Genomic DNA, 230,686 nt, shown 5'->3' on the forward strand with positions numbered 1-230,686 from the left:
ATGCTGGGCCTGCTCGTTTTCGGAGGCCGCACGCTGATGGCGCCGCTGAGAGCAAGATCGGCGCTGATGGAAAAAATACGTCAGGGGGCAGGCGTGGTGATGTTAGCGGCCGTTGTCTTTAACGCAACGGGGATGACGTCTTTTCTGCAAGGCGCAAACGGCGTCGCGGATCGTCTTGAAACCGCGCTGCTGAATCTGGCAAAGCCCGCCGCGCAACCAGCGAAGCTTCAACCGGTCGTCATGACCGAGCCCAGCAGCCAGCTGCCTTCATTAAGCGGTGGAACAGGGTGGGTAAATGGTGACCCTGTCACGTCTGAATCACTGCGCGGGAAGGTGGTTCTGATCGATTTCTGGACCTGGGACTGCATTAACTGCCAGCATACGCTTCCGTACGTGCGCGACTGGGCAACAAAATACCAGTCTCAGGGCCTGGTCGTCATAGGGGTACACACGCCTGAATACCCATGGGAGAAACCGATCGCCTCGGTGAAAAACGCGGTAAATAAATGGCAGCTGCCGTACCGGGTTGTGACGGACAACAACTATCAGATCTGGAACGCTTTCGGCAACCAGTACTGGCCCGCGCACTACTATTTCGATGCTAAAGGTCAGCTACGCTATACCTCGTTTGGCGAAGGGAATTATGAGCAGCAGGAAAAGGTTATCCAGCAGCTGCTCAAAGAGGCCCGTTCATAGCGCCGTTCAGGGCTGACGCTGGGCAACCATAAACAGTCGAGGAAAAGCCAGCAGTATCTGCCCGTTTTCCTGGAGCGGATACTGCTCTTCCAGCAGTTCATGGTAGCGTTTCAGGAAACGTTGCTGCTCGCTCTCGTTCAGTTCCTGGAGCCACGGGCGCAAACCGGTCGCGCTGACCCAGTCAATAATGGCCTGGTGCGAACTCATTTTATGGAAATAGGTTGTCCGCCAGATATCCACATCGCAGCCGGCCTCCGATAAAATATCGTAATAGGCATGCACGCCAGGCAGCGGCTCGCGGCCACGGTCCGGGTAGCCTTGCTCCAGCGCCACTTCACGCATCGCCACATGCGTGGGTTCAAGCCAGTTGTCCGGCATCTGGATCGCCAGCACGCCATTGAGCGTGAGCAGTGACGCCAGATGCGGCAGGAGATCGTAATGGTCAGGTATCCACTGTAGGGATGCGTTCGCATAGATGAGGTTCAACGGCTGGCCTGGCCTGAACTGGCGGATATCGGCCTCAACGAACTGACAGTCGGGCAGTGCGCTGCGCGCCTCTTCCAGCATAGCCGGTGAGTTATCGACGCCGACAATCTGCGCTTTTGGCCAGCGATGCTGCAACAGCGCGGTGCTGTTTCCCGGCCCGCAGCCCAAATCGGCGATGGTGGCAACGTCACTCAGGGGAATTCTGGCAAGCAGCTCGGCGGCAGGGCGCGTTCGTTCAGCGCCGTATTGCAGATAAAGCGAAGGGTTCCAGTCGGCCATCTTTAGATCTCCGTTTTGCGTGTTTCAGCAAGGATAGCACAGGCCGACACCTGCACCGGGACAGGCGTCGGGCGAGCGGCAGGTTACAGAATGCCTTTCAGTGCAATATGGTAGAGCAGCATGATGGTTTTTCCGTCGACGATTTTGCCCGTATCAATTCCCCGCAAGGCCTCTTCAAAGGGCATTTCCAGCACGTCGATATCTTCTCCCTCCGCTTTGATACCGCCGCCTGCGCTGGTTTTGTCCTTCGGCTGATACTCGGCAAGATAGAAATAGAGTTTCTCCGTGACGGAGCCTGGGCTCATGTAGGCTTCAAAGATTTTCTGCACGCTCGACACGTTAAACCCGGTCTCTTCTTCCGCCTCTGCTTTAATGCGGCTTTCCGGATCCATGTTATCAAGCAGGCCGGCCGCCGCCTCAATCAGATTGTCCTCATGGCCATTAATAAAGACCGGGAAGCGGAACTGGCGGGTCAGAATCACCGTTTTTTGGTCACGGTTGTAGAGCAGGATCGTGGCGCCGTTCCCCCGGTCATAAACTTCACGCGTTTGCCGCTGCCATTCGCCATCGCGTCTTTGCAGGTCAAAGGTATATTTTTTAAGTAAGTACCAGTTATCGGACAGGGTTTCACTGTCAATGATGCGCACATCTGCACGTTTTGATTGCACGTTTCGTCCTCCTTACGTAGAGTAACTATCAATATCAGCATTATCGTGCATTTTCAAGATTAAACATGCAACATCAGGAATACATCATGCTCACCAGTCAGCGAAAACAGTTGATCCTTGAAAAACTCGGCGCCGAAGGACAGGTCCAGTCAAAAGCACTTAGCGTTCTCTTCGACGTCTCTGAAGACACCATCCGACGCGATTTGCGCGAGCTGGCGGCAGAAGGGCGTTTACAGCGGGTTCACGGCGGCGCGCTGCCGTCGTCTTCCGCTACTGTGCCTTTCGCGGAACGACAGTCCGTTAAAATGGATGCCAAAAGAAAGGTGGCGCAGAAGGGGGCGCAGCTGATTTCTTCGGGCCAGGTGGTGATCGTTGACGGTGGAACGACCACTTCAGAATTGATCGCTTTTTTACCGCGTGACCTGCGTATTACCGTGGTGACGCACAGTCCGAGCATTGCCCTGGGGCTTGTTAATCATCCTTCCATCGAGGTGATTCTGATCGGCGGCCGTTTGTATAAACACTCGATTGTCGCCGTCGGCGCGGCGGCCATCGAAGGTATCGAAAACATTCATGCGGATCTATTCTTTATGGGCGTGACCGGTATCCATCCGGAAGCAGGGCTGACGACCGGAGATTTCGAAGAGGCGTGCATCAAACGTGCATTTTCCGGCAGAGCCGCCGAGACGGTTGTCCTGGCGTCGCCGGAAAAAATAAATACGGCGTCATCATTTGTTATTGGCGATGTGGCGCTGGCGAATACGATTGTCGTCGAAGGCGATACCGACCGCGGCTGGGTCAATGCGGTATCGGAAAAAGGGGTATCGGTCGTGTTGGCCTGAGCGTGAGCCAGCCAGAAAACTGGCTGGCGCGGGTACTCGCAAGCGAGTGAAATTAAGTTATCTTTCTTCGGGGGCATGGCATACCGCTTCGATATTATGACCATCAGGCGCAATGACAAATGCGGCATAGTAATTTTTACCGTAGGAGCGCAATCCCGGTGCGCCATTGTCGCGTCCGCCTGCGCGCAGCGCTGCATGGTAAAAGTCATCAACCTGCTGGCGTGTCGTGGCCACAAAGGCCAGATGAAGCGGAGCGGGTTTATCATTCGACTGAAAAAGGCAAAGAGAAACATCGCCGGAACTCATTTCGACGCCATAGTCAGGAGAACCTTCATCAACGAGTTCGACACCGAGCGGTTGAAGCGACATGAGGAAGAAGGTTTTACTTTTCTCATAATCGCTGACGCCGAATTTTACATGATCAAACATTATGGACTCCTCAAAAGTGATGGTGAAATGAGAAGTATAGAAAGAGAGTGGAGTCCAATACGATCAAGGGGTTGTGAATGTGACCGATATCAATACTCGCTACAAAGCAGACCGTTTACTCCCTACGAATGTCCAACGCAGATAATCATAGAGCCAGTTAAAAAGCATCGTGTATGGCAGGAAAAACAGTACAAGGCCAATCTCAACAAAAAATGCCTCCGCGATCGTCAAATTCAGCATGAACATGGCCACAGGGATTAAGGAGATGATAAGGCCCGTTTCAAACCCAACTGCATGGATGGCGCGAACGAGAAACGTTCGTTGGAACTGATGTTTTTTCTGCAGGGCGTCAAAGAGCTTATTGAAGACAAAATTCCAGACCGTTGCGGTAAGTGCAGATATCACCGACAACGAACCCGACTGGAGTACCGAAACGTTCATCAGCCACGCAAGAGACAGCGCGATGATAACGTTGGCCGTCACTTCAAAAATGACAGCGTGGAAAATCCTTTCTTTGAAGCTTTTATTGAGTTCGATTTCCATAAGTCTACAGCAGCGGTGGTCAAAGCCAGGAGTATATCAAACGTCTTTTAACATTGGATAAACGTAGAAGTTGGGATTTCACAAACTATCAATGCCCAGGGAATCACGACCGTAGGAAGGCAGATTTTGACTGGCATTACGTTGGTGCGCATAATGTATATTATGTTAAATAAGAATGTTGCCGTGTCTCAGGAGGTATCCCTCCTCAGTCTTGAGGATTCACCGTTGGCCACGCAGTTTGTATGTAAAACCCACTGACGATTACGCCCATCTGTGAAAAAAACTCATAACACCATTAAGAGATCACTGGAAAAGCACTGGAAGGTTTTTATATCTATTATTCAAGCCGCCGGCAACTGCCGACCGGGCTTCGCCTTCTGATTGAGTTCATACAGGAGGCCAGGCCGCTGGGGTTGTGAAATAGCGCTTCCATACGGGACAATAGGATGCGGTATCGACGCGCTTCATTCTCCCCTTGCCGAAAAAAGTGGCCTGAGCCTTCAGCGTACAGCGCGGCACACCTCCAACACCTTTTCTCTGAGCCAGCGATGCGCCGGGTCCTTTTCCATGCGCGGATGCCACATCTGTGACACCGTAATGCTCCGGGTTTTAAACGGCAGTTCAAAGACGTGCACGCGCTCGGTCATCGGCTGATTGAGCAGATAGAGCGCCGGCACCATGGCAACGAGATCGGAGACCAGCGCCACCGATAACGCCGTCGGAAACCCTGGCACCACGCTGGCAATTTTGCGCTTCATCCCGCGTTCCGCCAGCGCCTCATCGACAAATCCGTGCAGGGAGCCTTCGGGCGAGGCCACCACGTGCCCCCAGGCGACATAATCCTCCAGGCTGACTGACGACAGCGAGGCCAGCGGATGCCCCTGGCGCACCGCGCCAACAAACCGGTCCTGAAAGAGCCGTTGCAGACGAATTTCAGGCCCCATATTGCTCTGCACGCCGATCTCCAGGTCAACCAGCCCCTCTCGCAGATAGCGCGACGTTTTCTCAGGTTTCGGCGAAAAGCGAATGCAGACGTCGGGCGCCACCGCCGCCACTGCGGCAATGAGCAGTGGCCCAAACGCCACCACAAAGCCGTCGTTGGCACGTATGGTGAACAGGCGCTCCATACGCTCAACATTCAGCGTTTCCGTGGAGGGTTGCAGTACCGCCCTTGCCTCATGCACGGCGCTTCTGGCCCGGTCCCGGGTGGCTTCGGCCCAGGGCGTCAGCACCATCTGCCGACCGGCCCGCACCAGGATAGGATCGCCTGTCACCTCCCGCAGCCTGCTCAGGGTGCGGCTCATGGCGGAGGTGCTCAGGTTTAAGCGCCGCGCCGCGCCAGCCACGCTGGCTTCGGCCAGCAGAACGTCGAGCGCAACCAGAAGGTTAAAGTCAGGATCGGACACGATGGCTCCTCAGATAAGGCGTCTTATGCAACGATAAAGTGCAAGTACTGCGTCTTCCGCCCTGTATACCTCATGATTATAGTTTCGTCATCACTATTCTTATGCGGAGTAACGACGATGACGCTCTTTTCAAACCAGCCCGGCGATGAAGGCTTACCCGGTCATGAACGCGCCCGGGTGATGGCCGCCGTCATGACCACCACGCTGATGGGCGTCTTTGACGGCACCATGATCAACATCGCGCTGCCCTCCATGGCAAGGGCGATGCAGGTCCCCGCGAACGTTGCGGTGTGGTTTGCCAACGGTTATCTCCTATCGGCGGCAATGACGCTGGCCATCTTCGCGGCGCTGGCGGCGCGCGTGGGCTTTCGACCGGTTTTTCTTTCCGGGCTTGCCACCTTTACGCTCACCTCACTCGGCTGCGCGCTGGCGAAAACGCCCGACATGCTGATCGGGATGCGTATTCTGCAGGGCATCGGCGGCGCGGCTACCCTGAGTATCGCCCCGGCGATCCTGCGTTCCGTTTTTCCGGGTCGACTGCTTGGCCGCATTCTGGGGCTGCACGCCCTGCTTATCGCCGCCAGCACGGCAATTGCCCCTGTGCTGGGCGGGACGATACTGGACGCGCTGAGCTGGCAGTGGCTGTTCGCCATTAACCTTGTTCCGGGCAGTATTGCCCTGTTGCTGGCATGGCGGGCGTTGCCGCGCCAGTCGGACGTTGACCGCTCCCCCTTTGATGCGCCGGGCGCCGCGCTCTCCGCCGTGCTGTTAGGTTCTGCAATCATGCTGGCCGACAGCCTTCAGCACATAACGCCAGGCATTAACCCGGCAGCCGCTGGCTGGGGGCTTCTCACGCTGGTCAGCGCTATCGCCTTCGTCTGGCGTATTCGGCGCGCGCGCAGTCCCATACTGCCGCCCGTTATGTTCAGAAACGGACGCTTCACCTTCGCCGCCCTGACCTCGCTGGCCTCGTTTGTCAGCCAGGGCATCACCTTTGTCGCGCTGCCGTTCCTCTTTCAGAGCGTGTATGGCTTCAGCCCGGTGGTTTCGGCGCTGCTGTTCACCCCGTGGCCAATGGGCATCGTGCTGATCGCACCGCACGCGGGGCGCTGGGCAGATACCCTTTCCGCGCCGCTGATCTCGACTATCGGCCTGATGATTTTTGTCGGTGGGCTGGTCCTGCTGGCGACGTTGCCGGAAAATCCGTCCGTATGGAATATCTGCCTGCGCAGTCTGGTTTGCGGGATTGGGTTTGGCTGCTTCCAGAGCCCCAATAACCGGGAGATGCTCGCTAACGTGGCGCGGGAATATGCCAGCTATGCCTCAGGGGTGTTGTCTATCGTCAGGACGTTCGGACAATGTCTGGGGGCCGCCGCGGTGGGGGTGCTGCTTGCGACGACGGGATCAGACCACGATCGGGCCGTGCATCTGGCACTGTGGATCGCCGTCATCGCCTCGACGGGATCGGTTTTGTTTAGCCTGAGCAGGCTGCGCCCTGCGGTTCGGGCATCAGCCTGAATCGCCCGGCGGCGCTACGTTTGTACGGGACAACGGCCGGGTAAGGCAAAGCTGCCACCCGGCAAAAAAGACGACTCGTTCGTTTATTCAAGCGCCAGCAACGCAAAGCTCGCCAGCCAGTGCCCGCCGCTGTAGTGGCTGCCCACCACGTGCCCGACGCTTGCCGCCAGGTGTTTTGCCACGGCATCACGCAAGGCCTGCTGGGCCGGGTGGTTTACCGGAAGCGCCCTGGCAATATGCTTCATACACCAGGCGCGGCTGAGGTTTAACCCATCCAGATGGGCAATTTTCGGGTCGGTACGGTCGCTCACTTCCGCCGGCTTCATCAGCGCCGCAATGGAGCCGATATCCGGCAGAAACGCGTCAAACCAGGCCGGGAAATTCTCTGCGACCTTGCTCATCAGCAGCGCTTCCGTCAGCGCACCAGAGATGTACTCATCACCACCCGGCTCGTAGTGAGCCGGGTAGCGCGTGTCGGCGAAATAAAACCGCTCCGCCGCCGTCACAATCGCCTGCTCAAGCGCGGTATCTTCCACGGCTCGGGCGTAGTCCAGCCCCAGCGCGAGGGCAAACGCCGTGTTGTAGTGCGTTCCGACGCGGATCGGATAGGTTAGCTTGCTGAGGTAATCCACCAGCCGGTTGCGAATATCCTGGGTGAGCGGCTCCAGCGTCTGGTACCAGCCTGTGGCCTGCGGCAGCGACGATTGTTTCAGCTCCTGGGCCAACGCCAGCAGCCATCCGTAGCCATACGGCCGCTCAAACGAGGCGCGGAACGGCGCGGTGAAATAGGCCAGCTCCTTCGCCACGTTCTCGTCGGTCAGATGCTCGTCGAAAAGCGCGACGATGTCATTCCGACACGGTAGATCAGGATAGAGGCGCACGCAGCGCAGCAGCAGCCAGTAGCCGTGCACCGCCGAGTGCCAGTCGAAACAGCCGTAGAAAATCGGGTGCAGCTCGCGAGGCGGCAGAACGTCACCGTCATCATTCAGCAGATGCATGATGTGGTTCGGGTATTCCTGGCGCAAATAGGTTAAAGGCATGCGGGCAAACGCGTCAGCCTGATGTTGCGTCAATTCCATAACAGCTCCTTAGCGAAACACGAGGAAATACATGAGGAACACGTTCACCACCAGCAGGGTTAACGCGGTCGGGATCTGGATCTTGATCACCTGATATTTGTCTTTCAGCTCCAGCAGCGCGGCGGGAACGATATTGAAGTTCGCGGCCATCGGCGTCATCAGCGTGCCGCAGTAGCCCGCGTACATGCCGATCGCCAGCAGCGGCGCCGGGTTGCCGTGATGCACGTTGATCAGGAACGGCAAGGCGATCCCCGCGCTCAGCACCGGGAAGGCCGCAAAGGCGTTACCCATGATCATGGTAAACAGCGCCATCCCCACGCAGTAAATGACCACCAGCATGAAGCGGCTGTCCGGGTTCACGAACAGGCTCACCACCTTCTGTACCGAATCACCGGTATTGGCCGCCACGAACACGCCGCCGAGCATGGCCAGCATCTGCGGCAGGATCACCGCCCAGCCGATGGTATCGACAAGACGACGGGACTGACGAATGGCGTGCAGCGGCGTGCCTTTGGTCAGCCACCAGCCGGTGAGGATCGCCGCGACGCAGGCCACGCACAGCGCCGCCAGAGTGAGCTGTTTCTGGTCGAGAAGGTAAACACCGCCAATCGACACCCCCTTCAGGAACAGCGTCCCGATTACCGTCACCACCGGGATCATCAACGCGGGCAGGAACAGCCAGTTTTTAAGGCGGTTTGACGAGGCAATGCGCTCCTCGTCGGAGGCCATTTTATAGTGGCCTTTCCCGACCAGGCCAAAACCCGCCAACAGCGCGATAGCGATAACGCAACCGCCAACGATCCGGTACGCCAGCGATTTGCCCAACTCCTGAACCATCAGGTCACCGAACAGGAAGATCCCGCCGAATAAAAACCAGAACAGCGCGGTGGTAAAACGCTTCGGATTAGCGCGGTCGCGCAGGGTCATGACAACCAGCAGCATCACAACAAAGCCGATCAGGTAATACACGCGGTTAATGGTGATAAGCGTCATCATTGCGCGGCCCCCTGCGTACCCTGCTCTGCACGCCAGGCCATGACGTCGCGGCGGATGCTGGCATCCAGGCGCAGCAGGCGCGTCATATGAATAATCAATGCCGCAATGGCGGTGGGAATGGCCCACAGGCCGATGTGCAGCGGCTCGATCCCTTCGATCCCGTTTTCCTTCAGAAACGCGTCAATCAGCAGCACCGCACCGAAGGCGATAAAGATATCTTCCCCAAAGAAGACCGCGATGTTGTCGCACGCCGCGGCATGGGCCTTGATTTTGTCGCGAATGTGCTGCGGCAGTTCGCCGTATTCGTTCAGCGCTGCCCCTTCGGCCATCGGGGCCAGCAGCGGGCGTACCGTCTGGGCATGGCCGCCCAGCGACATCAGCCCCAGCGCGGCGGTGCCTTCACGCGCCACGAAGTAGAGCATCAGAATACGCGCCGAGGTGGCGCTGGCGATCTTCGCCACCCAGGCCTGGGCGCGCTCTTTAAGCCCGTAATATTCCAGCAGACCAATTACCGGCAGGATCAGGATGAAGGTCGCCAGCGATCGGCTATTGACGAACTTCTCGCCAAAGGTCTCCAGCAGCATCCCGAAATCCATCCCGACCAGCAGGCCCGTTGCCAGCCCCGCTACCACAACGACCAGCAGCGGGTTGAAGCGCAGTGCAAAACCAATGACCACGATCGGTATCCCGATCAGCGGCAACAGCGTAGTACCGTCCATAACGTTTACCCTATCGAAAGTGAGCGTTGCGCGCCGACGGCTATTTTTTTAATTTGCGGCGAGCGATGTTGTGTTTTTCGTCAGGCTTCACAAAACCTGCGCTAAAAAGCTATATCTGAACCTCAAAAACATGTAAACAAATTATCAATAAAATGTTCTTATTTTATCGACGAGTTTACATTTCTGGCTAAGGAACGTTATGACCTCGAAAAAGAGTGCTTCACCAGATTGCAACGATATCAACGATGGCCGGATCGTCTCCTCCCGCCATCTGGTGTCGGAGCGCTGCGCGGAACTGTCAGAGCTGGAGTACGCGCTGATCATGACCGGCAACGCGTTTAACAAGTGGATGGTGCGCTGCATGGCCGCAGCCGGAGAGCCGGATATGGGCGCTTTTGACGTCTCGCTGCTGCATCACGTGAACCACCGCGACCGCAAGAAAAAGCTGGCCGATATCTGCTTTGTTCTCAACGTGGAAGATACGCATGTAGTGACCTATGCCCTGAAAAAGCTGGTTAAAGCGGGCTACGTGACGAGCGAGAAAGCGGGTAAAGAGCTCTTTTTCTCCACCACGGAGGAAGGGAAAGCGTTGTGCATGAAGTACCGGGACGTGCGCGAAGCGTGTCTGATCGCCATTCATGCGGAGAGCGGCATTTCCGGGAAATCCATCGGCGAAACCGCGCAGCTGCTACGCGCGATCTCCTCCCTGTATGACACCGCCGCCCGCGCGGCGGCATCACTCTGAATTACGGACGTCTGAACAGGGTAATGCTGCGTCCGGCCAGTTCGTACTCTACGGTTTCGGTGAACGCTGTCCCGGCGGCAGCGTCATCCGCCGTAGACAGCTCCAGCACCCATCCCCCTTCGCCAAACTGCGGGATCTGGAACGGCACGGTGCCTTCAAACGGATTGAATAGCATCAGCACGTCGTGCCAGATGCCGTCCTCCTGCTGAAGATCCGGCCTGCTGATTGAGACCCCGAGCGTTGAGCCTTCATCCCACTGCTCGGCCTGCTGCGGACCGCCTCCGGCATTGAACCAGCGGATCTCCAGCCCGTCGCGCCAGCTCTCACGACGCAGCAACGGCTGCTGCGCGCGCAGGGCAATGAGCCGGCGGGTGAACTCGCGCAGCGCCGTGTCGTTTTCGGACAGCCCCTTCCAGTCGATCCATGAGATCTCGCTGTCCTGGCAGTAGCCGTTGTTGTTGCCCTTCTGCGTACGGCCAAACTCGTCCCCCGCCAGCAGCATCGGTGTGCCGTGGGAGAAAAGCAGCGTGGTCAGGAAATTACGCTTCTGCCGTTCGCGGGTGGCGATAATGTCCGGGTTCTCCGTCGGCCCTTCTTCGCCATAGTTGTACGACCGGTTATCGTTATGCCCGTCGTTATTGTCCTCGCCGTTGTCGGCATTGTGCTTCTCGTTGTACGACACCAGGTCATTCAGCGTAAAGCCGTCGTGGGCGGTGATAAAGTTGACGCTGGCCCACGGGCGACGCCCGCGCAGGTCGTACAGATCCCCGGAGCCCAGCAGACGCGCGGCAAAGTCCGTCGAGACGTTGTCCCCCTTCCAGTACTCGCGCACGGTATCGCGGTATTTGTCGTTCCACTCTCCCCAGCCTGGCGGGAATCCACCGACCTGATAGCCGCCGGGGCCAATATCCCAGGGCTCGCCAATCAGCTTGAGCTTAGAGAGCACCGGATCCTGGGTAACGGCGTCGAAAAAGCCCCCGCGCGGATCGAACCCCTCAGGTTCGCGGCCCAGAATCGTCCCCAGGTCGAAACGAAAACCGTCAATGTGCATGGATTCGGCCCAGTAGCGCAAGGAATCCATCACCATCTGCAGCACGCGCGGGTGCGAGGTATTCACCGTGTTCCCCGTCCCGGTATCGTTAATGTAATACCGGTGCTGGTCCGGCAGCGTGCGGTAGTAGCTGTAGTTATCAATGCCCTTGAATGAAAGCGTTGGCCCCAGCTCGTTACCTTCCGCCGTGTGGTTGTAGACCACGTCCAGAATCACCTCGATGCCCGCGTCATGATAGGCGCGCACCATGTCGCGAAAGCCCTGGATCCCCGCCGGGCCGTAGTAGCGCGACGCCGGAGCAAAAAAGCCGAGCGTGTTATAGCCCCAGAAGTTCTTCAGGCCACGGTCGAGCAGATGCTGGTCGTCCGGGAACCAGTGAACGGGCAGCAGCTCCACCGAGGTAATGCCGAGGCTTTTGATGTAGTCGACCGAGGCTTTGTGTCCCATCCCCTCGAACGTCCCGCGCAGCTCGGGCGGGATGGCCGGGTTCATCTGGGTAAAGCCCTTCACGTGGCTCTCATAGACGACGGTATGTGGCCAGGGCACGTTTGGCCGGTTGTTGTCCTGCCAGTCGAAAGCGTTCGGGTCGATAACCTTGCATTTCGGCGTGAACGGCGCGCTGTCCCGCGTATCGAAGCTAAGATCCAGTTCGTCATGCCCCAACTCATAGCCGAAATGGGCATCGTTCCAGTCGATATCGCCCACCAGTTCACGGGCATACGGGTCAATAAGCAGCTTATGCGGGTTAAAGCGGTGACCGTTTTCCGGATCGTAGGGGCCGTAGACGCGATAGCCGTACAGCGCACCGGGTTTCAGGTCAGGCACATAGCCGTGCCAGACCTCATGGGTATACTCCGGCAGCTCCAGCCGGGCGATTTCTGTTTTCCCGGACGGGTCAAACAGACAGAGCTCCACCCGCTCCGCGTGCGCGGAGAACAGCGCGAAGTTAACGCCCTTCCCGTCATAATTCGCACCCAACTGCTGGCCATGACCGGCCCGAATTTCAAACGTAGTTTCCTTTGCCATTTTCGTTCTCCACGATTATTCGCAGGTAAGCAGAACCAGTACACATCCCTTTTCTGACGTTAAATCCAGCGTCTCTTGCAGAATGCGGCTTTCACCGCTGAACAGATCCCGATAGCGCTTCCCGGCCAGTTCGTCGGGTATCGCTACCGTGGTATTGATCCACAGCTGATGATTATCGGTGATGCCAAAAACCAGACGCGGCACGGCAACGATCAGCGCCTCCTCGTCTTTAACGCGCGCATAGACAATCAGGTTCTCCTCGCGCTCGCCGGAAACCTTGAGCGGCAGCCAGTCGCCGTAGCGGAAAAGCGCGTCGTAATGCGGTCGAAGCCGCAGCAGCGTGGCGGTGACAAACTGCTTTACCCTGCCGTCCCGCCAGCACGCCGGGTGTTCAAACACTGAAGCATCCGCCGCACTGAGGTTTTGCACCAGCGCGTTGAAGTCCGGCTCCCGCCGGTTATCCGGGTCGACGAGGCTAAAGTTGAGCGCCTCGCTGCCCTGATAGATATCCGGCACGCCGGGCGCCGTCAGCTTGATGACCGTCTGGCTGAGGCTGTTCATCAGCCCGGCGCGGATAAAAGGCTGCATCGCCTCGCTGAAATCGTGCAGGAACGGGGCGTTATCCGGGGAAAGCAGATGTCGCGCATAGCTCAGCACTACGCTCTCATAGCTCTCGTTGCTGTCGATCCAGTCGGTGCGCTGCTTCGCCTCACGAAGCGCTTTCTCAAGGAAGCCGAGGAAACGCGTCTCCAGCGATGCAAGCCCTTCGGCATCGTCAGGCGACAGCGTGGCGGGCCAGACGCCCGCCAGCGCCTGATAGATCATCCAGGTATCGGCGGCGTTCGGCGCGGTGCCGTCGTTGAGAAAACGCACCTGGGTCTGGTTCATCTGCCGCCAGCGGGCGAGATTTTCTCCCCAGCGTTCCGGCGCCTCCGTCAGGGTGTAGAGCCGCGCCCGGGCGTCTTCTCCGCGCTTGGTATCGTGCGTGGAGGTGCCCAGCAGCGCGTCGGGCTGACGGGCGAGACGAATGCGCATCTCCTGGTGAAAGCGGGATAACGAGAACGCGCGCGGCGTCGGGTCAGCGCCCACTTCATTGAGCGCAAGCTCAAGGTTCAGACGGAAAAACAGCGTATCTTCCACCGACTTCGCCATCAGCGGCCCGGTCAGCTGCTGGAAGCGGGTTCTGAAAAGCGCGGCGCAGTCGCGGCAATCTTCCGGTAGATCGCCGGTAAGAATGCGGACAATCAGGCTCAGGGCCGCTTCGGAGGTATTTACGCCGGCGACCACGCGGCTAAGCAGCACCACATCAGGCGGGGTTAATCCCTCGCGAGTGCCGTAGGTACGGTACACCGGAAAGGCGATAAGCAACTCGCGCAGCGCGTGGCGGATCTCCTCGCGCGGCAGCGCAACGTCATTGCGGCGGGCCAGATCGTCCGCAAGGTTTAGCAGCGTGGTGAACTCGCCCTCAAAATTACGATCGGTCATCAGACCCTTGGCATCGCGCAGTTCGGCGTGGCGATCGACCGTGACGCCCAGCGTCTCGTCGTGGATTGTCTCCAGGCGCGAGAGGTTATCGTCGTCGACCAGCACCTCCGCCAGCGAGGCGATAAACTCGTAGCCGGTGGTGCCGGAAACCGGCCAGTCGGTGGGGAGCTGCTCTCCCTTCGCGAGAATTTTTTCGACCGTGATGTAACAGTCAGGTCCAGCTGCCTGCCGCAGCTTCTGCAAATAACCCAGCGGATCGGCCAGGCCGTCAATATGGTCAATGCGCAGGCCGTCAACCACGCCCGCGTGAACCAGCTCAAGAATAAGACGGTGCGTATCGTCGAAGACCATCTCGTCTTCAACCCGTACGCCCACCAGACCGGTGATCTCGAAGAAGCGCCGCCACGAGAGCTGCTTCGGCGCTTCCCGCCAGGACATCAGCCGCCAGCTCTGCGCCTCATGCAGTTCGGCGATACTTTTATCCTCGGTGTACGTGCCCGGATTAAGCGGGTACGCCGTGTCGTAATAGACCAGAGAGGCTTTATTCGTGACAGTGTCACGTTTTAACGTAATGGCACCCTTCTCCAGCTCCGCCTCAAAGGTGTCGCCGAGAAACGGCAGCGTAAGCGGGCGCGACGCGTCGATATCGAAATAGCGGAAATAGCGGCTCTGCTGGCCATATTCAATCACGTCCCGCCACCAGGCGTTTTCCAGCGAGGTGGACATATGGTTCGGGACAATATCCAGAATCAGCCCCATGCCGGCCTGCCTGAGCGCCGCGGCCATGCGGTCAAACCCTTCCCGACCGCCAATCGCGGGGTCAATTTCATTCGGGTTGGTCACGTCATAGCCGTGGGTGGAACCCGTTGTGGCGGTAAACACGGGCGAGGCGTAGAGGTGGCTGATGCCGAGGTCTTTCAGATACGGCACCAGCTCGACAGCGCGGTCAAACGTCATGCCGTTGCGGAACTGAATACGGTACGTGGCGGAAGGGATCATAACGATGCGTCTCCATCAGCAAAGCGAACGACAATACTGTTCGGCGGCAAAACGTCGTTTACCTCCGGCCAGGCGAAGCGCGTCTCCCCTGCGAGCGCGGGCACATCGACAGGCTTAGGGCCGATATTGAGCGCCAGAGAGAGCGTCCCGGACGGGAAGCGCCAGCTCACCGCCACCATGCCGGGCGCGGTCTCGATCGCCTTGCCTTCAACGATGCCGCCCTGATGCAGAAGCGGAACAATATAGCGATGGCGCAACGTCAGCAGGTGGCGGGTGAAGCGCAGCCACGTTTTCCCTTCGTCGGTAGCAATCTTATGCCAGTCGAGCTTTGAGCGAACGAAGGTGTTAACGTCGTTCGGGTCCGGGACGGCTTCATCGTGCCCGGCGTGGCCGGTAAACTCTTTCGCGCGCCCTTCCCGCACCGCTTTTGCCAGGTCGCCGTGAAAATCGGTGAAGAACAGGAACGGATGCGTTTCACCGAACTCCTCGCCCATAAACAGCAGCGGGATATGGGGAGAAAGCAGCAGCGCGGCAAGCAGCACCCGCGTCCTGTCGGCCCCCGCGAGGGTGATGAGCCGCTCCCCCTGGGCGCGATTGCCGGTCTGATCGTGGTTTTGAATGAAATCGACGAAGAACTGCGGCGGCTGGGTGCGGCACTCCACCCCGCGAGATTCCCCGGTTTGCAGCGAAATCTCGCCCTGGTAGACAAACCCTTCCGCCAGCGCACGGGCGAACTTTTTCTCCGGCTCACACGCAAAATCCTGGTAGTAGGCGTGCGTTTCGCCGGTGGCAAACACGTGGGCAGCATTGTGGAAGTCATCATTCCACTCGGCGGTGAACAGCGGCGTGTTGCCCTGTTCATCGCGCGGATGCAGGAAAATCACGTTGCGGCTGTCTTCCGTGGTCAGGTGAACGTGACGGTGCGGGATCGCCTCGCGGATCTTCGCGGCAATCTCCTCCAGAATGTGCGTCCCGGTGCTGTCTTTAATCTGGTCGATGGCATCAAAGCGCAGGCCGTCCAGACGGTACTCCGTCAGCCAGTAGAGCGGTGCGTCGGTGATGTACTGCCTCACCGGCTCGCGCTCGTAAGCGATGCCGTTGCCCCACGGCGTCATCCGCTCCGCATCAAAAAACGCGGGCGACAGCAGAGGGAGATAGTTCCCCTCCGGGCCGAAGTGGTTGAGCACGATATCCAGCACCACGGAAAGCCCCAGCCCGTGCGCGGCGTCGATAAACGCGTGAAAATCCTCCGGCGTGCCGTAGGCAACGTGCGGGGCATACAGCAGCACGCCGTCGTAGCCCCAGCCGCGGGTTCCGCCAAACTGGGAAACGGGCATCACTTCAAGCTGGGTGATACCGAGCTCCGCCAGATAGGGCAGCTTGTCGATGGCCGCCCGGAAGGTGCCCTCCGGGGTAAAGGTGCCGACGTGCAGCTCGTAAATGACCGTCTCTTCCCACGGCCGCCCTGCCCAGTCCCGGTTAACCGGCTGATAGCGTCGGGGATTGATAACAACCGATGGCCCGTTAACGTCGCCCTTTTGCGCGCGCGATGCCGGGTCGGGTACCGTCATGCCGTCCTGCAGGACAAACTGATACTCTGCACCGTGCGTGACGCCCGAAACTTCTGCCTGGAACCAGCCGTTGCCGGTTGGCGTCATCGGCACGTCGGTGGCGGCCAGACGTAGCGTAAGTTCTTTCTGTCCTTCTGCCCAGACGCGAAAACGTACCACGTCATCGGAAATAAACTCAGCACCCCACTGCTTTTGAAATGTCCTGAATTCCATTCATTGTCCTCGAATGACCCACATTTTACGCGGAACGAAGTACAAGCTTAGTCCAGGATCACAAGTGCGTGAGCTCAGCGGATTTAACCGCGTCGTCTATTCTTTATGAAATAACTCACTATCGGGAATACTATGCAGATTCGAAAAGGATTAAATACGGACCTCGTCCGTCTTGAATGTTGTGACTTTTCTTTCACCATTAGCCACATTGCGCGAGAGCCGTTTATCCATTGTGATTTGCATATTGAAGCCGTCGCCGAGCCCTGGATAAAAACCTACGAACTCGACATCCAAACGCTTGAAAACCATTGCGTTAATCCGGACGCCATATTTCTTGTTGCGGAAACCGATGACGGTGAATTAGCCGGATTTATTACCGCGTCAATCGGCTGGAATAAATTTATTTCAGTGGATTATATTGCCGTTGATCGCACCAGACGCCGAACCGGCGCCGCGCAAAAATTAATGGCTGCCGCGCACGTGTGGGCCCGCAGCGTAAACGCGCCGGGATTACGGCTTGAAACACAAAATGTGAACGTCTCCGCCTGTCTGTTTTACCGTAACTACGGGTTCACCCTGGGCGGGTACGATCGGTATCTCTACAACGCCTTACCGGAAAAAGACGAGGTCGCCCTGTTCTGGTATTACATGCTGGTGTAGCGACGCTGCCTTCATATTTCTGTCATTGAACTTCATTACGCTTTCGGGATTTTAACCACGGTGTTGAGGAAAGAAGTGTGAATTCAATGGCTAAGGCATTACTGCTGGCATTACCCGTTTTGAGTGCAGCGGCGACGGCCGCTGAGCGCGAGCTGTGTGAACCCAAAGCGTACGAAATGGCGCTGCGCTATCAGCAGAAATCGGCAGAGATTCTGGCCCTTCAGCTGCAGACGTATCGGTTTGCCACCGAGCGTTTCAACGAAAAATTAAAAGATCTGAAAACACCTGAAAATTACGCCGTGGTGATGGACCTGGATGAAACGGTGCTGGATAACACCCCTCTGCTGGTGCGCGACATGGCGCAGTGTCACGACTATACGAAATGGGATACCTGGAGCGACTGGGAAAAACAGGGAAAACCCGGCTTAATTCCGGGAGCAAAGGCCTTTCTTGACCATGTGAATCAAAGCAAGGTCCGCATCTATTATGTTTCGGACCGTATGCAGGAAAACAAAGCCGACACGCTGAAGACTTTAAACGCTCTCGGCCTGCCGCAGGTATCTGACGAGAGCGTGCTGCTGGATACGGTCAGCAAGGAAGAGCGCCGTCAGAGCATCCTCAAAAAGCAGCAGATCGTGATGCTGTTCGGCGACAGCCTGCCGGACTTCGCCGTACAGTTCAAAAACAAAAAACCGAGCGAGCAGCAGCGTGAGCTGGTTGAAGCCAGCGCCGAACACTTCGGCAACGACTGGATTGTGCTGCCTAATGCCGCTTATGGTTCCTGGTCCAGGGCCACACTGGATAGCTGGAACGCACCGCTGAAAAAATAACGCTTTACGGGCCGGGAAAGGCTTCACCACCACCCGGCTGTTGCGCTGTGCTATTTATCTCGTTTATAGGTCCTATCATTTCTGAGCAGGTTCTTATAATTTTACGGAGCAGTAAGATGAGCACTTTCAAAGGAGACTCGTATGCTTACCGTGAAAAAACTTGCTCTTTCCACGCTGATTTCCAGTTCATTGCTGTTCTACCCTGCGCTGCAGGCCTCGGCAGAAACGCCGCAGCACGTCGTTAAACAACCGGCGGGCGGTTACAGCGTGCAGGTCGGTGACGTTCTGGTAACGTCGTTTACGAACGGGACCGTTGCGCAGGATCTGCACAAGCTGCTGCGCCGGACAACGCCGCAAAACATTGATGCACTGCTCGCGAAAAACTTTCAGACCAACCCGGCGGAAGTGTCCATCAACGCGTTCCTGATTGCGATGCCCGGACACAAAATCCTGGTGGATACCGGTTCCGGCCAGCTCTTTGGCCCCGGCAACGGCGGACGTCTGATTGAGAGCCTCGCCACCCAGGGGATCAAACCCGAGGACATTACTGAGGTCTTGCTGACCCACGCCCATTCCGACCACGCGGGTGGCCTGGTGAAAGACGGCAAGCTGGTGTTCAGCAACGCGCGCGTTTTCGTTGGCAAACCGGACATCGACTTTTTCCTTAACGACGACAATCAGAAGAAAACCGGCTACGGCAAGAACTACTTCGATGTCGCACAGAAGACCTTAAAACCCTATCTTGACGCGGGTAAAGTGGTGCCGTTTAGCGGCACATCGGAGATTCTTCCGGGGCTGACCGGCACGGTTCATCCCGGACACACGCCGGGTTCAGCCTTCTACACGCTGACAAGTAAAGGCGAGAAAATCACCTTTGTCGGCGACATCATTCACGCAGCGGCGGTCCAGTTCCCGCAGCCTGCGGTGACCATCACCTACGATGAAGATGAGAACAAAGCGGCAAGCGTACGCGAGCATGCGTTCGCTGACTTTGTGAAAAATAAAGACCTTATTGCCGCGCCCCATCTGCCTTTTCCGGGCATCGGCTATGTGACGAAAGGTGAGAAAGGCGGCTATGCCTGGGTCCCTGTCACCTATACCAACCGGGACGCCAGCGGCGCGAAGTAGAGTGATGTCGCGTATATCTGACATGGACATCGACCTGCTCCTGGCGCTGGACGCCCTGCTTCAGGACAGGAACATCACTCATGCGGCCGCGCGGCTGGACATCAGCCAGCCCGCGCTGTCCGCCCGTCTCGCGCGTCTGCGCACGCTCTTTGGCGAGCCGCTGTTTATTCCCTCCCCACATGGACGTGGGGTATTACCCACACCGAGAGCGGAGGCGTTGAAGCCACAGGTTGAAAGCGTGCTACGCGGCATCCGCGCGCTGTTCGCTCCCACCACGTTTGAGGCGCACACCAGCAGCCGGACCTTTGTTATCGCGCTGCATGAAAACCCAGCGCTGATGCTCGGCACCGCGCTGCTTAACCAGGTGAGTACCGATGCCCCCGGCATCCGCCTGCGCTTCGCCCTGCCGGAGATGGTAGACCTGCCGCAGCAGCTGGAAAACGGTGATGTGGATATCTACATCGGCGTGAGCGCGGGCGCCCATGACGGATGGGTGAGGCGCAAACTTCTCGACGACGCGTTTGCCACCGCCCAGCGCAAAGCTCATCCGCGTGGAACAGGTTCGTTAGATTTGGAAAGCTACTGCGCGCTTTCCCATCTGGTGGTGTCGTCGGCGGGAGATCCCTTTACCGGATTTGTCGACCAAACCCTCGCCGGGCTGGGCTATCAGCGACACGTTGCCATGTCCACCCAGAGCTACGCTATGGCGCCTGCGCTGGTTGCCGGTACCGACCTGGTATGTACCCTGCCGGAACGGATGCTGAAGCAGTTTGCCAGCACGCTGGATATTTTCCCACCTCCGCTGCCGCTCCAGCCCATTACCATCAACATGTACTGGCACCCGAAAAACAGCCAGGATCCGGCGAACGCCTGGCTGCGCGGGCAGCTGCTGCGGGCCGCCGGACGTCAGGTGTGATCGAGCGTGACCAGAAACTTTTTAAGCACTTCTGAACGAATAATCCGGTGGCAAACCAGGGTGAGTTCGCTCTCCCGCAGCCGGTCGAGGATGTCCACGTAGACGACATTCTCAACGCTCACTGCCTTTGCCGACGCGGGCAGCAACGCCAGCCCAAATCCGGCCGCAACAAGGCTTATCACCGTGGGCACGTCGGTCGCATTTTGCACTACGTCCGGCTGAAAGCCCGCCCCGCTGCAGGCGTCATAGAAGTACTGCTCCAGCCCCATTCCCTCCGGATCGCGCAGCGAGATCCATTTTTCGTCTTTCACCGACGAAAGCGTCAGCGCGGACGATCCGGCGAGCGGATGCTGACGAGAGAGTGCCAGCACCGTTTTCTCCGACGTGAACGGCCGGCTTTGCAGATCGTCAGGCAGCGACGGCAGCGGCGCGCGGATGATGGCCACGTCCAGCTGGTTGCTCTGCACGGCGGCGTAGAGCGTCTGCACATTTCCCGTCATCAGGGACATGGTAATGGCCGGCCAGCGGCTGTGCATCTGGCGCAGCGCGGCGGGTAGCCTGCCGTCAAACATCGCACTCGACACGCACCCCAGGTTTAACTCCCCCTGCTCGCCCCGTGCCGTTTGTCTGGCATCCAGCACCGCCTGCTCGGTCAACGAGATGGCAAGCCGGGCTTTGACCAGAAACGCTTCGCCCGCGGGCGTCAGGGTTAAGCGGCGGTTCGCCCGGCTGAAAAGCGTGACGCCTAAACGTTCTTCCAGCGCCTTTATCTGCTGGCTCAGCGCCGGTTGGGCGATGTTCAGACGCTCGGCGGCCCGGTGCATGTGGAGCTCTTCGGCAACGACAATGAAGTGGCGCATCTGACGAAACTGCACGAGACGTCTCCCTGTATTGATATAAATTTACTTATCAATTTAACAGAAATGATGAAATTGATGCTATTGGTCTTTGCCATAAAAATGGAGGTATTCAACCGAGGGAGGAAAATATGGAAAACCAAGTCAACGATCTCCGCAGCGCCATCGCCTTACTGCAGCGCCACGAAGGGCAGTATATTGAAACCGATCATCCGGTCGATCCCAACGCGGAACTGGCGGGTGTCTATCGCCATGTCGGCGCAGGCGGCACGGTCAAACGTCCGACCCGCACGGGTCCGGCCATGATGTTCAACAGCGTTAAGGGCTATCCGGGCTCCCGCATTCTGGTGGGCATGCACGCCAGCCGCGAGCGCGCGGCGCTGCTGTTAGGTTGCGAACCGTCTGAACTGGCAAAACACGTTGGCCATGCGGTGAAAAAGCCGGTCGCACCGGTTGTCGTTCCGGCCTCGCAGGCCCCCTGCCAGGAACAGGTCTTCTACGCTGACGATCCTGACTTCGATCTTCGCAAATTGCTTCCGGCACCGACCAATACGCCAATTGATGCCGGTCCGTTTTTCTGCCTGGGGCTGGTGCTGGCAAGCGATCCGGAAGACAGCTCGCTGACGGATGTCACCATTCACCGCCTCTGCGTGCAGGAGCGCGACGAGCTTTCCATGTTCCTTGCCGCCGGGCGACATATCGAAGTCTTCCGTAAAAAAGCGGAGGATGCCGGAAAACCGCTGCCGGTGACGATCAACATGGGTCTCGACCCCGCCATCTATATCGGCGCATGCTTTGAGGCCCCTACCACGCCGTTTGGCTACAACGAGCTGGGCGTCGCCGGGGCGCTGCGCCAGCAGCCGGTCGAGCTGGTACAGGGCGTGGCGGTAAAAGAGAAAGCCATCGCACGGGCGGAGATTATCATCGAGGGTGAACTGCTCCCGGGCGTGCGCGTTAGAGAAGATCAGCACACCAACACCGGCCACGCGATGCCGGAGTTCCCGGGCTACTGCGGTGAGGCGAATCCCTCCCTGCCGGTGATCAAAGTGAAAGCCGTGACCATGCGCAACCACGCGATCCTGCAGACGCTGGTGGGACCGGGGGAAGAACATACCACGCTGGCCGGACTGCCGACCGAGGCCAGCATCCGTAATGCCGTTGAAGAGGCAATTCCGGGCTTCCTGCAAAACGTCTATGCCCATACCGCGGGCGGCGGTAAGTTCCTCGGCATATTGCAGGTGAAAAAACGCCAGCCGTCAGACGAAGGACGCCAGGGCCAGGCGGCGCTCATCGCCTTAGCCACCTACTCGGAGCTGAAAAACATTATTCTTGTCGACGAAGATGTGGATATTTTCGACAGCGACGACATCCTGTGGGCGATGACGACGCGCATGCAGGGCGATGTGAGCATCACTAATATTCCGGGGATCCGCGGCCACCAGCTGGATCCGTCCCAGTCGCCGGATTACAGCACCTCGATTCGCGGCAACGGCATTTCCTGCAAGACGATCTTTGACTGCACGGTGCCGTGGGCGCTTAAGGACCGCTTCGAGCGCGCGCCGTTTATGGAGGTGGATCCGCGTCCGTGGGCGCCGGAGCTGTTTGCCGATAAGAAATAAAATCACGTGCGTATGGCCCGCAAGTCATACGCGTATTTTCTTTTCAAGCGTGGCGATATTTTCACCCGCCACGCGTTCAACAGTGAAACGATCGACGCTCAGCAATATAAGCATCAGCCCCCTGCCGCTCTCCAGCAGCGGCGACATTTCGCAGAAACGGTCTCGCCGGGCGATCTCAAGACGCTCCTGCGGGAACGCGTCACCCGCGTCAGTAAAAACAAGGCAGACGTCATTGCCGCGGATGGCGAACTGTACGCTAAAGACGCACGAATTATCCTCATGAAGCGCGTAGCGGATGATATTCGTTGCCACTTCACAAACGGCGAGATCGAAGGCGAAACGCCACTCGTCATCGACGGGAAGCGCGCTCAGCCTGTCTCTCAGCCAGTCGGACAGCGGCGTCAGGGACGCGATCGCCGCCGGAAATTCAGCATGCTCTGGCCTCTGCATCTACTGCCCCAGCTGTGCAAGCGCGCTATGTTTATCCGGATAGATACGGAAGATGCGATCCATTCTGGTCAGGGTGAACATGTTCATGATCCCGGGGTTCAGAGAGCACAGCGCCATGTCGCCTTTCCCGTTCATCAGCTTAAACAACGACACCAGCATACCCAGCCCGCTGCTGTCGATGAAATCCACTTTGCTAAAGTCGACGATTAAGGCTTTACGATCGCTGCCGATTTCCTCCGTCACGGACGCTTTAAACGTCGCAGCAACGGAGGCGTCCAGCCGTCGGACCGCGGGCGTGAGAATGTTGGCATGCGGTAATCGTTCAGTGTTAATTATCATTCTGTTCTCCCTGACGCTCAATCACGAGCAGTGACACGTCATCAGTTAAGGCGATCGGTTCATCACGATTTGCATTGCGCCAGCCGGTCAGGTGGTCACCGAACCGCGGCAGGAGCTGGTCAACGGGGAGCCGGGCATGCTCATGAAGCCAGCGTTCGAGACGTTGCGTGCCAAACTGCTCGCCGCTGACGTTCTCACACTCGGTAATACCGTCACTGAATAAGCATAAGCGATCCCCCGGATGGAGGGTAAACGCGACGTCTTCCCAGCTCAGATCCGGGATTAGCCCGACCGGCGGTCCGCCATCGCCCACGGACGTGACGGCGCTGTCCGCGTTCACAATGACGGGAGTAGGATGCCCGGCCTGGCACAGCCACCCTTCACCAGTCTCTGGATCGATCACGCCGTAAATGAGCGTGAAATAACTGGTGATGTCGCTCTCTTCACTGCAAAAGCGGCTGTTCAACATCCTGACAACCTCCGCAGGTGACTGAATCCCCCCCTCTTCGGTAAACAGAAAGCGATCCACCACCCGGCCATGTAAAAACTGGCGAGCCACCGCGAGGGACATCATCGCGGCCCCCACGCCGTGACCCGAGACATCAACGCAATAGAATCCCAGATGTGAATCCAGAGGGAAAATATTGAACACATCGCCCGAAACCCAGGCTGACGGCAGGAAAAGCCAGTCGGAGAAGTAGTCATCATAGCGTAAGCGGCGTGAAGGCAGCACCGAGTGCTGAACGCGCGCAGCCAGTTCCAGATCTTTTTCAATCTGATGCAACGCTTCACTCAGGCGCTTGTTGTGCGCCGCGAGGGTCGCCTCCAGCGTCAGAATACGGACCCCGGCATGAAGCCGCGCCCGCAGTTCAGCCTGCTCAACGGGCTTACTCAAAAAATCATCCGCTCCGGCATCAAACCCCTGCGTCACGTCCCCGGCATTCTCGCGGGCCGTCAACAGGATGATATACACGTAGCGGCCAAACTGACGGTTGCGGATGGTCTGACACAGCGTCAGTCCGTCCATTTCCGGCATTTCCCAGTCGCTTATCACCATGCTGACCGGCTGGCTGGACAAGATTTCCAGCGCGTCGACACCATTTTCCGCCTCGCTCACGATATATCCCCACTGGGTGAGCATTCGGGAGAGTAACCGACGATAAATCAGCGAATCTTCAACGATTAACACGTGCAGCGCCGACATACATCCCTCCTAAAGCGGTAAGAACCAGATGAGGCTCACGGTCCCTTCCCTGAATTTTGCATTCCCGTTGCCGTGCCCCGGATAGCGCGTTCCCGCATAGTTCGCGTACTGGATGGAGAACGAACCCGGCGTATAGCCGGCATAACCGAAGCTGTAGCTGTAATCGCCGTTCCAGGGCTGCTGCTGGCTGCTGTCCGGGAACCAGAATGCCGTCGCGCGAACGAAGAAATGTTGTTTGAAGGTGTAGCCGCAGCCGCCGAGCATGACGTTTTTATTTTTGCGGATGTCATCGCTGCTGAGGTCGTAGTAGCGCGGTACCCAGCTGTACCCGACCTGGCAAATGATGGAATCCCCTTTATTAATCAGGAGCGTGTTTTCAACCGGTTTCGGTAACGAAAACTTATAGGCCAGCGTGAAGGCGCCCTGTTCGAAATAGGTGTGTCGTCGGCTGCCCGATGTCCAGAAATGGTTATCGCCGTAGTTGCTGTAAACCAGACTCACGGTGTTGGCGTGCCAGTCATCGTAGCCGAAGCTGTAGCGAAAATCGGCGGTGTAGCGGCTGGTGTCTCTGACCGGCAGTCGGGACGTAATGTTGGCAAACCAGAAGCTGTAGGGGGAATACTGTAGGCTGAGATTCAGCGTCTGGTTAATCTTTTTCTTTTCCGTGGCGGTGTCTGAACTGTTAGGAATGCTCATCCACTGCTCTTTCAGTCCCGAGCTAAAGCTCAGCGCACCTGAGAATTTCTTGTCGTTACCCGAGAACAGGCGCCCCCAACGGCTGGTAAAAACGCCTGCCTGAACGGGTTCACCGTTCTTATCGCGCAGGGTTTCTTTATCACTGCTTTGCGCCGCCTCCGCGGCGGGTATCGCGGCGAGCAGCACGCCCGCCAGAAGCCATTTTTCGCGCATAACCGCCATCCTTAGTTAGGTATCCAGCCTGCGCCGACGTCGTATTTTGCCATCAGCCACAAAATACCCAGTGCCGCCGCATGCACTAACGTGTTCTCTATCCAGGCGTGACGCCATAAATCGAAGGTGATGAACTGACTCACCAGCAGCACCACGTACACATGCAAAATAAAGGTATAGAGCGAGTGCTGCCCTAGCGGGATGAGGAACCATCCCAGCAGGCGGTTGAGCGGCGTCCAGCAATACGTCAGCACCAGGTAGACGGTGACCATCAGGGCGATATCGTTCAATACCCGCACCGGGCCCAGCCCATTCTTCGCCGCCCAGGTGTGATAAAACGAATTGAAGCTGTCAGGCGGGATGACGTGCATCAGCAGCGCGGGCGGCATAAACGGGTTGGTATGGTTCTGGGCAACAAATCCCAGCACCAGTGACACCATGACCAGCGCCACCACCACCCCTTTGCCCGGGGGCGTCCGGGCGAACGAGAGCAGTTCGGCTTTATACCAGCCGCTGGCCATGCCCAGCACAAAGATGAACTGCCAGGCGAGCAGCGGGAAGGCAAATTCGAATTCCGACGGCGTCAGCCGAAGCGGCCACCGCTGCCACAGGCTGTACACCAGCAGCGACAGCCCTAACAGCCACCAGACTTTTCCTTTCTGCAGCATCCCTAAAAATAGCGGGCTGAGTAGCAGCAAAAAGATATACAGTCCGAGAATTTGCGTCTGGTGGGGGCCGATCTGCAAATAGAGAATAATGTTGAACCAGGTCTCTTTAATTTGCGGCGTCACAGGATAAAGCGACCAGCTTTGACCTGAAAATCGGTCGGTAAAATGGGTGACCTCGAAAACGTTAATATATGGGATATAGGCCAGCAGAATAAACGACACTATGATAATGATATTTACGCGATATATTTTCCATGCCCTGAGATAAAGCCCCCAGGAAACCGTAAGCAAAACCACTTTTTGCAGACGCGCGCGATTCAGCATTCCCAGCATAAACCCGGAGAGAATGACAAAGCCTTCTGCACCTGTTGTTAACCCAAAACGCTCCCAGGAGAATATATTAAATATCGACATCACCTCCGTATGCGCCACGACCATCATGACGAGGGCAATGCCGCGCATAAAGTCAATTCTCAGGTCACGGGCACCTGCAACGAAATACCTCCATGTTATTGATTTAGCGTCATCTTCTTGCGCAATCGACGGCGCAACGTGGCTCATAGGGTGTCCTTTGCCTGAAAACGAAAATTAAGGTCTAAATAAAGTAGATAGTCTAAAGGAATAGTAACTGCAATTTATCACCGGCAGATGAAACATATTAAGCAGAATTAAATCCAAATTAACCACCACTTCATATTAATAAAAACGACGCTGGACACTTTTATTCGGCGTTCTACACTTATCTTAAATCTTGTTTACTCGCTATTTTCTTTCGCTTTTGGGCAACTGTCTGCGCAGCAGAATGGGTCTGCATTTTCACGGAATCAGGAACGCCGGAACTATGGATTTTTATTTTTCCCGTTTTGAACATCGTCGTCCTCCGGAACCGTTAACAACACCGCGTTGGGTCATGATGACCTGGCAGGTATTAGCGGTCGCGGCACTTATTCTTGGTGCAAATTATATTTACTGGCGCTGGACCGCCTCCCTGAATACTGACGCACTATGGTATGCCATACCCCTGGTCCTCGCCGAAACGCTGGCGTGGATAGGGACCGTGCTGTTTACCATCAACTTATGGAAAGAACAGGATCCCCCCCAGTGTCCGCCCCCCGGCGAAATCAACGAATGCCTGTTTCCGGAAGAGGCCGTAGAACCTCGTCCTGTTAAAGTGGATTTGTTCATTGCCACCTACTCGGAAGATACCGAGCTGGTCAGGCTGTCCATTCGCGACGCCCTGAAGATGGCCTACCCGTATCCGATTGACTACCGGATCCACGTGCTTGATGACGGTCGCCGCCCGGAGATGAAAGCCGTCTGCGATGAGGAAGGCGTTAACTATATCAGCCGCCAGACCAACATCGGCTTTAAGGCCGGCAACCTGCGCAACGGTCTTGAGCAAACCGACGGTGATTTCATTGTTATCTGCGACGCCGATACCCGCGTATTTCCCACCCTGCTCAGCCATACGCTGGGCTATTTTCGCGATCCGGACGTAGCCTGGGTGCAGACGCCGCAGTGGTTCTTCGATCTTCCGGAAGGAGAAAATCTTTCACGCTGGGGCCAGCGAAAAGCCGGAAAAGTGGGCTACGGTCTGGGCTGGCTGATTCAAAAGTGTGTTGGCCCGGTCACCGTAGGCCGCGACCCGTTTTTTAACGATCCGCGCATGTTCTATGACGTGATCCTGCGGCGGCGCAACTGGGCGAACGCGGCTTTCTGCTGCGGCGCGGCCTCCATCCACCGGCGCGAGGCGGTCATGCAGGCCGCGCTGAGGAGCTACGTCTGGTCCGTCGAAGAGGAGATCCATCGCCACACCCGTGACATCCGCGATGAAGAAACCCGCGAAGCGCTGCAGGAGGCGATGCGCCCGCACGTGGCGTTTGACACCGAGCTCACCCCCTACAAATTTCACGTCTCGGAAGATATTTACACCTCGGTGCTGCTGCACGGTGACGCCGCGCGACGCTGGCGCTCGGTCATGCATCCGCGGGTGGAGTCGAAGATGCTCTCTCCGCAGGATATGCTGACCTGGATGATCCAGCGCTTTAAATACGCCGCCGGCTCGCTGGATATTTTGTTCCATGACAATATCTTCAGCCGTCGCCGCTTCCGGCTTTCCCTCCCCCAGACGCTAATGTATGCCACCACCTTCTGGTCTTACATGGCCTGCGTGTGGAACACGGTATTTTTGATTTCGCCCATTATCTATCTGTTCACCGGTATTCCGCCGGTATCCGCATGGTCGACGCCGTTCTATCTCCACTTTCTCCCCTTTTTTATCTTTTCTGAACTGGCGTTTATGTTCGGGACATGGGGGATCTCGGCCTGGGACGGCAGGGCCTCTTACCTCTCCTTCTTTTCCATGAACCTGCGCGCGCTCAATACCGTGCTGCGGGGCGAGCAGATCAAATTTCACGTCACGCCAAAAGAGCGGCAGACGGGACGTTTTCTCTACCTGGTGAAGCCGCAGATTGCCATTGTGGTGCTGACCCTCGCAGGGCTTATCTGGGGCGGTATTCAGGTGGCGCGTGGACAGGTGGACGACCCCTCCGGCTACGTCATCAATATTTTCTGGGGAGGGGTGAACATCGCCGCCATGCTGCCGCTGATTTTCGCGGCCATGTGGACGCCCGCCGAAGAGGATGAGGTCACCCAATGAGGATACGTGATGCCCTGCTGCCCGCGCGCAGCTACCTCACCATTTTGCTCGGCTTCCTGATCGGCTTTGCCATTGTGGTCTGGGTGGAGAAACAGATGCCCACGCGCGTGGAAAGCAGCGGCGGCATCGCGCTCAGCAAAGACTTCCCGCCGCTGCCTGCGAAACGCGCCCTGACCTATGACGAAGCCATCTGGGCGCGAGTCGCCTGGCAATACTACGTGAATAATACCCAGCCAAACGGCCTGCCGAATGCCAGCGACGGAGAACCCTGGCTGAGCCTCTGGAGCGTGGGAAGCTACCTGTTGGCGACCGCTGCCGCAGAGCAGCTCAACATTATTTCCGCCGATGAGTTCGACGAGAGGATCGGTACGGCCCTGTTCGCGCTGGGGCAGCTGCCGCTCAACGAGCGAGGCCTGCCAGCCGCGTATTACCATGCGGATACCCTGAAAATCCTCGGCAAATCCGACGCCTCGGCAATTGGGCTGAGCCGCCTGCTGACGGCGCTTCAGACCCTCCTGTGGCGCTATCCTCAGCATGCGGCGGCTATCCACGATCTCTTCAGCCTCTGGAACACCGGCGCTCTGATTGAACATAACGTCCAAAGCCAGGCGGCCGTGCCGCTCCATCACTGGACGCTGACCGATGACGAACAGCGGGACAGCTTTGGCTACCGTCTCTATGCCAGCCATACGCTGCGCCTGATTGACAGCGCGGCAGGCCTCGCGGTAACCAACCCGCCTGAAGGGCAAAAGATGATCGATCTGGACGGCGTGATGGTGCCGGATGAAGGGCTACGCACGCCCTGGGGCAAGCAAACCTCCCTGATCAGTCTCCCCTACCTGTTAACCGGCCTTGAACTGGGCTTTGACGCGCAGAGCGCTGAGATTGCGTGGCGGATTATGCAGATCCAGCAGCGGCGCCATAGCCTGCGCAGCCCAAAACCCCCTGTCAGCACGGATTACGCCGAACCGGCGCCGGATTACGTCAACGATCTGCCGAACAGGCAGCCGGTACAGGCGCGCAACCTGCGCGACGAGGTGCCGGAGAAAGTGGCAATTACCTCCACCCGCACCGCGTTTGCCTGGTATGCCCTGTTCCGCAACAGCTGGAGCGAAGCGCTGCGCCAGCAGGTTCTGCCGCTTCAGGTACCGGGTAAAGGCTGGCAGCGCGGATTAAATCTCAACAACAGCGTTAATGCCGTCGTGGACGCCGATACCAATGCCATTGTGCTGGAAAGTCTGTCTTACATCGCGCATGGTCAGATGCTCTGTCTGGCCTGCCTCTACACTTCCCCCTCAGCAGGAGCAACGCCATGAAGCCACGATCCCCGATCCTTTTCCACCTGCTCACGGGAATAACGATCTGCTGGCTGGCGTTATCGACCGTGCGTGCGGACACCGAGCTTCCTGCATCAGGTTACTCCCCGCGCAGCGGCGAGCTGACGGCCCGAGAGATGACCATCGCGAAAAACGCCTGGCAGTATTTCGTCACCAACTATCAGCCCACGACGGGCCTGGTGAATGCGGTCAACAAATTTCCCTCCACCACCATGTGGGACAGCGCCTCCTATCTGGCCGCCCTGACGGCGGCGCGCGAGCTCGGGATCATTGATAAAGCGGAATTTGACCACCGGATGCTGAAATTTCTCGCCACGTTAAACACCCTGGTACTGTTCCGCAACGAGCTGCCCAACAAGGCCTATAACACCATCAGCGCCCAGAAGGTGGACTACACCAACAAGCCCGGCGAAATTGGCTTCTCGGCGCTGGATATCGGGCGAATGCTGGTCTGGCTGAAAATCGTCAAAGAGCGCTATCCGGAATACGGCAACAGCATTGATAACGTGGTGCTCGGCTGGGATTTCAGCCACGCGATCGACCCCTGCGGCACGCTGTACGGGGCCTATCTCGAGAACGGCCAGCCGAAGTACGTTCAGGAAGGTCGGCTGGGCTATGAAGAGTACGGCGCGGCCGGGTTCCAGCTTTGGGGGTTTAATACCTGTAAAGCCAGCCGTCCTCAGCCTTACGAGCTGGCCGAAATCTACTGCGTGCTGGTCCCGTACGATACGCGCGACCCGCGCAACACGTCGCAGCATAACTACGTGGTGACGGAATCCTACCTGCTCTACGGGCTGGAGTTCGGCTTTGATAAACCGACCGACCGGGATAACGCTCCGCGCGACTACTCCCTGACGTGGATGAAAAACTTTGCTGACCGCGTTTATCAGGCTCAGGAGAATCGCTATACCATTACCGGCGTCCTCACCGCGCGCTCCGAGCACCAGCTCGATAAGGCCCCTTATTTCGTCTATGACACCGTCTTCAGCGACGGATACAACTGGAACACCATTACCGATAAAGGCCAGTTCGTCCCCAACGCTGCCGCGATATCGCTGAAGGCGGCGCTGGGCATGTGGGTGTTGTGGAACTCCCCCTATACCGACCGCCTGCTGAATACGATTGAGAATGCCAACGAAGAGGGAAAAGGATACTACGAAGGGCTGTATGAAAACGGTGACGGCCCGATCAAAGAGTTCACCGCGAACAATAACGGCATCATGCTGGAAGCCCTGCTGTTCAAGAAAGAGGGAAAACTGCTGGCCTTCAACACCGACAACCCAAAGAGCAAGGATTTTGCCCCGTCGCTGTGGGATCGCAAGCTGCTCGATCAGTTTGAAGAGAACAACGCTCTGCGCAGCCGTCCGTTCCTTAGCAGCACACCGGCCATAAAAAGCTGGTGCGACCGGACCGGCGTCACGCAGCGTACCAAACCCGCCTGTCAGGCCTGTCAGTGCGCGTCATGCAGCGTGGACGAGCCCGTTAAACTGCCTCCGGTGACTGCGCAATGCTTAAAACCTTAGCCAGAGGGCTCGCGGGATTACTCCTTGCAGGCGGGGTCATTTTTGCCCTGTTTGGTCATCAGGGCGCAGGCTGGCGCTGGCTAATCCACGGCGGCTGGCACTCCAGCGCGCGTATCGCCGCCCTGACGCCGGAAGAGCAGACGTGGGCGACGATCGCCTGGCGCTATTTCGTCAATAATACCCAGCCGCAAACGGGACTGGTCAACGGGAGCGACAAACAGCCCCGCGTCACGCTCTGGCAAATGGGCGATACGCTTATCGCCCTGCTGGCGGCAAAAGAGCTGGGACTGATTGAGGACGCCGAGTATGACGCTCGCTTAACCCGTCTCATGGGCACCCTTAACCGCCTGATGCTGACCGATGCCCGAACGCCGGGTCGACTCTATTCCAGCCAGACGGCGACGCCAGTCGACTTTAGCGGCAAGCCCAGCAAAAACGGCTGGTCCGCGCGCGACATGTCGCGTCTGATGCTCGCCCTGCGCCTTACCGCAGAGCGGGAGCCGCAGTACAGCGAATACCTGGATAAAATTATCCTGCGCTGGAATTTCTGCCCGGTCATCGACAGCGAAGGCGAACTGTGGTCCTCTTCCCTGCAAAACGGTCAGCCGGTCGTGCGGGAGGAACTGCGGCTAGGCGAAAGTGAATATGCCGCGACGGCGTTTCAGCTGTGGGGATTTTCCCCGGATAAAGCATTTACGCCCCCGGCGCACCACGTCATCATCGCCCAGCGGCGTCTGGCCGTCGATGCCCGCGATCCGCGCACCACGTGGCAGCCCTCTCTGATTACCACCCTTCCCTATATGCTGCCGGGCCTGGAGTTTGGCTGGGAGCCAGAAGGCGTTGCGGCCGATCTGCAACAGCGTCTGCGCAAGCAGGCCGAAAACGTCTGGCTGAGCCAGAAGACCCGCTGGGAGACCGATAAAATCCTGACGGCCAGGGCAGATTTCACGCTCTCTCAGGCGCCCTGGCATATCCAGGATACCGTCTGGGGAAATGGCTATGCCTGGAACTCTGTCGGAGACGATGGCCGGGACTACACCCGTTTCGCACAGGTATCGACTAAAGCGGTTTTTGCCCTGTGGGCGCTGTGGGACACCCCGTACACCGACGTGCTGATGACGGTCACCAAACACCTTAACGATCCGCAGAAAGGCTGGTATGAAGGCCGTCAGGAAGCCACGGGCGATACCAACGCAGCCTTAACCCTCTCGACCAACGCCACGGTGCTGGAAGCCCTCTTCTTTAAACACAACGCCGGGCCGCTTTTTGACGTGCGTCGGTCGAAGAAAGAGAGCTACTTCTCACGCCGCCTGGCGGAGCAATACACGCCCATCGGACACTGTCTGCCGGGCGAAAGCACCCTAAGGAGGACGCCGTGAAGTTCTATCGCGATCTGTTTGAATCCAGCCTGAACCGCGTCTTTCCGAATAATGAAAAAACCGCGTTTTTTCAGACGTTCTATGACGCCTTCGTCCATATGTCACCCGAAACCGAGGCGCATTTTTCTCGTCTGCCGGATCGGGAGGGCCAGCAGACCCTGTTTAAAAGCTTCTTCGCCATGCTCGCGGTCGACGGCGCCCTGATCGTCCCTGATTTTCTCGAGCGCCTGGCGCGGGAGCAAAGCGACGACGGCCTCCACCTTCCCCCGCGGTTTTTTGCCCTGTGGCGCGAAGCGATGTTGAACGCGGTGAGCCTGCGCGATCCGCAGTGCGACGATGAGATCCTCACCGCCTGGGCCATGGCGATCGCGCCCGGGCTGGAATACCTTCGCCGACAGGCAGAACTGCACTACCGCGCGTAGGGGGAATCACGATGAGTTCATTCACGTACGATCTTAACGCGCTGCCGGCCGCCGTCATGATTTATGACCGTAATGAATGCCTGCAGGCCTGGAATCACAACGTGGCCCTGTTTTATCCGGTCATTACCCCGTGGCTGAAGGTGGGAACGACACTTGAGGCGCTGGCGGAACGCTTTATCGATGCCGTTTACAACGTCGACCCCGGCCTGCGTCAGACGCTGCGCGAGTCGATCGTGCGCAACTGTCGGCAGGATAAACACTGCGAGGTGCGCCAGGCGGGCCAGCGGCGGATCTTCGTCCAGCATCAGCGGCTTGCGGACGGCGGTATTGTCAGCCTGCACAGTGATGTTACGGAGCTGGATGAAGCGCAGCGCGCGCGCCACCAGCTGCATGACGACTTTCTGCTGACGGCGGAATCCATTCATATCGGGATCTGGGACTGGCAGGTTTCCGGCGACACGCTCCAGGTCAACGATACCCTGCTTGCCATGCTGGGCCAGTCGCGCACACAGTGGCGATATCCGGTGCGTTTTCTCCTCAATCAGGTCCACGAGGACGATCGCGCAGCGCTACGCAAGGCGCTGCACGCTTCGAAGCAGGATCATCGTCCGGTCTTTGAATGTGAAATTCGCGTGCATCACCCTACCGAAGGACTGCGCTGGATGCTGCTGTCCGGCCAGGTGGTTACGCTCTCCATTGAGGGAAACGCAGAGCGCGTGATTGGCACGCTGCAGGATATTACGCGCCGTAAGGAGGCTGAAATTCAGGCGTTCGCCTCGGCCATTGAGGCACAAAAAGCCAATGAGGCAAAAAGCGCGTTCCTGGCGAATATGAGCCATGAAATTCGTACCCCGATGAACGGCATTATCGGCATGACCCAGCTGTGCCTGGATACGTCTCTGAGTGCCGATCAGCGTGACTATCTGACCCTGGTGATGAGCTCTGCCCAGTCGCTTCTGCATATCATCAACGATATTCTCGACTTTTCCCGAATTGAAGCCGGCAAAGTGGAGTTGGAGACGGAACCCGTACCTGTCCGCCCCTTTATTCAGTCGCTCATTCGCCCGCACATGCCGGGTGCGAGCGAAAAAGGCATCGAGCTGCTGGTTGATATTGCGCCCGACGTTCCCGACGTGCTGCTGGTTGACGGCGCGCGGCTGCGGCAAATCCTGACCAATCTGCTGGGCAACGCGCTGAAATTTACCCATCAGGGAGAAGTTATCCTGGTTGTTGAGCCCGGCGATAGCGCGAATCGATGGCGTTTTCGCGTGCGCGACAGCGGCATTGGCATACCGGCAGATAAGCAGAAGGCTATTTTTGAAGCCTTCAGCCAGGCGGATAACTCAACCACCCGCCGCTATGGCGGTACGGGGCTCGGGCTAACCATCTCGGCAAGACTGGTTGCGGCCATGGGGGGCGAATTAACGGTCTCCAGCGAGCCGGGAAAAGGCAGCGAATTTTCGTTCTCGCTGCCCCTGGCGGCGCAGACCCTTGCGCCCGGAGAGCGCCCACATAGCCAGCGCTTTAACGGTGAACCCGTACTGGTGGTTGATGATAACGCGACCAACCTGCGGCTGCTGGCCGCGATGCTCAGCCAGATGGGACTGAAACCCACCTGCGTTAACAACGCCAGCGAGGCCATTGACCGGGTTAGAACGGGAACAGCGTGGCCCCTGATCCTGCTGGACGCGCAGATGCCGGATATGGACGGCGTGTCTCTGGCCCTTGAGCTTTCGGTTCTGCCGCAGGTTGCTGAAAGCCATATCATCATGCTGAGCTCCATGAGCCGACATTTTGATATCAATATGCTGAAGCGGATCGGAATCAAGAGCTATCTGCATAAGCCTATCGCCCAGGATGAATTACATCAGGCGATTGCCGCCGCGTTTGAACGTTCGCCAGCACCCGTGGGTGAAAGCACGCCCACGCCTGTCGCCTCGCCTGCAGCCACGGGCCTGCGGATCCTGCTGGCTGAAGATAATCTGGTCAACCAGAAGGTCGCCGCGCGCCTGCTCGAGCGGCTCGGCCATAGCTGTCAGATCGTCGACAATGGCGTCGCGCTGCTGGAACGCTGGCGCGCGGATACGTGGGACGTTTTACTGATCGACCTTCAGATGCCAGAGATGGACGGTGAGACCGCCATTCGCCTGCTTCGTGAAGAAGAGCAGTCCCGGCCCGGACCGCCTCAACCCACCGTCGCCATGACCGCACACGCCATGCAGGGGGATAAAGAGCGCTGCCTGAATATGGGGTTCGACGGCTACATTGCCAAACCCATCAGCCAGGAGCGTCTCGCTGAAGAGATTGCCCGCGTGCTCCAGCACCACGAAGACGCCTCCGGTTTTCCGGATGAAGCACGCCTGCTGAAGCAGTGCGCTGACGATCCCACCCTGGTACAGGAGCTGCTGGCCCTGTTTGGCGAAGGGCTAAATGAAGCAATCAAAACCATTATCCAGGCGATCGACAGCAACGACCGCGAGGCGCTGCGACGCGCGGCCCACAAGCTGCGCGGAGAAGCCGTCACCCTGGACTTCAGCACGCTCGCACAGCAGCTGCAGGTGCTGGAAAGCGACGTGCATACGCTGGATGGGCGCCAGCTTGCGGCCCTGAAAGAAAATCTTCGCCAGGAATCGCTGCGCCTGATGGCGTGGCTCAACGCGCGCGGGGTAAACAAATGAACGCTCGCAACTGCACGCTGCTCGTTGCCCTGTTGACCACCCACGCGGTGGCGAATTCTGCGCCGGTCAGTTGGTCTCTGGCCGGAGAATGGCAGGTTCAGGATGCCAATGACAGCGCTCATCCTGCCGCATCAGGCTGGCATCCGCTTCAGGTTCCTGCCAACTGGTACAGCGCCGGGTACGATCATCAGGGTGCGCTGTGGTACAAGCACGCGTTTACCCTGCCCGTGCAGCCCCCCGACGTGATGAGTACCCTGGTGTTTGACGGCGTCGATTACCTGGCAGAGGTGACCCTGAACGGCCAGCCGCTGGGCAAGCATGAGGGCTACTTTCAGCGCTTTTCGCTGGACGCCAGCCCGGCGTTACAACGTCACAACCGGCTCATCGTCAGGGTAGACAGCCCCTACGAAGATCCGCACAAGATCTGGCCTTTGCATAAAACGGTCATGAAGGGGGTTCTGAATCAGCATGACACGCGTCCCGGTGGCGCCTGGTCGCCGGAAGGACAGGACGCTAACTCGGGCGGCATTTGGGCACCGGTCCGGCTGCACCTTAGCCGGGGCGCCACTCTTGATGAGACCATCCTGCGGCCCGACTGGTCGCAGGGGCTGACTCTCCCGACGCTAAAAGCGGAGATTCGCTACCGCGCGCTCGTTCAGGGCCCGGCGACCGTGCGGCTCACCGCCACGCCCGCCAACTTCAGCGGCAGGCCCTATCAGGCTGACTTTCCGGTTACCCTCGAAAGCGGTGCCCATTCCGTGCAGGTGACGCTGCCCATGCCGAAGGCAAAGCTGTGGTGGCCGATCGGCACGGGGAAACCCCACCTGTATAACGTTCGCGTGGCGTTGCGGGATGCAAACGGCTTAATGGACACGGCGGTAACCCGCACCGGGCTGCGCAAAATCGTCGAGCAGTCCGACAATAAGGGCTGGCTCATAAACGACAGGCGCCTTTTTATTAAGGGCAGCAATTACATCGGTTCCCCCTGGCTCGGTACCATGACGCGGAAAAAATACCGACGCGACCTTCGTCTGGTGGAAGCCATGAACGCCAACGCCATACGCGTGCACGGACACGTTGCCGGGCGCGCGCTGTATGACGTGGCTGATGAGATGGGCATGATGATCTGGCAGGATGTTCCGCTGCAGTGGGGCTACAACAACAGTGCGGCTTTCACGGAAAATGCGGTTCGACAGACGCGGGAGATGATCGAACAGTTTGGCAATTCCCCCGCCATCATCGTCTGGGGCGGGCATAACGAACCGCCGTGGAACTCGCCGTGGATGGAAAAACGCTTCCCGGACTGGAATAAAGATCTGAATCGCGAGCTCACGCAAAAGGTGGCGGATACGCTTGCCGAAGATACCTCCCGCATCGTGCACCGCTTCTCCGCCGTTGAGGAGCATTACTGGGCGGGCTGGTACTTCGGCACCGTGCGCGACCTGCTTGCCCCAGCCAAAACGGGGATCATTACCGAGTTCGGCGCGCAGGCGCTTCCCCGCCTGTCAACGCTAAAAACCATCATTCCGGCGGCGTCGCTCTGGCCAAAAACGACTGCCGCCGACGATCCCGGCTGGACCGTCTGGAAATACCATAATTTTCAGCCCTTCCAGACCTTTAAGTTCGCCGGTATTTCGCGCGGGAAGAATATTCAGGCGATGATTCGCAATACCCAGGCGTACCAGTCTCAGCTGGTGGCCACGGCGGCCGAAAGCTATCGCCGACAGCGATACCAGCCGGTGACGGCCCTGTTCCACTTTATGTTTGTGGAAACCTGGCCCTCCATCAACTGGGGCGTAGTGGACTACCTTCGTAAACCTAAAGCCGGGTTTTACGCGCTCCAGCGCGCGTACCAGCCTGTTTTGCCTTCCATCGAACCGGTCACCGCGCAGTGGCAATCCGGCGCGGCGGCGACCGTGCGCCTCTGGGCCATCAACGACACCTGGAAACCGTGCAGCGAATGCCGCCTGACCTGGCGTATCACGCAGCGCGACAAGGTGCTGGCTAAAGGCACGACGACGATGACGATCGCAGCAGACTCGGGAACGATGGTCAAAACGCTGACGGCTACGCCCGTGGGCCAGGACGACGTGTCGATTCGGTTTACGATTGAAAACAGCGCGGGAAAAATTGTCGGTGAAAATCAGCGCACGGAGTCCGTCATAAAGTGAGCGAGGGGAAAAGGAAAATTGCCGCTTCCCCTGCTTTCTTGTACCCTTTCAGCGTTTACCCCAATCCCCTAAAAATCGAGACATCCGGACGCCTATGACTGCACACATTTCCAAAGATCCTTTACATGGCGTAACGCTGGAGATGATGGTCAACGCCCTGGTGGCGAAGTATGGCTGGAGCGAATTGGGCGACCGCATCAAAATTAACTGTTTCAGAAAAGATCCCAGCGTTAAATCGAGCCTGAAATTCCTGCGCCGCACCCCGTGGGCGCGCGCGGAAGTTGAAGCCCTGTATCTGGACTCGCTCAACGATGAGGAAAGCGCAGAACAGGCGGCGCCCGCCTTTAATCCCTGGGCTAACAGTCGGATTATCAAGAGCTAATACGCAAATGACGCGACACGTAAAACGGATCGGTGCGCTGGCTGCCTGCGCGCTTTTACTTGTAAGCTGCTCCTCAAAACCACCTAAATCACTGGTTACCCCTCTTCCCACCGCCAGCAAACCAACGCAGCAGGCAAACGAGCCGATGCGCGGGGTCTGGCTGGCGACCGTCTCTCGTCTCGACTGGCCGCCGGTGGCCTCGGTGAATGGCCGCAGCGCCGACCAGCGCATCACCATGCAAAAGCAGGCGCTGATCGGCAAGCTCGACAACCTTAAGCGCCTCGGGATTAACACCGTATTTTTCCAGGTGAAGCCGGACAGCACCGCGCTCTGGTCATCAAAAATTCTGCCGTGGTCAGATATGCTGACGGGCAACATCGGCGAATATCCGGGTTACGACCCGCTGCAGTTTATGCTGGATGAAGCGCACAAGCGCGGCATGAAGGTTCATGCCTGGTTCAACCCTTACCGCGTGTCGACCAATACTAAGCCGTCAACCATCGCCGCCCTGAACCGGACTTCATATCTGACCCCGTCCAGCGTCTATGTTCAGCACCCGGAATGGGTACGCGTCTCCGGCGATCGTTTTGTTCTCGATCCGGGCATTCCCGAAGTACGCGACTGGATAACCAAAGTGGTGACCGAAGTGGTGGCGAACTACCCGGTAGACGGCGTGCAGTTTGATGATTACTTTTACGCCGAATCGCCGGGATCCGCGCTCAACGACGCGCAAACCTGGCGGCAGTACGGCCAGGGGTTTGCCTCAAAAGCCGACTGGCGCAGACACAATACGCAGCAGTTGATCGTGCAGGTGTCACGCGCGATCAAGCAGACAAAGCCCAACGTGGAGTTTGGCGTCAGCCCGGCGGGCGTGTGGCGAAACCGCTCCTTTGACCCGGCGGGTTCGGACACGCGCGGCGCCGCGGCCTACGATGAATCCTACGCCGATACGCGTCAGTGGGTGCAGCAGGGCCTGCTGGACTACATTGCCCCGCAGATATACTGGCCCTTCGCCCGTGATGCGGCGCGCTATGACGTGCTGACCAAGTGGTGGGCCGACGTCGTCAAGCCGACCCACACCCGTCTGTATATCGGTATCGCGTTTTACAAGGTGGGCGAGCCGTCGAAAAATGAGCCGGACTGGACGGTACAGGGCGGCGTGCCGGAGCTAAAAAAACAGCTCGACCTTAACGATTCGCTACCCAACGTGAACGGCACCATCCTGTTCCGGGAAGATTACCTGAACCAGCCGCAGACCCAGCAGGCGGTGAACTACCTCAAAGGACGCTGGGGTAGCTAAGTGACTATCAGGCAGAAACACCCCGTTTCTGCCTGATTTTTTACGGCTTCGACCCGAACATTGCCTCAAGCTGCTGCGCGTCCGGCATACCGACCACCTGCTGCAGTTCGTTTTCCGCATTCAGATAGTAAATGGCCGGCGTGGCGTTTGCGCCCAGGCTGTCCATCAGCGCCTGGTGTTTCTGCAGGATCGCTACCGTTTCGCGGGAAGCCTCGCCTTCAGGCTTGGGTAATTTTTTACCGCCGGAGAGCTCATACTCGCGCCAGGCCGAAACCGGATCTTTCGCATTCAGGATCGCAGAGGCGTTGCGCCCGCTGTTGGGGTTAAGAAACGCCACCAGCAGCGTGTTGAGCTGAACCTTGCCCGCCTTCACCCACGGCTGCGCTTCAGCCCAGAACTGCTTGCAATACGGGCAGAACGGATCGGCGAAGACGAAGACCTTACGCGGGGCGTTATCCGCCCCTTCCTTCAGGGGATGCGCCGCGTTGAGGTTCTTCCACATCTCGCGCCCCATCGGAGCGTAGATCTCTTTCTGGAAATAGCCTTCACTGAGGTTTTTTCCTTTGTCATCGTACAGATAGCCCGAAATAACGTGCTTGCCGTCCGGCGTTAAAAACAGCGTCACGCCCATGTCCTGATATTGCCCCAGCCAGGCCGGTGCGCCGCCGGGGGCATCCAGTTTCTTAATGATTTTGATCTGCTGCTGCTCGCTGAACTGCTTCACCACATCCGGTATGGCATCAGCGGCCTGGGCCAGCCCTGAGGTCGCCAGCGCCGAAAGTAACAGTAATTTTTTCATTTCCCTCTCCGGTTTGTCGGGGGCATTCCGCCCCCTTCAGGTTAGCGGTTTTTCAGTGCGTCACTGACCATTTCGTCGAACTGTTCAAAAGGAACCCAGCCGGGCAGCAGCCCTTCGCCGATAAGCGTGGCGGGCGTGCCCTGAATTCCCATTTTTTCCGCGACGATCAGGCTGCGTTTGATCGACACCATGCTCTCGTCATCCGGCGCGCTGACGCTCACCCCCGCGCGCTTTTGCGCCTCCTGAATGCTGGCGTCATCGTGGTATCCCTTTTTGGCCATCAGGGTATGGTTAAATTTCATAAACTGCTCGGGATGCGCGCGCCAGACGGTTAACGCGTCGCGCGCGGCGGTCAGCGAACTTTCCGAGCGGAAAGGTAAAAACTTAAAGACCACCGCCACATCAGGGTGTTTTTCGACGATCTTCTCCAGGTAAGGATCGAATTTCTTACAGTACGGGCAGTTATAGTCGGTAAACACCACCAGGGTAAGCTTTGGATTTTTCGCGCCAATACGCGGCGAATCCGGATCGTTAAACAGGAAATCAGCGATCATCTTCTGCGCACGCTGTTCCTGGTCCGGCGTCAGCGGCTGGGCTGCCATCACCTGAGTCGAGGCCAGCAGGAGCATAAGCGTAATAAAGAATTTTTTCATAATGCATTAGCCTTTTGCGTTGTTCAGGGTGGTGACCAGGGTGCGCTTGTCCAGCAGCGGCGAGAGGATGTCCCCCTGAGGCGTGCCGGGGCCATAGACCTCATTAAACGGAATGGCGTAGCGGTTTCGCTTCGCGAGAAACTCCGCGATAAGCGCGGAGGGCTGGCTCCAGTCTCCGCGCAGGGCCACCACGTCCGGCTGGCTCAGCGCGGCAATAACGTCCGGCTGACGCAGTACCCGGTGCTCGTTAACTTTGCAGGTCACGCACCAGTCCGCCGAGATATCCACAAACACCCGTTTCCCCTGCGCCAGCGCCTGCTCAATGGCCTCCTCGCTGAGCGGCTGCCACGGGATGGTCTGCGCAACGCTTTGCGTGGTGGCGTCAGACGGAGAGTTGAGCAACCCGCGCAGCTGATACCCGCCGAACACCGACAGCGCGATGACCACGACCCAGAATAACGGCGAGGAGGTTTGCCCCTTCTTCGCGAACAGCGCCAGCGCGATAACGATCAGCACCAGCATCACGATCTGGCTGACCGCCTCGCCCAGATGCAGGCTCAGCAGCGTGACCAGCCAGAGGCTGGAGGCCAGCATCATCAGGCCCAGGATCGTTTTGAGCGTGTTCATCCAGCGGCCGGGTTTTGGCAGCAGCATGGCCGTTTTCGGCACAAGGGCCACAAACAGCCACGGCAGGCTCATGCCCACGCCCAGCATCAGGAAGATAAGCCACAGGGCGTGCAGCGGCGCGCCAAGGGCAAAGGCAACCGCCGTGCCGAGGAACGGCGCGGAGCACGGCGTGGCAAGCAGCGTGGCGAACATCCCTTCGCAGAAACTGCCGCCAAGTCCTGTGCCCCCTGCCGTTGCCAGCCGCCCGGCGGCGGCAGAAGGGAGCAGCATCTCAAACGCCCCAAACAGGTTCAGCGCAAACAGGAAGGTGACGGCGACCATCAGGCCGATAAACCACGGGTTCTGGAACTGAATGCCCCACCCCAGCGACGCTCCGGTCAGCTTAAGCGCAGTCACCATCGCGGCGAGCAGCCCAAAGGAGGTGAGGATCCCGGCGCTGGTGGCCAGGAAGCGCAGCCGGATGGCGCGCCTGTCCGATCCCGCCTGCAGGATGCTGTTAAGCTTCATGCCCATTACCGGCAGCACGCAGGGCATCAGGTTCAGGATCAATCCGCCCAGCAGGGCAAAAAGCACCATTTTACCCGTTCCTTCAGGCGCGGAAGGCTCTGCGGGCGTTGCCTCAACGGTCATGGTGGTTTGCTGCGCGTTACCGCCATTGGTCAGCACAAACGACAGCCTCTTGCCTTCCAGCGAGGCGGGTTTATCGCCCCATACATCAGTCACGGGTACCGTCACCCGAAGCGTGTTGCCGTCGTGCTTAATGGCCGGCTCGCCGGGGAGAATTTCACCCTCCAGCGGGTCAAAGTAGATCCCCGGATTGTCCCACTTCCCGTCCGTCGTACCGGTAATCACCAGCTTGTCGCCGGATAGCCATGCGGAAAGATCTGCGGATACGCCTGACGTACCGGGCACGGCGCGCATCGCTTGCTCGAACTCGCTACGGAAGCCCTCATCCACCGGCTGGGTAAAATCGAGATGCAGCGGGTAGTCCGTCAGCAGGCAGACGTTGCTGCAGGTGGAGAGCGTGAGCGTTCCATTGAGCGCGTCGTTCTTCACCCCGTCGAGAACGATCGGAATCGTGACCTTATCGTGATACCCCTGCGTCGTCATGCCGGAGATATCGAAGCGCGACGGAACCGGCCAGGACCAGCTGTCCGTTACGCCGTCCGGCCAGCTGATTTTTGGCGCGACGCCGCCCTCGCCCGGCGATCGCCAGTAGGTTTTCCAGCCGGGCTTTAGCTCAACGGTGAGCAGGCCTTTAACGTGCGTTTGTTCCCTCTCCGCCTGAAAGCGGATGCGGGCGTGATCGTTTTGTGGGGAGACCAGCCAGCCGGTGTCTGCCGCATGGGCAACGCCGATGCAGGACAGCCACAGGAGGACGAATCCCCTGAAGAGGTTAACCATGTATTACTCCGTGAACAGTGAAAAATTATCGTGTGGTGACGATGATTTTCATTCACGGAAAACGCAGTTTTTAAGGTGTATTCGGGGAGGCGGTGCCTGAACGGGCTGTTCCGCGGGAGCATAGGCCCGCCCTTGCGTCAGCAGCTGTAACAGCGCGAAGAAAATAATGATAGCCGGCAGCGCGCCGTCGAAGAACAGCGGCTGGGCACAAAGAAGCGACTGGGCGCCCAGCTGGCAGGGCGATGGCCCGGACTGCTCGGTGCTGCTTTGGGTTGGGGCATCTGCACTCAGTGAAATCTGCGGATCCAGTCCCTGTAAAAAATGGTTGAGCATCACCGCACGCTGCACGAGGCAAATCGCCATCGCGAGACAGGTGATGATCAGAAGCCATTTTCCGAGGAGCTGACGGTTGCGCATAATATTCCAGAGTAGCAAGACGCCCCGATCATAAACGATAGTGATGAATCTACAAGTGCCGGAAGTGTAAGGTTTTGTCTGTCGCCGCTATTCCCCCGTCAGCGCGTCGTAGATATCCCGCAGCCGCGTGCGCAGAAACAGCACCGCCTTGTGCTTGCGGGATAACAGCGCCTGCTCGCTGGCCCCCGTCTCCTCTGCCAGCATTTTAATGCTGTAGCCGTGCAGCTCGGTCTTTTCAAACACTTCGCGCTGCGGTGGCGGGAGTTCTGACAGCGCCTGCCCCAGCTCTTCCCACAGCAGCGTTTTGAGATACTCCTCCTCCGGCGTTTGCGGTACGCCGAACAGGGTTTCGGCCAGCTCGTCCTCAGGAAAACCCTCTTCGTCTTCGCCCGTAAAATAGCCGGAGAGCGGCACCTCGCGCTTTTTACGCGCCCGGTCTGTCATCTCGTTACGCGCCGCGCGGAACAGCCAGGCCGCGACGTTTTCGACCGGCTGCTCCACTTTCATCAGCTGATACGTGACTTCCTGCAAAATGTCGTCGGCATCATCGCGAACGGACGTCCGTCCGCGAATGAAGGCTTTCAGCCGGGCGCGGCAGGCGTTGAGCGCCGACATCAGCATGGATCCGCCCGCCTCCCCGGCTTTCATTTCGCTCACTCTGCTTCCGGGGTTTTGGGCGCGGCGTCATCGCGCTTATCGTCACGATGGCCGTGCCAGCCGCAGTGACCGCGACCGTGACGACCAAAGCCTTCGCGACGCTGCTGAATAAACGCCTCGCGCTGCTCGGGCGTCATGTTCATCCAGCGCTCGTGCATCCGCCGGTGCGCGCCAAACATCCCCGGGCGGAAACCTAATCCGCCAAACAGAATGCGGCTCAGCACCAGAATCCCCAGCGCCTGCCAGAAACCAATGGCCTTCACGCCGAGGATCGCCGGAAGCAAGGCGTTCCACAGGGACATCACCAGCAGGCCGAGCACGATCAAAATCACCGCGCCGATGACTAATCCCTTGCCCATACGGTGGCGACCAAATCCGCGCCCGTGACTTCTGCCGTGCAGTTCAAAATCTCTCATGGTGTTTACCTCGTTTGCAGTAACTGATTATGGCTTGTGATGAGGTAGACGGATGAGGGAGGGAAATATTGCTGTGTTTTTTTAATACAATACTACTATTTATATAGTGTATTTAATTAAAAATTCGCTCACTTAGAAGATTTTGTTACTTACATAACAAAAGTCGTTGAATTACAAGGTGAAATCTGATTTTATGGAAAATCATTTCATGAGTAACATATTATATTGCGTAATGATGCATAATTATTTTTCGCGAAGGAGAGAATCTTGCTTAGCAGTATCAAAATCGAACGATTTAAGAATATCGTTGACATTGAGATCCCTCTTGAGGGGATAAACCTTTTAATAGGTTCTAATAATGCAGGGAAAAGTAGTATTCAACAAGCGATACAGTTTTCAGTTTCAATTGCTCAATCAACAAATCAGCAAGGTGCTAGATGGTCTCAAAATCGATGCCCTTCATCACTTTCTAGTGATACCTTAATTTATTCTCCATTAAAAGATATTGGGGCGTTAGCTCCAAATGGTAAATTACAGACATCAAAAGATCAAGCTATTAAGGTTACATTTAATGGCGAAACAAGCACAACAGTAACAATAAGTAAGGGAAAGAATAGAAATATAGCAACTTCTTTAGAAGGGAAAGAATTAGGGGAGTTACTTCAAGATATCGAGAATCCATTTTCAATGATTGTGCCGGGGTTAGCTGGAATACCTTCTTTTGAAGAATACAAACCACCATCCGTTGTAAGAAAAGCTGCAGCAAAAGGTGATTCCAACAGTGTATTCAGGAATATTTTATTGCTTCTTGCAAAGGATTCACATTCATGGATTGCCTTTAAGAAAAAATTCAATGCTGTATTCCCTGATTACGAAATAAAGGTATCATTTGATCCTAATGTTGATGAACACATCAATGCAGAAGTTATTAGCAACTCAGTTTCATTGCCTATAGATTCATGCGGCACTGGAATTTTGCAAGCCATTCAAATATTGGCCTATTACTATTTATATAAGCCTCAGCTTTTAATATTAGATGAGCCAGACTCTCATCTACACCCAAACAACCAAAGAATACTTGCGCTTTTGTTAAAAGAACTGCACCAAGAAACAGAGTGCCAAATAATTATATCGACCCATTCCAGACATTTTTTTGAAGCTCTTAAGGACGATTCAGCAGTGTTATGGATAAACAATTGTGCATTAGTTCAAGGAACTGATGATGTCGAGCGAAATATATTGATGGAAATCGGCGCTCTTGATAAAGGGGATCAGCTAAGAAATGGAGAAATTTCAGCAATTCTATTAACAGAAGATACAGACAAAGGATATATAAAAGCTATTGCGGAATCTTCAGGTTTTTTGCCTGACCAATATGAAATATGGTCCTACAACGGATGTTCAAACATAAATATAGCACTGGCTTTAAATTCATTCATAGCACAACATGCACCTGGAACTGCAGTGGTTGTTCATAGAGATAGAGATTATATGAATGATAACGAAATACTTAGCTACAAACAAAATCTGGAAGCTGTAGGCCTAAAAGTTTTTATAACTAAAGGGAATGATGCTGAAAGTCATTTTATAAATGAAGGGCACATACATTTTCTTTATGAGAATATTTCAGAAGCTGAAGCCTCTGAAATCATCAACACATGCCTTGAAGAAAGATCAGATGCAGTCATTGAAAAATACATTAATACTATACATGCTAGGAAATTGCAAGAATCCTATAAGACTGGAGTAAAACCTAATACAGGAGCAATCGCACTAGATTGCAACCAAAAGTATCATAATAATATGCGCGAATTTATGCATGGAAAAACAATTGAAAGCACATTGCGTGGCAAGATTCAGGCAATCATTGGTCGAAATGTAGATCTATGCAAAACTTCACCGGCGATTCGTGACGATGTACTAGCATCTTTTGCTGATGCGATTTGGAATAATGCATAAATGGATACAAAGGCTCCATAAGGAGCCTCCTCTCACTAAATCAAGCCTGCACCGGCAACCTAAAACTCGAAATACTCCGCGAAAGCTGCTGCGCCTGCTCTTCCAGCGAGGCCGCTGCCGCCGCGGACTGCTGCACCAGCGCGGCGTTCTGCTGGGTCACGCCATCCATCTCGGTTACCGCCTGCCCGACCTGGCCGATCCCGCGGCTCTGCTCTTCGGAGGCGACGGAGATCTGCTCCATTAGCGTATTCACTTTATTCACCGACGAAATGATCGAATCAATCACCTCGCCCGAGCGGCTCACCAGCTCCGCACCGTTTTTGACGCTGGAGACCGACTGCGCAATCAGGCTCTCGATGTCTTTAGCCGCCACCGCGCTTTTCTGCGCCAGAGTGCGCACTTCGCTGGCCACCACTGCAAAACCGCGGCCCTGCGTTCCGGCGCGCGCCGCTTCAACCGCCGCGTTAAGTGCCAGAATGTTGGTCTGGAAGGCGATGCTGTTGATCACGCTGGTAATGTCTTCGATGCGCTTCGAGTTCGCCGCGATGGTGTTCATCGTGTCGATGACTTCACGGGTCACCGCTTCCCCGGTGTGGGCATTATTCACCGCGTCCTGCACCAGTTTTCCGGCCTGATAGACATTATCGGTATTGTTCGCCACCGTCGCGCTCAGCTCCTCCATGCTCGCCGCCGTCTGGGTCAACGCGGAAGCCTGCTGCTCGGTACGAGAAGCCAGATCGATATTTCCGGCGGCAATCTCCTGCGCCGCGTGCGTCACGGTATGGCTCGCATCGCGCACCTGGGCGATGGTCGCCAGCAGTGCCTGACGCATCTGCTCCATCGAACCCATCAGGTGGTCGATTTCGTTGCTTGAACTCCCCTTCACCGGCACCGGAACATCAAGCTTGCCCGCTGCAATCTGGCTGCAGTGCTCGCGCGCCAGGTTGACCGGGGCAAAGACAAAGCGCTTCATGAAGAAGCTGACTGCAACGATCACCACCACAAACAGGCTGGCAATAACGGCAATCATCACCAGGCCGGAGACGAAATTGCTGCTCGCATCCTCGTTCAGGCTTTTAGCGTATTTCTGGTGGACCGAAAGCACCTGGTCGAGAATGATTTCGTACTGGCGGTCGAGACGGGAAACTTCCGGGATCAGCGCGTCAAATTTGGCGACATCGTGCGCCGCAGCGGCATCGATCAGCGGCGCCAGCCCCTGGTTGCGGTAGTTTTGCCAGGCGTCCTGATAGGCACTCACCATCGGTGCTTCATCCGTCAGACGCGGCGAAGCCATAAACGCCGCAAAGGCATTGTCCGCTTTGGTCAGCGCCTCTTTCACTGCGGCAAGCTTTGCAGACTCGTCCGCCGCGTTGCCCGCTTCCACCATCTTCACGTACTCCATCACCCGCACGCGCAGCGTACGGCTGTGGTTGATGGGGTCAATAATGGACAGCACCACCTGGATCTCTTTGTTGACGTTATCCAGCGAGTTATTACTTTTAATGATGAGGCCAACGCTCGTCACGGTGCTGACGATAAAGAACAAAAGCAGCGAGAACAGGACAATCAGGGACGACTTTTTCAACGACATAAACCAATACCTCAAGGAGAATTATTCCTTATGGTTATCGGCGCTTCCAAAACTTAAATTAATTAAAGTTATTGATGTATCGCCTGGGGCTATACCGCTGACTTATAGCGCCGCTGCAGGGTGGCATCCAGCTTGCGCTGCAATGGCTGCGGCGTCTCCCCTTCGATCAATTTGCCAATCAGATCAAAGCAGTGCCACGCCAGCTGGCGGTTGTCCTGACGAATGGTATCGACCGGGATCGTCAGTGAATCGTAGAGATAGTGATCGTCAAAGCTGGCTAATCTGATATCGCTTTGCAACAGGTTATGCTGGCCCATATAGCGCAGCACCCCTTCCAGCAGCCCGCAGGCGGCGGTGAAAAGCGCTTTTGGCGGACGCCCCAGGCGGGCGCAGAGTTCAGCAAACATCTCGTACCCGGAGCTCGGGTGATAGTTACCGTGAATGATCCACTCGGGGCGCAGCTCCACGCCGGCCTCTCGCAGACCTTGCTTAAAACCGTCCAGACGGTCGCGCGTCGGAGACAGGCGCGGCTGGCCGCCGATGAAGTAGAATTCATTTGGATGCTGGCGCGCAATGTCCGCTACCAGCGCCGCTGTCGGGGAAATGGAGTCGGTGATCACCAGCGGCAGTGCGCTGTCGTTCATGTGCCGGTCAAAAAGCACCACGGGCAGCTGCTCGCTGAGCTTCAGGTAGTCCGCATCGTTCAGCATGCTGGAAGCCACAATCAGCCCGTCCACCTGACGCGCCACCATATTGTTCACCACCACCGTCTCCTGCCCTGGGTTTTCATCGCTGCAGGAGATAAGCAGCTGAACGCCGGCCTCGCGGCACAGCGTCTCCAGCTCGTGAGAAAAGACGGCGAAACCGTAGTTGGTAATCTCGGGAACGACAAGACCAATGGTGTGGCTGCGGTTATCGCGCAGCGAGCGAGCGTGAATGCTGGGCTGATAGTGGTGCTCTTTTGCAATCGCCAGCACGCGCTCGCGCGTCTCTTCCGCCACGCGAAGCTCTTTGCTGCGCCCGTTCAGGACCAGGCTGGCGGTGGCTTTTGACACACCCGCCAGCTCCGCGATGTCTTTTATGGTGACGCGTTTTGTTTTTCTCACAACGACTTAGATCCGGCTGCCAAAACCCTCATTCTATCATGCAGGCGCGCAGCGACCAGTAGCGTAATGTGATGTCGGACGCACCTTCGAATCGCACCCGGGCTGGATGGTCAGGAAAATAGCGGCTGCTCATCACCCCTTCGCCGTGATTGATGAAAATTTCAACGCTGGAGCAGTCGCACAGAACGCGTAAATGACGAACCTCACCCTGCCAGTAGCGGGTCAATGTTTCACCGGTTTTCAGGCTCGCGCGTTCAAGGCGTAAACCCTGCTCATCGGCCGTGAGGCGCAGCGCGCCTGCGAAATCGACATTCACCTGCGATGCACCCAGCTCAAACTCCAGGCGCGTCGCGTCCAGTTCCGGCGCCTCGCTGGCGCGCCCCTGCCAGCGCTGCTCATCTTCACGCAGCGCCGCCAGCTCGCGCGCCGGGGTCTGCCAGAGCCTGCCGTCGCGATAGCTGAGTTCGCGCGGGCAGGTCATCTGGTGCATCCAGCCGTGCGCCCGCGTCGGCTGAAGCATCTCTTCCCCGTCCGGTACGCCCATCCAGCCGATCAGAATGCGGCGTCCATCCTCCGCCAGCGTGGTTTGCGGCGCGTAAAACTCAAAGCCCGCGTCCAGCTCGTGAAGCTCGCCGTGATCGAATGCGGCGCTGGCATAGTCAAATGCCCCGCTCATCCAGGTGGCCGGATAGGTATTGAGGTAGCGATGCGGCTCGCGCGCCAGCCCCTGCGGGCAGCAGATCAGGACGTGCGTTCCGTCGAGGGCGAACAGGTCCGGGCACTCCCACATATACCCCGCTTCCGTCAGGCCGTTTACGCCGTGGCCAGCGATCACCCCGCAGGACGTCCAGGCATGCAAATCGGCTGATTTAAACAGCAGCACCTTGCCGCGCTTTTGCAGATCCTGCGCGCCCAGCACCATGTACCACTCCCCGTCGTGCTGCCATACCTTCGGGTCACGCACGTGGCCGGTGTAGCCTTCCGGCAGCGCCAGCACCGGCCCCAGTTTCGTAAAGGTTCCGTCCGGCTGCTCCACGGCGAGGCACTGCCAGGCGGTGCGGCTGCCGTCATCAAACTTAACGTTGCCGGTGTAGCACAGTGTGAGGACACCGTGGTTGTCCACGGCGCTACCGGAGTAGCAGCCGTTGCGGTCATACTCTTCGTCGGGCATAAGCGCCAGCGGCTCATGCTGCCAGTGCACCAGGTCTGCAGAGCTCCAGTGCCCCCAGCATTTAAAGCGATGCTCGCAGGCCAGCGGGTTCCACTGATAAAACAGGTGGTAGCGTCCGGCAAACCAGATAAACCCGTTCGGGTCGTTCATCAGCCCCGTCACCGGCGCGGGGTGCCACTGCGGGTAATGGCTATCCGCCAGCGCCCGCGGCTGCCCTTTCATAACGGCCTGCAGGATCGCAGGCCAGCGGGAAAGTTGCGTCATTATTCAGAGTCCGTTTTATATTTCAGCAGCAGCGAGACGGTAAACGCCACGCCGAAGGCAATCACCATGCCGATAATATAGTTAAGGAGCGAGCTGGCCTGAACGATAGCCATGCCCGGAATAGCGGTCAGCCCGACGGCGGTCATGTAGACATGCACTGACACCACCCAGGCTCCGCCCGCTGCGCCGCCGATCAGCGCCGCGATAAACGGCTTCACGAAGCGCAGGTTGATACCAAAAATGGCCGCTTCGGTAATGCCCAGCATCGCAGAAAACGCCGACGGTAAGGTAATGGCTTTGATTTTGGCGTCTTTGGTTTTAAACCACACCGCCAGACAAGCGCCGCCCTGCGCCACGTTCGCCATGGCCCAGATCGGCAGCAGGAAGTTTACGCCAATCGACGGGTTACCCAGCAGCCCGGCTTCAATCGCGTGGAAGCTGTGGTGAATACCGGTGATCACAATCACCGAGTACAGCCCACCGAACAGCAGCCCGGCCAGCCAGCCCGCGTGTTCAATCAGCGTGCTCAGAATAAAGGAGATGCCGTCGCCCAGCGCGCGCCCTGCCGGGCCGATAATCAGCAAGGCGATGAAGCCAGAGATAACGACGGTGAGGAACGGCGTCAAAATCAGATCCAGCGCGTCCGGGATCGCGCGGCGCAGGTTTTTCTCGACGATGCTCATAAACCAGACGGCCAGCAGCACCGGGAATACCGTGCCCTGGTAGCCAATCATCGCGATCTCAAGGCCGAAGAAGTTCATGGTGTGGAAGCCGGAGGCCACGCCCCAGGCGTTGGTCAGCGCCGGGTGGGTCAGAATGCCGCCCAGCGTCGCGCCCAGATACGGGTTCCCGCCAAATTCCCGCGCCGCGGTAAAGCCGATCAGGATTGGCAGAATGATAAACGCCGCCGAGCTGCACATGTCCAGCATGATGTAGAGGGCGTTATCCGCATTGACCCAGCCGTAGGTTTTCACCATGCCGAGCAGGCCCATCAGCAGGCCGGACGCCACAATGGCGGGAATGATCGGGACAAAGATATTGGAAAGCAAACGCGCAATGCGCTGGAACGGGTTCAGCTTGCGCGCCGCGATATCCGCCGCTTCAGACTTGCTGGACTCGCTAATCCCCGCCGCCTGAATAAACGCGGCGTAGACCTTATTCACCACGCCCGTGCCGAAAATGACCTGCATCTGCCCGGCGTTATGAAAACAGCCCTTCACGCCCTCAACCTTGCCAATCGCTTGCCGATCGGCAAGCGCGTCGTCGACCAGCACCAGACGAAGACGCGTAGCGCAGTGCGCGGCGCTGGCGATATTTTCCTTGCCGCCCAGCAGCGGAATAAGCTCGCGGGCGATTTGATTAACATCCATAGATACCTCTGCCTGACTTCTTTTTATGATGTGCGAAACGCCCCCGCCGGGCGGGAGCGTGATGGGTTAAAACCAGGTTTCCATCTGGACCCCAAAGTTCCATTCCCCGCCGGCGTTGAAGCCGCTGCTGCCAAAGGCATCATCGCTGGCGTAATTATCCAGTTTGCTGCTCCAGTCCATCCAGGTGGCAAACAGGCGCAGCTCCGGGCGGCTGAAGAAATCGCCGATTTTGCTCGCTTTTAACGTTGGCGCAAAGGTCAGCTTGTAGAAACTGCCGTTAACGGCGTTCCGGTCCTTATAGCCTTCCGGATGTAAATCCATGTACTGATAGCTTCCCTCAAACGCCAGCGCGAAGTTCTGGGTCACCTCTTTAATCAGGCGGGTGTTGAGCGTCACCCACTCATAGCTGTCACCCTTGACGTAGCGATCTTTGCTGCTCTGCGCCAGCACGGCAGGCGCGATACTCCAGCCACCGCCAACAGGCGTGACACCGTAACTTGCGAAGCGCCAGGTATCGGCATCAGACAGCAGCGCCCCGTCGGAACCGATGCTCTTAACTTCTGCGCCCAGGCCGTGACCGTACAGCAGCGCCGTTTTGGCACTCCCTTCCCGCAGGCCGTAGAAACTCTCGTTGTGCAGTCCCACCAGGGCATGAACGCCGTTATTGGCCGCGTCGGTTTTGATGAGATCGCCGTTAGCGTCTTTACGGTCGTCGTTATCCTTCGCCCGCAGGCCGCTCACCATCACCTGCAGCGGCCCGGCGAAATGGTTCATGCTGAGGATGTAGTTCTGAACGTTATTGTCGGTCTGCTCCACGCTGCCAAAGTTGCGGCCGTAGATCGAGAAGTTGCTGCGCAGCGAGTCGTTCCACTTCACGTCGTAGACGCCGCCGCCGGTACCGGCCAGGAATACCACGTCGGAATCCAGCCAGTGAATATCAAAGTTGTCGCGGTCGAAGCGTTTACCCGCCCAGAATGTGCTGCCCTTGAGCGCGCCGGTAAAATCAGGCAGGTTACCCAACTCCGCAAAGGCCTGGCGAATATTGAGATCGCTGGTATCGGCTGACCAGTCGTTATAGGTTCGCTGACCGTCGGCCAGCATCGCCTTGAAGCGCGTGGTCGCCCCGTTATCCAGGGTTTGCTTGTGCTCCAGGTTCAACTCGACGTAGGTGTCGGCTTCGTTACCCAGACGCCCTACCGCACCGCCGGTTTCCCCGGCTGGCGTCAGGTACGGGCCGCTTTTGCTGCTTGAGGCCGCGTCGTTCATCAGCAGGCCAGAGCGGGCATAGCCGTGGAACTCAAACCCGCCGGTCTGATCCGCCTTCTTCTCCAGCGCGGTGGTGCGCTGCGCCACCGCCTGGGTTGTGGTTTGCGTCTGCTGCTGGGCGGCAACCAGCTGCTGCGTTTTTTGTTCGGCTTCGGTGGCGCGTTTTTCGGCGACCTGCGCACGCGCTTCAGCAGCCTGAAGGCGCTGCTCCATCGCGGCAAGGCGCGCTTCGATACTTGTCATATCCGTCTGGGCAAAAACAGAGGTACTGCCGGCCAGCATGCCTATCATCACGGCAAGTCTGCGTTTTTTATACATTTTGTCGCATCCCTAAAAGTATTAATCGAACGTGCTAAATTGCTAAACCGGTTTAGGCTGCTGATACTAAACCCGGGAATTTTGGATCGGCAATCTTTTTTGCTAAACCGATTTAGTAAGTGTGATCGAGGCGACAATTCAGGCCGCCGGACGGCGGCCAGTGAAGGAAGGATTACAGGTCGTGCTGCCAGGGCAACGCGGTCATCGCCCCCTTTGCCGTGGTGGCTAACGCGCCACAGCGCTGGGCTAAGGCGATTGCCGGGACCAGCTCCTGACCGGCGGCCAGCCCGTAGAGCAGCCCGGCTACGAAGGCATCGCCCGCGCCAGTGGTATCGACACATTGCACAGGGGTAGCCGGATAGTGTTTCACCGCGCCCTGATGCCAGGCGATAACGCCCTCTTTTCCCTGGGTGACCAGCACCAGGCGCGCCGGGCAGCGCTGCATCAGCGTGTTCAGACCTTCTTGTGCATCCGTATCGCCGGTTAAAAATGCCAGTTCCTCAACGGAGAGCTTGACCACGTCGGCGCTCTGCAGGGCCTGTTGCAGGCAGCGACGCAGCGCGTTCTCATCCGGCCAGAGATCCGGGCGAATATTGGGGTCGAAGCTCACGTAGCCGCCCGCCTTCCGGATGGCGTCCATCGCCTGAAAAGTCGCCGAGCGGCTCGGCTCTGCGCTTAGCGCGATGGAACAGACGTGCAGCCACTCGCCCGCGCTGAAGGTCGGCAGGTCAGCGGGTTCCAGAAACAGATCGGCGCTCGGGCGCACCATGAAGGTAAACGAGCGTTCGCCGTGGTCGTCCAGATCCACCACCACCGTAGAGGTGCGGTGCGCCGGGTCAAGGCGCATATGCTTCACGTCGACCCGCTCGTCAGCGAGCGTTTTCGCCATAAAGCGCCCGAAAGGATCGTCGCCAACCCTGCCGATAAACGCGCTTTTGCCCCCCAGCCGGGCAATGCCCACCGCGACGTTTGCCGGTGCGCCACCGGGGCACTGCAGTAATTTCCCTTCGCCATCGGGCAATAAATCCACCACCGCATCGCCAAGTACCCAGATTTTTTCCATGTGATCCTCTTAGCTAAACTATGTTAAACCGTTTTAGCTATTTAAGCACAGGCAGGGGAAAGGGGAAATAACGCGGGAGGAAAATTGCCTAACGCTTCAGATGCGGCCAGCGAATATCGCCAACGCCGTTAAGCTGCGGACGGGCAAACAGGAAGCCCTGGAAGCGGCGGATCCCGGCAGATTCTAACCAGCACCACTCCTCTATTTTCTCGATCCCTTCGGCCACCAGGGTAATTTCAAGATCGGAGCAGCAGCTGATGATGGAGCGCACAATCGCCTGCTTCGGGCCGCTGAGATGGATATCGCTGATGATTTCGCGATCGATTTTGATTTTATCCGGCTGGAAGCGGGTCAACAGCGAAAGCCCGGCATAGCCGGAACCGAAATCATCAATCGCCAGGCCAACCCCCTCACCGCGAAGCCGTTTTATGGCGCTGTTAAACTGGTTAAACCCGGAGATCATCTCGTTTTCAGTGACTTCAATGACCACCTGCTCCGGCTGAAGGCCATGTTTTTTAATCTCATCGACCAGAAATTCCACCGCGCCAGGGACATTCACCAGCGACATGGGCAGCAGGTTTACCGCGATTTTATGGCTACCAATGCCCAGCTTTTCCGCCAGCGCGAAGGCATACGCTTTCGTCTGGAGATCGACTTCATAGATTTTCGCCGGGTCCAGGGAGCTGAAGAAATGTTCCGGGCTGCCGCCGTCATTGCTACGGATAAGCGCCTCAAGGGAGCTTATTTTCCCTTCCGAGGGCTCGACAATTGGCTGCAGCGCAAACTGGCAGGTTTGCCCGGCAATCAGGCCAAGATGTTCGCCAAAGGGTAGCGCTTCGGTCGAGAGCGTCCATTTGTCCGAGGTGTAACGCGTCCCCGACGGGGCCGGACGTTTACCGGTTATAAAGGTCTGAATAAATTTGAACACCCGATCGTCGGAGGTCAGATAGCTGTCCAGCTTGCTGTAGCGCAGCACCGACTGCAGCACCTCTTTCGGCGACTGCGTTTGCAGGTCGAACAGCAGCATCCCGACGTTTTCGAAGCGTCTGCGCGGACCATAGTCCCGCAGCAGTTCTACCACCCCGCTGTGCCGCTTGTCCTCACGGATGGTATGGAACAGTTTGACCACACTCTCTTCCGACCCTTCGAGGATCTGCAGAACCTCATTCCCATTAGCCAGGAGGACGCCGGTAATATCCAGTTTTGTGTTGCGGCCCCTGGCGCGCTCCACCAGCTCCCGCAGCTCGGTGGACGGGCGGGATAAATTCAACTGGCTTCGGTAGATCAGTGTCGTCAGCACAAAAAGGGGTTCCAATGAGAAAGAGAGGTGCCTTGAAGCTACTATGTAACATACTTAATCAATGCGACCTAACATATTCACGCAACAAGGGAACGTTACTTTTCCGCGTCCCCGATCCGGCTGTTAATTTTCTCCTGCATATAGTCGTAAAACGGGTTCGAGGTGACCCGCATAAGCGCCTCTTTACCAACGCTCAACACGGACGTTTCTCCCCACAGCGCAATTGTCCCCAGGCTTATCCCGTAGCGGTTTTTCACCCCAGGCTCACGGCCATAGAGATCGTCATCCGGCGGTAACGGCACGGCAACGTGCGACAGCGAATAGACATCCTGCGGCCAGGTCTGCACAAGCGGCACAACCGTCTCCCGCGTGCTGCCTGCTGGCGTTGTTTTCGCCACCGTCGAGAAACTGTGTGCGTCCGCATTGGTAATAATCGTGACACCGTAACGCCTCTGCGAAACCGGCAGCAGCGCCGAGGTTGCCGTCCACGACGACGGTTTGAACAGCGGACGGAAGCTCGCCGCCTGGTTGATGTCAAACATCACCAGCTCGCTACCGTTTGCCGGAAGCTGGTCAAACAGGCCGGTCACCACCGCGCGGGTGCTGACCGTAGAATCCATGACCGACTGGAACGCCAGCACAGGCGGCAAATTCACCAGCCTGTTCTCCCGCGCCTTGCGGCCAATCTGCTCCTGCAGGGCCTTCGTCAGCAGCCACGACTGGCGGGCGGCGTTCACCGGGAAGGAGTTGTATTTATACGGGTTATATTCCGGAGAGATATTCAGCCACGCCGCTTTGGCAAACGGCGGCAGCAGCGCCGGTAGCCCCGCAAAACCGGCAAAGCGCGCAAAGGCCGTCACGCCGATCATTGGTGAGAGCAGGATTACCTGCTGCGGTCGACGAAGCGCAGAGGAATCCAGCGCATCGAGAGCATATTTCATCGCCAGCGCCCCGCCGTTGGAGTACCCCACCAGATGCAGCGGCACGTTATCCCCCGTCAGGCGCGTGGCTTCCCGCACGGCAAGACGCGTCGCCGCGAGCCACATCTCCCAGTCAACGTCGGTCAGCGCGCCGGGCGCGGTGCCGTGTCCGGGCAGGCGCGGAACCACGGCCACGAAGCCGTGCTGCTGATAATTTTCGGCAAGGTGCCTGACGCTATAAGGCGAGTCCGTCAGTCCGTGCAGCAATACCACCGCGCCACGGGGTTTTCCTGCTGGCATCAGCACAAACGAACGGTTGGCATCGGGCGTGAACTGTCCCGGCCAAACCAGGCTCTGGCGATAATAGCGGTTTAGCGGCGTTTGTTCCTCGCCCGCTGTTTTCGCCGTCACCGCCCTATCAAGCTCGGCGAAAATGGCGTTTTCCCGGGCAACATACCCGGCAAAGTTGGTGTTATCGAGTTCACGCACGGACATCTCGTCCGCCCGCCAGGTGTGCCAGAGGTGCAGGTCCGGCCCCTGCTGCGAGAGATAGACCCGCACCGCCAACAGGACGACCAGGACGATCCCCACGACCATCCCTGTTTTCTTTGCAAGCGCCGCCAGGCGCACGCTGATTCGCCAGGGCAAATTCGCCATGCCGGGATCCCTTTTGTGTTCACTGTCCTTTTATCTTATCAAAAATGTGAACGGACTGACGTATTCACCAAATTCATACCTGCCCGATCTGCCGGTGCACCAAAAGTGAACTACGCTGCACAAATGTTGATCTTTGGTTAACTAAATATTGCGTGAAATTAACAGCACGGCGGGTTTTTTACCTCACCGTGAACATGGCACGCGTCGTGCATTGTTAACCCGGTAACACAAATCCAGCTTTTGACAGCCAGTTAACAGCGAGGCGGTATGACGACGAAACCCGAGATGTTGAGCCGTATCGAAGCGACGTTCAGCCAGCTCACTCCCAGCGAAAAGCGGGTCGGGAGCTGGCTGCTGGCGCACGCCGCGCAAATCCCGTTTGAAACCGCGGAAAGCGTCGGTCTGGCGAGCGGGACCAGCGGGATCACCGTCGGACGCTTCCTACGCAAGCTGGGGTATCGCAACCTGGAAGATGTCAAAAAGAGCCTGCGCGATCCGTATCAGCCCTGGGGCATGAACGAGCGGCTGGACTCCTGGCAGCAGCAGCGTCCCCTGCCCAACCGCCTTCAGCATGCCCTCTCGCTGGAGGTGGACGCCATTACGCAGGTGTATCAGCTGGCGCAAACGGACGCCTTCCGTCAGGTGGTGCACAACCTGGCCCACGCCGACGCGGTGTTTGTGCTGGGGATCCAATCCACGCGCGGGATCGCCAACGCCTTCTTCAGCCATCTCGAGTACCTTCGCCCGCGCGTGAGCTATTCCGAAGGCGCGTCCGGCAGCTGGGTGGAATCCCTCAACTCCGGGTTTTCGCACCCTTACGTTGTGCTGACCGATACGCGAACCTACTCCGCGATGGCCCGCCAGTACTGCCGCGTGGCGAGCGAAAAAGGGATCCCGCTGGCCTTAATCACCGACATCTGGTGCCCGTGGGCGCGGGATTACCCGATGGATTTACTGCAGGTGAAAACCGATACCGGTCATTTCTGGGATTCGCTTGCCCCCGTGAGCTGTCTGTTCAACCTGCTGCTGTCGGGCGTGGTGGAAGCGCTGGGTGATGCGCTCCCGGCGCGTCTGGCGGTAAACCGACAATTACAACAAGAGTTTGGTCAATTCGAACGCTAAAGGAGCGGAGCTATGCCCGATGAGAATGAACTGATTGACGTGGCGAAGACGTTTCCCACGCTGCATATCGATCTGAAGTACGCCACCGCCGACAACATCACCGGCAGGCCGATCTATCAGGAGGCGCTGTGCCTGCTGCATACCGACGCCGCCACCGCGCTGGCAAAAGCCATCAGCATTGCCGCCCTGGCCGGGCTGAAGCTGGTGGTGTACGACGCCTACCGGCCGCAGCAGGCGCAGGCCCAGCTGTGGGACGCCTGCCCGAACCCGGAGTATGTGGTCGACGTGGCAATTGGCTCCAATCACAGCCGCGGTACGGCCATCGACGTCACGCTGATGGACGAGCATAACAGCGTGCTGGATATGGGCGCCGGTTTTGACGAAATGCATGACCGTTCGCATCCCTATCACCCTTCCGTACCCCCGCACGCCCAGCGCAACCGTCTGCTGCTGAACGCCATCATGTTCGGCGGCGGTTTTGTGGGGATTAGCAGCGAATGGTGGCACTTCGAACTGCCGAACGCCGCCAGCTACCCGCTGCTTGATGACCGTTTTGCCTGTTTTCCCCTGACACACACCTCTCTTTAACCTGGAGCACTGCCATGAAAACATCGCTTCTCACGACTCTGATTGCCGCCACGCTGGCGTTGAGCGCCCCGCTGGCGCTGGCCGCCGTCCCGAAAGACATGCTGGCGATCGGTAAAGCCGCCGACCCGCAAACGCTCGACCCTGCCATCACCATCGATAACAACGACTGGACCGTCACCTATCCGTCCTACCAGCGTCTGGTCAAGTACAAGCCCGGCTCAACCGAGGTGGAGGGCGATCTGTCGACGGGCTGGAAGGCGTCCGACGACCAGAAAGAGTGGACCTTTACCCTGGCGGATAACGCCAAATTCTCCGACGGCACGCCGGTCACCGCCGAAGCGGTCAAGCTCTCCTTTGAGCGCCTGCTGAAGCTCGGCCAGGGGCCGTCTGAAGCCTTCCCGAAAGATCTGAAAATTGATGCCGTCGATGACCACACGGTGAAATTCACCCTCAGCCAGCCGTTCGCGCCGTTCCTCTACACGCTGGCAAACGACGGGGCGTCCATCATTAACCCGGCGGTGCTGAAGGCCAATGCCGCGGACGACGCGCGCGGTTTTCTGGCGCAAAACACCGCCGGTTCCGGGCCGTTTATGCTGAAGAGCTGGCAGAAAGGCCAGCAGCTGATCCTGGTGCCGAACCCTCACTGGCCGGGCGACAAGCCGCACTTTAAGCGCGTTTCGGTGAAAATTATCGGCGAGAGCGCTTCGCGCCGACTGCAGCTTTCCCGCGGCGATCTGGACATTGCCGACTCTCTGCCGGTCGATCAGCTGGCGGCCCTGAAGCAGGAAGGCAAAGTCGCCGTCGCGGAATACCCCTCCCTGCGCGTGACCTATCTCTATCTCAACAACAGCAAAGCGCCGCTCAATCAGGTGGATTTACGCCGGGCCATCTCCTGGGCGACGGACTATCAGGGAATGGTAAAAGGCATTCTGAGCGGCAACGGCAAGCAGATGCGCGGCCCGATCCCGGAAGGCATGTGGGGCTTTGACGCCGCGGCAATGCAGTACAGCTTCGACGAGGCCAAAGCCAAAGCGGCGCTGGAGAAGGTCAAAGACAAACCCGCCAGCCTGACCTTCCTTTACTCGGACAACGATCCGAACTGGGAGCCTATCGCCCTCTCCACTCAGGCGAGCCTCGGCAAGATCGGCATTAACGTCAAGCTGGAAAAACTGGCCAATGCCACCATGCGCGACCGCGTCGGCAAAGGCGATTACGACATTGCCATCGGCAACTGGAGCCCGGACTTTGCCGACCCGTACATGTTCATGAACTACTGGTTCGAATCGGACAAAAAAGGGCTGCCGGGCAACCGCTCGTTCTATGAGAACAAAGAGGTGGATTCGCTGCTGCAGGCCGCGCTGAAAACCACTGACCAGGCGGAACGCACCAAAGATTACCAGCAGGCGCAAAAGGTGGTGATTGACGAAGCGGCCTACGTCTATCTGTTCCAGAAGAACTACCAGCTGGCGATGAACAAAGAGGTCAAAGGCTTCACCTTTAATCCGATGCTCGAGCAGGTGTTCAACATCGCCACCATGAGTAAATAACGGTTCTCGTCGGGGGAAAGCGTATGACGTTCTGGAGCATCGTGCGCCAGCGCTGCTGGGGGTTACTCCTGGTGGTGGCCGGTGTCTGTATTATTACCTTTATTATTTCACACATGATCCCCGGCGACCCGGCGCGTTTGCTGGCGGGCGATCGCGCCAGCGACGAAATCGTGCAGAACATTCGCCAGCAGCTGGGGCTGGATCGGCCGCTGTATGTGCAGTTTGGCCGCTACGTGGACGCCCTGGCCCACGGTGATTTAGGCACCTCCATCCGTACCGGACGCCCGGTTGCGGAAGACCTGAAGGCCTTTTTCCCCGCCACGCTGGAGCTGGCCTTTTGTTCTTTGCTGCTGGCGCTGGTTATCGGCGTGCCGCTGGGGATCTTGTCGGCGGTGTACCGCAACCGCTGGCTGGATCACCTGGTGCGTTTAATGGCGATGACCGGGATTTCCACGCCTGCATTCTGGCTTGGGCTGGGCGTGATTGTCCTGTTCTACGGGCATCTGCAGATTCTGCCGGGCGGCGGCAGGCTGGACGACTGGCTCGATCCGCCGACGCACGTCACCGGGTTTTATCTGCTGGACGCCCTGCTGGAAGGCAACGGTGAAGTCTTTTTCAACGCGCTGCAGCACCTGATTTTACCCTCGCTGACGCTGGCGTTTGTTCACCTGGGCATCGTGGCGCGCCAGGTGCGCTCGGCGATGCTGGAGCAGCTTAGCGAGGACTACATCCGCACCGCACGCGCCAGCGGGCTGCCCGGCTGGTACATCGTCCTGCGCTACGCCCTGCCGAATGCGATGATCCCGTCCATTACCGTGCTCGGGCTGGCGCTGGGCGACCTGCTTTACGGCGCCGTCCTGACCGAAACCGTCTTTGCCTGGCCGGGTATGGGCGCCTGGGTGGTGACGTCCATTCAGGCGCTGGACTTCCCGGCGGTGATGGGCTTTGCCGTCGTCGTTTCGCTGGCCTACGTGCTGGTTAATCTGGTGGTCGATCTGCTTTACCTGTGGATTGACCCGCGAATCGGGCGCGGAGGTGCCGAATGATGTTAACGCAGGAAACACCCGTCCCGGTGAAAACCGCCAGACAACGCATCAACTGGGCAAAGCTGTTCTGGATGCTGCGCCAAAGCCCGCTCACGATTGTCGGCGGCGTCATTATGATCGCGATGCTTTTGCTGATGGTGACCTCGCCGTGGATAGTGCCGCATGACCCGAACGCGCTGGATCTCACCGCCCGCCTGCAGGCACCTTCTGCGCAACACTGGTTTGGCACCGATGAGGTGGGACGCGACCTGTTCAGCCGCGTGCTGACGGGCAGCCAGCAGTCGATTACCGCCGGGCTGGCGGTGGTGGTGATTGCGGGCGGCATTGGCTCGCTCCTGGGCTGTTTGTCCGGCGTACTGGGCGGGCGCGGCGACGCCGTCATCATGCGGGTGATGGACATTATGCTCTCGATACCTTCCCTGGTACTGACCATGGCGCTGGCCGCCGCACTCGGGCCGAGCCTGTTTAACGCCATGCTGGCGATTGCGATTGTCCGCATTCCGTTTTACGTCCGCCTGGCACGCGGGCAAACCCTGGTGGTGCGTCAGTTTACCTACGTGCAGGCCGCCCGCACCTTTGGCGCCTCCCGCTGGCATTTGATCCGCTGGCACATCCTGCGCAACGCCCTGCCGCCGCTGATTGTGCAGGCGTCGCTGGACATCGGCAGCGCCATACTGATGGCCGCGACGCTGGGGTTTATTGGCCTGGGGGCGCAGCAGCCGACCGCCGAATGGGGCGCGATGGTGGCCGTCGGCCGTAACTACGTTCTGGACCAGTGGTGGTACTGCGCGTTTCCCGGAGCGGCGATTTTGATTACCGCCGTGGGCTTTAACCTGTTTGGGGATGGCATCCGCGATCTGCTGGATCCGAAGTCAGGAGGTAAACAGTGATGACCGAACCGGTACTCAATATTGAAGACCTGCATCTGAGCTTCCCGGTTTTTCGCGGGGAGGTTCATGCGCTGAACCACGTTTCGCTTGAGATCGGCAGGGGCGAAATTGTCGGCGTGGTGGGCGAATCAGGTTCGGGCAAATCCGTTACCGCCATGCTCGCCATGCGGCTGCTGCCGGAAGGCAGCTACCGTATTCATCACGGTCAGGTGAGATTACTCGGTGAAAACGTCCTGACGGCGTCCGAGAAACAGCTTCGCCAGTGGCGCGGCGCTAAAGTGGCGATGATTTTTCAGGAGCCCATGACCGCCCTAAACCCGACACGGCGGATTGGCAAACAGATGGTGGAGGTGATTCGCCAGCATCAGCCGCTTTCCCGGCGCGAGGCGCAGCAGAAGGCGATCGCCCTGCTGGAAGAGATGCAAATTCCGGACGCGAAGGAGGTCATGGCACGTTATCCGTTTGAACTCTCCGGCGGCATGCGCCAGCGGGTGATGATCGCCCTTGCCTTCTCCTGCGAGCCGGAGCTGATCATCGCCGACGAGCCGACCACCGCGCTGGACGTGACCGTCCAGCTCCAGGTGCTGCGTCTACTGAAGCATAAGGCGAAGGCCAGCGGCACCTCGGTGCTGTTTATCAGCCATGATATGGCCGTAGTGTCCCAGCTCTGCGACAGAATGTACGTAATGTATGCGGGGAGCGTGATAGAGAGCGGTGCCACGCAAACGCTGATCCACCGCCCTGTGCATCCCTATTCTATCGGCCTGCTGCGGTGCGCGCCGGAAAACGGCCAGCCGCGCGATCTGCTGCCCGCCATTCCCGGAACGGTGCCCAACCTCAGCCAGCTTCCGCAGGGGTGCGCTTTCCGCGAGCGCTGCTTTGCCGCGGGGGCAAAATGCAGCGAAACGCCGCGCCTGCAGCCGCATGGCGCAGAGGGCCAACTGGCTGCCTGCTGGTATCCACAACGGGAGAAACACCATGTCTGATGTACTGCTGGAACTGGATAGCGTGCACGTGAACTTTGCGGCGCGCAAAAACTGGCTGGGCCGCGTGACGGAACGGGTCCATGCGCTCAACGGGCTGGATCTCCAGATCCGTCGGGGCGAAACGCTGGGCGTTGTCGGGGAATCCGGCTGTGGGAAAAGCACGCTGGCGCAGCTGCTGATGGGGATGCTTAAACCCAGCGCCGGCGCATGCCAGCGTGCCCACCATGCCGGTGGCATGCAGATGGTGTTTCAGGATCCGCTCTCCTCGCTCGACCCTCGATTGCCGGTCTGGCGCATCATTACCGAGCCGGTGTGGGTGCAAAAACGCAGCAGCGAGCGCGAGCGCCGTCAGCTGGCGGCGGATCTGGCGCTGCAGGTGGGCATTCGCCCGGAATATCTCGACCGCCTTCCACACGCCTTCTCCGGCGGGCAGCGCCAGCGCATTGCCATCGCCCGGGCGCTTTCGTCCGACCCGGATATCATCGTGCTCGATGAACCCACCAGCGCGCTGGATATCTCCGTGCAGGCGCAAATCCTCAACCTGCTGGTGACGCTACAGCAGCAGCGTAATCTGACCTACGTACTGATCTCGCATAACGTCTCGGTGGTCAGACACATGAGCGACCGCGTGGCGGTGATGTATCTCGGACAGATTGTGGAGCTGGGCAGCGCCGCGCAGGTACTTGGCGAGCCGCGCCACCCCTATACCCGCCTGCTGCTCGATTCGGTTCCCCGCACCGGAGAGCCGTTGGATGAAACGCTGGCGTTACGCAAAACGGAGCTTCCCGGCAACCGTCACCTGCCCGAAGGCTGTTTTTTCCGCGACCGCTGCCCGATGGCCGCGCAGGGGTGCGAACGTCCTCAGCCGCTACAGCCCTCTCGCGAGGGCCGTCACGTTCGCTGCTGGCGCAGCCTGGGTTAAATTTGCGCCATCCCGCCGTCCACAAACAGCTCGGTGGCGTTGATAAAGCTGGCCGCGTCGGAGGCCAGAAACGCCACCGCTTTACCCACCTCGCCCGGCGCACCTAAACGTCCGAGCGGCACCTGCGCGGCCAGCGCGTCGTACAGCCCCTGGCGGTGTTCTTGCGGCACCAGATCCCCTAAACCAGGCGTTTTGATCGGGCCCGGGCTTACGACATTGACGCGGATCCCACGGCCCTGCAAATCCAGCGCCCAGGAGCGGGCAAAGTTACGCACCGCGGCCTTACTGGCGCTGTAGACGCTGAAGTTAGCCGTCCCCTTAACCGACACCGTCGAGCCGGTCAGAATGATCGATGAGCCTGTTGATAACAGCGGCAGCGCCTTCTGCACCGTGAACAGCACCCCGCGAACGTTGGTGCCAAAAATCCGGTCAAACTGTTCTTCGGTGATCGCGCCCAGCGGCAGCATATCGCCGCCACCCGCATTGGCGAACAGAATATCGAGACGGCCTTCTTCTTTGGCTATCCGGGCATAGACCTCGTCCAGGTCCGCCAGTTTTGACACGTCAGCGCGAATGCCCACTGCCGTTGAAGCGATTTCAGCCACCGCCGCGTCCAGCTCGGCCTGACGTCGTCCGGTGATGTACACCTTCGCGCCCTGTGCCGCCAGCTCCTGCGCCGTGGCAAGACCGATGCCGGTGCTGCCGCCGGTGACCAGTGCGATTTTGCCTGAGAGAGTCGTGTTCATCTCATTTACCTTTTGTTGGGTTTGCGTTGGACAAACTTTAGCCCTTGCGGGATTAGTGAAAAACCGGCAAAAATGAAAATGACTATTCACACACAGAAATAATCAGGGGGTCCTAATGGACCAGCTCATGGCGATGCGCGCTTTTACCCGGGTGGTGGAAACCGGCAGCTTTACCCGCGCGGCGGACTCGCTGAATATGCCGATCGCCACCCTGAGCAAACTGGTTAAATCCCTTGAGGCGCACCTGGCGATACGTCTCCTTCACCGGACGACTCGTCGGGTGGTCACAACGCCTGAAGGGCTGGAATACTATGAAAAAGCGCGCCGGGTGCTGATTGATATCGAAGATATCGACACCTCGTTTCGCGTTTCCCGCGCGACGCCCAAGGGACATTTGCGGGTTGACGTGGGCGGTTCCACCGCACGGGACGTGCTCATCCCCCTGCTGCCGGATTTTATGCAGCGCTACCCGGATATCCGTATCGATCTTGGCGTGGCCGATCGTCCGGTCGATCTTATCAGCGGTAACGTAGACTGCGTGATCCGGGGCGGCCCGCTGAACGATTCAACGCTTATCGCACGTCATCTCGGTGACGCTCAGATGGTCACCTGCGCGACGCCGGGTTACCTTAAAAACCACGGCGTTCCGGCCTATCCGCAGGAGCTGCGCAACGGCCACAAGCTTGTTAGTTATCTCTCACCCGTCACCGGGCGGCCGTTTCCGTTTCGCTTCCGGCAAAACGGCGAGGCGCTGGAAATCACTCTTCCGCACTATCTCGGCGTCAATGAAAGTAACGCTCATCTGGCGGCTGCCGCGGCGGGTCTGGGGATCGTTCAAACCTTTGAGTATTCAGCAAAGACCTATTTGCAGGCGGGAGCGCTGGTGGCGATTCTGGGTGACTGGCAGCCTGCCGCGTACCCGTTTCACGTGGTCTACCCGCAGAACCGGCATTTGACGCACAGACTGAAGGTGTTTATCGCCTGGCTGGCGGAGGTGTTCCCCGCCGCGCTGAAGGGATAGCCGGGCACAAACCCGGCTGTGATTTAGTTAAGCTTATAGTCCAGGGTAATTTCGGCCTTGAGCAACTGCGACACCGGACAGCCCGCTTTGGCTTTCTGAATAATGCCGTCAAACTGCTGTGGCGCAATGCCCGGTACGGTGACCTTACTTTGCAGCGCAACCTTAGTGATGGCAAATCCGCCATCGGTTTTATCCAGAGAGACATCCGCGGTCGTATCAATCGAATCAGCGGTATAGCCCGCTTCACCCAGCATCAGCGACAGCGCCATGGAAAAACAAGCCGCATGTGCCGCGCCGATCAGCTCTTCCGGGTTGGTCCCCTTTTCACCCTCAAAGCGGGTGTTAAAGCCGTAAGGCTGTTGGTTGAGAACGCCGCTCTCGGTGGAAACCGTTCCTTTCCCGCGCTTAATGTCGCCAGACCAGTGTGCCGAACCGTGCTTATGAATCGTCATTCTTGCTCTCCTTTTGGCTTACAAAGGGTTAAGTATAGACTACACATCTGACACGCCCTGGAACACAGACGATTCCGTGTCTTTCACCTGCTGTACCGACAACAAGGATAATGATATGACGCTAAAAATCAGGATGGCCGTCGCGGTAGCCACGCTGGCTCTCTCTCTTTCTTCACTGGCCAAAACGCCGGAAAACTTTATCTATACCAGCTCAGGCGACCTCGACGCGGCGCTCCCGCTGGTTGCGCGTGGCGACATCGGCGGCGTGCAGATCGTGTACAACTGGCGCCAGCTTGAACCCGAGAAGGACAGCTATGACTTCTCGCGGATTGAGCAGGATCTGGCGCGTCTTAAGGCCGCCCGGAAAAAACTCTTTATTCAGATCCAGGATCGTTTCTTTGAGCCGGACGCCCGCTACGTCCCGGACTATCTGATGCACGATAAGCAATACAGCGGCGGGATTGCGCCGCAGTTTGATAACCCCGGCGAGGGCAAGCCTGTCGGCGCGGGATGGGTAGCGCGTCAGTGGGACCCCACGGTGCGCCAGCGCTACCAGGCACTGCTGGCAGCGCTCGCAAAACGCTTTGATGGCGAGGTGTATGGCGTAAACCTGCCTGAAACCGCGATTGATATTGACGAGAAAAATCCGCCAGCGGGCTTCACCTGCGATAGCTATTTCGCGGGTGAGATGGAAAATTTGGCCTTTGCGCGCAAGGTTTTTCAGAAATCACATGTGGTGCAGTACGTGAACTTCTGGCCGTGCGAGTGGGATAACGACCACAACTATATGGGACGTCTTTTTGCGTATGCCATCGCCAACAATATCGGCCTGGGCGGGCCGGACATTGTGCCCAACCGCAAGGCGCACATGAAGAATGCCTATCCCTTCTTCCATAAAAATAAACAGGCGCTGCCGCTCATCGCCATGGCGGTTCAGGAGCCGACTCTGACCTATAAGGATCCTCAGACCGGAAAACCGTTCACCAAAGCCGAGTTTGTCCGCTTCGGCGAAAATTATCTCGGGGCCAATATTATTTTCTGGAGCACGGCCTCTCCCTGGCTAAAGGCAAAATAATCGCCCCTCAGGCAAGGTGGCGGGACAGTTCGTCAAGAAACACGCGCAGCGCGGCAGGCTGGTATTCCCGTGACTGATAAATGCCGTGGATGGCAAGCGGTTTCGGCTCCAGCGACGCCAGTACCGGCACCAGTAATCCCTGCTCAAGCGCGGCGCGCGCTTCGCGCTCCGGCAGCATGGCGATGCCGCAGTGCTCGATCGCCGCGTTCATGAGCAGTGAAGAAATACTGGCGCTCAGGTTGCCGCTGACGGCCACGCTCAGGCTTTCGCCTTCCGGCGTCAGGAAGTGCCAGGACTGCCCGGCGAAAAAGCTGTAGTGCAGGCAGTTATGCTGCGCCAGTTCTTCGGGGCTGACGGGCGTGCCGTGCTGTGCCAGATACGCCGGCGAGGCGCAGAGCACCGATCGACACTCCCCCAGCCGGCGGGCGATCATGCCGGGCTCCGGGTTGTCGGTAATGCGCACCGCGATATCAATGCGCTCTCCCACCAGGCTGACCGGATGGTTGTTCACGTCCAGCTCGATGCGCAGCTGCGGATAGCGCGAGAGCAGGCCGGGCAGGACCGGCGCAATCAGGTGCATGGCGGTAAAGTGCGCGCAGGCTACCCGCAGCGTGCCGGACGGCAGATCTTTTTCCGACTGACCTTCGATTTCCTGCGAGATCTGCGAGAGCGTCCGCGTTTTTTGCAGCACCTTTTCCCCTGCCGCCGTCAGCGTCAGCTTGCGCGTGGAGCGGTTTACCAGCCGCGTCCCCGCCCACTTCTCCATTTGTTCAAGGTAACGGCTCACCATCGGCCGGGAAATGCCCAGCGCGCGGGCGGCCGCGCTCAGGCTTCCCAGCTCGCATATCCGGTTATAGACCTGAGCGGCAATAACGCGATCCATATAAGCTCCATCTGCTCGATTTATGAAACTAAGCATGTCTTGTTTCAGGAATTCTGGCAAATGAGAATATCCGTACAATAGAAACATTCCTGAACAACAGAGACAACAGCATGAAACTCACTCATATTGCCCTGCTTTCCACCCTTTTCGCTCCGGCCGTTTTTGCCGCGCCGTTGACGATTGATACCTATAACCCGCAGGAAAAAGGCATTTTCGCGGTCTCCTCCACGCTCGTTTCCGGCCCGAAAGAGGCGGTGCTGTTTGACGCGCAGTTCAGCGTGAAGGATGGCGAAGCGCTGGTAGAGAAAATTCGCCGCAGCGGTAAAACGCTGAATAAGATTGTGATCACCTCCGGCGATCCGGATTTCTATTTTGGCCTGCAGCCGCTGGTGAAAGCCTTCCCGAATGCCAAAGTGGTGGCCACGCAGCAGGTGGTTGACCATATTAAGGCCACCAAAGACGCCAAGCTCGCCTTCTGGGGCCCGCAGATGAAAGACGGCGCGCCAACGGAACTGGTGGTGCCGCAGGTGCTCGCCTCCACCACCTTTATGATTGACGGGGAAAAGGTCGATATCGAGCAGCCGGACAGCTATGCGGCCTACGTGTGGATCCCGTCCGTGAAAACCATCCTCGGCGGCACCGGGGTCTCCTGGGGGATTCACGTCTGGACGGCTGATACCCAGACGCCGGCTCGCCGTCAGCAGTGGCAGCAGACCCTGGACAACATGGCCGCGCACAGGCCGGAACGCGTGATACCGGGCCACTACCTGGGCACGCCACCGTCCGGAACCGGGGCTATTGATTTTACCCGTGGCTATCTGCAGCATTTTGAACAGGCGTTGTCGGCACATAAAAACTCTGCGGGCGTCATCGGTGCACTGAAAAAACAGTATCCGGATCTGGCAGAAGAGAGTTCTCTTGAATTAAGCGCCAAAGTGAATACCGGCGAAATGAAGTGGTAATTTAAAAACGGCTCCTGCTATATTCCCGCGATAGCAGGAGCACCTGCCATAATATCCGCACTGCCTCACGCCAATATATCCCTCCGTTTTAAAAGCACATAAAAGCATGCACTTATGTCATTTTTATTTCTAAGATGAATCTGAGACACAACCGGGGAAATATTTGCCATTCTGTTTATGAATTAAATTTTTTGCGAGCCGTACCATTAAACAGACAACGACACGGAGGCAGCATGTTTACTTATTACCCGGCTAATACCACAGCAGCACAACCTGAGCTCGTTAACGCGATTGCGCAGGGTCTTCACGCCGAGCACGGTGCTGTGACTGAAGATGACATTTTAATGGAACTGACCAAGTGGGTGGAATCCACGGATAATGACATCCTCAGTGACATCTACCAGCAGACCATTAACTACGTCGTCAGCGGGCAAAGCGCACCTTTGTAAAAACCTGCTAAGCTGGATCTGCAACCTAAGGGGTTACATTTCGTTTGCGAAAGCAAACTGGTCCTTAAAACTATCAACAGGATTGAGGAGTTAACATGAAATCGAACCGTCAGGCACGCCACATTCTGGGACTGAACTACAAGCTTTCAAATCAGCGCAAAGTGGTGATTGAAGGTGACCACGAAACGCAAGTCACTCACGCCACCGGCAGAAAACGCCACGCGGGCAAGTAAGTTCCAGACTGAGATCCAGAACACCATCGGCAAAACCGATGGTGTTTTTGTTTATGTGTTGCGGTAATTAATATTTAGCTCCTTTATAATACCGCCTGACCGCACCCCGTAGCACAGGCCAGAAAGATGACAAACAGCAGTGTCAGGGACGGATCTTCAAAAAAAGAGTGAGTGACATGGACAACAAACTGAAAAAACATCGTTCCTTATATATCCCTTATGCCGGCCCGGTTTTACTCGAATTCCCCCTGCTCAACAAAGGCAGCGCCTTCAGCATGGAAGAGCGCAGCAGCTTTAACCTGCTTGGCCTGCTGCCGGAAGTGGTTGAAACCATTGAAGAGCAGGCAGAGCGCGCGTGGATCCAGTATCAGGGCTTCAAAACCGAGATCGACAAACACATCTACCTGCGCAACATCCAGGACACCAACGAAACCCTCTTCTATCGCCTGGTGCAAAACCATCTCGAAGAGATGATGCCGGTGATCTACACCCCAACGGTGGGTGCGGCGTGCGAACGCTTCTCTGAGATCTACCGTCGCTCACGCGGCGTCTTTATCTCTTATCAGAACCGTCACAACATGGACGACATTCTGCAGAACGTGCCGAACCACAATATTAAAGTGATTGTGGTGACGGACGGGGAACGTATTCTCGGCCTCGGCGACCAGGGCATTGGCGGGATGGGGATCCCAATCGGTAAACTCTCTCTCTACACCGCCTGCGGCGGCATCAGCCCGGCGTACACCCTGCCGGTGGTGCTGGATGTCGGCACCAACAACCAGCAACTGTTGAACGATCCGCTGTACATGGGCTGGCGTCATCCGCGTATTACCGACGACGAGTACTATCAGTTTGTCGACGATTTCATTCAGGCCGTGAAGCACCGCTGGCCGGACGTTCTGCTGCAGTTTGAAGACTTTGCGCAGAAAAACGCGATGCCGCTGCTGAACCGCTATCGCGATGAGATCTGCTCCTTTAACGACGACATCCAGGGCACCGCAGCGGTGACCGTGGGCACGCTTATCGCCGCCAGCCGCGCAGCCGGCAGCCAGCTGAGCTACCAGAAAATCGTCTTCCTGGGCGCAGGCTCTGCGGGCTGCGGCATCGCCGAGCAGATTATCGCCCAGACGCAGCGCGAAGGCTTAAGCGAAGAGCTGGCCCGCTCCCGCGTCTTTATGGTGGACCGTTTCGGCCTGCTGACCGACGGCATGCCGAACCTGCTGCCGTTCCAGACCAAGCTGGTGCAGAAGCGCGAGAACCTGAAGAACTGGGACACCGACAACGAAGTGCTCTCCCTGCTGGACGTGGTGCGCAACGTGAAGCCGGATATTCTGATCGGCGTTTCCGGGCAAACCGGTCTCTTCACCGAAGAGATTATTCGCGAGATGCACAAGCACTGCGAGCGCCCTATCGTGATGCCGCTTTCTAACCCGACCTCCCGCGTGGAAGCGACGCCGCAGGACATCATCGCCTGGACCGAAGGTAACGCGCTGGTTGCCACCGGCAGCCCGTTCGATCCGGTGGTATGGAAGGATAAAACCTATCCGATCGCCCAGTGCAACAACTCCTATATCTTCCCGGGCATTGGTCTGGGCGTGATCGCCTCCGGCGCGTCCCGCATTACCGATGAGATGCTGATGTCAGCGAGCGAAACCCTTGCGGGCTATTCGCCGCTGGTCAACAACGGCGAAGGGCTGGTGCTGCCGGAACTGAAGGACATTCACAAGGTGTCGCGCGCTATCGCGTTTGCGGTGGGTAAAATGGCGCAGCAGCAGGGCGTGGCGGTGAAAACCTCTGCCGACGCGCTGCAGCAGGCTATTGATGATAACTTCTGGATGCCTGAATACCGCAGCTATCGCCGTACCTCGATTTAATTGGCTCCGACCCTTCCCTCTCCTCAAAAGGGAGAGGGAACGTGAACACCCTCCTCCCTTTATTTTCTTTGCCGCTTCTACAGTATTCCCCTGACCATTATTTAAAAAATCAATATTTCGACAACAATTCATATCTCATTGAAATATAAATATTTTGCATAACATTTTTTGCCTATTAAACAGTTTCTTTTAAAGGTTTAGTAACGTTCCGTATCACTAAATTCATTAATTGAAAAAGGAGTTTTGAAATGGCAATTCCGGCTTACCTTTGGCTTAAAGATGACGGCGGCGCAGATATCAAAGGCGCTGTTGATGTACAAGATCGCGAGGGAAGTATCGAGATATTAGGGTTCGGTCATGGACTGTATCTGCCAACAGATAACATGACAGGAAAAATAACGGGTACGCGCGTTCATAGTGCGCTGGTATTTGAAAAGGAGTTTGACAGTTCTAGCCCTTACTTATACAAGGCCGTGGCAAAAGGCCAAACGCTGAAAAGTGCCGAGTTTAAGTGGTACAAGATCGACGACGCGGGTCAGGAAGTCGAATACTTCAACATGTACCTGGAGAACGTAAAAGTTGTCTCAATATGCCCCTTGATGCATGACGTAAAAAACTCGGCAATGGAAAAACATAATCATCTAGAAAATGTTTCCCTGCGTTATGAGAAAATCACGTGGCAACATTGCGACGGTAATATCATCTTTGCAGACTCATGGAATGACCGTTCATGAATCTCCTGCAATGCTATTTCCACCTCAACGGCGGTAAGTACGCAACACTGTCTGTGCCCGGAGTGGGCTTTTTCCCAGCATTTTCGGGGAATGGCAATGCAACAAATCGTCCCGAAAGCGCGTCTCTACCCGACATAGGCCCTCTCCCTCCGGGCCGATATTACATACTATTACGTGGATTAGGTGGTTGGTATACTCAAACAAAGGACAGTGTAAATGCATTTTTCACGGGTTCCAATCGGAGCGAGTGGTTTGCTTTATATCGCGATGACGGATTGATAAATGATGAGACTTTTGTGAACGGTATAAGGCGAGGAGAATTCAGATTGCACCCTATCGGACCATCTGGATTAAGTAAGGGATGTATCACGCTTTACAGTCAGAGCGATTTTAAGGTTCTGGCATCAGCCTTGCTACGAACGGGAGGGCTGCAACTGGGAAACTATATGATTGCTCATGGCGTTGTGCAGGTTTATTAATGAAGGTGATACTACTGGCACTGCTATGGTGTACGGCAGTGTTTCTTTCGTTACTCACACTATATAAAGTTATTCCACCGGAAGCGCAGTACTCTATTGCGGAGCATTTTAAAATATATGGCGACGAATTGATCATGGATTTCGTTCTGTACCTTTTTTTAGGTGTTTCCGCATTCAGTGCGTCAGTTCTCACACTAGCCCTGTATGTTCTTATACGGAAAAAATAATTCTGGGCAGCACTGCTGCCCCTCTGTTTGGTATATGCAGGAAAACGTTGTATAGTGATAGTCACCTACAAACTCATAACATATAAGGAGGCCAATTATGCTGTATCGTGAAATTTTCAATGTTTCACATACATTTGGTGATCGCACCAGCTCAAGCGTTATCGGTATCGTGCTGCGATAACTTCTGCTTGAGCGAAGACACCAACCCCTGAAATCCCTTCTCTCGGGCTTACTGAGTTATCGTCAGCGATGTTTGACGAGGCATAAACATGCCTGTAACTCTTGGGTAAGCAACAATGAGCACTTTACTCACTGCACAATCTTTACGCGTTGATACGGCGTTTGGCACGCTCTTCGACTCACTCTCCTTTACGCTGAAAAAAGGCGACCGCATCGGCCTGCTGGGCGACAACGGCTGCGGCAAAAGTACGCTTTTAAAGGTGCTGGACGGAACAGATATCCCAGCCGCCGGAGCGGTAGCGCTGGCCGGGCACTGCCTGATGGCGCGCGTGGAGCAACATCTCCCGGACGCCATTTTCCCGCTGACCATGCTGGATGCCGTACTCGCGCAACTGCCTTTAGCTGAGCACGACAGCCTGCGCTGGAAAGCTGAAACGCTGCTGGCGAGCATGGGCTTCACGCCGCAGGATATGACGCTGCAATCCGCCACCCTGAGCGGCGGACAGCACACCCGCCTGCTGCTGGCGCGGGCGTTGATTCACGAGCCGGATCTGCTCCTGCTGGATGAACCCAGCAACCACCTGGATCTGCCGACCATGCTCTGGCTGGAACACTTTTTACAGAACTGGTCAGGCAGCTTCGTGCTGGTTTCGCACGACAGACAGCTGCTGGATGCCGTCACAAACGGCAGCTGGATCCTGCGTGATAAGACGCTGCACTACTTTGCCCTTCCCTGTACGGCCGCCCGTAAAGCGCTTGCAGCAAAAGACGAAAGCGATGCGCAGCGCCACAAGGCGGAGCAAAAGGAGATCGACCGCGTGACCGCCAGCGCCAAACGTCTGGCGACATGGGGTAAGGTTTATGACAACGAAGACCTGGCCCGCAAAGCCAAGCAGATGGAAAAACAGGTCGAACGACTCAAAGAAAGCCAGACCGCGCTCACGGCGGGCAGTCCATGGACGCTAACCCTGCGCGGCGACGCGCTGCGGGCGGACCGTCTGCTGGAGATGGAAAACCTCAGCGTCCCGCCTGCGCCCGGGCTACCGCCGCTGTTTAACATCGAAACGGCGCGGCTGAAAAGCGGCGATCGCGTGGCAATTGTCGGTCGTAACGGCTGCGGTAAATCGTCGCTGATGAAGCTTATCTGGCGACATTTTGTGGATGAACCGACGGACAGCGGGCTGAAAATCCATCCGCGCGTCTCGCCGGGCTACTACGACCAGACGCTGCATCAGCTGCCTGATGACGCCACGCTGATCGACGCGCTGGAACCTTTCGCTCCCGACCCGCAAAACAGGAAGATGGCGCTCATCAGCGCCGGGTTCCCGTGGGCGAGACACGGGCAAAAAGTCAGCACGCTCAGCGGCGGCGAGCGCTCTCGCCTGCTGTTCGTCGGGCTGACGCTTGCCCGATATAGCCTGCTGATGCTGGATGAGCCCACCAACCATCTCGACATGGAAGGCAAAGAGGCACTGGCGGAAACGCTGCAACAGTTCGAAGGCGGCGTGCTGCTGGTCAGCCACGATCGCCAGTTAATTAGCCAAAGCTGTAACCGTTTCTGGCTGATTGAGGACGGCTGGCTGAGCGAGTGGCACGATGCTGAAGCAGTGTTTGACCGGCTGCGTGAAAGCGCGGGGCTGGGGACATCAGCCGCGCCCGTCGTCACCGCTGGGGAGGTTCAACCCTCGCCGTACGACGATCTGCTGGAGCGGCTGATCGCGCTGGAAACGCTGCTGGAAGACGATCTGGCGCGTAAGCCGAAACATCAGAAGCCGCAGCTGCAGGCGCAATGGCGTAGAGAAATTGAGGAGATTGAAGCCCAGCTGTAAATCTGCGCCCGGCGAGCGCCTCGCCGGGCCAGCATTTTCCCCCTAAATTATTAGAGGATCGCCGTATTCTTAATCTGAAATCGAATCAAATGATGACATTATGTTGCCGCAGCCTTGCATTACCAGGCTAATGTATTAATCCTTAAGGGGTACTACACCTGCTATGCAGATTCTTATCATGAACAAGGAGATACACATGAAGGCTGCTGTTGTTACTCAGGATCATCAGGTCAATGTCACTGAAAAAACCTTACGCCCGCTTAAGCACGGAGAAGCCCTGCTGAAAATGGAGTGCTGTGGTGTATGCCATACCGACCTCCACGTGAAAAACGGTGATTTTGGCGATAAAACCGGGGTAATCCTGGGCCATGAAGGTATTGGTATCGTGAAAGAAGTCGGCCCTGGCGTGACGTCGCTGAAAGTCGGCGACCGTGCAAGCGTGGCCTGGTTCTTTGAAGGATGCGGTCACTGCGAATACTGTAATACCGGTAACGAAACCCTGTGCCGTGACGTGAAAAACGCCGGTTACTCCGTTGACGGCGGCATGGCGGAAGAGTGCATCGTCACCGCGGATTACGCGGTAAAAGTGCCGGATGGTCTGGATTCGGCGGCGGCCAGCAGCATCACCTGCGCCGGTGTCACCACCTACAAAGCGGTGAAAATCTCCGGTATAAAACCGGGCCAGTGGATCGCGATTTACGGTCTGGGCGGGCTGGGCAACCTCGCGCTGCAGTACGCCAAAAACGTGTTTAATGCCAAAGTCATTGCTCTGGACGTTAACGATGAACAGCTGAAGCTGGCCGCGAGCATGGGTGCGGATTTAACCATCAACTCACGCAGCGAAGATGCCGCTAAGATTGTGCAGGAAAAAACCGGCGGCGCGCATGCCGCAGTCGTCACCGCCGTCGCAAAAGCGGCCTTCAACTCGGCGGTGGATGCCGTGCGTGCCGGTGGCCGCGTGGTCGCCGTTGGCTTGCCGCCTGAAGCGATGAGCCTGGACATTCCGCGCCTGGTGCTGGACGGTATTCAGGTGGTAGGTTCGCTGGTTGGCACCCGTCAGGATCTGCAGGAGGCCTTCCAGTTTGCGGCCGAGGGCAAAGTAGTGCCGAAAGTGACGATGCGTCCTATCGAGGACATCAACGCCATCTTTAAAGAGATGGAACAGGGCCAGATCCGTGGCCGTATGGTGATCGACTTACGCTCGTAAACACCTTTTGCCGGGTAGTGGCTACGCCTTACCCGGCTCATTGCTACGACGAACGACGAACTGAAATCCACTCCTGAACCTCAATCTGGAAGGTGTCCGGCGCTTTTCGGTACATTTTACGCGCCAGGTCGAGAATAGTATGACGCGCGAGCTCCTCTTCCATCCGCTGCTGCGCGCTATCCATGACTGAACGTACTCCGCACGGGCCGTCGCAGGCCCAGGCAGGCGGTGCTTCATCAAACACGGCCAGCCGCTGGCGCACTTCACGACATTCGAACATGTTTTTCTCGCCGTCAATGGCATGCGCCACATCCAGCACGCTGATCAGCTCCGCCGGACGCGCCAGCTTAAAGCCCCCGCCCTTGCCTTCCGTACTGATGACCAGCCCGGCACGTGACAGGCGTGTGAAGATTTTGCCGAGGTAGTCATACGGCACGCCCTGCAAGGCAGCCATCTCCCGGACGCTCATCTCACGCTCGTTGCCCTTCGCATCCACCATACACATCAGGCTGTGAATGCCGTATTCCACACCGGAACTGTAAAACGCCATGGTTAACTCCGAATTAGTGTTCGGAGCATTATAACGATTTTTAACTCAGAAAGAAGTTGTCGGAGTTAACTCCGACAAGTATAGTGGCAGTTATGTCAGGCATGAAGCCTGGCGGGAGAAAGGATCGAATATGAAAAAGCAGATTTTAATCGTAGGCAGTGGTTTTGCGGGTATGTGGGCAGCCGTGAGCGCGGCACGCCTCTCTGAGCAGCAGGGTAATAACAGTCTGGAAATTGCGGTTCTGGCCCCCTTACCCGAACTCCGCGTTCGGCCACGCTTCTATGAGGAGAAGGTGTCAACGCTGGTCGCCCCGTTGACTGACCTGTTTGCCGAGCTTGATATCACATTCATTGCCGGATACGCGGAACAAATTGATACCACGGCAAAAACCGTTTTATACCGGATGTCCAATGGCGCGCATGCTACGGCTTCCTACGATAGGCTGATCCTCGCTACGGGCAGCCAGACCAAACGCCCACCGATTGCCGGCCTGGCTGACTATGCCTTTGACATCGACCAGCTGGAATCCGCACAGGTATTTGAGCGCCACCTTGATTCACTGGCGTTACGTCCCTCCACGCCCGAGCGCAACACCGTGGTAGTCTGCGGAGGCGGCTTTACCGGCATCGAGCTGGCAACGGAGCTACCTGCCCGACTGCGTGCCCGTTTTGGCGACAATACAGAGATTAAAATAGTCGTAGTTGAGAGAGGGCCAGTCATTGGCGGCCGTTATAGCGACGCATTGCGTAAAACAATTGCAGAGGCGAGTGAGGCGCTCGGCGTCGAATGGCGGCTGAAGAGTGAAGTTGAAGCCATTGATGCTCACGGCGTAACGCTGAAAAATGGTGAACGTATTGCTGCTGCGACCGTCGTCTGGACCGCAGGCGTCGAGGCAAATCCTCTCAGCCTGCAGATAGACGGTGAACGCGATAGCCAGGGCCGCCTGGTTGTGACAGAGACGTTGCATGTCCCCGCACTTCCTGACGTCTATGCCACCGGCGATATGGCTCACGCCAAAACAGACGATGCGGGCAACACGGCGCTGATGACCTGCCAGCACGCGATCCAGCTAGGGAAATTTGCCGGTCATAACGCTGCCGCCAGCCTGCTGAACGTTACTCCTTACCCTTATCGTCAGGTGAACTATGTTACCTGCCTGGATTTAGGCGCGTGGGGTGCGGTTTATACCGAGGGCTGGGATCAGGCCGTCAAATCCGTCCGCGACGAGGCGAAGAAGATCAAAATCGCCATCACTAATGAGCTGATCTATCCGCCATTAGCAGACAAAACGGTCGCGTTTGCCGCCGCGGACCCGCTGGCGAAATTCGTTTAGGCCCCCGCCATCGCCCCGCTGACGGGGCGTTTTTATTTTCAGTTTCCGGCAATCCTTATCTTAATTCCTTTGTTCCCTTGTTTTCCCCCGCGCCCGATGATGAATCCGACGCTAACAAGAAGATAACAAAGGAATTCACCATGCAAACCCCATTTCGTCTGCCTCTGCTGACGGCGCTGATTCTGACGACCACCGCCGCCTGGTCCGCCGATGCGCCGGTCAAAGGCGGCACGCTGATTTATCTGGAACAACAGGCGCACACCAACCTCTATCCGCCTGCCGGCGGCTTCTACCCGAACGGCGGCATTCTGAACCAGATCACCGACAAGCTGACGTGGCAAAACCCAAAGACGCTGCAGGTCGAACCGTGGGTGGCCGAAAGCTGGACCACCAACGCTGATAAAACCGAATACACCTTCAAAATTCGCCCGGGGATCACTTTCTCCGACGGCACGCCGCTGGATGCCAACGCCGTAGCAAAAAACTTTGACACCTACGGTTTGGGCAACAAGGCGCAGCGCCTGCCGGTGTCAGAAGTGATCAATAACTACGATCGCAGCGAAGTGGTCGACCCGCTGACCGTGAAGTTTTACTTCAAAAAACCGTCGCCGGGGTTCCTGCAGGGCACCGCCACGATTGGGTCGGGTCTGGTCTCGCTCAGCACGCTGAAGCGCAACTTTGAAGAGCTGGGGGATGCCCGGCATATCATTGGCTCCGGCCCGTTTGTGGTGAAGGACGAGAAGCTCGGCCGCGAAGTGACGCTCGAAGCCCGCAAAGATTACCAGTGGGGACCCAAAAATCTGGCGCAACAGGGTCCAGCCAATCTGGACGGCATCAAGTTTATCGTCACCCAGGAGGACAGCGTGCGCGTCGGTGCCCTGCTGGCAGGCCAGGCCGACTTTATTCGCCAGGTGCAGGCGTATGACGAAAAGCAGGCGACAGACCAGGGCTATAAAATCTACGCTGCCCCAACGCGCGGGGTGAACGACAGTATCAGCTTCCGCCCGGATAACCCGCTGGTCTCCGATATTCGCGTGCGCCAGGCGCTGCTGCATGCCACGAATGCAAAGCAGGTGGTCGAGACCCTCTTCTCGGCCAACTATCCGCAGGCGAAGTCGGTGATTGCCGATTCCGCCGCAGGCTTTGTCGATCTCAGCGACAAATTGACCTTTGACCCGGCAAAAGCCAACCAGCTGCTGGACGAGGCGGGCTGGAAAGCGGGCAGCGACGGGATCCGCGCCAAAGACGGCCAGCGGCTGGCGCTGACGGTATATGAATCTCTGCCGCAGCCGCAAAACAAAGAGGTGCTGCAGCTGGTTGCTCAGCAGTGGCGTCAGGTGGGCGTAGTGCTGAACGTAAAAGCCGGTGACGCAGGCAGCCGCACGCTGGATAACCTTGATCCACAGAAAACCCCGTTAACCGTCTCCGAAGTGGGCCGCGCCGATCCGGACGTAGTGAAAAGCATGTTCTACCCCGCTAACCGCGACGCGCTGCTGCAAAAAGGCGGCTCCAGCGACAAGGTCAAAAACTTCCGTGACGACAAGCTGAATGCGCTGCTGGTAAATATCTCCTCAGAAGTCGATCCGCAAAAACGCCTGCAGCTGACCGGCGATGCCCAGCGCTACCTGCTGGATAACGCCTATGTCATTCCGATTTTCGAGGAGCCACAGGTCTTTGCCGGTGCGCCGTGGCTAAAAGGCGTCAATTTTGAAGCGGTCGGCCGCCCGTCGTTCTACGGCGCTTGGATTGAGAAACACTGAGGAGCTGACGATGCGCCACGCACTTCTTCAACGTCTTGGGCACGGGCTGCTGGTGCTGTGGGCCGCCTTTACCCTCTCGTTCGTGTTGCTCCAGGTACTGCCTGGCGACGCGGTGCTGATTAAATTTCAGAACCCGGACCTGGGCCTAAGCCCGGCGCAAATTGAGGAGATGCGCGTGGCCTACGGCGCGGACAGCCCGCTGTGGCAGCAATACGGCCACACGCTGCTGGCGATGCTGCGCGGAGATTTCGGCTATTCATTACAGGCAGGGGTGCCGGTCAGCGAGCTGATTGCCAGCAATCTGCCGGATACCCTGAGCCTCGCCCTGCCCGCCTTTTTACTCGCGGTCCTGTTGGCGTTTGCGCTGGCCTTTGCGTCGCGTCTGCCGGGTCTGCGCTGGCTGAGTAATACCCTCCAGTCTCTGCCGGTTCTGTTTATCTCCTTACCCACGTTCTGGCTGGGGATTGCCCTCATTCAGCTTTTTTCTTTTCAGTTGCGGCTGATCCCGGTGATTAATCCGACGCCGCTGCAGGGGCTGATCCTGCCGATCGTGACCGTCGCGATCCCGATCTCCGCCCCGCTGGCGCAAATTCTGATGCGCAGCCTGGACCAGGTGGCGACGCAGCCGTTTGTCGCCGTCGCCCGCGCCAAAGGGCTGAGTGAAACCGCCGTCCTGTGGCGCCACGTCACCGGCAACGCGCTGCTGCCGGTACTCAATATTGCCGGGCTGCTGCTGGGCGAACTGATTGCCGGAGCGCTGATCACCGAAACCGTATTTGGCCGCATCGGGCTCGGGCAGCTGACCCAGCAGGCGGTGAACAACCAGGACATCGCCGTGCTTCAGGCGGTGGTCATGATTTCCGCTCTCGGCTTTGTCCTGATCAATCTGCTGGTGGACCTGCTGATGCCGCTGCTGGATCCCCGTCTGCAAACCGTTACCGGAGGTGCATCATGAGCCTGGTCGAATACGCTGCCGCCGCGCGAAAACGCGTTCCCGGCTGGCAGGGCGTCGCGTGGCAGCCGGGACTGTGGCTGGCGTGGGCGGTGATTATTCTCGCGATTTTTGCTGCCGTAGCCCCCGGCCTGTTAACCCACTACAGCCCGATTGAGGGCATCGCAGGAGCGCAACGTCTGGCACCGCAGGCGGGCCACTGGCTCGGCACCGATCAGCTTGGCCGCGATGTTTACACCCGCATTGTGTATGGTGCGTCCCACTCCCTGAGCGCAGCGCTCGCTGCCGTCACGATGGGGCTGGTGGTGGGCACCGGTCTGGGGGTGATCGCCGGCGCGTTCGCTGGACGCGTCGAATCTTTCCTGATGCGTTTTGTCGATGTGCTGTTGTCCATTCCGTCTCTGCTGCTCTCGCTGACGGTCATTATTCTGCTCGGGTTTGGCACCGTTAACGCCGCCATTGCCGTCGGCGTGGCCTCCATCGCCAGCTTCGCCCGCCTCGCGCGCGGTGAAGTGGTGCGCATCCGCCATACGGATTATGTCGAGGCGGCGTTTGGCAGCGGCGGGACGTTCCTGGCGGTCCTGTGGCGACACATACTGCCCAACGCCTTAACCGCCGTCCTCGCCTTTGCCACGCTGCAGTTTGGTCAGACCATTCTGGCCCTCTCCACGCTGAGCTTTCTCGGCTACGGCACCCCGCCGCCCGTGCCGGAATGGGGCTTATTGATTGCCGAAGGTCGTAACTATCTCTCTACCGCCTGGTGGTTAACTACCTTCCCCGGCGTGGTCGTCATCGCCGTCGTGCTTGCCACCAACCGTATCAGCCAGCAGTTCAGCGGAGGCCTGAAATGACCGTACTCTCGGTAGAAAACCTGACCATCAGCTACCGTACCGCGCGCCAGTGGCGCGAGGTGGTGCATAACGTCAGCTTCACCCTCCGGCGGGGGGAAATGCTGGCCTTTGTCGGCGAATCCGGCTCAGGTAAAACCACCACGGCACAGGCGATTATCGGTCTGCTGGCGGATAACGCCCGACGCGATGCCGGGAAAATCGTGCTCAACGGCGAGGAGATTAGCCGGTGGTCAGCGAAGCGTCTCGATACCCTTCGCGGCGCGCGAATCAGCCTGGTTCCGCAGGATCCAGGTAATTCACTCAACCCGGTGAAGACGATCGGCGTACAGGTCGGGGAAATTATTCAGCAGCACCAAAAGGTAACGGCACTCCAGCGCGACGAGCAGGTGCTCGCCCTGCTGACAAAGGTCGGCCTGAGCCATCCCGAACAGCGCATGAAGCAGTATCCGCATCAGCTCTCCGGCGGGATGAAACAGCGCGTGCTGATTGCCATCGCCATCGCCCTGCGCCCGGACGTGATCGTTGCCGATGAGCCCACCAGCGCGCTGGACGTGACGGTGCAAAAACGCATTCTCGATCTGCTGGATATCCTGCGTCGGGAATCGGGTACTGCGGTTCTGTTTGTCACCCACGATCTGGCGCTGGCTGCCCAGCGCGCGGACAGGCTGCTGGTGTTTCGCAACGGTGAGGTTCAGGAGCACGGCGACACCGCCGACATTGTCCGCACGCCGCAGCATGCCTATACCCGTCAGCTACTGAGCGATCTCCAGGGCCAGCGCCTGACCATCGCCCCGGTAGCTGGCCTTCCGCTGGCGTCACCGGCCATTCGCGCCCGCGCCATCAGCAAACGGTTCTCGCTGGGCAAAGGTCATCACCTTCAGGCGCTGGATCGGGTGACGTTTGACGTCAGGCGCGGCAGCACGCATGCGCTGGTCGGTGAATCCGGCTCCGGGAAAACCACCCTCGCCCGTATTTTGCTGGGTTTTGAACAGGCGGACAGCGGACAGGTCATTATTGATGATATTGATGCCACCACGCTCAGTCGCGAGGCTCGTCGTCAGCTGCGCCAGAAGATCCAGTTTGTCTACCAGAACCCGTTCGCCTCTCTCGACCCGCGTCAAACCCTGTTTGACATCATCGAAGAGCCGCTGAAGAACTTTGCTCGCCTCAGCAAGGCGGAGCGCAAGCTCCGGGTGGAGACCGTGGCGCAGCGGGTTGCCCTGCCCGTCGAACTCCTGAGCCGCACCGCCCGGGAGCTTTCAGGCGGGCAACGCCAGCGCGTAGCCATCGCCCGGGCGCTGATTCTGGAGCCGACTATTCTGGTGCTGGACGAGGCCACCTCCGCGCTGGACGTCACCGTACAGGCGCAGATTCTGGCACTGCTTCAGCAGCTGCAGCAGCAACTGGGATTGACCTACCTGTTCATCACGCACGATCTCTCTACCGTCCGCCGGATCGCCCACAGCGTCACGGTGCTGCGCAGCGGTCAGGTGGTCGAACACGGTGACGTCGAGACCTTATTCACGTCGCCACAGAACGACTATACCCGCGAGCTGATTGCCGCCATTCCCCATTTTTCACCCGCTACGGAGGAGTTCGCATGACGCGAAAACGCCTGGGATTTTTCACCCGCCTGCTTGACGACGCCACGCCGAAGGAACGCTATCGTCTGGCAACCGAACAGATCCGCCACGCCGAACGCCACGGTTTTGACAGCGCCTGGATCGCGCAGCACCACTTCCACGAAAGTGAAGGCGGCCTGCCGTCGCCGCTGCTGTTTCTGGCCCACGTTGCGGCGCATACCGAAACCATCCGCCTGGGCACGGCCATCATTACCCTGCCGATGGAAAACCCGCTGCGCGTGGCGGAAGATGCGGCGGTGCTGGATTTACTCGCCGATGGGCGTCTCGAAGTCGGTTTTGGTTCGGGCGGCACGCCGACCTCATTCCTGCCGTTCGGACTGACGTTTGAACAGCGCGGCGCGGCCTTTGCTGACTATTTGCATGTGATCCAGAGCGCCTGGCGCGGGGATTCGCTCACCCATCCGGATAATCACCTTTACCCGCCAGCGCCACAACTGGCTGAACGGATCTGGATTGCCACCTTTTCCGTCGACGGTGCCGTTCGCGCCGCGCGGGCCGGACACGGTTTGATGCTCTCCCGCACGCAGCCGCGCCCGGCAGACCAGTTGGATTTAACGCTCGACGCGATCCAGAACCCGATTGTGGATGCCTACCTTGAGGCACTGCCTGCGGGCATTGCGCCGCGTATTCTGGCCTCCCGCACGTCGTTCGTCGCCGACAGCGATGACTACGCGCTGAAGGTCGCCACGCCGGGTCTTACCAGGCAGGCCCAGCAGCATCGCGCTGCCGGACACGCGGTTAAAGGTGACACCGTCACAGATTTTCGTCGCCAGTTCGACGCCCATATCGGTTCGCCAGAGACGGTGCTGCATTCGCTGCAGGCTGATTCCGTTCTCCGGCGCGCCACGGACATCTCATTCCAGGTCCATTCGGTTGAGCCTACCCATCGCGACACGCTGCGCTCCATCGAACTGATCGCCGAACGGATTGCCCCCCACATCCTTTGAGGAGACACCTATGTCATTAAGTCACGACATTCTCGCCGAGCTGGCGGAAATTAAACCCGGTTCCCCTCTGGCAGAGGCGCGCGCCACGCGGGACGCCGCCACGCGCCACGCACAGGGCAGCTACGAAATCTTATTTACCCAGCAGGATAGCGATTTTGCGCTGGACGAGCGGTTCGCCGTCGCGGCAAAAGTCGCCAGGTGGCACAACGCGGAGGCGCTGGCCGCGCACTATGCGGGGTTTGGCCTGGCCGACCCTACATCCGAACGCCTGACCCCGGCGCTGCACTTCGCGCGCCTGCTGACGTTCTCTCCCGTCGAAGCCACGCCGTCCGCGTTGACGGCGCTGACCCGGGCGGGCTGGAGCAAGGAAGGCATTGTTACCCTGGCGCAGCTTATCGCGTTTGTCAGCTTTCAGAGCCGACTCGTCGCCGGGCTGCGGCTGCTAAATGACAAGCCGGTGGTGGCAAGCGATGCGCCGGTGGCGGCAGGCATCTGGCATACAACCGCAACCACGGTCTCCGGGAAGACGGCTCCCGTCGCGTTCACCCAGCAGGAGCTGGGCTGGGAGCCGTGGATCGACGCCAAACCGCTGGCGGACTTCCGTGATGACGAGGTTGCCGTTCTGGCGAAATTTGGCCATACCGATTCCGACTACTTCCGCCTGCTGGGGCGCAACCTGCCGGTGCTTGAACAGCGCACGCTAACGGATAAAGGAATTTTTTATACGCCGGGGGGATTGCCGCGCGCCGAGCGCGAGCTGGCCGCAACGGTAGCCAGTAAAATTAACGGCTGCATCTACTGCGCCTCTGTCCATGCGCGCAAAGCCAGCCAGCTGTCAAAGGATGACGCGGCGGTAGAGGCCCTGCTGGCCGTACGTCCGGGACGCTCCCTGAGCGAGGGGCAATCTGCGCGCTGGCAGGCGGAAATTAATTTTGCGGCAGCGCTGTCGGTTACCCCGCCTGCCGCCACGCCGCTGCACCTTGCCGCACTGGAAAAAGAGGGGCTTGATACCCTGGCGCAGCTTGACCTGGTGCAGTCCGCTGCGTTCTTCGCCTGGGCCAACCGCCTGATGCTGACGCTGGGTGAGCCCTGGCTTGCCTGAATGCAATCAGGCTAGCGCGCGAGCGTTAGCCTGAGCCTGTCTGGCCCGCAGGTAACCGTAGATCAACAGCGCGCTCATGGCCGAGAACGAGAGGAACGCCGCAGGCAGCGTGACGTAGCGCCAGCTAAAGCCGAGGGTAATCATCATCCCACCAAAGTACGCCCCGATCGCGCTGCCGAGATTAAACGCCATCTGCCCTCCGGCTGCCCCCAGCATCTCACCGCCCTTCGCATTTTGCAGAAGCAAAATTTGCAGCGGTGCAGAGAGCGCAAACAGCCCGGCACAGCAGATAAAGCCCATCACCAGCGAGGCCGTTTTCAGTTCGCCCAGGGCGAAAAGCAGCAGCAGCGAGGCGACAATCACCATATCGGTGATGGCCGCAATGCGCAGCGGGCTAAAGCGCCCCGAGAGTTTGCCACTCAGCAGATTGCCCAACACCATGCCAAGGCCCATCAGCATCATAATGGCCGTCATCATCCCTTCGGAAAAGCCAGAAACGTTGACCATAAACGGCTTAACGAAGCTGAACCACGCGAACACGCCAGCATTGCCAAACATGGTGGCGGCAAAAATCAGCCAGGGTTCCGGTTTCTTCAGGAACTGAAACTGCTCGGACAATTTGATTTCTGATTTGTCATGGATGTCCGGCACCCAGAGCAGCACCGAGAGGATCACCAGCGCATCGAACAGGGCTATCAGGAAAAAGGTATAACGCCAACTGAACTGGTGCCCCAGCCAGGTGCCGAGCGGGACGCCCACCAGGTTGGCCACGGTCATCCCGGCGATCATCCCGGCCACCGCGACCGTCACCCTACCGGGTGGCGCAATTTTAGAGAGGATAATCGCCCCGACGCCAAAAATGGCCCCGTGCGGAAAACCGGAGATCAAGCGCCCCAACGCCAGCCAGAAATATGACGTTGAAAACGTAAACAGGGCATTTCCGACTGCGCACATGGCAACCAGAAACAGCAGCGTCGTTTTTAACGAGAACTTGCCGGAGAACAGCGCCACAATCGGCGCGCCAATCACCACGCCGAAGGCATAAAACGAGATCATATTCCCGGCGGAGGGAATCGAAATACCGGTGTCGTGCGCCAGCTCGGTTAACACCCCCATAATGCCAAATTCAGCCATACCCAGGCCAAATGTGCCAAGCGCCAACGAAAATATTGTCTTTTTCATGCCTCAACCACCGGTTAATCATTCGCGAGGGCATTATTAAATAATCTTGTATGGTGAGCCAGTTCAAATCAGCTGGCTGACACGTTAATCCATTAATTCAGGTGGATTACACTTCATAGTGCGGCCTCGCTTTTTCCACGCCGGACAACCTGAGGATGACAATCATGGGAAGCAAAAAGAAAACCCCTGTCGCTGTTGATGTCGTATCGAATGCCCCCCTTAAGACCAAAGAGTATGAAAAAGAGCTCCGCCGCCTGCACGTCGAACTGGTTAAGCTCCAGCAGTGGGTCGTCGCCAAAGGATTGAAGGTGTGTATTGTTTTTGAAGGACGCGATGGCGCCGGCAAAGGCGGCACCATTAAAGCGATCACCGAGCGCGTCAGCCCACGCGTGTTTCGCGTTGTTGCGCTTCCTGCCCCAACGGATAAAGAGAAAAGCCAGCTCTACTTTCAACGCTATGTGCCCCACCTGCCCTCGGCGGGTGAAATCGTGATCTTCGATCGCAGCTGGTATAACCGCGCGGGCGTGGAGCGGGTGATGGGGTTCTGCACGGAGGAACAGGCGGAGAAATTTTTGGACGGCGCGCCGGTCATGGAAAAAGCGATGGTCGATGCCGGAATTATCCTGCTGAAGTACTGGCTGGAGGTAACGCCGAAAGAGCAGGAGCGGCGCCTGCGCGACCGCATTAACGATGGGCGTAAGATCTGGAAGCTGTCGCCGATGGATATTAAATCCTTTAACCTCTGGGACGAGTACACCCGCGCGCGCGACGCCATGTTTGAAGCCACTGACACCGCCTGGGCACCGTGGTTTGTCGCGCGTTCTGAAGATAAAAAACGCGTGCGTCTGAATATTATTTCGCATCTGCTTTCGCAGATCCCGCATAAAGAAATTCACGTCGACAAGGTGGATTTACCGAAGCGCAAAATCGGCAAAGTTAAACCCACGAAATACCCGTTCCGGTATGTTGAGGAGCGGTTCTGATATAACTGGAAGGCGGCTCGCAGAATATAGATTACCAGGGGATACAGTATTGTTTTTTGTTGGCGGCGGTTGATAATGACCGCACCAACAAAGGAGATAGTGATGAAACCAAATCGAAGCAAAGACTATGGCAGAAGGGAGAGCGTGCCGAGTGGCGCCTCCCGAAATGCCCAGACACCAGCGGCGCAAAGACGACAGCATCAGCAAGATAAAGAGTTCATAAGAGCCATGAATGATTTTACGGCTAAAGCGGGACTATTATCAGACGATCCTTTCTTTGGAGGGATTTAATGTGCTTTCAGTTTGACGTTTACCGTAACCCTTCAGGGAGAACACGGGACTACCAGCCTTATTTTATGATAATTCAACATGACTATTATGATGATTTATCAACAAGACTGATTATTCCATTAAGTTACCACAACTATTTACGTGGCCATGTCAACGCCGCGGCACCGTTAATAAATATTGATTTTCAGCGATATTTTCTTAATACCGCTGGCATAACACACGTGGAGAAAAAGAAACTACATAATAAAAATTTTGTATGCAACCTTCGCTGCGCGAGAAGTACTGTTATCGCGGCGATAGATGCGCTAGTGACAAATACATAACGTAGGCTCGCGCAAGCGCAGCGCCGCCGGGCAAAGCCGACGGCGCAGGTCTTACTTCATCCCTTCCGTGCTTTCCTGTTTTGCTTCCAGTCGCTCCACATCACGGTACCAGCGCGGGTGGTGTTTCTGCGCCCAGCGGCGGCTCACCTTCCCTTCAATCATCCCTTTAATCGACCCTTTCACCCAGAACGCCATATACATATGGATCAGGATGGCGTGGATCAGAATGATGGCTGACGTGGCGTGGATGAGCAGCGCATAGCGAATCACCTGAATCGGGAAGTAGTGTGCAAAATACGGACGCCAGATCATCACGCCGGTCACCAGCAGCACAAAAATCATGCTCATGATGGTCCAGAACATCATCTTCTGTCCGGCATTGTATTTCCCCACCTTCGCGACTTTATGCTCGTTACCCTTGAGGACTTCGACAATCCCTTTCACCCACGGGATGTCCTGCTTGTCCGGAATATTGTGATGGACAAAGCGCACGAACATAAACATCAGCACCACGAAAATCAGCACGCCGAAGAACGGATGCAGAATGCGCCCCATCTGCGGCGTCCCGAAGGTTTCCGTAAGCCACTGTAGCGTCGGGAAAAAGAACGAAATGCCGGATACCGCCACCAGGAAGAAGCAAATGACCACCGTCCAGTGACAGGCGCGATCGACAAATTTGGTGCGCACTATCATTTTCGACTTACTCATGATGCTCCTCCTCGTCGTCATCCACCTCTTTATTCGGCCCGATACCGATGTAGTGATAAATCAGCCCCGCAAAGGTGGCGATAAAGCCCGCCGCTGAGAGCGGTTTAAGCGCCCCTTTCCACAGGTTGATGGAGGTATCGATCGCCGGCTCTTTCGGCAGGTTGTGATACAGCTCCGGCTGGTCATTGTGATGCAGCACATACATCACGTGCGTGCCGCCCACGCCCTGCGGGTTGTAAATGCCCGCCTTGTCGTAGCCGCGCGCTTTCAGCTTGTCCACGCGCTCTTGCGCCACGTCGAGCATCTCTTTTTTGGTGCCGAAGTGGATCGCACCGGTCGGACAGGTCTTCACGCAGGCAGGCTCCTGCCCGACGCTGACGCGGTCCACGCACAGGGTGCATTTGTATACCCGGTTATCCTCTTTATTGAGGCGTGGGATATTAAATGGACAGCCCGCGATGCAGTAGCCGCAGCCGATGCAGTTATCCTGCTGGAAGTCGACGATCCCGTTGGCGTACTGAATTATCGCACCGGCAGACGGACACGCCTTCAGGCAGCCCGGATCTTCACAGTGCATACAGCCGTCCTTGCGGATCAGCCACTCCAGCCTGCCGTTCTGGTCGGTTTCGCTAAAGCGCATCACCGTCCAGGATTTGGCGCTCAGATCCGCCGGGTTATCGTAGAACCCGACGCAGTGCCCCACCTCGTCGCGGATATCGTTCCACTCCGAACAGGCCACCTGGCAGGCCTTACAGCCCACGCAGGAGGAGACGTCGATAAGCTTGGCGACTTCTGCCTTGTAGTCCCGCGCGCGAGGCGCGGGGGTAATCGGGTTAGTCGCGGAGCGTTTAATAATGTCTTGTGTTTCCATCGCCATTTAATCGCTCCTTACGCTTTCTCGATGTTGACCAGAAACGCTTTGTACTCCGGCGTTTGCGAGTTGGAATCGCCGACGTTTGGCGTCAGGGTGTTGGCGATATAGCCTTTCTGCGCCACCCCTTCAAAGCCCCAGTGCAGCGGAATACCGATGGTTTCCACCTGTTGACCGTGCACGTTCAGACGTTGCAAACGACGGGTCACCACCGCCACGGCGCGAATAAAGCCGCGCTTGCTGCTAACCTTCACGCGATCGCCGTTGGCAATGCCTTTCGCCTTAGCCAGCGTTTCGCTTATCTCCACAAACTGTTCCGGCTGCGCGATGGCATTAAGCCGCGCGTGCTTGGTCCAGGTGTGGAAATGCTCGGTCAGGCGGTAGGTCGTCCCCACGTACGGGAATTTGTCCTTTTTGCCTAAGCGCAGCACGTCCTCTTCGTAGATGCGCACCACCGGGCTTGAGACCACATTCGGGTGCAGCGGGTTGGTCCCCAGCGGCGTTTCCATCGGCTCGTAGTGTTCCGGGAATGGCCCTTCTGCCAGCTTGTTGAGGGCGAACAGGCGCCCCAGCCCTTCCGGCTGCATGATGAATGGCCCGGTGTTGCTGCCCGGCGCGGCGGTGTTGTAATCCGGAATGTCGTTCCCCGTCCACTTCGCCCCGTTCCACTGGATCAGCATCCTTTTCGGATCCCACGGCTTGCCGTTCACGTCGGCGGACGCGCGGTTGTACAGCACGCGACGGTTCAGCGGCCACGCCCATGCCCAGCCCAGCGTGTTGCCCAGGCCTGACGGGTCAGCGTTATCGCGGTTCGCCATCTGGTTACCCTGCTCCGTCCAGCTGCCGGTGTAGATCCAGCAGGACGATGCCGTGGTACCGTCGTCACGCAGCAGCGCAAAGCTGTTCAGCAGCTGGCCTTTCTTCGCCACCAGGCTGCCGTTGGCGTCATAGAGATCCGCCAGCGCCACGCCGTTGTTCTCTTTCGCGACTTCCTCAGACTCAGGACGATCCGGCTGCTTGTAGTGCCAGCTCATCTTCAGCAGCGGCTCCGCGCCTTTGCCGCCTTCGGTGCGGTACATTTCGCGCAGACGATGATAAATGCCGGCCAGAATTTCGCCGTCGTTACGCGCTTCGCCCGGTGCATCCTGCCCTTTCCAGTGCCATTGCAGCCAGCGGCCGGAGTTGGCAATAGAGCCGTCCTCTTCCGCAAAGCAGGTGGACGGCAGGCGGAACACTTCGGTCTGAATCGACGCCGGATCGACATCGTTGGATTCCCCGTGGTTCTGCCAGAAGGTGGAGGTCTCGGTCACCAGCGGATCGATAACCACCATGTACTTCAGCTTGCTCAGGCTGCGCACGACTTTGTTTTTATCCGGGAATGACGCCACCGGGTTAAAGCCCTGGCAGATATAACCGGTGACGTCGCCCTTATCCATCATGTTGAAATACTTGATGACGTCGTAAGCCTGATCCCACTTGGGCAGCCACTCAAAGCCCCAGTCATTCTCCTTCTGCGCCGCGTCGCCGTAGAAGGATTTCATCAGGCTGACGTAGAACTTCGGATAGTTGCTCCAGTAGTTCACCTGGTCCGGCAGCGTTGCTTTTGGCGTATTAGCTTCAAGATACGCTTGCAGACTGGCCTGCTTTTCCGACGGCAGCGTCAGGTAGCCCGGCAGGCTGGTGGAGAGCAGACCGAGATCGGTTAAGCCCTGAATGTTAGAGTGGCCTCGAAGAGCGTTCACGCCGCCACCGGCCATCCCCATGTTGCCGAGCAGCAGCTGGATCATCGCCATGGTACGGATGTTCTGCGCGCCCACGGTGTGCTGCGTCCAGCCCAGCGCATACAGGAACGTGGTGGTTCTGTCAGCGGCGCTGGTGGAGGCCAGCACCTCGCACACCTTCAGGAAGTCCGTTTTCGGCGTGCCGCAGATGTTCTCCACCACGTCCGGCGTATAGCGGGAAACGTGCTGCTTCAGCAGGTTCCACACGCAGCGCGGATGCGTGAGCGTTTCATCCCGCATCGCATAGCCGTTTTCATCGAACTGATAGTTCCAGGACGTTTTGTCGTACTGGCGTTTTTCAGCGTCATAGCCGCTGAACAGCCCGTCATCGAAGGCAAAATCATCCCGCACCAGCAGGTTCGCGTTGGTGTAATGCTTAACGTAGTCCGCGTTAATTTTGTTGTTTTCGATCAGGTACAGCAGCACGCCGGAGAGGAACGTAATGTCCGTACCGGAGCGGATCGGCGCATAGATATCCGCCACCGATGCCGTACGCGTAAAGCGCGGATCGACGACGATGAGCGTCGCATCGTTGTTGTTTTTCGCTTCCATCGCCCAGCGGAATCCCACCGGATGGGCTTCAGCGGCGTTACCGCCCATCACCACCACGACGTTTGCGTTTTTAATATCAACCCAGTGGTTGGTCATCGCACCGCGACCAAATGTTGGAGCAAGACTTGCTACCGTTGGTCCGTGTCAGACGCGCGCCTGGTTGTCTACCGCCAGCATGCCGAGAGAGCGCACAAATTTTTGCGTCAGCATGCCGGTTTCATTGCTTGCCGCAGATGCACACAGCATCCCGGTAGAGAGCCAGCGGTTGACCGTCACGCCCTGCTCGTTCTTTTCAATAAAGTTGGCGTCACGGTCGGCTTTCATCAGTTTTGCAATACGGGAGAACGCCTCATCCCAGGAGATACGCTGCCATTTGTCGGAGCCCGGCGCGCGGTATTCCGGGTAGCGGAGGCGGTTTTCGCTGTGGACATAGTCCAGCAGTCCCGCCCCTTTCGGGCACAGCGCCCCACGGCTCACCGGATGATCCGGATCCCCTTCAATATGGTAAATCGCTTCTCTGGCGTTCTTCGCGCCATCGCCCAGGCTATACATCAATAGCCCACAACCCACGGAGCAGTATGTGCAGGTGTTACGGATCTCTTTCGCACGCAGCAGCTTATAGTTGCGTGCCTGAGCCAGCGCCATTTTGGGAGCAAATCCCAGCATTGCGGCTGTGGTTCCGGCCATACCGCCCGCGCAGATTTTGAAAAATTGTCTGCGGCTGACGTCCATTGTTGTCCTCGTTATCTGATAAGACTTCGCGCCGCAAACTAACATTAAAGCCCCTGTTTTTTTTGCGTCAAATCAAGGTCGCCTGACGTCGCCCCCTTAATAGTCACCGCTGCCGCGTTTGAATACCCCTTAAGGGTTAAACACGTAAGAGAATAATTCGCGACAGGGTCAGAATTAATGCTATACATTTTCCCTTTGATTTTATTAGCGATGAAAACGTAATGGACAGAAAGAGAGCAACGCTCACGGGGCTGGCGGCGATACTGCTATGGAGCACAATGGTGGGCCTGATTCGCAGCGTAAGCGAGGGGCTGGGGCCCGTCGGCGGCGCGGCGATGATTTACACCCTCAGTGGGTTATTGTGCCTGGTAACGGTAGGATTTCCTGATATTAAACGTTTTTCACCCGGGTATCTTATTGCAGGCAGCGTACTGTTTGTCAGTTACGAAATTTGTCTGGCGCTGTCGTTAGGCTATGCCGCCACGCGAGCGCAGGCCATAGAAGTCGGTATGGTTAATTATCTCTGGCCGAGCCTGACGATCGTCTTTGCTATTTTATTCAACGGACAGAAATCAACGCTGTGGGTCGTCCCCGGTTTAGCTATCGCTCTGCTCGGCGTGTGTTGGGTATTAGGAGGTGAGCAAGGATTACACATTGATGAAATAATCCGCAATATCGTCTCTAATCCCCTTAGCTATACGCTTGCCTTTGCCGGAGCATTTATCTGGGCCGCCTACTGCACCGTAACCGCCAAATTTGCCAAAGGGCAAAACGGTATTACCCTCTTTGTTTTGCTCACTGCGCTGAGCCTGTGGGTGAAATATACCATTAGCGATCAGCCAGAAATGGTGTTCAGCTTTCCGGTTATCGTGAAGCTCGTTATGTGCGGCATTGCGCTTGGGTTTGGCTATGCGGCATGGAATATTGGCATTCTGCACGGTAACGTCACGGTGCTGGCTGCCGTATCCTATTTTACTCCCGTGCTCTCCGCCGCGCTTGCAGCCGTGCTGCTAAGCTCACCCCTCTCTTTTTCGTTCTGGCAGGGCGCACTGATGGTCTGCGCCGGGTCATTGCTCTGCTGGTACGCTACACGAAAATAGGGTTCAGATTTATGCCGGGTTCGATTAAATCCGGCATAAAAATTAACATAAATTTAATATGTGATCACATCGTAATATATTAATCAGAACATTAGTGCATTTGTTGATGTTCTGTTTATATTAGCTTCCTTCGTCAATTCCCCCGGCATCAAATTGACATAACCTGACACCGCTGCGTAACTACTTCCCTGCGAATATTACCGCTCTTAATAACACGAAATGCAATAATATTCGCCATCATGGTTGCCAAAAAAATAAACTCATACTGATTAAATAATCGCCACAACATTTTATTCAGGCGTCATTAACCCGATCTCGATCACACTAAATGAAATTATTACTCATATTTTGAAACTTATTATTGAAAGACAACTACAAGATTTTTAAAAATAGCACGCCGTTGACGAACAGCCTCGTTTAGAAATCGTTCGCGATGGTTCAGGAAATACTGAAAAAAATTATAAGGAATATTTAAGATGAAACTTAAATTAGTTGCAGTGGCAGTCACTTCCATGTTGGCAGCAGGCGTTGTAAACGCAGCTGAGATTTATAACAAAGACGGTAACAAGCTGGATCTGTACGGTAAAGTGACAGGTCTGCACTATTTCTCTGATGACGCAGGCGCAGACGGTGATAAAACCTACATGCGTATCGGCTTCAAGGGTGAAACCCAGGTTAACGACCAGCTGTCCGGTTACGGCCAGTGGGAATACCAGATTCAGGGTAACAAGGACGAAGGCGACAACCAGTCCTGGACCCGTGTGGCCTTCGCAGGTCTGAAGTTCGCTGAAGCCGGTTCATTCGATTACGGCCGTAACTACGGCGTGATTTACGACGTGACCTCCTGGACCGACGTTCTGCCAGAATTCGGCGGTGACACCTACGGTGCCGACAACTTCCTGCAGTCTCGTGCAAACGGCGTGGCAACTTACCGTAACCAGGACTTCTTCGGTCTGGTTGACGGCCTGAACTTTGCCCTGCAGTACCAGGGTAAAAATGGCAGCGTAAGCGGTGAAAACACTAACGGCCGCAGCCTGCTGAACCAGAACGGCGACGGCTACGGCGCGTCTCTGACTTACGATCTGGGTGAAGGCTTCAGCGTCGGTGGTGCAATGTCCTCTTCCCGTCGTACCGCTGACCAGAATGCAGCTGGCGTATACGGTGAAGGCGACCGCGCTGAAGTGTACAGCGGCGGCGTGAAGTACGACGCGAACAACGTTTACCTCGCGGCGCAGTACTCTCAGACCTATAACGCAACCCGTTTCGGCACCTCTAACGGTAACCGCAGCGACATCTACGGCTTTGCAAACAAGGCGCAAAACTTCGAAGTTGTGGCTCAGTATCAGTTCGACTTTGGCCTGCGTCCATCCATCGCTTACCTGCAGTCTAAAGGCAAAGACATCGAGAACTTCGGCGACCAGGATCTGGTTAAATACATCGATGTTGGCACGACCTATTATTTTAACAAAAACATGTCCACCTACGTGGATTACAAAATCAACCTGCTCGACGACAACCAGTTCACTCGCCAGGCAGGTATCGGTACCGACAACATCGTGGCGCTGGGTCTGACCTACCAGTTCTAAGATTTGTCAGTACAAAAGCCAGCGTAACACGCTGGCTTTTTTTATCTTCCGCTTTTACCCGACAGACAACTCCCCGCCTGCCGCCCGACGCAGCCAGGTTTGCAGCAGCTTGCCGTCTTCGGTCATCTCTGAATCTGAACGCACGCAGAGGTAATAATCGCGCCCGTCATCAATCGGTAAGTCAAATATCTTGACCAGCTCGCCGCTCTCAAGATATGGCGCAATCAGCGGCTCACGCATGAGCGCACATCCCAGCCCTGCCTGAACGCCCGCCAGCGTCAATAGCCCGTCTTCAAACAGCGGGCCGCTGCGCCGGAGTGGACGTTTTACCCCCTGCAACAAAAACCACTGCGTCCAGCTCGTACGCTCTTCATCGTGCAGCAGCGGCATTTGCAGCAGCTGTTCAGGCGTGTCGATATGGCCATGAACGCGCAAAAACGCGCGGCTGCACACCGGCACCATCTGGCCGGAAATCAGCTTTTCACTCTGATACCCCGCCCACTGCCCGTTACCAAAACGAATCGACATATCCGACGCGTCGCTCAGATAGTTACGGTGATTGGCATACACCACGTTGATCTCGGTTTGCGGATTGGCGCGCATGAACGCAGGCAAGCGCGGGATAAACCAACCCATACCAAAAAGCGGAATCAGGCTGATGGTGACCTGACGCGTTTGCGCCTGCTCCGCCAGGTGCTCCGTCGCCTGGCGCAACACGTTAAAGGCCGCACGGATCGAGCGGTAATATTCCCGCCCGTGCTGGCTCAGCACCAGCCTGCGTCCCTGACGTTCCGTGAGCGGCATTTGCAGGTATCCTTCGAGCACCTTGAGCTGATGACTGACGGCCGACGGAGAGATATCCAGCTCCTGCGCGGCCAGCGTGACGCTCCCCAGCCTGGCGATGGCCTCGAATGCACGAACGGCCCGAAGCGGCGGATCGTTTGCCAGGCGGCTCTCTGCAAACGCCGTCAGGCTCGCCAATTGTTCTGTTTTATTCATATGTTGATTTCTTTAGGCTTTTCACCCAAAAGCAGGCTTTAACTATTTTCATTTAAATCATAAACATAAAACAATATTTATTTATCATAAGAAATAATAGATGTGTATTTTACAATTTAATTCATTTATTGGATGGTAGCCGCAGAACGAGCACTTTGCGGGTACAAACGTTGGATACACTCATACAACAACTGATCAACGGTGTGATGCTGGGAAGCATCTACGCGCTGATCGCGCTGGGCTATACCATGGTGTATGGCATTTTGCGCATTATTAACTTTGCCCACGGGGATATTCTGATGGTTGGCGCGCTCACCACGCTCTCCGCCATTAACGCCCTGAATAGCACCTTCCCGCATATGCCGCTGCTGTTGCAGCTCGGCGTTGCCCTGATGATTGCCATGGTCGTGTGCGCCCTGCTGGCCATGGCCGTGGAGCGATTTGCCTACCGTCGACTGCGCAACGCTCCGCGCCTGGCGCCGCTGATCTCGGGTATCGGCGTATCCGTCCTGCTGCAAACCGTGGCGATGATTATCTGGACGCGCAACCCGCTGATGTTCCCGCAGATCCTGCCCATGGATCCGATTACCGTGACGTCAGGCAGTGAAATGCACCCGCCCGCCATCGTGACCGTTACCGGTATTGTCACCGTGGCGCTGGCGCTGGCGGTGATGACCGGGCTCTGGCTGCTGGTGGAATACACCCGCCTGGGGCGCGGCATGCGCGCCGTGGCGGAAAATCCGCGCGTGGCCACGCTGATGGGGGTTAACCCAAACGCCATTATTACCCTGACGTTTGCGATTGGCGGGGCGTTTGCCGCGCTGGCAGGCGTAATGATGGCCAGCAACTACGGTAACGCCAGCTTCTCGATGGGCTTTTTACCCGGGATCAAGGCCTTTACCGCCGCAGTGCTGGGGGGCATTGGTAACATTCGGGGTGCCATGATTGGCGGCATCCTGCTCGGCATTATCGAAGCGCTGGGCGCAGGCTACCTGGGTGAACTGACCCACGGTGTATTTGGCAGCAACTATCAGGATGTCTTTGCCTTTATGGTGCTGATCCTGGTGCTGGTCTTCCGTCCGGCTGGCCTGCTGGGCGAGCGCGTAGCGCACAGGGCGTAAGGAATACCATGACAACACTTCAAATTCAGGCCCCGGCGGCGACGCGCAAATTCTGGTCAGGCATGAGCCTGTTCTGCCTCGCGCTGCTGATAGCGCCCGTGGTGGCCACGCAGCTCGGCGGCAACTACTGGGTGCGCGTTATCGACTTCGCCCTGCTCTACATCATGCTGGCGCTCGGGCTCAATATTGTGGTCGGCTATACCGGCCTGCTGGACATGGGCTTTATCGCCTTTTACGCCGTCGGCGCCTACCTCGCCGCACTGATGGCTTCTCCACACCTGCTGGAGGTGTTTCCGATCCTCGCAGTATGGTTCCCGGACGGGCTGCACACCTCGTATCTGCTCATTATTCCGCTGGCGGCCCTCGTGGCGGCAGTCTGCGGGATTTTACTCGGTGCGCCCACGCTGAAGCTGCGCGGGGACTACCTGGCGATAGTGACCCTCGGCTTTGGCGAAATTATCCGCATCCTGATGCGCAACCTCGACCGTCCGGTAAACATCACCAACGGCGCAAAGGGCATTACCGGGGTAGATACGCTGAACCTGTTCGGCCTGAAGTTTAGCGGCGTCTACCACTGGTTTGGTTTCAAAGTGCCCGCCCTGTGGCTGTGGTACTACCTGCTGATGCTGGTGATTGTAGCGATTATTTTTGTCTGCCTGCGCCTGCAGCATTCCCGTATTGGCCGCGCCTGGCACGCCATCCGTGAGGATGAAGATGTGGCCCGCGCGATGGGCATCAACGTGCGTAACTATAAGCTGCTCGCCTTTGCGATGGGCGCTTCCTTTGGCGGCATAGCAGGTGCGCTTTTCGGCGCGTTTCAGGGCTTTGTCTCCCCGGAATCCTTCACGCTTCAGGAGTCCATTGCCGTACTGGCGATGGTGGTGCTGGGCGGTATGGGGCACATACCGGGCGTGATCCTGGGCGCGGTACTGCTTACCGCCCTGCCGGAACTGCTGCGCAGCCAGGCAGCGCCGGTTCAGCAGGCGCTGTTCGGTACGGTTCTGATTGACCCGGAAGTGCTGCGCCAGCTGTTTTACGGTCTGGCACTGGTACTGGTCATGCTGGTGCGCCCGTCAGGCCTCTGGCCGGTACGCCACAAGGAGGTGAAGGCATGAGCCTGTTAACCGTACGCAACATGTCAAAACGCTTCGGCGGGCTGACTGCCGTGGATGACGTTTCGATTACCGTGAACAGAGGGGAAATCTACGGGCTGATTGGCCCCAACGGCGCGGGAAAAACCACCTGCTTTAACCTGATCACCGGGCTTTATCCGGCGGACAGCGGTGAGTTTTCGATTGCCGATAAGCCCTACTTCCCAAAACACATAGAGAAAGTCACCGCCGCCGGGATTGCCCGCACCTTCCAGAACGTGCGCCTCTTCAACGAGATGTCGGTGCTGGAAAACGTTATGGTGGGCCGCCACGTGCGCACCCGTAACGGCCTGTGGGCCGCGCTGAGCCGCCATAAACGCGCCCGCGAGGAAGAGAAGCAGACCCGCGAGCTGGCCTGGCACTGGCTGGACTATACCGGCATTGCGCAGTTCGCCCACTATCGCGCCTGCGATCTGGCCTATGGTCATCAGCGTCGCCTTGAAATCGCCCGCGCGCTGGCGACGGATCCGATGCTGCTGGCGCTGGACGAGCCCGCCGCAGGGATGAACGCGGCGGAAAAAGTGGCGCTCGGCGAGCTGCTCATCCGCATCCGCGATGACGGCAAAACTCTGCTGATGATTGAACATGACGTCAAGCTGGTGATGGGCATCTGCGATCGCCTGACGGTGCTTGATTACGGTAAAACGCTCGCCAGCGGTACGCCGGAAAGCGTGCGGCGCGACCCGGCAGTGATCGCCGCCTGGCTTGGAGGTAACGCCCATGTCTGAATTACTGAAGGTAGAACGTCTGGACGTGCATTACGGCGGCATTCAGGCCGTACGCGATGTCTCCTTTACCCTGCACGAGGGCGAACAGGCTACGCTGATCGGCGCTAACGGCGCGGGGAAAAGCTCCACCGTGCGCGCCATTACCGGGTTGGAAAGCTTTAGCGGCAGTATTGAATTCAACGGTAGGCCGGTCCGTAAACAGAGCCCGGAGACCCTGCTTCGCGACGGGCTGGTCATGGTTCCGGAGGGCCGCGGGATCTTCTCCCGCATGACGGTACTGGAAAACCTGCAGATGGGCGCCTGGCTAAGGCGTGACGCTGTCACCGTTAAGCGCGAGATGAACGAGATTTTCGAACGTTTCCCGCGTCTGGGCGAGCGCCAGCATCAGCTTGCCGGACTGCTGTCCGGCGGCGAGCAACAGCTGCTGGCCCTTAACCGCGCCCTTCTCAGCCGCCCGCGCCTGCTGATCCTCGACGAGCCGTCGATGGGCCTTGCCCCGAAGATGGTCGAGAACATATTTGCCGTTATTGCCGGGCTGCGCGAGCGCGGCGTCGCCCTGCTGCTGATCGAACAAAACGCCCGGCTCGCGCTGGAAGTGACCGACAGCGCGTGGGTGATGGACAGCGGCAGCATTGTTCATCATGGCGAATCGACAGCACTGCTTAACGACGACCAGATTGCACACATTTATTTGGGCGAAATGCCCGTTTAACCACACCAGCCAACATCAGGGAAATACAATGAAAACAGTAAAAATCAGTGCGCTCAGCGCCGCTATTCTGCTCGGCGGTCTTGCCTCAACGTCCTCGTGGGCCGCCGACGGCGAAACCGTGGTTATCGGTCTGGCAGGCCCGCTCACCGGCCCGTCAGCACGTATCGGGAAAGATCTGGAGAACGGCGCGCAGCTGGCCATTGACGACATTAACAAGCAGCATCCGACCATCGGCGGCAAAGCGGTCACCTTCAAACTGCAGTCCGAAGACGATCAGTCTGACCCGCGCACTGCCGTAGCCGTCGCGCAGCGTCTGGTGGACAGCGATGTGGCGGGCGTGGTCGGCCACTGGAACACCGGCACCAGCATTCCAGCGGCCCGCGTCTATCACGATGCGGGCATCGCCCAGGTGGCACCGGTCGCGACCGGTCACGCCTATACGCAACAAGGTTTTGATACCAGCTTCCGCGTGATGGGACACGACGATGACGGCGGCCAGCTCGCCGGTCAGTATGCGGTTAACACCCTGAAAGCCAAACGCATTGCGGTAATCGACGACCGTACCGCCTTCGGTCAGGGGCTTGCAGACCAGTTTATTAAATCGCTGGAAGCCCAGGGCGTGAAAATTGTCGACCGTCAGTATGTGGATGACAAAACGGTCGATTTCAGCGCCGTGCTGACCGCCATCCGCAGTAAAAACGCCGATCTGATCTTCTTCGGCGGCGTCGACAGCCAGGCCGCACCGCTGGCTCGCCGCATTAAACAGCTGGGCATGAATGCCACGCTGATGGGCGCAGGCGGATTCGTCAGCCAGACGTTCCTGAAGCTGGCGCAGAAAGAAGGCGAAGGCGTTGTGGCGCTGGAGCCGGGCCTGCCCGTTGACCAGATGCCGGGTGGAAAGGCATTCGAACAGGCCTACCAGGCCCGCTACCACACCCATATCGAACTGCACGCCCCGTTCGCCTATGACGCCACCCGCGTGCTGGTTGCGGCGATGGAAAAAGCAGACTCCGTTGAGCCATCAGACTATCTGCCTGCCCTGCGCGCCATCAGCTATTCCGGCGTTACCGGACAGATCGCGTTTGATAAAGAGGGCAACCTGAAATCGCCGTCGTTCACGGTCTATAAGGTTGTCGACGGCAAATGGCAGCCGCAGACCGTGCTGGGCGGCGCAAAAGCGAAGTAACGCAGCGAGGCAATGTGATGAGTGATAATAATGAGCTGGGCATTCTCGCCCGCCGCAAAATTGAAGCTGAAATTATTAAGCCAATTTATGAAATCCTGGTGCGCGAGATAGGGAAAGCCCGCGCCCAGGCGGTGATTGGCGAGGCCATTGAGCAGGCCGCGATTGATGCTGGTAAAGGGTTTGCCAGCAAAGAACCCAACGGCGCGAACATCAAGAGCTTTATCGCCCTGCAGTATCTGTGGGAGAAAGATAACGCCCTGGACGTGAAGGTGATCGACGCTGACGACCAGCAGTACAACTACAACGTAACCCGCTGTCGCTACGCGGAGATGTACCACGAGATGGGGCTGGGCGAGATTGGTCATCTGCTCTCCTGCGCGCGCGATGAGAAATTCATCGTTGGCTATGCGCCGGACGTAGAGCTAACCCGCACCACGACCATTATGCAGGGCGGTGCGTGCTGTGATTTCCGCTACCGCAGCGGTAAGGACAAGCCATGATCCGCGTCAATGCCGAACGGCTGTGGTCAACGCTTGAGATGATGGCGCAGATCGGCGGCACGCCCGCCGGTGGCGTCACCCGTCTGGCACTGAGCGAGGAAGATCGTATTGCGCGTAACCTGCTGCGCGACTGGGCGCTGGACGCCGGTTTTACCTGTGACGTCGACAGCATGGGCAATATGTTTATCCGCCGCGCGGGGAAAAACCCGCAACTCGCGCCGGTCATGACCGGTTCGCACGTGGATACCCAGCCGCTGGGAGGGAACTACGACGGCGTTTACGGCGTGCTGGCCGGGCTGGAGCTGCTGCGCACCCTCAATGACCATCACCTTGAGACGGAGCGTGACATCGTGCTGGTCAACTGGACCAACGAAGAAGGCGCGCGCTTTGCGCCAGCCATGCTCGCTTCAGGGGTCTGGACGGGGCAATTTAGCGAAGCGTACGCCCATTCCCGCGCGGATAGCGACGGTATCAGCGTGGGTGAAGCGCTGGAAAGCATCGGCTACCGGGGTGAAGCCCCTGCCCGCGCGTTTCCGGTTCACGCCTGCTACGAGCTGCACATCGAACAGGGCCCGATTCTGGAAGATGAAGCCCTGGATATCGGGTTAGTCCGCGCGGCAATGGGCCAGCGCTGGTTTACCCTGACGCTGGACGGGTTTGCCGCCCACGCGGGCACCACGCCGATGCACAGCCGACGCGACGCGCTGACCGCGTTCTCGGAGCTGGCGCTGAAGGTGGAGGAGATTGGCTATCGGCACGCGCCGGACGGACGTGCGACCATCGGTATGGCGCAGGTTACGCCAAACTCGCGCAACGTCGTGCCGTCTCGGGTGGTCTGCAGCGTGGAGTTTCGCCATCCGGCGCTGACGGCACTGGAAGCCATGGAGGCGGCGCTGCATAAGGTGGCTGAAAGCCTGAGCCTGCGCGGCGTGGCGGCTGTCGTTGAGCGCATTTTTGACTACGCGCCCATCGCGTTTGATGCCGAATGTCTGGCCCGCACGGAGAAGGCCGTGGCGGAACTGGGCTATTCGTCGAAGCCGATGGTCTCCGGCGCGGGACACGACACCTGCTATGTCAGCAAGATTGCCCCTGCCAGCATGATTTTTATCCCCTGCGTGAAGGGCATCAGCCATAACGAAGCGGAAAGGATCCTGCCGGAGTGGTCGGAGAAAGGGGCGAACGTGCTGTTGCACAGCGTCCTGTCCGCGGCCCAGGAAAAATAAACCGGGTGGCGCGGCTCGGACAACCGCGCCCGTAGGCCCGGTAAGCGCAGCGCCACCGGGCGTGTTTTACGGCTTCGGCACCTTCGCCAGGCTAAACCAGATCCCCACTGCCAGTAACAGCAGCATTCCGCCCGCACTCCCCAGCGCCACGCTGTGGGAGGTAATAAACGCACTTTTCGCCGCCTCAATCACCGGCTCCGCGAGGGACGGCGTCAGATCCTGCGCCACCTTCATCGCTTCACCAATCGATGACGAGGCTTTATCGACGAGCGAGGCATTCAGCCCCTGCGGCAGGTCAATGGACGCCGAGAAGCTGCGGGTCAACAGCAGACCAAAAATAGCGATCCCCAGCCCGGCGCCCAGTTCATAGGACATGGTTTCAATCGCCCCTGCGGCAGCGGCTTTCTCCTTCGGCGCGGCAGCCATAATGGCGGAGGTCGAGGCCAGCAGCGCGCTGGCGGCGCTGAAGCCCAACAGCACCATCAGGCTCCACGCCTGCCACTGCTGCGTGCTGAAATCGAGCATCGAGAGGCCGATGAAACTGACCGCGCTGAGCCCCATGCCACCCGCAGCGACAATGCGCAGCCCAAGACGCCCCACCAGTACCCCGGCGATCGGCCCGCTAAACCCGCTCGCTACCATGACCGGAAGCATAAACATGCCCGCTTCAAATGGCGTAAAGCCGTGAACGAATTGCAATTCCTGCGCCATCAGCAGCTCAAACCCGACCAGGGCAATCATGGCGGTCATCGCCATTACCACGCCGCTCAGAATGATGCGATGGCAGAACAGGCGCATATCGATCATCGGCACGCGGGCGCGCAGCTGAATACGCACGAAGATAAACAGCAGCACCGAGCCGGTCACCAGCGCGGAGGCAACCAGCCACGGCGACAGGACGCCTTTGAGCGCGGTTTTGGCACTGTAGACCAGCAGCAAAATCGCCACAATCAGCATGATGGCATGACTGATATTCAGCGGCTGCTCCGGTCGGCCCTGCTGACGGGGCACAAAACGCGCGGCCAGCGACACCACTACCAGCACAATCGGCACGTTGATTAAAAACACCGATCCCCAGTAAAAATGCTCGAGTAACATACCGCCAATCAGCGGACCAAATGCCGCGCCACCTGAGCCAACGGCCGCCCAGACGCCAAGTGCGATATTACGATCTTTCGCGTCGGTAAACAGCGTGCGGATCCCGGCCAGCGTGGCCGGAATGATCATCGCCGCACCGATCGCCAGCGAGGCGCGCGCCGCTATCAGCCACCCTGCCGACGGTGCAACCGCGGCCGCCAGGGACGACACCCCAAACAGCGTGCTGCCGATCATCAGCAAGCGTTTAAAGCCAATGCGGTCACCCAGGGCACCCATCGGCAGCACCATCCCCGCCATCACCAGCGAGTAAATATCAATGATCCACAACAATTCGTTACCGCTGGCACCCAGCGTCATGCTCAATGTCGGCGCCGCCACGTGCAGCACCGTCGCGTCGATCGCGACCGGGATATAGACCAGCACGATAATCACTAACGCTAACCACTGACGAAACATAAATTTCCTTTTCATTTTAAACATGGACACATGTCCAGGATGCGATCCTACGTAAAGTTGAACGAGTGTCCAGCTTTTTGTTACACTCGTTTCATTCCCATTGAGAGTGAGTAAACATGCGATATCTGAGCAAGGATGAACGGCGGGAAGCAATCTTACAGGCCGCCATGCGCGTGGCGCTCGCCGAGGGGCTGGCGGCGATGACGGTGCGGCGCATTGCAACTGAAGCGGGCGTCGCGACCGGGCAGGTTCATCACCACTTTGCCTCCGGCGGTGAGTTAAAATCGCTGGCATTCGTTCGCCTGATCCGCGAGCTATTAGATGCCGACGTGGCGGATGAACGTGCCACCTGGCGAGAGCGGTTGCACAGCATGCTCGGCAGCGACGATGGTAAGTTTGAGCCTTATATCCGACTGTGGCGGGAAGCCCAAATTCTCGCCAGCCGTGATCCCGAGATCAAAGCGGCTTATGTCCTCACCATGGAGATGTGGCATCAGGAAACCGTGGCGATTATCCGCGCCGGGGCTGATGCCAGCGCGTTCACGCTTACCGATCGGGCGGAAAATATCGCGTGGCGTTTAATAGGGCTGGTTTGTGGCCTGGATGGGATCACCGTATTAAATATGCCTGAAATGGACGATGCGGCATTTAATAAACATCTCGACAAACTTATCACGCTGGAATTGTTTTAATACTCCTTCCGGAGTATAAATTCCGCAAAATGTTACAATTAGTAACACATTAAGCGAGCCCTTATTTTCATTCTAATCTCGGGGGTTCGCTTTTTTATCTATCCTTTCAGATGTATCCCAAAGCATCCCAAAAACCAATAACACTTCTTTAATCATCTTTTTGTTTTTACTTCATTTTTCTCTCAAACATGGTAAGCAAGAGGGCGATATGTCGCAACAAAGTGATAAAAGTAATCCCCATCTGTTGAGTAACTGGAAACCTGAAAACGCGCAATTTTGGGAGAATAAAGGAAAACATATCGCACGAAGAAACCTATGGATTTCTGTAGCTTGCCTGCTATTAGCGTTTTGCGTGTGGATGTTATTTAGCGCCGTTGCGGTCAATCTGAATAAAGTTGGATTTAATTTCACCACCGATCAGCTTTTTATGCTAACGGCATTACCTTCACTCTCTGGCGCGATATTGCGCGTCCCCTACTCGTTTATGGTGCCAATATTTGGCGGACGCTACTGGACGGTATTGAGCACCGTTATCCTGATTATCCCCTGCGTCTGGCTGGGGATAGCCATTCAGGACACCGCGACACCTTACTGGGTCTTTATCGTGATTGCCCTGCTCTGCGGTTTTGCCGGGGCCAACTTTGCCTCCAGCATGGGTAACATCAGCTTCTTCTTCCCGAAGGCCAGACAGGGCAGCGCACTGGGCATCAACGGCGGGTTGGGAAATCTGGGCGTCAGCGTGATGCAGCTGTTTGCTCCGCTGGTAATTTTCCTGCCAATGTTTACCTTCCTCGGCGTGCACGGCGTACCGCAGGAGGATGGCTCAACGATGTGGCTGGCCAATGCGGCCTGGGTATGGGCGCCGCTGCTGCTGCTGGCAACCCTTGCGGCGTTTTTTGGCATGAACGATATCGCCAGCTCTAAGGCCTCTATCGCCAGCCAGTTGCCGGTACTGAAGCGCTTTCACCTCTGGCTGCTGAGCCTGCTTTATCTTGCTACCTTCGGCTCGTTTATCGGCTTCTCAGCGGGCTTTGCCATGCTGTCGAAAACCCAGTTCCCGGACGTGAACATTCTGCACCTCGCCTTCTTCGGCCCACTTATCGGTGCGCTGGCGCGTTCGGCGGGCGGGATGATCTCTGACAGGCTGGGCGGCGTGCGCGTCACGCTGATTAACTTCGTCTTTATGGCTATCTTCAGCGCCCTGATCTTCCTGACGCTCCCCGGCTCTGGCTCCGGCAGCTTTATCGCCTTCTACCTGGTCTTTATGGGCCTGTTCCTCACCGCCGGGCTGGGCAGCGGTTCGACCTTCCAGATGATCGCGATTATCTTTCGCCAAATCACCCTCGACCGCGTCAAAAAGCAGGGCGGCACGGACGAACAGGCGCAGCATGAAGCGGTGACGGAGACCGCCGCCGCGCTGGGCTTTATCTCCGCCATCGGTGCCGTTGGCGGGTTCTTTATCCCTAAGGCGTTCGGCACATCGCTGGCAATGACCGGTTCGCCGGTTGGGGCCATGAAGGTGTTCCTCGTGTTTTACATCGTCTGCGTGTTCGTCACCTGGCTGGTGTATGGCCGTAAATCCTCAAAAAAATAAAAACTACATCTTCGCCGGAGCGTGATGCATCGCACTCCGGCCATGCTATCGAAGCAGGAGAAATGTCATGAGCAAACTGCTGGACCGCTTCCGTTACTTCAAAACAAAAGGCGACAGTTTCGCCGATGGGCACGGGCAGGTGTATCACACCAACCGCGACTGGGAGGACAGCTACCGCCAGCGCTGGCAGTTCGACAAGATTGTGCGATCCACCCACGGGGTAAACTGTACCGGCTCCTGTAGCTGGAAGATTTATGTCAAAAACGGCCTGGTGACCTGGGAAACCCAGCAGACCGACTACCCCCGCACCCGCCCTGACCTACCCAATCACGAGCCGCGCGGCTGCCCGCGAGGCGCAAGCTACTCCTGGTACCTCTACAGCGCCAACCGCCTTAAGTACCCGCTGGTGCGCCGCAGGCTGATTGAACTCTGGCGCGAGGCGCTGGCGCAGCATACCGATCCGGTGCTGGCCTGGGATGCCATCCAGAACGATCCGCAAAAGGCGCAAAGCTACAGGAAGGCGCGGGGTAAAGGCGGGTTTATCCGCTCAAACTGGAAAGAGCTGAACCAGCTGATCGCCGCCGCTAACGTCTGGACTATCAAAAACTACGGCCCGGACCGCGTGGCCGGTTTTTCGCCTATTCCGGCGATGTCGATGGTCTCCTACGCCGCCGGAACGCGCTATCTCTCCCTGCTGGGTGGCACCTGCCTGAGCTTCTACGACTGGTACTGCGACCTGCCGCCTGCGTCGCCGATGACCTGGGGCGAGCAGACCGACGTGCCGGAGTCCGCCGACTGGTACAACTCCAGCTATATCATTGCCTGGGGCTCGAACGTGCCGCAGACGCGTACTCCGGACGCCCACTTCTTTACCGAGGTGCGCTACAAAGGCACCAAGACCGTTGCGATTACGCCGGACTTCTCGGAGGTCGCCAAGCTCAGCGACCAGTGGCTGGCCCCCAAACAGGGCACCGACAGCGCCCTCGCCATGGCGATGGGCCACGTCATCCTCAAAGAGTTCCACCTCGATAACCCGAGCGATTACTTCCTCAACTACTGCCGCCGCTACACCGACATGCCGATGCTCGTGCTGCTGGACGAGCAGGCTGACGGTCGCGTGGTGCCGGGCCGGATGCTGCGCGCCTCCGATCTCGTCGACGGACTGGGGGAGGCCAATAACCCAGAGTGGAAGACCGTCGCCTTCGATATTGCCGGTAACCTGGTGGTGCCAAACGGCTCGATCGGCTTCCGCTGGGGGGAAAAAGGCAAATGGAACCTGGAGCCTCAGGCTGCGGGCCATGAAACAGAACTCACCCTCTCCCTACTGATTACCCACGACAGCGTGGCGGACGTCGCGTTCCCCTACTTTGGCGGCAACGAAAACCCGCATTTTCGTAGCGTGAAGCAGGAGCCAGTGCTGACGCGCCGCGTGCCGAGCAAAACCCTGACGCTCGCCGACGGCAGCCAGAAACGCGTGGTCAGCGTTTACGATCTGGTGCTGGCTAACTACGGTCTCGATCGCGGCCTGGAAGACAGTAACGCCGCAGACAGCTATGACCAGATCAAAGCCTACACGCCCGCCTGGGGCGAGCAGATCACCGGCGTGCCCGCGTACCTGATCGAAAAAATTGCCCGCGAGTTCGCCGACACGGCGCACAAAACGCACGGTCGCTCGATGATCATTCTGGGTGCCGGGGTAAACCACTGGTACCACATGGACATGAACTACCGTGGGATGATCAATATGCTGGTCTTCTGCGGCTGCGTCGGGCAGAGCGGCGGCGGCTGGTCCCACTATGTCGGCCAGGAGAAGCTGCGCCCGCAAACCGGCTGGCTGCCGCTGGCCTTCGCGCTGGACTGGAACCGCCCGCCGCGCCAGATGAACAGCACCTCGTTCTTCTACAACCACGCCAGCCAGTGGCGCTACGAGAAGCTCACTGCGCAGGAGCTGCTCTCCCCGCTGGCGGACGCGTCGAAGTTCACCGGACATCTGATCGACTTTAACGTTCGCGCCGAGCGCATGGGCTGGCTGCCGTCGGCCCCGCAGCTCAACCTCAACCCGCTGCACGTCAAGGCGCGTGCGGACGCGGCGGGCATGACGCCGCAGGAGTACACCGTTCAGGCGTTGAAATCGGGCGATATCCGCTTCGCCTGCGAACAGCCGGACAACGGCAAGAACCACCCGCGCAACCTGTTCGTCTGGCGCTCTAACCTGCTCGGCTCGTCCGGGAAAGGCCACGAGTACATGCTGAAATACCTGCTCGGCACCGAGAGCGGCATTCAGGGTGAAGATTTAGGCTCAACGGATGACGTGAAGCCTGAAGAGGTTGAGTGGCAAACCGCCGCCATCGAGGGCAAGCTCGACCTGCTGGTGACGCTCGATTTCCGCATGTCCAGCACCTGCCTGTTCTCCGATATCGTCCTGCCGACCGCCACCTGGTATGAAAAGGACGACATGAATACCTCGGACATGCACCCGTTTATTCATCCGCTTTCCGCCGCCGTTGACCCGGCGTGGGAATCGCGCAGCGACTGGGAGATCTACAAAGGCATCGCCAAAGTCTTCTCCGAGGTGTGCGTTGGCCATCTGGGCACAGAAACCGACGTGGTGCTCCAGCCGCTGCAGCATGACTCCCCGGCGGAGCTGTCGCAGCCGTTTGATATTCAGGACTGGCGCAAAGGGGAATGTGACCTGATCCCCGGCAAAACGGCGCCCAACATCGCGGTGGTGGAGCGTAACTACCCGGAAACTTACGAACGCTTCACCGCCCTCGGCCCGCTGATGGACAAGCTCGGCAACGGCGGGAAAGGCATTTCGTGGAACACGCAGAACGAGGTCGATTTCCTCGGCAAGCTGAACTACGTCAAGCTCGACGGCCCGGCGAAAGGCCGCCCGCGCATTGAAACCGCCATTGACGCCTCGGAGGTGATCCTCGCCCTCGCCCCGGAAACCAACGGACAGGTGGCGGTGAAGGCCTGGGAAGCGCTCGGGGAACTGACCGGGCGCGACCACACCCATCTGGCGCTGAACAAGGAAGACGAGAAAATCCGCTTCCGCGACATTCAGGCGCAGCCGCGCAAAATCATCTCCAGCCCGACGTGGTCCGGCCTTGAGAGCGAGCACGTCTCCTATAACGCGGGCTATACCAACGTCCACGAGCTGATCCCGTGGCGCACCCTTTCGGGCCGCCAGCAGCTGTATCAGGATCATCCGTGGATGCGCGCCTTCGGGGAGAGCCTGGTGGCCTATCGCCCACCGATTGATACCCGCAGCGTGACCCACATGCGCGAGATCCCGCCGAACGGCTTCCCGGAAAAAGCGCTGAACTTCCTGACGCCGCACCAGAAATGGGGCATCCACTCCACCTACAGCGAAAACCTGCTGATGCAGACCCTGTCGCGCGGGGGCCCCATCGTCTGGATCAGCGAAACCGACGCGCGCGAGCTAGGCATAGAGGACAACGACTGGATCGAAGCCTTCAACGCCAACGGCGCCCTCACCGCCCGCGCGGTGGTCAGCCAGCGCGTGCCGCCGGGCATGACCATGATGTACCACGCCCAGGAGCGCATCCTGAACATTCCGGGGTCAGAAGTGACTGGACGGCGCGGCGGGATCCACAACTCGGTCACCCGCGTCTGCCCAAAACCGACGCACATGATCGGCGGCTATGCCCAGCTGGCGTACAGCTTCAACTATTACGGCACCGTCGGCTCGAACCGCGACGAGTTCATCATGATCCGCAAAATGAAAAACATTAACTGGCTGGACGGCGAAGGTCGGGATCAGGTACAGGAGGCGAAAAAATGAAAATACGCTCACAGGTTGGCATGGTTCTGAATCTCGATAAATGCATCGGCTGCCACACCTGCTCGGTCACCTGCAAGAACGTCTGGACCGGGCGCGAAGGGATGGAGTATGCGTGGTTTAACAATGTGGAGACCAAACCGGGAATTGGCTATCCGAAAAACTGGGAAGATCAGGAGGAGTGGCAAGGCGGATGGATCCGCGGCATTCACGGCAAGCTGACCCCGCGCCTCGGTGGCAAAATGGGCGTGCTGTCGAAGATTTTCGCTAACCCCGTCCTGCCGCAGATTGACGATTATTACGAACCCTTCACCTTTGACTATCAGGATCTGCACCGCGCGCCGGAGGGGGAGCATCTCCCTACCGCCCGCCCCCGCTCGCTGATCGACGGCAAGCGGATGGACAAAATCGTCTGGGGACCAAACTGGGAGGAACTGCTGGGCGGCGAGTTCGAAAAGCGCGCCCGCGACCGCAACTTCCAGAAGATCCAGAAGGAGATGTACGGCCAGTTTGAAAACACCTTCATGATGTATCTGCCGCGCCTGTGCGAGCACTGCCTGAACCCGAGCTGCGTGGCCACCTGCCCGAGCGGCGCGATTTACAAGCGCGAAGAGGACGGCATTGTGCTGATCGATCAGGATAAATGCCGCGGCTGGCGCCTGTGCATCAGCGGCTGCCCGTACAAGAAAATTTACTTCAACTGGAAAAGCGGCAAGTCAGAAAAATGCATCTTCTGCTACCCGCGCATTGAGTCCGGCCAGCCGACCGTTTGTTCGGAGACCTGCGTCGGGCGAATCCGTTATCTCGGCGTGCTGCTGTACGACGCGGACCGTATTGAAGAGGCCGCCAGCACCGAGCATGAAACCGATCTGTACGAGCGCCAGTGCGACGTGTTCCTCAACCCTAACGATCCGGCGGTGATTGAGGAAGCGCTGAAACAGGGCATTCCACAGAACGTGATTGATGCCGCCCAGCGTTCGCCGGTCTACAAGATGGCGATGGACTGGAAGCTGGCCCTGCCGCTGCATCCTGAATACCGCACCCTGCCGATGGTCTGGTACGTGCCGCCACTGTCGCCGATTCAGTCCTACGCGGATGCGGGCGGCCTGCCGCAGAGTGACGGCGTCCTGCCAGCCGTGGAAAGCCTGCGCATTCCAGTGCAGTACCTGGCAAACATGCTCAGCGCGGGCGATACCGGCCCGGTGCTGCGCGCCCTGAAGCGCATGATGGCGATGCGTCACTATAAACGCTCCCAGACCGTGGAAGGCGTGACCGATACCCGCGCCATTGAGGAAGTGGGCCTGACCGAAGCGCAGGTTGAGGAGATGTACCGCTATCTCGCCATCGCTAACTACGAAGATCGCTTCGTGATCCCGACCAGCCACCGCGAAATGGCGCGCGACGCCTTCCCGGAGAAAAACGGCTGCGGCTTCACCTTCGGCGACGGCTGCCACGGCTCCGACACCAAATTCAACCTCTTCAACAGCAGCCGCATCGACGCGATTAACATCACCGAGGTGCGCGAACACGGGGAGGGAGAATAATGCAGATCCTTAAAATCATCGCGCTGCTGATTGAGTATCCCGATGAGCTGCTGTGGGAAAACCGCGATGAGGCGCTTTCCCTGGTTGAGCAGGACGCGCCCATGCTGCTGCCGTTTGCCCGGCAGCACCTTAGCGCCCCTCTGCTGGATAAGCAGGCCGAATGGTGCGAGGTGTTTGAACGCGGGCGCGCAACGTCCCTGCTGCTGTTCGAACACGTTCACGCCGAGTCCCGCGATCGCGGTCAGGCGATGGTCGATCTAATGAGCCAGTATGAGAAAGCCGGGCTGGAGCTGGACTGCCGCGAGCTGCCCGACTATCTGCCGCTCTACCTGGAATACCTCAGCCTCGTCACCGACGACGAGGCGCGTGAAGGATTGCAAAATGTCGCGCCGATCCTGGCGCTGATTGGTGGTCGCCTCAAGCAGCGCGGCGTGGCGCATTACCAGCTGTTTGACGCCCTGCTGACGATGGCCGGTACGCGGCTTTCCAGCGACAGCGTGGCGAAGCAGGTGTCCGGTGAAAAACGGGATGATACCCGTCAGGCGCTGGACGCCGTGTGGGAAGAGGAACAGGTGAAGTTTATCGAAGACAACGCCTCATCGTGCGACAGTTCGCCGATGCAGCAATATCAACGACGCTTTAGCCAGGACGTCGCGCCGCAGTACGTGGACGTCAGCGCCGGAGGCCCAAAATGACGCACTACCTGAACGTGTTTTTCTATGATATTTACCCGTATATCTGTGCTACCGTTTTTTTCCTCGGCAGCTGGCTGCGCTACGACTACGGGCAATACACCTGGCGGGCCTCATCGAGCCAGATGCTCAGCAAGCGCGGGATGAACTGGGCCTCTAACCTGTTTCATATCGGGATTCTGGGGATCTTCTTCGGGCACCTGTTCGGCATGTTAACCCCGCACTGGATGTACGCCTGGTTTTTACCCGTCGCGGTTAAACAGCAGCTGGCCATGATTGCGGGAGGCATTTGCGGCGTACTGACGCTGATTGGTGGGTCAATGCTGCTGATCCGCCGCCTCTTCAACCAGCGGGTACGCGCCACGTCCACCACGCCGGATATTATCATCATGAGTATCCTGCTGCTTCAGTGCATCCTGGGGCTGTCGACCATTCCTTTCTCCGCGCAATATCCTGACGGAAGCGAGATGATGAAGCTGGTCGGCTGGGCGCAGGGGATAGTGACGTTTAAGGGGGGCTCGTCGGAGATGTTGAGCGGCGTCGCGCCGATCTTCCGCGTGCATCTGGTGCTGGGGATGACGATCTTCCTCATCTTCCCGTTCACCCGTCTGGTGCACGTGTGGAGTGCGCCGTTTGAGTATTTTACCCGTCGGTATCAGGTGGTGAGATCGCGCCGTTGATTTTGTCGGGTGGCGGCTTCGCCTTACCCGACCTACGTTCACACTCCCGTAGGCCCGGTAAGGCGTAGCCGCCACCGGGCTATTTCCCTGCCTGCGGATGCGTATCAAACCCCGCCATCACTGCCGTCAGCTCGGCCAGTGTAAAGCCGTGCTTCGGATCAGCAACGCCAAGGCCAAACCGCTCCTGCATCAGCTTATACAGCGCCTCCGCATCCGGCAAATGGATCTGCTCCTCCACGTGACCGTTCTGCCAGTGGGTAAAGTTGAAGTTAGTCAGCGTCAGCTTGCCGCCGTCCGGCAGGTGGCGACACATCAGTAGATGATGACGAAAATGGGACTGCGGCCAGTGCGCCGACCAGAAGTTCCCCATCACGTAATCGCTGAAATACTGCGTCGTCAGGTCAAAGTGGTACATCGACTGCCAGTGCTCGTGGTGACGGAACTGTAATACCCAGTCGTTACCCTCGCTCAGAAGACGGTAAATGCCGTGCGGGGTTTCCTGTTCCTCGTTGGCGAGCAGGCGAATCGGCGCCGTCAGCGTCTGTCCACCAAACCCCACGTCGGCAATCCAGCGCTCGCCGTTCAGCTCAACCAGCAGCAGGCGGTGCGTGCGCGGCGGCATCTGCGACGGATTTGCCAGTACGACCCGCCCCAGCACGCTGCGCACGTTAAACCCGACTTCACGCAACACGCGCTCGAAAAGGCCGTTTTGCTCAAAGCAATATCCTCCGCGTCGCGCCGTCACCAGCTTGTCGACCAGACATTGATCGTCAAGATGGATTTCGCGCGGCAGGACGACATCAATATTTTCGAACGGGATCGCACAGTTGTGGTGTAAATGCAGCGCGTGCAGGGTTTCGATATCAACCCGTGTCGGTTGCGCCCACCCAATGCGGGCAAAATAGTCAGTCAGAAAGGGGGACATACATCATTTTCCTTTGATTGTGATGTTCTGTTTATAAACTAATTTTACGCACTCACTTTGATTTACGTGCTTTTTCGTCATACTCATCGTTACAGATGAGGAGATCCTATGAGCCACTTTCGCCCTGTTGAATTACGTCATGCCAGCCGTCTGCTGAACCACGGCCCTACCGTGCTGATCACCAGCCGCGATGAAACCCTGGACAGACGCAACGTGATGGCCGCCGCATGGTCAATGCCCGTTGAGTTTGAACCGCCGCGCATCGCGATTGTGGTGGACAAAAGTACCTGGTCACGTGAGCTGATTGAGCACAGCGGGAAGTTTGGCATCGTCATCCCCGGCGTGGCGGCAGCTAACTGGACATACGCTGTCGGCAGCGTCAGCGGGCGCGACGAGGACAAATTCAACTGCTACGGGATCCCGGTCGTGAACGGCCCTGAGCTCGGGCTGCCGGTGATTGAAGAAAAATGTCTGGCGTGGATGGAGTGCCGATTACTTCCCGTCACCTCTGCGGCAGAGAAATACGACACGCTGTTTGGAGAAGTGGTTTCAGCGGCAGCCGATGAGCGCGCGTTTGTCGCCGGGCGCTGGCAGTTTGACGGGGATAAGTTGAATACGCTGCATCATCTAGGGGCTGGGACATTTGTGGCGAGCGGGAAAATGGTGAAGGCGCTGGATTGATTTCCTAAATTATATCCTACTGAATTATAGTAAATTTCTATGGCATTTTATGTTTACTATTGCGTTGTAAAACGGAGGATATTTCCAGAGTTGCTGCATTAGCACTCTCGCGTTAAGGAAATATCAATGACATGGAATAAAGATGGCGCAATCGCGTATGCCAAATCACACGCCCAACCGAAGAGCACGGGGTATTGTGCTCACTACGTCACCGAAGCGATCAGAACGGGTGGAAGATTAAAAATCCCCAATACGCGTCTGGCAAAAGACATGGGGCGGACATTGGTTAACGCTGGATTCCGCCTTGTATACGATCAACCCCATGCAGGCGACGTCGCAGTTATTCAAAATATTGTTGGTCATGATAGCGGGCACGTTTGCATATACGATGGTCAGCAGTGGATCAGCGATTTTGTTCAACGCACCATGTACCCAGGGCAGGCTTACCGCAACATACAACCATATTACGAACTGTTCAGGCATGACTAATGAAAACACTCTGCTTTTTTCTTTTTGCCCTTTCTCCGCTCGCGGCCGCAGAAAATGTTTATGCACCGGGCCACGCGGCGCTTAAATTCAATCAATGGTATATCGCGCAGTTAGATCAGCACAAACCGCCCGTACTTAACCCAGATATTATGGATGATTACGTTGCCTCGGGGACAATTGCAGCAATAAAAGAGTTGTATTCAGGTGACAGTAACGAAAAAGACATGCCCGATGCGGATATGTTCATCAAATCACAGGATTGGGATGAGGACTGGAATCAGATAACCATCCTGCACTCTGATTTTGACGCCGTTTGCACAAACGTTTATATCGCGTTTGGTAAGAAGCAAGATCACGTTGTTGCAGATTGTCTTATTGAAGAACAAGGGAAATGGAAAGTCCGCTCGGCAACGCTAATTAAGTAACATGGATAATCTCCGTGTCGTAAAAAAAGCACATGGTAGCCCACCGACTACCATGTGCAATTAATTAACTACTTCGCACGCCGCGCAATAATCTCATCCGCCACATTTCGCGGGGCTTCCGCAAAATGATGGAACTCCATCGTGTACGTCGCGCGTCCCTGGGACATCGAACGCAGCGTGGTGGCGTAACCAAACATCTCGGCCAGCGGCACATCGGCGCGGATAATCTGGCTTCCGTACTGCTCCGCCATTCCCTGCACCATGCCGCGTCGGGAAGAGAGATCGCCCATGATGTTCCCGGCGTACTCTTCCGGCGTTTCCACCTCCACGTGCATGATCGGCTCAAGAATTACCGGATCCGCCCTGCGAGCGCCCTCCTTGAAGCCGAGGATCGCCGCCATGCGGAACGCCATCTCCGAGGAGTCGACGTCGTGGTACGAACCAAAGGTCAGGGTCGCTTTGACATCCACCACCGGATAGCCCGCCAGCACGCCGCTGTTCATCGCTTCCCGCAGCCCTTTCTCCACGGACGGGATATACTCACGCGGCACCACGCCGCCCTTGGTGGCATCTTCAAATACAAAACCACTTCCGGGCTCCAGCGGCTCCAGGCTCAGGACCACATGACCGTACTGCCCTTTCCCACCGGACTGTCGGACAAATTTCCCTTCAATATCCTTCACCGCCTTGCGCAGGGTTTCCCGGTAGGTTACCTGCGGACGACCAATGTTCGCCTCGACGCCAAACTCACGCTTCATGCGGTCGACGATAATCTCGAGGTGTAGCTCACCCATCCCGGAGATAATCGTCTGACCGGACTCCTCGTCAGTATGCAGGCGGAAAGACGGGTCTTCCGCCGCCAGACGCTGCAGCGCAATGCCCATTTTCTCCTGGTCTCCCTTGGTTTTCGGCTCAATTGCCAGCGAAATAACCGGGTCCGGGAACTCCATGCGCTCAAGCGTGATCACGGCGTTCGGATCGGTGAGCGTGTCACCGGTGGTCACGTCTTTTAACCCGACACAGGCCGCGATATCGCCCGCGCGCAGTTCATCCACCTCATGGCGATCGTTGGCATGCATCAGCACGATGCGCCCGATGCGCTCTTTCTTCTCTTTCACCGGGTTATAGACCGCGTCGCCTTTGCGCAGCACGCCAGAGTAGACCCGGATAAAGGTCAACTGCCCGACGTACGGGTCGCTCATCAGCTTGAACGCCAGCGCCGAGAACGGCTCATCATCACTCGGATGACGCTCCGCGTGCTGCCCTTTTTCATCCACGCCGTCAATGGCCGGCACGTCCAGCGGGGACGGCATCAGCTCAATCACCGCATCCAGCATGCGCTGCACGCCTTTATTTTTAAAGGCGCTGCCGCAGAGCATCGGCTGGATTTCGCCCGAGATGGTGCGAATGCGCAGCCCTTTGATGATTTCCGCTTCCGTCAGATCGCCCGTTTCCAGGTATTTGTCCATCAGTTCATCGCTGGCTTCCGCCGCCGCGGAGACCATTTTTTCCCGCCACTCCTGGGCGGTACTGACTAAATCGTCCGGCACGGGGGCATAGGTAAACACCATACCCTGCGTCGCATCGTCCCACAGAATGGTTCGCATCTTGATGAGATCGACCACGCCGGTGAAATGATCTTCGGCACCCACCGGGATGACAATCGGCACCGGATTGGCCTTCAGGCGCTCCTGCATCATCCGCACGACGCGGAAGAAATCGGCACCCGGACGGTCCATTTTGTTGACGAAGGCCAGACGCGGTACGTGATATTTATTGGCCTGACGCCAGACGGTTTCCGACTGCGGCTGCACGCCACCCACGGAGTCATACACCATCACCGCGCCGTCGAGCACGCGCATGGAACGCTCCACCTCAATGGTGAAGTCCACGTGCCCCGGGGTGTCGATGATGTTAATCCGGTGCGGCTCAAAGCCTCTGTCCATGCCTGGCCAGAAGCAGCTGACCGCCGCGGACGTAATGGTGATCCCGCGCTCTTGCTCCTGCGCCATCCAGTCGGTGGTTGCCGCGCCATCGTGTACTTCACCCAGCTTGTGGCTCATCCCGGTATAAAACAGGATGCGCTCAGTGGTGGTGGTTTTACCGGCATCGATATGCGCGGAGATACCGATGTTGCGATAACGTTCGAGAGGAATGGGTCGGGGCATGATATTTCCTTAGTCACTATGACGTGTTTGTGACGACCGGGATGGTCGTGCATTGGTTCGTTTGCTATAATAGTCCTATTGTACGAGTATTATCGAACTATTTTTTAAGGGTTGACCTATTGTTGATATAGCTCAATCTGACATCACGCGCAGGAAAACGATGATCCCTAACCACCCTGAAACTGAACAAATACTGCTGGAAAATGTGCTGTTTGCCCTCGGCAACCCGCTCCGGCTATCGATTATTCGCCGGCTCGCCGATGGCAGCGAACTCAGCTGTAACGCACTGCGCCCGGAAGATGTGGTGAAGTCCACGATGACCCACCACTGGCGCGTGTTGCGCGACAGTGGGGTCATCTGGCAGCGTCCGCAGGGACGAGAAAATATGATTTCACTTCGTCGGGAGGATCTGGATGCCCGTTTTCCCGGGCTGATGGAAATACTGCTAAAGGCCAAAAGCGCTGCCGGAAACTAGCTCCAGCAGCCTTTTGCGTGGCGTTTTAGTGCTGCATGCCCGACTGCTGCGAGAATTCATCGTCGGTTAAGCCAGCCCGAGGGGGCGCGGAGATTTTTTTAGGGGCATATCTGTCCGGCACGCCCTCAGGACGCGTCTTGAAGCGACGGTGCAGCCACATATACTGCTCCGGCGCCATCAGCACCGCGCGCTCGATCGCCCGGTTCATCTGGGTTGCGACAGACTCTTTATCCGCACCCTGCAATGACGCGCTGATATCTTCAAGAATAATCAGCTCGTACCCTGTACCGCCCTCTCTGCGGCGCGGCACAAACGGAATAACGGCAGGCTTAGCGCTTTTGACCAGCATATAGCTGCCCGCCGTCGTGGCGGCATCCGGGACGGCGAAGAATGGCGCAAACACGCTGTTGGCTTTGCCATAGTCATGATCCGGCGCGTACCAGAGAATTTCATTCTGCTTCAGGGCACGGATCATGCCTTTTAAATCATGACGATCCAGCATGGTTTTATTAGAACGCAGACGACCGCGCGTTTGTAGCCAGTCCAGGAGCGCATTATTGTTGGGACGATAAACCCCAATACCGGGGTTAAGCATGCCAAATATCCGCGCGCCCAGCTCAAGCGTCAGAAAATGCATGCCAACCAGCACCACGCCCTTCCCCTGCGCCCTGGCCTGCTCCATATGTTCGTAACCGCGCACGGTAAAGCATTTACGCACCCGCCATTCAGGCCAGAACCACGCCATGCCGGTTTCGATTACCCCCATTCCCACGGATTCAAAATTTCGCTGCAGCAAAGATTCACGCGCTTCTGCTTCCATCTGCGGAAAGCAAAGCTCCAGGTTGCGGCGGGCAATCTCGACACGGCGCGGTAAAAGGCGCATGGCTAACCGGCCCAGAGCGTGTCCGAGTTTGAACAACAGCGGGTAAGGCAGCAGCATGATAAGCCACAGGGCGGCGATGCCTGTCCAGCTTAGCCAGTATCGCGGGTGGAAAAAAGCAGGTGAAAACCGGGGTAATTTTGTCATGAGAAAATTATCCTTTAATGTGACTGTCCTTAATTGATTCTGTTGTCGATCTTTCCTAAGGATTGATGAAATGTCGGTCGTGAACGTTAAGTATAACGGATCAGATAAAACTTATTTTTATCGTTTTTTGCGAAAAGAAGGCGTAAGCGGCAGGAGAAACCGGGTAAGACGATGACCTCACCCGGCGAATGATTACATTGAATACCCGGGCTTTTTAATCAACTCGTCCAGCTTCGGTCCGATTTCGGTATCCCAGACCTGTGCCTTCCAGTCTTCCGGGTTTACCTGGTTCAATGCCACCGATACTGAACCGTCTTTGCTGTTGAAATGGCGAATTATCACCTCGGCGATATCTGCCGCCAGCGCGGTTTTTTGCTCGTCGTTAAGATCGCGGGGAAAACATTTGATGTCTACGTGTGGCATATGCAGGCTTCCTGTTATGTGTGAGCATTCCACGTTATCAGATAATGTTGTTTGCCTTTAACACCTTGTGCAGTTCCGGCAGCTGACACACGGTATCCGCAATCGCCGTAAGCTTCGGCGTATTTGTCGCAAACCACTCATGGCGAGGCCCCCAGGTGCGCGCCACCGCAATATACACATCCAGCAGCGTCAGCCGTTCACCCAGCGCAAACGGCGCGGCCTTAAGCTGATTTTCAAACCACAGATAGAGGGATTTCCGGTACTCAATGCAGTTTTTCTGCAGCTGTTCCGGCGCATCAGGCACCCAGCGTTCGGGATAATCGGCATAGGTAAAGGTGGGATAGACGTTCGCCACGAACCAGATAAGCAGACGCTGAAACTGCTGACGCTCGGCCTGCCCCACGGGCGGGGCGAGATCGGGACAACGGTCGAGCACCATGAGGGCAATCGCCGCCGTTTCGGTCATGATGGCGCCATTTTCCAGCTCCAGCGTGGGCACCTGGCACAGCGGGTTGAGTTTTTGCAGCAGTTCACGCTGCGGGCCGGGCTGGTCAAACCCGTCAACGTTCACAAATTGATAAGGGATATCAGCCAGGGTCAGCATCACTTCACTGATTGCCGGGCCCCAGCCGGGTACGCCATAGAGTTTCATCATGTTGCCCCCTCAGGAGTGAAAATCCTAAGTGTAGAGCACCATTAGTAGGTTATCCCAGGCGGGTTGACCTCCGATTGCGCCACCGTTTCGCCCTGCTCCCCCCAGCGCGCCAGCACTTTCTGGTACTCTCCGCGCTCAATCGCCCCGTTCAGCGCGGCCTGCAGCGCGTACACCAGCCCATTGCCTTTTTTGGTCGTGGTGGCGACATAAGCTTTTTTCGGACCTAAACCGACCACGCGGGTTTTGCCGGTGAGCGCCGCTTTGTAAGCTGAAACCGACTGAGGGCCAAAGAACACGTCCGCCCTGCCGGACTGGATATAGAGATTGCCCGAGGCATCGTCGTGGAGATAGACCGGCAGCGCAGGCGCTCGCCCCGCCTTTTTATTCTCTTCGTTCCAGCCCAGCAGGATGCGCTCCTGATTGGTGCCCGAGCCGACAATCACCTTTTTTCCGGCCAGATCTTCCGCGCTTTTGATTGATTGAATCTCGCTGGTGGACTTCACCGAAAACGCCAACGAATCGACGCGGTAGGTCGCAAAATCAAACTTCTCTTTACGCTGTTCGGTCACCGCAATGTTCACCAGCGCCACGTCGTAGCGCCCGGAAGCGATGCCCAGCGGCCAGTCTTCCCACGCCGTTGGCACCAGCTTTAGCTTCAGCCCCAGGCTGCCCGCCAGCAGGCGGGAGATATCCGGGTCGCTGCCAATCCGCGTGCGGTTATCGCTGGCCAGCAGCGCCAGCGGCGGGGAGTTCAGCATCGAGACGGCGACCGTCAGCGTACCCGGTTCAACGAATTTATAACCGGCGGGGATCTTCGCTACGGCCTGTCGATCCACCGTCACCGGCAGCGGCTGCTCGTTGGCTTTCAGATCGATGCTGGCGTGGCTTGCCGTTGTGAAGACCAGCCCCGCCAGAAGTCCGTATTTCATCTGCGCTCCTTACAGCACTTTTGACAGGAACTGGCGCGTTCGCGCGTGCGACGGACGGTTCAATACCGCGTCGCTGCTGCCCTGCTCCACGATTTTCCCGTCGACCATAAACACCACCTGATCCGCCACCTCGCGGGCAAAGCCGATCTCGTGGGTGACCACCACCAGCGTAGTGCCGGACCGGGCCAGTTTTTTGATCACGTCCAGCACCTCTCCCACCAGCTCCGGATCCAGCGCCGAGGTAGGTTCATCAAACAGCATCACGCGGGGACGTAACGCCAGCGCGCGGGCAATCGCAATGCGCTGCTGCTGCCCGCCGGAGAGATGGCGAGACCAGGCGTCGGCCTTATCCCGCAGCCCAACCACGTCCAGCAGGCTGTATGCCCTTTCCACCGCCTCTTTTTTGCTGAGCTTCTTATGCGCGATGGGCGCCTCAATCAGGTTTTCCAGCACCGTGAGGTGAGGAAAGAGATTGAAGTTCTGAAACACATAGCCCACGTTGACGCGCTGCTTGAGGATCTCTTTCTCCTTCAGCTCGTAGAGCTTGTCGCCCTGACGACGGTAGCCAATGTAGTCCCCGTCGATCTGAATAAAGCCTTCGTCGACGCGCTCCAGGTGGTTAATGGTGCGCAGCAGCGTCGATTTGCCCGAGCCTGAGGGCCCGAGAATGACCGTCACGGAACCGGGCGGGATCTCAAGCGAAACGTTGTCGAGCGCCTTATGGCGACCAAAATACTTGCTGACGCCGGTAATCGAGATATGTCCTTCAGGAGAGGCTTGCATGGATAGGCTCCTGTGCTGGCGTGGTGGTGACGGAACGGGTTCGACGGGCGGCACGGTTCTGATTAACCGCAGAGCGGCGTTCGCTGCGGGCGAGTGCGCGTTCAACACCGTACTGAATAGCGGACAAGACGGTGGTAATCACCAGGTACCAGGCGGCGCCGACCATCAGCAGCGGGATCACCTCCTGGGTACGGTTGTAGATCATCTGAATAGTATAGAACAGCTCCGGCATCGCCAGGACGTACACCATCGCCGTGCCCTTGGCGAGGCTGATAATTTCATTGAACCCCGACGGCAGAATGGTGCGCAACGCCTGAGGCAAAATGATGCGCACCGTGCGGCGCCAGGCCGGCAGGCCGAGCGCGGCGGCGGCCTCATACTGTCCGTGATCGACGCCGAGGAATCCACCGCGAATGATCTCGGCGGTATAGGCGCTCTGCACCAGCGTTAGCCCCACCACGGCGGTAGAGAACTGCCCCAGCACGTTGATGGTTTCAAAGCTGCCCCAGGTGATGCCGGTGAACGGCACGCCGAGGGAGAGCGTGTCGTAGAGATAGGAAAAGTTGTAGAGAATGATCAGCACCACGATCAGCGGCAGCGAGCGAAACAGCCAGATATAGCCCCACGCCAGGCTGCTCAGCAGCCATGACGAGGAGAGTCTCGCCAGCGCCAGCATGCCGCCCAACACCACGCTCAGCGCGGTACCGATCAGCGTCAGCAGCAGGGTCTGCCCGACGCCTTCGAGGATCACCGGGTCGAAGAACCAGCGGGCAAACACCGCCCACTCCCAGCGCGGGTTGAAAGCGACGGACTGGATCACGACCGCCAGCACAAACAGCGCCACCGCGGCGCCGACGGTCCGCAGCGGATAACGCGCCGGGACCACCTTAATGGTTTGAACGTTGCTCATCGTCGTTCCTCATGCGGTTTTACTGAACGCTTCGCGTACCAGCGTTTTAGTGAAGCGCAGCCGACCGTCAAACGGCGGCTGGCTGTACTCTTCCGGATCCCGGTTCAGATCAAACTGTGGCTGGTAGCCCTGGCTGAGATAGAGCCTGACCGCTTCCGGCTGGCGAAAACCGGTTGTCAGGTAGATCTGGCTGTAACCTGCCAGCACCGCCCTGCGCTCCAGCTCCTGCACTACGCGTCCGGCAAGCCCCTGCTGACGCAGGGTTTTGTCCGTCCAGATGCGCTTGATTTCCGCGGTGCGTTCGTCGAAGGGTTTGTACGCACCGGTGGCGATGATTTTTCCGTCACGCTCCAGAACGATAAACAGCCCCTGCGGCGCTAAATACCACTCGGTGAGTTCCACTTCCGCGTCTTTAGAGAAGTAGTCACCGTAGCGGGCGGCATATTCACCGAACAGCCCCTCGATAATGGGCTGAAGTTCGGCATCTTCCGGTGAAACGTCACGAAATTGTTCACGCATAGCGCCTCCTTAATCACCCAGGCCATCAGGATTCACTTCTGACTGCGGAATACGCTCAACGCCTTCCCCCCAGCGGTTCAGCACTTTGTCGTAATCGCCGTTTTTGATGACGCCGTTCAGCGCGGTTTGCACCGGCTCAACCAGCCCGCTGCCTTTCTTCAGCGTCACCGCAATGTGCGCCGCCTTCGGCCAGCCGCCGTCGACGCTACCCACCAGTTTGGTTTTCCCGTTCAGCGCCGCCTTCCATGCGCCAATCACGTTCGGGCCAAAGTAGGCATCCGCGCGCCCGGACTGGAGCGCCAGCGTTTGCGCCGCATCGTCTTTGGTATAGATCGGGGTAAACGGTTTCAGCCCCTTCTTCAGGTTTTCAGCATTCCATGCCAGCAGGATGGCCTCCTGATTGGTCCCGGAACCAACGATAATCCGCAGCCCGGCGATGTCCTCAGCCTTCTGAAGCGATTCGATCGGGCTGGTCGATTTCACGTAGAAACCGAGGGAGTCCTTACGGTAGGTGGCGAAATCAAACTTCTCTTTGCGCGCTTTGGTAACGGTAATGTTGCTGATGGCGGCATCGTATTTCCCGGACGCCACGCCCAGCGGCCAGTCTTCCCACGACGTTGGCACCACGTTCAACTCAAGTCCGAGGCTGTCGGCCACCAGACGAGCGACGTCAACTTCACTCCCGAGCAGCGTTTTGTTGTCGTCGGAAAATACCGTCAGCGGCGGTTGATTGAGGCCCGCTACCGCCACGGTAAATTTCCCCGGCACGGCGAAGCGATAATCTTTCGGCAACTGCGCCACTGCATCGCTGTTTTTGGCGGTATTGATCGGCGTTTTATTGGCCTCGATGCTCACGCCGGTGCCGTTAATGTTCACATTCTCTGCCCAGACGGCAGGGGTAAAGGCCAGCGCGAGCGCCAGAATAAGCGATGTTTTTTGCATAGCGGAGTTCTCTTTTATTGTTGTGTGAACTGGTTTTTCGGTTGGTCTAAGCCAAGGCTTTCGCGCAGCGTTGTTCCCGGGTAGTCGGTGCGGAACAGGCCGCGGGCCTGTAAAACGGGCACCACCTGGTCAACGAAGCGCGGAAAGGTATCCGGCGTACCGCCCTGGATGATGAAGCCGTCTGCGGCATAGCCTTCAAACCAGGCCTGCAGACCGTCGGCGACCTCCTCCGGCGTGCCGGAAAAGCGCGGGCGCGGCGATGCGGCCTCAAGCGCCACCTGGCGCAGGGTTAAGTTGCGCTCGCGGGCATTTCGCTTAATTTCATCGGTGGTGCTGCGGAAGCTGTTTTTGCCTAAGTCACCGATATCCGGGAACGGCTCGTCGAGCGGATACTGGCTGAAATCGTGATGTTCAAAATAACGCCCGAGGTAATTGAGGGCATCGGTAACCGACACCAGCGCCGCCGTGGTTTGATACTGGTTTTCCACGTCATCGGCGTCTTTACCGACAATCACGCTGATGCCCTGGAAGATATGTAAATCTGACGCGCGGCGGCCGTTTGTTTCCAGCTGCTGCTTCACGTCGCGGTAAAACGCTTTTGCCTCGTCGAGCGTTTCGTGATGAGTGAAAATGGCGTCGGCATGTTTTGCCGCCAGCTTTTTCCCGTCGTCCGACGCGCCCGCCTGAAAAACAATCGGACGCCCTTGCGGGGTGCGACCAATATTCAGCGGACCGGCGACCTGGAAGAAGTCACCGTGGTGATCGAGCGTATGCAGCCTGGCCGGGTCAAAAAACTGACCGCTCTCTTTGTTGCGGATAAACGCGTCGCCTTCCCAGGAGTCCCACAGCCCTTTCACCACGTCGAGATACTCATCCGCAATACGATAGCGCAGCGCATGCTCGGGGTGTTTTTCGCGAGAGAAGTTCTTTGCCGACCCTTCCAGCGGCGAAGTCACCACGTTCCAGCCCGCACGTCCGTTGCTCAGATGATCGAGGCTGGCGAACTGGCGCGCCGTGGTAAAGGGTTCGCTGTAGGAGGTGGATAACGTTCCCACCAGCCCCAGACGCGTGGTGATGCTTGCCAGCGCGGATAATACCGTTAACGGCTCAAAGCGGTTTAAAAAATGCGGAATGGATTTCTCATTTATATAAAGACCGTCGGCAACGAATAAAAAATCGAGTTTGCCCTCCTCCGCTTTTAACGCCGTCTCTTTTACAAATTCAAAATTAATGCTGGCATCCGCGATCGCCGCCGGATGACGCCAGGCGGACATATTGCCCGATGCACCATGCAAAATAGTCCCAAGCCGCAGTTGACGATGTGCAGACATATTTACCTCTCCAAAATTAAACGTGTTGCAGGGCTTTTTCCGCCAGCTGTGCAAAATAGCGGGCTGCGGGCTCGATCAGGGCTTCGTCAGGATTAAACGCCGGGTGGTGTAAACCATACGGGCTGTTGCTGCCGATGCTGACAAACGCGCCGGGAACAGACTGCAGGTAGACCGCAAAATCTTCCCCGCCCATATGCAGTTCCGCGTGCCGGGTTTCATAACCGGCCTCTCTGGCAACGGAGGTGGCGAAGTCGGCCCAGCGCTCGTCGTTCACCAGCGCAGTGGGCCCGGCATACCAGGTGATGTCGATCTGCGCGCTGAAGGCGCTGGCAAACCCGGCGGCAATTTCACCCACGCGGGCCTTCACGTTCTGCTGCACTTCCGTGCGATGGGTACGCAGCGTGCCTTCCAGCTCGACGCTTTCCGGCAGCACGTTCCAGGTGTTGCCGCCTGCGATGCGGGTGACGCTCAGCACCACCGAATCCAGCGTGTTGACGTTGCGGCTGGCGACGCTTTGCAGCGCCGTCACCAGCTGGCTCGCCAGCACAATGGCGTCGTTGCCTTCGTGAGGACGTGCGGCGTGCGCGCCCTTACCGGTAATGCGGATCACGAAGCGGTCGACGTTGGCGTAAAACGGCCCGCCGCGGGTGGCGAACTCACCGACCGGCAGGCCGGGCTCGTTGTGCATGCCGAAAATGGCGCTGACGTCACGCAGGGCACCGGCACGCACCATACTCTTCGCACCGCCAAAGTTCTCTTCGGCAGGTTGAAACAGGATACGCACCCGGCCGTTAAGCGAGGCTTCCCGCTCTTTGAGCTTTAACGCGGCGCCGAGGATCACGCTGGTGTGGATATCGTGTCCGCAGGCGTGCATCACCCCTGCATGCTGCGAGCTAAACGGCACGCCGCTGCGCTCCTCAATTGGCAGGGCATCAATGTCTGCCCGCAGCGCAATCAGCTTGCTACCGGTTCCGATTTCCGCCACCAGCCCGGTCGGCAGATCGTAAGGCTGTGGGGGAATACCGGCATTCGTCAGCCACTGGCGCAGGCGCGCGGTGGTCTCCACTTCCTGGCCGGACAGCTCCGGGTTCCGGTGCAGCTCACGACGCCAGGCAATCAGTTGTTCGCCGAAGCTCATACGGTGACCTCCCTGTTAAGACGCGCCTCGGCCAGCAGACGCAGAGACGCGACGCGCGTTGCCCCCTCCGCGACCGGCGTGTCGATGATAAATTCGTCAATGCCCCACTGCTGGTGCAGCGCGTTGAGCTGATCCACTACCGACTCAGCGGTGCCCGCCAGCAGCGACTGCGCCCGACGTGCAATGCGCACCGGCTCACTGCCCGCCTGGCGTGCAAACGCGTACGCCTGTTCTTCGCTGGCCACGGTGACACGCTGCCCGTTTGCCAGCTCAACGCCCCACACTTCGACCTTCTGCGCCAGCGCGTCTGCTTCGGCCTGGGTCGGCGCGACAACCGCCTGCACCGCCACAATCACCTCCCGCGCGCTGTTCTTCCGCCAGATCGATACCACCTCGCGCAGCAGCTCCGGATCGCCGTTCAGGTGTGCGGCAAAGACGAAGTGCCAGTCGAGCGATGCGGCGAGCAGCGCGCTTTCGGGGCTGGCCCCCAGCAGGAAACCTTGTGCAGGGACCGGCGGCAACGGCGTGGCACGAACGGCCTCTTCCGCCGACTGGTTTTCAGGACGGATCCAGCGATCGAGCTGCGTCAGCTGTTCGGCAAAGCTGCCCTTTTCCTGCTGATTCAGGCCCTGCTGAAGCGCGCGGGTTGAGAGCGGTAAACCGCCGGGGGCTTTCCCGACGCCCAGATCCACGCGACCCGGCGCCAGCGCGGCCAGAACGTTAAAGTTTTCAGCGACTTTATAGGGGCTGTAGTGTTGAAGCATGACGCCGCCAGAGCCCACACGGATGCGTTTCGTTTGCCCGAGGATCCAGGCAATCAGCAGTTCCGGCGAGGGGCTGGCGAGCTGTGGTGTGTTGTGGTGTTCGGCAATCCAGAAGCGGTGATAGCCCAGATTTTCCGCCTGTTGCGCCAGCGCTAACGTCCGCGCCAGCGCATCGGCAGCCGTTTCATTTTCAGCGATGGGGCTTTTATCCAGAATGCTGATTCGCCATGACATGTTGCGTTCTCGTTTGACTTAACATGTCGACATTATTAAAGGCGTATTTCACCACTGAGAAACAATTAATTTACATTTGGTTTGCCGGAAATCAGAAAAGCATAGCCCTGCTAACGGTGTGATTTTAGCGTTGAAATCAGCGCGTCGGCCTGCGGCCGGGAGGTAATGCGGACAAACTGAATATGGGCATACTGCGGATTTTGCATATCTGCTTCATAGCGCTCGCGGTTACTGCGCCAGGTTTTGATTGTCCAGATAATGATTGACTCCCGGCTGAAAAATGAGCGGCGGAAGCTTTCACGGTTTCCTGTGCCGGGCCACAGCTCCTGCCGGTGCCATGCGCGTTTGAATGCACGCGTGACCGCCTGCCGGAGCGTGCGGGTGAACCCGCAATCGACCCACACGACCATATCCACATCACGCCACTTCACCGGGCGCGTGCGGTTGTAGTTACCGTCGAGCACCCAGCCAGGCGTGGCGTCAAGGGTGTTCGCCAGCGTTGCAAGTAATTCCTCATCGGGCGTTCCCTGCCAGTCGGGCCGCCAGTAAAGCCTGTCCATCTCAATGTAGGGAAGCGCCAGTTCCGCCGCGATGCGTCGGGCAAGCGTACTTTTTCCGCTCCCGCTGGTACCAACAATATTGATTTTCACCGTTCCGCCTGGACATGCTGAAGAAAACGGATTGCATCATAGCGTTTTAGTTTTGTTAATGAAACGCCAGTGAAGCGCAGCAGCCTGACGCCCTCCCCCTCTGCAATTATTAAGATATTCTGATGATTAAAGCAGCACTTCAATAATTGTTTTGACTAAAAAAGCACCACGATTCAGCGCGTTGTAAACCTTGTCTGCTCTGACCACACGATTTCCTTCGACCTGCATCACTTTCGGCACGGTTATATTTTGCGTCGCTTATCAATTGCAGGTAGGATGCCTCGCCATGTTTCGCCTTATCCATACGCAGAATGACTGGGAAGGCGGCATGTGTTTGCGCAGAAGCAATCGTTTGTATTGCGCTCTGCCAGGCAGGACTATCACGATAATGGTTCAGACAGGCAAACAGGTAACTCAATGAAAACAAGCAATAAAAGCGCAGCCGATCATCACGCTGCGAAACGTCGCTGGTTGAACTCCCACGAAGAGGGCTACCACAAAGCGATGGGCAACCGTCAGGTTCAAATGATCGCCATCGGCGGCGCTATCGGAACGGGTCTGTTTTTAGGTGCTGGCGCGCGTCTGCAGATGGCGGGCCCGGCTCTCGCCCTGGTCTATCTGGTGTGCGGGATCTTCTCTTTCTTCATTCTTCGCGCGCTGGGTGAACTGGTACTGCATCGCCCTTCCAGCGGAAGCTTCGTCTCTTACGCCCGAGAATTCCTCGGTGAAAAAGCCGCCTACGTGGCAGGCTGGATGTACTTCGTCAACTGGGCGATGACCGGTATCGTCGATATCACCGCTGTTGCGCTGTATATGCACTACTGGGGCGCGTTCGGTGATGTGCCGCAGTGGGTCTTTGCCCTTGGCGCGCTGGCGATCGTCGGCACCATGAACATGATCGGCGTGAAGTGGTTCGCCGAGATGGAGTTCTGGTTTGCGCTGGTCAAAGTGCTCGCTATTGTGATTTTCCTGGTGGTCGGTACCGTATTCCTCGGCAGCGGCAAGCCGCTCGATGGCAATGCTACCGGCTTCCACCTGATAACCGATAACGGCGGTTTCTTCCCGCACGGTCTGCTACCTGCGCTGGTGCTGGTGCAGGGCGTGGTGTTTGCCTTTGCCTCTATTGAGCTGGTCGGTACCGCTGCGGGCGAATGTAAAGACCCGCAAACGATGGTGCCAAAAGCGATTAACAGCGTGATCTGGCGTATCGGTCTGTTCTACGTCGGCTCCGTGGTGCTGCTGGTTCTGTTGCTGCCGTGGAACGCCTATCAGGCCGGCCAGAGCCCGTTCGTCACCTTCTTCTCGAAGCTCGGCGTGCCTTACGTGGGCAGCATCATGAACATCGTGGTGCTGACGGCGGCGCTCTCCAGCCTGAACTCCGGTCTTTACTCTACCGGGCGTATCCTGCGCTCCATGTCGATGGGCGGTTCAGCGCCGAAGTTCATGTCGAAGATGAGCAAGCAGCACGTGCCTTACGCGGGCATTCTGGCCACGCTGGTGGTGTATGTCTTCGGCGTATTCCTGAACTATCTGGTGCCGTCTCAGGTCTTTGAGATCGTTCTGAACGTGGCCGCACTCGGCATTATCGCTTCCTGGGCCTTTATCGTGGTCTGCCAGATGCGTCTGCGTAAAGCCATTAAAGAAGGCAAAGCCGCAGATATCAGCTTCAAGCTGCCGGGCGCGCCGGTGACCTCCTGGCTCACCCTGCTCTTCCTGTTCAGCGTGCTGGTGCTGATGGCGTTCGACTACCCGAACGGCACCTATACCATCGCCACCATCCCGCTGCTGGCCGTGCTGCTGATCGCTGGCTGGTTCGGCGTGCGTAAGCGCGTTCACGAAATTCACAGCACCGCGCCGGTTCATCCAGACGATGAAAAACACGACGCACCGCTGGTGGAAGAGACCTCGCGTTAAGCATCACACAGGCATTTAAAAGGGAAGGCATATGCCTTCCCTTTTTTTATATTACAGCGCGATACGAATCACATCGTCAGGCTGGGTCGCTTCCTGCTGGCGGGTAGATTTCTGTTTCACCGTCACGTAAAGCGTTTTGCCATCCGCGGAGAGCGCCAGGCTGTTCGGGTAGACCGGCGTATCGAACGTTTTCGTCACTTTGTAGGTCTTCGCGTCAATCACGCTCACTTTGCCGGCATCACGGTGCGTCACGTAGGCTTCATTACGAGCCGGGTTAAACAGAACGGCCAGGGATTCAGGCGCGGCGATTTTCTCGATCACGCTGCCGTCTTTCAGGCTCACCGCCAGCACTTCCGGCTGTTTTGAATCGGTCAGGAACGCGCGCTGACCGGCGGTGTCCAGGCTCAGGTTCAGATAGAAGTGCTCTTTTCCGTCGTCCTGCACTTTTTTGCGGCTCAGGATTTTGTTGGTGGCGGTATCAATGGTGACCAGCTCACCGTCTGCATTGGTGGTGTACAGGCGTTTTGCCTTTGCATCCAGCGCCAGACCGGTGCTGTATGTGCCGGTGTTGGCAATGGTCTCTTTCAGCTTCAGCGTTGCGCCATCCACGACCCAAATCACGCTCTCTTTGCCGACACCGGTGACGTAAATCGTGTTGCTCGCATCATCCGCCACCAGCTGGCGCGGCTGCAGCGGCTTGACGGTTTCACTGCGCTGGCGGCTATCAAGCACCAGTCGCCCTTTCACGTCGCCCGTTTTTGCATCAATGGCCGTCACTGCGCCGTTGATCGTATTACCCAGCCACAGGGTTTGCGTCGCGCCGTCGAGGGTGGCGCCAAACGGTTTGAGATCGCTATGAATGGTCTGCGTCACCTCCAGCGTAGCAGGATCGAGGCGATAGATAACGCCACCCTTGTCGAGTTTACGGCTTTGCGACGTCGCAACCCACAGCGCGTTCTCCTGCTGGCTGACCGCCATTTCATAGGCACCTTTACCCACCGCTTTACGCAGCATCTCTTCGGCGGCATGCGCCTGGAAGGTTCCGGCAAACAGTAAAGCGGCAGACAGCAGAGACGTACTCAGGCGTGGCGAGCACAGATGGCGTAAAGACATAACAATTCCTTTTTTGAAAATTGGGGGTACTGCTGACATCGCTTCCGGCTGGCAACGTCATGGCATTGCCGTTTTGATGATGAGAATAGTAATCATTAATAAGTTAAAAGTGGAGTTTTTCTTTTCCCTGGTGCCTTTCATTAACGCAATGTGCGGTTATAGTTTTCAAAACATTTACAAAACCTTTAACATGTATGGACATGTTCCATTTGGTTCGTTTATACATCACAACCGGTTTTACTCATGAAAATCATATCTGCCCGTAAGGCATCTCTCCCGCTGCTGCTGGTTCCCGTTGTTTTTGCGCCTCTAAGCGCGATGAGCGCAGAGGAACAGACCATGATCGTCAGCGCCACGCCGCAAACCGTATCAGAGCTTGATACTCCGGCGGCGGTCAGCGTCGTGAATGGCGAGGATATGCGCCACGCCGCGCCGCGCATTAATCTCTCCGAATCGCTTGGCAGCGTTCCGGGACTACAGATTCAGAACCGTCAGAACTATGCTCAGGATCTCCAGCTTTCGATGCGCGGGTTTGGTGCCCGCTCAACGTTTGGCGTGCGCGGCATTCGCATGTACGTCGATGGTATTCCAGCCACCATGCCGGACGGACAGGGCCAGACCTCCAACATCGATCTCTCCAGCATTGACAGCGTTGAGGTTCTGCGCGGTCCCTTCTCCGCCCTGTATGGCAATGCCTCTGGCGGCGTGATTAACATCAATACGCAAACCGGGCAGCAGCCGCCGACCATCGAGGCAAGCAGCTATTACGGCAGTTACGGGACATGGCGCTACGGCATGAAAGCCACCGGCGCAATGGGCGATGGCACCCATGCCGGGGACGTGGATTACACCGTATCCACCACCCGCTTCACCACTAAAGGCTACCGCGACCACAGCGGCGCGCGGAAGAATCTCGCTAATGCCAAACTGGGCGTACGCATTGACGATGCCAGCAAGCTGACGCTGATTTTTAACAGCGTGGACATGAAAGCAAACGATCCGGGCGGGCTGAGCTATCAGGAGTGGCAGGATAACCCGCGTCAGTCCCCGCGTGGCGATCAGTACAACACGCGCAAGACCATCAAGCAGACTCAGGCGGGGCTGCGCTACGACCGCCAGCTCAGCGCTCAGGACGATCTCAGCGTGATGATGTACGCCGGCGAGCGTGAAATGACCCAGTACCAGTCGATTCCCTACCAGCCGCAGTTGAGGCCTTCTCACTCCGGCGGCGTGATCGATATGCAGCGTCATTATCAGGGGGTTGATACCCGCTGGACGCACCGCGGCGAGCTGCTGGTGCCGGTCACCTTCACCACCGGTCTGAACTATGAAAACATGAGTGAAGATCGTCGCGGGTACGAGAACTTTGTGATGAACAACGGCGTGCCGGACTACGGCGTGAAGGGTGATAAACGCCGGAACGAACGTAACCTGATGTGGAACGTTGACCCTTACCTGCAGACCAGCTGGCAGCTGACGCAGAAACTGTCCGTGGATGCGGGCGTGCGTTATAGCTCGGTCTGGTTTGATTCTAACGACCATTACGTTACTCCGGGCAACGGCGACGACAGCGGTGACGCGAGCTATCACAAGTGGCTCCCGGCGGGCTCCGTGAAGTATGCGGTGACGGACGCGTGGAACCTCTACGCTGCCGCAGGGCGTGGGTTCGAAACGCCAACCATCAACGAGCTTTCGTATCGCGCCGATAACCAGGGCGGCCTGAATATCGGCCTGCAGCCTTCCACGAACAACACGTATGAGGTGGGCAGCAAAACCCGCATTGGCAATGGCCTGCTGACGGCAGCGCTGTTCCGCACCGATACGGATGACGAGATCGTGGTGGATGCCAGCTCTGGTGGCCGCACAAGCTATAAAAATGCCGGAAAGACCCGCCGTCAGGGAGTCGAAGTGTCTCTCGATCAGCAGTTTGCTGAGAACTGGAAGCTGAAAATGGCGTGGACCTACCTTGATGCCACCTACCGGACCAACGTCTGCGGCGACGCGGACTGTAACGGCAACCGTATGCCGGGCATTGCCCGCAATATGGGCTATGCGTCATTTGGCTGGCAGCCTGAAGAAGGCTGGTACGCGGGCTCGGACGTGCGGTACATGAGCGATATCATGGCCGACGACGAGAACACGGCGAAAGCGCCATCGTACACGGTGGTCGGGCTGAATACCGGGTATAAATTCAACTACGGCAACTGGGGGATGGACGTCTTTGGCCGCGTAGATAACCTGTTCGACAAAGAGTACGTTGGCTCGGTTATTGTCAACGAATCCAACGGGCGTTATTACGAGCCAGCGCCTGGCCGTAACTACGGCGTAGGGCTGTCTGTCTCTTATCGATTCGAGTAAGAAATAAGTAAAGTTTATTTTATACCGAAAATAACGATCCTGATGGCAAAATGCCATCAGGAGTTATTCACCAGATAAATAATTAAACGCGGTATATAGTCGCTCTGTTAAATTATCTCTCAGTTAAAATATTGTCGCTGTAAAAGCGTATTCGCTTCATCAATCGATTTTTCTATCGCCTTCTGGCTGGCGTCAACATCCCGGCGTTCCAGGGCTGAAAGCAGTTCGTCATAGTGATACGTCGCTTCCTTAATGTCATTAAGCTCCTGGTGTAGATAGTTAATGCAAGGCCCGATGCGCACCCAAAGCTGTTCAATTAATGCATTCAGCGTGGGCATTTCCGCGTACTGATAAAGCGTAAAGCGGAAGATGCGATTTGCGTGCAATGCCTGCTGAACGTTCCCGTTACGCATGGCCTCATGAAACGCTTCCGACAATTTGCGCAACGTCTCGATCTTTTGGTCAGACATATTCTGACAGGCTGCGGCAACCGCCATGGGTTCAAGTTGCTTGCGAATAGCGTTGATTTCGTTATAACGCTCCAGCGTCACCTCCGGCACCAGAAATGCCTGTGCCGGCGTGGCATGTAATGCACCCGCTGACACCAGACGCAGTAGCGCCTCGCGCACTGGGGTAATGCTGGTTCCTAATTTATCGGCGATCTCTTTCGTAATCAGTCGTGCACCCGGTTTAAGGGAGCCTGTAATTAACGCTCCTTTCAAACTGAGTTCAACTTGCATGGTAAGACTGATCCTTTGGGCTTTTTCTAAGTGATCCAAATCAAGCATGTTCAATTCCTGTAGCTAAAACTTAATGCTATTTTTAAACGCCAGTTTTAATAAAACGACGCTGGTCCGATATATCCTGTATCGTCATGCCTGGTGGTGGGAAGTACGTAAAACAGCAAAAAATGCAAAATGTGTTTTTTTTATCGGTTTCGGGCTCATCCGGGATGATGGCGCGAAAAGCCATGTCCGTTAATTAAAGACAATATATCGTATCTTCACAAATAAATATGGCGGGAAACCCCGCCATAGTGCCTTTTATTTATTGTCACCCGCGACGCGAATCACGACTTTACCGAAGTTTTTTCCTTCCAGCAGGCCAATCAGCGCTTCAGGCGCGTTTTCCAGCCCGTCCGTCACCTGTTCACGATAGTGAATTTTACCCTCCTGCACCCAGCGCCCCATCTCTTCCTGAAACTCATGAATGCGGTGGCCGTAGTCATGGGCAATGATAAAGCCCTGCATCCGGATGCGTTTCTTCAGAATAGTGCCCATCAGAAGCGGCAAACGGTCTGGCCCCTCAGGCAAGCCCGTTGCATTGTAGCCGCTCACCAGGCCACACACCGGCACGCGCGCGGAGGTATTCAGCAGCGGCAGCACGGCGTTAAACACTTTCCCGCCGACGTTTTCAAAGTAGACATCAATGCCTTTCGGGCAGGCGCGTTTCAGCTGCTCAGCGAAATCCGCCGCGTGGTGATCGAGACACACGTCAAATCCAAGAACCTCAACGGCGTGGCGGCATTTTTCTGCCCCACCGGCTACCCCGACCACGCGGCAGCCTTTAATTTTACCGATCTGCCCGACGGTCGCCCCAACCGGGCCCGTCGCGGCGGCGACCACCAGCGTTTCACCCGCTTTCGGTTGTCCGATATCCAGCAACCCCATATAGGCGGTAAAGCCCGGCATCCCAAGAATGCCCAGCGCCCAGGAGGGATGGGTGGGATTATCGCCCAGCTTGACCAGGCCGCTGCCGTCCGAAAGCGCGTACTCCTGCCAGCCGCTGTAGCTCAGCACCCATTCACCCGCTTTAAAGTCGGGGTGGTTTGACTGCTCAACGCGGCTAACCGTTCCCCCTACCATCACCGCACCAATCTCAACCGGCGGAGAATAGGATGGCGCATCGCTCATGCGGCCCCGCATGTAAGGGTCCAGCGACAGCCAGACGGTGCGAAGCAGCAGCTGCCCCGCCTGAGGAGCAGGAACGGGCTGCTCTTCCAGACGAAAATTCTCCGCCACCGGCGCGCCCTGTGGGCGAGAGGCCAGCACCCAGCGGCGGTTTTGCGAAACAGATTGATTCATCGGATTCTCCTTCTGGTACAAATGTCATTACAGCTGGCTCACGATCGGCATTATCGCCTTAACATTACGAGGCAGACTGGTTAAGCCGGACCACAAGATAGATGCAGGTTTCGTTCGTTTCGTTGATAAAACGGCAGTCGTTTGGCGGCCCCAGCTCCAGACAGTCTCCGGCCTTCATCTCGTGGCGAGTATCGCCCTCCTGAAATACCAGCTCGCCGGACTGCAGCCAGATCAGCTGACGCGCGAGCGCGTAGGAGGACGCCGGCATCGGGACGTCGCTCCCCGCGGGTAGCTCAATCTGAACGAGGTCAATAGGCAGATCGGTACGGGGAGAAACGTGGCGACGAAGGTAGTGGGTTTGCGGATCGCGCCAGACGGGCTGGTTCGCCAGGCGCAGGAGTTTTCCCTCCTGCATCTCGGCTCTGGCAATCAGGGTCGACATGCTGATCCCAAACGCGCCTGACAGGCGGGCAAGCAAGGTTGCCGTCGGGCTGCTGTCGCCGCGCTCTATCTTGTGGATCATGGCGCGAGATACGCCAGCCCGCTCGGCCAACTCGCTAAGAGACCAGCCGCGTGATTCACGTTCGAGGCGAATTCTGGCGCTAATACGCTGATTCATTGTGTCTGTTATTGTGTTCATAACGTCATACTAAAGCGTATGAACGCCGTTTCGATGGGGCTCATAATCATTCTCACGTAGCGCTCTGACGATACAGTTGTGTAATATCATATCTATAGCGTAATACTATAGTAAACAACATACAGAGGTTTAATCATGATCGTTCGTCACGCCTGTAAAGAAGACTGCGCTGCGATAGGAGAGATCTATAACCACGCGGTGCTGCACACTGCCGCGATCTGGAACGATAAAACCGTCGATACCGATAACCGAATCGCCTGGTTTGAGGCGCGCACGCTTGCGGGCTACCCGGTTCTGGTCAGTGAGGAGGACGGCGTAATCACCGGCTACGCCTCTTTCGGCGACTGGCGCGCCTTTGACGGCTTCCGTCATACGGTTGAGCACTCGGTCTACGTCCACCCGGATCATCAGGGCAAGGGGATTGGCCGCACGCTGATGAAGGCGCTGATTAACGAGGCCCGCGCCATCGGTAAACACGTGATGGTGGCCGGGATTGAAGCGCAAAACCATGCCTCGATTCACCTCCACGAAACGCTCGGCTTTGTGACGACCGGACAAATGCCGCAGGTGGGAACCAAGTTTGGCCGCTGGCTGGACTTAACCTTTATGCAGCTGCAGCTGGACGAGCGCAGCGACCCGGACGCAATCCCATGAATCAGTCGCTGACGCTGGCGTTCCTGGTGGCGGCGGGGATCGGTCTGGTGGTGCAAAACACCTTAATGGTGCGTATCACCCAGTCCTCCTCCACCATTCTTATCGCAATGCTGCTGAACTCCCTGGTCGGCATTGTGCTGTTTGTCAGCATTCTGCTGCTGAAGCAGGGCTTCGCCGGGTTCAGTGAGCTGGCCGCAACGGTGCGCTGGTGGACGCTGATCCCGGGGCTGCTGGGGTCGTTTTTTGTGTTTGCCAGCATCAGCGGCTACCAGAACGTTGGCGCGGCAACGACCATCGCGGTGCTGGTCGCAAGCCAGCTGATTGGCGGGCTGGTCCTTGACATGCTGAGAAGCCATAGCATTCCCCTGCGCGCGCTGATCGGCCCGGTATGCGGCGCGGTGATGCTGGTCGTCGGGGCCTGGCTGGTAGCGCGACGCCAGTTTTGATTACAGTATGGTGCCGCCCTTGGTCAGCTGTTCCTGGCGCGCGTCCATCTCCTCTTTGTGCTGCTTACCGTGGTGCGAAATCGCGGTACGCAGACGCTGCTGTTGGGCGTAACGGTCTTCACGGCTGAGATCGGCATCATCGCTCAATGCAATCAGCAGTTCGTTCATGTGGGCGATGACGCTCTCTTCGATGGCGGCATCCACGCGGGCGATAACTTCGTTTAAATGTGACATTGTCGCTCCTTGTTTTTGCCGGGTGGTGGCTTACGCCTCACCCGGCAATAAATGCTTAGTTCAGCTTCGCTTTAGAGAAATCGCTGCCCATCAGGCTCACGCTGTATCCGGTCACGTTGCTGCGGGTTGCAAAGAACGTTTTGCCGTTTGCCAGCGCGATCCACGGTGCCTGCTGGTAGAAAATCTCCTGCGCCTGGCCGTACAGTTTCGCACGCTCGGCCGGATCGCTGGTCAGCTTCGCTTTTTGCACCAGTGCATCATAACCCTTATCGCACCAGCGCGCGGCGTTTGACCCGGTTTTAATGCTGTTGCAGCCCAGCAGCACATCGGCGAAGTTGTCCGGGTCACCGTTATCGGACATCCAGCCGAACAGCGCGGAGTCGTGCTCGCCTTTGCGCATCCCGGAGAGGTATTCGCCCCACTCGTAAGAGACGATTTTGGCCTTCACGCCGACTTTCGCCCAGTCGCTCTGGATCATCTCCGCGATACGACGCGAGTTAGGGTTATACGGACGCTGAACCGGCATTGACCACAGCGTGACCTCTGCGCCCTTCTCCAGTCCGGCCTGCTTCAGCAGCGCTTTTGCTTTATCAGGATCGTAGCTGTAGTCCTGCAGATCTTTATTAAAGCCCAGCATATTTGGCGGGATCGGCGATTTTGCCACCGTACCGGAGCCCATAAAGACCGCATTAACGATAGCCTTCTTGTCGGTCGCGTAGTTCAGCGCCTGACGCACCAGCACGTTATCGAACGGCTTTTTCTCGGTGTTAAACGCCAGATAGCCGACGTTCAGCGCATCGACAGAGTGCAGCGTCAGGTCTTTGTTCTTTTTAATCACGTCAAACTGAACCGGAGACGGCGCAGGAATAATCTGACACTCGTTGGTCTGTAATTTCGCCAGGCGGGTTTCCACGTTTGGCGTAATGGAGAAGATAAGATGTTTGGTCGGCACCTCGCCATCCCAGTAGTTCGGATTAGCGACGTAGCGGATCAGCGAGTCCACCTTGTACTGCTGGAGCACATAGGGCCCGGTACCGATCGGCCAGGTATCTACGTTCTCAGGCGTGCCTTTTTTCAGCATCACATCGGCGTATTCGGCGGAGAGAATCGACGCGAAATCCATTCCCCAGTCGGCCAGGAACGCGGCGTTGGGTTCACTCAGGGTGAACTGAACGTGATAATCATCGACCTTCTTTACGTCCTGAATCAGCTTATCGAACCCGACATCGTTGAAGTATTCGTAGTTGCCCTGGGACACATTATGGTACGGGTGTTTAGGGTCTTTCTGACGCATCACCGAGAAAATAACGTCATCGGCGTTAAAGTCGCGCGTCGGTTTGAAGTATTTGTTGCTGTTGAACTTCACCCCTTTGCGCAGGGTAAAGGTATAGGTCTTGCCGTCCGGTGAAATCGTCCAGGATTCCGCCAGCGACGGGACCGGGGTATTTTTCACCGGGTCGAAATTGATCAGGCGGTTGTACAGAACCTGAGAGCTGGCCACGAACGACGGGCCGGAGCTGGCGATTTGCGGGTTGAACGACTCTGGCGATGCCTCGGAGCAGTAAATAAGGGTGTCGTTGTTTGCCGCCCATGCAGCACCGGCTGGTAAAAGAGCGCTCAGCGCAAGGGCGAGCAGCGTTTTCCCTGTAGACATAGTTATAACCCTGACAGTTTTATTATATAGGTCAGTAATAACAGCACAGCCCTTATCACCTGGCAAATAACGAAACACTATCAGGTTATTCTAAAGCCGCGTTTTTTGCCGGTTTTGCCGCCAGTGCAAAAAAAGGTGATTTGCCTTAAGTGACGTTATTCGTCAAGCACAACCGTCACGATCTATGCCGCAAGAAATCGGCGCTTTTAGCGTCTCTTCCTCCGTTTGTTTGCTTCCTCGTTTCGTTAAAGTAACGGTGTGAAGAAGTATATGGGATCAAATCGTGGCAAAAACTCTTTTACGCAGCGGTAATCTGGATGATTTTCAGGCCGTTGGCGGCGGCGGACAGGCCGTTTTTGAATCAGCGTTACAAATCCGGGAAGCGCTTCGATTGCGCAAACAGCAGGCCATAGTGGACTGTCTGGCTATTCCTCAGGTCAACGACAGCGGCGACCGTGTGGACTGGTATTCCCCCGTTGAGGGAAGCGTCACCAGCTGGAAGGCGGCCAGTGAAGACGACCGCTATCGCGCCCTGCGCTATCTGGAAAACACGCTTGCCAGCGTTGAGTCGTTAAGCAAGAAATGCCTCCAGTCGCCCAAAACCGCGCAGCAGCTTTTCGGCTCGCTGCTGTCGAAAGCGTTTCAGTTTCCCGGCGAGAATTTTGTTTTCCTGGTCGCAGGAAAGCCGATTATTTGCTTCTGGGGTTTTGTAAACCTGAACGAAAATGCGCGCGACGATGTCCTCGACTGCCTGCGTGAAGCGTTGATCCCCGAGCCTGCCCCCGTTGTGATTGAAGAGCCCGAGCCAGAACCCGCGCCCGAACCGGCCATCACCTTTGAAAAAGCAGACGAGCCGCTGATTGCGCCCATCACCGCCGTGCGTATTACGCCGGAAGAACTGTATGAGCCGGAGCCCGCGCCGGTTGTTGCGCAACCCGCTCAGGAACCTGCGCCTGTTGCCGTCACGAAAAAACGTCGCATTCCCCTGTGGACCCTGCCGGTTGCCGCCGTGATTGTGGCAGCCGTTGCCGCGCCGCTGCTGTGGCCAAAACAGGCCCCTTCGGCAGAGCCCGCTCCGGCACCGGCTCCTGAGCCCGTGGCTATTGCACCGCAGCCGATCAAAGCGGTAGAGCCGCTGGCTATGAATCTCCCCCTGCAACAGGCTGAGGTCGTCGCCAGTAAAGAAAAAGAACCCGCGCCTGCGCCTGAAGCCGCACCGGTGGTAATTGTTCCGATCCCGAAAGATGCCATGGTGATGGAAGCTGGTCAGGTGAAAGCCGGGTCGACGCGCTTCCTGAACGGTACCTGGCGAGCGGTTCTCGACGTGAAAGATCCGGTCACCGGCAAGCCGCCATCAATGCGCTATCAAATCCAAAACAATAAAGGTTTTGCCCGCGTCGTGCACGGCGACAACATTGTCTGCCGCGCGGAGATTTTCTCCGGGCTACACAGCAATGGCGAGCTGATGATTAAAAGTCGCGGCAATGCTCGCTGCACCGACGGTTCCCGCTATCCGATGCCGGAAGTCGCCTGTAAAGCCGGGGCCAGCGATATCGCAGAATGTCGCGCTCGCTACGATGCCAACACCGTCGTCCCACTGACGTTCAAGAAAGCAGGTGCCTGATCCTATGCTGGTAAATCTTTGCGACTATAAACAAAGCGTCACGCTTATTGCCAACAGCGGCGTGCAGTTCCTGGATTTCGGCCTGACGCCGCAGGACACCGCCAGCAACGGGCGCTTCGTACGTAAAACCGCGAACGGCCCCCTTTTGCGACTCGATTTCGACCTGGTGAACGGGCGCTATACCCTGCCGGGGACGAACGGCGGTCAGCCTGAAGTGGTTAAACCGGAAACCACCATTCCGCTGCATCAGTCCCTTGCCGTGCTGGACGGCGTCTGGCTTCCCGTGCCCTTCCTGCGCTTCAACCCGCCGCGGACCTTTGTGGAAGGACCGGATAACTGGGCGCGCGTTCAGGTGCGCAAGCTCGAGAAGCCCGACACGGCAGGCAACTCGCACCGCGTCACCCTCGCGCTCGACAGCCAGATCGCGGAGCATGCCACTTCCGCCCTGTCGCCGGTTGAAAACGATATTCTGAATGGAACCCGCTTTGCGCTGGCGTGGCACGATAGTGAGGTAGAAAGCTTCCTCGACCAGACCTGGATTGACGGCTGGCTGCGTGAGGCATTTACCCAGTATGCCGACGGCGTGGAAAACCGCTCTGAACGCGACCTGCATCAGGCGATGCGCAGTTTTGAATATCAGGCCCACTGGCTCAATGTACTGACCATGCTCGGTGAACAGCTCACCGTGCCGGAAGTGAAATTTGTCACCCATACGCTCAGCACGCCTGCCATTCCTGTCGACCTGATCCTCGACGTGGGCAACACCCACACCTGCGGCGTCATTATCGAAGACCACGGTGATGCAAACGACGGGCTCCGGCAGACCGCCGAGCTGCAGGTTCGTTCGTTAAGCGAGCCGCAGTTCCTGAACGAGCCTCTCTTTACCAGCCGTCTTGAATTCTCCGAAGCGCGTTTTGGCAAACAGCACTTCTCGGTGGAAAGCGGTCGCGAAGATGCGTTTGTCTGGCCGTCGATTGTTCGCGTGGGCGATGAAGCCCGCAAGCTGGCGATGCAGCGCCTGGGAACCGAAGGTAACAGCGGCATCTCCAGCCCGCGCCGCTACCTGTGGGATGAAACGCCTGTCGTGCAGGACTGGCGCTTTAGCCAGATGAACGGCAAAACCCAGCGTGAACCGCTCGCCACGGCGTTTCCGCTGATGAACCTGATGAACGATGACGGTGAGCCGCTGTTTACGCTGCCGCAGGACGAGCGGCTGCCGGTCTTTTCGCCGCAGTACAGCCGCAGCACGCTGATGACGCACATGCTGTGCGAGCTGCTGGCGCAGGCGCTGGGCCAGATCAACAGCGTCGCCACCCGCCTGCGCCTGGGCTTCCCGGCCTCGCCGCGCCAGCTGCGCACCCTGATCCTGACCCTGCCCTCGGCCATGCCGAAGCAGGAGCGCGAGATTTTCCGTCGCCGCATGTTTGAAGCCATTGCCATCGTCTGGAAAGCGATGGGCTGGCACCCGCAGGATGAAGATTTTGCCACCCGCAAGCAGCAGGAAAAAAGCGTGGTGCCGGTCCCTGAGATCCAGATGGAGTGGGATGAAGCCAGCTGCGGTCAGTTGGTCTGGCTGTATAACGAAGCGATTTCCCATTTTGGCGGCCAGACGGAAGCCTTTTTCGCCTCCCTCGCCCGCACGGATCGTGAACCTGAGCCAGGCGTGCAGCCGGGGCGCGCATTACGCGTCGCGTCTATCGACATCGGCGGTGGCACCACGGATATGGCAATAACCCACTACCAGCTTGATGACGGCTCCGGTAATAACGTCAAAATCACCCCGCAGCTGCTGTTCCGCGAAGGGTTCAAGGTGGCGGGCGACGATACCCTGCTGGACGTGATTCAGCGCTATGTCCTGCCCGCCCTGCAAACGCAGCTGCAGAAATCCGGCATTGCGGACGCCTCGCTGCTGATGGCGTCGCTGTTCGGCGACTCCGGGCGTATTGATACCCAGGCGGTACTGCGCCAGCAAACGGCGCTTCAGCTCTTTATGCCGCTTGGCCACGCCATTCTTTCCGCGTGGGAAGCCAGCGACATTGACGATCCGCTGGCGGGCCTGCATGCCACCTTTGGCGAACTCCTTGCGCAGAAACCAACCCGCAACGTGATGAACTATCTTCAGCAGGCAATCGATCATGCCCTGCCGGCGGGCTCAGAAGCCTTCGACCTGTTCGCCGTGCCGCTGCACGTGAACTTCCGCGAAATGCAGGATGCAATGCTGGCCGGTCAGTTTACGCTGACCTCGCCGCTCCACGCTGTGTGTGAAGCGATTTCCCATTACAGCTGCGATATTCTGCTCATCACCGGGCGCCCGGGCTGCCTGCCGGGCGTTCAGGCGCTGATTCGGCATCTGCAGCCGGTGCCGGTCAACCGCATCGTCTGGCTGGATAAATATCAGGTTCACGAGTGGTATCCCTTCAGCCAGCAGGGGCGCATAGGCAATCCGAAATCGACCGCCGCGGTGGGGGCCATGCTCTGCAGCCTGGCGCTCGATCTGCGTCTGCCGCGCTTTAACTTTAAGGCCGCGGACATTGGCGCGTATTCAACGGTGCGTTATCTCGGCGTGCTGGATAACACCGTCAACACCCTGCGCGAGGAGAACGTCTGGTATCAGGATATCGATCTCGATAAACCCGGCGCGAAGCTCGACGCGCGGCTGCACTTCCCGCTGCGCGGTAACGTCACCCTCGGTTTCCGCCAGCTGGCGAACGCGCGCTGGCCCGCCACGCCGCTTTATACGCTCAGCATCAACTCGGCTGAACTGGCAAAAGCGATTGCCGGCGACGGCGTGCTTAACGTGCGGCTTAAGCTCTGCGGCGGCAGCAAGCAGGAGGGCCCGGAGGCCTTCGAGCTCAGCGATGCCTGGCTGCAGGACGGCACGCCGGTTGCGCCTGACGCGTTAACCTTCAAACTGAATACCCTGGCCGATCGCCGACACAGCGGTAGCCACTACTGGATCGACAGCGGGAGCGTATACCTGAAATGACAGCGACCACGACCACCACTCAGGCCTTGATCGGGTGGATTAATGAGACGCGCCTGAACGCCCCTGTGCTGGATAACGATGCTGATGCCCTGCTTGCTCGCATCAACGCGGCGCAGGCGCGGGAGCAGGCCATTGAACGCGCCCTGACCCGCCGGAGCAGCATTGGGCTTTACGGCTATTCTCAGAGCGCCAAAGCGCACCTGCTGCTGTCGCTGTGCGGCAGCGGTAACGGGCGCATGAACGTGATGCCGGGCCAGCGCACCTTTGACTATTTTTCGCATATTAACCCAGGGCATGCCCTGACCAACATGGCCGTGCGCTTCACCCGAGACACCCCGGAGGTAGCGGATGAGGCGTTTCCGCTGCGTCTGAGCCTGGTCACCGAGGCCGAACTGGTACAACTGTTTATTGCCCGCACGACGCTGCACCCGCAGATGCGTGCGGTGGATAAGGCGGTCATTGAGACGCGTCTGGAGAAATGGCGCGGCCTTCGCCAGCCGCAGAGCGTGCCCGGCATCACGGCGCAGGATGTGGGTGCGATTTCGCGTTTCTGGCAAAGCACGGTACCCGCCGCGAGACAGCAAATTGATGACGCCCTGTGGCATGAGTTTGCCCAGCTGGTGCCATCGCTCGATCTCAGCACCCGCGCCAGCGTCTGGTCGCTGCTGTGGGGCGAGCAGCAGGAGTTAACCCAGCAGTGGCTGAAGCTTGCCCACGTGCTGCATCAGACCAGCCATGCGAGCGAGCTGGCTGCGCCGCTGAGCCTGCTGGTGGACAGCTTTGGTCTGCCTGGTGAAGGGTTCCTGACGCACGGCACCTTAACCCAGCAGGAAACTCAGGAGACGCTGCTTCATCCGCTGAACAACGGTGAAATGCTCAACGCCATCAGCATCCCGGTCGACGTGCTTGCTTTCCTTACCCGCGAGCTGGTCTTGCCGATTGAGAATGGCGCGCTGGATAACGTTGATATCATTGATATTCCGGTCTTTGAAGACGGCAGTGCCGATCCTTTAGTACAGGCTAAATGCCAGTGGCTGCTTGAACATTACCGCCAGCAGCTCCAGCCGGATGTGCTGGTTATCTGCAACGCGACAGCGCGGCACGAGCAGACGGCCCAAAAAGCAAAAGTGTTAATTAACTGGATTAAAGAGACCCAGCCTGCCGAGGAGTCTGCCCTGCCGGGGCTGGTGTGGGCGATCACACCGCATGACGCTCGTTTCACTACCCGACAGAATCTCGATGAAGCCGTACAGCATCTGCTGGGCAAGCCAGGCCTGCGCTGGGGAACTCTGCAGGCGCTGGACAGCCACAGCATGCAGCGCGTCATTGAGTGGTTGTCTCAGGCGACGCTCCCGGCACAGCGGCAGAAGCGCCTTGGCACGCTGAAAAACCTGCTGCGGCAGGAGATCGCGTCGCTGATGCAAAGCTATCTGGCGCCGCTGGTTGAGGAACCGGGTACACGACGTGCTCAGGCCGAAAATATGGTGCGCACGCTGCAAAGCAGTGCCGCCCGTCACGGGGAGCTGCTTGAGGGCCTGCTGCCGCCGCTGAAAGCCTTTGAAACGCTGCTCGCCGTTCAGCAGCCGCGCGAGGAGCAGGTGAACGGGCTGTTCACGGACACCATCGATCTGTTCGCCGATAACGCCCAGGAAAGCGCAGGACGATTCCAGACAAAAGACAAAGCGCGCCTGGCGCACAGAGTATGGATAAATCATCTGCGCCAGTGGAGCCGCAATGAAGCTACCGCCGCCCGTCTTGGTCTGGAGCCCGCGGTGCTGCAGCAAATTGCGGATGTGCTGGTGGTAACCAGCTACCGGCTTAATCTGCCGCAACAGCTTCAGCAAATTGTCGACGCGGATAAAAGCAGCGCGGCGCAGCTGCATGCGGTGATAGGGAATTTCGTTGGTTGGCTGGGTTACGACCAGACCCCGTCAGCAGAACGCCCCGCAAGCCGCATTCGCAAAGGTCAGGCAATCTTTGTTACGCCCGTCGTCAGCAGTGCCGCACCGCGCCTGACGCGTCTGGGGGAGCAGCCTGTTCATGCGGCCACCGCGTACGTTTATGACTGGCTGGTTGCCCTCTATAACCGGGCAATCGAAAACATTGATTATCAGCACCCGCATGATGTTCAGCCTGACGCACGTCGGGCACTGCGGGCTTTAATCCTGTAGAGGCCTATCTTGCCGGGTAGCGCTGCGCTTACCCGGCCTATATTCAGCAACGATAATCACGCCGCCATACACTCCGCTAACGCCTGCGCCAGTGCCGACGGGTTTTCCCACGACATGGAGTGCCCCGCCGCAGGGATGATTTTGACCTCAACGCCCTTCAGCTTCAGATTATCCACATCGTCATCCGGCAGTGAGAGCTCACCAAAAATCAACGTCACCGGGCAAGGTAGCGACAGAAATTGCGCTTCCCAGTCCGGCTCAACACCGGCGACCAGGCTTGATGCGCCGCGCCAGACGGCATAGGGTGCATTGCTTTGCAGGCACCCGGCCCAGGCGGTGGTCTCTTTGCGGAGCATGGCATTATAGCCCTGCGCCACAAACTGGTGTTCAGTTTGCGCCGCAATAGAGCGGCTAAACATCCCCCCACCTGCGTGAAAATTGGGCTCCGACACCATCAGTCCCTTCACGCGCGGTGCCAGCAGCCCCGCCGTTTCTATAGCAATGCTGCCGCCCATGCTGTGACCGTATAACCAGAAGGCATCCAGCTGAAGATGGTCAATCAACTCCGCCACGACGCGCGCCTGTTCAGTCGTTTTATAGCTGTAATGTTCAGGCTTATCGCTGTAACCGCTGCCGGGTAAATCGATGAGAATAGCTCTGCGCCCGTCAAACTGAGGGTCTCGGACGACGCGAGGATATTCATAGGAAGAGGCGCAGCCCAATCCGTGGATAAAGACTACGGGATCGCCAGAACCGGGCAAATCATGCCAGCGCACGGTGCAACCCGCATGATGCGAGTAAAAACTGTTCATAAGCACTCCTTTTACGATGCACTGTGTATTTATACAGCCATCGTAACTGGAATGCTATGTTCATCTTTCGAAATTGGAAGGATGCTTCAGAAAAGAGAAATCAGCAGCGCAACGGGGAAACTCATCGGCCAGGTCGACCCGACCAGAAACGCGCTAAGCAGGCGGATGCGCTTGCGGTCTTTAGAAAGGAACCAGGTAATCAATGCACAGATGGAAGCCATCACTGCGTAAAAAACCAACATCTTTTGATACAACGTCATTCTGTATACCAGAGCCGAAAAAATAACCGCACGCAATATGCGTCATATGTTGATACAGATCAAGTTTTTTCATTACATAATAACCACTTGAATATTACGGCTAATAACAACTGAGTATTTTGTATTACAAACAGGGGGAGCCACCCATTATCTTCATTGATAACATGCAAGTGAAATGCACTTTTTGATAAATCTTCTCTTCCGCAAAGGCGTCTAATAAAGGCAGACATACATGGGAGGCAATATGCTACGCATTCCGCAAAGCTGTATTCATACCCGCTCTACCCCTTTCTGGAATAAAGAAACCGCCCCCGCCGGGATCTTTCAGCGTCATCTCGACACGGGTACCCGTCCGGGCGTTTATCCCCGCCTGTCCGTTATGCAGGGTGCCGTCCGTTACCTGGGTTATGCTGATGAACATGCCCCTGAGCCTGACAGCACACTGATTATCAGGGCCGGCCACTTCGGTGTTTTTCCCCCTGAGAAATGGCATCACATCGAGGTGATGAGCGACGACACGCTGTTCAATATTGAATTTTTCGTCGAACCAGAGGTGTTGAAGTCGCTTTAAGCGGCTTTTATTTACGAGGAAACCCTTATGCTACGTATCCCTGAGAATTTTGTTCATACCCGCTCCACGCCATTCTGGAACAAAGACACTGCGCCAAAAGCCCTTTTCACCCACCATAATACGAAAGCCAGCGTATATGGCCGTTTGTCGGTGATGCAGGGTGCGGTGCGCTATTTCGGTTTCCCGAACGCTGACGCGACCGAACCGGATCTGGAGCTGGTGATTGAAGCCGGATCGTTTGGCATCTCGCCGCCGGAGAAATGGCACCGCATCGAGCTATTGACCGGCGATACCTATTTCAATATCGACTTTTTTGCCGATCCTGACGTTACGCTTCAGGGCGCGGGCATCGGCAAAGTGGTCAATACACATAAGGAGTAACCGCGTGGGTAAAGCAACGTACACAGTGACCGTGACCAACAACAGCAACGGCGTCTCGGTGGATTATGAAACAGAGGCCCCCATGGAGTTGCTCATCCCCGACGTCGCCGCAGACGTGGTCAAAGATCTGGTGAATACCGTCCGCGCTTACGACACGGAAAATGAGCACGAGGTGTGTGGCTGGTAAAGCAAACGCCCGGCGATGCAGACCGCCGGGCATGATTTCCTAATGTTTTATCATCACATGCCGGACAACCGTATAATCCTCAAGCCCGTACACCGACATATCCTTTCCATAGCCAGACAATTTCATGCCGCCGTGCGGCATTTCGCTCACCAGCATAAAGTGGGTATTGACCCAGGTGCAGCCGTACTGCAGACGAGCGCTCAGGCGATGGGCGCGTCCCACGTCTTTCGTCCAGACCGACGACGCCAGGCCGTACTGCGAATCGTTCGCCCAGGCCAGGACCTGCGCTTCATCGTCGAATTCGGTGACGCTCACCACCGGTCCAAACACTTCTCGCTGAACGATGGCATCGTCCTGTTTCGCCCCGGCCAGCAACGTTGGCTGGAAGTAGTAGCCCGCCCCCTCTTTTTTGCTCCCGCCCGTCACCACGCGGATATGGCCAAGGGCTTTCGCCTCGTCAACCGCCTGACAGACGCGTGAAAGATGGGCAGCCGAGCTGAGCGGACCGAGTTCAGTAGACTCATCCTCCGGGGCACCCATTTTGAGGCTGGCGACCGCGGCACCGAGCTTTTCCACCAGCCGGGCATAGATCCCCTTCTGGGCATAGATACGGCAGGCCGCCGTACAGTCCTGCCCGGCATTGTAGAAACCAAACGTCCGCACGCCTTCTACAACCGCATCCAGGTCGGCGTCATCGAACACGATAACCGGCGCTTTACCGCCCAGCTCCATGTGGGTGCGCTTAATGGAGGACGCCGTGTGGCCGATGATATGCTCCCCGGTGGCAATCGAACCGGTCAGCGACACCATGCGCACTTTTTCATGTCCGGTGAGCGGGTCGCCCACCGTTTTTCCACGGCCAAACAGCACGTTGAGAACGCCAGCCGGGAAGACATCTTTCGCCAGCTCCGCCAGCTTCAACGCCGTTAGCGGCGTGATTTCAGACGGCTTGATGACCACACAGTTACCGGCCGCCAGCGCAGGCGCCAGCTTCCATGCCGCCATCATCAGCGGGTAGTTCCACGGCGCGATAGAGGCAACCACGCCCACCGGGTCGCGGCGGATCATCGACGTGTGGCCGTCAAGATACTCACCCGCGGCCAGCCCATTCAGGCAGCGGGCCGCCCCGGCGAAGAAACGGAAAACGTCGACCACTGCGGGAATTTCATCGCCCAGCGCACAGTGCAGCGGCTTGCCGCAGTTGAGGGATTCGAGCCGGGCAAACTCTTCGCCATGCGCTTCAATCGCATCCGCGAGTTTCAGCAGGCACTCGGCGCGCGTTTTCGGTGTCGTTTGTCCCCACTCAGTAAAAGCCCGGTCGGCGGCCTGAACCGCCGCGTCGACCTGTGCCGCTGACGCTTCAGCAATCTCCAGCAGCACCTCTCCGGTGGCCGGGTTATAGACAGGCTGTTTCTCTCCCTCTCCGGCAACCAGTTCACCCTTTATCAGCAGATGTGTTTGCATAGCATTGTCCTGTTCAAATCAATGTTATTTCCCGCCGCCGGCGATGTTCTCGCCGTCGCGGGTTAGCCACCAGGCTCCCAGAATGGGGATGGTTGTTACCAGCATCACCAGCAGTGCAACGACGTTGGTGACCGGCACGTCGCGCGGACGGCCTAGCTGATTGAGCAACCACAGCGGTAACGTGCGTTCGTGTCCCGCCGTAAAGGTTGTGACGATAATTTCGTCAAACGACAGGGCAAACGCCAGCATTCCCCCGGCCAGCAGCGCGGAGCCCAGGTTGGGCAGCACCACATAGCGGAAGGTTTGCCATCCGTCGGCCCCGAGATCCATCGACGCTTCCACCAGACTCCAGGAGGTGCGTCTGAACCGCGCAATCACGTTATTGAAGACCACCACCACGCAAAACGTGGCGTGCCCAACCACGATGGTGAAAAACCCCGGCTCAAGGTTGATTGTTTTGAACGCTGTCAGCAACGCCAGGCCGGTGATGATCCCCGGCAACGCAATCGGCAGCAGCAGCAATAGCGAGATCGCGTTCTTGCCAAAAAACTCGCTTCGCCAGAGCGCCGCTGCAGCAAGCGTGCCAAGCACCAGGGCTATCGCGGTGGATAGCGCGGCAACCTGAAGTGACAACGTCACCGATTCGATGATATCGCCGCGCCCCGCCGCCGCAGTAAACCACTTCAGCGTCAGCCCCTGAGGCGGAAAGCTGTAGGCAGCATCTTCGGTATTAAAGGCATAGACTGCGATAATCAGCAGCGGGAAGTGCAGGAAGATGACGCCTCCCCACGCTGCCACTTTCAGGAACAGCGGTGCGCGTTCAGAGTGCATCGAATGCTCCCAGACGCTTCACGAACGCCAGATAGAGTGAAATCAGCACGATGGGAACCAGCGTGAACGCGGCGGCCATGGGCATATTGCCGATCGCCCCCTGCTGGGAGTAGACCATGTTACCGATGAAAAACCCCGGCGGCCCGACCAGCTGCGGTACGATGAAATCCCCCAGCGTCAGGGAAAAGGTGAAGATTGAACCCGCGGCAATACCCGGTATAGCCAGCGGCAGAACGACATAGCGGAAGGTCTGGCGCGGGCGCGCGCCGAGATCGGCTGAGGCCTGCAGCAGCGAAGCCGGCAGACGTTCCAGCGCCGCCTGAACGGGCAGGATCATAAACGGCAGCCAGATATAGACGAAGACCAGAAACCGCCCCAGCCCGGAGGTGGATAAGGTGTTGCCGCCTACCGCAGGTAGCGTAAGGATCGAGGTCAGGAGCGGCTCCAGCCCCAGGTGATTGAGGAACCACTGTGCCACGCCGTCCTTCGCCAGCAGCAGCGTCCAGGCGTAGGCTTTGACGATGTAGCTCGCCCACATTGGCAGCATCACGGCGATATAGAAAAACGCTTTCCACTTGCCGCGGGTGTATCGCGCCATGTACCAGGCCATCGGGAACGCCAGAATAGCGCTGGCAATCGTCACCGCAATCGCCATCGTTAACGTGCGCAGGATGATGTCGTAGTTTGCCGGGTTGAAGAGCGCCAGAATGTTCGCCAGGGTCAGATCCGGCGTGACCGCCATGGTGAAATCGTCAAAGGTGTAAAAAACCTGCCACAAAAGGGTCAGCAGCGATCCTAAATAGACAATGCCAAACCACATCAGCGGTGCAAGCAGAAGCAGGAACAGTCCGAGCGACGGTTTACGCCAGAACAGTGACGTAATGCGGCTTATGCGGCCGCGCGGGGTGGGAGGGTGCGCGACACTCATAGCCATTTCACCTCTCCTCCTGCAGGCGAATCATCGCCTCGCGCGACCACGACGCCGTGACGGCCTGCCCCGGCGCAATGCCGCTTAGCGGCGAGAAATCGCTGAGATTGGCCTGGCTCACCAGCAGTTTGGCACCGTCGGCGAGCCTGAGCTCAAGGCGCGTGGCAGCCCCCTGATATTGAACGGCTTGGACGATGCCCTGCACCTGAACCTCACCCCCCTCATTCAGGCGGATATGTTCCGGACGCAGGGAGTAGCTGCCCTCCATGCCGCAGACTTTATGCGCCAGGCCTGCATCGAAGACGTTCGAGGTGCCGACAAAACCGGCGACAAACGGCGTGCGTGGGCGCATGTAGAGATCGCGCGGGGTATCGACCTGCTCGATGCGCCCATTATTGAACACCGCCACCCGGTCCGACATGGAAAGGGCTTCCCCCTGATCGTGGGTGACGAAAATAAAGGTGATGCCGAGTTCCTGCTGAAGTTTCTTCAGCTCGAACTGCATCTGCTCCCGCAGCTTGAGATCGAGCGCGCCTAACGGCTCGTCGAGCAGCAGGACGCGCGGTTCATTCACCAGCGCCCGCGCGATGGCCACACGCTGGCGCTGGCCTCCGGAAAGCTGCGAAGGCTTGCGGGCGACGGCAAAGCTTAAGCCCACTTTTTCCAGCGCGTCGCGAGCCTGCGCGTGGCGTTTTTTCTTGTCGACGCCTTTCACCATCAGCCCGTAGGCGACGTTATCGAGGATCGACATATGCGGGAACAGCGCGTAATCCTGGAATACGGTGTTCACGTCCCGCTCCCACGGCGGCAGCGCGCTCGCCTCTTTGCCAAAGATAGATATCGTGCCGCCAGACAGCTGCTCAAAGCCGGCAATCAGACGCAGGCAGGTGGTTTTGCCGGAGCCCGAAGGCCCCAGCATGGAGAAGAATTCTCCGTCACGAACGGCAATGGTGACCCCATCCACCGCCCGCACGTCGCCGTACAGACGGGAAACGTCATTAAACTCTACCGCGTACGTCATGTTCTGCTCCCGGATGATTAACGGCCACCCATGATGGCGATGTAATCCTGCGTCCAGCGGCTGTAAGGCACATATTTTCCGCCTTCTGCGATGGGGGTTTTCCAGAACATGATTTTGTCAAAATAGTTATAGCCGTTGGTTTCACAGCCCTTGTCACCCAGCAGCGTGCTGGCCTTACACCCTTCAGGCACGACGGGCAGCGAGCCAAACCATGCCGCCAGATCGCCCTGCACTTTCGGCGTGAGCGACCAGTTCATCCACTTGTAGGCGCACATCGGGTGTTTTGCCTGCGCATGCAGCATGGTGGTATCCGCCCAGCCGGTCACCCCCTCTTTCGGGAAGACGGTGGCAACGGGCTGGTTCTCGCCCTTCAGGGCATTCGCCTGATACGGCCAGGCGCTGGAGGCCACGACGCCTTCATTTTTGAAGTCACTCATCTGGACGGTGGTGTCATGCCAGTAGCGGTGGATCAGGGCATGCTGGTCGCGAAGTACCTTGAGCACGGCGGCATACTGTTCTTCAGTGAGCTGATACGGGTCGCTAATACCCAGCTGCGGCTGAGTGGCTTTGACGAACAGCGCCGCATCGGCGATATAAATCGGACCGTCGTATGCCTGCACGCGTCCCTGATTGGTTTTGCCGTCCGGCAGATCCTGCTTCGTAAAGACCACGCTCCAGCTGTCCGGCGGCGTCGGGAAGGTTTTGGTGTTGTACATCAAAAGATTGGGCCCCCACTGATACGGCGTGCCGTAGACCTTGCCGCCCACGTTAAACCACTCGCCCTTCACGATGCGCGGGTCAAGGGTTTTCCAGTTGGGGATCAGTTCCGGGTTAATCGGCTGAACGCGTTTTCCCATAATCAGGCGGAGCGAGGCATCACCTGACGCGGTGACAAGGTCGTAACCTCCCTTCGCCATCAGGCTGACCATTTCATCGGACGTGGCCGCCGTTTTAACGTTGACCGCACAGCCGGTCTCTTTTTCAAACTGGGTAACCCAGTCATAATTTTTATCCGTCTGTCCGCGTTCGATGTACCCCGGCCAGGCGATAATATCCAGTCGGCCTTCCCCGCCGCCAATGGCCTTTGGTGGTTCTGCGGCTTGCGCGGTCATGATAGTCATGCCGAGCGCGCACAGGCTGCTGCGGGCAAATTTTTTGCTCATAAGATTTACTCCTGTCGCAATGAAATTTAGCGGCAGCCGTGCCGTAAAAATATCTCCCTTATTAAACGTAGACCGCGCAAATGCGCCGCACCGTTCGGCTTAAGGAAATTTCATCAAGGTGTGACCGAGGACGCATTCCCCGTTAACTGGATTATAGACAAGGAGTTAGCCTCGAAAGCCGGTATGCAGATTTCATATGATACGGCACCGCAAAATATTTGCCGTGCCGTCGTCAGGATAAGAAATGATTATTTAAATAAAGGGGAAAAGTTATTCCATCATTGTGCTAATTAATTTACCTAACTGAATGACCGCCTGCTCTTCCCGCTCACCCCATGCCCAGGACGTATTAAACCGGAAGAACGGCGTCCACGCGTCAGAGGTGGAAAACATCTTTCCCGGCGCAATGCTGATATGGTGCGTTAAGGCCTTTTCGCTCAGCAGCCCCGCGTCCAGCTGCGCAGGTAGCTCCAGCCATAAAAAGTAGCCGCTGTCGTTGTGGTGGATTTTGACGCCGGCGGGCATATGGCGCAGAAGCGACTGCCAGGCCTGTTGTTTTCGCTCGGCGAGCGTGCGTCGCAGGCGGCGCAGATGGGCGTCGTAGCGCTTGGTCGCCAGGTAGTCCACCAGCGCCAGCTGCATGGGAGAACTGGTTGATAAGGTGCTCATCAGCTGCAGCTGCTGAATGCGGCGCGCGTGTTTTCCTGCCGCCACCCAGCCGATGCGAAACCCCGCCACCAGGCATTTTGAAAAGGAAGAGCAGTGAAGCGTCATATCTACCCGATCCCAGGCTTTGGCCGGAAGCGGTTTTTCGCGACCAAAATAGAGCTCGCTGTAGACATCGTCCTCGATCAAGGTGACGTTGTGCTCCGTCAGGAGCGCGACCAGACGCGCTTTTTTTTCCGCACTCAGCGTGAAGCCAAGCGGGTTTTGGCCGTTGGTCATGAGCCAGCAGGCTTTTACGGGGTAGTCGTTCAGCGCCTGCTCCAGCGCATTCAGATCGATCCCCTCCCGGACGTCTGTGGCGACCGACAGCGCTTTTAGCTTCAGACGCTCCAGCGCCTGCAGCGCGCCGTAAAAACACGGGTTTTCAACAATCACCCAGTCTCCTGGCTCCGACACCGCCTGCAAACTCAGGTTGAGGGCCTCAAGAGCGCCTGCGGTAATGACGATCTCGTCCGGCGAGATGTTCATCCCCTGCTGCGCATAACGGCGCGCAATGGCGTGACGAAGTTCAGCGTTACCGGGCGGCAGGTTCTCAATCACACTCATTGCGGTAGCGGTTTTACTGACGTTTGCCAGCGAGCGGTTGAGCTGCTGAAGCGGGAAAAGCCGGGGGTCGGGAAACGCGGAGGCGAAAGGAACAACGGACGGATCGCGGCTGGCCTGTAAGACCTCGAAAATGTAGGTGTTGATATCTACCGCTTCGTCACGCATTACCTGGGCAGGCGGCGCAGGCTGTTGTGCGGTCGGGCGCGAGGCAACGTAATAGCCCGACTGCGGCCTGGCGACAATGCGCCCCTGACTTTCCAGCATCTGATACGCGTGGCCAACGGTCATAAAGCTCATGCCGCTGCTTGCCACCTGCTCTCGCAGGGAAGGCAGCTTATCGCCCGGCAGCCAAACGCCAAGCTCAATCTGCGAGATAATTTGTTGCGCCAGACGCTGGTATTTTTTCATCAGATTCTCCTTATTGCCGACAGTGTATATCAGCAGGAGAAAAAGAGAAGATTTTGCTAACTGTTATAGTTTAAGTAAAAATTACTTACGGTACTCGGTAACGTGGCTATGCGCCTGACGCGCAGCGGCCAGGTGATCGAGCGTGATCATTGACGATTTGCAAAAGATGCATTTCGCACCGAGCGGGTTTTTCTCAGATACATCAAAGACTGAGGTACGGTACTGCGAGCCATGACAGCATGGGCAGCGGAAATGGATATAAGAAGTCATAGGATTCTCCTGAAACGTTAAAACGTAAATTACTAATGGGCCGATTGGGCATAATGGTTTTAAACAAAACGAATCGGAATGTAGATAAAGACCCAAGAGAGGCTGCGGAGAGGCACAACGTGATGAGAACTGCTTTAAAAACTACGTCAGATATTTATTTGGACTCAAAACCAGAAAACCATTAACGCACGGCGCTGACGACAAAGCAAGCGGTTTAATGCGGAAAATTCATAAAAAGGATGTTTTTTATTCCCTCATGCTCGTCCATGTTATTAACTATTGATGTTTATACTCCCCGGCCACAAACACATAACCACATGAAATATAAATATAATATATAACATTTTTTGCCTACTCATCTCTTCAACCACAGAGTATTAACAACAGGCTGATGAACACTCTGCTACTTGTCTTGCTCAAGCAGGAATTTCGCTCTTACCTTACAGAAAGGAACTATCAATGAGTTGGAATAAAGACGCGGCTGTTTCTTACCTCCGCTCGCATGCGCTTGGACACTCTCATAACGAATGCGCGAAGTTTACACGTCGTGCCATAATCGCTGGCGGCATTACGCTTGAACGTACACATGATGCAAAGGATTATGGACCAAAACTTTTGCGTGCAGGATTTAAAGAGGTTCCTCCTGGTTCAACGTTGCTTAGCGGAGATGTGGCTGTAATTCAGCCCTATCCCGGGGGAAACTCAAGCGGCCATATGACAATGTTCGACGGCACTCGGTGGATCTCAGATTTTACCCAGCTCAGTATGTACCCCGGGCCGGGTTACCGCCACGCACAACCAGCCTATAAGATTTACAGGATGAGTCGATGATGAGGGGGATTATAATTACTCTGGCGTTATTATTATCAGCTTGTACGTGCGTACCTCAGCAGAGTGCTGCCGAACGGGCGGAAGAATTTTACTCCAACTATCTGACATTTTTGGCGGAAAGTGATGGTGAATACCCTCAGCTTAGAGAGTACGTTGCGGCAGATACGCTATCACGACTTAACGAGATAGAGTCTATTCCTGAACAGGAAATCCTGGGGTCAGATTATTTCGCTTATGTTCAGGATTATGATCCCTCTTGGGTGAAGCGGCTTGAGGTTGGTGCGGCGCATCAATTCATCAATGGCGAAGTTCTTCCTGTCCGGATTGGTATTGAGAACGGCGGGTTTCTTAATCTTGAAGTCTATATGCGTCGTGAAGACGGAAAGTGGAAAATTTACCGCGTGAGTGACGTAACCGATCGCTACGAGCACCCCATATTTAATGCCGGAGCAATTACTCGGGCAAAGTTATTAGCGAAAAGCGGACTTTAAGCACATCTATAAATAATACACTGGGCAAACTGTTATAGGTAAATATGCCGGGTCTGTTTCTGCAACCCAGAGCTGGCGCGGCTTAGAATGGCATCGACATAATTACATCGCGGAGTTTTGCATGTTTGGTTTGGATGCTTTTCACCTTGCGCGGATGGAGATAAAAACATTTCTTACTTTTTCAATAAGATCAGAAGCATAATCTACAATCACCCCCATAATTATCTTGCAAAACAGCCAAAGATAAATCGTTTTAAATCAGGCATATAATAATAGTTTTGGGGAAGCCCCCTGTTCACTTCCTTGTGTATTTAATGACCTATATCACCGGGTTATCATCAAACTCCATTGTTCGCATGTCGTTACCAGCGTCTTCCAGTCGCCTCCCCATTCAACAGGGGTGTTTAACCCTGAGCGGCCTGCTTGAAAGCTTCAGCGATTTTCCTGTAAAGCGGGAAATCCCACGAAACAGTCCCACCAACATAGGCCACAACGTCAACGGCCTCTCCGGTAAGGTGTCGGCTGTTCATGGTCTGACTTTTACCCTCAGCATAAAGCTGTTTCTGGCGTTCCTGTGTGCGGACACCTTCATTAATACCGAAATCCACCGCGGACAATTCAAGCGCACGGCGTACAACGGCCACCAGTTGCGGCTTTACTCCTTTGAGATTGTTTTCACTGCGCTGAGAAAACTTAAAGTTGTTTGTCATCGTTAATACCCTTCTTACTTGCAAATAACGTTACAGCCGCATTAATCAGAGAACGGCACCTGTCGGCTCCAGCACCACCAACAGCAACCCCCACAACAAAAGACCAGTCGATATCTGAAACCCCTAACTGCTCCAAAAAAGCTGAAACGGCCAGAGCTACAAAGAAACAGATAAAGCCAGCATTTATTGCGCGTCGCCACGCCAGCCCATCCCATAGGGAAAAAGCTATTGCAATGCAGAAAGCCGTAAGTGCTGACTGAATTGACAGGCGGTGCTCATGTAAAAAATGAAGTACCGGACCCCAGCCCCCTGGCGGGGTGTAGTTCTGCATGATTCCTCCCCAATTGCAGACATAAAAAAACCGCCCTCAGGCGGTTTAAATGAAAGATTTAATATCCTTCCGTTTATCCATTAAGAAATTGACTCAAACCTCAACATTTCTCTATCAATGATGCTCTTAATATTATCAGTCAGATTACGATAAATAGGCGTAATTTCGTTAGTATATCGCTCGTCGTTATAAAACTTATTTTTGTTAACCAATTTAACGACATCATCTAATATGCCCGAAATCACACTACTTTCAAGGTGTTCTGGTTTCAAAAGTAGCTTGATTTTCCATGACTGAGAGCACATTTCTTGAAGATGGTTAGTCCTCATCTCCATAAAGGAAGTGATCTTTTCAGAGTTAATTTTTTCTCGGGCGCGCTCTTGATGTAGGAAATTAGATGCGTTCATAACTCCCTGAAAACTAGCCAAATATAGTGAGGTAGTTTCACGCAAATCATTGACCCAATCTTTTCTGTTCGCGGTGACAATTTGTGCTTTAAGTGTTTTATTTGCCAACTCACTTTGCTGCGCCAATTGTTTTTCTAAAGACTTGGAATTATGTTTTAAAGCAAAATAAGCAACCAACGCTGGAATAGCACCACCAATAAATGCAGCAGCTATAGTGTCCGAAATTACCGACTTATCTGCATTTTCAATAATAACTTTTGGGATTTTATCCAATGCCAACCTAGCATTATAGAAAACTTCCGCACTGCTCAATTGAAATGGTACGCCCAGCCAAGCCATAAACTCCTCCTTTGTTAGGAAGTTATGATACCAATAGCTCAGCTCAACTAGCCAGACTCACTTTGAGTAAAACAAAAAAAAGCCTGCTCGGACGAACAGGCCTCCATCAGGAGTAAAGGGAAGTAACGAGTATGATGTCGGGTGCCTCCCGATGGGGATCTGGTCAGCCACCAGCCCCCCGCGTCTCTCTATCGCTTTCAGAATTTGCTGTTTTCGCCCCTCCGCTAGGGGGATTCATCATTGCTCAAAAGGCATTCCATCCAGAGGATGCCGTATAAAGTTAGCAGACAAATTATCAAGCGCAACGAATGAGTTAAAAATAATTTAATGGGAGCACACCACCCAACAAACCACCCCACCTTAATGGGATGAGATGATGCGCTCTGTTCGTTTATAGACCGACGATATGACAGGGGTACTGGTGCAATACACCTTCGCGAATACCCGGTTGCGGGGCCAAATACTCTGGCTCGCCACCAGACGCGACAGTAGCCCCAGGAACAGGATCGGTCAGCCCCATAAATGCTGTGAATCCTCTCAAAAGGAGGGGAAGTAAGTACGCCAAACTAATCAATTTCAAAAGTGAAACTAAGATATGGAGATCTCAATTGTCTGACGATAAAATAAACGGTCCAATATCGAATGGAGCGATTCATGATTTTTCTCAAAACAGAAAATGGCAGCGTAAAAGTTGACGACTGGGAGTTAATCACTTCAAGACCAAATTTTGTTGCCAAAATAGCAAAAGGCGATCATCAGTTTGAGGAGATTATTGGTTACTATAAATTTAAGGAAGAAATCCACTGTGGTTTAACTGGATGCAACCAGCCACACCAAATGGGTTACATAGTCAAAACCTCAAAAGGCATAGAAACCAACATTGGCAACAAATGTGGAAAAAACGAATTCGGAGTTGAGTTTGGTGAAAACGTTCTCAGTTTCAATAAGTTCATGCAACTTGAAACGAACCGGGAAATTATTTGTACCGCAAAAGATAAATGTGATACCTGGCATAAAAATTTAGAGGAGCTACGAAGCGTCAAACCCACTATTGATTACCTTTCTTTTGCTATCGAAAAGAGTAAAAATTCCAATTTTTCTGGCAGGCTTGGAGCTGCAGAAATCCGCCTTTTAGAAAAAACGCAGACTAGCGTTGTGACTCTTTCAGAAGTTGAAACAGACAAGAAGACCAGAACTATTCTTTTTGCGATGAATAAACATATGCGGGAATCCGGTGAGGCAACGAGCGAATACGACATGGGGAAAGTATCATTCAGCCACGTCCTGTTACCAGAGAATAATCTGCGCAACTTATTTGTATCAATGAATGAAGATCTAAAAAAAATCCGCGCCATTGATGTATCAACAGCGCCAAGCCCTGAGATTGCTGAAGTTGCAAGAATCGCCGACACAATTGAAGAGCGAATCAAACAATTAAAAAATCTAAAACATCAAGCCAGCAAGTTCTTAACAAAAAATAACCTAATGCCTATCGCTAGTAAAATTAAATACTCTACGACAGCAGAAGAAATTGAGTTTCATAACTTTATGACCTTTTTAAATTGGCTTAAGTAATGAAAAAGCCCCGATAGGGGCTTCTTGTTGAAATCTTTAAGGGCGTTACTCCGCATGATTAGAACTATGCACGACAACTTCGGACAAAATCAAGCTTTGCGTTGCTAAAAACCTAAACTTTGCTCTTTTCTTCCGTTGTACTGGTTGCTCTATGAAATTCATTAGCTGCTTTCTCCTCCTCGTGCTGGCAGATGCTTACCAACACCTTAAGAAATGGCTTCCAGTTACGAGTCCATGTTCTGACGTGTAGATCCGGAACGCGATTCAGTATCGCTTTATAGGCCGCAGTAGACGGTACCGCAGAGAATCCGTTCCCACTGCAGCGCTCGCAGGTTTTAAACACTGGCGCACCGCATTCGCTTGTGGCCTTGCGGTCGAGTACCTCTCCTTTACCACCACACCGACAGCGGGAGCTAATCGTTCCTCTGCCTTCACAAGCATCACAGACAGCAGGCACAACCTCTGTTACCTCTGTCCACTGCTCCCAATCAGACGGACGAACGGCACGAGAACGACTGGCCCAGTATGGCGCTTTACCCCATGGGTACGAAACCTTACGGGTGACCTGCTCGCGGGTTGTTCGTCCGGTACCACTGCAGCTGTGACACGTCACGCTGGTCGCCGCCGAGCGGGAATAATCAGCAAAGGCAAATTGTGCCAATATCTGCATACACCAACCTAACTGCCCACCAGCTGCTTTGCGAACATTCTTCGGTGCAGTGTCCATCGCATATCGTGCCAGCGCCTGAACTGCGAGCTGTTCATCCGTTTTGCTGATCCCGGCCTTTCCGAAGAAAGCAGTCAGGCCGAAACGTGCGCGGCTGCTGGTGGTACCAATGGCTGCCATAACATCAGTGCCGGTCAGCCGATCCTGAGAGGTTCCTTTTACGTCATCGCTGATGTGCATGCCCTGAGGGCTAAAATGTTTCAACGCCGATTCAAGTTTCATTTAGCGTAACCCCTCATCTCGCCAGATTTTTTGTGTGCGAAGAATACCTTCAGCGTGCATAAGCCGAAGTTCTTCATAGGTGTATTCTTTGGTTTTAACGCGACCGTCGATCACGTCATGACAGGCGTTGCAGGAAATAGCGCCCTGTTCATCGTCGGGTTTGCATCCGGTACCACACGTACCCGCGAGCCGGTAATGTGCGAGGCACGAAGTCTCGGGATTGTGGTTACAGATACCAGGAATGCGAATTGTACATTCACGCCCACGGGCCGTTTTGCGAAGGTCTGGTTTCTTCTTCACGCCGCGAACTCCAGCAGCTGCATGGCTACGTTGTCGGCTTCCTGATAGTTACGGAATTTTTTAAACAGAATGGTGTTCCACAGGACGTTAAAAACTGCCTTGTAGACCTGGAAGAATTCAGCCTCTTTCATGTTGGCGAAAGAGATTGATTTTGCTTCGCGGCGGCGGGTGCCATCAGGAAGGATAAACTCGTCGTAGAAACCCGCCTCGATGATGGCCCACTTTCTGAAGGCCTCGAAGGATTTGGTAATTGCCGCCTCTTTTGTTCGCCACTGCCCGTGGGTTTCGTTGTAGACCTTTTCAGTTTCTAAAAGCAGATCGTCATTGCCGGCCATCGAGATCAGGTAACGAACGTACCCATGTAGATACTCTTTTTCAGCGGGGGTTATCGCCCCTCCGGTGGGTGTCCAGTATTCGAACCCAAGATTGAGCAGCGCGAAGAAGCGTTTGTGAAAGAGATAGTTTCGGACAAGCTTAACGTCGCAGTTAAGCCACACGCCGATTTTAATACGTCGCAAAAAATCGCTGGCCTCGGGCGTTGCCGTGGTCAGGGTGGTGGGTGAAGATTTAAAGAGTTGTATAACCTGTGCCATCGTTCTCTCCGGTGGCACAGTGTTTCAGCAGGGTTGTTCAGACCCGACTACTATTATAAATCATTAGTGTATCAGTCGTCATCTCCTTGACGCTCTTCGGGGGCAACAAGTTTTCGTGCCTCATCGATCAGCGCCAGGCTGGCAACAAATTCGTCAGGACGCATTACAAACCCATCTTTGAAGGAACCATCTCGATTTCTGCGAATGACCAGCGACCTGTCGCTGTCGTGTATACCCAATATAAGATGATCTGGAATGTACACCCGCTTCTCCTGTTCTCTCAGAGGTAGTCTCTTTGTCTTCCTCGCGCGTCCTGACTTGTCATTTTCTGTAAGCACTGACTAATAAGCCGGTTCTCTGTACGGCTCTTAACTCACGAGATAAAAAATACTGTATACGCATACAGTAGTCATTTACACCCATTTACACAGACTTTTGACCGGTGATAACTAATTCATTTAAATGATTAATTTACGACCACCATAATTGGAAAGTAACAAACCTCTTTCAGAAACCTATATTATTCATTGAGTTACCATAACTTTGGGAGCCCCTACTTTTTTGGGTAGGTGATAAATAATCCAAACAAAATTAATAGCCTGCTACGTATGTCAAGCGCGTGCAGTATGATTGAGGCTCAGAGAGGCAAATCAAGCTTCAACGGCATGATGGCAGGGTCTTAAGGTCATTAGTTGCTAAGGTGTATATTTATATACATTTGGTGGAAGTGCCCACAAAGCTTATCGCGCTCTAATGAGGACGGCCTAGCGGGCGCTGATTTGTCACATCAACTGGACATTACTGGTATCAACGAAAATTCATTTGGGTTGATTTTTGGGTTCCCAATATTCGTCTTGAACATTAGCCCAGCAATCACCTCCGCTATCTCTGTCTCGATAGGCATATGCTTTTGCTACACGGTTAGCTGAAGACGCAACGTAGGTCTTATTGCTCTTAGTAGCTAATTTAATTCTTGCTTCCGCTTTGCTTACAAGTTCTGGGCTAGGAGCTTCTTCATCGAAGTAGCCACATAATAACCCAGCATAGCCGTTTTCAAGTTTAGGTAATGGTTTTGAACTGGCGGGTTCCTTTGCAATCGCTGGCACTGAACAGATTGCTGCTAAAAAAATAGCTAATGCTTTAATTCTCACTTTGATCTCCATTCAAATCGAAATTTTTTACGAGTCCAACAATATAAATACATACTAAAATGTAACTTCAAGCTCATGAACATACTCAAGGTTCTAAGACAGTTTATACTCTTACTACCCTTTTATTAAAGAATATATTGATTAAAATCTTGTTTTTGCCGAGGGGTAATAAATTACATCATAACGTTCGTTATATGATTTTACTTTGGGAAAAATTATCAGCGACAGCCACGATAGCTTGGCCAATCGAAATTCACCCACATCCCCCCCCATTCGAAGACGATCAAGCGCCCTCTCCCCTATAGTCTGCGTTAATTCTACTTCCTTAAGATTGGTCAGCACCCCAACGGGTTTAAGCATTGCCGTTCGTCGATCAATGACCTGATGCAAAATGACCTTTTCGTATTGTGAGTACATCTGTACGCCAACTTCATCTAGAACCAGCAAATCGACGCGCGACATCTTCTCCATCAGCTCGGCCTCTGATTTTCCACTACTGAACCCCGCTTTGAACTCGGTCATGAGGTCAGCAACGGTAATAATCAGAACGCTTTTGTGCTGAGCTAGGAGAGCATTTCCTATCGCTGCAGCAAGATGATTTTTACCCGTCCCAGGGGTGCCACTGAAAACGAAACATGCACAGCCGGATCCGAAATTAGTCAGCCAGGATTTAGCCAAAGACAACGCTTTGCGCTGGCCATCATTCACTACCGAATAATTTTTGAACGTGCAGTTTTGATAACGTTCACGAATGCCCGAGCGCCCGAATGTCTTTTCTAACCTGGTACGGCTATTCTCCTGGTTCAGTTTTTCTGAGTGCTTGCGCGCCTCCTCCTGTTGCCATGCCATAAGCTCCTCAGCACTGGAGAACTTGGGCTGTACTCCGGCAGGGACAATTTTCTGAAGCCGTTTTAACACGTCAGCCATATCGCGCATGTTCACCCCGTAAAGCCGTCAGGAATTGAGCTATCTGGTTTTGAAACGCTGGTAATGTCAGGTCGGCTTGTCTGAGCCATGTTGAAATTGTTAGGCGGGTATATCCTAAAGATGAAATTTAAGGATATTAAGGACGGGTATTTATACGTCGAGCAGGGTAAAACAGGTGCGAAGCTCGCCCTTCCCCTTTCTCTTCGTTGCGAGGCAATTGGCCTCTCACTTGTAGAAGTCGTTGATAGATGTCGAGATAATGCACTGAGTGCCTACCTTGTCCATCATGTCAGAACGACGAAGAAATACAGGTCAGGCGATCCAATCAACAAAGCCACAGCGAGCACCATGTTCGCACGTTGCCGTGACCATGTCGGTATTGTTCCACCCGTAGGAAAAACCCCGACGTCGTTCCATGAACAACGCTCTTTGTCGGAACGTTTGTACGAAAAACAGGGGATCGATACTCAACAGTTGCTGGGGCATAAATCAGCGGCGATGACTGAGATGTATCACGATGAACGCGAGGATGGATGGACGTTTATTGCTGCTCAGTAAGTGTGCAGTTTTGGGGAAGAGTTTTGGGGGGATTTTGGGGAAGAGGTTGTTTGGCGAGAAAACTGTTATAGGTAAATAGGTCAGGTCTGTTTCTGCAACCCAGAGCTGGCGCGGCTTAAAATGGCATCGACATAATTACATCGCGGAGTTTTGCATGTTTGGTTTGGATGCTTTTCACCTTGCGCGGATACAGTTTGCCTTTACCGTATCCTTTCACATTATTTTCCCGGCCATCACTATCGGCCTGGCCAGCTATCTGGCCGTGCTCGAAGGGCTGTGGCTGAAAACAAAAAATCCGGTCTGGCGCTCGCTGTACCATTTCTGGTCGAAGATTTTTGCCGTCAACTTTGGCATGGGCGTGGTCTCCGGGCTGGTGATGGCCTACCAGTTTGGCACCAACTGGAGCGGCTTTTCGCAATTTGCGGGCAGCATTACCGGCCCGCTGCTGACCTATGAAGTGCTTACCGCCTTCTTCCTCGAAGCCGGGTTCCTCGGCGTGATGCTGTTCGGCTGGAATAAAGTGGGGCCAGGGCTGCACTTCTTCTCCACCTGCATGGTGGCGCTGGGCACCATTATCTCAACCTTCTGGATCCTCTCCTCGAACAGCTGGATGCAGACCCCGCAAGGCTACGAAATCGTCAACGGACAGGTGGTACCGGTGGACTGGTTCGCCGTGGTATTTAACCCCTCCTTCCCCTACCGCCTGCTGCATATGTCGATTGCGGCATTCCTGAGTAGCGCCCTGTTTGTCGGTGCATCCGCGGCATGGCATCTGCTGCGCGGGAATAATACCCCTGCCATTCGGGCGATGTTTTCGATGGCGCTGTGGATGACGCTGATTGTTACCCCCATCCAGGCCCTGGTTGGCGATATGCACGGGTTGAACACCTTAAAGCATCAGCCCGCCAAGATTGCCGCTATTGAAGGCCATTGGGAAAATCCGCCAGGCGAGCCTACTCCACTGCTGCTGTTTGGCTGGCCTGACATGGAGCAGGAGCGCACCCGCTTTGGAGTGGCGATCCCGGCGCTGGGTAGCCTCATCCTGACGCACAGCCTGGATAAACAGGTCCCTGCGCTAAAAGAGTTTCCAAAGGAAGACCGTCCTAATTCCACCATCGTCTTCTGGTCGTTCCGCATTATGGCTGGTTTAGGGATGCTGATGCTGCTGCTTGGGGTAGTGGCGCTTTGGCTGCGTTATAAAAAGCGGGTTTATTCTTCGCGTCCGTTCCTGTGGTTTGCGCTGCTGATGGGGCCATCCGGGCTGATTGCCATTCTGGCCGGATGGGTCACCACCGAAGTCGGCCGCCAGCCGTGGGTGGTCTACGGACTCCAGCGAACGAAGGATGCGGTTTCAGCCCATGGTGACCTGCATATGAGCGTGAGCCTGCTGGCCTTCTTCGTCGTCTATACCTCGGTATTCGGCGTGGGCTACAGCTATATGGTGCGCCTCATCCGAAAAGGCCCGCAGCCGCATGAATCGTTCGCCACCGAGTCCGATGGACGCCCGGCGCGCCCGCTTTCTGCCGTCACAGCTGAACATAAGGAGCAGCCATAATGGGTATCGATCTTTCCATTATCTGGTTTGTCATCATCGTCTTTGCCACGCTGATGTATATCGTCATGGACGGGTTTGATCTGGGAATCGGTATTCTGTTCCCGGCAACACAAAACGCCGACGATCGCGACGTGATGGTCAACAGCGTCGCACCGGTCTGGGACGGCAATGAGACCTGGTTGGTGCTCGGCGGTGCCGCCCTGTTCGGTGCATTCCCACTGGCCTATGCGGTGATTGTTGATGCTCTGACCATTCCGCTGACGTTAATGCTGATCGGACTTATATTCCGCGGCGTGGCGTTTGAATTTCGCTTTAAAGCCACGCCAGCCCACCGTCCTTTCTGGGATAAGGCGTTTATTGGCGGTTCCGTTCTGGCGACCTTTACCCAGGGCGTGACGGTAGGTGCCGTCATTAACGGCTTTAGCGTCACTGGCAGAACGTATACCGGCGGACCGTTTGACTGGTTTACCGCGTTTAACCTGTTCTGCGGCGCGGGTCTGGTGGTGGCCTACGCGCTGTTAGGCTCAACCTGGCTGGTGATGAAAAGCGAAAATGCGCTGCAGCAGCGAATGCGTGAAGTGTCGAAAACGCTGTTAATCGTGCTGCTGGCGTTTATCGCAGCGATCAGCCTCTGGACGCCGCTGGCGCACACGGCCATCGCGGCGCGCTGGTTTACGCTGCCGAATCTGTTTTATCTGCTGCCAGTCCCTGCCCTGGTCGTCATGTTTAGCTTCTATCAGTGGCGCTGCCTGAGTAATCCTGACAGCCATGCTCGGCCGTTTATTCTGACGCTGGGGCTAATATTTCTCGGCTTTAGCGGGCTTGGGATCAGCATTTGGCCGCATATCATACCGCCGTCGATCACCCTGTGGCAGGCCGCCGCGCCGACGCAAAGCCAGGGCTTTATGTTGGTGGGCGCGCTGTTGATCATTCCCGTTATTCTGGTCTACACCTTCTGGAGCTACTACGTATTTCGCGGCAAAGTTCAGCCTGGGGAGGGTTATCACTGATGCAACAACCTGTCTGGAAAAGATTGCTGTGGCTGGCCATTATTTGGGGCGGCAGCGTACTTGCGCTGGCAGCAGTCAGCATGCTCTTTCGCATGCTGATGACGGCTGCCGGGTTTAAATCGCATTAAACTTCATTCCGGGCAGCCCTGTGCTGCCCGGCACCACCCCGCACTTTCAGATAAACCCCATTAACGCACCGCAGAGTATCGTTACACTGGTAAAAGATTCACAGAATTTATTATTTGAGAAGAAAAATGAAAAAGCTCATCGCGTTAAGTGTTATCAGCCTTGTCCTCAGCGGCTGCGTTAATCCGGGCAAAGCATCCGTTCAGCCGGATCAGCTGAAGAGCCACCGTTTTGTTCTGGAAAACGTGGACGGCAAATCCGTGAAGGGCATGACAACGCAGCCTGAGATCGTTTTTAACGCGCTTCCCGACATTAGTCTCATTGATAACATTAGCGTTTCGGGCCAGATGTGTAACCGCTTCAACGGGCAGGGAAAGCTGTCCGAAGGTGAGCTAAAAGTGAAAACGCTGGCGATGACCCGCAAACTTTGTACCGAACCACAGCTTAACGAGCTGGATCAGGCCATTGGCGACATGCTGCGCAAAGGGGCGCAGGTCGACCTGACTGAAGACCAGCTGACGCTGGCGACGGCCGATAAGACGCTGATGTTTAAGCGAGCAGAATAATCAGTAGCTACCGCAGCTTCCAACGGCAAGCGACTGTTCACTACAGCGTTTGCCGTTTGGCAAGGCGCACATCCCAATAGCCGAACCATCAAGCTGGCGGGCAACAGACAGTGAGCCGCCAATCATGGCGCAGTTGGCCTGGCCTGAACTGGACATTGCCGCTTTCATTCCCGGCGCCACGTGGGCCGCCGTGGCCTGCTGCACAGGTTCACTGCTACATGCCGACAACAACAACGCGGCACACCCTACCCAAAATGCTGAACGCATGCTCTCTTCCCCGTAATTAGTGCGAAACCTAAGCATAATAGGCATCACATCCCGTGTCGTCGAGAGCGGAAGTGCGTATTTATGCGCCGCTGAAACAATTTCTCGCAATTTTTTCGCCCTAAGTTTGATCTAACCATTGATGGTGGGAATACCGAGGACACAAAAGCGAAAATCGTAAAACCCCCTGTTTGCTAGACTACACAGATAATATTCAGGGTTTGTCGCCTTATGACAGCCCCCTATTTTTTGCGCAATGTAAGGGTGTCGTCCTATGCAAACTATTGACGGTAATGGTGCAGTTGCCTCAGTCGCGTTTCGCACCAGTGAAGTTATCGCCATCTATCCGATCACGCCGAGTTCCACCATGGCCGAACAAGCGGATGCCTGGGCCGGGAACGGGTTAAAAAACGTCTGGGGCGATGTCCCGAGAGTGGTTGAAATGCAGTCTGAAGCGGGTGCGATTGCTACGGTCCACGGAGCGCTGCAGACTGGCGCGCTTTCCACCTCGTTCACCTCCTCTCAGGGATTGTTGTTAATGATCCCAACGCTGTACAAACTCGCGGGTCAACTGACCCCCTTCGTCCTGCACGTCGCGGCGCGTACGGTGGCCACCCACGCACTCTCAATTTTTGGCGATCACTCGGACGTGATGGCCGTGCGCCAGACCGGGTGCGCGATGCTGTGCGCCAGCAGCGTTCAGGAAGCGCAGGACTTTGCCTTAATTTCGCATATCGCCACGCTTAAAAGTCGCGTTCCGTTTATTCACTTCTTTGATGGTTTCCGTACCTCTCACGAAATCAACAAAATCGTCCCGCTGGCGGACGAGACTATCCTGGATCTGCTGCCACAGGCGGAAATTGACGCGCATCGCGCCCGCGCCCTTAACCCGGAACATCCGGTAATTCGCGGGACATCAGCAAACCCGGATACTTATTTCCAGTCACGCGAGGCCACAAACCCGTGGTACAACGCGGTTTATGACCACGTCGAGCAGGCAATGAATGACTTTGCCGCCGCAACCGGACGCGAGTACAAGCCGTTCGAATACTACGGCCATCCGCAGGCTGAGCGCGTGATTGTGCTGATGGGATCTGCTATCGGCACCTGTGAAGAAGTCGTTGACGAGCTGCTGACCCGCGGCGAAAAGGTCGGCGTGCTTAAAGTGCGTCTTTACCGCCCGTTCTCGGCTAAACATCTGCTCTCTGCCCTGCCGGAAAGCGCGCGTACCGTGGCGGTGCTCGATCGAACCAAAGAGCCTGGCGCACACGCGGAACCGCTGTATCTTGACGTGATGACCGCCCTCGCTGAAGCCTTTAATAACGGCGAACGTGAAACGCTACCGCGCGTTATCGGCGGTCGCTATGGCCTGTCTTCCAAAGAGTTTGGCCCGGACTGCGTGCTGGCCGTGTTTAACGAGCTAAGGGAAGCGAAACCTAAGCCGCGTTTCACGGTCGGCATTTATGATGACGTAACGAATCTTTCCCTGCCTTTACCTGAAAATACCCTGCCTGCGACAGCCAAACTTGAAGCGCTGTTCTACGGCCTGGGCAGCGACGGCAGCGTCTCGGCCACCAAAAACAACATCAAGATCATCGGCAATTCAACCCCGTGGTACGCGCAGGGTTACTTCGTCTACGACTCCAAGAAAGCCGGCGGTCTGACCGTTTCTCACCTGCGCGTCAGCGAGCAGCCCATCCGCTCGGCCTACCTTATTTCTCAGGCCGACTTTGTTGGCTGCCATCAACTGCAGTTTATCGACAAGTACCAGATGGCTGAGCGCCTGAAGCCCGGCGGTATTTTCCTCCTCAATACGCCATACAATGCGGATGAGGTCTGGGCGCGCCTGCCGCAGGAAGTACAGACGGTGCTGAATCAGAAAAAAGCCCGATTCTATGTGGTTAACGCGGCGAAAATCGCCCGCGAATGTGGCCTGGCCGCGCGTATTAATACCGTCATGCAAATGGCCTTCTTCCATCTGACCAATATCCTGCCGGGCGACAGCGCGCTGGTGGAACTTCAGGGCGCCATCGCCAAAAGCTACAGCAGCAAGGGGCAGGAGCTGGTAGAGCGAAACTGGCAGGCGCTGGCGCTGGCGCGCGAGTCGCTGTTCGAGGTGCCGCTGCAGCCGGTCAATGACGCCAGCCCGAATCGCCCTCCGGTGGTATCGGATGCCGCACCTGATTTCGTGAAGACCGTCACGGCCGCCATGCTGGCCGGGCTGGGTGACGCCCTGCCCGTCTCTGCGCTGCCGCCGGACGGAACCTGGCCGATGGGCACCACCCGCTGGGAAAAACGCAACATCGCCGAAGCGATCCCCATCTGGAAAGAAGAACTCTGTACCCAGTGTAACCACTGCGTCGCGGCCTGCCCGCACTCGGCCATTCGCGCCAAAGTGGTGTCACCGGAAGCAATGGAAGATGCCCCGGCCAGCCTGCACTCTCTGGATGTAAAATCCCGCGACATGCGCGGCCAGAAATACGTTCTGCAGGTCGCACCGGAAGACTGCACCGGGTGTAACCTGTGCGTTGAGGTCTGCCCGGCGAAGGACAGGCAGAACCCGGACATCAAAGCCATCAATATGATGTCGCGCCTTGAACACGTTGAAGAAGAAAAAGTGAATTATGACTTCTTCCTGAACCTGCCGGAAATCGATCGCAGCAAGCTGGAACGCATTGATATTCGTACCTCGCAGCTGATCACGCCGCTGTTCGAGTACTCCGGCGCATGCTCCGGCTGCGGTGAAACGCCGTACATTAAGCTGCTTACCCAGCTGTACGGTGACAGGATGCTGATTGCCAACGCCACCGGCTGCTCGTCTATCTATGGCGGTAACCTGCCCTCCACGCCGTACACCACCGATGCGAATGGGCGCGGTCCGGCATGGGCAAACTCGTTATTCGAGGATAACGCCGAATTTGGCCTGGGCTTCCGACTCACCGTTGACCAGCACCGCGCACGTGTGATGCGCCTGCTTGAACAATTTGCCGATAAGATCCCGGCTGAACTTAACGCGGCGCTACACGCAGAAGCCACGCCAGAGGTTCGTCGCGAGCAGGTAGCTGCACTTCGCAGCGCACTCAAGGGAATTGACGGCGCTGAACAGCTTCTGACCGACGCTGACGCCCTGGTCGAAAAATCGATCTGGCTGATTGGCGGTGACGGCTGGGCTTACGACATCGGCTTTGGCGGGCTGGATCATGTGTTAAGCCTGACCGAAAACGTCAACATTCTGGTTCTGGATACGCAGTGTTATTCCAATACCGGTGGGCAGGCATCGAAAGCCACGCCGCTGGGCGCCGTCACGAAATTTGGTGAACACGGTAAACGCAAGGCACGTAAGGATCTCGGCGTGAGCATGATGATGTACGGCCACGTTTACGTCGCGCAAATCTCGCTGGGGGCGCAGCTTAACCAGACGGTGAAAGCCATTCAGGAGGCTGAAGCGTATCCGGGGCCGTCGCTGATCATTGCCTACAGCCCGTGCGAAGAGCATGGCTACGACCTGGCCCTCAGCCACGATCAGATGCGTCAACTGACGGCCACCGGCTTCTGGCCGCTCTACCGGTTCGATCCACGCCGTGCGGACGAGGGCAAATTACCGCTGGCGCTGGATTCACGTCCGCCGTCAGATGCCCTGTCAGAGACGCTGATGCAGGAACAGCGCTTCCGCCGTCTGAATGCGCAACAGCCTGAGGTGGCAGAACAGCTCTGGAAAGACGCCGCAGAAGATCTGCAAAAACGGTATGACTTCCTGGCACAAATGGCGGGTAAAGCCGAAAAATCAACCAGCGACTAACTCCACTGCCCGGCTTGTCCGGGCATTTTTTTGGCATAAAAAAAGCCCGATGTCTTCACACCGGGCTAATCCAGATAATTAATGAATCTCTCTTTAGTTTCCCAAATGACATTCACGATAATTATGGATAAATAATCTTAAAGGCATATAACGCCGCAGAGATTACCTGATTTAATCACCAATTAATAATTTTTATTTAATATGAATCATTTTTAATCATTCACCACAACAATGATCATTTCCGCGGATTTATTCCTTTGAGATTTTACTCAATTAGTAACAATTATATTTTATTACTCTTTCACAGGAGTGATTTAGCATGGGACAACTTTCGGTTTCAGAAAGTTCAACAGGCAATCAAATAAAAACAACTGCAAAGGAATATCACGATGCAAAGAAAAGTACTGGCTCTGATGATTCCAGCTCTGTTAATGGCTGGCGCCGCGCATGCGGCAGAAATTTATAATAAAGACGGCAACAAATTAGATCTGTACGGAAAAGTAGATGGTCTGCACTATTTCTCCGATGATGCCTCAAAAGACGGCGATCAAACCTACATGCGTCTGGGTTTCAAAGGTGAAACGCAGATTAACGACATGATGACCGGCTACGCGCAGTGGGAATATAACATTCAGGCGAATAACACCGAAGGGTCTGATAATCAGTCCTGGACGCGTCTGGCCTTCGCGGGTGTTAAAGTGGGTGACTACGGTTCCTTCGATTATGGTCGTAACTATGGCGTGCTGTACGACGTGGAAGGCTGGACCGATATGCTGCCTGAGTTCGGTGGCGACTCTTACACCTATGCGGATAACTTTATGACCGGCCGCGCCAACGGCGTGGCAACCTACCGCAACACTGACTTCTATGGTCTGGTGCAGGGTCTGAACTTCGCGCTGCAGTATCAGGGCAACAATGAAGATGCCAGCAACAATCAGGAAGGCACCAACAACGGCCGCGACATGCGTTATGAGAATGGCGACGGCTTCGGTATTTCAACCACCTATGATTTCGGCATGGGGTTCAGTGCCGGTGCCGCTTACGCTTCATCTGACCGTACAAATGACCAGGTAAGCGCAGGTACTGGCGCTGCGTCTCAATATGCGGGGGGTGATAAAGCGGATGCCTGGACTGCAGGCCTCAAATATGACGCAAATAATATCTACCTGGCGGCGATGTATTCTGAAACCCGTAATATGACGCCGTACGGTTCAGGTGATAGCAAATCAGGCGGCGGTATTGCCAACAAAACTCAGAACTTCGAAGTGACCGCACAGTACCAGTTCGATTTCGGTCTGCGTCCGGCCATTTCTTACCTGCAGTCTAAAGGGAAAGACCTGGGCAACGGTCAGGGCGATCAGGACCTGGTTAAATATGCGGACGTAGGCGCGACCTACTATTTCAACAAGAACATGTCCACCTACGTTGATTATAAAATCAACCTGCTGGATGAAGATGACAGCTTCTACAAAAACAACGGTATCAGCACCGACGATGTCGTTGCATTAGGCCTGGTTTACCAGTTCTGATGGTCAGAGCCCGCAGCGTCATGCGGGCTCTCCTTTTTTTGATGTTTGTCTCACAACAGCGCTTTATCGCGATATTGTTGAGGATAAGTTGAAAGAAAGCGGGTTAGACTGCGCCGATATCCCCCTCTTCATTAAGGATAACTGCGTTGTTTGGTCGTATATCCGTTACCATTCTGACACTTTTAGCATGCTTGTGGATGGCGTTAATCTTTGATTTTCGAGATATTGTCGGGCATCTCGGCACGCTGCTAAACCATCTGGATCACCATTAACAGTGAATCCCAGAAAAAAGCCACCAGCAGTGCCGGTGGCGGTCATACGCATTTCGAGCGTTATTTTTTCACGGGTTGAGGTTTTTTATCCCCTGATTCCGGGGCCTCACGCGGATCGTCTTTTTCTACACAGAGCATAATTTCTCCTGTTTTAAGAACCCACTTCCCACTATAGCCAGGCTGATAAAAAAAAGGCCAGGCGGTAATTAATCTTGATTGGTCTCTTTTTTGCGAAACGAGAGATAGCCAAAAACGCCGCTTTCGCCGTCGCTCGGATGGTTTACGCCATCCATCACCGTCACTTCTGGGAAATCAAACGGCGACACATTTTTAAAACAGGCCACATTGACGCCGTATTCATTTGGGTTAGAGCGACGCTGATGGAACGTGTAAATCCCGCAGACCGAGCAGAAGAAATGCCGCGCCGTCCCCGTGTTGAACCGGTACTCCGTCAGCTTATCCTCACCTCTGGTCACGGTGATACCCGACAGCGGTGCAGAGACCACAACCGCGCCCCGCATACGGCAAAAAGAGCAGCTGCAGCGCCGCGCGGTATTCAAGCCGTCAGTCAGTTCGACGGTAAAAGCCACCGCACCACAGTGGCACTGTGCATGACGAATGTCAGCCATTGGCTATACCCCTTTTCTTACCAGTTCGGCAGCTTTGAGAAAAACCTCATCTTCTACACCATCGCCTTTCTGCCTGCCCAGCCTGACAAGTTCGTTGACAATGCTGTCACGATCGATCGTTTTTTGCGATGAAACCAGCCCTATAACGGCAGCCCCAATCGCCAGCCCCACTAATCCTGTTTGTTCGTCTTTGTTCTTCATACTCATGCTCCTGATACAACAAACAAGCGTAGCAGGATTTTTCAGACCGTTTTCAGGCGTTTTACTATTTCGCCTGGATCGCTGTTATTCCGACACGCTGGCCGTATGAGAGCTCTAAGGTATTACCGTCAGGGTCGGCAAAAAATACATAATAGCCGACGGGGTCACCCAGATCTTCCGGCGCTTTCCTCAACACCCCTTCTTTAGCGGCCATCGCGGTTTTTCTGTCAATTTCTTCGCGCGTGGCGCAGGCAATCCCAAGGTGGCCAAAATGCCCCAGCGGCGTATCGGTCACGGTGTCCGCCTGCACCAGAACCAGCGCAAAAGGACGCGTATGGTCAGTTAGCCACGCCACTTTACGGGCAGTTGGAAGATCGGGCTCACGCGAATGGATGACGTCCATCCCGGCATATCGGCGATAGAAAACAAGGCTCTTCTCCAGATCCCTGACCATAAACGCAACATGAGTGAATCCTACATCAATGTCTTTCATTTTAAGATGTTACTCCTGTATCAACATGTCGTAGCCATCTTAAAAGTTCAAGTTAACTTGAGGCCAACGGTGAATTTGTGCGGTCCTGATGATGTTCAAAAAAGAATAAAGGGACAGAAATGATAAAGCGCCGCCGTGGCTAAAATATTCACGACGATGCTCAGCAAAAACCAGGTTTTGAAGGGTTGCTTCTGCGTTTTATGGCGAAAGAGCTGTTGGCCCAATATGGCGCCTGGCCACCCTCCCACAGTACCAAACGTCAGTAAAGTGACTTCCGGTATCCTGCGCATCGCTTTTCGTGCCGCCGTTTTGTCGACACCATAAATCGCTATCGTCAGCATATTAATCAGCAGAAACCACATGGCAAAAGGATACGAGGAAAAAAAGCTGCCAATCGCAGCGAAGATCAGCAGAACAAAACAAAAGCGATTCAATGTCATAGGGTCAGTCACGGAATATGTAAGCGTATGTCGCGAAAGCATTATACGCTATCTTACGCATGTATCCGGTCAGGTGCTATCAGCCCGCTTTTGCATGCGGGCCTCAAAATGAATGACCTCTTCGACGCACCGAATTGCATTTTGTGAAGCTTCGCATACGCGCCGTCATGAGCAAGCAGTACCTTATGGCTTCCGCGTTCAACGATAACGCCGGTTTGTTTTGGTCCCACCTCTCCCGGATAGCGAACAGAAAGCCGACTACGCTTTATTAGCTGTTGCGCAGAGTGTAAAACGTGCTGGCATTCGCCGCCGGAATCCGTACCATACGCGGCATACTTTTGCCTGCTGGCTATTATCTGCCGGCGCTAACCCGTCTTTCGCCGCTACTGGCTCCGAAGGTAGTAATAAATGCAAGAAAATCAACCAAATACAATTAAAGAGCAATACAACCTGAATAAGCTACGCTGATTTTGCCAGCTCATTGATATCATTTTTTTATCAATACATTCAATTAGTTATAGCATAGCATCTTCCCCCTAAAGCTACCCATAACTACATTTTTAGTGCCCTTTTTTTGCCCCTATTCCGCAGTTTTGCCCCCAAATTTGCCCCTAACTTTACCCAGTGCGCACATCTTTTTCTCCCTGCCCTATACTTTTAGTCTGACATCTGGCTGGAGGTTTCTGTGTGTGGGCGTTTTGCACAAGCTCAAACGCGTGAAGAATACCTGGCTTACCTGGCCGATGAAGCCGATCGCGACATCGCATACGACCCTGAGCCTATTGGACGTTACAACGTGGCGCCAGGTACCAAAGTTCTGTTGCTGAGCGAACGTGACGAGCAGCTGCATCTCGATCCGGTCCTGTGGTCTTACGCGCCCGGGTGGTGGGATAAAGCACCATTGATAAACGCGCGTGTCGAGACAGCGGCCACCAGCAGGATGTTCAAACCTCTCTGGCAGCATGGCCGGGCAATCTGCTTTGCTGATGGATGGTTCGAGTGGAAGAAGGAAGGCGACAAGAAGCAGCCATATTTTATTCACCGGGCAGACGGTCAGCCGATATTTATGGCCGCGATCGGCAGCATACCGTTTGAGCGAGGCGATGAAGCAGAAGGTTTTCTGATAGTAACATCTGCCGCTGACAAAGGCCTAGTGGATATTCACGACCGCCGGCCCCTGGTCCTATCGCCAGAAGCGGCCCGGGAATGGATGCGCCAGGATGCTGGAGGAAAAGAAGCGGAAGAGATTGTATCTGACGGCTCTGTACCAGCTGAGATGTTTGTCTGGCATGCTGTGACCCGTGAAGTAGGAAATGTAAAAAATCAGGGGAGAAAATTGATAGAACAAATAGATATATAATCTGATGTACTTTTGATGTGTACTTTATATTTGGTTTAATATTATCTCCCTTTAAGAAAGAAATATATTTGCAGCCATCGGACCACTAAGCCCATTTATACGATAAAATTCAACACGAACGCCAAGTTTTAACGTTTGGCTTTCATTATTACTAAATGCGGAAATATGTAAAAAAACATCTTTCCTGCCATCTGATGGGATAATCAATCCCTTTCCGCTCTTGAAGTCAAAACTTTTGACAATTCCTGTCATTTTACGAGACAAATATTTTCCTAATGGCAATCCAGATTTGACTATACAGGATTGGTTAATAATAGCCAAACCTATTTTATTGGACTTCCGGAAGGCTAAAATAAAATTTGCTTAATCTTTCAGCACGTGCCTTAATGGTTTGGCTGATTCATTGCGATGATGAATCTAACTTTTCCAAAAGCCGTTCTCATAACTAGGTGTTATCTCTGATATCCCTCCTTTTGAGTCCATACATATACCAGCATACGTTTCTTATCATGAGCTTGCTTGTCAGTTTGAAATGTTCAAACGGAGTTTGTATGTCATCTAAAATCATAGGTCTTGTTAAGTGGTTTAACGAAGATAAGGGGTTTGGCTTTATCTCCCCACTTGATGGAAGTAAAGATGTTCTTGTTCACACTTCTTCCCTGCGGGGAGAAACATTTAATACCCTTTTTGAAGGACAAAAAGTCAAATTCGCTATCATAGCTGGAACTAAAGGTCCAATCGCTGCCAATGTAACACTTTGCGATAGATAATTTTAGATGGTTTACTTAAGCCAGCATGACTTTATCAGTGAAAGGTGATGTTCGGTTACTCACATCATTACAACAGGCCAGCATATTTACTTACCATCAAGTTTGCTGACCGATGTGATGAAATGCAGGACTGCTGCATGAACAGTCTCAAAGCAGAAGCTAACTGCTTATAAAACATTAAAGTGCGTAAGAGGTTAGGCAGCCTCCAAAAGCATCACTTCTTATTTATTCTATTATTGTTTTTTAGAAGCGCTGGGAAGATTTGAACAAAGCGCTACAGTATGGGCACACCAGCTGAGCCCCCTTTTGTACACGATTGTAACTATGTTCAGAATCTTTTGAGCAGATTGGACAAGGGCATTTTACTAAATAATTTCGGCGGAATTGAGAGTTTTTACGTGCAGACATAGACTTCTCCAGTTCAAATGGACCGCTACAGTACACGTAAAGGCAGCATAATGCTTGTTTTAATTTCGAGAGAGGTGACATAACGTGAATAAGCCAAACCCTTTCGAACAACCACGAATCTCAAAAAGCCATCAAATACAGTGGGATATATGAAAAAAGTAATCATTTTCTTTAATGGTAAACCAAGTAAAGTTATCACTGTACTTAAAGGCGTGACGTCAATACGCGAAGAATATCCTAATGGAGAAGAGGTAAACCTTCAGATCATGTCAGCCGGTTTTCCCTCTTTAACAGGTGACCATGAAGTTGTTTATGTTGCATCAGATCGAGAACTTACTTCTCAGGAAATACTAGATGCAGCCCAGAAGTATCTTTAAGATACCCAGACACACAGGCAAGACCAGTGTAAAAAATCACAATTATAATAGTAATTATTTATTATTAACGCCTGCTAATCGCAGGCTTTTTTTTCATAATACACACAACCATTTATTTTCTTGCAAATCAAACAGAGGAGTTAAACTTCCATTACACTCATTCCTCGATTTACAAGGTCAAGCAGTTTCTTAATCGGAGTCCGAAAAAGATGGAGCAAAGAAATTAAAAAAATGACTCTATCAAATGCTTCATAGGATTATATGTTTAGAATCATCCCCAACGACGACTTTACTAATGATCAGCCCGGAAGACAAAACATCAACTATTGCTTCAAGACTCAAAAGTAAAAGATGATTACCACTTTTAAAATTATCATCACTTAAAATAATTTGAACGTGGACGCGGCAAAAAGTATGTAAAACCTCAATAAATACCGTATCATTTATTGAATGTAGCTGTTACATTGGATTTGATGATGAATCCTCCTCAGCGGCAGGGCTAATTAACCTGATGAATTATGTATCAAGCGGCTCATCATGTATTTCTGAAGCAGCGAGTCAAGAGTGGTTAGTTCAATGACTCACCGGGAGGCACCCGGCATCATATCCGTAAACCCCTGTGTACTTGCAGGGGCTTATTTACATCATAAATCTCTGAACGGGCCGATTAGAGAATCACCTTATTTTTAAGAGATCTGAATATCTTGTAGTATAACGCGGAGATAACATTTCCCGTTTCATCTGCCAGTGCTGCTGTATACCCTGCCCGGCAAAGTAAAGCGTTCCTTTACCGTCTTTCGCGTTCAGATGATCCAGCACCTCCATCAACCTTTCGCTACCTGCCCTCGGGGCGTTCTCGTCAAACAAGTTGAGCTGTGCTACCCCTTGGCTGAAAAAATCCCCAAGCATGATTCCTGCCTTCTGATACCGGTGACCTTCCTTCCAGATTTTGTCCAGGCACTTTACCGCGGCGTTGATGATGTCGCGGGAATCCTGTGTAGGTGTAAGAAGCTTCATTGACGCACTATTACCGTAATATGGCTCGTTAAGCGCAAAAGGTGAGGTTTTCACGAAGGCCGAGATAAACCGGCAATACTGATGCTCACCGCGTAGCTTTTCAGCGCCTCTGGCGGCATAGGAGCAAATGGCCTGCCTCATTTGTTCGTATTCAGTGACGCGTTCACCGAAAGACCGGCTGCAGACGATTTCCTGCTTTGTAGGCGCAAATTCCTCCAGATCGAGACAGGGCTCGCCGCGCAGCTCCCGGACAGTTCGCTCAAGGACGACATTAAAGTGCTTTCGAATAATCCACGTACTCTGCTCAGAGAGGTCCAGAGCCGTTTTAATGCCCATAGCGTTCAGCTTCTTGCTGATGCGCCTGCCGACTCCCCAGACGTCCTCCACCGGAACCAGAGCAAGCAGTCGGCGCTGGCGATCGATATTGGATAGGTCCACTACCCCGCCCGTTTGCCGCTGCCATTTTTTGGCGGCATGGTTTGCCAGCTTCGCCAGTGTCTTTGTCTGGGCAATGCCAATACCCACCGTCAGGTGCGTACGCTTCAGAACTGTAGCGCGGATCTCTTTCCCGAAGTCTGTCAGGTCACGACAATTTCGAACACCAGTCAGGTCACAAAAAGCTTCATCGATACTGTAAATTTCGACGCGGGGACTCATTTCCTCCAGCGTCGTCATTACCCGGTTCGACATATCAGCATACAGCTCATAGTTGCTGCTGAAGCAGACAACGCCAGCGCGCCGGAATAGCTCCTTTTGCTTAAAGAACGGCTCTCCCATAGTAATTCCAGCGGCTTTGGCCTCGGCGCTGCGCGCGATTACGCAGCCATCATTATTTGAGAGAACGACAACCGGCCGCCCTCTCAGGTCCGGCCTGAATACAGTCTCGCATGATGCGTAGAACGAATTCACATCACAGAGCGCAAACATGTTCAGCTCGCCGATTTAACGATAAAAGTCACGACGCCGAAGACGTTCAGGGTGTCCTCGCTGCCAACAACTATAGGACTGTAGGCGCTATTCATAGGGTTGAGCTGAACGGTCGGGCGTAACTGCAAACGCTTAACAGTGAATTCCCCTTCAACCGCGGCGATGACAATGTCACCGTGCTCAGCCGTGCGCGAACTATCCACCACCAGCAGATCACCGTCGCTTATCCCGGCTTCGATCATTGAATCCCCCGCGGCTTTGACGAAATATGTAGAGCTCGGGTGAGCGACAAGTAACTCATTGAGATCGATACGCTGTTCAACGTAATCAGCTGCGGGGCTTGGGAAACCACACTGTACTAAGTCACTGAAAAGCGGAAGAGCGATAATTTCTCGCAGTTCTGTTGGCCTGATGAATTCCATTGCACACACCTCAAATACTGTTTTTATATACAGTAGTTTTATTTGTAAGTGTCCGCAAGATACAGGCCCTATCGTCACTGCTTAAAGCTTCGCCGTTTCGTTTCTAAGTTTATCTCTCGTTTCGAATTATCTCTTTTGTAAATTTTTCAATAATGGCGCAGATGTAAGCAGATCTGAGGGAGACAAAACCCGTTAAATGCCAGAACGGGCTGCGGCTGAAAGCTAAGTCTTCATGATTCCGCTATTTTTGCTTAAGCTCCTGGAGCTCTTTCTGTGTTGCCTCCAGCTGTTTAATGACGTAGTTCAGTGCCAACACGGTATCAAGCATGATGACGTTGCTATCCAGCGCTAACGTATCGTCAGCATCAACCCTGTTGCCTTCACCATCAAATTTCGGTGCTGCAGGGACCAACGTTACGTACTCTCTGTCGATCTTCATGACATCCTGAGCGATAACACCTCGGCGAACTCTCTCCAAAGGGTCATCGTTGTATACGTAAGTTGCTGGCAGGAATTTCTTGATATTCTCGTATGACTGATAACCATCATCGTATTTCACACTATGTTTCAGTTCGATATCACAGTTTGGTTGTTTAGAGAAAATATAATTGCCCCCAAAACCACCACTGCCTGAAACTGAAATATCCGCGGTAACGGTATTAAACGAGAAAATACGCGTTCCTGCAGATCCGCTATCACCAATGGTTACAAGTTCAATAGATGGCCAGTTGCTTTTCCCCTGGGAAATAGATCCAAGAGCGGTAACGGCGTGATACCCCCCTGAGCAATAGGTATGCCACCTGCCAAATGGTACAAATCCACTATCGTTTGGAGTTGATAGGTTTGGGCGTGCAAACGATGTGTTCGTGCTGTAGCCGTTAACAATATCTTGGTAACCGCCACCGTATCCTTCCCCAGGGCCAATATGGATTTTTGACTGAAACGCTCCGTATGGGTACCAGCGGAAATCAGCATTGGTACTTACACCATCATAGATGTTCATTTGTACACGGGCTAAATCGGGTCCTGACCCACGTACAGCGCCAAGCCTCCATGTGCCAGAATAGTAGTTACCAGAAAGCCAGTTAACATAATTTTCAGCCGGACCGTCTTCATGGGGAGCTTGCAGCTCTTGCCTGGGAAGATATCGACTGGGAAAAAGGTACGGCTAATATACAGCGCAATCTTAATGCGTTGGGCATGTTCGGCCCACCAAAAACCGAAGCAGGTGACCGAGTTATCACGCTATTAGAGCCAGCACTAGAGGCCTTGAAGGCACAGCGTACACTGACTTCGTTACAGCCCAAAACCGAGATTGTGTTTCATCACCGTGAGTATGGTGCGATGGAATATCAAAATCTGCGATTTGTTTTCATGCCCAGGATGCGCAAGGGCATACAGAAGGCCTACTACTCTTTATCGAGTATCGGCTCCAGATTTAACGCAGCTGTAAAACGTGCTGGTATTCGCCGCCGGAATCCGTACCATACGCGGCATACTTTTGCCTGCTGGCTTTTATCTGCCGGCGCTAACCCGTCTTTCATAGCCAGCCAGATGGGGCATGAAAACGCGCAAATGGTTTATGAAGTCTACGGTGCGTGGATTGAAGAAATGAATGGCGAACAGGTGCTGATGCTTAACGATAAGCTGGCACGCTGAATAATTTTTGCCCCTATTATGCCCCTACTGGCTCCGAAGGTAGTAATAAATGCAAGAAAATCAATCAAATACAAAGAAAGAGCAATACAACCTGAATAAACTGCAAAAGCGCCTGCGCCGTAACGTGGGCGAAGCCATTGCAGACTTCAACATGATTGAAGAAGGCGACCGCATCATGGTTTGCCTGTCAGGGGGTAAAGACAGCTACACCATGCTGGAGATCCTGCGTAATCTTCAGCAAAGCGCGCCGGTGAATTTTTCTCTGGTGGCGGTCAACCTTGACCAGAAACAGCCGGGTTTCCCGGAGCACATTCTGCCGGAATATCTGGAGCAGTTGGGCGTTGAGTATAAAATCGTCGAAGAAAACACCTACGGCATCGTGAAAGAGAAGATTCCGGAAGGGAAAACCACCTGCTCGCTTTGCTCTCGTCTGCGCCGCGGCATTCTCTATCGTACCGCAACGGAACTGGGCGCGACCAAAATTGCGCTGGGCCATCACCGCGACGATATCCTGCAAACGCTGTTCCTGAACATGTTCTACGGCGGCAAGATGAAAGGCATGCCGCCTAAGCTGATGAGCGATGACGGCAAGCATATTGTGATCCGCCCGCTTGCCTACTGCCGGGAAAAAGACATTGAACGTTTTTCTCAGGCGAAAGGGTTCCCGATCATTCCATGCAATCTGTGCGGCTCACAGCCGAACCTGCAGCGTCAGGTGATTGGCGACATGCTGCGCGACTGGGACAAACGTTATCCGGGCCGTATTGAGACCATGTTCAGCGCGATGCAGAACGTGGTTCCTTCCCACCTCGCTGACGTAGAGCTGTTCGACTTCAAAGGTATCAACCACGGCTCGGAGGTGGTGAATGGTGGCGATCTGGCGTTTGACCGGGAAGAGATCCCAATGCAGCCTGCGGGCTGGCAGCCGGAAGACGAGGACAATCAGTTCGAAGAGTTGCGTCTGAACGTGCTTGAAGTGAAATAAGCGATGGGCGTCTCAGAAAGACCTTCTGAGACGCTTTATGCCTTATTTCAGCAGATGTACGCGGCAGGTTTTGCCTTTAATCTTGCCGTTTTGCAGCTGCTTCCACGCCTTGTGGGCAACCGCCTGGCGAACGGCCACATAAACATGTGCCGGATGCACCACAATCTTCCCGATATCCGCCCCTTCCAGACCCACATCGCCGGTCAGCGCGCCTAATACATCACCCGGACGCATCTTGGCCTTTTTGCCGCCATCAATGCACAACGTCGCCATTTCCGCCTCCAGCGGCACGAGTTTGATGCTGCCCGGCGCGTTCACCCAGTTCAGCTTGATCAGCAACATTTCAGCAAGAATATTGGCACGCTGCGCCTCTTCCGGTGCGCAGAAGCTGATGGCCAGGCCGCTGTTTCCGGCGCGAGCAGTGCGACCAATACGATGGACGTGCACTTCCGGGTCCCAGGCCAGTTCATAGTTCACCACCAGTTCAAGGGATTTGATGTCCAGACCGCGGGCGGCGACGTCGGTCGCGACCAGCACGCGGGCGCTGCCGTTGGCGAAACGCACCAGCGTTTGATCGCGATCGCGCTGTTCCAGATCGCCATGCAGAGACAGTGCGCTCTGCCCCGCCGCATTCAGGGCATCACAAACCGCCTGGCAGTCTTTTTTGGTATTACAGAACACCACGCATGATGCAGGCTGGTGCTGGCTCAGCAGTTTCTGCAGGAGCGGGATTTTTCCCTGCTGCGAGGTTTCAAAGAACTGCTGTTCGATGGCCGGCAGAGCATCGACGCTGTCGATCTCAATGGTGAGCGGATTATTCTGCACGCGACCGCTGATCGCGGCGATGGCTTCAGGCCAGGTCGCAGAGAACAGCAGCGTCTGACGATCGGCCGGCGCGAAGCGGATCACTTCATCAATGGCATCGCTGAAGCCCATATCCAGCATCCTGTCCGCCTCGTCCATCACCAGCGTGCTTAAGGCATCGAGCGAAACGGTGCCTTTTTGCAGGTGATCAAGCAGGCGGCCGGGCGTCGCGACAATAATGTGCGGCGCGTGCTGGAGCGAATCGCGCTGTGCGCCAAACGGCTGCCCACCGCAGAGGGTTAAGATCTTGGTATTGGGCAGGAAACGCGCCAGGCGACGCAGTTCACCCGCGACCTGGTCTGCCAGCTCGCGGGTCGGGCACAGCACCAGTGACTGGGTCTGAAACAGCGACGCGTCAATATGCTGCAGCAGACCAAGACCGAAAGCGGCCGTTTTCCCACTGCCCGTTTTCGCCCGCACACGCACATCCCGGCCTTCAAGGATAGCGGGCAGCGCGGCCGCCTGAACAGGCGTCATCGTGAGGTATCCCAACTCGTTGAGGTTGTCGAGTTGGGCGGCAGGCAGAACATTCAGGGTAGAAAAAGCGGTCACAATAATCTCTCGTGGTCATCTTTACGGTCAGATGGCGCGTATCCTCGCAGATCTCGGGGTTCGATGCGACAATTTAATCGGTTCTTCGTCCGGCGGCGGGTCTGGCATCGGCTGCGGACGCGGAATGGGATCGGGCATCGGCACGGGATCGGTGGGGACAGGATCGGACTGACGCGCGTGTTGCAGTAGCAGAGCGAGTAAAATGCTCATTTTTCCCTCCAGGATTTGCTGTCGTCCCTTTTAGGGTAGACGCTGAGAAACAGGAGGCAAAAAAAAGCCGACTATAAAGTCGGCGTCGTACGAATCAATTGTGCTATGCAGTAATTCAAAAAAGGAAGTAAGACAATATGGAGCGCAACGCCCATCGCTTGACGTTGCATTCACCTGCGGGAGTAATATTGCACCTTACGGGGGTGATGTTTATTGACTTCGCTCAATTAAAAGAGCGTTTTAATCCTCGAAAAAGGTGAAAAAATCGTAAATTTACAGCCATTTACTACGATGCAACCACCATGCAACACCACCAATCAAAACAACTAACATGACGCAAAACGCGGTGAAGCCGTACCGATATTCGCCGCCGGGTATACCGCCCAGATTGACGCCAAAAAGCCCTGTCAGAAATGTGCTGGGTAAAAAGACCATCGCCATCAGGGACATCGTGTAGGTTCTTCTCGCCAGCGACTCCTGCATCACCTGCGCGATTTCATCCGCCATCACCGCCGTTCGGGCGATACAGGAATCGATCTCATCCAGCCCGCGGCCCAGCCTGTCAGCAATGTCCTGCATCCGGCGGCGCTGATCGTCATTCATCCAGTTGAGTCTTTCACTGGCCAGACGGGCATACACATCCCGTTGTGGCGTCATATACCGACGCATCACGATCAGCTGCTTGCGCAATAGCGCCAGAAAGCCGCGCGGCGGGATCTGCTGATCGAGCAGATTATCTTCCAGGTCAATGATTTTATCGTGCAGCTCTTCAATAAATTCGCTCGCATGATCGGTCAGGGCGTCACAGACGTCCACCAGCCAGCTGCCGCAGTCAACCGGTCCGGTCCCCTCTTTGAGGTCGTTCACAATGTCATCCAGCGCCAGAACCTTACGCTGACGTGTGGAAACAATCAGCCCATCGTCCATATAGACGCGCATCGCAACCAGCTGATCGGGACGTTCATCCGTGCTGCCGTTTATACAGCGCAGGGTGATAAGCGTCCCGTCACCCATCCTGCTTACGCGAGGCCGCAGGCTTTCCCCCGCCAGCGCATCACGTACGTTGTTAGGCAGCAGCGGAGTCGAGGCCAGCCAGTCAGCACTGTCCGGGTGGGTATAGTTCAGATGTAGCCAGCAGGGATGCTCTTTATCAATGACATCATCATCTTCCAGCGGTCGGGCGCCGCCGCGACCGTCCAGCACCCACGCAAAAACTGCGTCAGGAACGTTAAGTTCGGATCCTTTAATGCTCTCCACAGCGCCTCCCCTGTTTGGCTCTTTCGATGTCAGTCTAGCTTCCATCAGGGGTTAAGCAACAACTATGTTTCGCATCGCGCTGAAATCGCTCAGGAATTGTACACGCTATATTTTGGGAATAAAAAAGCCTGGCATGCCAGGCTTCGGGAAGCTGTCAATGAGAGTGCTCGGGGAGCTGATGGTACGAAACAGGGCTGGCTACTGGTGACGAGGGGTGCCCCTGGTCCAGCCTGAAATTTCGGGTCCGCGTCTGCAGTTCGATCACCTGATTACGCAGCACTTCAGAGGAACCGTTGAGCTCCTCCGCCATCGCCACGTTGCTTTGCGTGACCCGCTCCAGTTCGGACAGCGCCAGCGTGATCTGGGAAATGCCCTTCTCCTGCTCTGCGGTTGAGGTAGAAATTTCGTCCATTAACCGGCTGACGTTGCCGGAGCCGGTCACGATGTCACGCATATTCTTCTCCGCTTCCGACACTACGCTGGCACCCTGGGTGACATTACTGCTGGTAACGTCAATCAGCGTTTTGATGTTTTTCGCCGCCTCGGCGCTGCGGTGAGCCAGGTTTCGGACTTCCTCTGCGACCACGGAGAACCCTTTCCCGTGATCGCCCGCCCGCGCGGCCTCGACGGCCGCGTTAAGCGCCAGAATATTCGTCTGGAATGCAATCCCGTCGATCAGGGAGATAATTTCCGTCATCTGCTGCGCGCACTCGGTAATGGATTGCATATTGCTGGCAACCTGTTCCATCAGATCTCCGCCCTTGCGCGCCTGCAACGTCGCGGCATTCGCCTGCTCGCTCGCCAGCCGGGTATTATCGGCATTGTTTCGGGTACTTGCCGCCATCTGCTCCATGCTTGCCGCAGTTTGCACCAGAGACGCAGACTGTTGCTCTGTTTTCACCGAGAGCTGAGCACTGCGGGAAGAGAGCTGATCCGACAAGGCCATGGCGTTTTGTGATGATGCCCTGATCTCACGCACCAGCGTAGCGATGTTGCTGGAAAGAGTATTAATCCCGGGAATTAATCGCCCCGCGCAGTTATTGCCAAACTCGGGGATAGAGACGCCTAAGTTGCCTGCGGTCACTTCTTCAATACTTTTTTTCACAGTATTGATCGGCGTCACAAGAAACTTCGTCATATAACTCCAGAGCAAAAATAATCCAACGAAATTGACCAGATTAATCGAAACGAAAAGAGGAAGATTGCTGGAAAATAGAACAACGATACCTGCATTCACTAAAAACAGGCACAGCAGGAACCAGGCAATGAAGGTCCTGACACTAATATTTCTTAGCATGATTTTACCCACAACTTATATTTTGGTCGGCATTTAGATTTATAGCATTCACTTTTGCGTTTGTCCTCACATAATACGCTGACTTCTCGTTTCGCCGTTACCCACCCTGTATTTAACTTAAGTCAGATAAAAAATGGGTTTTAGTAGAAATGTCATACCCCATATGCTGTATTGCTGGTCCAAAGCCCCCTGAAGCGATACCATTATTTGCGGTGCATGCACACATATTTAAGACGCTTTGCTACAATCTATCGACTATGTTTAGCAGTACTTAATGCATTAACATAAAGAATATATTTTATATTTCGGGTAAGTTTGACCTTTTATATAAGTGGCTATTTTCCACGATAAATAACTAATATGGTTTGAATGCGCATGTTCGTTGCCAGATAAAGACGTGCCGGCCGGCAAAATCGGTAACCCTCTCAGGCGTGGGATTGCATAATGCTCAATATATCGTGGGACCCTGTGTTGATCGCTGTCTCTTATCTGGTGGCGTTTATCGCCTCCTTTGTGGCCCTGGACAGCGCCGGGAAAATTCCCCTTTCCAGCCGTAAAGCGGCTCTGTTCTGGCGCATTGCCGGCGGGATCACGCTGGGCATCGGGATCTGGTCAATGCACTTCATCGGTATGCTGTCGATGCAAATGCCGATGATGATGAGCTATGACCTATGGCTAACCCTTGCGTCTCTCGGCGTGGCGATCGTTGCCTCCACGATAGCAATAAATATTGCCGTTACGGGCAAACACCTCTCTCCCTTTCGGCTGTTCTTCGCCACGGTTATCCTCAGCGCTGGCGTGGTCGCTATGCACTATATCGGCATGGCCGCGTTGATGCTGGAAGGAAACATCCTCTGGGATCGGCGCATTGTGGGTGTGTCCGTGATGATTGCCGTGGTCGCCTCCGGCGTGGCGCTGTGGCTGGCTTTTCGCCTTAGAGATAAGCACAAAGGGGTCTTTGTGACTCGCATTCTCGCCGCGTTAGTCATGGGCGCCGCCATTTGCGCGATGCACTATACGGGCATGAGCGCCGCGCATTTCCATGAGATGGCGCATACGCTCCCCGGCGGGGTCAGCGAGCTGGGGTTATCCATCTGGGTTTCCGTCACCACGCTCGCCCTGCTCGGCATGATGTTAATTATTTCGCTTATCGATTCGCACTGGCGGACCAGCCGTCTGACGGACAATCTGCGCCAACTCAACCGTCAGCTTGAGCTACAGGTTCGCTTTGACGCTCTCACCGGCCTTGCAAACCGCCAGCAGATGGATATCCGAATGCAGGATTGTCTGCACAGCGCCTTGTTGAGTAACAAACAATTTGCCGTGGTTTTTCTGAATGTCGATCGCTTCAGACGCGTGAATGATACCTGGGGTCACAGCGTCGGTGATGAGTTATTAATTACCATTGCCCAGCGCATCACCTCCCTACTTACCCGTGAGATGACGCTGGCCAGGCTGGGTGGGGATGCCTTTATCATGCTGGTTCCCGAATACGACGAAGAAAAGCTCACTACTCTGCTCACGACGCTGCTCGCGGATATGCGCCGTCCGCTATCCCTTTGCGGACATACGCTGAGTACCACCCTCAGCGCGGGTGTAAGCCTTTATCCTCAGGATGGCGAAACGCTGCATGAACTGAAGTTTAAGGCGGATGCCGCCTTACACCACGTTAAGCAAGAAGGTCGTAACGGCTGGGCGTTTTACCGCCCTGAGATGTCAACGGCGGTTCCGGCGCAGCCGGGTTTTCTGCAGGAACTTTATCAGGCGCTGGAAAGCGATCGGTTTGAACTGTGGTATCAGCCAACATGGCATGCTAAAGATAAGACAATCCACGGTTTTGAGGCTCTTCTGCGCTGGCGGCATCCGGAGCAAGGCGTTTTGCTGCCAGGTCTGTTTTTACCCACTCTGGAACAAACGGGTTTGATTATTCCGGTTGGCAACTGGGCTATTGAAGCCGCGTGTCGGCAGCTTCATTTCTGGACTGAACAAGGTTTCAGCCAGTGGACGTTATCGCTCAATTTATCCCCTATTCAGTTCGAACAGCCGGATATCTTTCACATCGTGTCGTCCATGCTGGATAAATATAATCTGTCGCCCTCAAGGCTGATCCTGGAGGTCACGGAGAGTACCGCGCTAAAAAATCTCGACCGCAGCATCGAGCTGCTCAACACCTTTAACCATGCGGGGATCACCGTCTCTATTGATGATTTTGGCACGGGTTATTCCAACCTGCTGATGCTGAGCGTTCTTCCGGTAAAAGAGCTTAAAATCGACAAGAGCTTTGTGTCCTCTATGCTGGGAAATGAAAAAAGCCGCAAGCTGGTGGAAACCATTATTAATATTGCCCGCACCATGGAGATGACTGTCGTTGCCGAGGGGATTGAAACGGACGAACAGCAGGCAATACTGACCAGCCTCGGCTGTGACTATCTCCAGGGCTACCTTTTCTCCCGCCCCTTGCCCGCTGAACAGGTTCCGTGGCTGCTGCTACAAAAAAACTCAGACAAACAAATTATACCCATAAGTAAAATTCAAACGGACCCCGAATTTATTTCACAAAAAAATCATGCCTGACGGGATTGAGTAGAGTATGTTTCAAGGGAGTACATGCGGGTCAGTTCTGCCATGATTGCCAGGCGTATCGTGCCGATGAACAGGAAAATACTATGTCGCAAAATAGTTTTGATGCGCTTAATGCAATTAAAACGCCCGTGTGGCTCATTTCTCCTGTTTCGGAACAGATTATTTTTGCAAATGTGGCCGCAATACAGCTAACGGGTAATAAAACGCTGAATGACCTGCGTAAAGGGTCCTGTTCTGCAAGTGCGCAAACCGTACTGTCAATGTATGTTCCTGAACTGAAGAACGATCACGATATTGTCGAGATCTGGACAGTTAGCCGGGGCGGGCAGGACGTACCGATAAGCTGTCGCCTCTCCCTCACCCACGTCACGCCGGATGGTGATGTTATCGTTTTCGAAGGAATCTCTTCGCACGCCCCCTCAGGCCTGAAAGCCAGCCGTTCCGCAACCTATCAACGCAAAAAACAGGGGTTTTACGCCCGCTTTTTCCTGACCAACAGCGCACCAATGTTGCTAATCGATCCTGCCCGTGACGGGCAAATTGTCGATGCAAACCTGGCCGCGCTCAGCTTTTACGGTTATTCACATGATGAGATGTGCCGGAAGCACACCTGGGAAATTAACACGCTTGGCAGAGGCGTCATGCCCATCATGACGGAGATTGCTGCGCTGCCCGGCGGACATAAGCCGCTTAATTTTATTCACCGCCTTGCCGATGGCACCACCCGCCACGTCCAGACCTACGCGGGGCCCATTGAAATCTACGGTGACAAACTGATGCTGTGCATAATCCATGATATCACTGAGCAAAAGAGGCTTGAGCAGGAGCTGGAAAATGCTGCATTACGTGACTCGATGACGGGGTTACTCAACCGACGTCAGTTTTATAACGTTATCGACCAAACCAACCTGAGCCACCTCTCCGCCCAGCAGCAATTTAGCCTGCTGCTGGTGGATACCGATCATTTTAAAAATATCAATGACCTCTTTGGTCACCTGAAGGGTGATGAGGTGCTCATCGCCCTCTCCCGAACGCTGGAAGCCTGCAGCAGACAAGATGACCTGGTGTTCCGCTGGGGAGGTGAAGAGTTTGTCATCCTGTTGCCGCGTACGTCTCTCGAAACGGCGCTGAAGATTGCCGAATCCGTCCGTGCGGCGGTCACCCATATTACCCTCCCAGGCTTACCACGCTTTACCGTCAGTATTGGCGTGGCTCGGCATGACCCGGAAGAGAGTATTGACGCGCTGTTTAAACGTGTCGACGATGCGCTCTATCGCGCCAAAAACGACGGGCGTAATAAAGTCCTTGCGGCATGAAACTGGAGTATCGTGAAAAGCCCCGCTACAATGCCCAGCTTAAGTAAATTAACGACGGGTGGGTTGTGGCAACAATGGGAAAGACAGAAATAATACTCACCTTAATTATTTTATTGCTTATTATATTTGGCTTATGGTTTATTTTCAGCGGTGAGATTTGGTTTTTCGTTGAATATCTGGAAAACAGTCTCTACCCCACTTTTGACGCACTGTAGTGCACGTTTAATTTATTGTTTCACCTACCGAATCTGTCAGGTATCTGCATTGCCCTCAGCCACGTAAGATACGCGGCGTTATCCTCCAATAATGTTGATAACGAATCACTAAATCATTTGCTTATTTCGCCCGTTCTCTGACGGGCTTTTTTTATTTCCGGCTATTAAGCAAAATCAGGGTTTTCGCCCGTCAGTCACCATGTTGGTGTAGCACCGCTCTGCTCCAGTCATAAAAGGCGCGTACCGAAGGCGGGAGATAGCGGTTTTGTGGATAGACAAGCGAAAGCGGTAAATCGAAAGAGACGTCCTCCATACAGCGAACCAACGCCCCGCTCTTCAGATACGGCTCAGCCAGATAGCTGGCCACGCGAATTAATCCGAGCCCTTGAATTCCGGCCTGGATATAGGCGTCGGTGTCATCAACGATCAGCGTCTCTTTCATGCGGATTGCACAATCGCCGTCATCACGCGTAAAAAACCAGTCAATGGTACGCCCGGTGCGGTGGTTCAGGTAGCCGACTGCGTAATGCTTTTCCAGTTGGTCGAGATTTTCCGGCTTACCACAGGCGGCTATATAGCCCGGAGAAGCCAGAACAACCCATCTGAAGTTCGCCAGAGGGCGCGCGACCAGCGTCGTTGAATCTTCTATCCTCCCGGTGCGGATCACGCAGTCATACCCTTCCTGAATAATGTCCTCCACGTTATCGCTGGAACAGAGTATCAGCTCCAGCTCGGGATACTGGCGGAGAAATTCAGGGAGACTGGGAAGAATGCAATGTCGGGCGAGAGACTGCGGCATCCCGACTTTAAAACGGCCTCTTGGCTGCGCGGATCTGCCGGGAAAGGAAGACTCCATTGTCGCAATATCCGTCAGCAGCCGTTTGCTCTCGTCATAGTAGCGTCGGCCTTCTGCGGTCACGCTGAGTTTCCGGGTGGTGCGCTGTAAAAGCTGAATGCCCAGGTATGTCTCCAGCTCCTTAACGACCCGCGATACGGTTGAGCGCGGTAGCCCCAGCACTTCTGCCGCCCTGGCGAAGCTGTGGGTCTCGACCACACAAACGTATACCCGCATTGATTCCAGTTTATCCATATTCCCACCGCGCCTGAAAAGATCGATTATCCCATTTTTACGAACAGTCTAACTTATGCTTGTCGTCTTATCGAATGCAGCCATCTGACATAACCTTGCTCAAGTTGAAGTAATCAAGCGATTTAACAAAGAGAGGCTCAGTATGAAAGAACGTGATATCACGACAGGCGAAAAAGTATTAGTGCTTGGTGCAGGACAATTGGGCGCTGCCGTGCTGGAGTATCTGGTTCCGGCAGTCACGCAGCGCGACGGCGCTGTCTCCGTTATCGTATCGCCCGGCGCCAGGGACAGCCGGGGTAAGCTTCAGTCCGAAACGCATCAAAAACTGGCTGATGCAGGGGCCAAATTTATCTCTGTAGATGTCGCTGCCAGCACGATTGACGCGTTAAAAAACCACTTCGCGGATTTTGATACTGTTATCAACTGCATGGGGTTTGTCGCTGGCGCGGGAACACAGATAAAGATTACTCGCGCGGTACTGGAGGCTCGCGTTAAACGCTATTTTCCCTGGCAGTTTGGCGTGAATTACGATGTGGTAGGCAAAGGGAGCGGTCAGCCCGTCTGGGACGAGCAGTATGATGTCAGGACGCTACTGCGGGAACAGAACGCGACGGAATGGGTGATTGTTTCAACCGGCATGTTTACCAGTTTTCTCTTCGAACCGGCATTTGATGTGGTGAATTTATCCGAAAAAACCATTAATGCGCTCGGAGGATGGGACACACAGGTCACCGTGACATCACCTGCGGATATTGGCCGACTCACCACCGAAATTTATTTGCATCAGCCGCGGATCGTAAATGAAGTGATATTTGTCGCAGGTGAAACAACCTCATACGGAAAACTGGCAGAAACCGTTGAACGTGTGACCGGCCAAACGTTCACTAAAGACGTATTACCCCTCTCTGCGTTACTGGATGAGCTGCGTTTGAAACCGGATGATACGATGACAGGCTATCGCACGGCCTTCGCCAGGGGAGACGGTGTATGGTGGCCGATGAAAGATACCTGGAATGTACAGAATAATCTGCCGACCCAGGATATATCGTCATGGCTAAAAACCGTCATTTGAGGACATCACCTTTCAGAACGCTAATGAAAACTGGCGCTGTCAGCCGCGCCAGCTTTTGGTTTAGCCGTGGTTACCTTGCGTTAACAGGCAACCGGTACTGATTAGTGCTTTTCAATATATATCGTCCGGCTATATGCCACGTCTTCCGGGTTATTGATGGGGTAGCCCTTCACCCAGGGCTTAATCAGACGACCGTTAGTGTACTGATAAATTGGCGCGATGGGCGCCTTCTCCATAAGGATTTTCTCCGCCATGTTGTAGTCCGCATTGCGCGCCTTCGCGGTGGTTTCCAGCGTCGCCTGCTGGACGATCTTATCGTAGGCAGGGTCATTAAAGCGGGAGATATTGCCGCTGTGAGTGGAGGTCAACAATGACAGGAACGTTGATGGCTCGTTGTAATCGCCCACCCATGAAGCGCGGATCACATCAAAGTTACCGGTATTACGGCTATCGATATAGGTTTTCCACTCCTGGTTTTGCAGTTTGACATCCACACCGAGATTTTTCTTCCACATGGAGGCCACCGCAATAGCGATTTTCTGGTGGTTTTCCGAAGTGTTATACAGCAGGTTCAGCTTTAGCGGGCGCTGAGGACCGTATCCTGCAGCCTGCAGCAAGGTTTTGGCCTGGGCGTTCAGCTCCTGCTGCGACATCTGCTCAAACGGCGAGGCGTCCGGAGTGAACCCTGCCGTCACGTCTGGGGTGAAGTGCCAGGCGGGTTTCTCTCCCGTGCCTAACACCTTTTCCGCCATAATGCGACGGTCGATAGTCATGCTCAGCGCAAGACGGACGCGGGCATCGGCAGTTGGGCCCTTTTGCGTGTTAAACGCATAGTAATACGTTCCCAACTGAGGCGGCGTATAAACCTGCCCCGGAATGTCCTTCATGAGCTTCTGATACATGTTTTTTGGGAACGATTCGGTAATATCCATATCCCCTGCCAGGTAGCGTTTGGTCGCCGACGATTCCTGATTAATCGGCACGAAGGTCACCTTCTGCAGTACCGTTTTGGCATTGTCCCAGTAGTGCGTATTGGGCACCACAACCAGTTTTTCATTCACCACGCGGTCCTTCAGAACGTAAGCCCCGTTCCCCACCAGCGCGCCCGGCCGTGTCCACTCTTTACCGCTTTCGACGTTAGCTTTTTGTACTGGATAGAAGGCAAAGTTCGCCGTCAGGTTGCTGAACCACGGCAGCGGTTTGTCCAGCTGAACGCGTAACGTTCTGGCGTCCACCGCCGTCACACCCAGCGTATCGGGCGCGGCTTTGCCGTCAATAATGGCCTGCGCGTTATTAATTCCCGCCAGCGCGGCAAACCAGGCAAACGGAGAGGTGGTTTTCGGGTCAACCAGACGCTGCCAGCTGTAGACAAAATCCTGGGCGGTGACAGGGGAGCCGTCGGACCATTTCGCGTCATCGCGTAAGGTAAACATCCAGACACGGTTATCGTTGCTCTGCCAGCGTGTCGCCACGCCCGGCGTCAGCTCCCCTTTCTCATTCTGATTAACCAGGCCTTCAAAGAGATCGCGAATCACCTGAATCTCTGGCAACCCCACGGCTTTCGCCGGGTCCAGCGAAGCCGGCTCGTCTTTAATATGCCTGACCAGCTCTTGTTTTTGCGCCAGCGCAGTGCCCTGCGGCACGTCAGCTGCGAAAGAAAGTGAAGAGAGCCCGCACAGGCACAGTGCGGCAAAAAGACGCGAAACAGGATGCTTCATAAGATCCCCTTTAATGAATTCAGGTATTAAGCAGATGCGTAATTATTTGTTTCGACAAAGAGAAATGCAAATAACTTACGCCTGAATAGTGATTTAAGGCAATTCTTTGCCATTACGGAAACTATTTGATTAACAGCGGGTTTTGCACAACACTGCCAGTAGTGACTTCTTTATCAGGATTTCGTATGGCAACCACCCGACCGAGAGCGGAACGCGGCGCCTTTCCGCCGGGCGCTGAGCAATATGGCCGCTCCTTTTTAGGCGCATCGCTGATCTGGTTCCCCGCCCCCGACGCAGACCGCGAAAGCGGCTTGATTCTTGCCGGCACGCACGGGGATGAAAACTCCTCCATCGTGACGCTTTCATGTGCACTGCGGACGCTGACGCCTTCATTGCGACGTCATCACGTGATTCTGGCGGTTAACCCGGACGGCTGCCAGCTGGGTCTTCGCGCCAATGCGCGAGGCGTTGACTTAAACCGTAATTTTCCATCAGCAAACTGGCGCGCCGGGGAAACGGTGTATCGCTGGAACAGCTCCGCCGAGGAGCGTGATGTGGTTCTGCTAACGGGAGATAAGCCGGGCTCAGAGCCGGAAACCCAGGCGCTGTGCCAGCTAATCCATAAGATCCATCCCGCGTGGGTGGTCTCCTTCCACGATCCGCTGGCCTGTATTGAAGATCCGCGTCACTCCGAGCTTGGCGCGTGGCTGGCAGACGCTTTCGCCCTGCCGCTCGTGACCAGCGTGGGCTATGAAACGCCAGGCTCCTTCGGTAGCTGGTGCGCCGATTTGAGCCTGCCCTGCATAACCGCTGAATTCCCGCCGATCTCCTCCGACGAGGCCAGCGAAAAATACTTAAAAGCCATGGTGGATCTTTTACGCTGGCAGCCTCAGAGATGAAGCACGCCGCTGGTAAAATGGAGCGCGGGAGAGACGTCAACCGCCAGCCACGTCGGGCCGTCCAGATCGGCGAAACGGACCTGATTGACCAGCGGTAGCGCCGCGCCGATTGCCCGGGACGTACAGAGCATACAGCCCAGCATCAGTGAAAAACCTTGCGCCCGGGCTTCTGCCGCCAGGGCTAGCGCCTCTGTCAACCCGCCGGTCTTGTCGAGCTTAATATTAATCATCTCGTAGCGGCCCTGCAGCTCGCTCAAGCTCGCGCGGGTGTGACAGCTTTCATCCGCACAAACGGGCAACGGATGGATAAAGTTCTTCAGCGCCGCGTCATCTTTTGCTGGCAGAGGCTGCTCCAGCATAGCCACCCCCAGGTCGGCCAGCAGCTGACAGCGGGCGGCCAGCCCTTCTGGATGCCATGATTCATTGGCATCAACAATCAGCGTGGCTGAGGGTACCGCCGCGCGAATGGCGACCATCCGCTCGCTAATCAGACGATCGTCGAGCTTCACCTTCAGCAGCCGGGCCCCGGCGTCAAAAAGCGCTTTGGCGCTGGCGGCCATCTGTTCCGGCTCGCCAATCACTACCGTTTGCGCGGTAGCCACCGATTCCGGCAGCGCCACGCCCAGCAATGCTGTCAGGGGTTGCTGCTGTTTCGCCGCCTCCAGACTCCAGAGCGCACTATCAATGGCGTTACGTGCGGCCCCGGCGGGCAAACGATGCTGTAATGCCTCGCGCGTGAGCCCGGTTTGCAGGTCTGGCACCAGCGTCATGATATGCGCCATCACTGACGCGAGGCTTTCACCATAGCGCGGGTAAGGCGTACACTCCCCTACGCCTTTAAAACCGTCCTCTTCAATTTCAACGACCACCACGCTGGCTTCGCTTCGGCTGCCGCGGGAGATCACAAACGGGGTGTGCAATGGCCAGGCTTCTTCATAGACCTTAACGCTTCTCATCACTGACTCCTTGCAGCCCGGAAAGGCGAAAAAATTTGGTTTGCCGTGTTATCCGCGGATGGCATACACTAGCCCCGACGTTAACTATATGTAAACAGGAAGATATCTATGTCACAACTCGTTCATTTCCAGGGCAACCCGGTTGCTGTTGCAGGTTCCATTCCGCAGGCTGGCAGCAAAGCGCAGGCTTTTACTCTGGTGGCTAAAGATCTGTCTGACGTCACACTGGCTCAGTTTGCGGGCAAACGCAAAGTGCTGAACATTTTCCCGAGCATTGATACCGGTGTTTGCGCCGCATCCGTGCGTAAGTTCAACCAACTGGCAACTGAAATGGACAACACCGTTGTGCTGTGCATTTCTGCTGACCTGCCGTTCGCCCAGTCGCGCTTCTGCGGTGCTGAAGGCCTGAGCAACGTTATCACCCTCTCCACCCTGCGCAGCCCGGATTTCCTCGAAAACTACGGCGTCAGCATCGCCGAAGGCCCTCTGAAAGGCCTGGCAGCACGCGCGGTACTGGTTCTTGATGAAAACGACACTGTCGTCTTCAGCGAACTGGTTAATGAAATCACTACCGAGCCGGATTACACCGCCGCGCTGGAAAAGCTGAAAGCATAACCATTACTTAGCATTCTATACCGCTTTTTCAAAACCTCGCTATGGCGGGGTTTTTTATTAATTCCTCGCTGAATCGTTAAAGCAATAATGAGCTTGCGTCACAAAATTAACGCAATTCAGTTTCAATATTTCAGCAAAATAGCGATCAGACCCGCATATTGATCGTTAAACAACTCTGAATTTACCCTCAGTGAGGCGTATCACATTTCCCTTATCGCCAAAACATTAGATTTGCTTACGAAGTTAAATAATCGTTTCAGCAAAAAGGGATAAATATGAAAATAAAACTGGCTTTAACGCTCCTTTCGGTACTGGTTTCGGGCCATGCCGCAGCAAAAACCTGGGTGCTGACAAGCGCTGAAAGCAGCGTGGAAAAAGGAAACTGGAAGATTTCCAGCGATGAGCTGAAAATTAACGATCGAACGTTCAGCATTGAGCAAAAAGTGTTGCACGGCGGCAAACAGGAAGGCAGTAAAGTGATCGTTATTAGCAGTAAAAACGGCCTGACCATCACCTTAAGCCCGACGCGCGGGATGAACCTTCTGCATGTGGAGGGCTTTGGCACCAGGCTGGGCTGGAACTCCCCCGTTAAAGAGGTCGTTAACCCGGCGTATATTAATCTGGAAAGCCGAAACGGACTTGGCTGGCTGGAAGGTTTCAACGAGATGATGGTCCGCTGTGGCTACGAATGGACGGGGCACCCGGTCACCGCTGACGGCCAGATTTACACCCTGCATGGCAAGGCGGGGAATACACCGGCATCCCAGGTGGAAGTAGAAATTGCGGATGCTGCCCCGCATGAAATTCGTATTCGCGGTCTCATCAAAGAAAGCACCTTTAAAAAAACGGATCTGCAAACCATGACCGAACTGCGTTACGTTCCAGGAACCAACCAGTTCAGCCTGCATGACGTTCTGACGAACCATGCCGATTACCCTCATGACTATCAGATCATCTACCACAGCAACTTCGGGGCGCCTGTCCTCGAAGAAGGCGCGCGCTTCCTTGCCCCGGCGGCAAGCGTGAGCCCGTTCAATGATTACGCGAAAGCGGGCGTTAACGACTGGCAAACCTACGCCGGGCCGACAAAAGGCTTTGATGAGATGGTCTTTAACATCAAACCGCTTGCGGACAGCAACCATGAAACCCTCGCGGCGGTGGTGAATAAAGCCGGTGACAAAGGCGCGTCAATTCAGTTTGATACCCGCCAGCTGCCCGTGCTGACCCTGTGGAAAAATACCGATACGCCAAAACAGGGCTATGTCACGGGGATTGAGCCAGGCACCAGCTACGCCTACCCCGTCACCATTGAACGCAAGCAGAAGCGGGTTAAGCAGCTGCAACCAGGCGCCAGCGCTCAATTTGACCTGACCTATACCCTGCTACACAGCGCGCAGCAGGTGAAGGACGTCGAAAGCAGGATTGCGTCGATTCAGGGCGAGACAAAAACAGAGATCGTGACCACGCCGCTGGCGAAGGAATAAGCATTAAAAAAGCCTCTTTACAGAGGCTTTTTGTTATTCGTCACCTTTCTTATGATTCAATCCATACTCACGTAGCTTATTCGCAATCGCGGTATGCGAGACGCCAAGCCGTTTTGCCAGTTTGCGGGTGCTGGGGTAGCTGCGGTACAGCTGCGTCAGCACGGAGCGCTCGAAGCGGCTGGTGATATCATCCAGCGACCCTTCCATCGCCTCTTCGCCTACCGATACCGTCCCGGCGTCGTAATCCGGCAACAGAATGTCCTGAGGGCGCAGTTCATACCCTTCCAGCTGGGTCAGCGCGCGATAAACGGCGTTTTTAAGCTGACGAATGTTGCCCGGCCAGCCGTAGCGCATTAACACCGTGCCGAGATCTGCCGACAGTTTCGGACGTGGAACGCCCTGCTCGTCGGCAAAGCGGGCCACAAACAGCTCCGTGAGCGGCATGATGTCCTGCGGACAATCGCGCAGCGGTGGAATGTTCAGCGTCAGGACGTTGAGGCGGTAATAGAGATCTTCGCGGAAAATCCCCTTTTGCACCAGCTCCACCAGGTTCTTCTGGGTGGCGCAAATGACGCGCACGTCCACATGCACTTCGTGATCCTCACCGACGCGGCGGAAGGTACCGTCGTTCAGGAAACGCAGCAGTTTAGCCTGCATACGCGGCGACATTTCGCCGATCTCGTCCAGCAGCACGGAGCCGCCGTTGGCCTGCTCGAAGAACCCTTTCTTGCCTTCCGGCGCGTGTCCAAACAGCTCGCTTTCGACGGCATCTTCTGGAATAGAGGCACAGTTAAGCGCCAGATACGGTTTTGCCGCACGCGGGCTTGCCAGGTGCACGGCGTGCGCCAGCAGATCTTTCCCGGTACCGGTATCGCCGGTGATCAGCAGCGGCGCGGTAAGGCTGGCAAGCTTGCGCGCCTGGTCAACCACGTGGCGCATTTTCGGGCTGACGGCAATAATCTGGCTGAATGCGCCAACGTCCTGGCTGGAGAGGTTTTGCAGCTGGCGCCCCATGCGTAGCGTCGAGCGCAGCATGATCACCGCCCCGGTCAATACGCGACTATTTCCTTCTCCTTTCAGATAGACCGGTGTGATCTCCATCAGGAAATTCTGCCCGTTAATCACCACATGCTCGCTGTGTGTATTCTGCGGGTTGCTGTCCAGCCAGCGCTGGAAGTTAAAACCGGGGATCAGCTGCGCGGCGTGGTGGCTGCTGAGCTTCTCCTGGCTCTGCACGAAAAGCTGGCAGCTCGCGTGGTTAACGCGCTCGACTTTACTTTTCAGATCCAAAGAGAGGAACGGCTCGGGCATCGCTTCAAGCAGCGCGCTCAGGGCGAGGTGCTCACGTTCGGAGGGCATCCAGGGGATGGTGCGTACATCCGTAACGCCAGCGATACGGCGGATTTCCGCCATCAGGCTGCTGAAGGTGTTAAATTCAATTTCGGCAAAATTGAGGTAAATTCGCCCGACAGGATCGATCTCAATGCCACGTAAATCAATGCTACGTAAAACAAGAAGATCGAGTAATTCGCGGGTAAGACCGAGACGGTCTTCACAGAAGACTTCAAGACGCATGGGAAATTCACCGTTTTAAGCCAATAACGTTAAAATGATATGTCAGAACTCGGTGAACCGGAAGATGGCTGTCAACAAATATTGACAGCCAGCACGATTAGTGAACAAAGCCTTAAGGAGACGGTTTTTTATTGAGCGTTTCCTTCAGCTGACCGATCAGTTCACGCCTGAAATCCCCCAGCCGCGGCTTATCGCCATCAATCCACGGCAGCGGACGGCACACCTCCATCGCTTTGATACCCAAACGCGCCGTCAGCAAGCCCGCGCCAATGCCCTGGGCTGCACGGGCTGAAAGACGCGCCGCCAGATCCTGCGACATCCAGTCCATTCCCACTTCGCGCACCAGCTCGCTCGCGCCCGCAAAGGCGATATTGAGCAGGACCAGTTTGAACAGCCTGAGCCGGCTGTAGTAACCCAGCTCTATGCCGTAAAGGTTCGCGATACGGTTGATGAGGCGCAGGTTACGCCAGGCGATAAAGGCCATATCCACCAGCGCCAGCGGGCTGACGGCAATCATCAGCGTGGATTCCGCCGCCGAGCGGCTAATCTCACGCCGCGCCTGGGCATCCAGCACCGGCTGAACCATATGGGAATAGAGCGTGACCACCTCCCGGTCGTTCTGGGTTTCATGGATGGCGGCGTACCAGCGCTGGAGCGCCGGATGCGACTGATCGATACCGGCCTGGCTGGCCAGTTTTTCACAGAAGGCGCGGCCTTTGCCAGTGCCGTGGCTGTGGAGGATATCCCGCGCTTCATCGCGCTCGTGCGCACGCTGTCGCAAACGCCAGAGGCGGCGCCACTCGGTGGCAACCGACCCGACGCCCGCCCCCACGATGAGCGCGCCCGCGGCACATCCTCCCAGCGCAACCCAGTCCTGGGTTTGCCAGGCGTTCATCGCCCACTGCACGCCCTGCCCGACCACGCTGACGCCAAACAGCGCCAGACCGGCGGTGACCATCTTGCGCCACAGGCTGCGTTTAGGACGCAGAGCGGCTTCCACGACCGCCTCCGCCGGACCTTCCTCGACGACGGGATCGTCCGGCAGCGCCGGGGCAAAGTTCTCCGCCTGCGCGCCGCTGAACGTCTGCGCCGTTTTAAAGGCGTCCTGACGCTCGGGCTCAAGCGTTCCGGTAAAGTCTATGCGCGGTTTTAACGGTTCCGTCATCGCAGTTTATCTCCAATCAAAAACTCCAGCGCCGCATCCAGACGGATGTGCGGTAACGGCCGATCGACGCTCATGGTCTGAGGGCGGAAGGCTTCAAACTGAAAGCCCTGGCTCTGCCAGAAGGCCTGGCCCGGCAGCCGCGCGGGCACTTCGCCGGGATAGACGGTAAGCGGCTCGCCGTCACTGAGTCGATTCCCGCGTAATGCTGGTATTTTCTCGCCGTTAAGGTCAATCAGGCCGCTTTGGGTCGCCTGCACCGATGCGAGCCCAAGACAATCCATACTGATGCCTTCAAACGCGGCGTTTTGCCAGGCGTCCTGCACCAGCTGCTGCAGCAGAGAAACCATGTTGGCGTGCTGATCGACCGTAACGTGATCGGCTTTTGTGGCCGCAAACAGTAGCTTGTCGATCACCGGTGAGAACAGACGACGAAACAGCGTCCGCTGCCCGTAGTGGAAACTCTGCATCAGCTGCGTCAGCGCGAGGCGCATATCGTTAAATGCCTGCGGCCCGCTGTTGAGCGGCTGCAGGCAATCCACCAGCACAATCTGGCGGTCGAAACGTAAAAAGTGGTTTTTATAAAAACCTTTGACCACCTTTTCGCAGTAATAATTGTAACGCTCGCGCAGCATGCCGGCATTCGTGTGTTTGTCGGCCTGTGCCAGCTTCGACTCGCCTGCGCCGTCCACATCCGGCCACGGGAAGAACTGCAGCGCGGGCGCGCCTGCTAAATCACCCGGCAAGACAAAACGGCCCGGCTGGATGAAGTGCAGCCCTTTCTGTTTGCACTGATGCAGATAGTCCGTCCAGGCTTCAGCAATGGTCGCCAGACGGTTTTCATCCGCAGGTGCCAGCGGATCAAGGCCCTCGCACAGCTGTCGCCATTTCGTTGACCACTCTGCGCGTTGCCCTTGCAACAAGCCCGTCATCTGGCGGGACCAGCTGAGGTAGTCCTGCGCCAGCATCGGCAGGTCGAGCAGCCATTCGCCGGGATAATCGACGATTTCCAGATACAGGGTTGAGGTATCCTTAAAGTGACGTATCAGCGATTCATTAGAACGAAAGCGCAGCGCAAGGCGAATTTCACTGACGCCTCGCGTTGGCGTCGGCCACGCGGGCGGATCGCCGTAAAGCTGCGTCAGCCCTTCGTCGTAGGTAAAACGCGGTATGCCAAAATCACGCTGAGGGACGCGCTTAACGCCCAGCAGACGCTCTTCGCGCACGGCGCTGAGCAACGGCAGTCGCGCGCCGGCGTGCAGGTTCAGCAACTGGTTTACCATCGCGGTGATGAACGCCGTCTTACCACTGCGGCTCAGGCCGGTAACGGCCAGACGCAGATGTCGATCAACGCCGCGGTTCACCAGTGAATTGAGTTCGTTCTTAAATCGCTTCATCGCCATCCTTCATTGCCCGGAAGCCAGGAATGTATGGCTTCAGAATACAATAAATGGGGGCAGATCGTTGATTATCAATTCTTATTTATTGCTATTGCCGTTTTCTCTCCAGTAAGATGAACGACATTGCTGTCAGTCCGGAGTGAGTAAGGTGTATGTCACCCACCATCTATGATATCGCACGGGTTGCGGGCGTATCGAAATCAACCGTTTCCCGCGTTCTGAATAAACAAACGAATATTTCCCCTGAAGCGCGAGACAAAGTGCTTAAGGCGATAGACGAATTAAATTATCAGCCCAACAAACTGGCCCGCGCCCTGACCTCTTCTGGCTTTGATGCCATTATGGTTATTTCGACCCGCTCGACCAAAACTACTGCCGGTAACCCTTTTTTCTCCGATGTTCTTCACGCCATTACGGCAAAAGCGGAAGAGGAAGGGTTTGACGTTATTTTACAAACCTCGAAAAGCAGTGAGGACGATCTGCAGAAGTGCGTGGGAAAAATAAAGCAGAAGATGATCAAAGGGATCATCATGCTCAGTTCACCCGCAAACGAATCTTTTTTCACCACGCTGGACGAATACGGTGTGCCCGTGGTGGTTATTGGAAAAGTAGAAGGAAAGTTCCAGAATATTTATTCTGTTGATACGGACAATTTTCACGACAGCGCTATTCTGGTCGATTCGTTTATTAAACATGGGCGAACAAAAATTGCCTGTCTGCATGCCCCGCTCGATTATCACGTTTCTATCGATCGCCTTGCGGGTTATAAATCCAGCCTTGAGAAGCAGGGTATCGCCATTAACCCGGACTGGGTTATTGATGGCGGATATACCCATGAAAGCGCGCTCCAGGCAGCCTGCAAATTACTCTCGTCTGACAACCCGCCCAATGCCGTTTTTGCTACTGACAGTATGAAATTGTTGGGTCTATATCGTGCAGCGGATGAGTTAAATCTGATGGTTCCCGAGCAGGTTGTTATGGCAGGCTACAGCGATCCGATGCTGTCTCTCGTTTTAACCCCTGCGCCAGGCGGGTTTGATATTCCGACAAGAAAGCTCGGCGAAGAGAGCTGCAACGTGTTGTTCAAGCGTATTGCGGGTAAACCTGCGCCGCATAAGATTTTGGTTGATACGCATTTTTCGGATGCGGCGTCCTTGCGCTAAAAACCAGGGGCAATCGCCCCTGGTAAATCATGATCAGAACGCGTAGTTCACGCCGACACCCGCGTAGTGGAAGCGATCGCTCTCACCTTCGTCATGGTTTTCCCATTCGTAGGCATATTCCAGCGTCATGGATAAACCGTTGTTAAAATCATAGGCGTACAGCATACCCAGACGGTTGAAATCATGTCCTTCACGCTCAGGATCGTCCTGCCAGTCCCAGTTTGACCAGCGATCGAGTCCCAGACGGGTATAAGGCGTTAACGTCGTCTGGCCTAACGAAATCGGCAGGTAGGCACGAATTTCCTGGGTAGAAAACTCGCCGTTATTACGTGAGCTGTCCATATTGAAGCCGCGCTCTAAATAATAATTTACTTTCGCAGAGAACGTTTCGTTGATGGTCCAGGTAAAACCGGTTTCGGTCTCGACGCGGCTGTCAGAATAACCGGTTTTATCCAGATCGTTGGCAAACTGATACATGGCAAACCAGCCGCCAAAGCGCCAGTCGTCAGTTAATTTAATATCCCAGTCAGGCTGAACTTTGTAGCGCTGCATATTAGCGCTGCCGTCTTTGGCACCGTGTTCATCTTTAAAGTGATAACCATAATTGCGGAAGCCACCGGTCAGACCGAACGTAAAATCATCGGTGCCGATAAAGCGATAGCGCAATTCAAATTCCGGGCGATCGAAATAGGTGCCACGCGTCATGCTGCTATAATCAACCGGCCCTTCCTGATACATTGCCAGAGAGATTGTCCAGGCATCCCATGTTGCATTAAACCATACGGAGGGTTCATATAATCCATCTTTATCGTCGCCCTGACCTTCGACGTTTTCAATTTCATACATTGCCCCGATATTAAACGCCCACTGCTTTGCGGGTTCTGTTGCTTGCGCGCAGCTAACCCCTGCGCACAGAACGAGCGCAGCACTTCTTAGTAGAGTACTCATTAAATATTCCCTTTATAATTAACAAACAAAAAAACCGGAAATTTGCATTTCCGGCAAACACCTTTCTTATCTAATAGCCGCTTCGGTATCGGCGTCGAAGAAATGGCACTTATTCATATCGAACTGAATGCCGATAGTATCTCCGGCTACGTAGTCATTGGCCGCGCCTGCGCGGACAACCAGTTCATGTCCGCCCACGGTGGCATAAAGCATAAATTCGGCACCGGTAAGCTCAGCGACGCTGACTTTCGCCGCGATATCTTCTCCGCTGCTCTGCAGGGTAAGAATGTCTTCCGGACGGATCCCGAAGACGACCGCTTTACGCTGGTAACCTTGCGCATTCAACTCAGCCAGCTTGTCCTCAGGGATCTCCAGACGCAGCGTTTCCGTTACGAAATAGCGATCGTCGATAGCGCCACGAATGAAGTTCATTGCCGGAGAGCCAATGAACCCTGCAACAAACATATTGGCCGGCTCGTTGTATACCTGCTTCGGCGCACCCACCTGCTGAATGATGCCGTCTTTCAGGATCACGATGCGGGTCGCCATCGTCATGGCTTCCGTCTGGTCGTGCGTAACATAGATCATGGTGGTGTTAAGCTTCTGGTGAAGCTTGCTGATTTCGGCACGCATCTGCACGCGAAGCTTGGCATCGAGGTTGGATAACGGCTCATCCATCAGGAAGACGCCCGCTTCGCGCACGATCGCCCTGCCCAGCGCCACGCGCTGGCGCTGACCACCCGATAAAGCGCCAGGTTTACGCTTCAGGTATTCGCGTAACCCTAAAATCTGCGCCGCCCAGTTCACGCGTTCTTCAATCACCGCGGGCGCTATTTTTTGCATTTTCAGGCCAAACGCCATGTTGTCGTAGACCGTCATATGCGGATAAAGCGCATAGTTCTGGAATACCATTGCGATATCACGCGATTTGGCAGGCACGTCATTCATGCACACGCCGTCGATAATCAGTTCACCCGCGCTGATCTCCTCAAGACCGGCAATCATTCGCAGCGTCGTGGATTTACCGCAGCCCGACGGACCGACGAAAACAATAAACTCTTTGTCTTCAATTTCGAGGTTGAAATCCTTAACCACGTGGACCTGGTTATCATAGATTTTCTGAATATGTTTCAGAGAAAGTTGAGCCATAATTTATTCCTTATCAATACGCCCGGGACGCCCAGAATTCTGTCAGGCATTTCCAGGTCAGTTCCCGCGTTGAATGAAGTTGTAATCCCGCATGGTTAAGGCCAGGCCCAATCCCGACCGACAGCATTCCTGCGGCGTTGATTGCTTCAATACCCGCAGCGGCATCTTCAATGCCAATCGCCTCTTCAGGACGCACGTTCAGCCCCGCACAGGCCGCAAGGAAGATCTCCGGGTCAGGCTTTGAACGGCAAATGCGGGAAGCATCAGCGCAAAAATCGAAGGCCTGATGAATGCCCAGCGCGTGCAAAATCCCTGGGGCATTGAGCGATACGGATGCCAGCCCAATCTTGACCTTCGCGGCACGGATCTCCGCCAGCACGTTGCGGATCCCCGGCAGCAGAGAATCCTGCGTCAGTGATGCCAGCGACTGGACGTAAAGCGCATTTTTTTTCGTCGCAAGCGCCAGGCATTGCTCCTCGCTAAACATCCCCTCTTTTCCGCCGTGCTTCAGAATGCGCTGGAGGGAATCCATGCGGCTTATCCCCTTAAGCTGTTCGTTAAACACTTCGTCGAAGGTAATGCCAATTTCCTCCGCCACGGCACGCCAGGCCAGAAAGTGAAGATGCGCGGTATCGGTGATCACACCGTCCAAATCGAATACAACAGCCTTAAGCGTCATGGCGCCCCTCCGTGGTAGCGGTCCCAGATGCGGATACAGAAAAGTCCTTCCAGGCGCAAACTTTTCGCTCCGATACATGCAGCGTTTTGCCCCACAGCGTCAGCGTGGCAGGCGCCGTGGTTTCAATGGTTAACACCTCGTTCTCATACGTGAAGTGCATTGCTGCGTTCCGCCACCGCAGCGGGAAAGCGAGTTTCTGCCAATGAGCAGGCAGTTTTGGCGCGAGATGCAGTTCCCCTTCAATGATTTGCAGGCCAGCAAATCCCTGAATTGCGCCAGACCAGATCGCACCGGTTGCCGCGGCATGAATGCCCTCATCGCTGCTGTGCGGATCGTCGCCCAAATCAATGGCGATGCCATCGCGCCAGAAGGCATAGGCCCCCTGCGTGTCACCGCAGCGCGCGAGCACAATCCCGTGAATGGCCTTGCTCAGGGACGAATCATGGATCGTGCGTGGCTCATAGAACGCCAGATTGGCGGCGCATTGCCGTGGCGTAAACCGTTCTGGCAGCAGGTAGTTAAGCATCACCACATCGGCCTGCTTCAGGATCTGCATCTCGTTCACTTCCGCGCGGGAATAATCGAGCAGAATCGTCTGCTTACCCGCTTTGGCTTTGTAGCGGCTCAGATCGATGGCCGGTTTTGCCATGAAGGTATCATCCTGCGGGATCACACCGTCTGCATCGGCCTCCGGTAGCCATAAGCGCGCCAGGAACTGCGCGGCATTCTCCGTAAAACGCTCATCCTCACGCCCAAACATCGCCATAAACTGGCGCGCGCAGGCAACGTTGTGCCAGGCCAGATAGTTGGTGTAAGCGTTGTTGTTCACGTGCTCGGTGTATTCGTCCGGTCCGATCACATCATGGATTTCCAGACGACCATTGACGTCCGTTGCGCGTCCCATCCAGAACAAAGCCGTTTCCATCAGCAGCGTCAGGCCTTCGTTACGCATAAAGGCGTCATCATGCGTCGCCTGCCAGTACGCAACGACGGCCCAGGCAATATCAGCCACGATGTGATGCTCAGCAAGTGCGGAAGCCACCTTCTGGCGTACCCCGGTGCGGATGTTGATTGCCGCGAACTCCGGCGTCTCTTCCTCTCCGCTTGCGGCGCTTTCCCATGGGAACAACGCGCCCGGCCAGCCGTTACGACGGGCTTTTTCCCGTGCGCCAGCCAGATTGAGCCAGCGATAGCGCAGCAGGCTGCGGGCAACCTGCGGGCGGGTAAACAGATGGAAAGGCAGCAGGAAAATTTCGGTATCCCAGAAGACGTGGCCTTTATACCCCTCTCCCGTCAGCCCCTTCGCAGCGATACTGCTTCGCTCATCATGGGCAGGCGTCATCGTGGTCAGGTGCCAGACCGCATAATCCAGCGCCATCTGATCCTGTTGCTCTGCGGAAGTCACTTCCACCCGGGCATCACGCCAGACCTCTTTCCAGGCATACGCTGAGCTTTCAAGCAATGCGTCGTAACCTCTTGCGGCAGAAACTTTGAGATCGGCCAGCGCGTTGCGCGCAAAAGACTCCTGTGACAGCGCTTTATCGCTGCGATGCGTCACCCAGACGATCTTTTCAAGCGTGACAGTGTCACCCTGAGCAATGGTCAGTGAATGATGTACGCTGAGACGCCGATTTTTGGCGGTGAAACAGCTGTCGCTCTTAGCGGAGAGCTGACAAAACGCCGAAATAACAACCTCCGACGCCCGATCCTGCGTTTCATACACCCCCTGCATATAGTGCTGATCAAAGACCCTGACCGAGATTTCATCCAGATGCTGTCTGCCGCTGTTCGTTTGCGTTGCGTCGATGCCGGTTTTCAGCACCGCCTGCGTGGCGCCATCAAGGGGCGTGATCGAGAGCTGCATAGCCACTAATGGCAACTGGTCCAGCGACACAAATCGACGACTCTCAAGCCGATAGCGTTTGCCGTTGGGTGAACGCCAGACAACGTTGCGATGCAGTTCGCCGTTTGCGAAGGCCAGCTCGCGCTGCCACTCAAGGATTTCCCCTGAAAGGAGCGTGAAATTGACGCCGTCCAGCTCTACATCAATACCGGTGATATCCGGCAGATTGACCAGCTCTGTGGTCTCGTTGCGCCCCGCGCGATGATACAGCCCAGCGAGATACATGCCTCTGGTCTGCTGGGTGTAGTCTTCTTCATGCGCGGCGCGAATGCCCATGTAGCCATTGCCGCATGCCATGATGGAGGCGTATTTATTCAGGCTGTGTGGACAAAAGCCCGGATCGGTTAATACAGACACGTTCAGCATAGTGTTACGCTTTCCCCTGTTTCTGCGGATTCATAAAGCGCGCCAACAAGCTGCTGAATTACCAGTCCCTGTTCTGCATCGGCAATCATCACGGGCTCTCCCAGCACGTGACGTACAAAGGCATCCATGCTGCGCAGATGGCGCTGATCGTCCGCCTCTTCGCGCTGGGTAAGGGTTTCTAAAACACCGGCTTCGTCGTTGTAGATGTGCGCCGGGAACAGCGTTGCACCCGCCTTTTCACCGCAGAAAGAGACGTTCATGATCGACTGCTCGCGAATGTTAAGCACAAAGGAGGTGTCCAGACGCAAAATGCCGCCGTTGCAGAATTCAATCGTGCCAAACAGCGCATCTTCCACGGTAAATTGCGCAGGATCCCACTCGCCAAACTGACCGGTGCTTTTACGGTTTCCCAGCCTCTGGAAGCTGTGCGCAGTCACCCGTTTTACCGCCGGGAAACCCAGGACATACATTGCGGCGTCGAGCATATGAATGCCGATATCAATCAGCGGTCCACCGCCCTGTAGCGATTTGTTGGTAAAAACGCCCCACCCCGGTACACCGCAGCGACGCAGCGCCTGCGCTGAGGTAAAGTAAACTTCACCGAGCGTTCCGTTCATTACCGCATCGCGCAGCAGTTGGGTATCCATGGCAAAGCGATGGTGAAAATCATAGGCCAGAACTTTTCCTGCCTTGCGCGCCGCGATGCGCATCTCATCAGCCTGCTGCGGGGTCATCGCCGGGGGCTTTTCACACATCACATGGCAACCCGCCTCGAGCGACGCCATCACGTGTTCAAAATGGAATCGGTTGGGCGAACAGACGCTCACCACATCCGGTTTTACTGCCTGCAACATCTCGTGAGCGTCCTGCCATGCCGATGGAATAGCATAACGTTCCGCGAACGCCTGTGCCTGCTCAAGGCGGCTGTCCATGACAGCCACCATTTGAACATCACTGCGCGTGGCGTAATACGAGGCATGCACTTTGTCCGCGACCTGCCCGGCGCCAATAATGGCGACGCGCAGAGGCGAAGGTGTAGAAGCACTCATCACGCTCGTCATCCTTAGCATTCACGCAAATAAGTGAGAGAGTCCTGATAAGCCTTAGCCGGATCCTCGGCGCGAACACGGCATTCATACACTACGTATCCCTGATAGTTATCGGCACGCAGCTGATCGAACAGGCTGGCGAAATCGAGGCTGCCGCTGCCCGGCTGATAGCGGTGGTTATCTGCAATGTGAACATGACCCAGCAGATCGCGGTTCTGATGCAGCGCGTCCGTCAGCGAGTCTTCTTCAATGTTCATGTGATAGAAATCACCGATGATCTGCACGTGTTTCAGGCCGTTCTCTTCGATATAACGACGCGCGTCTGCCAGGGTGTTGATCATATGATCCTGGTAGCGGTTCAGCGGCTCCAGGTAGACGGTGGTGCCGGTGCGCGCGGCCACCTCATCAAGCCAGCGCAGCGAGGCGCTTACGGCTTTGCGGTCACCGTCCAGGCTGCGTGGAGAGGTCATTGGCGGCAGACGGAAGGTAAACATGCCCCAGGCCGCAGGCACGATAATGCCCTTTCCGCCGACTTCCGCCAGCGCTTCCAGAATGCGTTCGATCTGCTGTAATCCGTTCAGACGGCGTTCTTCGATGAAATCACCGATCCAGCCATCGTACCCGCCACATGCTGTCGTCACCGGCAGGCCCGTGGCTTTGATAGCGGCTTTCACGTCGTCGAGATTTTCCACCAGCAGACGTCCGTCAATTTCGTAGCCATCAAAACCCATCGCTTTGATGTACTCGAATTTTTCCATGATGTTGGTCGGGAAAAAGGCCTGGTTTTGTGTTGCGATCTTCATGATTTGCTGTCCTTAGCTTAAAAAGTGACGCCCATTTTGATACTGAGTTCCGGATGCTGATCGACATACTTCATATAGCTTTCCGGGCTGGTGGTGAAGGTCACGACCGGGTCGATCAGATCTTCACAGTTCAGATAACCGTTCATCAGCAATTCCCAGCAGGTCTCTTCGATACGCTTGCGGCTCCAGCGGGGATAGTCCGGGTTCGGTTCACTGCAGGCGCGGGAGAAGACAATCTTCGCGTTGTTGAAGTGCGCTTCGCGGCCCAGGTTGAAGCCTGCCGCAAACGGTTTGGCGAAGGCCACGTAGGAGATGGTGCCGCCGTAGGCGAGCCCGCGCAGCGCGGACTGCAGCGCATCCGCAAAGCCGCTGGTTTCGATGATCACGTCCGCGCCCTGCTTCCCGGTCAGCTTTTTGATTTCCAGACCGACATCGGTACCGATTGGATTCAGGCAGTGGTCCGCGCCGTGACGGCGAGCGATCTCACAGCGGTGTTCAATCGGATCAACTCCGATAACCACTGACGCACCGGCTTTTTTCGCCAGCTGAATCGCAATCTGTCCGATGGCTCCCAGACCGACTACGACAACAAAGTCACCCACACGGACGTTGGCATCACGCACGCCGCTCATGGCGAACTGCGCCGGATCGTAGCAAACGGCATTCTTCCAGGACGCGCCCTGCGGCATTTTACGCAGCTTATAGTTGTTCACCGCGTTTACGATGACCGTCTCCTGCAGCGGGCCGTAGCAGCAGACGCTGTCGCCGATCTGGTATTCCGTTACGTCTGCACCGCATTCAATAATGTCGCCAACGATCATGTTGCCCAGCTGGAACTTACCGAATTCGATACCGCGCGCAGCGCCCTCTTCACGCGGCGTGAACATCTGCCACTCTGCGTTGAACTCTTCATCAATAAACGGGCTTGCCGCGCGGAAATCCACGACTTCCGTTCCGTGCTTCGGGGCGCCAAAGCGGGCGCGAATTTTCACTTCATGTGCTTCCACAGCACGGTCTTCATACTCCACCAGCGCCGCTACGCGTGGCGCTGTCGCAACTAACTTCTTCATAACTTGCTCCTGATAAAAAATTGGCCGCCTTAGCCCTTGACGCCACCGGCGGTCAAACCACTTTTAATAAAACGTTCAGAGAGTGCGTACATGATGACCACCGGAAGCGCCGTCACCAGCGATGCCGCCATCATGCGACCCCAGATATAATCTGGCGTACTAAAGAGCGTGTTCAGCCCGACCGGCAGGGTAAAGTTGCTGGCGCTGGACAGGAAAATGGAGGCAAACAGGTAGTCGTTCCATGCCACCATGAAGCAGTAAACAAACACCGACACGAGACCGGAAATGGCCAGCGGCACGGTAATGCGGAAGATGATTTGCAGGCGGTTCAGACCATCCATCATCGCGGCCTCTTCTATTTCGTCCGGAATGGTGTCGAAATAGCTGCGCAGCATGAATACCGCCGTAGGCAACGTCTGGGTCACCATGGTGATGATGAGCGCCAGTTCAGTGTCGTAAATGCCGAGCGCGGTGATGATTTTGAACAGCGGCACCACCAGCAAAATCCCGGAGAACATATAGACGGTGTAGAAGCTCGCGTTGATCGTCGCGCGTCCTTTAAAACGCAGCTTGGACAAGGCGTAAGCGCCCAGCGTGCCGAGAAACACCGCAATTACCGATGACGTCAGCGACACCACCATGCTGTTGCGGAAATAATCCACGAACGGGAAAATTAGCGGGTTAAAGATGTCAACGTAATGCTGAAGCGTCCACGCCTGCGGCAGAATAGTCGGATTCAGCGATATGGCCTCTTTCGCGCTCTTGAATGACGTCATCAGCATCACGAAGAACGGGAACAGCGTGATAATCAGAAATACCGCCAGCCCCAGATAGAAACCAATACGGCCCAGTATGCGTTTATTTGTTGCCATTGAGGTTTACCCTTTTTCTGGTCAGCAGAATGACGGCGAAGATGATCACAAACAGCACAACAGAAATGGCGGCTGCTTTGCCCAGATCGTTGAATGCAAAGGCAGTTTTATAGAGATACACGCCCAGAATATCGACCTTCGTGGTCAGCAGATAAACATCCGCAAACATGTAGAACATCCAGATGGTTCGTAGCGTCACCACCGTTGCCAGTACAGGCATGATGGCGGGCAACGTGACGATACGGAAACGCTGCCAGGCGTTGGCTCCGTCCATCTCTGCCGCTTCATACAGCGATTTATCAATGGTCTGCAAAATCGCCAGGAATGAGATAAAGGCATACGGGAAGTAGCGCCAGATGGCGAACAGCACCACCAGCACGAAGCTGCTGCCAGGGTTATCGAACCAGAGCGGCGCCTGGTCATACAGATGCAGCAGATCGACGCCCAGATAGTTCACAATGCCGTAGCCGTTGTTGAACATGTATTTCCAGGCAAATACCAGGGAAATAGATGGCGTCACGTAGGATAAAATCACCAGCGAACGCGCCGTCTTCCGGAGACGAAACTCACGGTTAAAGAAGATGGCGACGGCAAGCCCCAGCCCGGTGCTGCCGAGCACGACCAGCGCCGTATACCAGAACGTCATCCACAGCGAGTGCCAGAACGCAGCATCCCCCAGAATGCGGATGTAGTTATCCAGGCCAACAAACACCGCATCAATACGCGGGTTAAGCGGCAGGCGTAAGAAACTGATTTCAATATTGGAAATCATTGGCCAGGCCACCAGGCCCCCCAGCAAAATCAGGCTGGGGGCCAACAGCAGCATGGCGAAAGGCATATCTGAACGACCAGAAAACAACGTCTTCATAATTTCCTTCCGCAGAGCGCTCCTATCGTTGTGAAATCAGGTCAGTCAGTCGCGTCTGGCTCTTGCTAAGCGTTGCGCTGAGATCTTGTTTACCCACGGTGACGTTATGCACCATGGAGCTGATAATGCCGGACCCTGTCACATCGCCCATGCGCGTGAAGTTTTTGTCGCCGACAGCACCAAACACCTGTACGTTCGGGAATTGGGCGATCAGTTCATAAGGCAGTTGCCCAAACGCTTTAATCACCTCGTTGTTTTTCCAGGTATCCGTTCCTACGACCAGCGTGTTCACCGGCAGCGCCGCGCCCGGCGACATCATGACCCAGTCGGTTGCGTTTTGAGCCTGCTCCATCCACGTCACAAACTTTTCAGCCGCTTGCGTTTCTTCTTCGGTTTGTCCGCTGGTGATCGTCAACGATGTGACCATGCCATAAACGGCAGAGGACTTTTCTGTCGGGACAACGAAGCCAAGGTTGGCAGGGTTACCATCCTGGAATACCGCCGGCAGGATGTAGGTGGAATAGACGGCCATCGGTGCAGAACCGTTCATGAAGGCATCTTTGATCTCCATGACGTCGTTCGAGCCCGGCATGGTGGTCGCGGCCAGCGCTTTATAGAACGCCAGCGCTTTCGCCATTTCAGGGGTGTCAATTTCAACGTTTCCGTTGGCATCAAAAACGTTCGCGCCGCCGGAAAGCGCAAACTGGGAGAACGCCTGCTCGGTCATGACGCTTTCCGCGGTGGGCAGCGCAATACCGTAATGTTTGTTGGCCGGGTCGTTAAGCTTCTGGCTGGCTTTCAGCAGCTGTTCCCAGTTATGCGGTTCCTGAATACCCGCAGCGGCAAGCACATCTTTGTGATACCAGATGCCGGACAGCCAGGCGCTCATCGGCACCCCCGTCCAGGCTGTGCCGTCTTCAGTACGCACAACGCGCAGGATCCCGTCATAGAAGGTCTTTTCGCCTACCGCTTCAATGGCTTCACCGATAGCCTTGCGATCCAGCAATTGTTCCTTATCCATGACTTTCGCGTAATCATGGCTGACTTCAATCACTTCAGGCAGCGCGCCCGTTCTGGCGAGCGTAATCACTTTGGTGTTGTAGGCATCTTCTTCCACCGGCACCTGCTTCACCGTAATGCCGGGGTTTTCTTTCTCGAATTTTTCGATCAGTTTCGTAATAACCGCCTGGCGCTCCTGCTCTACTGACGAGTGCATGAACTCAATAGTCACAGCAGACGCTTTATCATCTTTACAGCCTGATAACAGGGCGCACGAAACCAGTGCTGATAACAGCACAATTTTGGGCATTTTCATTTTAGGGTCCTTTTTAGTTTTCTTTAATCCACATAACCTGCCATGGATTGAGGGTCAGCTCTTTACCGCTAACAGCTTGTCCTGATAGTAATTCCATACCAGTAAGCGTGTCCCCATAAACGGTATGAACGTTATTACTAAAATTAAACAGGGCTGTAATTCTTTCACCGTTTTCAGCCACGCGAACAATTTTAAGAATTTGTTCATCCAGTGATTCAAAAAATGCCGTGGCATCAGGGTGAAACGCACTTTCGCCACGACGAATTGTAATAAACTCGCTTAAACGGGAATAAATTTTATGACGAATGCTATTTTTATTATTAAGTTCGAGATCAACCTGACCGGCGGTATATTTCTTGCGGTTTATCGCGCGGTTATAGCCAAGGCGCTCGACCCCTTCATAATCGTTACGGGAGCCAAGAATACTTTGAATATACACGGCAGGTACACCTGGGAAACTTAACAGCACCGCATGCGCCAGAATAAAGCGCGCAATGCGTTCATCATCTGAACTGTTTTGCGCGCTTAACGCGTCAAGATAGGTCACATTAATTTCGTAAGGACTGCGCGTACCGTCAGGATTATTTTTCCAGTTGACCAGCGCCCCTTCCTGCTGAAGTTTCTCAACCAGTGCGAGGATTTCTGATTCCGGCAGAATGCCGCGCAGTGGGTTCAGACCGATACCGTCATGAGACGCCAGGAAATTGAACCAGGTCGTTTTTGTTGAAGGCAGCGCCAGCGATCCCGCCCACTGACAGAGAGCGTTAACATCCTGACGGTGCACAGCATGCAGCACCAGCGGCGGCAAGGAGAACTGGTAGACCATCTGCGCTTCATTTTCACCGTCACCGAAATAAGAGATATTGTCCTTATGCGGAACGTTCGTCTCAGTAATGATCACGGTACCCGGCGCCACGGCCTCGGTAATAGCACGGAAAAGCTGGATAAGGCAGTGAGTCTGTTCCAGATGGATACAGCTTGTTCCAGGGATCTTCCACATAAATCCGACGGCGTCCAGACGGATATAACGCGCCCCTTCCGCCAGGTAATGGAGCAGCACGTCAACCATCGCAATCAGCACCTGAGACGAGGCGAAGTTGAGATCGATCTGGTCATCGCTGAAGGTGGTCCAAAGATGACGCACGCTGCCATCATGCAGCGTAAATGGCGTCAGCAACGGTAATGCGCGAGGACGCGTCACCGCAGATAAATCAGTTTCAGGATCGACAGCAATAAAGAAATCTTCGTAGCCAGGTTTCTGCGCAAGATAATTAGCAAACCATTCACTTTTTGCTGACATATGGTTGCAGACGAAATCAAACATTAAGCTGGCAGACTGTTTTAAATCAGCAACGTCTTGCCAGGTCCCGGTTTCAGGCGCAACGTTGTGGTAATCAATAACGGAAAATCCGTCATCAGAGGACCACGGATAAAAAGGTAAAAGGTGGACATGGGAAAACGTGCGAGCAAGCCACTCATTATAAAAGCGGGTAAATACCGGCAACGCTTTCTCCCCTTTCGCGGAGAACTGATCGGCGTAGGTGATCAGAACAACGTCTTTTTCATCCCAGCCTGATTTACGCTTTTCTGTAATATCAACAGCAGCTTGTTCAAGCTTTGTTAATAACACTTTAAAATGTGCTTCAGAAAATGATTCACCGTAAATATGATTGATAAGTTTTTTAATTTTTGCGTTCACATTATTTTCCATGGTAGCGGTCCCACGAAGGGCAATCTACTCCCCTGAAAAATATCTGTCAACGAACCGGGAGGCTGAAAAACGCAATTACAAAGCAGCTCTGTGCAGTAATGTGAGCTGCCGCAAAGAAAGTGAGGGAAAGGGATGAAATGTCGTTAGCCCTTCCGGGGAGAGAAAGGGCTAACGCGAGCGTCAATTATCGGGATAAGTAGCGGCGTGACAGCCGCTTTGCCGCTTTTTGCAACAGAGGTTCAAGCGCCACGGCCAGCAACATTCTAACCGGCTTGCGGGCAACAGATTTGATCGCCCAGCCCGCCACACCTGCCGGGCCGTAACGTAACGCCGTCATCAGAACCAGTTTACCTGCGATTTTCAGGCCGGGTTTTACCTTCTGACCGGCCTGTTGCCAGTTTTTCTTCATGTATATTCTCTCTTAAATCTGACGAAAACGACTTCTCAGCGTAAAGGTATCGGATGTGACATAGCGTTCCATTTCACGTAACCGCTTCTCCCCTTCAGCCAGCCGATCGTCAACCGCATTGAGAAGATCGTTACTGGTAGGCGCGCCTTCCGCAGCCAGTTCGCCTTCCGGCATCGGGTCAAGTACAAACGACAGCACGATGTAGGCCACGAAAGTGATAAACGCCAGGCCGAAAAATATCGACAGCACCGTGACCACACGAACCAGCTTTACAGGAACGTCGAGATAATGGGCCAGCCCGGCGCAAACGCCGCGCACCATGCCCTGCTGTGGAATTCGCCACAATTTTTTGTTCAGATTCAGTCCTGACATTAACGGTCCCTCCAGTTAGGATGTTCTGCATCCAGGATTGCTTCCAGCGCCTGAATGCGATCGCGCATCTTGTTAGCCTGGTCGGTAAGCTGCGCAAGACGTTGTTGTTCGCTCTGGGATAAATCGTTCCCTGAAGAACGGTTGCTGTAGTGCAGCCATAGCCAAATCGGCAAAACAAACAGCACGAAAATCGTCAGGGGAATGGCCAGGAAAAGCGCGCTCATGTGTACTCCTTGTCGTCGGATGCTTAGCGGCACGCTCAGGTGCCGCAACATTATTATTGGTTATCTTGCTTCATTTTGGCTTTCAATGCCGCCAGCTGCTCGCTGATTTCATCGTCCGCTTTCAGATCGGCAAACTGTTGATCCAGCGACTTTTGCTTACCGATGCCGTGGCTCTCTGCTTCCGCTTCCATCTGGTCGATACGACGCTCGAATGACTCAAAACGCGCCATGGCCTCATCCAGCTTGCCACTGTCCAGCTGACGACGCACGTCGCGGGAAGAGCTTGCCGCCTGATGACGCAGGGTCAGCGCCTGCTGACGCGCACGGGTTTCGCTCAGTTTATTTTCGAGCTCACCAATCTCTTTTTTCATGCGGGTGAGCGTGTCTTCAACCAGGGTGACTTCATGCTCCAGCGTAGCGATCATGTCCGCCAGCTTCTGCTTTTCAATTAACGCTGCGCGAGCAAGATCTTCTTTATCTTTGCGCAGGGCGAGTTCCGCCTTTTCCTGCCATTCATTGAGCTGAGCGGTGGCCTGCTCAATACGGCGCGTTAACTGCTTTTTCTCAGCCAGCGCACGGGCGGAGGTAGAACGCACTTCAACCAGCGTGTCTTCCATCTCCTGAATCATCAGGCGCACCAGCTTCTGCGGATCTTCTGCTTTCTCCAGCAGTGAGTTGATGTTGGCGTTCACGATGTCGGCAAAACGAGAAAAAATACCCATAATCAAATCCTCATAGTTCTGTTATCGGGCTATGCCCTGCTGTACTGATAATACAATTCCCGTGCCAGTTTTTTATCTTATTGATTTTACACGGTGTGATTGATTTTTATTCACCACAGAACTATGCTGACCTGGTGAATATCGCTAAGGAGTGGTTAATTTCATCATGGCTCAATACAAAGATAACTTACTCGGCGAAGCCAACAGCTTTCTTGAGGTGCTGGAACAGGTCTCTCGCCTTGCGCCGCTCAACAAACCGGTGCTCATTATCGGCGAGCGCGGCACGGGTAAGGAACTGATTGCTAACCGTCTGCACTATTTATCCGGACGCTGGGACGGCCCCTTCATTTCTCTAAACTGTGCGGCGCTGAATGAAAACCTGCTCGACACCGAGCTGTTCGGCCACGAGGCGGGCGCGTTTACCGGCGCTCAGAAGCGCCATCCGGGACGTTTTGAGCGCGCCGACGGCGGCACCCTGTTCCTTGATGAACTCGCCACCGCGCCGATGCTGGTGCAGGAAAAGCTGCTGCGCGTGATTGAGTATGGTGAACTGGAGCGCGTCGGCGGCAGCCAGCCGCTGCAGGTTAACGTGCGCCTGGTCTGCGCCACCAACGCCAATCTGCCGGAGATGGTCGCGGAGGAGAAATTCCGTGCCGATCTGCTTGACCGCCTGGCCTTTGACGTCGTTCAGCTTCCGCCCCTGCGCGACAGGAGAAGCGACATCATGCTTCTTGCTCAACAATTTGCGATTCAGATGTGCCGCGAGCTCGGTCTCCCTCTTTTCCCCGGCTTCAGCGATCATGCGCGGGAGACGCTTCTGGCCTACCGCTGGCCGGGAAATATCCGCGAACTGAAGAACGTTGTGGAACGTTCTGTTTACCGCCACGGCAGCAGCGAGACGGAGCTGGACAATATCATTATCGATCCTTTTCAGCGCAATGCGCCGCCGGTTTCCTCCCCGTCATCGTCAGACGATACTCCCGCGCTGCCCCTTGATTTGCGCCAGTTCCAGCACGAGCAGGAGCAACAGCTGCTGGAGCAAAGCCTGAAGGCGGCGAAATATAACCAGAAACGCGCGGCTGAATTCCTGGGCCTGACCTACCATCAGTTACGGGCATTGCTTAAAAAGCATCAAATGCGCTGACAATATCGGCACTTACCCGCAGACATTTTTACGAAGCAGGCGTAAGTGCGATACACTTTGCAGATCGAACCTAAAAACCTTAAAAATTATGCGTCTGGTTTTATCGTCCTTTTTTGCACTCGGTCTGTTCAGCGGCCTGGCGTTTGCTGCGCCCGGGCAGTTAACGCAGCCTGACATTCGTGACAGCGGCTTCGTCTATTGTGTAAGTGGCCAGGTGGACACCTTCAACCCGCAAAAAGCGGGCAGCGGCCTGATTGTGGATACGCTCGCCGCGCAGCTTTACGACCGTCTGCTTGATGTCGACCCGTACACCTATCGCCTGGTGCCTGAACTTGCGGAAAGCTGGGAAGTCCTGGATAACGGTGCAACCTACCGTTTTCACCTGCGCGATGATGTCGCGTTTCAGCGTACGCCGTGGTTTACCCCTACGCGCAAGCTGAACGCGGATGACGTGGTCTTCACCTTCCAGCGTATCTTTAACCGTAACCACCCGTGGCATAACGTTAATGGGGATAATTTCCCCTATTTCGACAGCCTGCAGTTTGCCGACACCGTTAAAAGCGTGCGCAAGCTGGACAGCCGGACGGTTGAATTTACGCTGACGCGCCCGGATGCCTCCTTCCTCTGGCACCTGGCGACCCACTATGCGTCCGTTATGTCCGCCGAATACGCGGCGAAGCTGACGAAAAAAGATCGTCAGGAGCTGCTCGACCGCCAGCCGGTCGGTACCGGTCCATTCCAGTTGGCCGAATACCGCGCGGGGCAATATATTCGCCTGCAGCGCCACGAACATTTCTGGCGCGGTACGCCGCTGATGCCGCAGGTGGTGGTCGATCTCGGGTCTGGCGGAACGGGACGGCTCTCGAAACTGCTCACCGGGGAATGCGACGTGCTCGCCTGGCCCGCTGCCAGCCAGCTCACCATTTTGCGCGACGATCCGCGTCTGCGTCTGACGTTACGCCCGGGGATGAACATCGCTTATCTGGCCTTTAACACCGATAAGCCGCCGCTGAACAACCCTGCCGTACGTCACGCTCTGGCGCTGGCGATCAACAACCAGCGTCTGATGCAGTCGATCTACTACGGCACGGCGGAAACCGCCGCCTCAATTTTACCGCGCGCCTCGTGGGCCTACGACGGTGAGGCTAAAATTACGGAATACAATCCGGCAAAAGCGCGTGAACAACTGAAAGCGCTGGGCGCGGAAAACCTGACGCTCCAGCTTTGGGTGCCCACAAGCTCCCAGGCGTGGAACCCGAGCCCGCTGAAAACTGCTGAACTGCTGCAGGCGGATATGGCGCAGGTGGGCGTCAAGGTGATCATCGTACCGGTTGAGGGCCGTTTCCAGGAGGCGCGCCTGATGGATATGAATCACGACCTCACCCTGACAGGCTGGGCTACCGACAGTAACGATCCGGACAGCTTCTTCCGGCCGCTGCTGAGCTGTGCTGCGATAAATTCGCAGACCAACTACGCCCACTGGTGTAACCGGGAATTCGACGCCGTGCTGCAAAAAGCGCTCTCTTCCCAACAGCTGGCCTCGCGCATTGACGCTTACGATGAAGCGCAAAAGATACTCGCTCAGGAACTGCCGGTGCTTCCGCTGGCCTCTTCCCTGCGCCTTCAGGCCTACCGCTATGATATTAAAGGCCTTGTGCTGAGTCCGTTCGGCAACGCCTCGTTCGCCGGCGTATCGCGTGAAAAAGAACAAGAGGTGAAAAAACCATGATTATTTTTACCTTGCGTCGGCTCCTTTTACTGCTGGTGACGCTCTTTTTCCTGAACTTTGTCGGCTTCAGCCTGAGCTATTTCACGCCGCATGCCCCGCTACAGGGCTCATCGTTGTGGGATGCCTGGCTGTTCTGGTTTAACGGTCTGCTGCACTGGGATTTCGGCGTGTCGAGCATCAACGGGCAGCTTATCTCCGAGCAGCTGAAGGAGGTGTTCCCGGCCACGATGGAGCTGTGCATTCTGGCCTTCGGCTTTGCCCTGATGGTAGGTATTCCCGTGGGCATGCTGGCCGGGATCTACCGCAACAAATGGCAGGATAAGTTTATCAGCGCCCTTGCCCTGCTCGGCTTCTCTATCCCGGTATTCTGGCTGGCGCTGCTGCTGACGCTGTTCTTCTCGCTGACGATGGGCTGGCTACCGGTCTCTGGCCGTTTTGACCTGCTCTATACGGTTAAAACGGTAACGGGTTTTGCCATCATTGACGCCTGGCTGTCCGATTCCGTCTGGCGCCATGAGATGATCGTCAGCGCCCTGCGTCATATGGTACTGCCGGTGCTGACGCTGGCGGTTGCGCCGACAACCGAGGTGATCCGCCTGATGCGCCTGAGCACCATCGAGGTGTTTGAGCAGAACTATGTCAAAGCTGCCGCCACGCGCGGATTGTCGCGCCTGACCATACTGCGCCGCAACGTCCTGCACAACGCTCTGCCGCCGGTAATTCCGCGCCTGGGGCTGCAGTTTTCCACCATGCTTACGCTGGCCATGATCACCGAGATGGTCTTTAGCTGGCCCGGGCTGGGACGCTGGCTGATTAACGCCATCCGTCAGCAGGATTATGCTGCTATCTCAGCGGGTGTGATGGTGATTGGTTCGCTGGTCATTATTGTTAACGTGTTGTCCGATATTTTGGGTGCGATGGCTAACCCATTGAAGCATAAGGAATGGTATGCCTTACGATAACGTTTACAGTGAAAAGCGCACGCCCGGTGCGCTGCGTACCGTGTGGCGTAAGTTCTATGGTGACACCACGGCAATGATCGGCCTTTATGGCTGCGCCGGTCTGGTATTGCTTTGCCTCTTTGGTTCGTGGTTTGCGCCTTATGGCATTGATCAGCAGTTCCTTGGCTATCAGCTGCTACCGCCTTCCTGGTCACGCTACGGCGAAGTCTCATTCTTCCTCGGCACTGACGATCTCGGACGCGACGTATTGAGCCGTCTGTTAAGCGGGGCTGCCCCGACGGTGGGCGGCGCGTTTGTCGTGACGCTCGCGGCGACGCTCTGTGGACTGGCGCTCGGTATTTTCGCGGGCTCCACGCATGGCCTGCGCTCGGCGGTGCTGAACCACATTCTGGACACGCTGCTGTCGATTCCGTCCCTGCTGCTGGCAATCATTGTGGTTGCCTTTGCCGGTCCGCATCTGTCGCATGCCATGTTCGCCGTCTGGCTGGCTATCCTCCCCCGCATCGTGCGCTCGGTTTACAGCATGGTGCATGACGAGCTGGAAAAAGAGTATGTCGTTGCGGCCCGTCTGGACGGCGCGACGACCTTCAATATTCTGTGGTTTGCCGTTCTGCCAAACATCGCCGCCGGGCTGGTCACCGAGATCACCCGTGCGCTGTCGATGGCGATTCTGGACATCGCTGCGCTCGGGTTCCTCGACCTCGGTGCGCAGCTGCCGTCCCCTGAATGGGGTGCGATGCTCGGTGACGCGCTGGAATTGATCTACGTGGCGCCGTGGACGGTTATGCTGCCGGGGGCGGCGATTATGGTAAGCGTGTTGCTGATCAACCTGCTGGGCGATGGTATTCGCCGTGCAATTAACGCGGGGGTGCAATAATGCCGCTTCTTGATATTCGCAACCTCACCATTGAATTCAAAACCGGTGAAGGCTGGGTTAAAGCCGTCGATCGCATCAGCATTACTCTCGCCGAGGGCGAGATTCGCGGGCTGGTGGGTGAATCTGGTTCGGGAAAAAGCCTGATCGCCAAAGCGATCTGCGGCGTGGCGAAAGACAACTGGCGCGTGACCGCCGACCGCATGCGGTTCGACGATATAGACCTGCTGCGCCTCTCTCCGCGCGAGCGTCGCAAGCTGGTCGGCCATAACGTCTCGATGATTTTCCAGGAACCACAGTCCTGCCTCGATCCGTCCGAACGCGTAGGCAAACAGCTGATGCAGAACATTCCCGGCTGGACCTATAAAGGCCGCTGGTGGCAGCGTTTCGGCTGGCGCAAGCGCCGCGCCATTGAGCTATTACACCGCGTCGGGATCAAAGACCATAAAGACGCGATGCGCAGCTTCCCGTATGAGCTGACCGACGGTGAATGCCAGAAGGTGATGATTGCCATCGCCCTGGCTAATCAGCCGCGTTTGCTGATTGCGGATGAACCCACCAACGCGATGGAGCCGACCACCCAGGCACAAATTTTCCGCCTGCTGTCGCGCCTGAACCAGAACAATAACACCACCATTTTGCTGATCAGCCATGACCTGCAAATGCTCAGCAAATGGGCGGATAAAATTGACGTGATGTACTGCGGGCAAACGGTCGAAACTGCCCCGAGTCAGGAGCTGATCGCCGCGCCGCACCATCCATATACGCAGGCGCTTATCCGCGCCATTCCTGATTTTGGCAGCGCCATGCCGCACAAGAGCCGTCTGAATACCCTGCCCGGAGCGATTCCGCTGCTGGAATCGTTGCCGATAGGCTGTCGTCTGGGGCCGCGTTGTCCGTATGCTCAGCGTAAATGTATCGAAACGCCGCGCCTGACCGGCGCCAAAAATCATCTTTACGCCTGTCATTTCCCGCTGAACATGGAGAGAGAGTGAAATGGTCGAAACCTTGCTGGAAGTCCGCAATCTGACTAAGACCTTTCGCTATCGCACGGGGCTGTTTCATCGTCAGACTGTCGAAGCGGTTAAACCGCTGAGTTTTACCCTGCGTGAAAAACAGACGCTGGCGATCATCGGCGAAAACGGCTCCGGTAAATCCACGCTGGCGAAAATGCTTGCCGGCATGGTCGAGCCCACTGCTGGAGAAGTGTTGATTGACGATCATCCTCTGCAGTTTGGCGATTACTCTTTCCGCAGCCAGCGCATCCGCATGATCTTCCAGGATCCGTCTACCTCGCTTAATCCACGCCAGCGCATTTCGCAGATCCTTGATTTCCCTCTGCGTCTGAATACCGAACTGGAGCCAGAGGCGCGCCGCAAGCGTATCTTCGAAACGCTGCGTATGGTTGGGCTGTTACCGGATCACGAAAGCTACTACCCGCATATGCTGGCCCCCGGTCAGAAACAGCGTCTGGGTCTGGCCCGCGCGTTGATTCTGCGCCCGAAAGTGATCGTTGCAGACGAAGCGCTTGCCTCGCTGGATATGTCTATGCGCTCGCAGCTGATTAACCTGATGCTCGAATTACAGGAAAAGCAGGGTATCTCCTACATCTACGTTACCCAGCACCTGGGGATGATGAAGCACATCAGCGATCAGGTAATGGTCATGCACCAGGGGGAAGTCGTCGAGCGCGGCAGCACGGCGGATGTGATGGCCTCCCCGCTTCATGAGCTGACGAAAAGGCTGATTGCCGGGCATTTCGGTGAAGCATTGACCGCCGATGCGTGGAGAAAAGACCGTTAAGCGCGGCGGTAAACACGGATTGCTCCGCTCAAATAAGGATTAAATAGCCTGCGTGCGCTATTTAATCCTTTTATTTTTTGTCTCCATCCCTGCTCCATATTTTAAGCAATATCCATCAATAGTTCTTCTCCAGAATACCGGGACATTACGGAGGAGAAGAAATGAACACCACCACATATGTTCTAAAATATACGGAGTATCTCATCAGAAAATGCCGTTCATATTTCATGACGGACCTCAATTTTCATACTGCAAAACTCAAAAAGACATCAGGCATAACCCCTGACATTAAATCACCCACTACGTTGAGTGAAAAAATATGTCATCGCCTGGTCTATGACCATAATAATCTCTACACAATGCTTGCCGATAAACTCGCCGTCCGCGAATACGTTGCGTCCAGAACAACGCGAGTAAAAGCGGTGCCTTTGATTGGGGTATACCGCAGGTTTTCGCATATCGATTTTTCAACACTGCCCGATCAATTCGTCCTTAAGTGCAATCATGACAGTGGAAGCACAATAATCTGTACAAATAAAGACCAGTTCAATTACCGACAGGCCCGTAAAAAGCTCACTCTCGCATTAAAGAAGAATTTGTATTACACCACGCGCGAGTGGCAGTACAAAAATATTACACCCGTTATACTGTGTGAGCCCTATGTCGATCTTTTCAATAATGCGGACAGGAACAGCACGCCGGAAATGCTGAGAATTCACTGTTTTCACGGGGTCGCACACTATGTTGAGGCCGATTTTACGGATGACCTCGGCAGAGAGTTTATCAACGTTTACGACCGACACTGGAATTTACAGCCCTTCCAGATGGAATATCCTAATACGCCGGTTGCGCCCGGCGAGCCGAAATTGTTCCGTGAGGCTCTGCTGGCCGCTCAGGAGCTGGCGAAGGGTCTTGACTACTGCCGCGTTGACCTCATGTTGAAAAGCGATGAAATTTACTTCAGTGAAATAACCTTAAGCCCAAAACGGGGCAAACTGCGAATTACCCCTCTGGAATGGGATACAAAGTTAGGCGATATATGGCAGTTGCCGCTATCGGCGGGCAGGCCAGGCTGACCTGCCGCCAGGACTCAGGCATCGGGCCAGGTCAGTTTGAACAGGGAGTGGTTTTGCTTCGATAAGGTATACGTTACATCGCCACCATGAGCCAGCATGATGGCTTTTACCACCGATAACCCTAAACCACATCCTTCGGGATTAACATCTCTGGCACCTTTATCCCGCTGGAAAGGTTGAAATAAGAAATCATGAAATTCCCTGGGGATGCCCGGCCCGCCATCCTCAATAAGGATATAATTGCCTTTATCAGAGACGCCATTTTTTACGATGAGTTTCCGCGAAGTTGAATAATGTAATGCGTTGTCAAACAGAACGGCCAGACACTGATTGATGCGCAACGGATCGAACACGCATCGCTGTTCCCTCAACGCTGTTTTAATCACAAACTGATTGTGCTTGAACTCGGGCATGAAAATATCAAGCGCATCCTGGATTGTGCCTTTGAGGTCCGTTCTGGATTTATACAGCGTATAACCCGCCCCGCCGTCAGAGCTGATCACCCGAAGATCTTCAATCAAACGGGTTAACCCCTCAGTCTGCTTGAGAAGATTATTAAAAAGCAGCGGATCCGGCTCAAAAACGCCGTCAACCAGCCCCTGAAGCCGCCCGCGTAAAATCGTGACCGGGGTTCTCAGCTCATGGGCAATGGCGGCGTTCCAGGATTTCCTCTGAATATCCAGCGTCTGGAGTTTTTCCGCCATTTCATTGAAATCCGTGACCAGATGATTGACCTCTCCCAGACGGGAGCTGGCGCAATAAGCACGGGCATCCAGCTGGCCCTGAGAAATTTTTCTCAGGCTGGACGCTACCGCGTTTAACGGGGTGAGTATTCGTGAAGAAAGTTTTATCGTTAAAAATATCGCGATTATCAGACTGATTGTTGTCGCGGTCCCGATCCACACCCAGTCCCACATCGTCATTTGCTCGTCATCGCCCTCAACGGCACCGCCGGGGAGGTGATCGAGAATAAAAGAGTAAAAAAACCAGGAGCCCAGTACCGCAATGGCAATGATCATAAACGTCAGCAGCAGCATATACGTTAAGATCTGCCGACTCAGGACAGAATCTCTGTTCATTTTTTCTCCCCGAGTCGATAGCCCATCCCCCTGATGCTCTCAGGAACGCCATAAAGGCCTGCAAGCTCCAGCTTTTTACGCAGCTTGCTCATATGGCTGTCTACCGTTCTGTCGAGCGTATCGCCTTCCGGCAGACACGCGTTAAGTAACTCTTCCCGGGAACAGACCTTTCGCGGGTATCTCACCAGGTAAGTAAGAAGTTTAAATTCCGTCGTCGTTAATACTG

217 protein-coding genes and 7 pseudogenes (2 of these 224 only partly in view) are annotated in these 230,686 nt (G+C 55.9%); 107 read left to right on the forward strand and 117 right to left on the reverse strand.

Annotated elements, in window-relative coordinates; genetic code table 11:
* Positions 1-696, forward strand: the 3' portion of a protein-coding gene (locus tag IB212_RS11220; RefSeq protein ID WP_041909969.1) for a cytochrome c biogenesis protein/redoxin. 495 nt of this gene lie to the left of the window's left edge; only the last 696 of its 1,191 coding nucleotides appear in the window; its start codon lies off the left edge, out of view; its stop codon occupies positions 694-696.
* A gap of 6 nt (positions 697-702) precedes the next feature.
* Here the strand turns inward: IB212_RS11220 and tam are convergent, their stop codons facing one another.
* Complete coding sequence (gene tam / locus IB212_RS11225) at positions 703-1,461, reverse strand: trans-aconitate 2-methyltransferase (protein ID WP_041909967.1); 759 nt, start codon at positions 1,459-1,461, stop codon at positions 703-705.
* A gap of 83 nt (positions 1,462-1,544) precedes the next feature.
* Positions 1,545-2,129, reverse strand: coding sequence for an NUDIX domain-containing protein (locus IB212_RS11230; RefSeq protein ID WP_028013162.1), 585 nt, complete (start codon positions 2,127-2,129; stop codon positions 1,545-1,547).
* A gap of 86 nt (positions 2,130-2,215) precedes the next feature.
* On the opposite strand from IB212_RS11230, the gene IB212_RS11235 reads away from it, so the two are divergent.
* Complete coding sequence (locus IB212_RS11235; protein WP_041909965.1) at positions 2,216-2,971, forward strand: DeoR/GlpR family DNA-binding transcription regulator; 756 nt, start codon at positions 2,216-2,218, stop codon at positions 2,969-2,971.
* Between the two features lie 57 nt (positions 2,972-3,028).
* On the opposite strand, the gene IB212_RS11240 is transcribed toward IB212_RS11235, so the two are convergent.
* Positions 3,029-3,400 carry a VOC family protein gene (locus IB212_RS11240; protein ID WP_028013164.1) on the reverse strand — a complete coding sequence of 124 codons (372 nt, stop codon included), beginning with the start codon at positions 3,398-3,400 and terminating at the stop codon, positions 3,029-3,031.
* 99 nt (positions 3,401-3,499) lie between these two features.
* A complete protein-coding gene (locus tag IB212_RS11245) occupies positions 3,500-3,943 on the reverse strand; it encodes a PACE efflux transporter (RefSeq protein WP_041909963.1) in 444 nt (147 codons plus the stop codon).
* A 320-nt stretch (positions 3,944-4,263) separates the two neighbouring features.
* Here IB212_RS11245 and IB212_RS11250 point away from each other — a divergent pair.
* Positions 4,264-4,362, forward strand: a pseudogene (locus IB212_RS11250) (LysR family transcriptional regulator); the annotation flags it as partial.
* 81 nt (positions 4,363-4,443) lie between these two features.
* Here IB212_RS11250 and IB212_RS11255 read toward each other — a convergent pair.
* Entirely contained in the window at positions 4,444-5,349 is a 906-nt protein-coding gene (locus IB212_RS11255; protein ID WP_041909961.1) for a LysR family transcriptional regulator, read from the reverse strand.
* A gap of 117 nt (positions 5,350-5,466) precedes the next feature.
* On the opposite strand from IB212_RS11255, the gene IB212_RS11260 reads away from it, so the two are divergent.
* Positions 5,467-6,867 carry an MFS transporter gene (locus IB212_RS11260; RefSeq protein WP_041909959.1) on the forward strand — a complete coding sequence of 467 codons (1,401 nt, stop codon included), beginning with the start codon at positions 5,467-5,469 and terminating at the stop codon, positions 6,865-6,867.
* Positions 6,868-6,950: 83 nt separating this feature from the next.
* Here IB212_RS11260 and IB212_RS11265 read toward each other — a convergent pair whose 3' ends face one another.
* From IB212_RS11265 to IB212_RS11275, 3 genes are read right to left on the reverse strand one after another with little or no spacing between them, the layout of a single operon-like run.
* A complete protein-coding gene (locus IB212_RS11265) occupies positions 6,951-7,946 on the reverse strand; it encodes a DUF2891 domain-containing protein (protein ID WP_041909957.1) in 996 nt (331 codons plus the stop codon).
* Between the two features lie 9 nt (positions 7,947-7,955).
* Positions 7,956-8,942 carry a DUF979 domain-containing protein gene (locus tag IB212_RS11270; RefSeq protein ID WP_041909955.1) on the reverse strand — a complete coding sequence of 329 codons (987 nt, stop codon included), beginning with the start codon at positions 8,940-8,942 and terminating at the stop codon, positions 7,956-7,958.
* The gene (locus IB212_RS11275) at positions 8,939-9,661 is read right to left on the reverse strand and encodes a DUF969 domain-containing protein (RefSeq protein WP_028013182.1); all 723 of its coding nucleotides are present in this window, start codon (positions 9,659-9,661) and stop codon (positions 8,939-8,941) included. The genes IB212_RS11270 and IB212_RS11275 overlap by 4 nt, the downstream gene beginning before the upstream one ends.
* A 199-nt stretch (positions 9,662-9,860) precedes the next feature.
* Between IB212_RS11275 and IB212_RS11280 the strand changes: the two genes are divergently transcribed.
* The gene (locus IB212_RS11280) at positions 9,861-10,406 is read left to right on the forward strand and encodes a winged helix DNA-binding protein (protein WP_041909953.1); all 546 of its coding nucleotides are present in this window, start codon (positions 9,861-9,863) and stop codon (positions 10,404-10,406) included.
* A gap of 1 nt (position 10,407) precedes the next feature.
* Here IB212_RS11280 and glgX read toward each other — a convergent pair whose 3' ends face one another.
* The 3 genes from glgX to treZ are packed head-to-tail and all read right to left on the reverse strand — an operon-like array spanning position 10,408 to position 16,751.
* Complete coding sequence (gene glgX / locus IB212_RS11285; RefSeq protein WP_041909951.1) at positions 10,408-12,483, reverse strand: glycogen debranching protein GlgX; 2,076 nt, start codon at positions 12,481-12,483, stop codon at positions 10,408-10,410.
* Positions 12,484-12,498: 15 nt separating this feature from the next.
* Positions 12,499-14,967, reverse strand: coding sequence for a malto-oligosyltrehalose synthase (treY, locus tag IB212_RS11290; RefSeq protein WP_188245621.1), 2,469 nt, complete (start codon positions 14,965-14,967; stop codon positions 12,499-12,501).
* Positions 14,964-16,751, reverse strand: coding sequence for a malto-oligosyltrehalose trehalohydrolase (gene treZ, locus IB212_RS11295; RefSeq protein ID WP_188245620.1), 1,788 nt, complete (start codon positions 16,749-16,751; stop codon positions 14,964-14,966). Before treZ ends, treY begins: the two co-directional genes overlap by 4 nt.
* A 132-nt stretch (positions 16,752-16,883) precedes the next feature.
* On the opposite strand from treZ, the gene IB212_RS11300 reads away from it, so the two are divergent.
* The 4 genes from IB212_RS11300 to IB212_RS11315 all read left to right on the forward strand — a co-directional run bounded on the left by IB212_RS11300 (position 16,884) and on the right by IB212_RS11315 (position 20,285).
* On the forward strand, positions 16,884-17,411 hold the full coding sequence (locus IB212_RS11300) for an N-acetyltransferase (protein WP_041909946.1): 528 nt from the start codon (positions 16,884-16,886) through the stop codon (positions 17,409-17,411).
* A gap of 86 nt (positions 17,412-17,497) precedes the next feature.
* Positions 17,498-18,241 (forward strand): 5'-nucleotidase, lipoprotein e(P4) family, encoded by a 744-nt coding sequence (locus tag IB212_RS11305; RefSeq protein WP_223239573.1) that lies wholly within the window; start codon positions 17,498-17,500, stop codon positions 18,239-18,241.
* Between the two features lie 141 nt (positions 18,242-18,382).
* Positions 18,383-19,369 carry an MBL fold metallo-hydrolase gene (locus tag IB212_RS11310; protein WP_188245619.1) on the forward strand — a complete coding sequence of 329 codons (987 nt, stop codon included), beginning with the start codon at positions 18,383-18,385 and terminating at the stop codon, positions 19,367-19,369.
* A gap of 4 nt (positions 19,370-19,373) precedes the next feature.
* Positions 19,374-20,285, forward strand: a complete 912-nt coding sequence (locus tag IB212_RS11315; RefSeq protein WP_188245618.1) for a LysR family transcriptional regulator — start codon at positions 19,374-19,376, stop codon at positions 20,283-20,285.
* Here the strand turns inward: IB212_RS11315 and IB212_RS11320 are convergent.
* Positions 20,276-21,160 (reverse strand): LysR substrate-binding domain-containing protein, encoded by an 885-nt coding sequence (locus tag IB212_RS11320; protein ID WP_041909939.1) that lies wholly within the window; start codon positions 21,158-21,160, stop codon positions 20,276-20,278. The genes IB212_RS11315 and IB212_RS11320 overlap by 10 nt on opposite strands.
* 113 nt (positions 21,161-21,273) lie before the next feature.
* On the opposite strand from IB212_RS11320, the gene IB212_RS11325 reads away from it, so the two are divergent.
* Positions 21,274-22,761 (forward strand): UbiD family decarboxylase, encoded by a 1,488-nt coding sequence (locus tag IB212_RS11325; protein ID WP_048958238.1) that lies wholly within the window; start codon positions 21,274-21,276, stop codon positions 22,759-22,761.
* 24 nt (positions 22,762-22,785) lie between these two features.
* On the opposite strand, the gene IB212_RS11330 is transcribed toward IB212_RS11325, so the two are convergent.
* The 5 genes from IB212_RS11330 to opgC are packed head-to-tail and all read right to left on the reverse strand — an operon-like array spanning position 22,786 to position 26,892.
* Complete coding sequence (locus IB212_RS11330; RefSeq protein WP_041909935.1) at positions 22,786-23,211, reverse strand: ATP-binding protein; 426 nt, start codon at positions 23,209-23,211, stop codon at positions 22,786-22,788.
* Entirely contained in the window at positions 23,212-23,550 is a 339-nt protein-coding gene (locus IB212_RS11335; RefSeq protein ID WP_028013194.1) for an STAS domain-containing protein, read from the reverse strand.
* Complete coding sequence (locus IB212_RS11340) at positions 23,540-24,754, reverse strand: PP2C family protein-serine/threonine phosphatase (protein WP_041909933.1); 1,215 nt, start codon at positions 24,752-24,754, stop codon at positions 23,540-23,542. Before IB212_RS11340 ends, IB212_RS11335 begins: the two co-directional genes overlap by 11 nt.
* 9 nt (positions 24,755-24,763) lie before the next feature.
* Positions 24,764-25,663, reverse strand: coding sequence for a hypothetical protein (locus tag IB212_RS11345; RefSeq protein WP_028013196.1), 900 nt, complete (start codon positions 25,661-25,663; stop codon positions 24,764-24,766).
* A gap of 11 nt (positions 25,664-25,674) precedes the next feature.
* A complete protein-coding gene (opgC, locus tag IB212_RS11350; protein WP_188245617.1) occupies positions 25,675-26,892 on the reverse strand; it encodes an OpgC domain-containing protein in 1,218 nt (405 codons plus the stop codon).
* Positions 26,893-27,172: 280 nt separating this feature from the next.
* Between opgC and IB212_RS11355 the strand changes: the two genes are divergently transcribed.
* The 9 genes from IB212_RS11355 to IB212_RS11395 all read left to right on the forward strand — a co-directional run bounded on the left by IB212_RS11355 (position 27,173) and on the right by IB212_RS11395 (position 40,182).
* Complete coding sequence (locus tag IB212_RS11355) at positions 27,173-28,990, forward strand: glycosyltransferase (protein ID WP_028013198.1); 1,818 nt, start codon at positions 27,173-27,175, stop codon at positions 28,988-28,990.
* The gene (locus IB212_RS11360) at positions 28,987-30,306 is read left to right on the forward strand and encodes a DUF3131 domain-containing protein (RefSeq protein WP_188245616.1); all 1,320 of its coding nucleotides are present in this window, start codon (positions 28,987-28,989) and stop codon (positions 30,304-30,306) included. The genes IB212_RS11355 and IB212_RS11360 overlap by 4 nt, the downstream gene beginning before the upstream one ends.
* Positions 30,303-31,850 carry a DUF3131 domain-containing protein gene (locus IB212_RS11365; protein WP_188245615.1) on the forward strand — a complete coding sequence of 516 codons (1,548 nt, stop codon included), beginning with the start codon at positions 30,303-30,305 and terminating at the stop codon, positions 31,848-31,850. Before IB212_RS11360 ends, IB212_RS11365 begins: the two co-directional genes overlap by 4 nt.
* Complete coding sequence (locus IB212_RS11370; protein ID WP_188245614.1) at positions 31,835-33,229, forward strand: DUF3131 domain-containing protein; 1,395 nt, start codon at positions 31,835-31,837, stop codon at positions 33,227-33,229. Before IB212_RS11365 ends, IB212_RS11370 begins: the two co-directional genes overlap by 16 nt.
* Positions 33,226-33,651: a hypothetical protein gene (locus tag IB212_RS11375; RefSeq protein ID WP_028013202.1), complete on the forward strand. Its 426-nt coding sequence runs from the start codon at positions 33,226-33,228 to the stop codon at positions 33,649-33,651. The genes IB212_RS11370 and IB212_RS11375 overlap by 4 nt, the downstream gene beginning before the upstream one ends.
* An 11-nt stretch (positions 33,652-33,662) precedes the next feature.
* Positions 33,663-36,329, forward strand: coding sequence for a response regulator (locus IB212_RS11380; protein WP_188245613.1), 2,667 nt, complete (start codon positions 33,663-33,665; stop codon positions 36,327-36,329).
* Entirely contained in the window at positions 36,326-38,500 is a 2,175-nt protein-coding gene (locus IB212_RS11385; RefSeq protein ID WP_188245612.1) for a glycosyl hydrolase 2 galactose-binding domain-containing protein, read from the forward strand. The genes IB212_RS11380 and IB212_RS11385 overlap by 4 nt, the downstream gene beginning before the upstream one ends.
* Positions 38,501-38,594: 94 nt before the next feature.
* On the forward strand, positions 38,595-38,882 hold the full coding sequence (locus tag IB212_RS11390) for a VF530 family DNA-binding protein (RefSeq protein WP_041909918.1): 288 nt from the start codon (positions 38,595-38,597) through the stop codon (positions 38,880-38,882).
* A 7-nt stretch (positions 38,883-38,889) separates the two neighbouring features.
* Positions 38,890-40,182, forward strand: a complete 1,293-nt coding sequence (locus IB212_RS11395; protein WP_188245611.1) for a glycoside hydrolase family 10 protein — start codon at positions 38,890-38,892, stop codon at positions 40,180-40,182.
* A 40-nt stretch (positions 40,183-40,222) separates the two neighbouring features.
* On the opposite strand, the gene dsbG is transcribed toward IB212_RS11395, so the two are convergent.
* The 6 genes from dsbG to IB212_RS11425 all read right to left on the reverse strand — a co-directional run bounded on the left by dsbG (position 40,223) and on the right by IB212_RS11425 (position 45,155).
* Positions 40,223-40,981: a thiol:disulfide interchange protein DsbG gene (dsbG, locus tag IB212_RS11400; protein WP_188245610.1), complete on the reverse strand. Its 759-nt coding sequence runs from the start codon at positions 40,979-40,981 to the stop codon at positions 40,223-40,225.
* Positions 40,982-41,022: 41 nt separating this feature from the next.
* Positions 41,023-41,634 (reverse strand): DsbA family protein, encoded by a 612-nt coding sequence (locus IB212_RS11405; protein ID WP_049137983.1) that lies wholly within the window; start codon positions 41,632-41,634, stop codon positions 41,023-41,025.
* Positions 41,635-41,640: 6 nt separating this feature from the next.
* On the reverse strand, positions 41,641-43,665 hold the full coding sequence (locus tag IB212_RS11410) for a protein-disulfide reductase DsbD (RefSeq protein ID WP_188245609.1): 2,025 nt from the start codon (positions 43,663-43,665) through the stop codon (positions 41,641-41,643).
* Between the two features lie 48 nt (positions 43,666-43,713).
* Entirely contained in the window at positions 43,714-44,082 is a 369-nt protein-coding gene (locus IB212_RS11415; RefSeq protein ID WP_041909911.1) for a hypothetical protein, read from the reverse strand.
* A gap of 87 nt (positions 44,083-44,169) precedes the next feature.
* Positions 44,170-44,730, reverse strand: coding sequence for an RNA polymerase sigma factor (locus IB212_RS11420; protein WP_045630592.1), 561 nt, complete (start codon positions 44,728-44,730; stop codon positions 44,170-44,172).
* A 5-nt stretch (positions 44,731-44,735) separates the two neighbouring features.
* The gene (locus IB212_RS11425; protein ID WP_041909907.1) at positions 44,736-45,155 is read right to left on the reverse strand and encodes a hypothetical protein; all 420 of its coding nucleotides are present in this window, start codon (positions 45,153-45,155) and stop codon (positions 44,736-44,738) included.
* 267 nt (positions 45,156-45,422) lie between these two features.
* Between IB212_RS11425 and IB212_RS11430 the strand changes: the two genes are divergently transcribed.
* A complete protein-coding gene (locus tag IB212_RS11430) occupies positions 45,423-47,114 on the forward strand; it encodes an ATP-dependent endonuclease (RefSeq protein ID WP_071993721.1) in 1,692 nt (563 codons plus the stop codon).
* Positions 47,115-47,154: 40 nt separating this feature from the next.
* Here the strand turns inward: IB212_RS11430 and IB212_RS11435 are convergent, their stop codons facing one another.
* The 8 genes from IB212_RS11435 to IB212_RS11470 form a co-directional block, all read right to left on the reverse strand.
* A complete protein-coding gene (locus tag IB212_RS11435; protein WP_041909905.1) occupies positions 47,155-48,705 on the reverse strand; it encodes a methyl-accepting chemotaxis protein in 1,551 nt (516 codons plus the stop codon).
* An 89-nt stretch (positions 48,706-48,794) separates the two neighbouring features.
* Complete coding sequence (locus IB212_RS11440) at positions 48,795-49,811, reverse strand: LacI family DNA-binding transcriptional regulator (RefSeq protein ID WP_041909903.1); 1,017 nt, start codon at positions 49,809-49,811, stop codon at positions 48,795-48,797.
* 28 nt (positions 49,812-49,839) lie between these two features.
* Entirely contained in the window at positions 49,840-51,246 is a 1,407-nt protein-coding gene (locus IB212_RS11445; protein WP_041909902.1) for a sucrose-6-phosphate hydrolase, read from the reverse strand.
* Positions 51,246-52,616, reverse strand: a complete 1,371-nt coding sequence (locus IB212_RS11450; RefSeq protein WP_028013216.1) for a sucrose-specific PTS transporter subunit IIBC — start codon at positions 52,614-52,616, stop codon at positions 51,246-51,248. Before IB212_RS11450 ends, IB212_RS11445 begins: the two co-directional genes overlap by 1 nt.
* A 66-nt stretch (positions 52,617-52,682) precedes the next feature.
* A complete protein-coding gene (locus IB212_RS11455) occupies positions 52,683-54,200 on the reverse strand; it encodes a carbohydrate porin (RefSeq protein WP_041909899.1) in 1,518 nt (505 codons plus the stop codon).
* Between the two features lie 172 nt (positions 54,201-54,372).
* Entirely contained in the window at positions 54,373-55,263 is an 891-nt protein-coding gene (locus IB212_RS11460; RefSeq protein WP_041909897.1) for an aminoimidazole riboside kinase, read from the reverse strand.
* 88 nt (positions 55,264-55,351) lie between these two features.
* Positions 55,352-56,563 (reverse strand): diguanylate phosphodiesterase, encoded by a 1,212-nt coding sequence (locus IB212_RS11465; protein ID WP_041909895.1) that lies wholly within the window; start codon positions 56,561-56,563, stop codon positions 55,352-55,354.
* A gap of 95 nt (positions 56,564-56,658) precedes the next feature.
* Complete coding sequence (locus tag IB212_RS11470) at positions 56,659-58,140, reverse strand: carboxylesterase (protein WP_188245608.1); 1,482 nt, start codon at positions 58,138-58,140, stop codon at positions 56,659-56,661.
* A gap of 267 nt (positions 58,141-58,407) precedes the next feature.
* On the opposite strand from IB212_RS11470, the gene IB212_RS11475 reads away from it, so the two are divergent.
* Genes IB212_RS11475 through IB212_RS11505 form a run of 7 tightly spaced genes read left to right on the forward strand, consistent with a single transcriptional unit; the run spans position 58,408 to position 65,241 of the window.
* Positions 58,408-59,262 (forward strand): MurR/RpiR family transcriptional regulator, encoded by an 855-nt coding sequence (locus IB212_RS11475; protein ID WP_041909891.1) that lies wholly within the window; start codon positions 58,408-58,410, stop codon positions 59,260-59,262.
* Between the two features lie 12 nt (positions 59,263-59,274).
* On the forward strand, positions 59,275-59,850 hold the full coding sequence (gene ddpX / locus IB212_RS11480) for a D-alanyl-D-alanine dipeptidase (protein WP_188245607.1): 576 nt from the start codon (positions 59,275-59,277) through the stop codon (positions 59,848-59,850).
* A gap of 14 nt (positions 59,851-59,864) precedes the next feature.
* Positions 59,865-61,397: an ABC transporter substrate-binding protein gene (locus IB212_RS11485; RefSeq protein WP_041909887.1), complete on the forward strand. Its 1,533-nt coding sequence runs from the start codon at positions 59,865-59,867 to the stop codon at positions 61,395-61,397.
* 23 nt (positions 61,398-61,420) lie between these two features.
* Positions 61,421-62,443, forward strand: a complete 1,023-nt coding sequence (locus tag IB212_RS11490) for an ABC transporter permease (protein WP_041909885.1) — start codon at positions 61,421-61,423, stop codon at positions 62,441-62,443.
* A complete protein-coding gene (gene ddpC / locus IB212_RS11495; protein WP_041909883.1) occupies positions 62,440-63,333 on the forward strand; it encodes a D,D-dipeptide ABC transporter permease in 894 nt (297 codons plus the stop codon). Before IB212_RS11490 ends, ddpC begins: the two co-directional genes overlap by 4 nt.
* Positions 63,333-64,319 (forward strand): ABC transporter ATP-binding protein, encoded by a 987-nt coding sequence (locus tag IB212_RS11500; RefSeq protein WP_041909881.1) that lies wholly within the window; start codon positions 63,333-63,335, stop codon positions 64,317-64,319. The genes ddpC and IB212_RS11500 overlap by 1 nt, the downstream gene beginning before the upstream one ends.
* Positions 64,312-65,241 (forward strand): ABC transporter ATP-binding protein, encoded by a 930-nt coding sequence (locus IB212_RS11505; protein WP_041909880.1) that lies wholly within the window; start codon positions 64,312-64,314, stop codon positions 65,239-65,241. Before IB212_RS11500 ends, IB212_RS11505 begins: the two co-directional genes overlap by 8 nt.
* Here the strand turns inward: IB212_RS11505 and IB212_RS11510 are convergent.
* Positions 65,238-65,987, reverse strand: a complete 750-nt coding sequence (locus IB212_RS11510) for an SDR family NAD(P)-dependent oxidoreductase (protein ID WP_041909878.1) — start codon at positions 65,985-65,987, stop codon at positions 65,238-65,240. The two genes, IB212_RS11505 and IB212_RS11510, sit on opposite strands and share 4 nt — an antisense overlap.
* Before the next feature lie 115 nt (positions 65,988-66,102).
* On the opposite strand from IB212_RS11510, the gene IB212_RS11515 reads away from it, so the two are divergent.
* On the forward strand, positions 66,103-67,008 hold the full coding sequence (locus IB212_RS11515; RefSeq protein WP_060571799.1) for a LysR family transcriptional regulator: 906 nt from the start codon (positions 66,103-66,105) through the stop codon (positions 67,006-67,008).
* A 23-nt stretch (positions 67,009-67,031) separates the two neighbouring features.
* On the opposite strand, the gene IB212_RS11520 is transcribed toward IB212_RS11515, so the two are convergent.
* The gene (locus IB212_RS11520; RefSeq protein WP_028013230.1) at positions 67,032-67,460 is read right to left on the reverse strand and encodes an OsmC family protein; all 429 of its coding nucleotides are present in this window, start codon (positions 67,458-67,460) and stop codon (positions 67,032-67,034) included.
* A 115-nt stretch (positions 67,461-67,575) separates the two neighbouring features.
* On the opposite strand from IB212_RS11520, the gene IB212_RS11525 reads away from it, so the two are divergent.
* Positions 67,576-68,535: a hypothetical protein gene (locus IB212_RS11525; protein WP_041909874.1), complete on the forward strand. Its 960-nt coding sequence runs from the start codon at positions 67,576-67,578 to the stop codon at positions 68,533-68,535.
* Between the two features lie 7 nt (positions 68,536-68,542).
* Here the strand turns inward: IB212_RS11525 and IB212_RS11530 are convergent, their stop codons facing one another.
* The gene (locus tag IB212_RS11530) at positions 68,543-69,418 is read right to left on the reverse strand and encodes a LysR family transcriptional regulator (protein ID WP_041909872.1); all 876 of its coding nucleotides are present in this window, start codon (positions 69,416-69,418) and stop codon (positions 68,543-68,545) included.
* A gap of 110 nt (positions 69,419-69,528) precedes the next feature.
* Between IB212_RS11530 and IB212_RS11535 the strand changes: the two genes are divergently transcribed.
* From IB212_RS11535 to adhP, 8 genes are all read left to right on the forward strand, one after another.
* Positions 69,529-70,380, forward strand: coding sequence for a Vmh family MBL fold metallo-hydrolase (locus IB212_RS11535; protein WP_041909870.1), 852 nt, complete (start codon positions 69,529-69,531; stop codon positions 70,378-70,380).
* A gap of 233 nt (positions 70,381-70,613) precedes the next feature.
* Entirely contained in the window at positions 70,614-70,829 is a 216-nt protein-coding gene (gene bdm, locus IB212_RS11540; protein ID WP_028013234.1) for a biofilm-dependent modulation protein, read from the forward strand.
* Between the two features lie 95 nt (positions 70,830-70,924).
* Entirely contained in the window at positions 70,925-71,062 is a 138-nt protein-coding gene (gene sra / locus IB212_RS11545; protein WP_008501714.1) for a stationary-phase-induced ribosome-associated protein, read from the forward strand.
* Between the two features lie 176 nt (positions 71,063-71,238).
* On the forward strand, positions 71,239-72,936 hold the full coding sequence (locus tag IB212_RS11550) for an NAD-dependent malic enzyme (protein WP_028013235.1): 1,698 nt from the start codon (positions 71,239-71,241) through the stop codon (positions 72,934-72,936).
* A 248-nt stretch (positions 72,937-73,184) separates the two neighbouring features.
* Positions 73,185-73,670: an Hcp family type VI secretion system effector gene (locus IB212_RS11555; protein WP_041909869.1), complete on the forward strand. Its 486-nt coding sequence runs from the start codon at positions 73,185-73,187 to the stop codon at positions 73,668-73,670.
* Positions 73,667-74,149 (forward strand): DUF2778 domain-containing protein, encoded by a 483-nt coding sequence (locus IB212_RS11560; RefSeq protein ID WP_071993720.1) that lies wholly within the window; start codon positions 73,667-73,669, stop codon positions 74,147-74,149. The genes IB212_RS11555 and IB212_RS11560 overlap by 4 nt, the downstream gene beginning before the upstream one ends.
* A gap of 523 nt (positions 74,150-74,672) precedes the next feature.
* On the forward strand, positions 74,673-76,385 hold the full coding sequence (locus IB212_RS11565; RefSeq protein ID WP_041909868.1) for an ABC-F family ATP-binding cassette domain-containing protein: 1,713 nt from the start codon (positions 74,673-74,675) through the stop codon (positions 76,383-76,385).
* A 196-nt stretch (positions 76,386-76,581) separates the two neighbouring features.
* Complete coding sequence (gene adhP / locus IB212_RS11570; RefSeq protein ID WP_041909867.1) at positions 76,582-77,592, forward strand: alcohol dehydrogenase AdhP; 1,011 nt, start codon at positions 76,582-76,584, stop codon at positions 77,590-77,592.
* Positions 77,593-77,635: 43 nt separating this feature from the next.
* On the opposite strand, the gene IB212_RS11575 is transcribed toward adhP, so the two are convergent.
* Complete coding sequence (locus tag IB212_RS11575) at positions 77,636-78,142, reverse strand: Rrf2 family transcriptional regulator (RefSeq protein ID WP_041909866.1); 507 nt, start codon at positions 78,140-78,142, stop codon at positions 77,636-77,638.
* Positions 78,143-78,272: 130 nt separating this feature from the next.
* Between IB212_RS11575 and IB212_RS11580 the strand changes: the two genes are divergently transcribed.
* The 7 genes from IB212_RS11580 (at position 78,273) to IB212_RS11610 (ending at position 86,730) form a co-directional block, all read left to right on the forward strand.
* Positions 78,273-79,475, forward strand: coding sequence for an NAD(P)/FAD-dependent oxidoreductase (locus tag IB212_RS11580; RefSeq protein WP_188245606.1), 1,203 nt, complete (start codon positions 78,273-78,275; stop codon positions 79,473-79,475).
* Positions 79,476-79,615: 140 nt separating this feature from the next.
* Positions 79,616-81,235, forward strand: a complete 1,620-nt coding sequence (locus IB212_RS11585; protein ID WP_188245605.1) for a TIGR04028 family ABC transporter substrate-binding protein — start codon at positions 79,616-79,618, stop codon at positions 81,233-81,235.
* A gap of 10 nt (positions 81,236-81,245) precedes the next feature.
* Positions 81,246-82,190, forward strand: coding sequence for an ABC transporter permease (locus tag IB212_RS11590; protein WP_188245604.1), 945 nt, complete (start codon positions 81,246-81,248; stop codon positions 82,188-82,190).
* A complete protein-coding gene (locus IB212_RS11595; RefSeq protein ID WP_188245603.1) occupies positions 82,187-83,038 on the forward strand; it encodes an ABC transporter permease in 852 nt (283 codons plus the stop codon). Before IB212_RS11590 ends, IB212_RS11595 begins: the two co-directional genes overlap by 4 nt.
* Positions 83,035-84,642 (forward strand): ABC transporter ATP-binding protein, encoded by a 1,608-nt coding sequence (locus IB212_RS11600; protein ID WP_188245602.1) that lies wholly within the window; start codon positions 83,035-83,037, stop codon positions 84,640-84,642. The genes IB212_RS11595 and IB212_RS11600 overlap by 4 nt, the downstream gene beginning before the upstream one ends.
* On the forward strand, positions 84,639-85,628 hold the full coding sequence (locus IB212_RS11605) for a putative FMN-dependent luciferase-like monooxygenase (RefSeq protein ID WP_188245601.1): 990 nt from the start codon (positions 84,639-84,641) through the stop codon (positions 85,626-85,628). The genes IB212_RS11600 and IB212_RS11605 overlap by 4 nt, the downstream gene beginning before the upstream one ends.
* 10 nt (positions 85,629-85,638) lie before the next feature.
* A complete protein-coding gene (locus IB212_RS11610; RefSeq protein WP_188245600.1) occupies positions 85,639-86,730 on the forward strand; it encodes an alkylhydroperoxidase domain protein in 1,092 nt (363 codons plus the stop codon).
* A 6-nt stretch (positions 86,731-86,736) separates the two neighbouring features.
* Here IB212_RS11610 and araJ read toward each other — a convergent pair whose 3' ends face one another.
* Entirely contained in the window at positions 86,737-87,912 is a 1,176-nt protein-coding gene (araJ, locus tag IB212_RS11615) for an MFS transporter AraJ (protein WP_163332286.1), read from the reverse strand.
* A 164-nt stretch (positions 87,913-88,076) separates the two neighbouring features.
* On the opposite strand from araJ, the gene ppk2 reads away from it, so the two are divergent.
* The 3 genes from ppk2 (at position 88,077) to IB212_RS11630 (ending at position 89,509) form a co-directional block, all read left to right on the forward strand.
* Positions 88,077-88,895: a polyphosphate kinase 2 gene (ppk2, locus tag IB212_RS11620; protein ID WP_188245599.1), complete on the forward strand. Its 819-nt coding sequence runs from the start codon at positions 88,077-88,079 to the stop codon at positions 88,893-88,895.
* 102 nt (positions 88,896-88,997) lie between these two features.
* A complete protein-coding gene (locus tag IB212_RS11625) occupies positions 88,998-89,186 on the forward strand; it encodes a hypothetical protein (protein WP_188245598.1) in 189 nt (62 codons plus the stop codon).
* The gene (locus IB212_RS11630; protein ID WP_188245597.1) at positions 89,186-89,509 is read left to right on the forward strand and encodes a CcdB family protein; all 324 of its coding nucleotides are present in this window, start codon (positions 89,186-89,188) and stop codon (positions 89,507-89,509) included. Before IB212_RS11625 ends, IB212_RS11630 begins: the two co-directional genes overlap by 1 nt.
* A gap of 51 nt (positions 89,510-89,560) precedes the next feature.
* Here IB212_RS11630 and fdnI read toward each other — a convergent pair whose 3' ends face one another.
* The 3 genes from fdnI to fdnG are packed head-to-tail and all read right to left on the reverse strand — an operon-like array spanning position 89,561 to position 94,153.
* Complete coding sequence (gene fdnI, locus IB212_RS11635; protein ID WP_008501728.1) at positions 89,561-90,217, reverse strand: formate dehydrogenase-N subunit gamma; 657 nt, start codon at positions 90,215-90,217, stop codon at positions 89,561-89,563.
* Complete coding sequence (gene fdxH / locus IB212_RS11640; protein WP_136343321.1) at positions 90,210-91,094, reverse strand: formate dehydrogenase subunit beta; 885 nt, start codon at positions 91,092-91,094, stop codon at positions 90,210-90,212. The genes fdnI and fdxH overlap by 8 nt, the downstream gene beginning before the upstream one ends.
* Positions 91,095-91,105: 11 nt before the next feature.
* On the reverse strand, positions 91,106-94,153 hold the full coding sequence (fdnG, locus tag IB212_RS11645) for a formate dehydrogenase-N subunit alpha (protein ID WP_163332284.1): 3,048 nt from the start codon (positions 94,151-94,153) through the stop codon (positions 91,106-91,108).
* Positions 94,154-94,374: 221 nt separating this feature from the next.
* Here fdnG and yddG point away from each other — a divergent pair, with 221 nt between their 5' ends.
* A complete protein-coding gene (yddG, locus tag IB212_RS11650) occupies positions 94,375-95,253 on the forward strand; it encodes an aromatic amino acid DMT transporter YddG (RefSeq protein ID WP_059354900.1) in 879 nt (292 codons plus the stop codon).
* Between the two features lie 476 nt (positions 95,254-95,729).
* Entirely contained in the window at positions 95,730-96,839 is a 1,110-nt protein-coding gene (locus IB212_RS11655) for a porin OmpC (protein ID WP_028013256.1), read from the forward strand.
* A gap of 54 nt (positions 96,840-96,893) precedes the next feature.
* Here the strand turns inward: IB212_RS11655 and IB212_RS11660 are convergent, their stop codons facing one another.
* Entirely contained in the window at positions 96,894-97,838 is a 945-nt protein-coding gene (locus IB212_RS11660) for a LysR substrate-binding domain-containing protein (protein WP_028013257.1), read from the reverse strand.
* Between the two features lie 170 nt (positions 97,839-98,008).
* Between IB212_RS11660 and IB212_RS11665 the strand changes: the two genes are divergently transcribed.
* The 7 genes from IB212_RS11665 to IB212_RS11695 are packed head-to-tail and all read left to right on the forward strand — an operon-like array spanning position 98,009 to position 104,459.
* Positions 98,009-98,959: a branched-chain amino acid ABC transporter permease gene (locus IB212_RS11665; protein ID WP_045630467.1), complete on the forward strand. Its 951-nt coding sequence runs from the start codon at positions 98,009-98,011 to the stop codon at positions 98,957-98,959.
* Between the two features lie 8 nt (positions 98,960-98,967).
* Positions 98,968-100,074: a branched-chain amino acid ABC transporter permease gene (locus tag IB212_RS11670; RefSeq protein ID WP_041909833.1), complete on the forward strand. Its 1,107-nt coding sequence runs from the start codon at positions 98,968-98,970 to the stop codon at positions 100,072-100,074.
* Entirely contained in the window at positions 100,071-100,838 is a 768-nt protein-coding gene (locus tag IB212_RS11675; RefSeq protein WP_041909831.1) for an ABC transporter ATP-binding protein, read from the forward strand. Before IB212_RS11670 ends, IB212_RS11675 begins: the two co-directional genes overlap by 4 nt.
* Complete coding sequence (locus tag IB212_RS11680) at positions 100,831-101,550, forward strand: ABC transporter ATP-binding protein (RefSeq protein ID WP_188245596.1); 720 nt, start codon at positions 100,831-100,833, stop codon at positions 101,548-101,550. Before IB212_RS11675 ends, IB212_RS11680 begins: the two co-directional genes overlap by 8 nt.
* A 28-nt stretch (positions 101,551-101,578) precedes the next feature.
* Positions 101,579-102,736, forward strand: a complete 1,158-nt coding sequence (locus IB212_RS11685; RefSeq protein WP_041909827.1) for a branched-chain amino acid ABC transporter substrate-binding protein — start codon at positions 101,579-101,581, stop codon at positions 102,734-102,736.
* Positions 102,737-102,753: 17 nt separating this feature from the next.
* Entirely contained in the window at positions 102,754-103,236 is a 483-nt protein-coding gene (locus IB212_RS11690; RefSeq protein ID WP_028013263.1) for an L-2-amino-thiazoline-4-carboxylic acid hydrolase, read from the forward strand.
* A complete protein-coding gene (locus IB212_RS11695; RefSeq protein ID WP_041909825.1) occupies positions 103,233-104,459 on the forward strand; it encodes a Zn-dependent hydrolase in 1,227 nt (408 codons plus the stop codon). Before IB212_RS11690 ends, IB212_RS11695 begins: the two co-directional genes overlap by 4 nt.
* Positions 104,460-104,525: 66 nt before the next feature.
* Here IB212_RS11695 and IB212_RS11700 read toward each other — a convergent pair whose 3' ends face one another.
* Complete coding sequence (locus IB212_RS11700) at positions 104,526-106,013, reverse strand: MFS transporter (protein WP_041912007.1); 1,488 nt, start codon at positions 106,011-106,013, stop codon at positions 104,526-104,528.
* 116 nt (positions 106,014-106,129) lie between these two features.
* Here IB212_RS11700 and IB212_RS11705 point away from each other — a divergent pair, with 116 nt between their 5' ends.
* From IB212_RS11705 to narI, 6 genes are all read left to right on the forward strand, one after another.
* Positions 106,130-106,705, forward strand: coding sequence for a TetR family transcriptional regulator (locus tag IB212_RS11705; protein WP_041909823.1), 576 nt, complete (start codon positions 106,130-106,132; stop codon positions 106,703-106,705).
* 208 nt (positions 106,706-106,913) lie between these two features.
* Positions 106,914-108,299 (forward strand): NarK family nitrate/nitrite MFS transporter, encoded by a 1,386-nt coding sequence (locus IB212_RS11710; RefSeq protein WP_041909821.1) that lies wholly within the window; start codon positions 106,914-106,916, stop codon positions 108,297-108,299.
* 67 nt (positions 108,300-108,366) lie between these two features.
* Positions 108,367-112,107: a nitrate reductase subunit alpha gene (locus tag IB212_RS11715; protein ID WP_041909819.1), complete on the forward strand. Its 3,741-nt coding sequence runs from the start codon at positions 108,367-108,369 to the stop codon at positions 112,105-112,107.
* Positions 112,104-113,648 carry a nitrate reductase subunit beta gene (gene narH / locus IB212_RS11720; RefSeq protein WP_041909817.1) on the forward strand — a complete coding sequence of 515 codons (1,545 nt, stop codon included), beginning with the start codon at positions 112,104-112,106 and terminating at the stop codon, positions 113,646-113,648. Before IB212_RS11715 ends, narH begins: the two co-directional genes overlap by 4 nt.
* Complete coding sequence (gene narW / locus IB212_RS11725) at positions 113,648-114,343, forward strand: nitrate reductase molybdenum cofactor assembly chaperone (protein WP_041909815.1); 696 nt, start codon at positions 113,648-113,650, stop codon at positions 114,341-114,343. Before narH ends, narW begins: the two co-directional genes overlap by 1 nt.
* A complete protein-coding gene (narI, locus tag IB212_RS11730) occupies positions 114,340-115,020 on the forward strand; it encodes a respiratory nitrate reductase subunit gamma (RefSeq protein WP_022648214.1) in 681 nt (226 codons plus the stop codon). Before narW ends, narI begins: the two co-directional genes overlap by 4 nt.
* Positions 115,021-115,099: 79 nt before the next feature.
* Here narI and nhoA read toward each other — a convergent pair whose 3' ends face one another.
* On the reverse strand, positions 115,100-115,945 hold the full coding sequence (gene nhoA / locus IB212_RS11735; protein WP_041909813.1) for an N-hydroxyarylamine O-acetyltransferase: 846 nt from the start codon (positions 115,943-115,945) through the stop codon (positions 115,100-115,102).
* A 108-nt stretch (positions 115,946-116,053) separates the two neighbouring features.
* Here nhoA and IB212_RS11740 point away from each other — a divergent pair, with 108 nt between their 5' ends.
* The 3 genes from IB212_RS11740 to IB212_RS11750 all read left to right on the forward strand — a co-directional run bounded on the left by IB212_RS11740 (position 116,054) and on the right by IB212_RS11750 (position 117,540).
* Positions 116,054-116,626 (forward strand): flavin reductase family protein, encoded by a 573-nt coding sequence (locus IB212_RS11740; RefSeq protein WP_028013271.1) that lies wholly within the window; start codon positions 116,054-116,056, stop codon positions 116,624-116,626.
* Between the two features lie 126 nt (positions 116,627-116,752).
* On the forward strand, positions 116,753-117,115 hold the full coding sequence (locus IB212_RS11745) for a hypothetical protein (protein WP_041909811.1): 363 nt from the start codon (positions 116,753-116,755) through the stop codon (positions 117,113-117,115).
* On the forward strand, positions 117,115-117,540 hold the full coding sequence (locus IB212_RS11750) for a DUF3828 domain-containing protein (protein ID WP_041909809.1): 426 nt from the start codon (positions 117,115-117,117) through the stop codon (positions 117,538-117,540). Before IB212_RS11745 ends, IB212_RS11750 begins: the two co-directional genes overlap by 1 nt.
* A 68-nt stretch (positions 117,541-117,608) precedes the next feature.
* Here IB212_RS11750 and fusA read toward each other — a convergent pair whose 3' ends face one another.
* On the reverse strand, positions 117,609-119,708 hold the full coding sequence (gene fusA / locus IB212_RS11755; protein ID WP_041909807.1) for an elongation factor G: 2,100 nt from the start codon (positions 119,706-119,708) through the stop codon (positions 117,609-117,611).
* Positions 119,709-119,868: 160 nt separating this feature from the next.
* On the opposite strand from fusA, the gene IB212_RS11760 reads away from it, so the two are divergent.
* Positions 119,869-120,183 carry a helix-turn-helix transcriptional regulator gene (locus tag IB212_RS11760; RefSeq protein ID WP_041909805.1) on the forward strand — a complete coding sequence of 105 codons (315 nt, stop codon included), beginning with the start codon at positions 119,869-119,871 and terminating at the stop codon, positions 120,181-120,183.
* A 25-nt stretch (positions 120,184-120,208) separates the two neighbouring features.
* Here the strand turns inward: IB212_RS11760 and IB212_RS11765 are convergent, their stop codons facing one another.
* From IB212_RS11765 to IB212_RS11815, 11 genes and pseudogenes are all read right to left on the reverse strand, one after another.
* Positions 120,209-121,210: a Kdo(2)-lipid IV(A) acyltransferase gene (locus tag IB212_RS11765; protein WP_041909803.1), complete on the reverse strand. Its 1,002-nt coding sequence runs from the start codon at positions 121,208-121,210 to the stop codon at positions 120,209-120,211.
* A gap of 192 nt (positions 121,211-121,402) precedes the next feature.
* Positions 121,403-121,633, reverse strand: coding sequence for a tautomerase PptA (pptA, locus tag IB212_RS11770; protein WP_028013275.1), 231 nt, complete (start codon positions 121,631-121,633; stop codon positions 121,403-121,405).
* A 37-nt stretch (positions 121,634-121,670) separates the two neighbouring features.
* Positions 121,671-122,288 carry a glutathione S-transferase family protein gene (locus IB212_RS11775; RefSeq protein ID WP_188245595.1) on the reverse strand — a complete coding sequence of 206 codons (618 nt, stop codon included), beginning with the start codon at positions 122,286-122,288 and terminating at the stop codon, positions 121,671-121,673.
* 41 nt (positions 122,289-122,329) lie between these two features.
* Positions 122,330-123,217, reverse strand: coding sequence for an ABC transporter substrate-binding protein (locus tag IB212_RS11780; protein ID WP_188245594.1), 888 nt, complete (start codon positions 123,215-123,217; stop codon positions 122,330-122,332).
* A 9-nt stretch (positions 123,218-123,226) separates the two neighbouring features.
* Complete coding sequence (locus IB212_RS11785; protein ID WP_023292311.1) at positions 123,227-124,000, reverse strand: amino acid ABC transporter ATP-binding protein; 774 nt, start codon at positions 123,998-124,000, stop codon at positions 123,227-123,229.
* On the reverse strand, positions 123,984-124,910 hold the full coding sequence (locus IB212_RS11790; protein WP_041909798.1) for an amino acid ABC transporter permease: 927 nt from the start codon (positions 124,908-124,910) through the stop codon (positions 123,984-123,986). Before IB212_RS11790 ends, IB212_RS11785 begins: the two co-directional genes overlap by 17 nt.
* Before the next feature lie 9 nt (positions 124,911-124,919).
* Positions 124,920-125,429, reverse strand: coding sequence for a GNAT family N-acetyltransferase (locus tag IB212_RS11795; protein WP_028013279.1), 510 nt, complete (start codon positions 125,427-125,429; stop codon positions 124,920-124,922).
* Positions 125,430-125,438: 9 nt separating this feature from the next.
* Positions 125,439-127,702, reverse strand: a pseudogene (locus IB212_RS11800) (NtaA/DmoA family FMN-dependent monooxygenase).
* Between the two features lie 16 nt (positions 127,703-127,718).
* A complete protein-coding gene (locus IB212_RS11805; protein WP_028013282.1) occupies positions 127,719-128,840 on the reverse strand; it encodes an amidohydrolase in 1,122 nt (373 codons plus the stop codon).
* Positions 128,837-129,838, reverse strand: a complete 1,002-nt coding sequence (locus tag IB212_RS11810) for an MsnO8 family LLM class oxidoreductase (RefSeq protein WP_047365037.1) — start codon at positions 129,836-129,838, stop codon at positions 128,837-128,839. Before IB212_RS11810 ends, IB212_RS11805 begins: the two co-directional genes overlap by 4 nt.
* A 110-nt stretch (positions 129,839-129,948) precedes the next feature.
* Entirely contained in the window at positions 129,949-130,488 is a 540-nt protein-coding gene (locus IB212_RS11815; RefSeq protein ID WP_041909795.1) for an AAA family ATPase, read from the reverse strand.
* Between the two features lie 417 nt (positions 130,489-130,905).
* On the opposite strand from IB212_RS11815, the gene ansP reads away from it, so the two are divergent.
* Positions 130,906-132,402, forward strand: coding sequence for an L-asparagine permease (gene ansP / locus IB212_RS11820; protein ID WP_028013287.1), 1,497 nt, complete (start codon positions 130,906-130,908; stop codon positions 132,400-132,402).
* 51 nt (positions 132,403-132,453) lie between these two features.
* On the opposite strand, the gene IB212_RS11825 is transcribed toward ansP, so the two are convergent.
* Positions 132,454-133,515, reverse strand: a complete 1,062-nt coding sequence (locus tag IB212_RS11825) for a YncE family protein (RefSeq protein ID WP_041909793.1) — start codon at positions 133,513-133,515, stop codon at positions 132,454-132,456.
* A 243-nt stretch (positions 133,516-133,758) separates the two neighbouring features.
* Here IB212_RS11825 and pqqU point away from each other — a divergent pair, with 243 nt between their 5' ends.
* Positions 133,759-135,873 carry a TonB-dependent receptor PqqU gene (gene pqqU / locus IB212_RS11830; RefSeq protein ID WP_041909791.1) on the forward strand — a complete coding sequence of 705 codons (2,115 nt, stop codon included), beginning with the start codon at positions 133,759-133,761 and terminating at the stop codon, positions 135,871-135,873.
* A gap of 119 nt (positions 135,874-135,992) precedes the next feature.
* On the opposite strand, the gene IB212_RS11835 is transcribed toward pqqU, so the two are convergent.
* The 3 genes from IB212_RS11835 to IB212_RS11845 form a co-directional block, all read right to left on the reverse strand.
* Complete coding sequence (locus IB212_RS11835) at positions 135,993-136,661, reverse strand: GntR family transcriptional regulator (RefSeq protein ID WP_041909789.1); 669 nt, start codon at positions 136,659-136,661, stop codon at positions 135,993-135,995.
* Positions 136,662-136,916: 255 nt separating this feature from the next.
* Complete coding sequence (locus IB212_RS11840; protein WP_188245593.1) at positions 136,917-137,957, reverse strand: NADP-dependent oxidoreductase; 1,041 nt, start codon at positions 137,955-137,957, stop codon at positions 136,917-136,919.
* A 64-nt stretch (positions 137,958-138,021) separates the two neighbouring features.
* Positions 138,022-138,597, reverse strand: coding sequence for an XRE family transcriptional regulator (locus IB212_RS11845; RefSeq protein WP_028013292.1), 576 nt, complete (start codon positions 138,595-138,597; stop codon positions 138,022-138,024).
* 135 nt (positions 138,598-138,732) lie between these two features.
* Here IB212_RS11845 and IB212_RS11850 point away from each other — a divergent pair, with 135 nt between their 5' ends.
* Entirely contained in the window at positions 138,733-139,251 is a 519-nt protein-coding gene (locus IB212_RS11850; protein ID WP_028018868.1) for a GNAT family N-acetyltransferase, read from the forward strand.
* A complete protein-coding gene (locus IB212_RS11855) occupies positions 139,248-139,697 on the forward strand; it encodes a DMT family transporter (protein WP_041909783.1) in 450 nt (149 codons plus the stop codon). The genes IB212_RS11850 and IB212_RS11855 overlap by 4 nt, the downstream gene beginning before the upstream one ends.
* Here IB212_RS11855 and IB212_RS11860 read toward each other — a convergent pair whose 3' ends face one another.
* Both IB212_RS11860 and IB212_RS11865 read right to left on the reverse strand, forming a co-directional pair.
* Complete coding sequence (locus IB212_RS11860) at positions 139,698-139,931, reverse strand: YdcY family protein (RefSeq protein WP_041909781.1); 234 nt, start codon at positions 139,929-139,931, stop codon at positions 139,698-139,700.
* Between the two features lie 55 nt (positions 139,932-139,986).
* Complete coding sequence (locus IB212_RS11865; RefSeq protein WP_041909779.1) at positions 139,987-141,585, reverse strand: ABC transporter substrate-binding protein; 1,599 nt, start codon at positions 141,583-141,585, stop codon at positions 139,987-139,989.
* A gap of 283 nt (positions 141,586-141,868) precedes the next feature.
* Between IB212_RS11865 and IB212_RS11870 the strand changes: the two genes are divergently transcribed.
* The 3 genes from IB212_RS11870 to IB212_RS11880 are packed head-to-tail and all read left to right on the forward strand — an operon-like array spanning position 141,869 to position 148,366.
* Positions 141,869-143,209 (forward strand): SrfA family protein, encoded by a 1,341-nt coding sequence (locus IB212_RS11870; protein ID WP_188245592.1) that lies wholly within the window; start codon positions 141,869-141,871, stop codon positions 143,207-143,209.
* 4 nt (positions 143,210-143,213) lie between these two features.
* On the forward strand, positions 143,214-146,195 hold the full coding sequence (locus tag IB212_RS11875) for a virulence factor SrfB (protein ID WP_041909777.1): 2,982 nt from the start codon (positions 143,214-143,216) through the stop codon (positions 146,193-146,195).
* Entirely contained in the window at positions 146,192-148,366 is a 2,175-nt protein-coding gene (locus IB212_RS11880; protein WP_041909776.1) for a virulence factor SrfC family protein, read from the forward strand. The genes IB212_RS11875 and IB212_RS11880 overlap by 4 nt, the downstream gene beginning before the upstream one ends.
* 56 nt (positions 148,367-148,422) lie before the next feature.
* On the opposite strand, the gene IB212_RS11885 is transcribed toward IB212_RS11880, so the two are convergent.
* Together IB212_RS11885 and IB212_RS11890 are read right to left on the reverse strand one after the other, a co-directional pair.
* Complete coding sequence (locus tag IB212_RS11885; RefSeq protein ID WP_041909774.1) at positions 148,423-149,178, reverse strand: alpha/beta fold hydrolase; 756 nt, start codon at positions 149,176-149,178, stop codon at positions 148,423-148,425.
* An 86-nt stretch (positions 149,179-149,264) separates the two neighbouring features.
* Positions 149,265-149,438 carry a GhoT/OrtT family toxin gene (locus tag IB212_RS11890; protein ID WP_014883956.1) on the reverse strand — a complete coding sequence of 58 codons (174 nt, stop codon included), beginning with the start codon at positions 149,436-149,438 and terminating at the stop codon, positions 149,265-149,267.
* Between the two features lie 244 nt (positions 149,439-149,682).
* Between IB212_RS11890 and IB212_RS11895 the strand changes: the two genes are divergently transcribed.
* Genes IB212_RS11895 through IB212_RS11905 form a run of 3 tightly spaced genes read left to right on the forward strand, consistent with a single transcriptional unit; the run spans position 149,683 to position 150,577 of the window.
* Entirely contained in the window at positions 149,683-150,009 is a 327-nt protein-coding gene (locus IB212_RS11895; RefSeq protein WP_041912006.1) for a DUF1971 domain-containing protein, read from the forward strand.
* A 27-nt stretch (positions 150,010-150,036) separates the two neighbouring features.
* Positions 150,037-150,390 (forward strand): DUF1971 domain-containing protein, encoded by a 354-nt coding sequence (locus tag IB212_RS11900; RefSeq protein WP_041909772.1) that lies wholly within the window; start codon positions 150,037-150,039, stop codon positions 150,388-150,390.
* Positions 150,391-150,394: 4 nt separating this feature from the next.
* Positions 150,395-150,577 (forward strand): DUF1869 domain-containing protein, encoded by a 183-nt coding sequence (locus IB212_RS11905; protein ID WP_003856955.1) that lies wholly within the window; start codon positions 150,395-150,397, stop codon positions 150,575-150,577.
* A 39-nt stretch (positions 150,578-150,616) separates the two neighbouring features.
* On the opposite strand, the gene patD is transcribed toward IB212_RS11905, so the two are convergent.
* The 7 genes from patD to IB212_RS11940 all read right to left on the reverse strand — a co-directional run bounded on the left by patD (position 150,617) and on the right by IB212_RS11940 (position 157,934).
* Positions 150,617-152,041 (reverse strand): aminobutyraldehyde dehydrogenase, encoded by a 1,425-nt coding sequence (gene patD / locus IB212_RS11910; protein WP_041909770.1) that lies wholly within the window; start codon positions 152,039-152,041, stop codon positions 150,617-150,619.
* Between the two features lie 24 nt (positions 152,042-152,065).
* Positions 152,066-152,872: an ABC transporter permease gene (locus tag IB212_RS11915; protein WP_041909768.1), complete on the reverse strand. Its 807-nt coding sequence runs from the start codon at positions 152,870-152,872 to the stop codon at positions 152,066-152,068.
* On the reverse strand, positions 152,862-153,806 hold the full coding sequence (locus IB212_RS11920) for an ABC transporter permease (RefSeq protein WP_188245591.1): 945 nt from the start codon (positions 153,804-153,806) through the stop codon (positions 152,862-152,864). Before IB212_RS11920 ends, IB212_RS11915 begins: the two co-directional genes overlap by 11 nt.
* Position 153,807: 1 nt before the next feature.
* Positions 153,808-154,821 (reverse strand): ABC transporter ATP-binding protein, encoded by a 1,014-nt coding sequence (locus tag IB212_RS11925; protein WP_126345484.1) that lies wholly within the window; start codon positions 154,819-154,821, stop codon positions 153,808-153,810.
* 17 nt (positions 154,822-154,838) lie between these two features.
* Positions 154,839-155,984 (reverse strand): putative ABC transporter substrate-binding protein YdcS, encoded by a 1,146-nt coding sequence (gene ydcS / locus IB212_RS11930; RefSeq protein ID WP_047365016.1) that lies wholly within the window; start codon positions 155,982-155,984, stop codon positions 154,839-154,841.
* 270 nt (positions 155,985-156,254) lie between these two features.
* Complete coding sequence (locus tag IB212_RS11935; RefSeq protein WP_048956125.1) at positions 156,255-157,664, reverse strand: PLP-dependent aminotransferase family protein; 1,410 nt, start codon at positions 157,662-157,664, stop codon at positions 156,255-156,257.
* Positions 157,665-157,745: 81 nt separating this feature from the next.
* On the reverse strand, positions 157,746-157,934 hold the full coding sequence (locus tag IB212_RS11940; RefSeq protein ID WP_041909758.1) for a hypothetical protein: 189 nt from the start codon (positions 157,932-157,934) through the stop codon (positions 157,746-157,748).
* 459 nt (positions 157,935-158,393) lie between these two features.
* Here IB212_RS11940 and IB212_RS11945 point away from each other — a divergent pair, with 459 nt between their 5' ends.
* Together IB212_RS11945 and IB212_RS11950 are read left to right on the forward strand one after the other, a co-directional pair.
* Positions 158,394-158,765 carry a hypothetical protein gene (locus IB212_RS11945; protein WP_041909756.1) on the forward strand — a complete coding sequence of 124 codons (372 nt, stop codon included), beginning with the start codon at positions 158,394-158,396 and terminating at the stop codon, positions 158,763-158,765.
* Positions 158,762-159,256, forward strand: coding sequence for a YbjP/YqhG family protein (locus tag IB212_RS11950; protein WP_223239572.1), 495 nt, complete (start codon positions 158,762-158,764; stop codon positions 159,254-159,256). The genes IB212_RS11945 and IB212_RS11950 overlap by 4 nt, the downstream gene beginning before the upstream one ends.
* Before the next feature lie 324 nt (positions 159,257-159,580).
* Here IB212_RS11950 and IB212_RS11955 read toward each other — a convergent pair.
* The 3 genes and pseudogenes from IB212_RS11955 to IB212_RS11965 form a co-directional block, all read right to left on the reverse strand.
* A pseudogene (locus tag IB212_RS11955) lies at positions 159,581-159,966 on the reverse strand (M15 family metallopeptidase).
* Positions 159,950-160,297: a phage holin family protein gene (locus tag IB212_RS11960; protein ID WP_041909754.1), complete on the reverse strand. Its 348-nt coding sequence runs from the start codon at positions 160,295-160,297 to the stop codon at positions 159,950-159,952. The pseudogene IB212_RS11955 and the gene IB212_RS11960 overlap by 17 nt, the downstream one beginning before the upstream one ends.
* Positions 160,298-160,377: 80 nt before the next feature.
* Positions 160,378-161,043: a hypothetical protein gene (locus IB212_RS11965; RefSeq protein WP_041909752.1), complete on the reverse strand. Its 666-nt coding sequence runs from the start codon at positions 161,041-161,043 to the stop codon at positions 160,378-160,380.
* A 654-nt stretch (positions 161,044-161,697) separates the two neighbouring features.
* On the opposite strand from IB212_RS11965, the gene IB212_RS11970 reads away from it, so the two are divergent.
* Positions 161,698-162,618: a hypothetical protein gene (locus tag IB212_RS11970; protein ID WP_041909750.1), complete on the forward strand. Its 921-nt coding sequence runs from the start codon at positions 161,698-161,700 to the stop codon at positions 162,616-162,618.
* 112 nt (positions 162,619-162,730) lie between these two features.
* Here the strand turns inward: IB212_RS11970 and IB212_RS11975 are convergent, their stop codons facing one another.
* From IB212_RS11975 to IB212_RS12000, 6 genes and pseudogenes are all read right to left on the reverse strand, one after another.
* Positions 162,731-163,567, reverse strand: coding sequence for an antitermination protein (locus tag IB212_RS11975; protein ID WP_041909748.1), 837 nt, complete (start codon positions 163,565-163,567; stop codon positions 162,731-162,733).
* Positions 163,568-163,867 (reverse strand): DUF1364 domain-containing protein, encoded by a 300-nt coding sequence (locus tag IB212_RS11980; protein ID WP_041909747.1) that lies wholly within the window; start codon positions 163,865-163,867, stop codon positions 163,568-163,570.
* Positions 163,864-164,460 (reverse strand): DUF1367 family protein, encoded by a 597-nt coding sequence (locus IB212_RS11985; protein ID WP_041909745.1) that lies wholly within the window; start codon positions 164,458-164,460, stop codon positions 163,864-163,866. Before IB212_RS11985 ends, IB212_RS11980 begins: the two co-directional genes overlap by 4 nt.
* Before the next feature lie 71 nt (positions 164,461-164,531).
* The gene (locus tag IB212_RS11990; protein WP_041909743.1) at positions 164,532-164,723 is read right to left on the reverse strand and encodes a hypothetical protein; all 192 of its coding nucleotides are present in this window, start codon (positions 164,721-164,723) and stop codon (positions 164,532-164,534) included.
* Positions 164,724-165,278: 555 nt separating this feature from the next.
* Complete coding sequence (locus tag IB212_RS11995) at positions 165,279-165,611, reverse strand: hypothetical protein (RefSeq protein ID WP_155963352.1); 333 nt, start codon at positions 165,609-165,611, stop codon at positions 165,279-165,281.
* Between the two features lie 218 nt (positions 165,612-165,829).
* Positions 165,830-166,547: pseudogene (locus IB212_RS12000) on the reverse strand (ATP-binding protein).
* Positions 166,548-166,658: 111 nt separating this feature from the next.
* Between IB212_RS12000 and IB212_RS12005 the strand changes: the two are divergent.
* From IB212_RS12005 to hslJ, 5 genes are all read left to right on the forward strand, one after another.
* Entirely contained in the window at positions 166,659-167,096 is a 438-nt protein-coding gene (locus tag IB212_RS12005) for a tyrosine-type recombinase/integrase (protein WP_255344339.1), read from the forward strand.
* A 154-nt stretch (positions 167,097-167,250) separates the two neighbouring features.
* On the forward strand, positions 167,251-168,651 hold the full coding sequence (locus IB212_RS12010; protein ID WP_188245590.1) for a cytochrome ubiquinol oxidase subunit I: 1,401 nt from the start codon (positions 167,251-167,253) through the stop codon (positions 168,649-168,651).
* On the forward strand, positions 168,651-169,661 hold the full coding sequence (cydB, locus tag IB212_RS12015; RefSeq protein ID WP_041909739.1) for a cytochrome d ubiquinol oxidase subunit II: 1,011 nt from the start codon (positions 168,651-168,653) through the stop codon (positions 169,659-169,661). Before IB212_RS12010 ends, cydB begins: the two co-directional genes overlap by 1 nt.
* Entirely contained in the window at positions 169,661-169,789 is a 129-nt protein-coding gene (locus tag IB212_RS12020; RefSeq protein ID WP_008501283.1) for a DUF2474 domain-containing protein, read from the forward strand. The genes cydB and IB212_RS12020 overlap by 1 nt, the downstream gene beginning before the upstream one ends.
* 126 nt (positions 169,790-169,915) lie before the next feature.
* Positions 169,916-170,353, forward strand: a complete 438-nt coding sequence (gene hslJ / locus IB212_RS12025; RefSeq protein WP_041909737.1) for a heat shock protein HslJ — start codon at positions 169,916-169,918, stop codon at positions 170,351-170,353.
* Here hslJ and IB212_RS12030 read toward each other — a convergent pair whose 3' ends face one another.
* Complete coding sequence (locus IB212_RS12030) at positions 170,354-170,620, reverse strand: DUF333 domain-containing protein (RefSeq protein ID WP_028013313.1); 267 nt, start codon at positions 170,618-170,620, stop codon at positions 170,354-170,356.
* A 271-nt stretch (positions 170,621-170,891) separates the two neighbouring features.
* Here IB212_RS12030 and nifJ point away from each other — a divergent pair, with 271 nt between their 5' ends.
* Together nifJ and ompC are read left to right on the forward strand one after the other, a co-directional pair.
* Positions 170,892-174,416: a pyruvate:ferredoxin (flavodoxin) oxidoreductase gene (gene nifJ, locus IB212_RS12035; protein ID WP_041909735.1), complete on the forward strand. Its 3,525-nt coding sequence runs from the start codon at positions 170,892-170,894 to the stop codon at positions 174,414-174,416.
* 389 nt (positions 174,417-174,805) lie between these two features.
* Entirely contained in the window at positions 174,806-175,945 is a 1,140-nt protein-coding gene (gene ompC, locus IB212_RS12040) for a porin OmpC (RefSeq protein ID WP_028013315.1), read from the forward strand.
* Positions 175,946-176,277: 332 nt separating this feature from the next.
* Here ompC and IB212_RS12045 read toward each other — a convergent pair whose 3' ends face one another.
* The 6 genes and pseudogenes from IB212_RS12045 to IB212_RS12070 form a co-directional block, all read right to left on the reverse strand.
* Positions 176,278-176,355, reverse strand: coding sequence for a hypothetical protein (locus IB212_RS12045; protein ID WP_223239581.1), 78 nt, complete (start codon positions 176,353-176,355; stop codon positions 176,278-176,280).
* A 68-nt stretch (positions 176,356-176,423) separates the two neighbouring features.
* Positions 176,424-176,846, reverse strand: a complete 423-nt coding sequence (locus IB212_RS12050; RefSeq protein ID WP_041909734.1) for a GFA family protein — start codon at positions 176,844-176,846, stop codon at positions 176,424-176,426.
* Positions 176,847-176,849: 3 nt separating this feature from the next.
* Positions 176,850-177,047: a hypothetical protein gene (locus IB212_RS12055; RefSeq protein ID WP_028013317.1), complete on the reverse strand. Its 198-nt coding sequence runs from the start codon at positions 177,045-177,047 to the stop codon at positions 176,850-176,852.
* Between the two features lie 64 nt (positions 177,048-177,111).
* Entirely contained in the window at positions 177,112-177,540 is a 429-nt protein-coding gene (locus IB212_RS12060; protein ID WP_041909731.1) for a VOC family protein, read from the reverse strand.
* 95 nt (positions 177,541-177,635) lie between these two features.
* Entirely contained in the window at positions 177,636-177,980 is a 345-nt protein-coding gene (locus IB212_RS12065; protein ID WP_041912004.1) for a DUF1294 domain-containing protein, read from the reverse strand.
* A gap of 128 nt (positions 177,981-178,108) precedes the next feature.
* Positions 178,109-178,192, reverse strand: a pseudogene (locus tag IB212_RS12070) (ABC transporter); the annotation flags it as partial.
* Between the two features lie 71 nt (positions 178,193-178,263).
* Here IB212_RS12070 and IB212_RS12075 point away from each other — a divergent pair.
* Together IB212_RS12075 and IB212_RS12080 are read left to right on the forward strand one after the other, a co-directional pair.
* Positions 178,264-178,368 (forward strand): annotated as a pseudogene (locus IB212_RS12075) (site-specific integrase); the annotation flags it as partial.
* 297 nt (positions 178,369-178,665) lie between these two features.
* A complete protein-coding gene (locus IB212_RS12080; protein WP_188245589.1) occupies positions 178,666-179,340 on the forward strand; it encodes an SOS response-associated peptidase in 675 nt (224 codons plus the stop codon).
* Positions 179,341-179,391: 51 nt separating this feature from the next.
* Here the strand turns inward: IB212_RS12080 and cspF are convergent, their stop codons facing one another.
* Positions 179,392-179,604 (reverse strand): cold shock-like protein CspF, encoded by a 213-nt coding sequence (gene cspF / locus IB212_RS12085; RefSeq protein ID WP_071993719.1) that lies wholly within the window; start codon positions 179,602-179,604, stop codon positions 179,392-179,394.
* 287 nt (positions 179,605-179,891) lie between these two features.
* Between cspF and IB212_RS12090 the strand changes: the two genes are divergently transcribed.
* Positions 179,892-180,110, forward strand: a complete 219-nt coding sequence (locus IB212_RS12090; RefSeq protein WP_028013321.1) for a cold shock domain-containing protein — start codon at positions 179,892-179,894, stop codon at positions 180,108-180,110.
* A 243-nt stretch (positions 180,111-180,353) separates the two neighbouring features.
* Here IB212_RS12090 and IB212_RS12095 read toward each other — a convergent pair whose 3' ends face one another.
* Entirely contained in the window at positions 180,354-180,599 is a 246-nt protein-coding gene (locus IB212_RS12095) for a YnfU family zinc-binding protein (protein ID WP_309257186.1), read from the reverse strand.
* Positions 180,600-180,667: 68 nt separating this feature from the next.
* On the opposite strand from IB212_RS12095, the gene IB212_RS12100 reads away from it, so the two are divergent.
* A complete protein-coding gene (locus IB212_RS12100) occupies positions 180,668-180,895 on the forward strand; it encodes a hypothetical protein (protein WP_071993718.1) in 228 nt (75 codons plus the stop codon).
* Between the two features lie 675 nt (positions 180,896-181,570).
* Here IB212_RS12100 and IB212_RS12105 read toward each other — a convergent pair.
* The 3 genes from IB212_RS12105 to IB212_RS12115 all read right to left on the reverse strand — a co-directional run bounded on the left by IB212_RS12105 (position 181,571) and on the right by IB212_RS12115 (position 184,264).
* The gene (locus IB212_RS12105; RefSeq protein WP_188245588.1) at positions 181,571-182,839 is read right to left on the reverse strand and encodes a Y-family DNA polymerase; all 1,269 of its coding nucleotides are present in this window, start codon (positions 182,837-182,839) and stop codon (positions 181,571-181,573) included.
* 2 nt (positions 182,840-182,841) lie between these two features.
* Positions 182,842-183,261: a translesion error-prone DNA polymerase V autoproteolytic subunit gene (locus IB212_RS12110; RefSeq protein WP_041909723.1), complete on the reverse strand. Its 420-nt coding sequence runs from the start codon at positions 183,259-183,261 to the stop codon at positions 182,842-182,844.
* Positions 183,262-183,502: 241 nt separating this feature from the next.
* Complete coding sequence (locus IB212_RS12115) at positions 183,503-184,264, reverse strand: tail fiber domain-containing protein (protein ID WP_188245587.1); 762 nt, start codon at positions 184,262-184,264, stop codon at positions 183,503-183,505.
* Positions 184,265-184,374: 110 nt separating this feature from the next.
* Between IB212_RS12115 and IB212_RS12120 the strand changes: the two are divergent.
* A pseudogene (locus IB212_RS12120) lies at positions 184,375-184,920 on the forward strand (site-specific integrase); the annotation flags it as partial.
* Between the two features lie 49 nt (positions 184,921-184,969).
* Positions 184,970-185,905, forward strand: a complete 936-nt coding sequence (gene ttcA / locus IB212_RS12125; protein ID WP_028013348.1) for a tRNA 2-thiocytidine(32) synthetase TtcA — start codon at positions 184,970-184,972, stop codon at positions 185,903-185,905.
* Between the two features lie 42 nt (positions 185,906-185,947).
* Here the strand turns inward: ttcA and dbpA are convergent, their stop codons facing one another.
* The 4 genes from dbpA to IB212_RS12145 form a co-directional block, all read right to left on the reverse strand.
* Positions 185,948-187,321 carry an ATP-dependent RNA helicase DbpA gene (gene dbpA / locus IB212_RS12130; protein ID WP_188245586.1) on the reverse strand — a complete coding sequence of 458 codons (1,374 nt, stop codon included), beginning with the start codon at positions 187,319-187,321 and terminating at the stop codon, positions 185,948-185,950.
* Between the two features lie 27 nt (positions 187,322-187,348).
* Positions 187,349-187,513, reverse strand: a complete 165-nt coding sequence (locus IB212_RS12135) for a hypothetical protein (RefSeq protein ID WP_305143948.1) — start codon at positions 187,511-187,513, stop codon at positions 187,349-187,351.
* A 291-nt stretch (positions 187,514-187,804) separates the two neighbouring features.
* Positions 187,805-188,788, reverse strand: coding sequence for a zinc transporter ZntB (zntB, locus tag IB212_RS12140; protein WP_028013350.1), 984 nt, complete (start codon positions 188,786-188,788; stop codon positions 187,805-187,807).
* A gap of 154 nt (positions 188,789-188,942) precedes the next feature.
* Positions 188,943-190,085, reverse strand: coding sequence for a methyl-accepting chemotaxis protein (locus IB212_RS12145; RefSeq protein ID WP_188245585.1), 1,143 nt, complete (start codon positions 190,083-190,085; stop codon positions 188,943-188,945).
* 444 nt (positions 190,086-190,529) lie between these two features.
* On the opposite strand from IB212_RS12145, the gene IB212_RS12150 reads away from it, so the two are divergent.
* The 3 genes from IB212_RS12150 to IB212_RS12160 all read left to right on the forward strand — a co-directional run bounded on the left by IB212_RS12150 (position 190,530) and on the right by IB212_RS12160 (position 194,199).
* Positions 190,530-192,659 carry a bifunctional diguanylate cyclase/phosphodiesterase gene (locus IB212_RS12150; RefSeq protein WP_188245584.1) on the forward strand — a complete coding sequence of 710 codons (2,130 nt, stop codon included), beginning with the start codon at positions 190,530-190,532 and terminating at the stop codon, positions 192,657-192,659.
* 92 nt (positions 192,660-192,751) lie between these two features.
* Positions 192,752-193,984 carry a sensor domain-containing diguanylate cyclase gene (locus IB212_RS12155; protein WP_188245583.1) on the forward strand — a complete coding sequence of 411 codons (1,233 nt, stop codon included), beginning with the start codon at positions 192,752-192,754 and terminating at the stop codon, positions 193,982-193,984.
* A gap of 74 nt (positions 193,985-194,058) precedes the next feature.
* Positions 194,059-194,199, forward strand: coding sequence for an Ecr family regulatory small membrane protein (locus IB212_RS12160; RefSeq protein ID WP_032644880.1), 141 nt, complete (start codon positions 194,059-194,061; stop codon positions 194,197-194,199).
* Positions 194,200-194,389: 190 nt separating this feature from the next.
* On the opposite strand, the gene IB212_RS12165 is transcribed toward IB212_RS12160, so the two are convergent.
* Positions 194,390-195,289 (reverse strand): LysR family transcriptional regulator, encoded by a 900-nt coding sequence (locus tag IB212_RS12165; protein WP_041909711.1) that lies wholly within the window; start codon positions 195,287-195,289, stop codon positions 194,390-194,392.
* Between the two features lie 142 nt (positions 195,290-195,431).
* Between IB212_RS12165 and IB212_RS12170 the strand changes: the two genes are divergently transcribed.
* Positions 195,432-196,361, forward strand: coding sequence for an aromatic alcohol reductase (locus tag IB212_RS12170; protein ID WP_188245582.1), 930 nt, complete (start codon positions 195,432-195,434; stop codon positions 196,359-196,361).
* Positions 196,362-196,462: 101 nt separating this feature from the next.
* On the opposite strand, the gene IB212_RS12175 is transcribed toward IB212_RS12170, so the two are convergent.
* Entirely contained in the window at positions 196,463-198,079 is a 1,617-nt protein-coding gene (locus IB212_RS12175) for an ABC transporter substrate-binding protein (protein WP_188245581.1), read from the reverse strand.
* Positions 198,080-198,264: 185 nt separating this feature from the next.
* On the opposite strand from IB212_RS12175, the gene mpaA reads away from it, so the two are divergent.
* Positions 198,265-198,978, forward strand: a complete 714-nt coding sequence (mpaA, locus tag IB212_RS12180; protein WP_028013357.1) for a murein tripeptide amidase MpaA — start codon at positions 198,265-198,267, stop codon at positions 198,976-198,978.
* Here mpaA and ycjG read toward each other — a convergent pair.
* Positions 198,969-199,934 carry an L-Ala-D/L-Glu epimerase gene (ycjG, locus tag IB212_RS12185; protein WP_060571754.1) on the reverse strand — a complete coding sequence of 322 codons (966 nt, stop codon included), beginning with the start codon at positions 199,932-199,934 and terminating at the stop codon, positions 198,969-198,971. The two genes, mpaA and ycjG, sit on opposite strands and share 10 nt — an antisense overlap.
* Positions 199,935-200,042: 108 nt before the next feature.
* On the opposite strand from ycjG, the gene tpx reads away from it, so the two are divergent.
* Positions 200,043-200,549 (forward strand): thiol peroxidase, encoded by a 507-nt coding sequence (gene tpx, locus IB212_RS12190; RefSeq protein WP_041909703.1) that lies wholly within the window; start codon positions 200,043-200,045, stop codon positions 200,547-200,549.
* A 275-nt stretch (positions 200,550-200,824) separates the two neighbouring features.
* Entirely contained in the window at positions 200,825-202,033 is a 1,209-nt protein-coding gene (locus IB212_RS12195) for an aldose 1-epimerase family protein (protein ID WP_188245580.1), read from the forward strand.
* Between the two features lie 33 nt (positions 202,034-202,066).
* Here the strand turns inward: IB212_RS12195 and tyrR are convergent, their stop codons facing one another.
* From tyrR to IB212_RS12210, 3 genes are all read right to left on the reverse strand, one after another.
* Complete coding sequence (gene tyrR, locus IB212_RS12200; RefSeq protein ID WP_041909700.1) at positions 202,067-203,608, reverse strand: transcriptional regulator TyrR; 1,542 nt, start codon at positions 203,606-203,608, stop codon at positions 202,067-202,069.
* A 112-nt stretch (positions 203,609-203,720) separates the two neighbouring features.
* Positions 203,721-204,773 (reverse strand): YcjF family protein, encoded by a 1,053-nt coding sequence (locus tag IB212_RS12205; RefSeq protein ID WP_041909698.1) that lies wholly within the window; start codon positions 204,771-204,773, stop codon positions 203,721-203,723.
* Complete coding sequence (locus IB212_RS12210; RefSeq protein ID WP_041909696.1) at positions 204,770-206,167, reverse strand: YcjX family protein; 1,398 nt, start codon at positions 206,165-206,167, stop codon at positions 204,770-204,772. Before IB212_RS12210 ends, IB212_RS12205 begins: the two co-directional genes overlap by 4 nt.
* A gap of 155 nt (positions 206,168-206,322) precedes the next feature.
* Here IB212_RS12210 and IB212_RS12215 point away from each other — a divergent pair, with 155 nt between their 5' ends.
* Positions 206,323-207,333: a LacI family DNA-binding transcriptional regulator gene (locus tag IB212_RS12215; RefSeq protein ID WP_041909694.1), complete on the forward strand. Its 1,011-nt coding sequence runs from the start codon at positions 206,323-206,325 to the stop codon at positions 207,331-207,333.
* 33 nt (positions 207,334-207,366) lie between these two features.
* Here IB212_RS12215 and IB212_RS12220 read toward each other — a convergent pair whose 3' ends face one another.
* The 15 genes from IB212_RS12220 to pspA all read right to left on the reverse strand — a co-directional run bounded on the left by IB212_RS12220 (position 207,367) and on the right by pspA (position 221,793).
* The gene (locus IB212_RS12220; RefSeq protein ID WP_041909692.1) at positions 207,367-208,281 is read right to left on the reverse strand and encodes an OmpG family monomeric porin; all 915 of its coding nucleotides are present in this window, start codon (positions 208,279-208,281) and stop codon (positions 207,367-207,369) included.
* Positions 208,282-208,347: 66 nt separating this feature from the next.
* Positions 208,348-209,430, reverse strand: a complete 1,083-nt coding sequence (locus tag IB212_RS12225) for an ABC transporter ATP-binding protein (protein ID WP_041909689.1) — start codon at positions 209,428-209,430, stop codon at positions 208,348-208,350.
* A gap of 13 nt (positions 209,431-209,443) precedes the next feature.
* Positions 209,444-210,109, reverse strand: a complete 666-nt coding sequence (pgmB, locus tag IB212_RS12230; protein WP_041909687.1) for a beta-phosphoglucomutase — start codon at positions 210,107-210,109, stop codon at positions 209,444-209,446.
* On the reverse strand, positions 210,099-212,378 hold the full coding sequence (locus IB212_RS12235) for a glycoside hydrolase family 65 protein (protein ID WP_041909685.1): 2,280 nt from the start codon (positions 212,376-212,378) through the stop codon (positions 210,099-210,101). The genes pgmB and IB212_RS12235 overlap by 11 nt, the downstream gene beginning before the upstream one ends.
* Positions 212,372-213,430, reverse strand: coding sequence for a Gfo/Idh/MocA family protein (locus IB212_RS12240; RefSeq protein ID WP_155963351.1), 1,059 nt, complete (start codon positions 213,428-213,430; stop codon positions 212,372-212,374). The genes IB212_RS12235 and IB212_RS12240 overlap by 7 nt, the downstream gene beginning before the upstream one ends.
* Before the next feature lie 11 nt (positions 213,431-213,441).
* Complete coding sequence (locus IB212_RS12245; RefSeq protein ID WP_041909683.1) at positions 213,442-214,230, reverse strand: sugar phosphate isomerase/epimerase; 789 nt, start codon at positions 214,228-214,230, stop codon at positions 213,442-213,444.
* A gap of 17 nt (positions 214,231-214,247) precedes the next feature.
* Positions 214,248-215,300 (reverse strand): zinc-binding alcohol dehydrogenase, encoded by a 1,053-nt coding sequence (locus IB212_RS12250; RefSeq protein ID WP_041909681.1) that lies wholly within the window; start codon positions 215,298-215,300, stop codon positions 214,248-214,250.
* A 29-nt stretch (positions 215,301-215,329) separates the two neighbouring features.
* Positions 215,330-216,172 carry a carbohydrate ABC transporter permease gene (locus tag IB212_RS12255; RefSeq protein WP_028013372.1) on the reverse strand — a complete coding sequence of 281 codons (843 nt, stop codon included), beginning with the start codon at positions 216,170-216,172 and terminating at the stop codon, positions 215,330-215,332.
* Entirely contained in the window at positions 216,159-217,040 is an 882-nt protein-coding gene (locus IB212_RS12260) for a carbohydrate ABC transporter permease (protein ID WP_028013373.1), read from the reverse strand. The genes IB212_RS12255 and IB212_RS12260 overlap by 14 nt, the downstream gene beginning before the upstream one ends.
* Before the next feature lie 22 nt (positions 217,041-217,062).
* Positions 217,063-218,355: an ABC transporter substrate-binding protein gene (locus IB212_RS12265; protein WP_041909679.1), complete on the reverse strand. Its 1,293-nt coding sequence runs from the start codon at positions 218,353-218,355 to the stop codon at positions 217,063-217,065.
* A gap of 13 nt (positions 218,356-218,368) precedes the next feature.
* Complete coding sequence (locus IB212_RS12270) at positions 218,369-220,066, reverse strand: sugar phosphorylase (protein WP_188245579.1); 1,698 nt, start codon at positions 220,064-220,066, stop codon at positions 218,369-218,371.
* A gap of 184 nt (positions 220,067-220,250) precedes the next feature.
* On the reverse strand, positions 220,251-220,475 hold the full coding sequence (gene pspD / locus IB212_RS12275) for a phage shock protein PspD (RefSeq protein ID WP_028013376.1): 225 nt from the start codon (positions 220,473-220,475) through the stop codon (positions 220,251-220,253).
* A 12-nt stretch (positions 220,476-220,487) separates the two neighbouring features.
* The gene (gene pspC / locus IB212_RS12280; protein ID WP_041909676.1) at positions 220,488-220,847 is read right to left on the reverse strand and encodes an envelope stress response membrane protein PspC; all 360 of its coding nucleotides are present in this window, start codon (positions 220,845-220,847) and stop codon (positions 220,488-220,490) included.
* Positions 220,847-221,071, reverse strand: a complete 225-nt coding sequence (pspB, locus tag IB212_RS12285) for an envelope stress response membrane protein PspB (RefSeq protein ID WP_028013378.1) — start codon at positions 221,069-221,071, stop codon at positions 220,847-220,849. Before pspB ends, pspC begins: the two co-directional genes overlap by 1 nt.
* Positions 221,072-221,124: 53 nt before the next feature.
* A complete protein-coding gene (gene pspA / locus IB212_RS12290; RefSeq protein WP_028013379.1) occupies positions 221,125-221,793 on the reverse strand; it encodes a phage shock protein PspA in 669 nt (222 codons plus the stop codon).
* A 151-nt stretch (positions 221,794-221,944) separates the two neighbouring features.
* Between pspA and pspF the strand changes: the two genes are divergently transcribed.
* The 7 genes from pspF to IB212_RS12325 all read left to right on the forward strand — a co-directional run bounded on the left by pspF (position 221,945) and on the right by IB212_RS12325 (position 229,381).
* A complete protein-coding gene (pspF, locus tag IB212_RS12295) occupies positions 221,945-222,937 on the forward strand; it encodes a phage shock protein operon transcriptional activator (protein WP_181013169.1) in 993 nt (330 codons plus the stop codon).
* Between the two features lie 88 nt (positions 222,938-223,025).
* Positions 223,026-224,666, forward strand: a complete 1,641-nt coding sequence (gene sapA, locus IB212_RS12300) for an ABC transporter substrate-binding protein SapA (protein WP_041909672.1) — start codon at positions 223,026-223,028, stop codon at positions 224,664-224,666.
* The gene (gene sapB / locus IB212_RS12305; protein WP_041909670.1) at positions 224,663-225,628 is read left to right on the forward strand and encodes a putrescine export ABC transporter permease SapB; all 966 of its coding nucleotides are present in this window, start codon (positions 224,663-224,665) and stop codon (positions 225,626-225,628) included. Before sapA ends, sapB begins: the two co-directional genes overlap by 4 nt.
* Positions 225,615-226,505 carry a putrescine export ABC transporter permease SapC gene (gene sapC / locus IB212_RS12310; RefSeq protein WP_028013383.1) on the forward strand — a complete coding sequence of 297 codons (891 nt, stop codon included), beginning with the start codon at positions 225,615-225,617 and terminating at the stop codon, positions 226,503-226,505. The genes sapB and sapC overlap by 14 nt, the downstream gene beginning before the upstream one ends.
* Complete coding sequence (gene sapD, locus IB212_RS12315; RefSeq protein ID WP_188245578.1) at positions 226,505-227,497, forward strand: putrescine export ABC transporter ATP-binding protein SapD; 993 nt, start codon at positions 226,505-226,507, stop codon at positions 227,495-227,497. The genes sapC and sapD overlap by 1 nt, the downstream gene beginning before the upstream one ends.
* Position 227,498: 1 nt before the next feature.
* Complete coding sequence (gene sapF, locus IB212_RS12320) at positions 227,499-228,305, forward strand: putrescine export ABC transporter ATP-binding protein SapF (protein ID WP_041909668.1); 807 nt, start codon at positions 227,499-227,501, stop codon at positions 228,303-228,305.
* Positions 228,306-228,466: 161 nt separating this feature from the next.
* Positions 228,467-229,381: an ATP-grasp fold amidoligase family protein gene (locus IB212_RS12325; protein ID WP_041909666.1), complete on the forward strand. Its 915-nt coding sequence runs from the start codon at positions 228,467-228,469 to the stop codon at positions 229,379-229,381.
* Between the two features lie 14 nt (positions 229,382-229,395).
* Here IB212_RS12325 and IB212_RS12330 read toward each other — a convergent pair whose 3' ends face one another.
* A complete protein-coding gene (locus IB212_RS12330; RefSeq protein WP_041909664.1) occupies positions 229,396-230,460 on the reverse strand; it encodes an ATP-binding protein in 1,065 nt (354 codons plus the stop codon).
* Positions 230,457-230,686, reverse strand: the 3' portion of a protein-coding gene (locus IB212_RS12335) for a response regulator (protein WP_041909662.1). Its footprint extends 475 nt past the window's final position; only the last 230 of its 705 coding nucleotides appear in the window; the start codon falls outside the window, past its right edge; it ends in the stop codon at positions 230,457-230,459. Before IB212_RS12335 ends, IB212_RS12330 begins: the two co-directional genes overlap by 4 nt.

The organism is Enterobacter sp. E12 (assembly GCF_014596715.2).
In the GTDB taxonomy this organism is placed as follows: Bacteria; Pseudomonadota; Gammaproteobacteria; order Enterobacterales; family Enterobacteriaceae; genus Enterobacter; species Enterobacter bugandensis.

Bases quoted from the DNA above. Each gene is read 5' to 3' on its own strand.
- fdnI (WP_008501728.1), bottom strand. From the start codon at position 90,217: ATGAGTAAGTCGAAAATGATAGTGCGCACCAAATTTGTCGATCGCGCC.
- IB212_RS12050 (WP_041909734.1), bottom strand. From the start codon at position 176,846: ATGGCTGACATTCGTCATGCACAGTGCCACTGTGGTGCGGTGGCTTTT.
- IB212_RS12270 (WP_188245579.1), bottom strand. From the start codon at position 220,066: ATGGAAAATAATGTGAACGCAAAAATTAAAAAACTTATCAATCATATT.
- narI (WP_022648214.1), top strand. From the start codon at position 114,340: ATGACGCACTACCTGAACGTGTTTTTCTATGATATTTACCCGTATATC.
- IB212_RS11595 (WP_188245603.1), top strand. From the start codon at position 82,187: ATGAGCCTGGTCGAATACGCTGCCGCCGCGCGAAAACGCGTTCCCGGC.
- IB212_RS12155 (WP_188245583.1), top strand. From the start codon at position 192,752: ATGTCGCAAAATAGTTTTGATGCGCTTAATGCAATTAAAACGCCCGTG.
- araJ (WP_163332286.1), bottom strand. From the start codon at position 87,912: ATGAAAAAGACAATATTTTCGTTGGCGCTTGGCACATTTGGCCTGGGT.
- ppk2 (WP_188245599.1), top strand. From the start codon at position 88,077: ATGGGAAGCAAAAAGAAAACCCCTGTCGCTGTTGATGTCGTATCGAAT.
- IB212_RS11965 (WP_041909752.1), bottom strand. From the start codon at position 161,043: ATGGCTTGGCTGGGCGTACCATTTCAATTGAGCAGTGCGGAAGTTTTC.
- IB212_RS11315 (WP_188245618.1), top strand. From the start codon at position 19,374: ATGTCGCGTATATCTGACATGGACATCGACCTGCTCCTGGCGCTGGAC.
- IB212_RS11690 (WP_028013263.1), top strand. From the start codon at position 102,754: ATGAGTGATAATAATGAGCTGGGCATTCTCGCCCGCCGCAAAATTGAA.
- IB212_RS11535 (WP_041909870.1), top strand. From the start codon at position 69,529: ATGAAACTCACTCATATTGCCCTGCTTTCCACCCTTTTCGCTCCGGCC.
- IB212_RS12265 (WP_041909679.1), bottom strand. From the start codon at position 218,355: ATGAAAATGCCCAAAATTGTGCTGTTATCAGCACTGGTTTCGTGCGCC.
- IB212_RS12065 (WP_041912004.1), bottom strand. From the start codon at position 177,980: ATGACATTGAATCGCTTTTGTTTTGTTCTGCTGATCTTCGCTGCGATT.
- IB212_RS12225 (WP_041909689.1), bottom strand. From the start codon at position 209,430: ATGGCTCAACTTTCTCTGAAACATATTCAGAAAATCTATGATAACCAG.
- IB212_RS11865 (WP_041909779.1), bottom strand. From the start codon at position 141,585: ATGTCTACAGGGAAAACGCTGCTCGCCCTTGCGCTGAGCGCTCTTTTA.
- fdxH (WP_136343321.1), bottom strand. From the start codon at position 91,094: ATGGCGATGGAAACACAAGACATTATTAAACGCTCCGCGACTAACCCG.
- IB212_RS11750 (WP_041909809.1), top strand. From the start codon at position 117,115: ATGAAAACACTCTGCTTTTTTCTTTTTGCCCTTTCTCCGCTCGCGGCC.
- IB212_RS12255 (WP_028013372.1), bottom strand. From the start codon at position 216,172: ATGGCAACAAATAAACGCATACTGGGCCGTATTGGTTTCTATCTGGGG.
- IB212_RS11875 (WP_041909777.1), top strand. From the start codon at position 143,214: ATGCTGGTAAATCTTTGCGACTATAAACAAAGCGTCACGCTTATTGCC.
- IB212_RS12110 (WP_041909723.1), bottom strand. From the start codon at position 183,261: ATGGAATTCATCAGGCCAACAGAACTGCGAGAAATTATCGCTCTTCCG.
- ydcS (WP_047365016.1), bottom strand. From the start codon at position 155,984: ATGAGCAAAAAATTTGCCCGCAGCAGCCTGTGCGCGCTCGGCATGACT.
- tyrR (WP_041909700.1), bottom strand. From the start codon at position 203,608: ATGCGTCTTGAAGTCTTCTGTGAAGACCGTCTCGGTCTTACCCGCGAA.
- IB212_RS11355 (WP_028013198.1), top strand. From the start codon at position 27,173: ATGGATTTTTATTTTTCCCGTTTTGAACATCGTCGTCCTCCGGAACCG.
- IB212_RS11235 (WP_041909965.1), top strand. From the start codon at position 2,216: ATGCTCACCAGTCAGCGAAAACAGTTGATCCTTGAAAAACTCGGCGCC.
- IB212_RS11950 (WP_223239572.1), top strand. From the start codon at position 158,762: ATGATGAGGGGGATTATAATTACTCTGGCGTTATTATTATCAGCTTGT.
- IB212_RS12150 (WP_188245584.1), top strand. From the start codon at position 190,530: ATGCTCAATATATCGTGGGACCCTGTGTTGATCGCTGTCTCTTATCTG.
- IB212_RS11360 (WP_188245616.1), top strand. From the start codon at position 28,987: ATGAGGATACGTGATGCCCTGCTGCCCGCGCGCAGCTACCTCACCATT.
- IB212_RS11660 (WP_028013257.1), bottom strand. From the start codon at position 97,838: ATGAATAAAACAGAACAATTGGCGAGCCTGACGGCGTTTGCAGAGAGC.
- IB212_RS11585 (WP_188245605.1), top strand. From the start codon at position 79,616: ATGCAAACCCCATTTCGTCTGCCTCTGCTGACGGCGCTGATTCTGACG.
- IB212_RS11600 (WP_188245602.1), top strand. From the start codon at position 83,035: ATGACCGTACTCTCGGTAGAAAACCTGACCATCAGCTACCGTACCGCG.
- IB212_RS11610 (WP_188245600.1), top strand. From the start codon at position 85,639: ATGTCATTAAGTCACGACATTCTCGCCGAGCTGGCGGAAATTAAACCC.
- cydB (WP_041909739.1), top strand. From the start codon at position 168,651: ATGGGTATCGATCTTTCCATTATCTGGTTTGTCATCATCGTCTTTGCC.
- treZ (WP_188245620.1), bottom strand. From the start codon at position 16,751: ATGGAATTCAGGACATTTCAAAAGCAGTGGGGTGCTGAGTTTATTTCC.
- IB212_RS11305 (WP_223239573.1), top strand. From the start codon at position 17,498: ATGGCTAAGGCATTACTGCTGGCATTACCCGTTTTGAGTGCAGCGGCG.
- IB212_RS12145 (WP_188245585.1), bottom strand. From the start codon at position 190,085: ATGCTAAGAAATATTAGTGTCAGGACCTTCATTGCCTGGTTCCTGCTG.
- IB212_RS11780 (WP_188245594.1), bottom strand. From the start codon at position 123,217: ATGAAATACGGACTTCTGGCGGGGCTGGTCTTCACAACGGCAAGCCAC.
- IB212_RS12090 (WP_028013321.1), top strand. From the start codon at position 179,892: ATGTCATCTAAAATCATAGGTCTTGTTAAGTGGTTTAACGAAGATAAG.
- IB212_RS11530 (WP_041909872.1), bottom strand. From the start codon at position 69,418: ATGGATCGCGTTATTGCCGCTCAGGTCTATAACCGGATATGCGAGCTG.
- IB212_RS12210 (WP_041909696.1), bottom strand. From the start codon at position 206,167: ATGAAGCGATTTAAGAACGAACTCAATTCACTGGTGAACCGCGGCGTT.
- sra (WP_008501714.1), top strand. From the start codon at position 70,925: ATGAAATCGAACCGTCAGGCACGCCACATTCTGGGACTGAACTACAAG.
- IB212_RS11280 (WP_041909953.1), top strand. From the start codon at position 9,861: ATGACCTCGAAAAAGAGTGCTTCACCAGATTGCAACGATATCAACGAT.
- yddG (WP_059354900.1), top strand. From the start codon at position 94,375: ATGGACAGAAAGAGAGCAACGCTCACGGGGCTGGCGGCGATACTGCTA.
- IB212_RS11785 (WP_023292311.1), bottom strand. From the start codon at position 124,000: ATGCAAGCCTCTCCTGAAGGACATATCTCGATTACCGGCGTCAGCAAG.
- IB212_RS11945 (WP_041909756.1), top strand. From the start codon at position 158,394: ATGAGTTGGAATAAAGACGCGGCTGTTTCTTACCTCCGCTCGCATGCG.
- IB212_RS11300 (WP_041909946.1), top strand. From the start codon at position 16,884: ATGCAGATTCGAAAAGGATTAAATACGGACCTCGTCCGTCTTGAATGT.
- IB212_RS11395 (WP_188245611.1), top strand. From the start codon at position 38,890: ATGACGCGACACGTAAAACGGATCGGTGCGCTGGCTGCCTGCGCGCTT.
- IB212_RS11715 (WP_041909819.1), top strand. From the start codon at position 108,367: ATGAGCAAACTGCTGGACCGCTTCCGTTACTTCAAAACAAAAGGCGAC.
- IB212_RS12325 (WP_041909666.1), top strand. From the start codon at position 228,467: ATGAACACCACCACATATGTTCTAAAATATACGGAGTATCTCATCAGA.
- IB212_RS11490 (WP_041909885.1), top strand. From the start codon at position 61,421: ATGACGTTCTGGAGCATCGTGCGCCAGCGCTGCTGGGGGTTACTCCTG.
- IB212_RS11240 (WP_028013164.1), bottom strand. From the start codon at position 3,400: ATGTTTGATCATGTAAAATTCGGCGTCAGCGATTATGAGAAAAGTAAA.
- pspA (WP_028013379.1), bottom strand. From the start codon at position 221,793: ATGGGTATTTTTTCTCGTTTTGCCGACATCGTGAACGCCAACATCAAC.
- IB212_RS11685 (WP_041909827.1), top strand. From the start codon at position 101,579: ATGAAAACAGTAAAAATCAGTGCGCTCAGCGCCGCTATTCTGCTCGGC.
- IB212_RS12010 (WP_188245590.1), top strand. From the start codon at position 167,251: ATGTTTGGTTTGGATGCTTTTCACCTTGCGCGGATACAGTTTGCCTTT.
- ycjG (WP_060571754.1), bottom strand. From the start codon at position 199,934: ATGAGAAGCGTTAAGGTCTATGAAGAAGCCTGGCCATTGCACACCCCG.
- ompC (WP_028013315.1), top strand. From the start codon at position 174,806: ATGCAAAGAAAAGTACTGGCTCTGATGATTCCAGCTCTGTTAATGGCT.
- IB212_RS11885 (WP_041909774.1), bottom strand. From the start codon at position 149,178: ATGAACAGTTTTTACTCGCATCATGCGGGTTGCACCGTGCGCTGGCAT.
- IB212_RS11630 (WP_188245597.1), top strand. From the start codon at position 89,186: ATGTGCTTTCAGTTTGACGTTTACCGTAACCCTTCAGGGAGAACACGG.
- sapC (WP_028013383.1), top strand. From the start codon at position 225,615: ATGCCTTACGATAACGTTTACAGTGAAAAGCGCACGCCCGGTGCGCTG.
- IB212_RS12330 (WP_041909664.1), bottom strand. From the start codon at position 230,460: ATGAACAGAGATTCTGTCCTGAGTCGGCAGATCTTAACGTATATGCTG.
- adhP (WP_041909867.1), top strand. From the start codon at position 76,582: ATGAAGGCTGCTGTTGTTACTCAGGATCATCAGGTCAATGTCACTGAA.
- ansP (WP_028013287.1), top strand. From the start codon at position 130,906: ATGAAAACAAGCAATAAAAGCGCAGCCGATCATCACGCTGCGAAACGT.
- IB212_RS11775 (WP_188245595.1), bottom strand. From the start codon at position 122,288: ATGATGAAACTCTATGGCGTACCCGGCTGGGGCCCGGCAATCAGTGAA.
- IB212_RS11975 (WP_041909748.1), bottom strand. From the start codon at position 163,567: ATGAAACTTGAATCGGCGTTGAAACATTTTAGCCCTCAGGGCATGCAC.
- IB212_RS11940 (WP_041909758.1), bottom strand. From the start codon at position 157,934: ATGACTTCTTATATCCATTTCCGCTGCCCATGCTGTCATGGCTCGCAG.
- nifJ (WP_041909735.1), top strand. From the start codon at position 170,892: ATGCAAACTATTGACGGTAATGGTGCAGTTGCCTCAGTCGCGTTTCGC.
- IB212_RS11435 (WP_041909905.1), bottom strand. From the start codon at position 48,705: ATGTCGTTGAAAAAGTCGTCCCTGATTGTCCTGTTCTCGCTGCTTTTG.
- IB212_RS12100 (WP_071993718.1), top strand. From the start codon at position 180,668: ATGAAAAAAGTAATCATTTTCTTTAATGGTAAACCAAGTAAAGTTATC.
- IB212_RS11325 (WP_048958238.1), top strand. From the start codon at position 21,274: ATGGAAAACCAAGTCAACGATCTCCGCAGCGCCATCGCCTTACTGCAG.
- IB212_RS11675 (WP_041909831.1), top strand. From the start codon at position 100,071: ATGAGCCTGTTAACCGTACGCAACATGTCAAAACGCTTCGGCGGGCTG.
- pspC (WP_041909676.1), bottom strand. From the start codon at position 220,847: ATGTCAGGACTGAATCTGAACAAAAAATTGTGGCGAATTCCACAGCAG.
- IB212_RS11840 (WP_188245593.1), bottom strand. From the start codon at position 137,957: ATGAATCAATCTGTTTCGCAAAACCGCCGCTGGGTGCTGGCCTCTCGC.
- IB212_RS11925 (WP_126345484.1), bottom strand. From the start codon at position 154,821: ATGACGTACGCGGTAGAGTTTAATGACGTTTCCCGTCTGTACGGCGAC.
- IB212_RS11760 (WP_041909805.1), top strand. From the start codon at position 119,869: ATGATCCCTAACCACCCTGAAACTGAACAAATACTGCTGGAAAATGTG.
- IB212_RS11580 (WP_188245606.1), top strand. From the start codon at position 78,273: ATGAAAAAGCAGATTTTAATCGTAGGCAGTGGTTTTGCGGGTATGTGG.
- IB212_RS11590 (WP_188245604.1), top strand. From the start codon at position 81,246: ATGCGCCACGCACTTCTTCAACGTCTTGGGCACGGGCTGCTGGTGCTG.
- IB212_RS12020 (WP_008501283.1), top strand. From the start codon at position 169,661: ATGCAACAACCTGTCTGGAAAAGATTGCTGTGGCTGGCCATTATTTGG.
- tpx (WP_041909703.1), top strand. From the start codon at position 200,043: ATGTCACAACTCGTTCATTTCCAGGGCAACCCGGTTGCTGTTGCAGGT.
- IB212_RS11470 (WP_188245608.1), bottom strand. From the start codon at position 58,140: ATGGCGAATTTGCCCTGGCGAATCAGCGTGCGCCTGGCGGCGCTTGCA.
- IB212_RS11515 (WP_060571799.1), top strand. From the start codon at position 66,103: ATGGACCAGCTCATGGCGATGCGCGCTTTTACCCGGGTGGTGGAAACC.
- IB212_RS11795 (WP_028013279.1), bottom strand. From the start codon at position 125,429: ATGCGTGAACAATTTCGTGACGTTTCACCGGAAGATGCCGAACTTCAG.
- IB212_RS12160 (WP_032644880.1), top strand. From the start codon at position 194,059: ATGGGAAAGACAGAAATAATACTCACCTTAATTATTTTATTGCTTATT.
- IB212_RS11835 (WP_041909789.1), bottom strand. From the start codon at position 136,661: ATGCTTGATTTGGATCACTTAGAAAAAGCCCAAAGGATCAGTCTTACC.
- IB212_RS11895 (WP_041912006.1), top strand. From the start codon at position 149,683: ATGCTACGCATTCCGCAAAGCTGTATTCATACCCGCTCTACCCCTTTC.
- IB212_RS11550 (WP_028013235.1), top strand. From the start codon at position 71,239: ATGGACAACAAACTGAAAAAACATCGTTCCTTATATATCCCTTATGCC.
- patD (WP_041909770.1), bottom strand. From the start codon at position 152,041: ATGCAAACACATCTGCTGATAAAGGGTGAACTGGTTGCCGGAGAGGGA.
- IB212_RS12250 (WP_041909681.1), bottom strand. From the start codon at position 215,300: ATGAAGAAGTTAGTTGCGACAGCGCCACGCGTAGCGGCGCTGGTGGAG.
- IB212_RS11310 (WP_188245619.1), top strand. From the start codon at position 18,383: ATGCTTACCGTGAAAAAACTTGCTCTTTCCACGCTGATTTCCAGTTCA.
- IB212_RS12105 (WP_188245588.1), bottom strand. From the start codon at position 182,839: ATGTTTGCGCTCTGTGATGTGAATTCGTTCTACGCATCATGCGAGACT.
- IB212_RS11485 (WP_041909887.1), top strand. From the start codon at position 59,865: ATGAAAACATCGCTTCTCACGACTCTGATTGCCGCCACGCTGGCGTTG.
- IB212_RS11260 (WP_041909959.1), top strand. From the start codon at position 5,467: ATGACGCTCTTTTCAAACCAGCCCGGCGATGAAGGCTTACCCGGTCAT.
- IB212_RS11765 (WP_041909803.1), bottom strand. From the start codon at position 121,210: ATGACAAAATTACCCCGGTTTTCACCTGCTTTTTTCCACCCGCGATAC.
- IB212_RS11790 (WP_041909798.1), bottom strand. From the start codon at position 124,910: ATGAGCAACGTTCAAACCATTAAGGTGGTCCCGGCGCGTTATCCGCTG.
- IB212_RS11520 (WP_028013230.1), bottom strand. From the start codon at position 67,460: ATGACGATTCATAAGCACGGTTCGGCACACTGGTCTGGCGACATTAAG.
- IB212_RS11340 (WP_041909933.1), bottom strand. From the start codon at position 24,754: ATGTCGGCGCTGCACGTGTTAATCGTTGAAGATTCGCTGATTTATCGT.
- IB212_RS11695 (WP_041909825.1), top strand. From the start codon at position 103,233: ATGATCCGCGTCAATGCCGAACGGCTGTGGTCAACGCTTGAGATGATG.
- IB212_RS12260 (WP_028013373.1), bottom strand. From the start codon at position 217,040: ATGAAGACGTTGTTTTCTGGTCGTTCAGATATGCCTTTCGCCATGCTG.
- IB212_RS11850 (WP_028018868.1), top strand. From the start codon at position 138,733: ATGATCGTTCGTCACGCCTGTAAAGAAGACTGCGCTGCGATAGGAGAG.
- IB212_RS11270 (WP_041909955.1), bottom strand. From the start codon at position 8,942: ATGATGACGCTTATCACCATTAACCGCGTGTATTACCTGATCGGCTTT.
- IB212_RS11710 (WP_041909821.1), top strand. From the start codon at position 106,914: ATGTCGCAACAAAGTGATAAAAGTAATCCCCATCTGTTGAGTAACTGG.
- IB212_RS11390 (WP_041909918.1), top strand. From the start codon at position 38,595: ATGACTGCACACATTTCCAAAGATCCTTTACATGGCGTAACGCTGGAG.
- sapD (WP_188245578.1), top strand. From the start codon at position 226,505: ATGCCGCTTCTTGATATTCGCAACCTCACCATTGAATTCAAAACCGGT.
- IB212_RS11365 (WP_188245615.1), top strand. From the start codon at position 30,303: ATGAAGCCACGATCCCCGATCCTTTTCCACCTGCTCACGGGAATAACG.
- IB212_RS11425 (WP_041909907.1), bottom strand. From the start codon at position 45,155: ATGAGAGATTTTGAACTGCACGGCAGAAGTCACGGGCGCGGATTTGGT.
- IB212_RS11330 (WP_041909935.1), bottom strand. From the start codon at position 23,211: ATGCAGAGGCCAGAGCATGCTGAATTTCCGGCGGCGATCGCGTCCCTG.
- IB212_RS11525 (WP_041909874.1), top strand. From the start codon at position 67,576: ATGACGCTAAAAATCAGGATGGCCGTCGCGGTAGCCACGCTGGCTCTC.
- IB212_RS11900 (WP_041909772.1), top strand. From the start codon at position 150,037: ATGCTACGTATCCCTGAGAATTTTGTTCATACCCGCTCCACGCCATTC.
- IB212_RS11845 (WP_028013292.1), bottom strand. From the start codon at position 138,597: ATGAACACAATAACAGACACAATGAATCAGCGTATTAGCGCCAGAATT.
- IB212_RS11415 (WP_041909911.1), bottom strand. From the start codon at position 44,082: ATGCGCAACCGTCAGCTCCTCGGAAAATGGCTTCTGATCATCACCTGT.
- pptA (WP_028013275.1), bottom strand. From the start codon at position 121,633: ATGCCACACGTAGACATCAAATGTTTTCCCCGCGATCTTAACGACGAG.
- IB212_RS11560 (WP_071993720.1), top strand. From the start codon at position 73,667: ATGAATCTCCTGCAATGCTATTTCCACCTCAACGGCGGTAAGTACGCA.
- IB212_RS11655 (WP_028013256.1), top strand. From the start codon at position 95,730: ATGAAACTTAAATTAGTTGCAGTGGCAGTCACTTCCATGTTGGCAGCA.
- IB212_RS11985 (WP_041909745.1), bottom strand. From the start codon at position 164,460: ATGGCACAGGTTATACAACTCTTTAAATCTTCACCCACCACCCTGACC.
- IB212_RS11575 (WP_041909866.1), bottom strand. From the start codon at position 78,142: ATGGCGTTTTACAGTTCCGGTGTGGAATACGGCATTCACAGCCTGATG.
- IB212_RS12030 (WP_028013313.1), bottom strand. From the start codon at position 170,620: ATGCGTTCAGCATTTTGGGTAGGGTGTGCCGCGTTGTTGTTGTCGGCA.
- IB212_RS11890 (WP_014883956.1), bottom strand. From the start codon at position 149,438: ATGACGTTGTATCAAAAGATGTTGGTTTTTTACGCAGTGATGGCTTCC.
- IB212_RS11455 (WP_041909899.1), bottom strand. From the start codon at position 54,200: ATGTATAAAAAACGCAGACTTGCCGTGATGATAGGCATGCTGGCCGGC.
- IB212_RS11670 (WP_041909833.1), top strand. From the start codon at position 98,968: ATGACAACACTTCAAATTCAGGCCCCGGCGGCGACGCGCAAATTCTGG.
- IB212_RS11860 (WP_041909781.1), bottom strand. From the start codon at position 139,931: ATGTCACATTTAAACGAAGTTATCGCCCGCGTGGATGCCGCCATCGAA.
- IB212_RS11705 (WP_041909823.1), top strand. From the start codon at position 106,130: ATGCGATATCTGAGCAAGGATGAACGGCGGGAAGCAATCTTACAGGCC.
- fusA (WP_041909807.1), bottom strand. From the start codon at position 119,708: ATGCCCCGACCCATTCCTCTCGAACGTTATCGCAACATCGGTATCTCC.
- IB212_RS11405 (WP_049137983.1), bottom strand. From the start codon at position 41,634: ATGAAAAAATTCTTTATTACGCTTATGCTCCTGCTGGCCTCGACTCAG.
- IB212_RS11265 (WP_041909957.1), bottom strand. From the start codon at position 7,946: ATGGAATTGACGCAACATCAGGCTGACGCGTTTGCCCGCATGCCTTTA.
- sapA (WP_041909672.1), top strand. From the start codon at position 223,026: ATGCGTCTGGTTTTATCGTCCTTTTTTGCACTCGGTCTGTTCAGCGGC.
- IB212_RS12055 (WP_028013317.1), bottom strand. From the start codon at position 177,047: ATGAAGAACAAAGACGAACAAACAGGATTAGTGGGGCTGGCGATTGGG.
- IB212_RS12115 (WP_188245587.1), bottom strand. From the start codon at position 184,264: ATGAACATCTATGATGGTGTAAGTACCAATGCTGATTTCCGCTGGTAC.
- narH (WP_041909817.1), top strand. From the start codon at position 112,104: ATGAAAATACGCTCACAGGTTGGCATGGTTCTGAATCTCGATAAATGC.
- pspB (WP_028013378.1), bottom strand. From the start codon at position 221,071: ATGAGCGCGCTTTTCCTGGCCATTCCCCTGACGATTTTCGTGCTGTTT.
- IB212_RS12170 (WP_188245582.1), top strand. From the start codon at position 195,432: ATGAAAGAACGTGATATCACGACAGGCGAAAAAGTATTAGTGCTTGGT.
- IB212_RS12215 (WP_041909694.1), top strand. From the start codon at position 206,323: ATGTCACCCACCATCTATGATATCGCACGGGTTGCGGGCGTATCGAAA.
- IB212_RS11805 (WP_028013282.1), bottom strand. From the start codon at position 128,840: ATGAGCTTCGGCGAACAACTGATTGCCTGGCGTCGTGAGCTGCACCGG.
- pqqU (WP_041909791.1), top strand. From the start codon at position 133,759: ATGAAAATCATATCTGCCCGTAAGGCATCTCTCCCGCTGCTGCTGGTT.
- IB212_RS11880 (WP_041909776.1), top strand. From the start codon at position 146,192: ATGACAGCGACCACGACCACCACTCAGGCCTTGATCGGGTGGATTAAT.
- glgX (WP_041909951.1), bottom strand. From the start codon at position 12,483: ATGGCAAAGGAAACTACGTTTGAAATTCGGGCCGGTCATGGCCAGCAG.
- IB212_RS11510 (WP_041909878.1), bottom strand. From the start codon at position 65,987: ATGAACACGACTCTCTCAGGCAAAATCGCACTGGTCACCGGCGGCAGC.
- mpaA (WP_028013357.1), top strand. From the start codon at position 198,265: ATGGCAACCACCCGACCGAGAGCGGAACGCGGCGCCTTTCCGCCGGGC.
- IB212_RS11335 (WP_028013194.1), bottom strand. From the start codon at position 23,550: ATGATAATTAACACTGAACGATTACCGCATGCCAACATTCTCACGCCC.
- IB212_RS11460 (WP_041909897.1), bottom strand. From the start codon at position 55,263: ATGGAAAAAATCTGGGTACTTGGCGATGCGGTGGTGGATTTATTGCCC.
- ttcA (WP_028013348.1), top strand. From the start codon at position 184,970: ATGCAAGAAAATCAATCAAATACAAAGAAAGAGCAATACAACCTGAAT.
- IB212_RS11275 (WP_028013182.1), bottom strand. From the start codon at position 9,661: ATGGACGGTACTACGCTGTTGCCGCTGATCGGGATACCGATCGTGGTC.
- IB212_RS12165 (WP_041909711.1), bottom strand. From the start codon at position 195,289: ATGGATAAACTGGAATCAATGCGGGTATACGTTTGTGTGGTCGAGACC.
- IB212_RS11915 (WP_041909768.1), bottom strand. From the start codon at position 152,872: ATGCACTCTGAACGCGCACCGCTGTTCCTGAAAGTGGCAGCGTGGGGA.
- IB212_RS12235 (WP_041909685.1), bottom strand. From the start codon at position 212,378: ATGCTGAACGTGTCTGTATTAACCGATCCGGGCTTTTGTCCACACAGC.
- ddpC (WP_041909883.1), top strand. From the start codon at position 62,440: ATGATGTTAACGCAGGAAACACCCGTCCCGGTGAAAACCGCCAGACAA.
- IB212_RS11505 (WP_041909880.1), top strand. From the start codon at position 64,312: ATGTCTGATGTACTGCTGGAACTGGATAGCGTGCACGTGAACTTTGCG.
- IB212_RS11450 (WP_028013216.1), bottom strand. From the start codon at position 52,616: ATGGATGTTAATCAAATCGCCCGCGAGCTTATTCCGCTGCTGGGCGGC.
- IB212_RS11345 (WP_028013196.1), bottom strand. From the start codon at position 25,663: ATGCGCGAAAAATGGCTTCTGGCGGGCGTGCTGCTCGCCGCGATACCC.
- IB212_RS11445 (WP_041909902.1), bottom strand. From the start codon at position 51,246: ATGACGCAACTTTCCCGCTGGCCTGCGATCCTGCAGGCCGTTATGAAA.
- sapB (WP_041909670.1), top strand. From the start codon at position 224,663: ATGATTATTTTTACCTTGCGTCGGCTCCTTTTACTGCTGGTGACGCTC.
- IB212_RS11555 (WP_041909869.1), top strand. From the start codon at position 73,185: ATGGCAATTCCGGCTTACCTTTGGCTTAAAGATGACGGCGGCGCAGAT.
- nhoA (WP_041909813.1), bottom strand. From the start codon at position 115,945: ATGTCCCCCTTTCTGACTGACTATTTTGCCCGCATTGGGTGGGCGCAA.
- IB212_RS11380 (WP_188245613.1), top strand. From the start codon at position 33,663: ATGAGTTCATTCACGTACGATCTTAACGCGCTGCCGGCCGCCGTCATG.
- IB212_RS11825 (WP_041909793.1), bottom strand. From the start codon at position 133,515: ATGTCTTTACGCCATCTGTGCTCGCCACGCCTGAGTACGTCTCTGCTG.
- IB212_RS12005 (WP_255344339.1), top strand. From the start codon at position 166,659: ATGAAATTTAAGGATATTAAGGACGGGTATTTATACGTCGAGCAGGGT.
- IB212_RS11935 (WP_048956125.1), bottom strand. From the start codon at position 157,664: ATGAAAAAATACCAGCGTCTGGCGCAACAAATTATCTCGCAGATTGAG.
- IB212_RS11970 (WP_041909750.1), top strand. From the start codon at position 161,698: ATGATTTTTCTCAAAACAGAAAATGGCAGCGTAAAAGTTGACGACTGG.
- IB212_RS11605 (WP_188245601.1), top strand. From the start codon at position 84,639: ATGACGCGAAAACGCCTGGGATTTTTCACCCGCCTGCTTGACGACGCC.
- narW (WP_041909815.1), top strand. From the start codon at position 113,648: ATGCAGATCCTTAAAATCATCGCGCTGCTGATTGAGTATCCCGATGAG.
- IB212_RS12245 (WP_041909683.1), bottom strand. From the start codon at position 214,230: ATGAAGATCGCAACACAAAACCAGGCCTTTTTCCCGACCAACATCATG.
- IB212_RS12195 (WP_188245580.1), top strand. From the start codon at position 200,825: ATGAAAATAAAACTGGCTTTAACGCTCCTTTCGGTACTGGTTTCGGGC.
- sapF (WP_041909668.1), top strand. From the start codon at position 227,499: ATGGTCGAAACCTTGCTGGAAGTCCGCAATCTGACTAAGACCTTTCGC.
- IB212_RS11740 (WP_028013271.1), top strand. From the start codon at position 116,054: ATGAGCCACTTTCGCCCTGTTGAATTACGTCATGCCAGCCGTCTGCTG.
- bdm (WP_028013234.1), top strand. From the start codon at position 70,614: ATGTTTACTTATTACCCGGCTAATACCACAGCAGCACAACCTGAGCTC.
- IB212_RS11625 (WP_188245598.1), top strand. From the start codon at position 88,998: ATGAAACCAAATCGAAGCAAAGACTATGGCAGAAGGGAGAGCGTGCCG.
- IB212_RS12045 (WP_223239581.1), bottom strand. From the start codon at position 176,355: ATGCTCTGTGTAGAAAAAGACGATCCGCGTGAGGCCCCGGAATCAGGG.
- IB212_RS11565 (WP_041909868.1), top strand. From the start codon at position 74,673: ATGAGCACTTTACTCACTGCACAATCTTTACGCGTTGATACGGCGTTT.
- IB212_RS11475 (WP_041909891.1), top strand. From the start codon at position 58,408: ATGACGACGAAACCCGAGATGTTGAGCCGTATCGAAGCGACGTTCAGC.
- opgC (WP_188245617.1), bottom strand. From the start codon at position 26,892: ATGAGCCACGTTGCGCCGTCGATTGCGCAAGAAGATGACGCTAAATCA.
- hslJ (WP_041909737.1), top strand. From the start codon at position 169,916: ATGAAAAAGCTCATCGCGTTAAGTGTTATCAGCCTTGTCCTCAGCGGC.
- treY (WP_188245621.1), bottom strand. From the start codon at position 14,967: ATGATCCCTTCCGCCACGTACCGTATTCAGTTCCGCAACGGCATGACG.
- IB212_RS11420 (WP_045630592.1), bottom strand. From the start codon at position 44,730: ATGAAAGCCGGGGAGGCGGGCGGATCCATGCTGATGTCGGCGCTCAAC.
- IB212_RS11500 (WP_041909881.1), top strand. From the start codon at position 63,333: ATGACCGAACCGGTACTCAATATTGAAGACCTGCATCTGAGCTTCCCG.
- IB212_RS12060 (WP_041909731.1), bottom strand. From the start codon at position 177,540: ATGAAAGACATTGATGTAGGATTCACTCATGTTGCGTTTATGGTCAGG.
- IB212_RS11920 (WP_188245591.1), bottom strand. From the start codon at position 153,806: ATGGCTATGAGTGTCGCGCACCCTCCCACCCCGCGCGGCCGCATAAGC.
- IB212_RS12220 (WP_041909692.1), bottom strand. From the start codon at position 208,281: ATGAGTACTCTACTAAGAAGTGCTGCGCTCGTTCTGTGCGCAGGGGTT.
- IB212_RS11960 (WP_041909754.1), bottom strand. From the start codon at position 160,297: ATGCAGAACTACACCCCGCCAGGGGGCTGGGGTCCGGTACTTCATTTT.
- ddpX (WP_188245607.1), top strand. From the start codon at position 59,275: ATGCCCGATGAGAATGAACTGATTGACGTGGCGAAGACGTTTCCCACG.
- IB212_RS11810 (WP_047365037.1), bottom strand. From the start codon at position 129,838: ATGTCATGGCGAATCAGCATTCTGGATAAAAGCCCCATCGCTGAAAAT.
- IB212_RS11745 (WP_041909811.1), top strand. From the start codon at position 116,753: ATGACATGGAATAAAGATGGCGCAATCGCGTATGCCAAATCACACGCC.
- dsbG (WP_188245610.1), bottom strand. From the start codon at position 40,981: ATGAAAAAATTACTGTTACTTTCGGCGCTGGCGACCTCAGGGCTGGCC.
- IB212_RS11410 (WP_188245609.1), bottom strand. From the start codon at position 43,665: ATGGTTAACCTCTTCAGGGGATTCGTCCTCCTGTGGCTGTCCTGCATC.
- IB212_RS11385 (WP_188245612.1), top strand. From the start codon at position 36,326: ATGAACGCTCGCAACTGCACGCTGCTCGTTGCCCTGTTGACCACCCAC.
- pspD (WP_028013376.1), bottom strand. From the start codon at position 220,475: ATGAAGAAAAACTGGCAACAGGCCGGTCAGAAGGTAAAACCCGGCCTG.
- IB212_RS11370 (WP_188245614.1), top strand. From the start codon at position 31,835: ATGCTTAAAACCTTAGCCAGAGGGCTCGCGGGATTACTCCTTGCAGGC.
- IB212_RS11700 (WP_041912007.1), bottom strand. From the start codon at position 106,013: ATGTTTCGTCAGTGGTTAGCGTTAGTGATTATCGTGCTGGTCTATATC.
- IB212_RS12095 (WP_309257186.1), bottom strand. From the start codon at position 180,599: ATGTCACCTCTCTCGAAATTAAAACAAGCATTATGCTGCCTTTACGTG.
- IB212_RS11245 (WP_041909963.1), bottom strand. From the start codon at position 3,943: ATGGAAATCGAACTCAATAAAAGCTTCAAAGAAAGGATTTTCCACGCT.
- IB212_RS12205 (WP_041909698.1), bottom strand. From the start codon at position 204,773: ATGACGGAACCGTTAAAACCGCGCATAGACTTTACCGGAACGCTTGAG.
- IB212_RS11680 (WP_188245596.1), top strand. From the start codon at position 100,831: ATGTCTGAATTACTGAAGGTAGAACGTCTGGACGTGCATTACGGCGGC.
- IB212_RS12175 (WP_188245581.1), bottom strand. From the start codon at position 198,079: ATGAAGCATCCTGTTTCGCGTCTTTTTGCCGCACTGTGCCTGTGCGGG.
- IB212_RS11855 (WP_041909783.1), top strand. From the start codon at position 139,248: ATGAATCAGTCGCTGACGCTGGCGTTCCTGGTGGCGGCGGGGATCGGT.
- pgmB (WP_041909687.1), bottom strand. From the start codon at position 210,109: ATGACGCTTAAGGCTGTTGTATTCGATTTGGACGGTGTGATCACCGAT.
- tam (WP_041909967.1), bottom strand. From the start codon at position 1,461: ATGGCCGACTGGAACCCTTCGCTTTATCTGCAATACGGCGCTGAACGA.